This is a genomic window from Vibrio sp. Vb1026, assembly GCF_033338745.1.
Lineage (GTDB): Bacteria > Pseudomonadota > Gammaproteobacteria > Enterobacterales > Vibrionaceae > Vibrio > Vibrio alginolyticus.
This window is the reverse complement of the sequence record NZ_JAWOTH010000010.1, coordinates 1-166,504: the sequence shown is the minus strand read 5'-3', so window position 1 is coordinate 166,504 and position 166,504 is coordinate 1. Positions and strand designations below refer to the sequence as shown.

140 protein-coding genes, 2 tRNA genes, 1 other RNA gene and 1 riboswitch are annotated in these 166,504 nt (G+C 43.8%); of the genes, 85 read left to right on the top strand and 58 right to left on the bottom strand.

The window, feature by feature from the left end:
- A tRNA-Tyr gene (locus R7E47_RS15950) sits at window positions 1-67 on the bottom strand.
- Between the two features lie 292 nt (window positions 68-359).
- Between R7E47_RS15950 and R7E47_RS15945 the strand changes: the two genes are divergently transcribed.
- Both R7E47_RS15945 and vmeF read left to right on the top strand, forming a co-directional pair.
- Window positions 360-1,454, top strand: coding sequence for an efflux RND transporter periplasmic adaptor subunit (locus R7E47_RS15945; protein WP_258473557.1), 1,095 nt, complete (start codon window positions 360-362; stop codon window positions 1,452-1,454).
- Complete coding sequence (gene vmeF / locus R7E47_RS15940; RefSeq protein ID WP_065274283.1) at window positions 1,454-4,567, top strand: multidrug efflux RND transporter permease subunit VmeF; 3,114 nt, start codon at window positions 1,454-1,456, stop codon at window positions 4,565-4,567. Before R7E47_RS15945 ends, vmeF begins: the two co-directional genes overlap by 1 nt.
- A gap of 80 nt (window positions 4,568-4,647) precedes the next feature.
- On the opposite strand, the gene R7E47_RS15935 is transcribed toward vmeF, so the two are convergent.
- On the bottom strand, window positions 4,648-5,223 hold the full coding sequence (locus tag R7E47_RS15935; protein ID WP_053307492.1) for a porin family protein: 576 nt from the start codon (window positions 5,221-5,223) through the stop codon (window positions 4,648-4,650).
- A gap of 214 nt (window positions 5,224-5,437) precedes the next feature.
- Here R7E47_RS15935 and R7E47_RS15930 point away from each other — a divergent pair, with 214 nt between their 5' ends.
- Window positions 5,438-5,755, top strand: a complete 318-nt coding sequence (locus R7E47_RS15930; protein WP_005378586.1) for a DUF1244 domain-containing protein — start codon at window positions 5,438-5,440, stop codon at window positions 5,753-5,755.
- A 64-nt stretch (window positions 5,756-5,819) separates the two neighbouring features.
- Here the strand turns inward: R7E47_RS15930 and R7E47_RS15925 are convergent, their stop codons facing one another.
- Window positions 5,820-6,914 (bottom strand): PLP-dependent cysteine synthase family protein, encoded by a 1,095-nt coding sequence (locus tag R7E47_RS15925; RefSeq protein WP_005389952.1) that lies wholly within the window; start codon window positions 6,912-6,914, stop codon window positions 5,820-5,822.
- 138 nt (window positions 6,915-7,052) lie between these two features.
- On the opposite strand from R7E47_RS15925, the gene R7E47_RS15920 reads away from it, so the two are divergent.
- Together R7E47_RS15920 and R7E47_RS15915 are read left to right on the top strand one after the other, a co-directional pair.
- Complete coding sequence (locus tag R7E47_RS15920; protein WP_017820003.1) at window positions 7,053-7,517, top strand: Lrp/AsnC family transcriptional regulator; 465 nt, start codon at window positions 7,053-7,055, stop codon at window positions 7,515-7,517.
- Window positions 7,518-7,973: 456 nt separating this feature from the next.
- Window positions 7,974-11,015 carry a D-Tyr-tRNAtyr deacylase gene (locus R7E47_RS15915; RefSeq protein ID WP_065274285.1) on the top strand — a complete coding sequence of 1,014 codons (3,042 nt, stop codon included), beginning with the start codon at window positions 7,974-7,976 and terminating at the stop codon, window positions 11,013-11,015.
- Window positions 11,016-11,083: 68 nt separating this feature from the next.
- On the opposite strand, the gene tesB is transcribed toward R7E47_RS15915, so the two are convergent.
- The gene (gene tesB / locus R7E47_RS15910) at window positions 11,084-11,944 is read right to left on the bottom strand and encodes an acyl-CoA thioesterase II (RefSeq protein WP_005378575.1); all 861 of its coding nucleotides are present in this window, start codon (window positions 11,942-11,944) and stop codon (window positions 11,084-11,086) included.
- 240 nt (window positions 11,945-12,184) lie between these two features.
- Here tesB and R7E47_RS15905 point away from each other — a divergent pair, with 240 nt between their 5' ends.
- Entirely contained in the window at window positions 12,185-12,619 is a 435-nt protein-coding gene (locus R7E47_RS15905; RefSeq protein ID WP_005378572.1) for a YbaY family lipoprotein, read from the top strand.
- Window positions 12,620-12,649: 30 nt separating this feature from the next.
- Here the strand turns inward: R7E47_RS15905 and R7E47_RS15900 are convergent, their stop codons facing one another.
- Window positions 12,650-12,952 (bottom strand): DNA base-flipping protein, encoded by a 303-nt coding sequence (locus R7E47_RS15900; RefSeq protein ID WP_033905036.1) that lies wholly within the window; start codon window positions 12,950-12,952, stop codon window positions 12,650-12,652.
- A gap of 257 nt (window positions 12,953-13,209) precedes the next feature.
- Between R7E47_RS15900 and R7E47_RS15895 the strand changes: the two genes are divergently transcribed.
- The 7 genes from R7E47_RS15895 to udp all read left to right on the top strand — a co-directional run bounded on the left by R7E47_RS15895 (window position 13,210) and on the right by udp (window position 21,509).
- Entirely contained in the window at window positions 13,210-13,953 is a 744-nt protein-coding gene (locus R7E47_RS15895; protein ID WP_005389942.1) for a hypothetical protein, read from the top strand.
- A 152-nt stretch (window positions 13,954-14,105) separates the two neighbouring features.
- Window positions 14,106-16,109 carry a GGDEF domain-containing protein gene (locus tag R7E47_RS15890; protein WP_053349422.1) on the top strand — a complete coding sequence of 668 codons (2,004 nt, stop codon included), beginning with the start codon at window positions 14,106-14,108 and terminating at the stop codon, window positions 16,107-16,109.
- A gap of 137 nt (window positions 16,110-16,246) precedes the next feature.
- An RNA gene (gene ffs / locus R7E47_RS15885) (signal recognition particle sRNA small type) lies at window positions 16,247-16,343 on the top strand.
- A gap of 212 nt (window positions 16,344-16,555) precedes the next feature.
- A complete protein-coding gene (locus R7E47_RS15880) occupies window positions 16,556-17,290 on the top strand; it encodes an RNA methyltransferase (RefSeq protein WP_005378485.1) in 735 nt (244 codons plus the stop codon).
- Window positions 17,291-17,537: 247 nt separating this feature from the next.
- Window positions 17,538-17,957, top strand: a complete 420-nt coding sequence (locus R7E47_RS15875; protein ID WP_005378483.1) for a CBS domain-containing protein — start codon at window positions 17,538-17,540, stop codon at window positions 17,955-17,957.
- 172 nt (window positions 17,958-18,129) lie between these two features.
- Window positions 18,130-20,436 carry a zinc/cadmium/mercury/lead-transporting ATPase gene (locus tag R7E47_RS15870; protein ID WP_054575452.1) on the top strand — a complete coding sequence of 769 codons (2,307 nt, stop codon included), beginning with the start codon at window positions 18,130-18,132 and terminating at the stop codon, window positions 20,434-20,436.
- Between the two features lie 314 nt (window positions 20,437-20,750).
- Window positions 20,751-21,509, top strand: a complete 759-nt coding sequence (udp, locus tag R7E47_RS15865) for a uridine phosphorylase (RefSeq protein ID WP_005378479.1) — start codon at window positions 20,751-20,753, stop codon at window positions 21,507-21,509.
- 157 nt (window positions 21,510-21,666) lie between these two features.
- On the opposite strand, the gene R7E47_RS15860 is transcribed toward udp, so the two are convergent.
- A complete protein-coding gene (locus tag R7E47_RS15860) occupies window positions 21,667-22,827 on the bottom strand; it encodes a DUF1887 family protein (protein WP_064353735.1) in 1,161 nt (386 codons plus the stop codon).
- A gap of 163 nt (window positions 22,828-22,990) precedes the next feature.
- Entirely contained in the window at window positions 22,991-24,982 is a 1,992-nt protein-coding gene (locus R7E47_RS15855; protein WP_206949128.1) for a methyl-accepting chemotaxis protein, read from the bottom strand.
- 269 nt (window positions 24,983-25,251) lie between these two features.
- Between R7E47_RS15855 and hinT the strand changes: the two genes are divergently transcribed.
- From hinT to R7E47_RS15820, 7 genes are all read left to right on the top strand, one after another.
- Complete coding sequence (hinT, locus tag R7E47_RS15850; protein WP_005378473.1) at window positions 25,252-25,602, top strand: purine nucleoside phosphoramidase; 351 nt, start codon at window positions 25,252-25,254, stop codon at window positions 25,600-25,602.
- A 69-nt stretch (window positions 25,603-25,671) separates the two neighbouring features.
- Window positions 25,672-27,069, top strand: coding sequence for a COG3014 family protein (locus R7E47_RS15845; protein ID WP_085569623.1), 1,398 nt, complete (start codon window positions 25,672-25,674; stop codon window positions 27,067-27,069).
- Window positions 27,069-27,461 carry a YcfL family protein gene (locus R7E47_RS15840; protein ID WP_005378469.1) on the top strand — a complete coding sequence of 131 codons (393 nt, stop codon included), beginning with the start codon at window positions 27,069-27,071 and terminating at the stop codon, window positions 27,459-27,461. Before R7E47_RS15845 ends, R7E47_RS15840 begins: the two co-directional genes overlap by 1 nt.
- Window positions 27,462-27,527: 66 nt before the next feature.
- Window positions 27,528-28,118 carry a penicillin-binding protein activator LpoB gene (lpoB, locus tag R7E47_RS15835; protein WP_005378467.1) on the top strand — a complete coding sequence of 197 codons (591 nt, stop codon included), beginning with the start codon at window positions 27,528-27,530 and terminating at the stop codon, window positions 28,116-28,118.
- 24 nt (window positions 28,119-28,142) lie between these two features.
- On the top strand, window positions 28,143-29,024 hold the full coding sequence (gene thiK, locus R7E47_RS15830) for a thiamine kinase (protein ID WP_017820011.1): 882 nt from the start codon (window positions 28,143-28,145) through the stop codon (window positions 29,022-29,024).
- A 75-nt stretch (window positions 29,025-29,099) separates the two neighbouring features.
- Window positions 29,100-29,642, top strand: coding sequence for an alpha/beta hydrolase YcfP (gene ycfP / locus R7E47_RS15825; RefSeq protein ID WP_005378464.1), 543 nt, complete (start codon window positions 29,100-29,102; stop codon window positions 29,640-29,642).
- A gap of 533 nt (window positions 29,643-30,175) precedes the next feature.
- Window positions 30,176-31,465, top strand: a complete 1,290-nt coding sequence (locus R7E47_RS15820; protein WP_005378463.1) for an NAD(P)/FAD-dependent oxidoreductase — start codon at window positions 30,176-30,178, stop codon at window positions 31,463-31,465.
- Window positions 31,466-31,541: 76 nt separating this feature from the next.
- Here the strand turns inward: R7E47_RS15820 and R7E47_RS15815 are convergent, their stop codons facing one another.
- The 4 genes from R7E47_RS15815 to R7E47_RS15800 form a co-directional block, all read right to left on the bottom strand.
- Entirely contained in the window at window positions 31,542-32,090 is a 549-nt protein-coding gene (locus R7E47_RS15815; protein WP_005387823.1) for a GNAT family N-acetyltransferase, read from the bottom strand.
- A gap of 160 nt (window positions 32,091-32,250) precedes the next feature.
- Window positions 32,251-33,024: a peptidoglycan binding protein CsiV gene (locus R7E47_RS15810; RefSeq protein WP_005387825.1), complete on the bottom strand. Its 774-nt coding sequence runs from the start codon at window positions 33,022-33,024 to the stop codon at window positions 32,251-32,253.
- 7 nt (window positions 33,025-33,031) lie between these two features.
- Window positions 33,032-36,493 carry a transcription-repair coupling factor gene (gene mfd, locus R7E47_RS15805; protein WP_213889539.1) on the bottom strand — a complete coding sequence of 1,154 codons (3,462 nt, stop codon included), beginning with the start codon at window positions 36,491-36,493 and terminating at the stop codon, window positions 33,032-33,034.
- A 5-nt stretch (window positions 36,494-36,498) separates the two neighbouring features.
- Complete coding sequence (locus R7E47_RS15800) at window positions 36,499-37,068, bottom strand: hypothetical protein (protein ID WP_054576371.1); 570 nt, start codon at window positions 37,066-37,068, stop codon at window positions 36,499-36,501.
- A gap of 249 nt (window positions 37,069-37,317) precedes the next feature.
- Between R7E47_RS15800 and lolC the strand changes: the two genes are divergently transcribed.
- From lolC to lolE, 3 genes are read left to right on the top strand one after another with little or no spacing between them, the layout of a single operon-like run.
- A complete protein-coding gene (gene lolC, locus R7E47_RS15795) occupies window positions 37,318-38,526 on the top strand; it encodes a lipoprotein-releasing ABC transporter permease subunit LolC (RefSeq protein WP_258483685.1) in 1,209 nt (402 codons plus the stop codon).
- On the top strand, window positions 38,519-39,226 hold the full coding sequence (lolD, locus tag R7E47_RS15790; protein WP_054700735.1) for a lipoprotein-releasing ABC transporter ATP-binding protein LolD: 708 nt from the start codon (window positions 38,519-38,521) through the stop codon (window positions 39,224-39,226). The genes lolC and lolD overlap by 8 nt, the downstream gene beginning before the upstream one ends.
- 2 nt (window positions 39,227-39,228) lie before the next feature.
- On the top strand, window positions 39,229-40,473 hold the full coding sequence (gene lolE / locus R7E47_RS15785; RefSeq protein WP_318084615.1) for a lipoprotein-releasing ABC transporter permease subunit LolE: 1,245 nt from the start codon (window positions 39,229-39,231) through the stop codon (window positions 40,471-40,473).
- 148 nt (window positions 40,474-40,621) lie between these two features.
- On the opposite strand, the gene R7E47_RS15780 is transcribed toward lolE, so the two are convergent.
- Entirely contained in the window at window positions 40,622-41,131 is a 510-nt protein-coding gene (locus R7E47_RS15780) for a DUF2062 domain-containing protein (protein WP_005387834.1), read from the bottom strand.
- An 8-nt stretch (window positions 41,132-41,139) separates the two neighbouring features.
- On the opposite strand from R7E47_RS15780, the gene R7E47_RS15775 reads away from it, so the two are divergent.
- Entirely contained in the window at window positions 41,140-43,425 is a 2,286-nt protein-coding gene (locus R7E47_RS15775) for a DNA internalization-related competence protein ComEC/Rec2 (RefSeq protein WP_258483683.1), read from the top strand.
- Between the two features lie 3 nt (window positions 43,426-43,428).
- On the opposite strand, the gene R7E47_RS15770 is transcribed toward R7E47_RS15775, so the two are convergent.
- Complete coding sequence (locus R7E47_RS15770) at window positions 43,429-44,418, bottom strand: glycosyltransferase family 8 protein (RefSeq protein ID WP_104978932.1); 990 nt, start codon at window positions 44,416-44,418, stop codon at window positions 43,429-43,431.
- A 345-nt stretch (window positions 44,419-44,763) separates the two neighbouring features.
- On the opposite strand from R7E47_RS15770, the gene msbA reads away from it, so the two are divergent.
- Genes msbA through kdsB form a run of 4 tightly spaced genes read left to right on the top strand, consistent with a single transcriptional unit; the run spans window position 44,764 to window position 48,440 of the window.
- A complete protein-coding gene (msbA, locus tag R7E47_RS15765; RefSeq protein WP_104978934.1) occupies window positions 44,764-46,512 on the top strand; it encodes a lipid A ABC transporter ATP-binding protein/permease MsbA in 1,749 nt (582 codons plus the stop codon).
- A 5-nt stretch (window positions 46,513-46,517) separates the two neighbouring features.
- Window positions 46,518-47,525 carry a tetraacyldisaccharide 4'-kinase gene (gene lpxK / locus R7E47_RS15760; RefSeq protein WP_054729263.1) on the top strand — a complete coding sequence of 336 codons (1,008 nt, stop codon included), beginning with the start codon at window positions 46,518-46,520 and terminating at the stop codon, window positions 47,523-47,525.
- Entirely contained in the window at window positions 47,506-47,685 is a 180-nt protein-coding gene (locus R7E47_RS15755) for a Trm112 family protein (RefSeq protein ID WP_005378451.1), read from the top strand. Before lpxK ends, R7E47_RS15755 begins: the two co-directional genes overlap by 20 nt.
- Window positions 47,685-48,440, top strand: coding sequence for a 3-deoxy-manno-octulosonate cytidylyltransferase (gene kdsB / locus R7E47_RS15750; protein WP_258483682.1), 756 nt, complete (start codon window positions 47,685-47,687; stop codon window positions 48,438-48,440). The genes R7E47_RS15755 and kdsB overlap by 1 nt, the downstream gene beginning before the upstream one ends.
- Before the next feature lie 79 nt (window positions 48,441-48,519).
- Here kdsB and R7E47_RS15745 read toward each other — a convergent pair whose 3' ends face one another.
- The 9 genes from R7E47_RS15745 to R7E47_RS15705 form a co-directional block, all read right to left on the bottom strand.
- Window positions 48,520-50,079: a SpoVR family protein gene (locus tag R7E47_RS15745; RefSeq protein ID WP_005378449.1), complete on the bottom strand. Its 1,560-nt coding sequence runs from the start codon at window positions 50,077-50,079 to the stop codon at window positions 48,520-48,522.
- 11 nt (window positions 50,080-50,090) lie between these two features.
- Window positions 50,091-51,362: a YeaH/YhbH family protein gene (locus R7E47_RS15740; RefSeq protein WP_005378448.1), complete on the bottom strand. Its 1,272-nt coding sequence runs from the start codon at window positions 51,360-51,362 to the stop codon at window positions 50,091-50,093.
- Window positions 51,363-51,409: 47 nt separating this feature from the next.
- Window positions 51,410-53,344: a PrkA family serine protein kinase gene (locus tag R7E47_RS15735; RefSeq protein WP_005378447.1), complete on the bottom strand. Its 1,935-nt coding sequence runs from the start codon at window positions 53,342-53,344 to the stop codon at window positions 51,410-51,412.
- A gap of 493 nt (window positions 53,345-53,837) precedes the next feature.
- The gene (locus tag R7E47_RS15730; RefSeq protein ID WP_017820021.1) at window positions 53,838-54,338 is read right to left on the bottom strand and encodes a YfbU family protein; all 501 of its coding nucleotides are present in this window, start codon (window positions 54,336-54,338) and stop codon (window positions 53,838-53,840) included.
- A 136-nt stretch (window positions 54,339-54,474) separates the two neighbouring features.
- Window positions 54,475-55,140, bottom strand: coding sequence for an energy-coupling factor ABC transporter permease (locus R7E47_RS15725; RefSeq protein ID WP_053303246.1), 666 nt, complete (start codon window positions 55,138-55,140; stop codon window positions 54,475-54,477).
- Window positions 55,141-55,294: 154 nt separating this feature from the next.
- Window positions 55,295-56,035 (bottom strand): pyruvate formate lyase 1-activating protein, encoded by a 741-nt coding sequence (pflA, locus tag R7E47_RS15720; protein WP_005387854.1) that lies wholly within the window; start codon window positions 56,033-56,035, stop codon window positions 55,295-55,297.
- A gap of 211 nt (window positions 56,036-56,246) precedes the next feature.
- Entirely contained in the window at window positions 56,247-57,224 is a 978-nt protein-coding gene (locus tag R7E47_RS15715; protein ID WP_318084611.1) for a lipid A deacylase LpxR family protein, read from the bottom strand.
- Window positions 57,225-57,377: 153 nt separating this feature from the next.
- Complete coding sequence (gene pflB / locus R7E47_RS15710; protein WP_017820022.1) at window positions 57,378-59,654, bottom strand: formate C-acetyltransferase; 2,277 nt, start codon at window positions 59,652-59,654, stop codon at window positions 57,378-57,380.
- A 303-nt stretch (window positions 59,655-59,957) separates the two neighbouring features.
- Entirely contained in the window at window positions 59,958-61,505 is a 1,548-nt protein-coding gene (locus R7E47_RS15705) for a DUF3360 family protein (protein ID WP_005378441.1), read from the bottom strand.
- A 453-nt stretch (window positions 61,506-61,958) separates the two neighbouring features.
- Here R7E47_RS15705 and R7E47_RS15700 point away from each other — a divergent pair, with 453 nt between their 5' ends.
- The 6 genes from R7E47_RS15700 to R7E47_RS15675 all read left to right on the top strand — a co-directional run bounded on the left by R7E47_RS15700 (window position 61,959) and on the right by R7E47_RS15675 (window position 69,704).
- On the top strand, window positions 61,959-63,434 hold the full coding sequence (locus tag R7E47_RS15700) for a 54K polar flagellar sheath protein A (RefSeq protein ID WP_318084608.1): 1,476 nt from the start codon (window positions 61,959-61,961) through the stop codon (window positions 63,432-63,434).
- A gap of 264 nt (window positions 63,435-63,698) precedes the next feature.
- Window positions 63,699-64,469: an ABC transporter ATP-binding protein gene (locus R7E47_RS15695; protein WP_213871535.1), complete on the top strand. Its 771-nt coding sequence runs from the start codon at window positions 63,699-63,701 to the stop codon at window positions 64,467-64,469.
- An 83-nt stretch (window positions 64,470-64,552) separates the two neighbouring features.
- Window positions 64,553-65,323, top strand: coding sequence for an ABC transporter substrate-binding protein (locus tag R7E47_RS15690; RefSeq protein ID WP_005378437.1), 771 nt, complete (start codon window positions 64,553-64,555; stop codon window positions 65,321-65,323).
- Window positions 65,324-65,404: 81 nt separating this feature from the next.
- On the top strand, window positions 65,405-66,145 hold the full coding sequence (locus R7E47_RS15685; RefSeq protein ID WP_005378436.1) for an ABC transporter permease: 741 nt from the start codon (window positions 65,405-65,407) through the stop codon (window positions 66,143-66,145).
- Window positions 66,146-66,148: 3 nt separating this feature from the next.
- On the top strand, window positions 66,149-66,826 hold the full coding sequence (locus tag R7E47_RS15680) for an ABC transporter permease (RefSeq protein WP_017820024.1): 678 nt from the start codon (window positions 66,149-66,151) through the stop codon (window positions 66,824-66,826).
- Between the two features lie 154 nt (window positions 66,827-66,980).
- Window positions 66,981-69,704 (top strand): ImpA family metalloprotease, encoded by a 2,724-nt coding sequence (locus R7E47_RS15675; protein WP_318084605.1) that lies wholly within the window; start codon window positions 66,981-66,983, stop codon window positions 69,702-69,704.
- 93 nt (window positions 69,705-69,797) lie between these two features.
- On the opposite strand, the gene xthA is transcribed toward R7E47_RS15675, so the two are convergent.
- The 5 genes from xthA to dinG all read right to left on the bottom strand — a co-directional run bounded on the left by xthA (window position 69,798) and on the right by dinG (window position 74,281).
- On the bottom strand, window positions 69,798-70,604 hold the full coding sequence (gene xthA / locus R7E47_RS15670) for an exodeoxyribonuclease III (RefSeq protein WP_005378433.1): 807 nt from the start codon (window positions 70,602-70,604) through the stop codon (window positions 69,798-69,800).
- 95 nt (window positions 70,605-70,699) lie between these two features.
- Entirely contained in the window at window positions 70,700-70,864 is a 165-nt protein-coding gene (gene rsmS, locus R7E47_RS15665; RefSeq protein WP_017634734.1) for a pleiotropic regulatory protein RsmS, read from the bottom strand.
- Window positions 70,864-71,409 carry a primosomal replication protein gene (locus R7E47_RS15660; protein ID WP_213917126.1) on the bottom strand — a complete coding sequence of 182 codons (546 nt, stop codon included), beginning with the start codon at window positions 71,407-71,409 and terminating at the stop codon, window positions 70,864-70,866. Before R7E47_RS15660 ends, rsmS begins: the two co-directional genes overlap by 1 nt.
- Window positions 71,406-72,191 carry a sulfite exporter TauE/SafE family protein gene (locus R7E47_RS15655; RefSeq protein WP_138940022.1) on the bottom strand — a complete coding sequence of 262 codons (786 nt, stop codon included), beginning with the start codon at window positions 72,189-72,191 and terminating at the stop codon, window positions 71,406-71,408. Before R7E47_RS15655 ends, R7E47_RS15660 begins: the two co-directional genes overlap by 4 nt.
- A gap of 14 nt (window positions 72,192-72,205) precedes the next feature.
- On the bottom strand, window positions 72,206-74,281 hold the full coding sequence (gene dinG, locus R7E47_RS15650; protein ID WP_258669607.1) for an ATP-dependent DNA helicase DinG: 2,076 nt from the start codon (window positions 74,279-74,281) through the stop codon (window positions 72,206-72,208).
- A gap of 515 nt (window positions 74,282-74,796) precedes the next feature.
- Here dinG and R7E47_RS15645 point away from each other — a divergent pair.
- Window positions 74,797-75,876 carry a porin gene (locus R7E47_RS15645; RefSeq protein ID WP_005378424.1) on the top strand — a complete coding sequence of 360 codons (1,080 nt, stop codon included), beginning with the start codon at window positions 74,797-74,799 and terminating at the stop codon, window positions 75,874-75,876.
- A 76-nt stretch (window positions 75,877-75,952) separates the two neighbouring features.
- Window positions 75,953-76,630, top strand: coding sequence for a DUF2057 family protein (locus R7E47_RS15640; RefSeq protein ID WP_318084602.1), 678 nt, complete (start codon window positions 75,953-75,955; stop codon window positions 76,628-76,630).
- Window positions 76,631-76,715: 85 nt separating this feature from the next.
- Here R7E47_RS15640 and R7E47_RS15635 read toward each other — a convergent pair whose 3' ends face one another.
- Window positions 76,716-77,417 carry a pseudouridine synthase gene (locus tag R7E47_RS15635; RefSeq protein ID WP_258669604.1) on the bottom strand — a complete coding sequence of 234 codons (702 nt, stop codon included), beginning with the start codon at window positions 77,415-77,417 and terminating at the stop codon, window positions 76,716-76,718.
- 311 nt (window positions 77,418-77,728) lie between these two features.
- On the opposite strand from R7E47_RS15635, the gene R7E47_RS15630 reads away from it, so the two are divergent.
- Window positions 77,729-79,954: an NADP-dependent isocitrate dehydrogenase gene (locus R7E47_RS15630; protein ID WP_213915682.1), complete on the top strand. Its 2,226-nt coding sequence runs from the start codon at window positions 77,729-77,731 to the stop codon at window positions 79,952-79,954.
- A gap of 183 nt (window positions 79,955-80,137) precedes the next feature.
- Here the strand turns inward: R7E47_RS15630 and cspD are convergent, their stop codons facing one another.
- A complete protein-coding gene (cspD, locus tag R7E47_RS15625; RefSeq protein WP_213910983.1) occupies window positions 80,138-80,356 on the bottom strand; it encodes a cold shock domain-containing protein CspD in 219 nt (72 codons plus the stop codon).
- Window positions 80,357-81,060: 704 nt separating this feature from the next.
- Between cspD and clpS the strand changes: the two genes are divergently transcribed.
- Window positions 81,061-81,381 (top strand): ATP-dependent Clp protease adapter ClpS, encoded by a 321-nt coding sequence (clpS, locus tag R7E47_RS15620; protein WP_005378419.1) that lies wholly within the window; start codon window positions 81,061-81,063, stop codon window positions 81,379-81,381.
- A 50-nt stretch (window positions 81,382-81,431) separates the two neighbouring features.
- Window positions 81,432-83,699: an ATP-dependent Clp protease ATP-binding subunit ClpA gene (gene clpA / locus R7E47_RS15615; RefSeq protein ID WP_005387879.1), complete on the top strand. Its 2,268-nt coding sequence runs from the start codon at window positions 81,432-81,434 to the stop codon at window positions 83,697-83,699.
- Window positions 83,700-83,832: 133 nt separating this feature from the next.
- Here the strand turns inward: clpA and infA are convergent, their stop codons facing one another.
- The 3 genes from infA to aat all read right to left on the bottom strand — a co-directional run bounded on the left by infA (window position 83,833) and on the right by aat (window position 85,538).
- Window positions 83,833-84,051, bottom strand: a complete 219-nt coding sequence (gene infA / locus R7E47_RS15610) for a translation initiation factor IF-1 (protein WP_001040192.1) — start codon at window positions 84,049-84,051, stop codon at window positions 83,833-83,835.
- Window positions 84,052-84,132: 81 nt separating this feature from the next.
- On the bottom strand, window positions 84,133-84,834 hold the full coding sequence (locus R7E47_RS15605; RefSeq protein ID WP_005378346.1) for an arginyltransferase: 702 nt from the start codon (window positions 84,832-84,834) through the stop codon (window positions 84,133-84,135).
- Window positions 84,831-85,538, bottom strand: coding sequence for a leucyl/phenylalanyl-tRNA--protein transferase (gene aat, locus R7E47_RS15600; RefSeq protein ID WP_005378347.1), 708 nt, complete (start codon window positions 85,536-85,538; stop codon window positions 84,831-84,833). The genes R7E47_RS15605 and aat overlap by 4 nt, the downstream gene beginning before the upstream one ends.
- Before the next feature lie 39 nt (window positions 85,539-85,577).
- On the opposite strand from aat, the gene R7E47_RS15595 reads away from it, so the two are divergent.
- A complete protein-coding gene (locus R7E47_RS15595) occupies window positions 85,578-86,054 on the top strand; it encodes a glycine zipper 2TM domain-containing protein (protein WP_005378348.1) in 477 nt (158 codons plus the stop codon).
- 290 nt (window positions 86,055-86,344) lie between these two features.
- Window positions 86,345-87,625: a 3-phosphoshikimate 1-carboxyvinyltransferase gene (gene aroA, locus R7E47_RS15590; protein ID WP_017634728.1), complete on the top strand. Its 1,281-nt coding sequence runs from the start codon at window positions 86,345-86,347 to the stop codon at window positions 87,623-87,625.
- A gap of 63 nt (window positions 87,626-87,688) precedes the next feature.
- On the opposite strand, the gene R7E47_RS15585 is transcribed toward aroA, so the two are convergent.
- Entirely contained in the window at window positions 87,689-87,937 is a 249-nt protein-coding gene (locus R7E47_RS15585) for a YciN family protein (protein ID WP_042522113.1), read from the bottom strand.
- A gap of 434 nt (window positions 87,938-88,371) precedes the next feature.
- Here R7E47_RS15585 and topA point away from each other — a divergent pair, with 434 nt between their 5' ends.
- The 4 genes from topA (at window position 88,372) to R7E47_RS15565 (ending at window position 95,188) form a co-directional block, all read left to right on the top strand.
- Window positions 88,372-91,002 carry a type I DNA topoisomerase gene (gene topA, locus R7E47_RS15580; RefSeq protein ID WP_005378351.1) on the top strand — a complete coding sequence of 877 codons (2,631 nt, stop codon included), beginning with the start codon at window positions 88,372-88,374 and terminating at the stop codon, window positions 91,000-91,002.
- A gap of 608 nt (window positions 91,003-91,610) precedes the next feature.
- The gene (glgC, locus tag R7E47_RS15575) at window positions 91,611-92,828 is read left to right on the top strand and encodes a glucose-1-phosphate adenylyltransferase (RefSeq protein WP_017634726.1); all 1,218 of its coding nucleotides are present in this window, start codon (window positions 91,611-91,613) and stop codon (window positions 92,826-92,828) included.
- A complete protein-coding gene (glgA, locus tag R7E47_RS15570; protein ID WP_042522112.1) occupies window positions 92,818-94,275 on the top strand; it encodes a glycogen synthase GlgA in 1,458 nt (485 codons plus the stop codon). The genes glgC and glgA overlap by 11 nt, the downstream gene beginning before the upstream one ends.
- Before the next feature lie 109 nt (window positions 94,276-94,384).
- Window positions 94,385-95,188, top strand: coding sequence for an alpha/beta fold hydrolase (locus tag R7E47_RS15565; RefSeq protein ID WP_017820032.1), 804 nt, complete (start codon window positions 94,385-94,387; stop codon window positions 95,186-95,188).
- A gap of 31 nt (window positions 95,189-95,219) precedes the next feature.
- On the opposite strand, the gene R7E47_RS15560 is transcribed toward R7E47_RS15565, so the two are convergent.
- From R7E47_RS15560 to torD, 5 genes are all read right to left on the bottom strand, one after another.
- A complete protein-coding gene (locus tag R7E47_RS15560) occupies window positions 95,220-95,540 on the bottom strand; it encodes a DUF2007 domain-containing protein (RefSeq protein ID WP_017820033.1) in 321 nt (106 codons plus the stop codon).
- 20 nt (window positions 95,541-95,560) lie between these two features.
- Window positions 95,561-96,247, bottom strand: a complete 687-nt coding sequence (locus tag R7E47_RS15555; protein ID WP_005378366.1) for a TVP38/TMEM64 family protein — start codon at window positions 96,245-96,247, stop codon at window positions 95,561-95,563.
- A 114-nt stretch (window positions 96,248-96,361) separates the two neighbouring features.
- Complete coding sequence (locus R7E47_RS15550) at window positions 96,362-96,952, bottom strand: TfoX/Sxy family DNA transformation protein (protein WP_005378367.1); 591 nt, start codon at window positions 96,950-96,952, stop codon at window positions 96,362-96,364.
- 116 nt (window positions 96,953-97,068) lie between these two features.
- A riboswitch (cyclic di-GMP riboswitch) is annotated at window positions 97,069-97,158 on the bottom strand.
- A 287-nt stretch (window positions 97,159-97,445) separates the two neighbouring features.
- Window positions 97,446-98,450, bottom strand: a complete 1,005-nt coding sequence (gene purR, locus R7E47_RS15545) for an HTH-type transcriptional repressor PurR (protein WP_005378368.1) — start codon at window positions 98,448-98,450, stop codon at window positions 97,446-97,448.
- A 468-nt stretch (window positions 98,451-98,918) separates the two neighbouring features.
- Window positions 98,919-99,566 carry a molecular chaperone TorD gene (gene torD / locus R7E47_RS15540; protein WP_017820035.1) on the bottom strand — a complete coding sequence of 216 codons (648 nt, stop codon included), beginning with the start codon at window positions 99,564-99,566 and terminating at the stop codon, window positions 98,919-98,921.
- 266 nt (window positions 99,567-99,832) lie between these two features.
- Between torD and torR the strand changes: the two genes are divergently transcribed.
- Window positions 99,833-100,543, top strand: a complete 711-nt coding sequence (gene torR, locus R7E47_RS15535) for a two-component system response regulator TorR (RefSeq protein WP_005378370.1) — start codon at window positions 99,833-99,835, stop codon at window positions 100,541-100,543.
- A 71-nt stretch (window positions 100,544-100,614) separates the two neighbouring features.
- On the opposite strand, the gene elyC is transcribed toward torR, so the two are convergent.
- Window positions 100,615-101,400: an envelope biogenesis factor ElyC gene (gene elyC, locus R7E47_RS15530; RefSeq protein WP_005387893.1), complete on the bottom strand. Its 786-nt coding sequence runs from the start codon at window positions 101,398-101,400 to the stop codon at window positions 100,615-100,617.
- A 114-nt stretch (window positions 101,401-101,514) separates the two neighbouring features.
- On the opposite strand from elyC, the gene cmoM reads away from it, so the two are divergent.
- Genes cmoM through mukB form a run of 4 tightly spaced genes read left to right on the top strand, consistent with a single transcriptional unit; the run spans window position 101,515 to window position 108,818 of the window.
- Window positions 101,515-102,306: a tRNA uridine 5-oxyacetic acid(34) methyltransferase CmoM gene (cmoM, locus tag R7E47_RS15525; protein ID WP_025766915.1), complete on the top strand. Its 792-nt coding sequence runs from the start codon at window positions 101,515-101,517 to the stop codon at window positions 102,304-102,306.
- A 2-nt stretch (window positions 102,307-102,308) separates the two neighbouring features.
- Window positions 102,309-103,646 (top strand): chromosome partition protein MukF, encoded by a 1,338-nt coding sequence (mukF, locus tag R7E47_RS15520; RefSeq protein ID WP_017634722.1) that lies wholly within the window; start codon window positions 102,309-102,311, stop codon window positions 103,644-103,646.
- The gene (gene mukE / locus R7E47_RS15515) at window positions 103,627-104,352 is read left to right on the top strand and encodes a chromosome partition protein MukE (RefSeq protein WP_005378379.1); all 726 of its coding nucleotides are present in this window, start codon (window positions 103,627-103,629) and stop codon (window positions 104,350-104,352) included. Before mukF ends, mukE begins: the two co-directional genes overlap by 20 nt.
- A gap of 2 nt (window positions 104,353-104,354) precedes the next feature.
- Window positions 104,355-108,818, top strand: a complete 4,464-nt coding sequence (gene mukB / locus R7E47_RS15510) for a chromosome partition protein MukB (RefSeq protein WP_033905342.1) — start codon at window positions 104,355-104,357, stop codon at window positions 108,816-108,818.
- Between the two features lie 143 nt (window positions 108,819-108,961).
- Here mukB and R7E47_RS15505 read toward each other — a convergent pair whose 3' ends face one another.
- The 7 genes from R7E47_RS15505 to R7E47_RS15475 all read right to left on the bottom strand — a co-directional run bounded on the left by R7E47_RS15505 (window position 108,962) and on the right by R7E47_RS15475 (window position 115,604).
- Window positions 108,962-109,114 (bottom strand): hypothetical protein, encoded by a 153-nt coding sequence (locus tag R7E47_RS15505; protein ID WP_005378381.1) that lies wholly within the window; start codon window positions 109,112-109,114, stop codon window positions 108,962-108,964.
- A gap of 227 nt (window positions 109,115-109,341) precedes the next feature.
- Window positions 109,342-110,310, bottom strand: a complete 969-nt coding sequence (locus R7E47_RS15500) for an alpha-L-glutamate ligase-like protein (RefSeq protein ID WP_005378387.1) — start codon at window positions 110,308-110,310, stop codon at window positions 109,342-109,344.
- A 3-nt stretch (window positions 110,311-110,313) separates the two neighbouring features.
- Window positions 110,314-111,819, bottom strand: a complete 1,506-nt coding sequence (locus tag R7E47_RS15495) for an inactive transglutaminase family protein (RefSeq protein WP_005378389.1) — start codon at window positions 111,817-111,819, stop codon at window positions 110,314-110,316.
- A gap of 11 nt (window positions 111,820-111,830) precedes the next feature.
- On the bottom strand, window positions 111,831-112,577 hold the full coding sequence (locus R7E47_RS15490; RefSeq protein ID WP_005378391.1) for an ATP-dependent zinc protease: 747 nt from the start codon (window positions 112,575-112,577) through the stop codon (window positions 111,831-111,833).
- A 276-nt stretch (window positions 112,578-112,853) separates the two neighbouring features.
- On the bottom strand, window positions 112,854-113,825 hold the full coding sequence (cmoB, locus tag R7E47_RS15485) for a tRNA 5-methoxyuridine(34)/uridine 5-oxyacetic acid(34) synthase CmoB (RefSeq protein WP_005387902.1): 972 nt from the start codon (window positions 113,823-113,825) through the stop codon (window positions 112,854-112,856).
- 81 nt (window positions 113,826-113,906) lie between these two features.
- Window positions 113,907-114,644: a carboxy-S-adenosyl-L-methionine synthase CmoA gene (gene cmoA / locus R7E47_RS15480; RefSeq protein WP_017635063.1), complete on the bottom strand. Its 738-nt coding sequence runs from the start codon at window positions 114,642-114,644 to the stop codon at window positions 113,907-113,909.
- Between the two features lie 93 nt (window positions 114,645-114,737).
- Window positions 114,738-115,604 carry a DUF72 domain-containing protein gene (locus tag R7E47_RS15475; protein WP_033905053.1) on the bottom strand — a complete coding sequence of 289 codons (867 nt, stop codon included), beginning with the start codon at window positions 115,602-115,604 and terminating at the stop codon, window positions 114,738-114,740.
- Window positions 115,605-115,877: 273 nt separating this feature from the next.
- Between R7E47_RS15475 and aspS the strand changes: the two genes are divergently transcribed.
- From aspS to R7E47_RS15370, 21 genes are all read left to right on the top strand, one after another.
- Window positions 115,878-117,656, top strand: a complete 1,779-nt coding sequence (gene aspS / locus R7E47_RS15470; protein ID WP_258483675.1) for an aspartate--tRNA ligase — start codon at window positions 115,878-115,880, stop codon at window positions 117,654-117,656.
- A gap of 142 nt (window positions 117,657-117,798) precedes the next feature.
- A complete protein-coding gene (locus R7E47_RS15465) occupies window positions 117,799-118,545 on the top strand; it encodes a YebC/PmpR family DNA-binding transcriptional regulator (protein WP_005378402.1) in 747 nt (248 codons plus the stop codon).
- 92 nt (window positions 118,546-118,637) lie between these two features.
- Window positions 118,638-119,159 carry a crossover junction endodeoxyribonuclease RuvC gene (gene ruvC, locus R7E47_RS15460; protein WP_005387909.1) on the top strand — a complete coding sequence of 174 codons (522 nt, stop codon included), beginning with the start codon at window positions 118,638-118,640 and terminating at the stop codon, window positions 119,157-119,159.
- A 67-nt stretch (window positions 119,160-119,226) separates the two neighbouring features.
- Window positions 119,227-119,838, top strand: coding sequence for a Holliday junction branch migration protein RuvA (gene ruvA / locus R7E47_RS15455; protein WP_017820041.1), 612 nt, complete (start codon window positions 119,227-119,229; stop codon window positions 119,836-119,838).
- A 287-nt stretch (window positions 119,839-120,125) separates the two neighbouring features.
- Complete coding sequence (gene ruvB / locus R7E47_RS15450) at window positions 120,126-121,130, top strand: Holliday junction branch migration DNA helicase RuvB (RefSeq protein WP_005378312.1); 1,005 nt, start codon at window positions 120,126-120,128, stop codon at window positions 121,128-121,130.
- Between the two features lie 461 nt (window positions 121,131-121,591).
- Window positions 121,592-123,178: a cytochrome ubiquinol oxidase subunit I gene (gene cydA / locus R7E47_RS15445; RefSeq protein ID WP_005378311.1), complete on the top strand. Its 1,587-nt coding sequence runs from the start codon at window positions 121,592-121,594 to the stop codon at window positions 123,176-123,178.
- Between the two features lie 17 nt (window positions 123,179-123,195).
- Complete coding sequence (gene cydB, locus R7E47_RS15440; protein ID WP_006742909.1) at window positions 123,196-124,332, top strand: cytochrome d ubiquinol oxidase subunit II; 1,137 nt, start codon at window positions 123,196-123,198, stop codon at window positions 124,330-124,332.
- Between the two features lie 12 nt (window positions 124,333-124,344).
- Entirely contained in the window at window positions 124,345-124,452 is a 108-nt protein-coding gene (cydX, locus tag R7E47_RS15435; protein WP_000270284.1) for a cytochrome bd-I oxidase subunit CydX, read from the top strand.
- Complete coding sequence (gene ybgE, locus R7E47_RS15430) at window positions 124,445-124,747, top strand: cyd operon protein YbgE (protein ID WP_213871542.1); 303 nt, start codon at window positions 124,445-124,447, stop codon at window positions 124,745-124,747. The genes cydX and ybgE overlap by 8 nt, the downstream gene beginning before the upstream one ends.
- A 172-nt stretch (window positions 124,748-124,919) precedes the next feature.
- Window positions 124,920-125,339: a tol-pal system-associated acyl-CoA thioesterase gene (gene ybgC / locus R7E47_RS15425; protein ID WP_258497233.1), complete on the top strand. Its 420-nt coding sequence runs from the start codon at window positions 124,920-124,922 to the stop codon at window positions 125,337-125,339.
- Complete coding sequence (gene tolQ, locus R7E47_RS15420) at window positions 125,329-126,027, top strand: protein TolQ (RefSeq protein WP_005378301.1); 699 nt, start codon at window positions 125,329-125,331, stop codon at window positions 126,025-126,027. Before ybgC ends, tolQ begins: the two co-directional genes overlap by 11 nt.
- A gap of 3 nt (window positions 126,028-126,030) precedes the next feature.
- The gene (locus tag R7E47_RS15415; RefSeq protein ID WP_005378298.1) at window positions 126,031-126,474 is read left to right on the top strand and encodes an ExbD/TolR family protein; all 444 of its coding nucleotides are present in this window, start codon (window positions 126,031-126,033) and stop codon (window positions 126,472-126,474) included.
- Window positions 126,475-126,487: 13 nt separating this feature from the next.
- On the top strand, window positions 126,488-127,555 hold the full coding sequence (gene tolA / locus R7E47_RS15410) for a cell envelope integrity protein TolA (RefSeq protein WP_213872593.1): 1,068 nt from the start codon (window positions 126,488-126,490) through the stop codon (window positions 127,553-127,555).
- A gap of 12 nt (window positions 127,556-127,567) precedes the next feature.
- Window positions 127,568-128,920 (top strand): Tol-Pal system beta propeller repeat protein TolB, encoded by a 1,353-nt coding sequence (gene tolB, locus R7E47_RS15405; protein ID WP_005387925.1) that lies wholly within the window; start codon window positions 127,568-127,570, stop codon window positions 128,918-128,920.
- A gap of 30 nt (window positions 128,921-128,950) precedes the next feature.
- Window positions 128,951-129,475 (top strand): peptidoglycan-associated lipoprotein Pal, encoded by a 525-nt coding sequence (gene pal / locus R7E47_RS15400; protein ID WP_005378293.1) that lies wholly within the window; start codon window positions 128,951-128,953, stop codon window positions 129,473-129,475.
- 15 nt (window positions 129,476-129,490) lie between these two features.
- Window positions 129,491-130,243, top strand: coding sequence for a tol-pal system protein YbgF (gene ybgF, locus R7E47_RS15395; RefSeq protein WP_205460886.1), 753 nt, complete (start codon window positions 129,491-129,493; stop codon window positions 130,241-130,243).
- A gap of 251 nt (window positions 130,244-130,494) precedes the next feature.
- On the top strand, window positions 130,495-131,556 hold the full coding sequence (gene nadA, locus R7E47_RS15390; protein WP_017820046.1) for a quinolinate synthase NadA: 1,062 nt from the start codon (window positions 130,495-130,497) through the stop codon (window positions 131,554-131,556).
- Window positions 131,557-131,674: 118 nt separating this feature from the next.
- Window positions 131,675-132,718 (top strand): potassium channel protein, encoded by a 1,044-nt coding sequence (locus R7E47_RS15385; protein ID WP_017820047.1) that lies wholly within the window; start codon window positions 131,675-131,677, stop codon window positions 132,716-132,718.
- The gene (locus tag R7E47_RS15380; RefSeq protein WP_005378281.1) at window positions 132,718-133,134 is read left to right on the top strand and encodes a DUF350 domain-containing protein; all 417 of its coding nucleotides are present in this window, start codon (window positions 132,718-132,720) and stop codon (window positions 133,132-133,134) included. The genes R7E47_RS15385 and R7E47_RS15380 overlap by 1 nt, the downstream gene beginning before the upstream one ends.
- An 8-nt stretch (window positions 133,135-133,142) precedes the next feature.
- Window positions 133,143-133,712, top strand: coding sequence for a DUF1190 domain-containing protein (locus tag R7E47_RS15375; RefSeq protein ID WP_025766906.1), 570 nt, complete (start codon window positions 133,143-133,145; stop codon window positions 133,710-133,712).
- An 8-nt stretch (window positions 133,713-133,720) separates the two neighbouring features.
- Complete coding sequence (locus R7E47_RS15370; protein ID WP_054866291.1) at window positions 133,721-134,887, top strand: glutathionylspermidine synthase family protein; 1,167 nt, start codon at window positions 133,721-133,723, stop codon at window positions 134,885-134,887.
- A 73-nt stretch (window positions 134,888-134,960) separates the two neighbouring features.
- Here the strand turns inward: R7E47_RS15370 and R7E47_RS15365 are convergent, their stop codons facing one another.
- Complete coding sequence (locus R7E47_RS15365; RefSeq protein ID WP_005378278.1) at window positions 134,961-135,572, bottom strand: YecA family protein; 612 nt, start codon at window positions 135,570-135,572, stop codon at window positions 134,961-134,963.
- A gap of 51 nt (window positions 135,573-135,623) precedes the next feature.
- Between R7E47_RS15365 and R7E47_RS15360 the strand changes: the two genes are divergently transcribed.
- The 4 genes from R7E47_RS15360 (at window position 135,624) to R7E47_RS15345 (ending at window position 141,019) form a co-directional block, all read left to right on the top strand.
- Window positions 135,624-138,044 carry a hybrid sensor histidine kinase/response regulator gene (locus R7E47_RS15360; protein ID WP_258483717.1) on the top strand — a complete coding sequence of 807 codons (2,421 nt, stop codon included), beginning with the start codon at window positions 135,624-135,626 and terminating at the stop codon, window positions 138,042-138,044.
- 502 nt (window positions 138,045-138,546) lie between these two features.
- A complete protein-coding gene (locus R7E47_RS15355) occupies window positions 138,547-138,996 on the top strand; it encodes an L-alanine exporter AlaE (protein ID WP_318084593.1) in 450 nt (149 codons plus the stop codon).
- A 144-nt stretch (window positions 138,997-139,140) separates the two neighbouring features.
- Window positions 139,141-139,228: transfer RNA gene (locus R7E47_RS15350), tRNA-Ser, on the top strand.
- A 93-nt stretch (window positions 139,229-139,321) separates the two neighbouring features.
- Complete coding sequence (locus R7E47_RS15345; protein WP_318084591.1) at window positions 139,322-141,019, top strand: site-specific integrase; 1,698 nt, start codon at window positions 139,322-139,324, stop codon at window positions 141,017-141,019.
- 235 nt (window positions 141,020-141,254) lie between these two features.
- Here the strand turns inward: R7E47_RS15345 and R7E47_RS15340 are convergent, their stop codons facing one another.
- The 4 genes from R7E47_RS15340 to R7E47_RS15325 form a co-directional block, all read right to left on the bottom strand.
- On the bottom strand, window positions 141,255-142,193 hold the full coding sequence (locus tag R7E47_RS15340) for a hypothetical protein (RefSeq protein ID WP_005459809.1): 939 nt from the start codon (window positions 142,191-142,193) through the stop codon (window positions 141,255-141,257).
- A gap of 174 nt (window positions 142,194-142,367) precedes the next feature.
- On the bottom strand, window positions 142,368-142,559 hold the full coding sequence (locus R7E47_RS15335) for a hypothetical protein (RefSeq protein WP_005459836.1): 192 nt from the start codon (window positions 142,557-142,559) through the stop codon (window positions 142,368-142,370).
- Window positions 142,560-142,579: 20 nt separating this feature from the next.
- Complete coding sequence (gene rnhA, locus R7E47_RS15330) at window positions 142,580-143,047, bottom strand: ribonuclease HI (protein WP_025592914.1); 468 nt, start codon at window positions 143,045-143,047, stop codon at window positions 142,580-142,582.
- Window positions 143,028-143,636 (bottom strand): recombinase family protein, encoded by a 609-nt coding sequence (locus R7E47_RS15325; protein ID WP_005459841.1) that lies wholly within the window; start codon window positions 143,634-143,636, stop codon window positions 143,028-143,030. Before R7E47_RS15325 ends, rnhA begins: the two co-directional genes overlap by 20 nt.
- Before the next feature lie 826 nt (window positions 143,637-144,462).
- Here R7E47_RS15325 and R7E47_RS15320 point away from each other — a divergent pair.
- Both R7E47_RS15320 and R7E47_RS15315 read left to right on the top strand, forming a co-directional pair.
- Window positions 144,463-145,650, top strand: coding sequence for a reverse transcriptase family protein (locus R7E47_RS15320; RefSeq protein ID WP_140199728.1), 1,188 nt, complete (start codon window positions 144,463-144,465; stop codon window positions 145,648-145,650).
- Window positions 145,650-145,868 (top strand): cold shock domain-containing protein, encoded by a 219-nt coding sequence (locus R7E47_RS15315; protein ID WP_180700554.1) that lies wholly within the window; start codon window positions 145,650-145,652, stop codon window positions 145,866-145,868. Before R7E47_RS15320 ends, R7E47_RS15315 begins: the two co-directional genes overlap by 1 nt.
- A 461-nt stretch (window positions 145,869-146,329) precedes the next feature.
- On the opposite strand, the gene R7E47_RS15310 is transcribed toward R7E47_RS15315, so the two are convergent.
- The 3 genes from R7E47_RS15310 to R7E47_RS15300 form a co-directional block, all read right to left on the bottom strand.
- Complete coding sequence (locus tag R7E47_RS15310; protein WP_257721534.1) at window positions 146,330-146,458, bottom strand: hypothetical protein; 129 nt, start codon at window positions 146,456-146,458, stop codon at window positions 146,330-146,332.
- Window positions 146,459-146,808: 350 nt separating this feature from the next.
- Window positions 146,809-147,801: a cytochrome d ubiquinol oxidase subunit II gene (locus R7E47_RS15305; protein WP_033905058.1), complete on the bottom strand. Its 993-nt coding sequence runs from the start codon at window positions 147,799-147,801 to the stop codon at window positions 146,809-146,811.
- A 2-nt stretch (window positions 147,802-147,803) separates the two neighbouring features.
- Window positions 147,804-149,135 carry a cytochrome ubiquinol oxidase subunit I gene (locus R7E47_RS15300; RefSeq protein ID WP_064368008.1) on the bottom strand — a complete coding sequence of 444 codons (1,332 nt, stop codon included), beginning with the start codon at window positions 149,133-149,135 and terminating at the stop codon, window positions 147,804-147,806.
- Window positions 149,136-149,953: 818 nt separating this feature from the next.
- On the opposite strand from R7E47_RS15300, the gene R7E47_RS15295 reads away from it, so the two are divergent.
- Window positions 149,954-150,202, top strand: coding sequence for a hypothetical protein (locus R7E47_RS15295; protein WP_064368010.1), 249 nt, complete (start codon window positions 149,954-149,956; stop codon window positions 150,200-150,202).
- 5 nt (window positions 150,203-150,207) lie between these two features.
- On the opposite strand, the gene R7E47_RS15290 is transcribed toward R7E47_RS15295, so the two are convergent.
- Entirely contained in the window at window positions 150,208-151,197 is a 990-nt protein-coding gene (locus R7E47_RS15290; protein ID WP_318084585.1) for a Solitary outer membrane autotransporter beta-barrel domain, read from the bottom strand.
- Window positions 151,198-151,971: 774 nt separating this feature from the next.
- Here R7E47_RS15290 and R7E47_RS15285 point away from each other — a divergent pair.
- The 4 genes from R7E47_RS15285 to R7E47_RS15270 all read left to right on the top strand — a co-directional run bounded on the left by R7E47_RS15285 (window position 151,972) and on the right by R7E47_RS15270 (window position 159,021).
- A complete protein-coding gene (locus R7E47_RS15285) occupies window positions 151,972-153,609 on the top strand; it encodes a methyl-accepting chemotaxis protein (RefSeq protein WP_053307463.1) in 1,638 nt (545 codons plus the stop codon).
- 465 nt (window positions 153,610-154,074) lie between these two features.
- Entirely contained in the window at window positions 154,075-155,214 is a 1,140-nt protein-coding gene (locus R7E47_RS15280) for an efflux RND transporter periplasmic adaptor subunit (RefSeq protein WP_017635040.1), read from the top strand.
- Window positions 155,215-155,216: 2 nt separating this feature from the next.
- A complete protein-coding gene (locus R7E47_RS15275) occupies window positions 155,217-158,378 on the top strand; it encodes an efflux RND transporter permease subunit (RefSeq protein ID WP_005378264.1) in 3,162 nt (1,053 codons plus the stop codon).
- Window positions 158,379-158,565: 187 nt separating this feature from the next.
- Window positions 158,566-159,021, top strand: a complete 456-nt coding sequence (locus R7E47_RS15270) for a MarR family winged helix-turn-helix transcriptional regulator (protein WP_017635039.1) — start codon at window positions 158,566-158,568, stop codon at window positions 159,019-159,021.
- A gap of 44 nt (window positions 159,022-159,065) precedes the next feature.
- On the opposite strand, the gene R7E47_RS15265 is transcribed toward R7E47_RS15270, so the two are convergent.
- The gene (locus R7E47_RS15265) at window positions 159,066-160,022 is read right to left on the bottom strand and encodes an AEC family transporter (RefSeq protein ID WP_025766898.1); all 957 of its coding nucleotides are present in this window, start codon (window positions 160,020-160,022) and stop codon (window positions 159,066-159,068) included.
- A 601-nt stretch (window positions 160,023-160,623) separates the two neighbouring features.
- Between R7E47_RS15265 and trpS the strand changes: the two genes are divergently transcribed.
- Window positions 160,624-161,646: a tryptophan--tRNA ligase gene (gene trpS / locus R7E47_RS15260; RefSeq protein ID WP_318084583.1), complete on the top strand. Its 1,023-nt coding sequence runs from the start codon at window positions 160,624-160,626 to the stop codon at window positions 161,644-161,646.
- Between the two features lie 84 nt (window positions 161,647-161,730).
- Here the strand turns inward: trpS and R7E47_RS15255 are convergent, their stop codons facing one another.
- Both R7E47_RS15255 and R7E47_RS15250 read right to left on the bottom strand, forming a co-directional pair.
- A complete protein-coding gene (locus R7E47_RS15255; protein WP_047100813.1) occupies window positions 161,731-162,687 on the bottom strand; it encodes a hypothetical protein in 957 nt (318 codons plus the stop codon).
- Window positions 162,684-164,012, bottom strand: coding sequence for a sphingomyelin phosphodiesterase (locus R7E47_RS15250; RefSeq protein ID WP_318084581.1), 1,329 nt, complete (start codon window positions 164,010-164,012; stop codon window positions 162,684-162,686). The genes R7E47_RS15255 and R7E47_RS15250 overlap by 4 nt, the downstream gene beginning before the upstream one ends.
- 291 nt (window positions 164,013-164,303) lie before the next feature.
- Here R7E47_RS15250 and R7E47_RS15245 point away from each other — a divergent pair, with 291 nt between their 5' ends.
- Together R7E47_RS15245 and R7E47_RS15240 are read left to right on the top strand one after the other, a co-directional pair.
- Complete coding sequence (locus R7E47_RS15245; protein ID WP_017634954.1) at window positions 164,304-164,570, top strand: hypothetical protein; 267 nt, start codon at window positions 164,304-164,306, stop codon at window positions 164,568-164,570.
- A gap of 155 nt (window positions 164,571-164,725) precedes the next feature.
- A complete protein-coding gene (locus R7E47_RS15240) occupies window positions 164,726-166,354 on the top strand; it encodes a methyl-accepting chemotaxis protein (RefSeq protein ID WP_318084579.1) in 1,629 nt (542 codons plus the stop codon).
- Window positions 166,355-166,504 lie beyond the last annotated feature (150 nt).

Below are 166,504 nucleotides of genomic sequence, written 5' to 3'. Positions count from 1 at the left end.
GGACGGATTCGAACCATCGAAGGCAGTGCCGGCAGATTTACAGTCTGCTCCCTTTGGCCACTCGGGAACCCCTCCAGAGGATTTTTATACTTAGTAAGATGTTTTCCCAACTCATCTCCCAAGTGCGGAGCGAATCATAGCAAACTCGCTCAGGCTGTAAAGCGTTTTTCTTACGTTTTTACGTTGAATGCTGTCTTTTTGGGCAAAGATGGTAGAAAGTCAGCGTTTTGTTTGTCCTTTGAACAGAAGAGAGGCGCGCTTTTTACTTGAATTTACACTACTTGACGTTAAACACCGTATCTACTGATAAACTGTAAGCAGTTTAATGACATAAGTTTATTCGTTTAGAAGTCAATATCATGAGCATGAAAGCCACGTTATCGTTATCTGTTTTAACGCTTTCTATATTACTGAGTTCTCCATCGGTTTCCGCTGCGATGCGAGGAGGCTCAGCGGTTACCGTTGTGACTGAACAAGTAGAAACGCACGAGATCAATCAATCCTTAACTCTTATCGGCAAATTAAAGGCAGCGGAGTCTGTGGTTGTCGCATCGGAAGTCGCCGGCAAAGTGAATCAAATCGCTGTTAAAGCGAATCAAAATGTCCAGCAAGACCAGCTATTAATTAAGTTAGATGACGATAAGGCTCAAGCCGCTTTGATTGAGGCAAAGGCGTACCTTAAAGATGAACAGCGTAAGTTAAAAGAGTTCCAACGTTTGGTTAAGCGGAATGCGATTACTCAAACTGAAATCGATGCACAAAAAGCCAGTGTTGAAATAGCACAAGCGAGGCTTGATGCTGCTCAAGCCAATTTAGCTGATCTCCATATTACTGCCCCATTTTCTGGCACTGTTGGTTTTATCGATTTTAGCCGCGGCAAAATGGTCAGTGCGGGTACTGAACTTTTGACGTTGGATGATCTTTCCGTCATGGAACTGGATTTACAAGTACCGGAGCGCTATTTATCGATGCTTTCTATTGGTATGGAAGTCATCGCTAAAACCAGTGCATGGGGTAGCCAGACCTTTACTGGTAAAGTCACAGGTATTGATACGCGGATCAGCGCCGAAACACTGAATCTTCGCGTGCGTATTGAGTTTGATAACCCAGAAAATCAATTGAAGCCGGGCATGTTGATGAACGCTTCACTAGCATTTCCTGCTATTAAGGCGCCAATCATTCCTGTTCAAGCACTTGAATACTCCGGAACTAAACGTTTTGTATATGTAATTGATGAAAATAACAAAGCTACTCGTCAAGAAGTGTCGCTAGGTGCTCGTGTTGGCAACGAGGTGGTGATCGAATCTGGTGTTGAGATTGGTGACAAGATTGTGGTTCAAGGCATTGTTAACATGCGTGATGGTGTCGAAGTGAAAGAAATTGTCGCGCCACTAAAAGCGAACACCACGGATGTGACACGCAATGACAGTGAATCGGATGAGGAAGAAAACTAATGTTACTGTCCGACGTTTCAGTTAAACGCCCTGTCGCGGCGTTGGTTCTGAGCATGCTGTTGTGTGTGTTTGGCTTTGTGTCGTTCACCAAATTAGCCGTTCGTGAAATGCCTGATATAGAAAGCCCAGTCGTTTCTATCAGTACGCGTTATGAGGGTGCATCTGCGACTATTATTGAAAGCCAAATTACCTCCGTTTTGGAAGACCAGCTTTCTGGGATCAGTGGAGTTGATGAAATTAGCTCCACTACTCGTAACAGCATGTCGCGTATCACGATCACGTTTGAGCTAGGTTACGATCTCAACACAGGTGTGAGCGACGTGCGTGATGCCGTAGCTCGTGCTCAGCGCTCGCTACCTGATGAAGCGGATGACCCTATTGTTTATAAGAACAATGGCTCGGGAGAGGCGTCGCTCTACATCAATCTCAGTTCTGCAGAGATGGACCGTACTCAATTAACCGATTATGCCGAACGTGTATTGATGGACCGCTTTAGCCTGATCTCTGGGGTTAGCTCCATTGATCTCTCCGGTGGTTTGTACAAGGTCATGTACGTGAAGCTTAAGCCAGAACTAATGGCTGGACGTTCAGTTACAGCTTCGGACATTACATCAGCTTTACGAAGTGAGAACCTAGAAAGCCCAGGTGGTGAAGTTCGAAACGACTCAACAGTAATGTCCGTGCGTACGGCTCGTACTTATAACACGCCTGAAGATTTTCAATATCTTGTCATAAAACGCGCAAGCGACAATACACCTATCTATTTAAAAGATGTAGCAGATGTCTTCATTGGTGCAGAAAACGAAAATTCAACCTTCAAAAGTGATGGTGTAGTAAACATCAGTCTTGGTGTGGTACCGCAGTCAGACGCAAACCCGTTAGAGGTTGCGAAGCTGGTTAGGTCTGAAGTCGATAACATCCAGAAGTTCTTACCAGAAGGTACACGTCTTGCGATAGATTACGACGCGACAGTATTTATCGAGCGTTCAATCGAAGAGGTGTACAGCACGCTATTTATCACGGGCGGCTTGGTGATTTTGGTATTGTACATTTTCATCGGCCAAGCTCGTGCAACCTTAATTCCTGCGGTTACGGTACCTGTTTCTCTGATTTCTTCGTTCATTGCCGCGTACTACTTTGGGTTTTCTATCAACTTGATCACCTTGATGGCGTTGATATTATCGATTGGTTTGGTGGTGGATGACGCAATTGTGGTTGTAGAGAATATCTTCCACCATATTGAACGCGGTGAATCGCCATTACTCGCCGCATATAAAGGCACAAGAGAGGTTGGTTTTGCTGTTATAGCAACAACATTAGTGCTGGTGATGGTGTTCTTACCGATCTCCTTTATGGATGGCATGGTAGGTCTACTATTTACAGAGTTTTCTGTATTGCTGGCTATGTCGGTCATATTCTCCTCTTTGATTGCCCTGACGCTGACTCCTGTATTAGGTAGTCAGATTTTGAAAGCGAATGTAAAACCAAATCGATTCAATGAAGCGGTTGATCGCTTGTTTAGCAAGCTTGAGAGTGGTTATCGCGCATTATTGAAAGGCGCATTGAAAGTACGTTGGGCTGCTCCGCTGGTGATTCTAGCTTGTTTGGGCGGTAGCTATTTCTTGATGAATCAGGTACCGGCCCAGCTGACCCCACAAGAAGATCGCGGTGTGATATTCGCGTTTGTGCGCGGTGCAGATGCTACGTCATACAATCGTATGTCAGCCAATATGGATATTGTCGAAGACCGATTGATGCCATTACTAGGGCAAGGTTATCTGAAGTCATTCAGTATCCAAACGCCAGCGTTTGGTGGCCAGGCAGGAGACCAGACAGGCTTTGTGATCATGATTCTAGAAGATTGGAACGAACGTGATATCACGGCTCAGCAAGCCCTTAACAAAGTACGGAAAGAATTGGCAGGTATCCCAGATGTTCGAGTGTTCCCATTTATGCCAGGTTTCCAAGGTGGTTCGAGTGAGCCAGTTCAGTTCGTATTAGGCGGCTCTGATTACGATGAGCTCGTTGTTTGGGCTGAAATGCTAAAGAACAAAGCAGAAGAATCACCAATGATGGAAGGAGCAGAGATAGATTACTCGGAAAAAACGCCTGAGTTATTGGTTACAGTTGACCGACAGCGTGCCGCAGAGCTAGGAGTCAGTGTTCAAGACATTTCTGACACCCTAGAAATCATGCTCGGTGGTAAAAGCGAAACGACTTATGTTGAGCGTGGCGAAGAGTACGATGTGTATCTTCGCGGTGATGAAAATAGCTTTAATAATGCTGCAGATTTAAGTCAGATTTATCTGCGCACGAATAGCGGTCAGCTAGTGACGTTAGATGCGGTCACAAAAATTGAAGAAGTGGCGGCCTCTATTCGTCTTTCTCACTACAACAAACAGAAGTCCATCACTATTACTGCCAACCTGTCGGAAGGTTATACATTAGGAGATGCGCTGGATTACCTAGACCAGGAAGCCATCGACAACTTACCGGGTGACATTTCGGTGAGTTATTCGGGGGAGTCGAAAGACTTTAAAGAGAACCAAGCGAGTGTTGCTGTTGTGTTTGCATTGGCACTGCTAGTGGCGTATCTCGTGTTGGCGGCTCAGTTTGAAAGCTTCGTAAACCCGTTAGTGGTCATGTTTACGGTGCCGATGGGTGTATTTGGTGGCTTCCTTGGTTTAGTTATTATGGGCCAAGGTATGAACATTTATAGCCAGATCGGCATGATCATGTTGATTGGTATGGTGACGAAAAACGGTATTTTGATCGTAGAATTTGCCAATCAGCTACGTGATCGTGGCGTTGGGTTTGAAAAAGCGATCATTGATGCAGCTGCGCGACGTCTACGTCCAATCTTGATGACTGCGTTTACCACACTTGCTGGCGCAATTCCGTTGATCGTATCGACAGGGGCGGGTTATGAGAGCCGTATTGCCGTGGGTACGGTAATCTTTTTCGGGATGGGGTTTGCGACATTGGTGACCTTGTTTGTTATCCCGGCAATGTACCGATTGATTTCGGCGAAAACACAAGCACCAGGTCATGTAGAAGCAGAGTTAAACAAAGCAATTAGCCATGATACGAAGGGCCGTATAGCGCACCCTTAAATCAAACGTTAAAACATAAAAGCCGAGGTAATAACCTCGGCTTCTCTTTATCGGTTTAAAGTTAGCTCGGAAGCGTTCGATTAGAAGCGTTTCCCTAGGCTGATTTGTACACCTTCGTAGCTGTCGTAAAAATCTTCAAAACCCATATCCGCGACATTATAAATGTACTCTGCGCGTAACCAGATATCTTTGCTCATATCCCAATGGACACCAGCACCGATGTTGAATAGCGCGCCTGAATCATCTGTGACTTTTTGTTCGTTTGGAACATACATTTCAGCTTGAGTGCCAAGCGCAGTTACGCGACCAAACAGTGACAGCGGCGTATCGCCTAAGTTATCACTTGTTACAACAGCAGACATACCTGCTTGGTAATAGTGAAGATCTAAGTCAGTTTTTAGAGCATCGTTCTTAAGTTCATTTTGTGAATAGCGCAGAACCCCTTCAAACGCGAGGTATTGGTTTATATGGTAACCCCAGCCAACTGTGATATGTGGTGTTGACCACTCATTGTCTCTATCCGAGCCGAAATACGGTGTATCAAAACCAACGTTACCAGTACCCAGATAAAAATAAGATTGATGAGCTTGTTCTTGAGCAGCTAAAGTTGGCACGCTAATGGTCAAGGCAGACAATAATAGAATGGCGTTTTTCATAACTAGACGATAACCTTGGTAAAAGACCGTTGTAATGATTTGTTTAAATGTTAATTTAATCAATAGGATGGATGGTAATTATCATATCAGCTTTTATCAAAGGTAGTGATTTTAGAATGGGAATTGTTGCGCTAAAGCATACTTCTTACTCATGACTACCGACTAACTAGATATGGTGACGAAAGCTAGCTAAATAAGAGAGAAGGAAAGGAAAGTGGCTGAATTCAAATACAAAAACTTGACTCAAGAAGAACAAGATAAGTTAGACGCGGCGACATTTCGCCGTTTATTGGCGCATTTAGATGCTAACAAAGACGTACAAAACATCGACCTGATGATCCTTGCGGGCTTCTGTCGCAACTGCTTTAGCAAATGGTATAAATCTGAGGCTGAAAATCTCGGTTTGGATTTAGATATTGATGACGCTCGCGAACGTGTTTACGGCATGACTTACGATGAATGGAAACAAAATCATCAACCAGCGGCAACGCCAGAACAATTGGCTGCGTTTGAAGCGCGCCAGAAAAAGTAAAACCCAGCGATAAAAACAGCCCACATGAAGTTGGGCTGTTTTTTTTTAAAGTCCAGTTTGCACGTTAAGCGTTAGTTGAGCCGCAACAAGCTGGCTCAACGCAACCTTTTGCTTGAATGACTTCGAGTTGAGCTAAGTAAGGTTGAATATCGCCGATGTTCTCTTTTACCCATGTTAAGTCATAATACGTATCTAGGTAACGCTCTCCAGAATCACATAGAAGCGTCACGATAGAACCCTTCTCACCGCGTTGTTTCATCTCACAAGCCAATTGCAGCACACCGTAAAGATTGGTGCCTGTTGATGCGCCGACTTTACGCCCAATCAGCTGAGATACCCAATGGGCGGTTGCCACACTGGCTGCGTCTGGAATTTTGCGCATTTCATCAATGACACCAGCAATAAAACTTGGTTCGACACGTGGTCGCCCGATACCTTCAATTTTGCTGCCAGTATCGCCTTTCAATGAGTGATTTCCTGACTGGAAAGCATCGTAAAACACTGAGTTTTCAGGGTCTACCACGCAAAGCTTAGTGTCGTATTTTTGGTAACGAATAAAACGGCCAATGGTTGCTGATGTGCCGCCTGTTCCAGGACTCATCACTACCCAGCTAGGAATCGGGTGATCTTCTAACTCCATTTGGCTAAAGATAGAGTTCGCGATGTTGTTGTTACCGCGCCAGTCAGTAGCGCGTTCAGCATAAGTAAACTGGTCCATGTAGTGACCATTTAGTTCTTGAGCCAAGCGTCGAGACTCGTCATAAATCTGATCTGATCGTTCAACAAGGTGCGCTTTACCACCGTAAAATTCAATTTGTTCGATCTTTTTACGTGCAGTGGTTTTCGGCATGACGGCAATGAACGGTAAGCCAAGTAAACGCGCAAAATACGCTTCCGAAACGGCAGTGCTGCCTGAGGACGCCTCGATTACAGTGGTTTCAGGACCAATCCATCCATTACAAATAGCATAAAGAAACAATGAGCGCGCCAATCGATGCTTAAGAGAGCCTGTTGGATGCGTGCTCTCATCTTTTAGGTAGATATCGATACCATCAAGAGAAGGCAGTTCAAGTTTAAATAAATGAGTATCAGCAGAACGTTGAAAGTCTGCTTCAATTTTACGCACTGCATTGTTGATCCAGTTGTGGTCAGTACACATGGCGTCTCTCCTTGGAAATCGATAGATAAGCATTAGATGGGAATAATTTACCTATAATACGAGAGAAAAACTTTGCTATAGTTGCCGGTAATGACTATTTTGATAGAAAAGTTTTCTACACTTCGTGGGTTTTATAGGATGAGTTTGGATCGGGTCGATAAACAGCTGCTTGCGTTGTTACAAACCGACAGCACCTTGTCATTAAATGAGTTAGCAGAGCAGGTAAATCTGACAACGACGCCATGTTGGAAGCGTTTGAAAAGGTTGGAAGAAGAGGGCTACATCGAAAAACGCGTGGCGTTGTTAAGTACAGAAAAGCTCGAGCTATCTTTCATTGCATTTGTTCAGTTAAAAACGATTGATCATTCCGAAGGTTGGTATCACCATTTTGTTACAACTGTGAGTGACTTTCCTGAGGTAATGGAGTTTTATCGTATGGCTGGCGAGTATGACTACATGATGAAAGTACTAGTCAAAGATATGAAGTGTTTTGACGAATTCTATAAGCGGTTAGTTAATAGCGTAAAAGGGCTATCTAATGTGACTTCAACATTTGCTATGGAGTCCATTAAATACACAACAGAGTTACCAATCCTAAAATAACTCGCCCTATAAGAATTCTATCTAATGTTAATTCTACCTTTTAGTATTTTAAATGTTAAAAGGTAGTTTGATTATGCTTTTAAAACTATTTCCTACCAGATTTTTATAAATATAAACGATATTTATTCTCTCTTCTATTTTTCATTAACCATTTGTTTTTGCAGTCCATTAATCCTATACATCATAACGAAAGAAAAAATAACGCAATTTTTTCTCTTTCTTTTTCATGTTTTATTTTATTGAATATTAATTTTTACTAAATTAATGGAAGAGTTTGATTTAAACGTTTGCTTTTTGTGTTTTCATGTAATTTGGTCGCTATTTTTGATTATTTGTTTTTAGGATTAATACAGTAGCAATTACTTAAGTAATAAAGTACTCAAAAATGGGGATAGTGATTAATAAAACATCGTATTATTATCGCCCCATCTTGTATGTAACAAAGTATTACTAAAAATGAACAGAAATTACTATTTGCTTTTTCTCGCAGCTTTACTCGCTGGCTGTGGCGGTGGGGGAGACTCTAAGCCGAACAATACGAAGACACCAACTACGATAACAAAGCAGAACCGTCCGCAATTAAAAGTGGAAGACACGGTGTTGAAGTTTGAAGGAGTGGGAACGGTTACTGAAGCAAAACTGAGCAATGTACATGGGTCGGTATCTTACCAAGTCATTGATTCTAATCCGCCAAATGTCGTGAAAATTAATGACTCAGGAATACTACAAATTCTGCGCCCAGGAACGGCGACTATTCTTGCTACAGATAGTAGCTCTGCTTATGAATCTTCTGAAGCAAGATTTTCTGTCACTGTAGAGCGAGGCATCAATACTGAACTTTCAGTGAGTGATCTGAATTTCAATGCGATTGAGTCAGAAGGAAAAGCGTTGATCGTCCGTGGCCAAAAAGGCGAACTGAGTTATGAGGTAGAAAGTGGTCATAACTTGATTCGTGTTGATGAGAACGGTTCGGTATATTCATTAGGTTCAGTTGGTCAGGCATCGGTGCTGATTACTGATTCAGGTAACGACTTTTACTTGCCGAAACAAGTTCGCGCTACGGTTAAACTGCATGCAGTAGCTCCGGGGCAATTACAGTTCGCTTTGCTTGAAGACGAGTATCGAGAAGGGTTGACGTTAGAACCAGTGCGTCTAGATAAAGCTCAAACGCAACGTATTTCTTACAAAATTATAAATAGCGTACCAGACAGCAAGGTGGCCGAGTTGCTAGATCCTGAAACGGGCTTGCTTCTTGTTCATAATGTTGGTCGATTAACGGTTGAAGCGACTGCAACTTACAGCGACGCGTTTCTGGATAAACAGCAAACAGCGCAATTTTTTGTGGATATAAAACAAGGCAAGCGTCAAGAAATCAGCGCAGCGGATATCGTCACAACTTATGAGGAAGGTGGACGAATTTTCCCTAAGGTGACGAACGCCTACGGTGACTATGAGCTGAGAATCATTCGTGGTGAAGACGTTGTCGCTAAAACTGAAAATGGTGAAGCATTACTGATCAAAGGTGTTGGTGCTGCTGAAGTGGAAATTTACGAGCATGACATGCGTAATTATCCTGCAAGCAAAACTCGTTTTGATCTTGAAGTTAATCGCGCGCCTCATCCCGTTATAAAAGACATTGAAATGCCGCTTACCTATCAACCAAATCTTTCAATCCCTCTGACGTTTAAAGGGCAAAAAGGTAACGTAAATCTAGTTAGCAGCTTACCTAATGGCTTACGAATGACTGACGGCAAGTTGGAGGTAGTGACTGCGGGTGAGTACGACCTTAAGTTTGAAGACGATGGTGGGGAGTTCTACCAACCTATTCAATTTAATGTCGTCATCAAAGTTGCAAAGGCTGAAGGCCAACCGATGGCAACGCACGATTATGACGTTGTATACAGCAACAAATACAGTTTTGATCTTCACCGTGATTTTGGTTTGAGTGCTGACGAGCAAATTGAGATTGTAGATAACACCGCACCAGATGTTGTCGGTGGTTTTAGTGAAGGACGTCTCCATGTGTATAAAGCGGGTAAAGCGACGCTAACTGTGCGCAGAAAAGAGAGCGCGAATTATACCGTTGGTCCTGATCAAAAAGTCTACGTGACAATTTTGAGCGCGCCGAGCCGAATTGAAGTTCAATCCGATGTGGAAGAGATTTGGAAGGTTGGCCAAACATTTGTTGCGCCGAAAATCTCTGGTACGGTTGGGGAAGTTACGTACCGATTTGCAGACAACGCAGCAATAGATGTGGTTTCCTTAAACAGCCAAACGGGTGCCATGCAAATTCTTAACGCGGGTAGCACAAAAATTATTGTTTCGGATGCGGGGGACGACAAAGTGGATCCGGGTGAAAGTAGTTTCTCGGTCACGATTAAACAAGGCACAAACCCGGTATCGGTTACTTACCCAACGGTAGAATTCTCCGCTGGTAGTGTTATCTCACCAGTGATGAGTGGTGGGATTGCGAAGGCAAGTTACCGTCTTATTAACCAAAAAGACCCTGTGGTCGAGCTAGTTTCTCCTGATACAGGGCGTTTGAAAATCCTGCATGCAGGCACGTACCAATTAGAGGTTACCCTTACTGGGCGCAACTACAAAGCTAAAACAATCGTCGTAAATGGCACTATTAACAAAGCGAATCACCCTGGTTTAAGTGCTTCTACAATGAAGGTGGAATTTGAACCATTTAAAAAGGTTAAGCTAGACTTTGGTACACCAATAGGAAACCGCAGCTATCAAATATCCAGCTCAACAATTAAAGGAGTCGCTTCATTAGATGTTGATAAGGAAGAGCTGACGTTACTTGATCTCCCGCCAGTAAAAAGACGTTGGATTTCTCTCGACATTTCGGAAGGAGAATCTCGAGATTACAAAGCGTTGGAAAGTAAGAAAGTCCAGCTGTATCTAAGCTTTGCAGATGAAGGTGTTGCGGATCAATATACATTGCTTGAAACTGAACAAACAGTATTGTTTAGCACGCTAAATGCACGTGAGTTTTCTAACTTAGAAGAAAGTGAGTTTGGTTTGATGAACGTTCGTTCAGTGCGTGAGCCAACGGACGAAGAATTGAAATTATACGGCAAAGGTAAGATTGCACTACTTGCATTCAAGCCGGTGGGTAACGATGACCCAACTCTAATAAAAGGAGCGTGGGTACACTTAGCTCGATTTGATGGATGTACATCAGAGCTGTTCGAAGATGATCTCAAGCCTTTTGAAGCAATTGACTATGATGACCCAGGGTACTGCACCAGCGGCAGCACGATTCGTATGACTCGGTTCTTAATAATTGATGACTCGAAGATGGAAAAGGTAGAGTATGAGTTAGTAGCACCTGTGATTACTTACCGTCGTGGGGTTCGTGAATTTTTAGCAACGAATAAAGGTGGATTCTATGCCGACCCAAATGTCATTTACGGGAAAGGCGAATATGGTTACCCGAAATCACTTTACGAATGGTCGGTTGTTAACATGAAGTATCAACCAAATTAATCATCGTTTGATACCCATTAAAAAAGGAGTGCGGAACAGCACTCCTTTTTTCGTCTAGCGAACACGAGCTATTTCGTGTAGCGCATCACCCCTTCTTGCACGGCGGTCGCCACTAAGTGACCTTGCTGGTTGTATATTTCGCCACGGACCAACCCACGAGTATTGCTCGCCGTTGGGCTCTCTATCGCATATAGAAGCCATTCATCCATCTTAAACGGGCGATGGAACCAGATAGAGTGGTCAATGGTGGCCACTTGAAAGTTAGGCGTCATTAATGAGACTTCATGTGGATGCATTGCTGTTACAAGGAATCCCCAATCGGATGCGTAGGCCAGAAGGTACTGGTGAATTAGCTGATTCTCTGGCATTTCACCATTAGCACGAATCCAAAGGTACTGTTTGGGTTCTGCTTTTTTGGGCTTCAAAGGGTTGATAACCGTAACGGGGCGAGTTTCGATTGGCTTTTCCCCGCAAAATGTTTTGCGTAAGCGTTTGGGTAGAAATTCTGCAATATGGCTTGCGAGCTCACTCTCTGAGGCAAAGTTTTCTGGACCAGGGATATCTGGCATTTCTTTTTGATGATCAAACCCAGGTTGATCGCCATGGTAGGATGCGGTTAGGTAAAAAATAGGGCGTCCATTTTGAATTGCCTTTACGCGTCTAGTGCTAAAGCTACGGCCATCTCTCAGATTTTCTACATCATAAATAATAGGTTTTTCTGGATCGCCAGGGTACAAAAAATAGCTATGGAAGGAGTGTACCGTGCGTGTTTCTTCAACGGTGTAGCGCGCAGCAGAAAGCGCTTGCCCAATTACTTGACCGCCATAAACTTGAGGCAAACCTAGGTTTTCACTTTGGCCACGAAACAAGCCTTCTTCTAATTTTTCGAGTTGTAGTAGGCTGAGCAATTCTCGTAGTGGTTTACTCATTGTGTCTCCTCACCGTTGTCTTTCATTCCAAGTTACCTCAACAGCCTCACTCTTGTGAAGTGGCATAGTTAAGAACTATTGAGTAACTTAGAAATAGTATTGTTCCAATTATGAAACAAAATCAATTGTTTGATAAATTCTAACTCAGTCAAACTATTGTCAAATAAAGTGACAGGAAGCAGACAGTTTTATATTCCACACCTATAATTGCTTCGGTTTAATGCTCTTTTCGAGGAATATATGAAAAAAACACTACTACTTGTTACTTCTCTACTCTTTGGGGCTGCGTTAGTGGGTTGCCAAACTTCTCAAAATACAGAAATGGAATCTACAGAAGCGTCAATGAAGACGATTACAGGTACAGTGGCTTATCGCGAGCGGATTGCCTTGCCACCAAACGCAGTGGTTACTATTGCGTTAGAAGATGTGTCCTTGGCGGATGCGCCAGCAAAAGTGTTGGCGAAACAGACATTCGAAACGGAAGGTAAGCAAGTTCCTCTTTCTTTTGAGTTGAGTTACGACAGCAATGAAATCAAACCAAACCATCGTTACAGCGTTCGTGCTCGCATTGAGGTAGATGGAAAGCTGCGTTTTATCAGCGACACACATAACGGTGTTATTACAGATGAAGCACAAACTCACCAATTAGATATTCGTCTAGTTGGAACACGTTAATACGACGTACTGAGAACAAAAAATGGCAGCTTAAGGCTGCCATTTGTATTTTTTAAGTGAAGTTTTGCCAACTTCCGAGACTTCAATCCCTTCTGCTTCTAATTTCTTTTTTTGTCGCTCTAAGTCTCTGCCTTTTAAAGATATTTTTCCTTGGCTATTTACCACTCTAAACCAGGGGAGTTTGCTGTCTTCTGGTAGGTTACCCAGTGCTTTACCAACATGTCTCGCATAGCCCGGATAACCGGCCATTTTTGCAATTTCCCCATAGGTGGAGACTTTTCCTTTTGGAATTTGGTGAATTACAGCAAAGATTTGCGCTAAAAATTGGTCCATACTCAAAAGTGTCTATTTTGGATTACTAAGGAATGGTAAACCATTGGACTTGTATATTGCTAACGGTTCTTAACCCTTGTGTTGTCAGCGACTCACTTTGAAGAATTACATTTTCTGTTCTTTAGTGTCGTTGGTTGATGAGCCTTAAACAGCATGAAGCAAACGCAAGCTAAGCTTGAATCTAGACCCTCTCAACGACTTTCAATCCCAGTTTTTGCCGTTGAGTTACCAAGTAGGTGGGGAAGCCAGGAGGCGCTATGATTTTATCGACACTTCAATTTTTCGTTACGACCTTACTCGCTGTTGTCTGCGTTCGGGCGATGAGTTTGAGCGAGGGTGACATTCCCGTTCTTGCACTTATGATCCCCGCGCTGTGGGTTCTGCCACAAGGTGGGTTCGCTGGCTTAGTATTGCTGGGCGCGATGATGGCTTTTGGTGCGACACTCTCAATGCAGCCAATTGCTTTGTCGGTTGGTGTTTTGATCCTTTTCCCACTTTTAATGGTGGTGTTTTCTCGTAGAAGCTCTTTAGGCGTGTTGCTCACCGCTGGTCTTATTGTACTTACACTGCAAGTTGGTCTTATGGTCACACAGCAAGGCGGTAAGCTGGATGGGTCTGCTTGGGTTACAGTGGTTCAAACCATTGCGGTTATGGCGATGTGGTGGTCGGCTGCGCATTGGACGCCATCCAATAAACACAGCTGGTGGCCGTTGTTTTTGTTGCTCCCATTGTGGATTGCAGGCCTACCGTACGCCGTTCTTATGGCGTTAAGTTTGACGGGAATGTTAGCGTCAATGGAAGCACTTGCGAAGCTTCAACATACCATTCGTTGGAGCAAATTATTATGTTGGACATTGCCGACTGTGGGTTTTGCCGCTTTAGTCGTCAGCCCGACCACGGATGTGCCAAACCCTGTTTTCGTGGTTTGGATCTGTTTGTTAGGGACGGCTTGGATGACTGACTATATTTTACGTAGTAGCGATGAACAGGCTGAATTATGAATTTTTAGTCAGGTAAAAAGTGACATGTGCGGCAGAGTATCGAATTGGTTGTGGAACAAAATGGAGATTAGTATATGTTCTTCATTTCATATTTACTACACTTCCAATAATAATAACCACAATATAAGTGGTTGATTTAAGATAAGTTTGTCATGACAACTTTTGCTCGAACACTGTTGCTTTTTGCATGTTGCCTCTTGAGTTTGAATGTAAAAGCCGAAGCCCCTTTAATTGCTCATTATAAAGTCGCGACTGAAGCGGATGATGTCGTCACTCGTGTTCTTTTCAATGCTGCTTCAAAGGAGTTTGGCTTTACCGTTCAATACGTAAACTACTCCAGCTTTGATGCCATTCTAAATTCAGTAGCGAATGGGGAAGCGGACTTTGCTGCGAATATCACTTACACACAAGAACGTGCTCAACGTTTTAGTTATTCCCGCCCAACAAATATCGAATATACCTACCTCTTTGGCTTAAAAGATTCGACGTTGAGTGATATTTCGCGTGTTGGCGTCCCCAAAGATACAGTTTATGCCCAATTACTTAAACAACACTACCCTGGTCTAGAACAGATCTCTTATCAAGGTCACGAACAAGCAGTAACACTGCTACGTTCAGGTGCTGTGGACGGCGTTGTCGATGCCATTAACCAGCTCAAGCCGATGCTGATGGAGGGGTTTGACGCCAAGATGCTCAATGATCAGATTTCGATAAAGCCCGTATCCATCATCAGTAAAAAAGATCATCATCTTGAGGAGTTGGACACGTTCGCTACGTTTATTCACGGGGAAGCGGTGCAAAAGCAGCTTCGCGAAGAAATTTCCCAGTATCAATTTGAATTAAGGCGAGCAGCGTTGCGTGATTCTATTCGTTTATTACCCCTTGATTTTAATGAACCAATACGGATTAAGCTCGAATCTATCTTTCCATATGTTGTATACAACGCAGATGGTAGTGTCGAAGGGATGACGGCTGATGTAGTCCTGAGAAGTTGTGAGATCTTGGCTTTAAACTGCTTGATCATTAGTGAGCCTGGTGAAAGCTGGGGTTCTATGTACCATGAGTTTATCCAAGGTAATTTCGAAATTTTGGCGCCGTTAACGGTCAGCCGTGAGCGGCGCGCATTTAGCTACTTTCCAAAGTCCCATTACGCGCCAGCATCGGTGATGGTCAAGCGTTTAGGTTACAAACCGAGCACATACTCTCATGTTTCACAGTTGATATCTGAGCAGATTGGCGTAGTTAAGGATGACTTTTTCGATCAAATGATGACGCAACTGTTACCGCTAAAAGAACTCAAACGTTATCGTACTCAACAAGAGCTCATTCAGGGGCTATTAAATGAAGAAGTCGATTACATTCCGATGGATACGGCGATGCTCAATCATTTTTTACGTCTCAGTGAATTGGTTCCGATAGAGCAGGATACCGCTATTGGTGAGTTTTATGAGTCACAACTCTCTGTTGGATTGGTCGCGAATGAAAAAGGAGCCATGCTTGCGCCTTTCTTCAGTCGAGCGATAGCGATGTTAGAAGTTGATAAGATCATTGCTCAGTACGATGTACGCCCAGATTGGCGTACCGCACTTGAATATGAGATTCGATTAGCGACGCAAACACAAGCTGTGTTTATCTTTGTGTTATTGTTTGCTATTTGTGTTTCGCTTTATCTTTACCGTCAATCTAACACTGACAACTTAACAGGGTTAAGGAATCGTCGTGCGTTGCAAGTAAAGTATCGAAAAGGAGTAAACAAAGATCTATCCATACTTTACTTAGACATTAATCATTTCAAACGAATCAATGACACTTATGGGCATCGCGCTGGGGACGAAGTTTTACAACTACTGGCACTAAAAATTCATTATGTCTGGTCGGGAAGATGTTATCGAATTGGAGGGGATGAGTTCATATTACTGGGTTATCCTACGCAAGCTGAGTTAACTAGAGCAATGAGAGAGCTCAGTAGAATCGATGTGAAAGGCAAATTATGTAGTGATTTGGAGTCTATAAGTATCTCTATTGGTTTCTCTGCAAAAAGGGAACGGCACATGAGCTTAGAGCAAGCGATGCATTTGGCTGATGAAGACATGTACATGAGTAAGCAGTCCTCACGGCACGACTCCTCTTATCGTGACTGTACGGTTTCATCATAAAGGAATGAATTGATCGAGTTTTGTCCAAACGGTAATGAAATGATGAAATTCAAGGTTTTTGCTCTTGCATTATGAGAGCTGATACTGAATAATCGCCCCATCGATTGAGGCAAGACCTCTCGAAAAGAATTATGGGGCTCTGGTCCTCTCGCAACAATAGCTCGTGAACTCGGTCAGGTCCGGAAGGAAGCAGCCGCAGCGTGTGACTTGTGTGCCGGGATGTGGCTGGGGTCCCACCCTTTGAAAGCCCTGCGTTATCGCAGGGCTTTTTTCGTTTTTGAGCCTTCTTTTATTTTGGCTACGCTTGGTGTTCAACGTCTTCTGATGATCAAGCTTCTTGAGGTTATTTAGGTATAATTTATAATCTCATCCGCTTGATACCGAACTGTCGTGAAGATTGTTTAGGGTACGCTCGCCGAATAACCATTTTCACCTGGGATACTTTAATGATTTCAAAAAACCAATTAAAACTGCTTCGTGCTTTAGGTCAAAAGAAACAGCGTAAAGCGCATGGCTTATTCCTAGTTCAGGGTGAAAAGAACGTACTAGAGCTAGCAAGTAGTTCATTGAAGGTGAAGCAGGTTTTTGCAACAGCGGCATTTCTCGAACAAAATGCTGGTACGCTAAATCGTTTTGATTGTGTTGAAGCATCGCTTGATGAATTGACCAAAGCGAGCACGCTTGTGAGCAATAATGCGGCCATTGCTGTGGTTGAAATTCCGAGTGTAAAAGAGCCTCAAGCGAAAGGCTTGATGATTGCGCTAGATGGTGTATCCGACCCTGGTAATCTAGGTACGATTATTCGTGTTGCAGACTGGTATGGCATCAAGCACATTATTGCGAGTACAGATTGTGCTGATCCTTATAATCCTAAAACGATCAGTGCGACCATGGGCAGCTTTGGCCGCGTACAAGTGAGTTTGGTGGATTTGCCAAGTTACTTGGAACACGCCAAATTGCCAGTATATGGCGCGTTTTTGGAAGGAGAGAGCGTTCATAAAACGGATTTCGCTGCTGAAGGTATTTTGTTGATGGGCAGCGAATCTCATGGTGTGCGCGAAGCCGCAGCAAAATTCGTGACAGATAAAATCACGATTCCGGCGTTTGGCGGTGCCGAATCACTGAATGTCGCGATGGCGACTGGCATTATTTTAGACAACATGCGCCGCCAACATAGCTAACGCAACCATTACTTAATAACAAAGCCAGTCAATTTGACTGGCTTTGTTGTATTTATTGCCTAGAAAAATCAGCCTGGCTGAATCTTGCGTTTAACGAAATACAGTGAATGTTGTTCGGTGAGTTAATTTTGTTTTAGTTCAATAGGCTGTGCCTATAAATAAAATTACTCCTTTCCATTTAGTAAAATCAGGAAATTAGGCGACACTTATCTAAAGGCCGCAATAAAATGCCCTTAAGGAGATAAGAATGCATTCATTAAAAGTAAAAGATTACATGACGTTGCAAGCGGTGACTTTCACGAAAGATATGTCACTTTCGGCAGCTTTAAACAAAGTAATGCAAAGTGTCACACTAGGTGGCCCTGTCATTGATGAAAATGAAAAAGTGGTTGGGTTTTTATCGGAGCAAGACTTATTAGATAAGTTGGTGAAAGCAAGTTATCACTGCCAAGATACACATACGGTACAAGAGTGTATGCATGATGATGTCTTATCTGTTTCTCCAGAAATGTCAGTAATTGAACTGGCTGACATGATGAAAGTTGGAAAGCCGAAAATGTATCCAGTGGTGGATGGCAAAGGTAAGTTGGTTGGTGTTATCACAAGAAGAGACGTGCTGCGTGCCATAGGAATGACATTAAATGAGTGTTTTAAGCATCCCGTTTAACCTCTCTGTTTAAACTTTACGGAATATTGCTTTTAAACTGGTTTGGAAAGACGCTTCGGCGTCTTTTTTATTTTCTATCGCCGAACTGTACAAATTTATCTTGACCTTGGAGCTTACTCTAAGGTTTATCCTTAGCAATAGGTAAATCACCGATACCAATAAGGAAAAAATTATGTGTACAAAACATCAAGGTTGCCAATCTAGCAAAATCAAAACTGCGGTGCCGCTTGGTGCAAGCGAGTCATGCTGTGCGCCAGTAAAATCTTCGCTCAATATCTCTCAGGCCAGTGTTGATGTTTCTGAAAGCTCTTGCTGTAGTGGAGGAGGCTGCAGCGTTGACACAGGCGAGGAAGACGATCCCACAAGGGAGAGTAATTCCTCCGTTCGGAACGCTTGGCTTGTGTCAGGTATGGATTGCCCATCTTGTGCGCAAAAGCTTGAGAAAGCCATTACGTCTTTACAAGGCGTCAGCCAAGCCAAGGTTTTGTTTGCAACAGAAAAACTGGTCGTCGATTTTGATGGTCTAGAGCTGATAGCTACGATAGAGCAGACAGCCCAAAAAACGGGTTTCCCGCTCTCTTCACTTGATGCTCCAAAACCAAGCACTACAAAGAAAGGCTGGCTTGGCGTCATAAGAGACAACATCCAAATTCTCTCGATTGCTGGTGCAATGGCTACTGCGGCAGTAATTTCTAAGATCGACCCTCAAATAAGCGCTTGGTTATTCACTTTGACGTGTTTACTTGGTTTATACCCAATCGCGCTCAAAGCATTTAAGTTGGCGCGTAGCGGTACGCCTTTTGCGATTGAAACGTTAATGAGTGTAGCGGCGCTCGGCGCTTTATATTTAGGTGAAACCGCCGAAGCCGCAATGGTGTTATTGCTTTTCCTTATTGGTGAAAAGTTAGAAGCATATGCATCATCTCGCGCGCGAAGCGGTGTCCAGGCGTTAATGGACTTAGTCCCAGAAAATTCAATTTTAATTATTGATGGTGAACGCAAAGAAGTACCAGCTGCGCAGCTTAAACCAGGGGATATCATAGAAGTCGCACCCGGAGGTCGTTTGCCTGCCGACGGTGTTTTGCAAGATGCGCTTGCGAGTTTTGACGAAAGTGCGTTAACGGGAGAATCTGTTCCCGTTGAACATCAAACCGGTGGCAAAGTGATGGCCGGGGCTGTGGTTGTCGATAAAGTGGTTCGTTTACAGGTGACTTCCCGTCAGGGCGAGAATGCGATAGATCGAATTCTTCATTTGATTGAAGAAGCACAATCCCGTAAGGCACCATTAGAACGCTTTCTTGATAAATTTAGCCGTTGGTATACGCCACTAATGATGTTGGTGTCTCTGATGGTTATCGTTACGCCGCCATTACTATTTGCCCAACCGTGGGAAACGTGGATCTATCGAGGACTCGCCCTGCTGTTGATTGCTTGTCCATGTGCATTAGTCATTTCAACGCCTGCGGCGATCACTTCTGGCTTGGCGGCAGCGGCTAAGCGGGGCGCATTGATCAAAGGTGGAGCGGCGCTTGAGTTGCTTGGCAAGGTTGAGTCTGTCGCATTTGATAAAACTGGGACACTGACGCAAGGTAAACCAGAAGTGACCGACGTCTTTGCTTTTGATATGGATGAAGACAAGTTACTTAGCCTAACTGCGTCAATCGAGGTTGGTTCAAGTCATCCTCTAGCGGTTTCTTTAGTTACCAAAGTGCAAGAGAAGGGGCTTACTATTCCTGAAGCGTTGGATAAAACCGCGCAAGTAGGCTCTGGTGTCACTGGTTACGTCGATGGAAAAATGGTCCAAGTGGTCACGCCTTCAAAGGCAGACTTTCCACTTTCTCAAGAAGCCAAAGAGCAAGTGGTTACGTTGGAACAACAAGGTAAAACGGTTGTCATTGTTCGTTACGATGACGAGGTCATTGGCGTGATCGCATGGCAAGATACATTGCGCTCAGATGCCCAGCAAGCCATCGCAATGTTGAAGGAACTTGGGGTCACGTCGGTGATGCTAACGGGTGACAACCCGAGAAGTGCAGAAGCAATGGCAAATAGAATAGGCTTGGATTATAAAGCGAGTTTGTTACCTGCAGACAAGGTGCATTACGTCGAGAAACTATCACAACAACATACCGTTGCGATGGTGGGAGACGGTATCAATGATGCTCCAGCCATGAAAGCTTCGAGCATTGGTATTGCGATGGGAGGCGGTACGGATGTTGCGCTCGAGACTGCTGATGCGGCGTTAACACACAACCGGTTGATTGAGCTACCTGCCATGATAGAACTGTCGCGTGCGACGCTAAGTAACATTCGTCAGAATGTCGCGTTAGCGCTAGGTTTGAAAGGTGTATTCTTAGTGACAAGTTTACTTGGGGTTACTGGGTTGTGGGTTGCAGTATTAGCTGACAGTGGTGCAACAGCACTGGTGACATTGAATGCGTTGAGATTACTTCGTTTTGAGTCCAAACAGATCAAATAACTGACCTAACCAATGATCCCACTCATTAATAGCCCGAGGCATTCGTGTATCGGGCTTTTTTTAACCGTATTCACCTGATGCGATCAGACGTTTTTCTCGTCCTTGAAATCACGCATTGCTATGCAACAAAATGATTTAACGCCCCTTAAAGTGTGATCAATACCAGTTTTGTTTGAAATTTCACTTTCATTACATTTTGTCATTGTGATTGTGATCACTCTATGTTGGTGAAAGGTTCGCTACAGTGCATCTGTACCCAATAACTGATTAATGAGCTTATTGTTCATAAAATAAGCCACAATAAGGAGCGACTTATGTCTCAAGCTGTATTCCATTTAGGTGTTACTGAAGCTGATCTTAATGGTGCGACTCTAGCGATCATTCCTGGTGACCCAGCGCGTGTTCAAAAAATCGCAGAACAAATGGAAAATCCAGTATTTCTAGCAAGCCATCGTGAATACACGCTATACCGTGCAGAGCTAGACGGTAAACCTGTTGTGGTTTGTTCTACAGGTATTGGTGGTCCTTCTACCTCTATCGCAGTTGAGGAATTGGCACAGCTTGGTGTTCGTACTTTCCTACGTGTTGGTACAACGGGTGCAATTCAACCGCATGTAAACGTGGGTGACATGATCGTAACGACGGGGTCAGTTCGTCTTGACGGTGCGAGCCTACACTTTGCTCCTATGGAATTCCCAGCAGTTGCTGACTTTGAAGTAGCAACCGCAATGAAAGCAGCGGTAGAAGAGTCTGGCGCTACAGTTCACATGGGTGTGACTGCATCAAGCGACACGTTCTACCCTGGTCAAGAACGTTACGATACGTTCTCTGGTCGTGTTGTTAAGCGTTTCCAAGGCTCTATGCAAGAATGGCAAGACATGGGCGTACTTAACTTCGAGATGGAGTCTGCAACACTGCTAACAATGTGTGCGAGCTCTGGTTTAAAAGCGGGTTGTGTGGCAGGTGTTATCATCAACCGTACACAAAAAGAGATTCCAGATCATTCAACTCTGAAAGAAACGGAAGCGCGTTCAATTAAAGTGGTTGTAGAAGCAGCGCGTAAAATGCTTTAAGCCCCTATAGTTGGCATTTAAACAAACAGAAAAAACCAGAGGCTAACCTCTGGTTTTTTTCTAGTTATAGAAATGCGTACAGCTAAAATTTAGGTATAAAAAAAGCAGCATTAATGCTGCTTTTTATCGTTGTGAATTTTAGCTTTTCTTAATGGCACTATATCTCGTCTGAACCGCCCGCGTCTTTAAACCAAGCAGTTAAGTGCGTTCTTAAATCTTTAAGCTCATCAGGGCCAATCAGGGCTAGCCCTAAGTCTTCAGCACGAGTAATGTCATTGTGACGAAGAGGACGGAAGCTCACCAACATTGCGCGCGCTTGTAAGCCACCTAATAGATCGCGAAGCGATTCTAACTTATATAAAGTATCGTCGCCGTCATCTCTCATGCCTTTGGTTTTGCACTCGATGATGTGCAGCTTGTTGTTTACAACTGTTGCGACATCTAACTCATTGCGTACTTCACTTTCACCAAGTTTACGATAAACCTGAACATTTAACGATCGATCTTGGATCGTCGGCATGGTGTCTTGGATTTGCTTCACGGTGCTGTGAACCAAAGTTTCTAACCACTCACCGTTTGAAAAGCGTCGAGCATCTTCATCTGCAAACGTTAAAACGCCATTCTCATAGGTGGCGATTTCTGCTTCTACTAAATCTGAAAGCAACATGTTGAGCTCACGGTAGCCCTGCTGTTTTTCGGAGAGCTCGACATCAAGCTTTTGTTCTTTGCGGCATGTGGTTGCAAGGTAGTTAAGTGTTGCTAGACCTGGCCCAAGCTCAAGCGCATTTGAGGCCCATCGTTCACCAAGTTCATACAATTTTTTATCAAGAAGAGGTGGTAAATCAACGTGGTGAAACTCGCCGCGTGCACCAAAGATAGTGAGGTAATCTGCAATCGTAATGTGATCTTCGACTTGGGTATCTTCTTTGCCATCAGGGTATAACCAACAAAGCTTATCGCTACTAGGCTCAACCACAAAAATTGGCCAGCGATAGGTACGGAAAACTTCGTACACCGACAACAAGCGATGACGAAGACCACAGCTCGCGTTCAATTTTACATCTTCGCCGCGTTCATGAAGGTCTTTTGCCAGTTTTTGAATTGCTTGTTTGATCAGAGATGTATTAACAGCGGATGGAATTTCAAAAAATTCAGAAGTAATTTCTCGTTGAGCTAAAACGGCACTCAGTCGGTCAAATATATCTAACTGGCTCTTGTCTCCGATGAAGACGATATGTGTGCTTAGCGTACGATTATCTAATAGAGGAGTGACCAATCTCACTGGGTCTTGGTCGATAATACCAACATGAACAGCCATAGATTTTCCTTTTTATGAGGCCGCTCGAAAAGAGTTGTGCAAGGGGATGAGCTGGCCTTATTAATCATATGTAGACATGGCCGACAAAAAACAAGGGCGACTTAACAAAAAGTCGCCCTTATACAGTTGATTGCACTAATTAATGCTCTTAATTATAAAGTATTTATAACTTAAAGCGGTGGACCAATTCATTTTGCTGATGAGCCAAGTGGGTCAGTGATTCACTGGTTTGTGCGATACTCGACATGGCTTGGAAACTTTCATCGGCGATGCTGTTGATATCTTCGATGCTGCGAGCAATGTCTGTTGATGTTTCACTTTGCTCTGCTGCTGCTTGTGAAATGTGCGTACTCATTTGGCTGATCTCAATGATTAGCGCCTGGATCTCTTCCATTGAGCTGTTCGCTTTTGACGCTTGCTCAACCGACATCTCCATATCGCTCATACAGCTTTGTATGACTTGGTTTGCCGATTGTGAGCTAGATTGCAGATTACTGATCATGGATTCAATTTCAGTGGTTGATTGAGTCGTTCTTGATGCGAGTACTCGTACTTCATCTGCCACTACCGCGAAGCCGCGACCTTGTTCACCAGCGCGAGCCGCTTCAATTGCCGCGTTCAATGCCAGTAGGTTGGTTTGCTCCGCAATGTTGCGGATCACATCAAGGATAGACCCAATTTGACCACTCATCTTTTGTAGCTCAGAAACTGCGGAGACCGATTCGTTCAAACGTGTTTCTAGTTGATTAATGGTTGAGATGTTACTGCTCATAACATTTCTGCCTTCTTCAGAGGCAGATTCGACGCGTTGCACCATTTCTAGCGAGCCTTGCGCACTTTGCGCGACTTCCTGCACTGAATGAGACATTTCTGTCATCGCGGTAGCGACGTTTGCTGTTTGTTCGCGTTGAGAGCTCAATTTAATTTGTGCTTGCGAAGAGGTGCGTTCGTTGGTTGTCGCGGTTGACGATAGGTTTTCTGACGCTTCGTTGAGTTTCACCAAGATCTCGTGAAGGTTGTCGGCGAGTGAGTTAATGTGTCCACTCACACGGCTGAATTCGTTGTTATAGCGAATGTCGATACGCTGTGTCATATCACCTTCAGTCAGGCTTTCTAACACTTTTAGAATACGAGTCAACGGCTCGCGAACGCTTTGTGCGATGTGGTAGCCAATCGCTGTCGCGAGTAAAACGACAATAACGCCAATGATGATGGCTTTCGTTACACCCGCCGAATATATGTCACCTGCGTCTGCCAATGATTCATTGAGCTTATCTGTTGCGGTTGTCGTGAATTGCTCAAGAATCGCCATGGTTGAATCCACTTTATTTGCTAGGTTGGCGATATTGTTATACAAAGCGGCGCGAGCATTGAGGTAATTATTATGTTGGTCTAACACACCGCCACGCATACCAACGTCGCGAGTAAATTGCTCTACAGATTCGCCAAATGCTTTTTCTAGCTCAGGAAGTTGAGTCACCAACCCGCGGAATGCGTAATTCAAGTGCGTTACTGCTTTGCGGTTTTTAGCTACGGCTTGCGTAACAAACTCAGGGTTGGAACTGGCGAGGGCATCAGAGGTAATTACTTCGGCATCTTTTAACTTGATAAAGTAGCTCTTTGCCATGACTTTGACAGAAATGCTGGTTTGATCTGCCACATATTCTTTAAGACCAACCGACAGTTCGGTATTCAGTTTTTGGAAGCGGCGTGAGGATTTTTGCACTTCTTCTTGAGCCGCGAACATTGCTTCGTAGTTGTCCATGGCCTCTAGAGCTTCTGTAAAATAGCTTTGCTCTAACGTTTTTAACTCTGAAAACGGTTCGGCAAGAGTAGGGTAGGTTTGGCTTGCGGTTTTCAGTTGAGCCAATGTGGATTCGAAGCGCTGTTGAGATCTAGCAAATTCCTGACGCATTTCATCCATACGTTGTTTATTCTCTGTCGTCAGGAAGTCTTTAAATGATTTGTCGGCAGAAAGCAGCTCAACACTGGTTTGATTAGATAACGATACCAACGGTAGGGATGATTTAGAAACCGTGCCAAATTTTCCGTGAATATCACTCATTCCTCCCATCATAATGGCAATTGTGACGGCAAATAGGATGATGATCAGTGCAAAGCCGGCATACATCCTTTTAATAACTGAACCTCGCATAAGTGAGCTTCCTCTCCCAAAAATAGACAAGCTACCCAAGCATTTTTGAGTTTACTTGGGTATAAAAATAATAATTGTCTTAAAAAAGTAACAAAATTCATTGGATTGTATTCAGTTTGTGACGCGCATTTTATGACGCACACGACAAAAAAAGCTTCGTTAATTAGCATTTGATTAATAATGTTAAGTGAACACTGTTTTTATTGAGCTCCGCTTTTGGTTGGCGCATACTAATTGGGGTCTAATTACGTTTATAAAATGGAGTCCTCATGGCGGAAGAAACGATCTTTAGTAAAATTATTCGCAAGGAAATCCCTGCCGATATCCTTTATCAAGATGATTTGGTGACTGCGTTTCGCGACATTAACCCTCGCACACCAAGCCATATTCTCATTATTCCGAATAAACTGATCCCAACAACGAATGATGTAGAAGCTGAAGATGAAGCAATGATGGGGCGTTTGTTCACGGTTGCTAGAAAGTTAGCGAAAGAAGAAGGTATTGCTGAAGACGGCTATCGCCTGATCGTTAATTGTAATCCACATGGTGGCCAAGAGGTTTACCATATTCACATGCACCTACTAGGCGGCCGCCCTCTAGGTCCAATGGTATTGAGCTAAGCTTTTAAAAGTGGGTGGTGATTCACCCACTTCTTTTTCCTGTCGAATGACACATTTGTGGAGATAAATGTGAAACTAGGTGTAAAGCTGTTAGGGCTGATGAGCTGGGCTTTAATGGCCTCTGGCTGCGCGAATTTATCTGCGGGCAATCTGTTTAGTCATTACAGCAACCAGAATCAAGAAGTTTATCAAGCCGTTGTTGCAGGGGAATATGCCAAAGCAAAACAACTTCAATCAAGTGAAGTGGGTGGCGAGATACTTGGCAATTTTGAAAAAGGTCGCATCTCTTTTCTTGCTGAAGATTACCCGACAAGTTTGAATGCGCTAGAAAGCAGCGATCGTGCCGTACGTGTTCAACAAGATCGTGCGACGATATCTGTGTCAGACACGGCAACGAGCGTCGGCTCTCTCGCAGTGAACGACAATCTCCAAGACTATCATCCCGCCGATTACGAACTTGGCTTTTTGCACCTGTATCTAGGACTAAATTACTTACAGAAAAACGATTTAGAAGGGGCACTAGTTGAAGTGCGTCGAGCTAATCAAGTTCAGGAAGCAGCAAGAAAGGCGCGTGAAAAAGAGCTAAAAGCAGTAGAGAAAGACCTTAACAAGCAAGGCATGTCTGCCAATTTAGGCAGTGTGTTAGCGAACTACCCTGATGCTGGTAAAAAACTAAGCGCGGTACAAAATGGTTATCTGTTCTATCTTTCTGGCTTGTTATATGAAGCGTCGCGAGACTTAAACAGTGCTTATGTTGATTACCGACGAGCACTCGCTGTAATGCCAGACAACAAGCAAGTTGTGGAAAGCACCTTATACGCTGCTAAGAAGCTGGGCATGCGTGAAGACTTGCGCATGCTAGAGAAGCGGTATGGCAAAGCACCTTCTGGATTAACTCAGTCACAAGGGCGAGTCATCGTTATTGATGAGCAGGGTGTTGTTGAGGCGATGAAAGGGTGGCGTATTGATTTACCGATTTACGACAGTCGCGATAATGGCGCGATTTATTCGTTGGCGCTTCCTTATTATCAGAACCGAGGTGCTCAACGTTTTAGCGATGTTGTTTTAAATGGTCAGGTATTGCCTTCCAGTACGCTGACTGATGTTAATGCGATGGCGCAAAACGATCTTAATGAACGTCTTACTACAATAGTGATCCGTCAAGCTCTTCGTGTTTGGGCAAAAGATCGAATCCGAAAAGAGGCGGCGAAAAAAGGCGATGATGTGGGCAACATACTTTTCAATGTATGGAACACATTGACCGAACAGCCAGATACAAGAAGTTGGCAAACATTGCCAGCGCAAGTGAAAACGGCTTCAAAAATCGTGAAACCGGGAACACAAAGTTTAAACTTGGGTGATCAAACCTATCAGTTTGAAGTGCCTGCACAGCAGACTACATTGGTATGGGTATCTCGTCAGGGAGCACACTCAACCGTGTGGCATAAACAGCTAGGGAGACTGTAATGAAAGCATGGCTTGTTTGTTTAGCAATGGCTATTGGTTTAGTTGGATGCGCCGAAAACACGGCTGGTATTCGAATTGATGGCCAAACGCAAAAAGTATTTTTTAATGATAACGTTTTAGGTAGTCGCTTATTAGTTGACAACATCACCACCACTTACGTTGATGATCGCCCACGAGGAGTCGTGCAGCTGAGTAGCAATTACAAAGGTGATCAGCACATTCTTTACCGATTTTATTGGTATGACAACAATGGTTTAGAAGTGAATACCAAACCTGGTCCGTGGCGAAAAATGATTGTGCGAGGATTTGAGCAAGTCACGTTATCTGAAGTTACTGTGAATCCAAATGGCACAAAATTCCGTGTGCAAATTAGAGAAGCACAAGACGATTAATCTTAACGGCTCTGCCGAAGCTGCCGCGCTAACGATGCGCTGGTATTGAAAAACTAAGGAACTCTCATGAAAAAAAGTATTATTGCTCTTTTAGGTCTTGCCGTCATTTTAGGTGGCTGTTCTAACAAAGTCTCTTACGGCGATGCGCAAGCAACAGAAACCACGACTATCGATTTTGGCTCAACAGATTTACAAAAAATCGCGGCTGAAATGGTGGATAGCATGATGATGTCGGGCTCTGTAGCAGCAATTACTCGTGACCAACGTCCTATCGTTTTTGTTGAGCGAATTAAGAACAAAACCAGTGAACATATTGACACTGAATCCATTACTGACACGATCTCTACTAAGATGTTGAACTCAGGTAAGTTCCGCTTTGTTGATATGGATCGTGTTGAGTCTGTGCGTGAACAACTTAACTTCCAAAACACGGATGAGCTTGTTAACCAAAGCACAGCGATCCAATTTGGTAAAATGGTTGGTGCTCAATACATGCTTTACGGCAACCTATCTAGCATTGTGAAAAATGCAGGTAGCGATAAAGATGTATACTACAAGATGACCATGCGCTTAATGGACCTAGAAACAGGTTTGATTGAGTGGGCGGATGAAACTGAAATTCGTAAAGCGCAATCTAAGAGCCTATTCGGTCTTTAATCGAACAGGGTGGAGAAGTCATCAATGGCATGGTTTTCTTGGCAACAAGCAAAACAGTTAGATCCGAGTCTTAACGCTCTCGATGGCTTCTTTACGGAGCCTCCGGTAAAAGTACAAACTGTTACCGGGGGGCTAACCAACCGCTGTTGGCGGTTGGAATCTTCTCAAGGCCTTGCATACATCTGGCGACCGACCAGTCATGTCTGCAAGGCTTTTTCAATTTCTCGTCACAGTGAATATCAAGTGCTGAATGCAGTCTCTTCATTGGAAATTGGCCCCAAGCCAGTTTTTATTCATGAGCAAGGGTTGCTGGTGGAATGGATAGAAGGAGAGGCTCTGACGGAGTCAGGCTTAGCACTAAGCGATTTATTATCCATTGCGGCGAAGATTCATCAATATCCGATAAGCGCAATTCCTTTGGTTCCATTTTCATATATTTCTCGCATCGATCATTATTGGCTTGAGCTTGATGGTCAGTATGTGGGTACGGAGTTTGATGCTTTGTACATGAAGTGGCGCACGGAACCGAACGTTGAACCTGTTCCACTTGCCCTATGTCACTTCGATCTGGGGTGTTATAACCTAGTGCGAGGAGAGAATGGGGTGAAAGTCATTGATTGGGAGTATGCCGGGATTGCTGACCCTAGGCTTGATTTGACCTTAACTATTCAGGTCGCGAATTCGCCTGTGGAAGAAGCGGTAAAGCAGTATTGCCAAATTCGAGGTATCGAAGATGTGTCTCTTTGGCTGAGAGGTGTACATGCTTGGCAACCAAGAACCTTGGTGATGGCGATGCTCTGGTATCTACTTGCCTATAAATTGTGGGGAAATGAACAATACTTAAACAGTGCGTATGAGTTGAAAGGCTCATTGTGTATGGAAGATCACTGTTTTGAGAACTCGTGATATTTTCCCCTTTAACAGTAAGGAAATAGTGGTAGTTTTAATAAAAGTACCAGATACACACAGGGAGAGGTACAGATGATTATTTACTTACACGGCTTTGACAGCACAAGCCCGGGTAACCACGAAAAAGTTCTTCAACTGCAATTTATCGACGACGACGTTCGTTTTATCAATTACAGCACCCTTCACCCAAAGCACGACATGCAACACTTGTTAAAAGAAGTGTCTAAAGTTATCGATCAATCTGATGACCCAAACCCGTTAATCTGTGGGGTAGGTTTAGGTGGTTACTGGTCTGAGCGAATTGGTTTTCTATGCGGTATCAAGCAAGTGATGTTCAACCCGAACTTGCACCCAGAAAAAACGATGGCTGGTCGAATCGATCGCCCAGAAGAGTATGAAGATATCGCAACAAAATGTGTTGATCAGTTCCGAGCGAAAAATCAAGCGCACTGCTTAGTGATTCTCTCTAAAGATGATGAAGTGCATGACAATTCGAAAACGGCAGCTGAGTTAGAAAAACACTATCAAATCATTTGGGATGAAACTCAGTCTCATAAGTTCAAAAAAATCTCTCATCATTTACAAGCGATAAAGGCATTTAAAAATACTTACTAATGTTGAGTGTAGACAGTAAAGCGGCGTTTTTATCGGCTGCTTTGCTGCGATTCCTTCTCTTGAGTATGCCGAGCCACTGTCTCTTTGAAAGGCACATTTTCTTGGTTTAACGCTTTGAATATTGTGTTCTCCTTACCGTTTTCTTACTTCGCTCCTATGTAGCACGAACACCTTGTTGTAGAGTAGTCGAAAAGTAGTCAATCCGTACTCGTTACACGGATTTTGGTTGCCTTCAAAGTTGGTCTCTATATAATGAACCGGACTAAAATAATTTGATAAATATCAAAAAAAATTGAGAGCGAGTAATAAACTTGCCCAAAAAATTCTGGCGTCGTATGCGTACCAGATAAACATGCCAAACCCTGACAAGTCATTGATAGATAAAGAATCAAGGTGAGTGGCAGTTTTTTAATCCAAGTAATTGAGACACCTCTAAGAACCAAGAATTCATCGGTTGGATGGATGCCACAAATGTTTGTGAGTCATGCATCGAGCTGAACCCCATATATTCATTTTTGTAGAGGAAAATCATTGTGACACGCATTATCGTTGTAGGCGGCGGTGCAGGTGGTCTTGAGTTGGCAACTAAGCTTGGTCGAACTCTAGGTCGCAAAAACCGTGCGCAAATTACGCTAGTCGATCGAAAAGCGAGCCACTTGTGGAAGCCATTATTGCATGAGGTTGCTACAGGTTCTTTGGACGAAGGAGTAGATGCACTGAGCTATCGAGCTCATGCAAAAAACCACAGCTTCGACTTCCAAATGGGGAGTCTTCAAGACATCGACCGTGAACGTAAAGTGATCATCTTAAGTGAGCTTAAAGACGAACACGGTGAACTTCTTATGCCAAGCCGTGAGCTAGAATACGACATTCTAGTGATGGCAATTGGCTCGACATCAAACGACTTCAACACGCCTGGCGTTCGTGAAAACTGTATTTTCCTAGACAGCCCTGAGCAAGCACACCGTTTCCGTACAGAAATGAACAACGAGTTCCTAAAGCTGCACGCGAAAAACGGTAACGGTACGGTCGATATTGCGATTGTTGGTGCTGGTGCAACTGGCGTTGAACTATCAGCTGAGTTACATAATGCTGTTAAAGAGCTGCGCACTTATGGCTTCGGTGATCTTGATTCTAGCAAGTTGAACGTCAATCTGATTGAAGCAGGTGAGCGTATTTTACCAGCGTTACCTCCACGTATTTCTTCTGCTGCTCATCAAGAGTTGGTGAAGTTGGGCGTAAACGTGCGCACCGCCACTATGGTGACTAAAGCTGAAAAAGATGGCCTTACTACAAAAGATGGTGAGAAGATCCCAGCTCAAATCATGGTTTGGGCTGCGGGTATCAAAGCTCCAGACTTTATTAAAGATATCGCTGGCTTAGAAACGAACCGTATCAATCAGCTTGTAGTGAAAAACACACTACAGACAACACGAGATGATGACATCTTTGTTATTGGTGACTTAGCACAATGCACCCAGTCTGACGGTTCGTTCGTGCCGCCACGCGCTCAAGCTGCACACCAAATGGCAAGCCAGGCATTTAGTAACATCGTCGCGAAGATCAACGGGCGCGAGTTGAAAGACTATGTATATAAAGATCACGGTTCATTAGTGTCTCTAAGTCGCTTCTCAACCGTTGGTAGTCTGATGGGGAACCTAACTAAAGGGTCGATGATGGTAGAAGGCCGTATTGCTCGTGTCGTTTACATCTCATTGTATCGCATGCACCTAATGGCGTTGCACGGTGTATTCAAAACCGGTCTGATGATGCTCGTCGGCCGCATTAATCGCGTGCTGCGTCCAAACCTTAAGCTGCACTAAGGTTTTAAATCCACTCTGTGTGGATGTGTTGTATCTTAAAAAATGCAGAAGCCACCGCAAGTCGGTGGCTTTTTGTTTATGTTAGATCTGTCGGTAAAAGTGAGAACACAACGCCATCTTTAGGCTTACCCTGAAAAATAAACCGGTTTCTGGCGATGGCTTCTTTTTGTGCACCGACGGACTCAATTAAGGCTTGGCTAGCTTCGTTGTCGGGGTCACAAACAATCTCTAGTCGAGTTAAACTTAGCTTTGCGAAGCAGAATTCTGCTAAGGCTTTAACGGCTTCTTGGGCATAACCTTGCCGTTGATAGCGGTCGGCAACCCAGTAACCAATACTCGCCATATTAAACGTATGATATAACTCATTAACCGCTGCCATTCCAACCAAAGTGTTACTTTGCCGCTCATAGATACCGAAACCAAAAGCCTCAGTTTTGACCCAGTTAAGACGGGTTGCCAACAGAAAGTCCTGCGCGGTTTTCAATGTGACGTTTTTATCACACCAGTCAAGCCATTGGTGCAGCGAAGGGGATTCTGCAAGTAGTCGTTGTAGTGAATGTGCTTCTTCAGCAGGGATGAGCTTGAGCGCTAAGCGGGGCGCAATGATTTCAAAGTCTGGACTCATGAACTAATACGACTTCCATGTTGAGTGTAAGTAAATTGAAAGCTGTCTATTTATACTTGAACGCAGCTATTTTCCTTGCTCTGCGTTGGTTAGGAATAACTGAGGTATAGCAGATAAAAACAAAGCGCAGCTTTGCTGCGCTTTGTCGAACCGCTCGTGCTTATCGAACCCGACGAACTTGAATGATCATACCCATCAACGGGTTATCTAGGTAATGAGTCTCGCTGCTACGCATACGACGTTTTTGATCCATTCGATAACTCTTCAGGAATTTCTCTTCGGTTACTGTCGGCGATATTTCTGCCAAGTTACCAACTTGGACGTTACCATCTACTTCACCTAAGTCATCCGCCAATTGCTCAGTTGAGGTTGGTTCAAAACGCACCTCTCTAACACTTGGTTCGCGCAGATCTAGTGTTGTTTCAGCGAAGAGGTAATGCTGTACGTATATTTGGAATCGACCATCTAGTTCATATAAAGGACCATTGACCGTCTCTTCACTGTAACCGTCGCTGGAAAATGTTTGATTACTATTGCCATTGATTGGGCGGCCATCTGCTTGATAAGAATCAGAGAAATCTCGCCCGCCAACGATGCGGAAAATTGGGGCGCTAGATTTACCTCGGTCACCTTGACGCCAGGCTACGTGTTTAAGCACTTTAAAGCCGGCATGATTATTTAGTGCCGCTTCTTGCGCGTTGAGACGGAAAGAAGAACTTGGCAAAAGCGTCACGCCTTTAGAGCGGCGGTAGGATTCACTCTCTAGGCTACCGACATTTTCCATATCGATTTTTGGCAGTTGATTCGGCCAAGATTCTGTTGTGCTTTCAGCGTCGACTGCTCGCTTGAAAATGATCACTTCAATATCAAATTGGCGCTGTGCCCAAGAGGGCATTGAGACACATAGAAGCAATAACGGGATCAGTATTCTCATTCGACTATTAGCTCGTTGGTAATAAATTCTGTTTAAAATCATTCAGTAAGTCTTGAACAAACTGAATGCGTTTACGTCGGTCCACCAATGGTACGCTAAACTTGAACTTAGTTGGACCTTCCATTGCAAATTTTTGCGGCTGTGATTGCAGCAGTTTAACTAAATACGCTGGATTTATGTCAGCATCAGGGTAAAACTCGATAAATCCACCTTTATCATGGGCTTCTATCTTTTTCGCTTTTAAACTACCAGCCGAAATTTTCAATTCTGAGACGGCAAGTAAGTTCTTTGTTGCGTCTGGAAGCAGACCAAAGCGATCAATCAGTTCCACTTTTAGCTCTGATAGTTCATCACTGCTTGTGACACTCGCAATGCGTTTGTACATCGACAGTCGTGTGTTTACATCCGGAATGTAATCATCTGGTAAGAGCGCTGGGATTCGCATTTCCACTTCAGTTTGCTCACGAAGCAGCTCATCCAAAGATGGCTCCTTGCCTTCTTTTAATGCTTGCACTGCTTGTTCCAGCATTTCCATATAAAGTGTAAAACCAACGGATTGAATTTGCCCACTTTGCTCATCACCAAGCAGCTCACCAGCACCACGGATTTCTAAATCGTGGGTTGCTAACGTAAAGCCAGCACCTAAGTCTTCCAGTGAAGCAATCGCATCAAGACGCTTGATGGCATCTTTGGTCATGGCTTTTGGATGTGGCGTTAATAAGTAAGCATAGGCTTGATGGTGCGAACGTCCAACACGGCCACGTAATTGATGCAACTGCGCCAAGCCAAGATTGTCCGCACGATCCATGATTATGGTATTCGCCGTTGGTACGTCGATACCGGTTTCGATGATGGTTGTACACACCAACACATTAAAGCGCTGATGGTAGAAGTCATTCATGATTCGCTCAAGTTCGCGCTCGCGCATTTGACCATGAGCCACGGTAATGCGTGCCTCTGGGATGAGTTTCTGTAAGTCTTCTGCCGTTTTTTCAATGGTTTCAACCTGATTGTGCAGGAAGTAAACCTGACCACCACGCATAATTTCACGCAGTACCGCTTCACGGACCACTGGCTCTTCTTTTTGTCGAACAAAGGTTTTAATGGCTAAACGGCGTGCAGGAGGTGTCGCGATGATCGACAGGTCTCGCATGCCACTCATTGCCATATTCAGTGTGCGTGGAATTGGTGTTGCGGTGAGGGTAAGAATGTCCACATCCGCACGCATTGCTTTGACTTTTTCTTTTTGACGAACCCCGAAGCGGTGTTCCTCATCAACGATCAACAAACCTAAATCTTTGAATTTAATGTCGCTCGAAAGCAGCTTATGCGTACCAACGACAATGTCTACTTTACCATCGGCAACGTCTTGCAGAATGACTTTTTGTTCTTTGGCAGATTTAAAACGAGACAGTACTTCAACTCGGATTGGTAAGTTGGCAAAACGGTCACGGAAGTTTTCGAAATGCTGCTGAGCAAGCAAGGTTGTTGGTACGAGTACAGCGACCTGTTTACTGTTATCCGTTGCGACAAATGCTGCGCGCATAGCGACTTCCGTTTTACCAAAGCCCACGTCACCACATACTAAGCGATCCATTGCTTTTGCCTGGCACATGTCTGACAAGACGGCATTGATGGCCATCGCTTGGTCATCTGTTTCTTCAAACGGGAATGTTGCTTTAAATGTTGCGTATTGCCCACGATCTAGCTCAAATTTGAAGCCAGGTTTTAATTCTCGTTTTGCATACACATCCAGCAATTCTGCCGCGACATCACGCACTTTTTCTGCCGCTTTACGACGTGCTTTTGCCCACGCTTCACCACCTAATTTATGCAGTGGCGCACTCTCTTCAGCGCCGCCAGAATAACGGCTGATAAGATTCAGTGATGAAACTGGCACGTAGAGCTTGGCATCGTTTTGATACTCAAGGGTGACGTATTCCGTTTTCATACCACCGGCTTCAAGTGTTTGTAAACCGATGTAGCGGCCAATACCGTGATCAATATGAACCACAGGTTGGCCGGGTTTTAGTTCGGCAAGGTGGCGAATAACGGTGTCACTGTTGACGGCTTTTTTATCTTTGCGGCGTCGCTGGATAACACGGTCACCGAGTAGATCACTTTCACAGATCAGAGCGAAGTTCAGCTCTTCGTGAATGAAACCATGCTCTGCTGCGCCTAAGATCAAGCTGAATCGATCACCCGAGTCTAGAGCTTGGTAAAGTGAGCCATGTACGACTGGCCGAACTTTGATGCCTTGCAACAGCTCCGTTAGTGCTTCACGACGACCTTCTGACTCTACCGAGAAAACGATTTTGCCGCTGAATTGCTCACTGAACTGACGAAGGCGCGAGAGCGGCTCTTTATTATGTTGCTGAACGCCAAGCTCGGCTAACGATTGTACTGGTAGGTTTTGACGACCGGCACGCTTAACCACTTTATCTAGGCTCAATTGAGCGATAGGGAGCTGTTTTAGTTGACTGAAAAGTTCGTCTTTTTTCAACCAAAGCTGTTCAGGAGTCAAAAGAGGACGCAACGGATCAACTTTTTTCTGGTCGTATCGATATTCGACATCGGTTAAGAAAGTATCGACCGCAGATTCGATATCACCATATGTGATGACTTGAGAGTCTTCTGGCAAATATTCAAATAAAGTCTCGGTATGGTCAAAAAACAGCGGCTGCCAATACTCAATACCAGCGGGCCACGTGCCTTTGGTCACTTGCATGTAGATTGATTCAGGCTCGCGGCGTGCGTCGAACTGGGTGCGCCAACGTGTACGGAAATCTTCAATCGCTTCTTTAGTGGTTGGGAACTCATGTGCAGGCAGCAATTGGATTTGCTGAATATCGTCGATAGAGCGTTGGTTCTCTGGATCAAACGTGCGAATGGTATCTATTTCATCATCAAAGAAGTCGATGCGGTACGGGTCATTGCTGCCCATAGGAAAGAGATCCAGAATAGACCCACGACTTGCATATTCACCTGGTCCAAATACTTGATCTACATGGCGGTAGCCTGAATTTTCAAGTTGTACACGTAACTTCTCTAGCGAGATTCGATCACCAGTTTTCACCATTAAAGTGTGTTGCAACAGAAAATCACGTGGCGATTGGCGTTGCAATACTGTACTGACCGGGACGATGGTTATGCCATCACGTTGACTTGGCAGTTGGTATAGGCGTGCGATACGTTCAGAGATGATTTCTTGATGCGGAGAAAAGTTATCGTAAGGCAGCGTTTCCCAGTCGGGGAACAGGCTTACCGTTTGGTCGGTGAATTGCTCAATCTCTGCCTGAAGCTTTAAAGCAATTTGCGGGTCAGGCACAACGAGTAGCGAGTGACTCGAATGCTGTTTGGCTAGCTCTGCAATGGCTAGAGGTAGAGCTGCGCCCGGCAAATTACCTAGCTGTTTTTTGTCGCCACGCTCTGAAGGGTTGGTGACGGAAAGAATCGTTGCTTTTGTCATAGGAATTATTTTTTATCTCGCTCCATCGAGCGCTGACGTAAAAGTTTTTGTTGTTGATACAGTGCCGCCTTTATCAGTAAATCTTGATCAGATTCTCGGAGCATCTTGTATCTAAGCGTGATAATGAAATCTTGCTCTGAAGCATCACATTCTTCTACTTGAGCGTAACAGTAAATCGCCGCAGCAGGGTGATCGAGGAACAGTTTAACACGAACGAGTTGTTGAGTAGTTAACGCTGTATCTGAGCGGAAACTGAGTTGACTAGCACCAAACTGCGTCGTTTGATATCGAATGGAGGCGTCATCTTGTTGTGAAAGCATAAAGCTCAACAAGAGGTTAAGTTTCGCGTTTTGCGTATCAAGCAAGTTGATCACATGCTTTAACTCTTTGTTTTTCAGCTCTAGACGCGCGTTGTCTGCCAACATATCTAAGTGACTAAATTCACTGGCGACAATAAATGGTGCTGGAATTTCGGAGACAAATGTTTCTTCATCTGGCAAAGCAAAGTCCGCACTCAACGTTTCGACGTTGATGGTGAGGTTATGATGGACGGTAAAGTATTCTTGCTCTGTCATATAGTCGATCCTTTTGCCAGTGAGCGCTCCCTGTTCACTCAACAAACAAAGAGAAATAGGGCACTGATTATCGCTAACTGAATGAAGTTATCAAGTTTAGCCGATTTGTCCTTGAACTTTTTGCCTTAAATACAGACTTATTGCATGTCGTTGACAAATTTAGCGATTCTCTTGTCTTCTTAATGAGAAGAGTAAGGTAAGATAATCCGCTAAAGCTTTATATCAAAACAACCAGTTGGTTTGTCTTATATGTATCATCCTATCTCATTGTTTATTGGCTTAAGGTATCTTCGGGGACGCTCTGGAGATAGGTTTAGCCGATTTGTTTCTTATATGTCGACGGCGGGTATTACGATCGGTGTAATGGCGTTGGTGACGGTTCTTTCTGTGATGAACGGGTTTGAATCGCAGTTAAAAGAACGCATTTTAGGTGTGCTACCTCATGCCGTTGTTTCGCAACACGATGGAAAAACGCCTATGACCGAGTCTGCTCCTCCATTTGTTCAAGCGATGTCGAGTGAATCCGAGCCGGAGCCTATCGTTAGAGGAGAGGCTGTTATTCAGAGTTCTGCACAGCTGACGGCTGGTTACCTCATCGGTATTGAACCTAAGAAAGGCGATCCGATTAGCAACCATTTGATTACCGGACGATTATCGTCACTTCAAGCAGGTGACTACAATGTATTTTTGGGTCACAGTTTGGCACGTTCACTAAAGGTCTCAATCGGGGATAAAGTACGCTTGATGGTGACCAACGCGACGCAGTTTACCCCACTTGGTCGTATTCCTAGCCAGCGAAACTTCACTGTCTCAGGCATTTTCAATACGGGATCGGACGTTGATGGTCAATTAATGATTGTGAACATGACGGATGCATCTAAGCTGATGCGTTTCCCTAAAGACACGGTTTCTGGTTGGCGTGTCTTTTTCTCTGACCCATTTATGGTGACGGATTTTGCTGAACAACCCATGCCTGATGGATGGGAATGGAGTGATTGGCGCGAACAGCGTGGTGAGCTTTTCCAAGCGGTGAAAATGGAAAAGAACATGATGGGACTTATGCTAGGTCTAATTGTGGGTGTCGCTGCATTCAATATTATCTCCGCTTTAATCATGGTGGTAATGGAGAAGCAATCAGAAGTCGCAATATTGAAAACTCAAGGCATGACTCAATCTCAAGTGATGACCATTTTCATGGTGCAAGGTGCAAGCAGTGGTGTAATTGGCGCGATTGTTGGTGGCGCTGCGGGCGTGATCTTGTCACTTAATCTAAATGCGATTCTTGAATCTGCTGGTGTGGCGCTATTCAGCTTTGGTGGTCATCTACCCATCTTGATTGATTCAATGCAAATTCTTTTAGTGGTGGTGTTGGCGATTGCTCTTAGCCTTGCTGCTACGCTTTATCCTTCTTATCGAGCATCTTCTGTTAAACCTGCTGAGGCACTTCGCTATGAATAAGCTATTAGAATGTCGTGATATTCGTAAAGTCTACCGAGAGGGTTCGTTAGATACGGAAGTGTTGAAAGGCGTAAGTTTCGATATCGACAAAGGGGAGTTGGTTTCTATTGTTGGCTCTTCTGGTTCGGGAAAAAGTACCTTATTGCATATTTTAGGTGCGTTAGATGACGCAACTCATGGTGAAGTTGATTTTCTAGGGCAAAACTTATCAGCTTTGAGCTCGAACAAACAGGCGGCATTACGCAACAAGCACCTTGGTTTTGTATACCAGTTTCATCACTTATTGGCTGACTTTACTGCGCTTGAAAATGTGGCGATGCCACTGATGATTGGCGGTGCTAAAGTAGCGGATGCAAAACAGGCGGCTAAAGCGCTGTTAGATAAAGTTGGTTTGAATCATCGGATGCAACATAGACCCTCCGAGTTATCGGGCGGTGAGCGTCAGCGTGTTGCGATTGCGCGTGCATTGGTGAATAAACCTGATCTGGTCTTGGCTGATGAACCTACGGGGAACTTAGATCACAATACGGCACTGTCTATCTATGATTTGATGCGCGAGCTCAATAAAGAGTCAAACATTGCATTTTTGGTTGTCACGCATGACAAAGAGCTGGCAGCAAAAATGGATCGTCAAATGCACATGCAAGATGGTTTGCTCGTAGATCGTTTTGTGACTGATACAGCATCTGCGGAGGGCTAGTTTTGTTTACCTCTTTAGCTTTGATGATTGGTGGTCGCTTCAGTCGAGCGAAAAAGCGCAACAAGATGGTGTCTTTCATATCGCTTTCTTCGACCATTGGTATTGCGGTTGGCGTTGCTGTGATCATTATCGGTTTGTCTGCAATGAATGGCTTTGAGCGCGAGCTGCAATCGCGTGTGTTGTCTGTGATTCCACACGGCGAGTTAGAAGGTGTTAATGGACCACTTCAGGACTACACCAAAACGATGAATCAAGCTCTAAAACATGAACATGTTGTTGCGGCAGCACCGTACGTTCGTTTTACGGGCTTGGCAGAAAAAGGCAGTAAGCTAAAAGCGATAGAAGTTCGTGGTGTAGAGCCTACTTTCGAGCAAGCGGTGTCGAGCTTATCGAATTTTATTGACCAAGCAGCTTGGCAAAACTTTTATGCCGGTCAGCAGCAAGTGATCTTAGGCCGAGGTGTAGCAAACGAGCTAAATGTCGCCGTGGGGGATTACATTACGTTGATGATTCCGCAAACAGGCGGCGCAAATAAAGTGCAGGCTCCTAAGCGTGTGCGCGTGAAGGTGTCAGGGTTCTTAACGCTTAATGGCCAAATCGACCACTCTCTAGCGTTAGTACCATTAGCGGATGCTCAGCAATACGCGAGGTTAGGGGAAGGGGTCACTGGCATTTCACTAAAAATGGACGATGTTCTCAATGCGCCTTCTATTGTTCGCGAGGTTGGTAGCATGGTTGATGTTTACGTGTATTTGAAAAGCTGGCAGCAAAAGTTTGGTTTTTTGTATCGCGATATTCAGCTCGTGCGCACCATTATGTACTTGGTGATGGTACTGGTGATTGGCGTGGCATGTTTTAATATTGTGTCTACGTTGATGATGGCAGTGAAAGACCGAGCGGCGGAAATTGCAATTTTGCGAACAATGGGAGCAAAAGATAGCCTAATCAAACGGATCTTTGTTTGGCAAGGTGTATTCTCTGGTGTATTTGGTAGTCTCGTCGGCAGTGTTATCGGTGTCTTAGTAGCGTTAAATCTGACTCCGTTAATTAAAGGGTTAGAGAGCTTAATTGGTCATCAGTTTTTATCGGGTGATATTTACTTCGTCGACTTCTTACCATCACAACTACACTGGCCAGATGTGGCATTGGTGTCAGTGACGGCGATAGTGCTTAGTTTACTTGCGACGTGGTATCCTGCTTCTCGTGCCGCAAGGTTGAATCCGGCGGCTGTACTGAGTTCTAAATAGCGGATTGTTTTACAATATGCGAAAAACAAAAAGGACCGAATTCGGTCCTTTTTTGTATTTATCCGACTTGAGTAACATCGCGTTTCATTCTAACTGTTAGATGCCCCTCAACTGATAGCTCAAATGCTGATTTTTACGCAGTAAGGTCTTATCTTATTTTGCGTTTTTGCCAGCTCCGTACCACGGAGTAGCGCCAAAGCCCTCGAATTCCGAAGTAGCCAATAATCGCGGATACAACCCCACAAATTGCGCAGCCCAATAGAAATGGAGGTCCAATGGTGCTCATTTGCTGCATGATGAATTCCCACGATAGTTCAAAGTGAAAAGGTTGCGGGGGAAGACGCATCACTAGAGCACCTAGCTTGTACGCAAAGTAAAATAGCACAGGCATAGTGATAGGGTTGCTGATCCATACCAAAGCGACGGAGAGGGGCAGATTGACACCCAACATAATGGCCAAGCCAGCGGCCATGATCATTTGGCTCGGCAGTGGAACAAAAGCCATAAATAACCCGACAGCAAAAGCCCCTGATGCCGAGCGGCGGTTTAAGCACCACAAGTTCGGGTTGTACAACACATTGCCGAAGACCTTCAATGCTTTTTGGCGTTTGATCAATTCATGATCTGGCATGAAGCGTTTTATCAGCTTTCTAGGCATAGGACAGCATGACTCTCTCAGAAAAAAGTTGGACCTTGGCGTTATTTGTAGCGAGCGTAATCTCGTCGGCTTGGTGGCCGACAATACCAGATTGGCGTTGGTTGCTGCTGGGAATAATAACCACTGGCTCAATAATCAAATTACGTCGTGGCTTAATTAGCATAGGCGCAATTGCGGGCTTTATGGTTGTCATCGTCCACGGCAATGTATTGGAGTCTCAGAGACAAGCCCTTTTTCAAGCAGGGGAGAATATTACCATAATTGGTAAAGTTGACAGCCCTTTTACGCAAATAAGTCACGGTTATGAAGGTATTGTCGCGATAGAAGCGGTAAATTCTCAAACTCTGTTACCTTTTCTTAAACCTAAAATCCGTCTTATTACGCCTTTTCCACTCGATGTTAACAGTGAGTTTACGACATCCATCTCGTTAAAGCCGATTACAGGTCTACGCAACGAAGCTGGCTTTGATGCTGAAAAGCACGCGATGGGTAAAAATACTATCGCCCGAGCGGTTGTTAACAAAGACGCTAAGTGGATTGTTCGTTCTAATGTATCTCTGCGTCAATCCATTATTGCCGATGTCGCTGATGATGTGTCTTCCCTTCATCATTTCTCGTTAATAAGTGCGTTAGTTTTTGCTGACCGTTCTTGGTTGTCTAAGGAAGATTGGCAAGCGCTCAGGGACAGTGGTTTACTGCATTTGGTCTCCATTTCTGGTTTACATATTGGTATGGCGTTTACTTTTGGGCTAGTCGTGGGCGGTACCGTTCGTTATCTATTACCCCAATACCAGTTGTTACCTAGCTTATATGGGCTAATCTTCGCTGTTGCCTACGCTTGGTTAGCGGATTTCTCTCTGCCTACTACGCGAGCAGTGTCGGTATGCGTTGTTTACGTTCTCCTGAAGTATACTCTAGTGCACTGGACTTCTTGGCGAGTTCTTTTGCTTGCAGTATCTCTACAACTGCTTGTCCAACCTTTTGCATCCTACAGTATGAGCTTTTGGTTATCGTACCTCTCCGTTTGTGCGGTATTGTTCGCAATTAATTTGATTCGACATCAAAGGGGAGGTTGGAAAGCGCGATTAAAAGCGTTATTGCTTACTCAATTGATGTTGAGCGCTTTAATCGTACCTGTTAGTGGCCATTTCTTCTCCGGTTTTAGTTTGTCCTCAATAGCCTACAACTTGGTATTTATTCCTTGGTTCGGATTTATCGTTGTACCTTTGATGTTTCTAGCCCTGTTCTCATCTTTGTTTCTTGAAATGATAGCGAAGCCTCTGTGGCATTTGGTGGACTGGTCATTACAGCCATTGAGCACGTCAATACAGTACGCAGTAGGTTCTTGGCAACCCATTAGCATGGAAATGACAATGCTGGTTATGGTGATAGTGGCTTGCTTAATATTTCAACGGTTCATGTCTCATTACGCGTGGTATTTGTTACTCGGCATCGTTATTAGTATCAAGTTTGCAGCGGAGTATGAACCGCATTGGCGTATCGATGTATTAGATGTAGGTCATGGCCTTGCAGTGGTTGTAGAAAAAGACGACAAGGTGTTGCTGTATGACACTGGTAAAGCATGGCAAAGCGGCAGTATCGCAGAGCAGGTCGTCACTCCGGTTTTGCATCAACGAGGTTATGAAAGCATAGATACACTGATTCTAAGCCATTCCGATAATGATCACGCAGGCGGCCGCTTTTTCATTGAAGATGCCTTTTCTCCACAGCGTAAACTTAGTAGTCAATTCTTTATCGGATATGAGCCTTGCACTAGAGGCGACCAATGGAAATGGCAAGGATTAAAGATGGAAGTGCTCTGGCCTCCTGCACTTGTTCAACGTGCGTATAATCCGCACTCCTGTGTATTACGACTTACTGACCCTATTTCTAACTTTAGTATGCTTTTTACTGGTGATATTGAGGCCATTAGCGAGTGGATTTTGCTTAGAGAACCCGGAAAGTTACAAAGCGATGTGATGCTAGTCCCTCACCACGGGAGTAAAAGTTCATCGAATCCTCGATTTATTGAGGCGGTGAGCCCGAGTGTGGCGGTTGCTTCTTTAGCAAAAAACAATCGATGGGGAATGCCAGCGGAAAGTGTCGTTGCTTCATACCGAAAACTTGGCGTCACTTGGCTTGATACTGGTGAGGGTGGTCAGGTAAGCTTCTTTATTCACCGTGATAATTGGCGCTCAGAAACCAAACGTAGCGATACATTTGAGCCTTGGTATAGGCAGATGCTGCGTAGCGGAACTAATATAAAAAGACCTAATGTCGAATTAGGTCTGTAAGTTTTAGCTTTTTATTTTTAATATATCCAACCTGAATTTTTTATTCTTTTTTAATGGTAGTGTAAAACTAAATAGTTTCTTTTCACCATTTGGTCTGGCTAGTTGCTCTAAGCTAGAAAAGTAGTCTTCGAAAAACTCGGTCTTAAGTATACATTCTAACCACAAGTTAGCTTTTATAGAATCTAATTTGTTCCATGGTTTTACTCTTGATGCGTAATGGAGTTGAATCGGATTATCATATGCATCCAATAATTCTTCTTTAGTATAGTTAACCTCATCCACAAACTCTTTTCTGTCATACATACTATACACATAGTTACAAACCATGTTTCTTAAGGGTAATTTTCCAACTCTAGGGTGACAACAGAAGTTTAGAACGTCTTGTTCTGGCTGTATTAATCTGTGAGAGTTTTTTTCGAGGTAGTCTTTAAACCTTTTCTCTAAATTATCTTTTCTAATGAGATCGGCATTCATAAAAAAGTATCCAGCACCTATTTTCAGTTGGCTAATCTCTTCATTAGAAAAACTCTTTTTATAAACATCATTATAGCTTAGGATCTTATCTACAGAGAATACCCCTGATATATAATTATTATCATCGTTGTTATTATATTCTATAAAATCTTTTGAAATGTCATTTAAGTAAATAACATCGACATCAGATACGATCATTTTTTTATGTTCTTTAATTAAACTTGAAATACTAAGTTTGTAAAACATAGCTTTAGAGTAATGACCTTTTGTCTTTATGTTTTTCCAATCATTTTCAAAGTCGACATTTTCATCGAAATTAATGAAAATAAGCTCTGAGTTTTTGAATTTTTGTATGGTTTTTTTTAATTTTTCTTGATTTAGCAGCGTAATATCTTCATGTAAGACATATATCTGGTATTTGTAGTTTTTATCTGATTTCTCAAGCAAAGAATAGAATGCTACTGCAGCTGGAATAACATAGTTGTTATCAAAGCAATGAACAATGGGAATGACTTGCATATTTTTTATTGTAAATAAGAATGAACATATCAAGAGTATAGAGCGAAATATAAAAGACTAAAAGACTTTCTCTAAGTGGACATAACACATTTATTAATGTTTATCAGTAGATGAACAGGTACGATGGTCAAGTTTGCTTCACGATGAGGCTTGATCCCCCAATTTTCATATTTAAGATTGAATATCAGTTGAGTCAGAGTAGGTTAGCCAATGACACATTGGAGATCTACTGGGTAAAAGTGGCAGTCTTATACGTTAGCAAACTTAGTGTACGTTCTAGGGATAGGCATATGAGCGCTAACAGAGTAGAATGAATGCCTTAATGTAAGAAAACAAAGCACTTCTATGTCAACAAATACTGATGAAACGACTTGGCAGACGTTTAAGCGTCTCTGGCAATTTATACGCCTTTATAAATCTGGCCTAATCGTTGCTGTTTTAGCATTAGTTATTAATGCAATATCAGATACTTATATGATTTCCTTGCTAAAACCGCTACTCGATGAAGGTTTTGGGAACGCTGAGTCTGATTTTTTACGCACGCTTCCATTGATTATTTTTGCTATGATGTTCATTCGTGGCATAAGTGGATTTGTCTCCACCTACTGTTTGAGTTGGGTATCTGGCAACGTAGTTATGCAAGTCCGTCGCATGGTGTTCAATCACTTTATGCATATGCCGGTGTCTTACTTTGATAAGGAAAAGACGGGCAATTTATTGTCGCGTATAACCTACGACTCAGAGCAAGTGTCAGCGGCAACTAGCCAAGCGTTGGTGAGCATTGTCCGTGAAGGCGCAAGTATCATTGGTCTGTTAGTCTTGATGTTTTACAACAGCTGGCAATTGTCGCTAGTGCTGTTTGCTGTTGCTCCCGTTGTAGCATGGGGTATTGGTGTTGTTTCTAAACGTTTTAGAAAAATATCCAAAAATATGCAGACCATGATGGGTAACGTAACTGCATCAGCAGAGCAGATGCTGAAAGGCCATAAAGTTGTGCTGAGCTATGGCGGCCAAGACATCGAACGTAAACGATTTGAAAAAGTCAGCAACCAAATGCGTCAACAAAGCATGAAGTTGGTGACGGCTCAAGCGGCGGCTAACCCTATCATCCAAATGATTGCATCACTTGCAATTGTTGCCGTTCTTTATTTAGCAAGTATTGATTCGATTAAAGAGCAGTTGACTCCAGGGACATTTACTGTTGTCTTCTCTGCAATGTTTGGTCTGATGCGCCCACTTAAAGCGCTGACTAACGTTACTTCTCAGTTCCAACGTGGTATGGCCGCGAGCCAAACGCTCTTCGCGTTAATTGACCTCGAGCCTGAGAAAAACGAAGGTAAGTTGACAGTTGAACGCGCAAATGGCGATGTTTCGGTTAAAAACGTAAGCTTTACTTACACTGGCGCAGAAAAACCAGCATTGGAAAATGTCAGCTTCGATATTCCAAGAGGAAAAACGGTGGCGCTAGTTGGCCGTTCTGGCTCAGGTAAAAGTACCATCGCGAACTTGTTCAACCGCTTCTATGATGTTGGCAGTGGATCTATCACATTAGATGGGCATGATATTCGTGATTACGAGCTAAAGAATTTACGTCAGCAATTTGCACTAGTATCGCAAAATGTTCATTTGTTTAATGACACGATAGCAAACAATATTGCGTACGCAACGGATGGCCAATACGAGCGCAGTGATATCGAGAAAGCGGCAACACTCGCGCATGCGATGGAGTTCATCAGTAAGATGGATGGCGGACTAGATGCGATGATTGGTGAAAATGGTGCTAGCTTGTCTGGTGGTCAACGCCAACGTGTTGCGATTGCGCGAGCTCTATTGCGTGATGCTCCAGTGCTAATTCTTGATGAGGCAACTTCGGCTTTGGATACCGAATCCGAGCGAGCTATTCAAGCTGCACTTGATGAGCTGCAAAAAGACAAAACGGTACTTGTAATAGCGCACCGCTTATCCACAATCGAGAAAGCCGATGAAATTCTTGTGGTTGATGATGGTGCCATCATTGAACGTGGCAACCACGCTGAGCTTATTGAGAAAAATGGTGCGTATGCACAATTGCACCGTATTCAGTTTGGTGAATAAGCGCGGTGATTGAAAAAATCTGGTTTGAAAGCCATCCAATAAAATATCTCTTGTGGCCGCTTTTGTGGCCACTGAGTTTATTATTTGGAGCGATAAGCAAGTCAAAGCGAAAGCAATACCAAACTGGCCGCAAGCAAGCTTATAATGCGCCTATACCTGTTGTTGTGGTTGGCAATATCACTGCTGGTGGCAATGGTAAAACACCAGTTGTTGTGTGGCTTGTTGAGCAACTACAGCAAATGGGCTTTAAGCCGGGGGTTGTTTCTCGTGGTTATGGGGCAAAGGCTCCTGCCTATCCGTTAGTGCTAAAAGAAGATACGCCAGCGAAGCATTGTGGCGATGAACCTAAGTTGATTCATCGCCGTACAGGAGCACCTGTTGCGGTAGATCCTGTGCGTTCAAATGCAGTGAAAGCACTGCTAGATTTGGATGTGGATATCATAATTACGGATGATGGATTACAACATTATGCGTTAGGCCGTGATATTGAGTTAGTGATTGTGGATGGGAATCGCCGGTTTGGGAATGAAAGCCTGATTCCATTAGGTCCTTTACGTGAAGGTATTGAGCGACTTAAAGAAGTCGACTTTATCATCACCAATGGCGGTCAAGCGCATACGGGCGAAATCGCAATGGCTTTAGCACCCTCTAAAGCTATTAATCTTAAGACTAAGCAACATGTGGATGTTTCGGAGTTGAAAGATCTCGTCGCATTTGCGGGCATTGGGCATCCTCCGCGTTTTTTTCATACACTAAACTCGATGAACGCAGATGTTAAAGTCACAAAAGGTTTTGCTGACCATCAAGACTTTGATCAACAAGAATTAGAAGCATTGGCTCAACAAGGGACCAATGTGATTATGACCGAGAAAGATGCCGTCAAGTGCAGCCATTATGCGCAAGATAATTGGTGGTATCTGCCTGTATCTGCCCAGTTTGAATCAAACGATGCAGAGCAAATTTTAAATAGAATAAAAGAGGTTAAAGCGGCTTATGGATCACCGTCTACTTGAGATTGTAGCTTGCCCTGTTTGCAAAGGTAAGCTGACGTACGATAAAGATAATCAAGAGTTGATCTGCAAATTGGATCGCCTTGCTTACCCGATCAAAGAGGGTATTCCAGTTCTGCTAGAGCCTGAAGCTCGCACTATGAGCATGGATGAGGGACGCTAATGTCTTTTACGGTTGTCATCCCTTCGCGCTACGCATCGAGCCGTTTGCCTGGTAAACCGCTAGCGGATATTGGTGGTAAGCCTATGGTTCAGTGGGTTTATGAACAAGCGCTACAAGCGGGTGCGGAAGATGTCATCGTTGCAACTGATGACGAGCGTGTTGCGAAAGCGGTTTCGTCATTTGGTGGTAAAGTTTGTATGACCTCTCCCCAGCACGAATCAGGTACGGAGCGTCTTGCAGAAGTTGTTGAAAAGATGGCTATTCCGTCAGACCACATTATTGTTAATGTGCAAGGGGATGAGCCTTTGATTCCGCCGTCCATCATTCGTCAGGTTGCTGATAACTTATCAGGGTGTGAAGCCCCGATGGCGACGTTAGCTGTAGAAATAGACTCGGAAGAGGAAGTGTTCAACCCGAACGCTGTTAAAGTTGTCGCAGATGAGCAAGGCTATGCGTTGTACTTTAGTCGAGCAAGCATCCCTTGGGATCGCGATAACTTTGCTAAACAAGACAAAACCATTGCCAACCCATTAATGCGTCATATTGGTATTTATGCTTATCGAGCTGGTTTCATTAATACGTATGTCAACTGGGCACCAAGTGCATTAGAGCAGATTGAGTGTCTTGAGCAACTGCGAGTGCTTTGGTACGGTGAAAAAATTCATGTGGCGGTAGCGAAAGAAGCACCAGCGGCAGGGGTTGATACGCCCGAAGACCTAGAAGCCGTGCGCGCGATTGTTGAGAAGCAAGCGTAACAAATGCTCATATAGATTTAAGAATAAACAAGGCTCCTGAATTAGGAGCCTTTTTGTTTTACTTGTATCGCGGTATTAGTTAAATGTTAGTGTCGTATTGGTTCCGTTTAGGGCAGGTCGCTAACACCTCTCGGTGACCGGTGTCTTTCACTTCTTGGAGAATGACATCAAAGCCCCATAATCGATACACGTGCTTTAGAACTTCTTCGTAACTATCATCAAGTGGGATGCGGTTGTGAGGAACGTACTGCAACGTAAGCGAGCGATCACCACGGACATCGACATTAAACACCTGAATGTTTGGCTCAAGATTAGATAAGTTATACTGAGCGGCTAGGGTTTCTCTAATGCGTTTATAACCCATCTCATCGTGTATCGCAGCGACTTCAATAAAGTTCTTATGATCATCATCGTTGATCGCAAACAACTTGAAATCACGCATTAATTTCGGAGAAAGGTATTGGCTAATAAAGCTTTCATCTTTGAAATTATGCATCGCGAAATGCACTGCATCTAACCAGTCGGTTCCTGCCAAGTCTGGAAACCACTCCTTGTCCTCATCAGTTGGTTCTTCACAGATACGCTTAATATCTCGGAACATGGCAAAGCCTAACGCGTAGGGGTTAATGCCATTAAAGTAAGGACTGTTATAAGGCGGCTGAGCCACGACACTGGTGTGGCTATGTAAGAACTCTAGAATGAACTTTTCAGACACCAAGCCCTCATCATAAAGATGGTTGAGTATGGTGTAGTGCCAGAACGTTGCCCAGCCCTCATTCATGACTTGCGTTTGTTTTTGCGGATAAAAATACTGACTGATCTTACGGACGATCCGAACAACTTCACGTTGCCATGGCTCTAACAACGGAGCATGTTTTTCGAAGAAGTAGAGCAAATTTTCCTGAGGCTCGCTTGGGAATCGCTCTTTAATGTCTTCCTCTTTCGTCTTGGCTGTTGGTACCGTGCGCCAAAGCTCATTAACTTGAGATTGTAGGTATGCTTCGCGTTCTTCTTGTCTTGCTTTTTCCTCTGTAATTGAGATTTTCTCTGGACGCTTGTAGCGGTCTACACCAAAGTTCATTAACGCGTGACAAGAGTCGAGCAGCTTTTCCACTTCTTTTACGCCATATCGTTCTTCACATTCGGCTAAGTACTTTTTGGCGAACAGCAGATAGTCGATAATAGAACTGGCGTCAGTCCACGTTTGGAATAGGTAATTACCTTTGAAAAAAGAGTTATGGCCGTAACACGCGTGCGCTATAACGAGTGCTTGCATTGTTACCGTATTTTCTTCCATCAAATAAGCAATACAAGGGTCGGAGTTAATCACAATCTCGTAGGCTAGCCCCATTTGACCATGTTTATAGTTCTGCTCTGTTTGGATGAATTTTTTACCAAATGACCAGTGATTGTAATTGATTGGCATGCCGATACTTGAGTAGGCATCCATCATCTGTTCTGAAGTAATCACTTCTATTTGGTTAGGGTAAGTGTCTAGGCGATAATGCTCCGCGACACGCTTAATTTCTTTGTGGTATCGCTCTAACAGCTCAAATGTCCAATCTGGTCCATCTGGCAACACTTTACTGTTACGCTTCTTAGGCGCCTCTCCTGAGAGGTTTCTCGTTGCGGTATTCATCGCTAGCCTCCTTACGCCGTTTCTTTTTGGAATAGTTCACGAAAGACTGGGAAAATATCCTCCACAGAGCGAATGTTTTTCATTGCGAAATTAGGAAACTCTTCAGTGAGTTTTTCGTACTCATGCCATAGAGTTTGGTGCGAGCGCCGTGTGATCTCTATGTAAGAGTAGTACTGACAGTTTGGAAGTAATTTGTTCACTAATAGATCCCGGCACCTTGGCGAATCATCTGCCCAGTTGTCACCGTCGGATGCTTGAGCTGCATATATGTTCCACTGACCAATCGGGTATCGCTCTTTTACTATTTCATCCATTAACTTGAGTGCGCTAGATACAATGGTGCCCCCGGTTTCTTGTGAGTAGAAAAATTCGTGCTCGTCCACTTCCTTCGCTTGGGTATGGTGGCGGATAAAGACGACTTCGACATTCTCGTAGGTACGAGTTAAGAACAAGTACAAAAGAACATAGAAGCGTTTTGCGATGTCTTTCGTTGCCTGATCCATCGAACCGGATACGTCCATTAGACAGAACATGACCGCTTGGCTCGATGGTACCGGGCGTTTCTCATAGTTCTTGAAGCGTAAGTCGAAGGTATCGATGAACGGCACGCTTTCGATTTTCTTGCGCAGTTCTTCAATTTCAGCCTTCAAGCGGTTCTCTTCAAACTGCTGAGCAGGTTCAATATTTTTGATGCGAGCAAGTTCGTCTTCTAACTCTTTAAGAAGTCGTTTCTTACCAGCAGTCATTGCAGTACGGCGCGCAAGAGATTGTTGCAGAGAACGTACTACGGCGATATTGGAAGGGATACCGGCAGTTTGAAAGCCTGCACGGTGTGTTTTCCATTCAGTGATTTTGGCAATTTGGTTTTTTTCTAGATTAGGCAGCTCGAGATCTTCGAACAAAATATCGAGGTACTCATCTTTTGATATTTGGAATACAAATTCGTCTTGGCCTTCTCCATCTGGACTGGCGTTCCCTTCTCCTGAGCCGCTACCCTGACCGCCACCTTTGGGACGCTCAATTTTATCACCAGTAATAAATTGATCGTTACCGGGATGAACTCGTTCGCGAACACCACCTTTGCCTTGATGAAATATAGGCTCATTGATGTCTTTGTGAGGGATAGAGACGTCTTCGCCCGTTTCCGTATTCGTAATCGAGCGTCGATTCACTGCGTCTGCTACCGACTCTTTTATTTGCTCTTTGTGGCGCTTCAAGAAGCGCTGTCGATTAACAGCGCTCTTGTTCTTGCCATTGAGCCTTCGGTCTATAAATTGCGCCATGAAATAGCCCTCTTCATGTTTCACAAGCGACCTAACTCAATACTGGGTTAGGATGACTTACGTACTCGTAGGTACCACTCAGAAAGTAGGCGAACCTGTTTCTCGGTATAGCCTTTTTCCATCATGCGAGCGACAAAGTCGTCATGCTTCTTCTGATCTTCAGAAGAGGTTTTCGCATTAAATGAGATAACCGGAAGTAGCTCTTCGGTATTGGAGAACATTTTCTTCTCGATTACTGTGCGCAGTTTTTCGTAGCTGGTCCAAACCGGGTTTTGACCATTATTATTCGCTTTCGCACGAAGCACAAAGTTAACGATTTCGTTTCGGAAATCTTTCGGGTTAGAAATACCAGCTGTTTTTTCGATCTTCTCTAGCTCAGCATTCAGTGAAGAGCGATCAAATAGCTGACCAGTTTCTGGATCTCGGTACTCTTGGTCTTGAATCCAGAAGTCTGCATAGGTGACATATCGGTCGAAGATGTTTTGGCCGTATTCAGAGTAAGACTCAAGATAAGCGGTCTGAATCTCTTTACCGATAAATTCAACGTATCGAGGTACTAGGTAGCCTTTCAAGAACTCGAGATATTTCTCTGCTGTTTCAGCAGGGAACTGTTCGCGCTCAACCTGTTGTTCAATCACATAGAATAGATGTACAGGGTTGGCTGCCACTTCGGTTTGGTCGAAGTTAAATACGCGTGACAAAATCTTAAAGGCAAAACGTGTTGAGAGACCGTTCATGCCTTCATCGACACCAGCATAATCACGATACTCTTGATAGCTTTTTGCCTTTGGATCCGTATCTTTCAGCGTTTCACCGTCGTATACGCGCATCTTAGAGAAGATGGACGAGTTCTCAGGCTCTTTAAGTCGAGAAAGAATACTGAATTGTGCCAGAGTCTCGAGTGTGCTTGGTGAACAAGGGGCTTGAGATAACTCACTGTTTTCGAGAAGTTTTTGGTAGATTTTGACTTCTTCTGAAACACGTAGACAGTAAGGTACTTTCACAATATAAACACGGTCCAAGAACGCTTCATTGTTCTTGTTGTTACGGAAGGTCTGCCACTCAGATTCGTTTGAGTGAGCCAGAATCATACCGTCGAATGGAATCGCAGAAAGGCCTTCTGTACCGTTGAAGTTGCCTTCTTGCGTTGCTGTTAGCAGCGGGTGAAGCACTTTGATTGGTGCTTTGAACATCTCAACGAATTCCATTAAACCTTGGTTTGCTTTACACAGCGCACCGGAGTAGCTGTAAGCGTCTGGATCGTCTTGCGAATAGTGTTCAAGCTTACGAATATCGACTTTACCAACCAATGATGAGATATCTTGGTTGTTTTCATCGCCTGGTTCAGTTTTGGCAATACCGATTTGGTCAAGGATAGAAGGGCGTACTTTCACTACTTTAAATTTGGTGATATCACCACCAAACTCGTGAAGACGTTTAGCGGCCCAAGGAGACATGATCGAGCGAAGATAACGGTGCTCGATGCCATACTCTTTTTTCAAAATATCGCCATCTTCTGTGGCTTTGAATAGGCAGAATGGATGGTCATTCACTGGGCTGCGTTCGCCGTTAGCAGTAAGAACATAAATAGGCATCTGTTCCATCAGAGCCTTAAGCTTTTCTGCAAGCGAAGACTTACCACCGCCGACAGGGCCGAGTAGGTAAAGAATCTGCTTACGCTCTTCTAGGCCTTGCGCCGCATGTTTTAGGTAAGACACAATTTGTTCTATGGCATCTTCCATGCCATAAAAGTCTTTAAAGGTTTCATAACGAGAGATAACACGATTCGAGAAGATTCGGCTTAGTCTCGGATCTTTTGCCGTATCGATTATCTCTGGTTCACCAATCGCCATCAGTAGGCGTTCTGCTGCATTAGCATAAGCGCTTTTGTCATCTTTACACAGGGCTAAAAACTCCTGTAACGACATCTCTTCATCTTTTGCAGCTTCATATCTTGATTGATAGTGGTCGAAAATACTCATGTCGCTTTCCCCTTTAATAGTCAGTCTACCGACGAACGTTGATTCAGGCTTTCCACCAACAGTTATGCTCGTTGTTGTTTGAATATACGTCCTGTTATCACATTTGGTTCGTACAGAATGTAAGATTGGCGACACCAAAGACTTTGCTTTATGGACGGTTTTTTCGTTACAACGGTGAGCGGTGGATATGAATTTTTCAATCACAGCCTTTCTCTACTTAAGCCTAGTCGGGGATTTGCAATTTTGCTTAACAATTATGAATTTATTGTAAAAGTGACATTTGAATCACTCTTTTATTTAGGACGAATTTATGTCGTGAATAGGTGCAATAGAAATCAAATATTTGGCAAAGACGGAAGAGTCTCAGTGATTCGTTGTTCTACATTGAGCAAGGCAAGTGAAAGAGGTAGGAAGAGAGCAAAGTCTTAGATAAGTTTGTGACAGGGTAAATAACAAGGAGAGCGGGCGCTCTCCTCATTCTTAGATGACCATTTTATGCGCTGAAGATTTGCGCTAGTTCGTTTTCACATAAATGATACTGACGAGGGCAGTTACGCCAAGTTTGCAGCATACGGCGGTATTTATCTAGCATCGGCATTTGGCTGTTAAAGTGATGATCTGCCTTGTCAAACTGAGGGTACAAACCTTCAGAATCGATGAGAAAACGTACGTAATGTACTTGTTGCGCTTCTGAAGCGATATCAAATCCCAAGAACTTCAAGCGACGTTGATCCACGTTGCTGCGATCTTCATCTTCTAGCATGTTGTAAGATTCTTGCATCGCATGATACATCTCCATAACGTCGATGATCTCACGACACTCTGCTTCTGAGAGGCAGCCGAAATCTTTGTTCAACTCTCGCATTTGTAGTTCATAACCACGTTCAACGATCGTTTGTAAGCGTTTGTATTTGGCCGCATTACTTGGATCAAGTTGAGACATAAGGTTGTATTGGTTTGATAGAATCAAACGTTGAGCGTTTGACATTTCCATGGTGACCTCACTAGATATCTAATACATTTTTAATGTGCTTAGGTTAACGCTTAAGACATGAGTGAAACATGATCTCAACACATATTTAATACTAAAAAATGGCAAGAACTGTCACTTTTGACCAGTTTGAAAACACTTATTTATGGTAATGATTGTATATGTAGTCTCGGTCTGAAAATACTCTCAGCCACTCTGGCTTGAATACGGTTAAAACCGCCAGTGCCATACCATTTAATAGACCTTCTGGAAAGGCGAGCAACGGCACAAAAACAAAGTAGTTATGTTGAATGGTTTCCCAATCGTAGTGACCAACTGATAGGTGATAAAAAGAGTTAATGATGAGGTGCAGACTTCCTGTTATCGCGCCATTGAAAAATCCAGCAACGAAGATGAAAACAAAAATGTTTCGTGGCAAGTAGTGGTAACTCAGAAGAAACACTAAGTAACTAATGAAAATCGGAATTAGGGCAGATAGAACTAACGACGTGGGTAAGAGTAGCAAGGACACATCATGTAGTAGGTGGTTGACCAACATAGCGGGAATGCTGAGTAGAAATGCCATGCGCCAACCATACATCATCGTCAGCGTTGTTAGTGCAAGAAAATGAATCTGTAATCCTTCTTTTACACCTGCTTGAGCGGCCCATAAAATACTGAAAAAGAAGAGCGTTGCAAAAACGAGGTGCTGAAATCCTTTCTCTTTTTCCAGTTTTGGCCAAACGACTTTTTTCCAATCTGGTAGGCAGTAGACTACTACTATCCAAATTGAGACAACAAGAGAGCCTAAGTTAAACAAATCCATGTTACTTCCTTCCTATGCGAACATGACGCAATCATTTCTATCGTTCTTTTTATACCTAAATGACCGCAGAGAAACTCACTGATAAGGCTTAGATATAATCAAAAAAATACCAGCAATAAGCTGGTATTTTAAAGAGGTTAGTCTTGCGGTTCACTTAGTATTTTACGTTATCGTTGTATTGAGCAAGAATGGATTGAATTTCATCCATGGTTTCTTTCGGTGGCGGGTTTACGCCTTCGAGTGGGTATTCTAAGCCTAACGCTTCCCACTTATGAGCCCCTAATTTGTGGTAAGGAAGTAACTCGACCTTTTCGATGTTATCCATGTCTTTAATAAATTCACCAAGCATGTGTGCTGCTTCTGGGTCATCTGTGTAACCAGGCACGACGACATAGCGAATCCATGTTTTCTTTCCGATTTTTTGCAAGTAACGAGCAAAGTCCAATGTGCGTCGGTTGGATACACCGATGAGATCTTGGTGCACTTCGTCTTTCATGTGTTTGATGTCAAGCATGACTAAGTCTGTTGCATCCAGTACTTCATCGATAACATCAGTGTGTTTACGAACATAACCGTTAGTATCTAGACATGTATGAATGCCTTCGGTTTTAGCTGCGCGGAAAAAATCACGTACGAATTCCGGTTGAAGCATCGCTTCGCCGCCAGAACAAGTAACGCCACCACCTGATGCATTCATGAAGTGGCGGTAACTTTTCGCTTCGGAAATGATTTCTTCAACCGTGACTTCTTTGCCATCATGCGTGTCCCAAGTATCGCGGTTATGGCAATACTTACAGCGCATTAAACAACCTTGCAAGAAGACGATAAATCGAATACCAGGTCCGTCTACGGTACCACATGACTCAAATGAGTGAATACGACCAGCTGTTGACATCTTTTGCTCTCATTACTAGTAAATTCTAGCTGTTATTTTATTACAAAAAGCAGGGTTAAAACAGCTTTGTCGGTACTAAAGGCAAGGTTATTTGAAGAAAGAAAATAGATGGAGCCAATCTACATAAACGCTTGAACACGAGGTGGTTAATACCTACCCCGAGAACTTGCCGTGTATCTAGATTGACTTCGATGCTGGGATAATCCAGTTTTTAGAAAAAGGCGAACACGGAGAACGAGCCTGTCCCATAAACATCGGTTTGGGCTTCTTCATAATCCGGTGTTTTAATTGTAAAGGTGATGCTTGCACCGTAATTTTGGTTGTACCAAGATACCCCCGCGACGGCACTTGCTTGCCAATTTTGCAGTGTGACGTCGTATGGCGCTGACGGTTCAGGAATGCGAGGACGATCTCCTTCGATAGTCATGTCATTAAAGCGGTAACGACCTTCAAACCCGGTGAACAAGAACCAACTCGACGTGTTCTGAGCGATCATACTTGCTGAGAAAGGGCTTTCGACACTGATATTGGCGGCTCCGATGCTATTCGCTAGGTTTGTACCCCAACGAAACATGACGCCTTGAGAGACATCACTACGGAAGTTACCCGCATTGATGTCGTTAATGTTGGTGATCTCCCATTGTGTTTTTTGTTCTTCGCTGCGCATCAATTTGTTAAATACGCGGTAACCAAGGCTGAACGCCACTTTATCTTCAATCTGGTAATCCCAACCTTGAGGGTCCGTCGATCCTGTTATGCCGTGAACGATTTCTTGCGCCTTTTCTGATAGCGAACTTTCACCCGTAGTTCCTATGGTGAAATTGTACCGTACAGCTTTGTCACTCGTTAGGGAAAGGTAGTTGATTTCGGTGTGTAGGTAACCGGCATATGGGCGATCATTGATTAGTGGATAATCGGCTTCAATGTCGCTTGGAGTCCACATCTTGTGGCCAAGAACCAACTCTATTTTATCGATATTGGCGTGCTCTGAGTTAGCTAGACTCAGCCATTTCCATTGGCTTTCTTGTGTCAGTTGGTCTGTCGCGTAAGAAAGGAAAACACCATTCGTATAGTCTTGATCGACGCCAAAAATACCATCGTTGTCGATGGTAAAAGAAACCGTAGACTTAGTGGATGCTATTGCAACTGGAGAAAGAAGGGTAAGAATAATTAATTTACTAAATCTCATAGACTTTATTTGCTAACTTTTTTCGCATCATACGTAAGAATGCGGGCAAAAGTCTTTCGCGATATCACAACTTTCATTCAAGAAATAAAAAAAGGCTGATGCTACTTAGCATCAGCCTTTGTTGTATTACTAGAACGTTATTTCGCTATAGTCTTATAGAGACTCAGTGAATGTACGCGCGATTACGTCAGCTTGTTGCTCTGCAGTTAGAGAGTTGAAGCGAACAGCGTAACCAGATACACGGATTGTTAGCTGAGGGTATTTCTCTGGGTGCTTAACTGCGTCTTCTAGAGTTTCACGGTTAAGAACGTTCACGTTTAGGTGTTGACCACCTTCGATACCCGCTTCGTGGTGGAAGTAACCATCCATAAGACCAGCAAGGTTAGCGCGTTGTGAACCCTCATCTTTACCTAGTGCGTTAGGTACGATAGAGAATGTGTAAGAGATACCATCTTGTGCGTCAGCAAACGGCAGTTTAGCAACTGAAGTTAGTGATGCTACAGCACCTTTCTCGTCACGACCGTGCATTGGGTTTGCACCTGGAGCAAATGGAGCACCAGCACGACGACCGTCAGGCGTGTTACCAGTTTTCTTACCGTAAACCACGTTTGAAGTGATAGTAAGAATTGACTGAGTAGGGATTGCATCACGGTAAGTCTTAAGCTTACGGATTTTGCCCATAAATACAGAAACAAGTTCACATGCAATGTCATCAACGCGTGGGTCGTTGTTACCGAATTTAGGGTAATCGCCTTCGATTTCGAAGTCGATTGCTAGACCGTCTTCGTCACGAATTGGCTTAACTTTTGCATATTTAATTGCAGATAGTGAGTCAGCTGCAACAGATAGACCAGCAATACCACAAGCCATAGTACGCTTAACGTCACGGTCGTGTAGAGCCATTAGCGCCGCTTCGTAGCTGTACTTATCGTGCATGAAGTGGATAGCGTTTAGTGCAGTCACATATTGTTTCGCTAGCCAATCCATGAAGTGGTCCATTTTCTCCCACAGTTCATCGTAGTTAAGAACATCGCCTTCGATCTTAGGCATTTGCGGGCCAACTTGGATTTTTAGCTTCTCATCCACACCACCGTTGATGGTGTAAAGCATTGTTTTCGCAAGGTTCGCACGAGCACCGAAGAACTGCATTTGCTTACCAACAACCATTGGAGATACACAACATGCGATCGCGTAGTCGTCGGAGTTCATGTCTGGACGCATTAAGTCGTCATTTTCGTACTGAATAGAAGAAGTATCGATAGATACTTTCGCACAGAACTTCTTGAAGCCTTCAGGTAGTTGCTCAGACCAAAGAACAGTGATGTTTGGCTCTGGAGAAGGACCCATAGTGTATAGTGAGTTTAGGAAACGGAAGTTTGTACGAGTAACTAGCGTACGACCGTCAAGACCCATACCACCCATAGACTCAGTTGCCCAGATAGGGTCGCCAGAGAATAGATCATCGTACTCAGGAGTACGTAGGAAACGAACCATACGTAGTTTCATTACGAAGTGGTCGATCATTTCCTGAGCTTGTTCTTCAGTTAGCTTACCAGCCGCGATATCACGTTCGATGAAGATGTCTAGGAATGTAGAAGTACGACCTAGAGACATAGCCGCACCGTTTTGAGATTTAACAGCAGCTAGGTAACCGAAGTAAGTCCACTGAATAGCTTCTTGCGCAGTTTCAGCAGGACGAGAAATATCACAACCGTATTTTGCAGCCATTTCTTTGATTTGACCTAGAGCACGGTGTTGCTCTGCGATCTCTTCACGAAGCTGCATTGTCATTTGTAGGTCTTCGCCGTTCTCAAAACGCTCTTGTAGAGAAGAGAACTGCGCGAATTTATCCTTCATTAGGAAGTCAATACCGTATAGAGCAACACGACGGTAGTCACCGATGATACGACCACGACCGTATGCATCTGGAAGACCAGTCAGTACGCCAGATTTACGACACGCCATGATTTGAGGAGTGTAGATATCGAAAACGCCTTGGTTGTGAGTTTTACGGTATTCTGTATAGATTTTTTTAACTTGTGGGTCTAGCTCGCGGTCGTAGGCTTTGCATGAACCTTCAACCATGCGGATACCACCGTTAGGGATGATCGCACGTTTTAGAGGAGCGTCAGTTTGAAGACCTACGATAGTTTCTAGGTCTTTTTCGATGTAGCCTGCATCGTGAGCAGTGATGGTAGAGATAACTGAAGTATCAAAATCAACAGGAGCGTGAGTCGAGTTCTCTTGTTTGATGCCTTCCATTACCTTAGCCCAAAGCTTGTTAGTCGCTTCAGTACCTTCAGAAACTAGGAAAGATTCGTCGCCTTCGTACGGAGTGTAGTTCTTCTGAATGAAATCACGAACGTTTACTTCGTTTTGCCAGTCGCCTGCAGCAAAACCTTCCCAAGCTTTAGCAAATTGCTCTGCCATGACATACCTACCTTTTTAGTAGAAAAAAATACGTACTGCTTCGCCGTTGAGCCAGCTATCCCCAGATAAAAGAGGGGAACAGTACACTCTTATGAATAACAATATTTATAGTCTTAAATTTACGTATTCGATTTACAAAACTATAAATATTGTCACTAGTTTTAACGTTTCTCTTTTTAAGCAACAGTTAGAGGTTAAACTAAAATTTTTTTGCAAACCTTAAACTAAATCAATAAATCCTCAAAAATCTCGATAAAAATGGGGTAGCGACGAGCGCTACCCACAAATTTCTGGACTGCTAGCTTATAGCCAAGCTTGGATGCCATACTGGCCTTCAAGCATACCAACTGCAAGCATAGCAACTAAACAGATAACGAGTACGCTTACTGGGATCACAATCTTGTCTACAAATGATAGGCGAGACGCGCGCTCTTTATCTCCAATTAAACCGTTGTTATCTAAAAGCATAGTTAGTGCCCAAGCTAGAACTGGGTTAACAACGGCAGAACCAAAGATACAGATACCTGCTGCTTGTGAGTCTTTTGAGTCCTTCACCATCTGCATGCCAGCTTCAAGCAGTGGTAGAGATACACCAACGAGAAGAGCAACGCGCATAACTGGAGGCCATACTGCAACGTCCATAGGAAAACCAAGGATTGCAACAATAATACATAGAGAGCCTAGTAAGATGGCACCAGCAGGAATAGGGCGTTTCGCGATTGCAGCAGGGATCATGTAAGTCCCCCAAGATGATGTGATGTTACCACCACCCACTGCAGTACCGACCATTTGGCGAACGGAACACATTGTCATTGTGTCATCAACGTCCATCAGCACTTTCTCACTCTTACGTGGGTAGTTCATCTCTTGGAAGATACGGTGACCCAAGAAGTCAGGTGACCACATTGCTACCGCAAGAATGGCGAATGGTAGTGAAGCGATGAAGTGTTCCATATTAGGAAGACCAAGCATCCAACCTTCTTCTGTTGAACCCCACCAGTAGATTGGATTTAGGTTTGGAAGGCCTGTCTCGGTTACGAATTTAATATCGAAGCCTGCGCCAAGAGCAAGTGCGATTGCAAGCCCAGTGAAGGCACAAACAGGGATCGCTAGCCAGCGTTTGTTCACTTTAGCAAGGAACGCGTATAAGCCAATGGTAACCGCAAGAACAATTAGACCGATGTAACCCATGCTACCAGCGGCAACCGTATCGGATTGCAAACCAACAGCCCAAGCTTGAATAGAGTTAATTTGGCTCATGGTTCCGGTTAAACCTAAGAAAATAAGAAGGCCACCAGCCGTACCTTCAGAGGTGAGGTTAACCAGTTTTGACCCACCTTTTAAGAGGCTCAAAATCAAACCAAACACACCAATGAGAATTGCTAATGCAAGAGGGTGAGCACCAGCAAGAGCGATGGTACCAATAAGAGGGATCATTGGGCCGTGGTTGCCTGCTAGGTTGGCTTTAGGGTTAATAAAACCAGAGGCAAGCACACAGAAAAGAAGTGCAGGGATGAGCATTTCTACACGCGCAACTTCGATAGCAAAGTCCTTGCCTAAGTTTACGTGGTCCCATGCTGCAGTAAGACCTTCAGCCCAAGACATCATTACCGCAGAGTACATTGCGATAATACCGATAGTACCAGCAAGCGCTGGAACAAGGTCTTCAAGCTCAAAGCGGAAGTCACGACCTGGCAAGTTCAAGCCAAAACGACGTGGCTTCATGATTTGTAGTTCGTGGTCTAGGTAGTCTGAACGGCTTGCGAACTCAGATGCTGGACGATGAAGCTCACGGTAGCTCTTGGTCTCGATATCTGAATCAGAGTGCGTTTTGTTAACTGCGTCTGACATAGATTCCTCATATATTTAAAAGTTATGAATTCTTCATTCAATTGTGTTGGTCCGCATCCTGCGGCACGCTTATGCTAGCTATTGTTAGATTTGTTACACGTCGACACTGTGCCTAAGCATAGCTAATAACTTATTGTGTTGAGGCACAAAAAAAGCCTCATCTTTTGGCAGGAGTCTAGCAAGATAGCCATTTAGGGTGATTGATTTAGATCACTTTAAGAATGGTTGTGAAATAAAACTACAGAAAGTTTCTGGCATGCGAATGAGATGCGGAGATCTTGTGTAATTTCATTACACAAGTTGCATAAAATTAGAACTTTTTGTCCTTTTGCACGAGATGCAGATTAAATGTCAATATTCACGATGATTATATAAAGCTGGCTTTATTCTTGCTTTGGACAGAGCAAAGACAATTTTTTGGCTAATCATTGCCGCTCAGTTTAGGAAAAAGACATGAAACAGCTTAAAGTACTGCCACTAGTGGCAATCATCTCAGGGTTAATGGTCGGTTGCGGCGGCGGTGGCGGCGGTGGCGGTGGTGCAGCGCCGAAAACTGCGTTTACTTTTGATTTTGCTATACCAGCAACAATGACTGAAAGTGAAGCAACTACGAAAGGTTGTACTGTATATGACCACAAAACTGAGCTGAACGGCGATAAAACGGTTTTAACCTATAGTGCAGCGTCAAAAGAGCAAGTGACCAACTATGTTATCGGTTACTACTCTGATGCCGATGGCAAAAGATCCGGAGACATTATCAAACCTACCACTGATAACTTTAAGTTTTATCTTGAAGATATCCCTGACGACGGCTTTGTAACGTTTCAAGCAATAGAATTTAACGGCAAAGAAGCTCGCGTAAACACGTTTTCAAAAGAGTTCTTGCAAGATAAGAAACTACGTAATGCTACTTTTGCACTAAACCGAGACTCTTTGAACAAATGCTTTACTGGCGGTAACTTAGCAAGCAATAAGTTTACTAACTTAGATTACCGAAACGCTGAATCAGGTGGCGGAGATTACAACTTTGTCTCGCAAACCGATATTTTCACGTCTCCGAACCCTGATATGTTGCCTACTGATGAACTGATGGGGCTTAAAGGTGAACCAACGGCATTGTTTCAGTATGAATCAGGTTCAAGCGACAAAGCGCTTTACCAGTATGGTATTGGTTCGTGGGGAACTGGTGAGATAGCCTTAGTTAGAGCGGATAATACGTCAAACATTTATTCGTCTTCTGACTATACTTACGACTCGCTCAACATTGGCTTTGTTACTAACGGCTTTGCATATGACGCGTTGAAGCTGGATAAAACGGCCGTTGAATATAATCGCCCTAGTGCAACGAATAAAGAAACTTGGGTATACATGGCGTTCTCAGAGAATCAAGTTAATGGTTGGGAGTCTCTACTTAACGAAACGATCTCTGACGGATGGGATATTGACGTTGATCCGAGTGCTTACTTAAATATTGATAACCTGCCGAACACAAAACCAAGTGTATCAGCGCAAGGAAGTGCAGAGTCCGTGATTGATCTGGACATGGGCTTAACATCGTCTACTGAAGGCTTTACTCGTGTCGCTTACTTTGCAACTTCAGGCGACTACAGAGTCACACATCGCATTTTCACAACAAGTAATAGTGATTCTGTTGTTGTTCCAGAATTGCATTACTACAACTTCCCAACATCGGCCGTTAACGGTTTGAAAGTTTCAGCTTCGGACGATTTTAATCGCACTGCTTTGGTAGTGAATGAAGATAGTAATATTGATTCTAAAGTTTTCATGAGCTTCTTCTCCAATGGTGAAGCGTCAGAGCCTGAACTAGATGAAGACCTAGATGGCATCATTACTTCTGAAAAAGAAGGCTTAGAAAATGAAGTGACATTACGTACTTCAAACTCGTTGGTAGTCAGTCGTTTTAATTAATTCATTGCGACCTCGAATAGGTTTCAATTAACACTTTTGTAAATTTATTAAGCCCCTTTGAAAGGGGCTTTTTTATATTTAATATTCAACTTTTGAAGAATATGTTGCTATATATTGCATATTAATTTGTCTATCGTATCTTTCTATTCGAATTATTTAGGTTAATAATTTGTTGCAAGTTTCAAAGGGCGGTGCTAATTTGTTCCGAATTAGAGAGGGCGGAGTCCCTTAATTGCAGTGACAAAAACACAGGGAGTAGGGCGCATGAATGATGTACCAGCGCTAGATATAAAAGACCTGCACAAAACATTTGGACAAAATGAAGTTTTAAAAGGCATTTCACTTGCCGCGCACAAAGGAGATGTTATCTCCATTATTGGCTCTTCCGGCTCAGGTAAGAGTACCTTTCTCAGATGTATCAACTTGCTAGAAACGCCTACCGCGGGCGAAATTTGGGTAAATGGTGAATTAATCCAAATGAAGAACAGCAGAGCAGGTGAATCTGTTCCTGCTAATGAAAAGCAAGTCCAACGTATTCGCTCACGCCTGGCAATGGTTTTCCAAGGTTTCAACCTCTGGTCTCACCTAACCGTACTAGAAAACGTGATTGAGGCGCCTGTTCATGTCTTAGGCGTTCCAAAATCTCAAGCGATTGAAAACGCAGAAGTCTTGCTTAAGAAGGTAGGCTTGTATGAGCGTAAGGATTATTACCCTGGGCACTTATCTGGCGGCCAGCAGCAACGTGCAGCTATTGCCCGTGCGCTAGCAGTTGACCCAGAGGTGATGTTGTTTGACGAGCCAACTTCTGCGCTTGACCCAGAACTTGTAGGAGAAGTTCTGGGAGTAATGAGAGATTTGGCAGATGAAGGGCGAACTATGCTGGTGGTCACGCACGAAATGGCGTTTGCGCGTGACGTATCAAACCATGTGATGTTTTTACATCAAGGCTTAGTGGAAGAACAGGGAAATCCAGCTAAGCTATTTACAAACCCGGATTCAGAACGATTACAGCAGTTTATCTCATCCATTTACTAATATTTGTTAGGCGGCAGACTATTGCCTCCTAAGCCAACACAACAAACAAAACGAAATAAAATAGCAATCACAGGAGTATGGAAATGAAAAAGTGGTTATTAGCAGCAACGATTGCTGCAACGGCAGTATCAGGTGTTGCCCAAGCGAAAGAATGGAAAACAGTTCGCTTTGGTATCGAAGGCGCTTACCCTCCGTTTAGCTGGACAGAAACTGATGGCTCAATAAAAGGCTTTGACGTAGACATGGCAAATGCACTCTGTGAAGAGATGCAAGTGAAGTGCAAAATCGTCGCTCAAGATTGGGATGGTATTATTCCTTCTCTGCTTGCACGTAAGTACGATGCCATCATCGCAGCAATGTCTATCACTGAAGAGCGCAAGAAAAAAGTCGATTTCACTGGCAAGTACGCACAAATTCCAAATAAATTTATCGCTAAGAAAGGTGCTGGTCTAGATTTTGATAATCTTAAAGATGTCAAAATTGGCGTGCAACGTGCGACGACACATGACAAGTACTTAACTGACAACTACGGCGATGATGTTGAAATTGTGCGTTATGGCTCTTTTGATGAAGCGTATCTTGATCTAGAAAATGGTCGAATTGCTGCCGTTTTAGGTGATGCGTCGGCTCTAGAAGAGGGTGTGATCAACAAAGCAGGTGGAGAAGCTTATGAGTTTGTTGGACCGTCGTTAACCGATCCAAAATGGTTTGGTGAAGGTATGGGGATCGCTGTTCGTAAACAAGACAAAGATCTGACGAAGAAACTCGACGCAGCAATTATTTCACTACGTGAGAAAGGTGTTTACCAAGAAATTGCTGGTAAATACTTTAACTACGATGTGTACGGTGAATAAACCGTAATTAAGCGACCGTTGGCTTGTTCCTAGAAGTAGTCAACGGTCGATTTTTTGAGTTTAGGGATTAGGAACTCACCTATGCTAGATTTACAAGGATACGAAGCTTCGATTTTGAAAGGAGCTTTAGTAACAATAGAAGTTGCAGTGCTTTCACTCATTCTCGCCATGGTCTTAGGCATGCTTGGCGCATTAGCTAAGTTAGCGCCTTACAAATGGGCAAGGGCGATTGCCACTCTTTACACCACCGTCATTCGCGGCATTCCAGATTTGGTTCTGATGATGCTAATTTTCTTTGGTGGACAAATACTTTTAAATAACAGCCTTTACTCCATCAACGAAACGCTCAACGAGTGGTTTGCCTCGAGTGATCCAAACCATGAATGGACGTCTTACTTACCTGATTATATTGATGTCAGCCCATTTATTGCTGGTGTACTCACGATTGGTTTTATCTTTGGCGCCTACATGGCGGAGACTTTTCGTGGAGCGATCATGGCGGTGGACAAAGGTGAGCTAGAAGCGGCGAAAGCTTATGGGATGAGTTCTGCTTTATCGTTTAGAAGAATCTTACTGCCTCAGATGATTCGTCATGCATTACCTGGATTTGGTAATAACTGGTTAGTGTTACTTAAGACCACTGCGTTAGTTTCCATTATTGGTCTGGATGACATGGTGAGAATGAGCTCATTGGCAGCAGGTACAACGAAAATGCCGTTCACCTTTTACATGGCTGTCGCGCTCATCTTTCTATTTTTTACCAGCGTTTCGACCGGGCTACTCAAGCTTGTTGAGCGTAAGTTCAGTATTCACGCGAGGTAAGTTATGGACTTTTCTTTGATTATTGAAAGCTTTCCAACTTATCTTCAGGGGCTTTGGACAACAGTTTGGTTAGTGGGATTAGCGTTGGTTATTGGCTTGTGTGTCTCTATCCCATTAGCCGTGGCACGCAATAGTACCAATTACGCTCTAAGCTTACCTTCTTGGGGATTCATTTACTTTTTCCGTGGAACGCCGCTATTGGTTCAGCTGTATTTGATTTACTACGGCATGGATCAGTTTTTCCCTGTGAAAGATACCTTATGGGAGAACGCTTGGTTCTGTGCTTTGGTCGCTTTTATTCTGAATACATCGGCTTACACCGCAGAAATTATTCGTGGTGCGATTAATGGTTTGCCGAAAGGTGAGGTGGAAGCTGCGAAAGCGTATGGCATGAGTAAGTTTATGACATACAGACGTATTATCTTGCCGAGTGCATTGCGTCGAGCATTACCAGCTTATTCCAACGAGGTCATATTTATGCTGCACGGAAGTGCAGTCGCGGGCATCGTTACCATCATGGATTTAACTGGTGCTGCGCGTCTAGTAAACTCGCGCTACTATGCACCATTTGAGTCTTTCCTGACGGCGGGGCTGTTCTACATGGCACTGACGTTTTTGATCTTGTGGTGTTTCAAAGTGGCAGAGAAGCGTTTCTTAGCTTATTTGCGTCCTTTAAGCTAATTATCAATAGAGGCAATAGCACCGGAGTGGGTGCTATTGCTTTTGATAATTTTGTTATCTTCATTCCTATTTTTCCAGTCGATGTAAAAGACTCTTTCTTATTATTCATTAACTTACATTAACATTCGATAAACTCATTGTTTAGTAAGTAAAAATGAAAAAAACAATTCTATCGTTGGGCATTGCCGCCTTAGCCACAGGATGTGGTGGGGGAGAGGGAGAATCACAACCTAATGCTCAAGTAAAACCAACGCCAGCTCCAGTTCAACAAGCTCTTGAAACTGGTAATGCACTGCTCGTTTCTGACCCGAGCGAATTCATTCGTAAAAGTCGTCAGGTTGTAGAAGCTCACAAGATGCAGTCGAATACGATCAAATCTGCAATTGCGAAAAACCTTTCAGGTCTTTATTGGGATCCAACCCATGATGCCGCGATCTTGGCACCTCAGTATGGCTTCAACGACACCATCTTGATGACCAATAAGGCCATGGCAAGCGGTTACAAAGATCAAGCTCTGTCAATTGGCGTTGCCGGGGAAAAGTCTAATGGTCAACGTTACGCACTATTAGGTAGTAACCCATTTAGAACGGCACAACGTTTTCCCGACTCTTCCAACGCAGCGATGACGAAATGGTTAAGTAACCTGGTCACTTGGTTGTCGGGCGGAGTTACTTCAAACGTCGTCATCGCGCAAATGGATCAGTCTTATTACTTTCCGGATGAGCAAGCGACTCGGAATTGGCTGAAAGACAATGTTTCACAAGAGTTGGCGTTTAACGAGGCCAACCTATGCGATGGTTCGAAGCTACTTAGCTGCTTGCAAACCAATACTCCAAACTTATTGATCTTGTCACAGCATCTGCAATCTGGAGATACCAACAAACCAGTACTCGAAGCTTTGGAATACGCTGAGCAAGCCCAAATTCCTGTTCTATACCTGCATTGGGATGGAGGACTAACTGATCTTGGCCAAGACATTTTGGAAAAATTCCATGTTGATTATGTGGGAGATAACTATTGGCGTAAGTTAGGCTTGGTCGACTGGGAACCTTCATCGTTGATGAACGTTGTGCCGGACTCTGTCATCACACAACAAGCGCTGTTGTCTCGTTTTGAATCTCAAAATTTCAACGTTGACTTGTCACAGTGTGATGACAAAACCTGCCCTGACACTGCGAATATGGACAGTCAATTTTATGCAGGGGCAAACAGCATTCGCCATTGGTTGCAAAAGCTTGATGAACAAAAAGTAGATTTGTTTAATCAAAACGGCTACCAATACGAAAAACTCATGGTATTGCTGGCTGATCATTATCGTCAAACGGTTGTCTTCCCGATGGACAAACAGTCAACCCAAACGACCGAATTCCTAAAGTCGTACTTTGCCGATTACGTGCAATACAACAGCCGAAGCGTGAACCCAAAACAACCAAATATGGGGAACTTCAGCCGTAGTGAGTTTAGCCCTGAAATAAAGAGAATCAGTGCAACGATTAATATGGAATCAAAGCGTAACTTCCGTTCGGCTGGTGTGTATGCGCTTCCTGGGGAAACATTTACGGTTAAACGTAATGACAGCAATGATGTGGCGACTAAGATTGTCATCAACACTTTAAGAAGTGGTGCAACTCATGAGTTCAGCAAAGATGGATACACGCGACCAAAACTGCTGACTTCATTCGGCTATGAAGTGAAGCCGGGTGAAACCATCACGCTGACTTCTCCTTATGGTGGTCCAGTACAGGTTCACTTTGACAAAAATGATGTTCCGGTTGAACTGAAATTTAATCATGTGGCACAGCATCCAGTTTGGAGAAGTGAGAAGGACAACGACGCTTTTATTCAACAGTTAGAAGCCAATTTATTCGATTGGGCTGAGCTGATCACTCCTGGGTTTGAAGTACACTCAAAGCGCGACAAAATGTTGGAGTCGGTCAACGATGAAATGTGGTCTACCCCTTCGGAAATGGCGCTTGCAACAGAAGAATATGTTCACAACTACCCGCATGTGCTGGCAGGTTTCCAAGGGCCGGGCATAGATGAAGTGCCTGAAATTATTCAATACGCCCAAAACCAAGGTTGGGAAATCGCCAATATTGATATAGTGAAGCACATGAACGCTGACCAAGCGACGTGTGGTTATGGTTGTTCGGGTAACCCTTACGATGCTTACTGGTCATTCAGCCCACTCGGTCACGGTGATTTACATGAGCTTGGTCATGGTTTAGAAAAAGGTCGATTCCGATTTTCAGGCTGGGAAGGGCATTCAACGACCAATTACTACTCGTATTACAGTAAGTCTCGTTTCTTCCAGAATACGGGAAAAGTTTCAACTTGCCAAAGCTTGGATTTCAAAGGCCAGTTTGAATTATTGCAAGCTAGCCGAACTCAAGCGGATCCAAACGCATACATGGCTGCGCAAAATCAAACCAGTTGGAGTTGGGGCGCTCGTGTTTACATTCAAATGATGATGGCGGCGCAGCATGAAGGTGTGCTTAAAAATGGTTGGCATTTATTGGCGCGCTTGCACCTGATTGAACGTGAGTTTAACCGCTTAAAATCGGACGACGCGCTTTGGGATGAGAGACGATTGAGCATTGGTTTTGCCAACTACTCTCGGGAAGAAGCAAATAGCATCTCGAACAACGACTGGTTGCTTATTGCTCTGAGCTACATCTCTCAGCGAGATATGACTAGCTATCTCGATATGTGGGGGTTCTCGTTCACAGAAAAAGCGAAACAGCAGGTTGTGGCGCTGAATCTACCGCCGATGCCGCTCACTTACTTTGCAAGTAGTAATACAGGCTACTGTCTGAACGAATTTGCACAAACACCGATAACTGTTGATGGTCAAACGGTTTGGCCGCTGAATCAGTGATTAAATGGTAATTTGTATGAAAAAGGGAGACTGAGTCTCCCTTTTTATTGGATTAAGCTTAGCGTTGAGTCTCGCTTATAGCTTTGCAATATATTACTTAAATGTTGACCAGATTGGTGCGTGATCTGAAGGCTTCTCGATACCACGAAGCTCATAGTCGATACCAGATTCAATACACTTTTCCGCTAGAGAAGGGGTTGCCAAAATGACATCAATTCGTAGGCCACGGTTATCATCAAAACCGCGAGAACGGTAGTCAAACCACGAAAATTGATCGTTCACCTCTGGGTATAGCTTACGGAAGGTGTCCACAAAGCCCCAGTCTAGTAAGGTTTTCAACCATTCGCGCTCTTCAGGTTGGAATGAACATTTACCTGTTTTTAGCCAACGTTTACGGTTTGGCTCGCCGATACCGATATCTGCATCAATAGGGCTGATGTTGATGTCACCCATAACAATCAATTGCTCGTCGTTATTGTGATGATCGTTTAGGTAGGTCATCAGATCTTTATAGAATTGGCGCTTGTATGGGAATTTGGTTTCGTGGCTGATGTTATCCCCTTGAGGGAAATAGCCGTTTAGCACAGTGACCTTTTCGCCGTTTTCATTTAAAAACGTTGCCATGATCATGCGCTTTTGATGTTCCTCGTTATCCGTCGGGAACCCTTTTTGTACGTGTAGAGGCTCTTGCTTACAAAGCATTGCTACGCCGTAATGTGCTTTTTGACCATGGAAATACACTTTGTAGCCCATGGCTTCGACAGCTTCAATCGGGAATGCTTCATCGTGAACTTTAATTTCCTGAAGACCAATCACATCAGGTTGGTGTTTGTCGATTAGCGCTTGGAGTTGGTGCAGTCGGGCACGTAGTCCATTGATGTTAAAGCTGATTACTTTCATTATTTATCCTTTTTGGGGCGTACTTTTGTATGAATAGTATCATTGTGTAAGAGCACTGAAAACGAGTCTCGGTGAAAGGAGTGAAACGCTCTGAGCTACTTTGCTTTTAATTTGTTTTCTAAGTCGTTTTGCACGATCTTTAAAGCGTTAAGCGCAACTTCTGGATGTATCTCATTGCTCTCAAGCAAATAGATTAAATCGACAGCCAGTTTGATCTCTTCAGGTGCGTCATCTAAAGGCGAGGTTGGTTGATCAGCCATTATTGATGTTTTTCCCTATGTGTAATTTGGTTCTCTAGCTTAAGAAGTGCTGCTTCACAACGCGCTAAACGTTGCTCGGTTGCTAGTAATACTTTTTGAGCGTCGGCACGCATAAAACTAGGAGCGCTTTCGACAGCACGTTCTTTTTCTAACAACATCTCGCGCAAGCGTCTTGCCCACTCTTGATGTTGAGCGAGCTCCTGATAAAGCACGTTGATAGGCTTACGGAAATGGCTGCTATGTTTGATTTCATTCTTACGAATTTTAGTGGTAGAAATCTCGCGTTGAATCGCACCGATTTGCGCCACTAACCGTTCAGTGAGGTACTCAGCACGCAAAGCGGTGAGCTTACCTTCATTTTGCTCACGCACAATCGCATCCAGCGTGGCTTTTGCTTCTTTTACGCAAGGAGTAAGTAAGCGAGAGCGGCAACCAAATAAACGCTCATCAAAAAGCGGAACATGATGTTCGCCTCTTTGACGGTCAAGAACAGCGGCTTGCTTCGCCATTTGTTCTAGATTTTCCTGGAGTTGAGAAATGTTCATGACAAACCTACAAACCATGCGTCATAAGCCAATTTAATGGCTAGTATGCTGACGACAGTAACAAATACAGGACGAATGAATTTAGAACCAAATCTAATAGCGGAGTGCGCGCCAACAAAAGCACCAGCCATTAAACATACTCCCATTGTTAAGCCTAGCACCCAGTTGATATGTCCGAGGAATGCAAAAGTGATCAAAGAGGTAAAGTTACTGGTAAAGTTCATTGCTTTTGCTAAGCCAGAGGCGAGCAAGATATTCAGCCGGTACAGCGCCATTGAACTTACTGTCCAAAAAGCCCCAGTTCCAGGCCCTGCTAGTCCGTCGTAGAATCCGATTGATAAGCCTTGTATGTACTGTTTTTTATGAAGTTTTGGGCAAGGCTCGGGTATTGGACTTTGATGAGCAGAGTGGGGCGTTTTATGAAAAACGGTATACAACGCTGCCGCCAAAATAACAAGCGGCAATCCTTTTTCCAGCCAATCCGTACTAATCGCATCTACAAATAGCGTACCTAATGTCGCTCCGACGAGTGTCGCCACGAATGCTCGCCTCCAGCATTGCGGCTTGAATAGACGTTTTTTGTAGTACGTAAATGCCGCAGTAGAAGAAGCAAAGGTAGCGGCAAGTTTATTGGTGCCTAGTGCAATATGAGGCGGCAAGCCTAGCGACAGTAGAGCAGGTACGGTAAGCATGCCACCACCACCGGCAACTGCATCAATAAATCCTGCGACAAAAGCGACAAGCGCCAACACCAACAGCATGGTTGGCTCAATCATTTCCATAAATGGTGATTCTTCTAATATTCTATTTTACGTTTAAATGGAGGTAGTGAGTCGATTAAGGCTTGTCCGTATCGCTTAGTGACTAGGCGTCGATCAAGAATCGTTACTCTACCAGAATCTCTCTCTTTACGCAGTAAGCGACCTACGCTCTGGATCAGCTTTTTGCTTGCGTCAGGTACAGTTATTTGCATAAACGGGTTTCCTCCTTTTTTCTCAATGTATTCGGAATGAGCCTGCTCAACAGGGGAGGTTGGAACGCCAAATGGAATTTTTGTAATCACCAAGTTTTCAAGTAATTCGCCAGGTAAGTCTAGCCCCTCAGAGAAACTGCCAGTACCAAATAAGATGCTGGTTTTATTTGATTCTATTAACTTTTTATGTTTTTTTAGAATTTCTTGACGTGAGCTTTCACCTTGAACTTGCAACGCCCAGCCTTTTTTTATGAACTCCGAAGAGAGTGCCTTCGCGACTTGGTTCATCTGCCAATAGGATGAGAATAATACTAAGTTGGCTTTCTTGTCTTCCAAGTACTTAGGCAATATCTCGATAAGATATTCAGTAAATTGAGGCGCTGGTGGTTCATATTTCATCGCAGGGATGAGCAATTCTGCCTGGTTTTGGTAATCGAATGGTGACGCAAGCGCTAAAAACTGAGTGCCTGATTCTGGTTTTCCATCGATACCAACCTGATGGCAAAAGTAATGGAAAGAGTTTAATGCACGCATCGTTGCGGAAACCAAAATGGCGCCAATACATCTGCTCCAAATCTGTTGGTCGAGTTGCCATCCAATTTCAAGTGGCGAAACACTCACAATGAAATCACCCTCGCGATCGGGTTGGGTTTCTAACCAGCGAGCTAAAGGCGCACCTTTTTCACGAGCTGGTTCAGCCATTAAATGCCATACTTGCGCTAGGTTTTCTAACCTTTGAATGTAGAAACCGAGCTCTGCAAGCGCTGGTTCAGCCAACCTTGTCGCAAGCTCCCCGTCTTTTACTCTTTCCGCAATAAGATCGGCAATTTTTGCCACACTCTGATTTGCTTTTTTACTGAACTGTTTTAGTTCTTTGGATTGGTTCTCTAGCCACTCCGGTAGTTCACCGTGTTCGAAGCGGTAGATACCCTCTTCAAATTGAGCTGGGTCGAACTGTTTGGGCAATTGAGTCAGTGCCGGTATCAAGTTCTGAACCGCGTCTTGAAGGTCATTGCGAAATCGAGCTACGCGTTTCTCGTCTGCGAGTGATGAAAACTTACTAATCGACTGATTTAACTTCTCAAGCCATGCTGCCGCACCTTTTAAACTCGCAGATGCTGAAGCATGGTCACGAGCGACGTGAGGTAAGTGATGTGCCTCGTCGAAGACGTATATCGTGTTTTCTGGCTCAGGTAAAATCACGCCGCCACCTAAATCTGCGTCTGCCATGACGAGAGAGTGGTTAGCAATGATGACATCGTTTTTATCCAACTCTGAGCGCGCTTTTTGGAATGGGCAGCCGCGGTGGCCTGGTAAACTGTTATTGCAACTGTGTTTATCACTGACAATCAGTTGCCAAAGCTTATCATCGATGGTTTTAGGCCAAGAATCACGGTCACCGTCCCATTTCCCTTGCGCAAGAGAGCGATGCATTGTTTCCAACAGCTCTATATCTTTTTGCTTAGGTTTGGTTTCAAACATGGCTAACTGGCCACCATCAGCACCGCTAGCAGTGGCGAGCTTTTCAGCGCAACAATAGCGTTGACGGCCTTTTGCCAAAATAAAAGAAAACTCTCGGTCGGTAATCCGACGAAAAAGAGGGAGGTCTTTATTTATGAGCTGCTCTTGCAGAGCGACGGTCGCCGTTGAGATAACCACTTTTCTATTGTTATGTACAGCCACGGGAATGGTCGCCATTAGATAGGAGAGCGATTTACCAATTCCAGTCCCTGCTTCTGCAACGAGTATTCGGTTAGATTTGTGATACTGACCGCACAGCGTTTTTGCAATCTCTGCAACAAGGTAGTTTTGTGCTCTTCTAGGCACAAAGTTATCAAGTTGATCTTGAAGGTTTTGATAGCTATTACGAATCGATTTTTGAATGTTACTGGTCAGCATACGGGCCTCAAATGCGTTGGAGGCGAATAGTAGCACACATCACTAGTTGTACAGTAGTTCACAAAACGGAATGCTTTTATAAGGAATGTAGATCTCCTTCACAAAAAAATATTGAACCTTATCTTAATGAAATTAATTTCATTATATGAAAAACATAAAACTCCAAATTGGTCTGATTTGTGGGTTTTTATTCTTTTTTTTGTTTTTTTAAATTTACTTATTGGATTAAAAAACCATTTGTTAATAATTTTGTAAATTACAAATAATAATGGAGATTGGTTAGATGTTCGTCGAATAAATAAAGGTAAACTTATCAAGTTATTGTTTTATAATGGTATTTTGTTTTTTTTACATTGGTATTTAGAAAATTTGACAGCCAGAATAATCTTTTGCACTCTTAGCTCCAGATTTTGAGGAGGTGCTGTATAACGTTTTGTTAACGCTCTACCTCAAACATATAAAAAAAGGGAACCGGACAAGGATATCCCGAACTAAGAAAAGGCAGTGGATTAATTATGAAAAAAACTCTATTAGCACTAGCTGTAGTTGCGTCTGCAACTTCAGTGAACGCAGCTGAAGTATTCAAATCTGAAGAAGGTTCTGTAGATTTCTACGGTCAGCTACGTCCAACTCTTCTATTCACAGAAAAAACTGATCACACAGCAGAGCTAAACACTAGCTCTTCTCGTACTGGTGTGAACGCGGTTTACGTTGTTGACGAAAGCCTAAAAGTTCTGGGTGAAGTTGAAATCGGTGTTGCTCTAGGTGACAACTACGACGCAGGTGCTGATTCAAGCGAGCGTACAGATGACTCTGTATACGTACGTCGCCACATCATCGGTTTTGATATGGGTGATATGGGTACTCTTCGCTTCGGTAAAGAAGGTACTTGGGCTGATGACGTATACTTCGCAGATTACTCTTACTTCTTCGGTGGTAACGCAGCGGAAACTGCATACGGTCACGCTTGGAACAACGATTCTCAAATCAAATACGCTTACGAAAATGACGCATTCTGGCTAAAAGCTGGTTACGCGCTAGGCGAAAAAGATTCTAACGAAGAAGTACTAGAAGTATTCGTTGGTAAATCTTTCAACGACCTATCTCTACACGCTGGTGTACTTACTGCGAACAACGACATCAACGTAACTAAAGAGAAAAAACTAGTTCTTAATGGTGTAGAGCAAACAGTTTCTCACACAGAGCGTACTGATAACGAAAACCTATCTTTTGAAGTAACTGCTGAGTACGCACTAAACGAGCACACTCTAGGTGCTACGTACTACTACAACGAAAACGAAGATAAGCTAGGTAAATCAACAGTTGATTCACACTACATCGTTGTAGCTGGTATGTTCGCTGTTGCTCCTAAAACAACTCTATACTCTGGTTACGAGTACCTAGCTCAGTCTACTGACGAAGCAGGTAAAGTAGACGCAGACTCTTCTTGGTTCTACGCTGGTGTTGAATACAAGTTCTCTAAATGGGCACGTGTATTCGCAGAAGCGGGTTACACTTTCGAAGGTACTGACTTCGACAACAAAGACACAGACGACGCAACTAACTTCGGTGTTGGTGCTCGTTTCTACTGGTAATCAATACCCAGTTTGATATTGTAAGACCCAGCTATATGCTGGGTCTTTTACTATGAAGATAAGGATGAAAAATTCTATGCAGTTATCATTAAAAGTGGCAATGGCACTGTCTATTTTTGCCAGTACAAACCTCTACGCTGCAACGACTTTAGTGGTTCCAGAAGACGTGAAGTTATTGGCCGTCAACATGGAGAAGCCAGATCTAGAAGGTGGTCTTTTTTCTAGTGAGAAGACAATCGAACTACCTGACGGAACGAATCAAATTGTCTTCAAATATCAACCTACATTCGAAATTAACGAAAACCTTAAGACGGTTTACAGTGATGTAATCGTTGCTAAATTTGATGCTGAAAACGAAAAGCTAACGTTTGAACTGCCAGAGTTTAAAACTCTTCGCCAAGCGCAAAACAACATCTCGCCTCTAGATTGGCAATTACTGGATACCAAAGGCCAACCTATTGCTTTGGTCGAAGATGTATTAGAGTCAGATGGTGTTCAAATTGGTCGTAATTACCCTCAAGAATCTCGCAACTACAATATTGCTGGCGGTATCGCGAATGTTGCCGTTAGTTATGTAACTGTGAATCAGCATCAACAATCAGTAAGTGATATCGAGCCTCGAGTTGAGACTAGTGATACCCGTTCAACAGCCGCATCGAACGACAGCCCAATGGTTGATGTATTAAAGACGATGTACCAGAAAGCGTCTCCGGCGGAAAAAGAGGCCTTTAAAAACTGGCTTGCTGAGCAGTAATCCCTTAGTTCATTAGATAGGGCTTAACTGAAAAAGTACGAATCTAAAAAGCAGGCTTTAAGCCTGCTTTTATCTTTTCTGCTTATTAGAGAGAGATTTCTCTCCATTCACCAGGCATTAGGTCGTTAAGGACGATATCACCCATCGAATGACGAATGAGGCGCAAAGTAGGGAAGCCAATGTGCGCAGTCATGCGACGCACCTGACGATTTCTTCCTTCGATAATGGTAATGGCTAACCAAGTGGTAGGGATATTTGCGCGAAAACGAACCGGAGGCGTTCTGTCCCAGACTTGTGGTTCTGGAATAACTTCAACTTCGGCCGGTAGAGTCATACCATCTTTTAGCTCTACTCCCTTTCTCAATTTTTCAAGATCTTGCTCCTGAGGAGCGCCATCGACTTGAACCCAATAAGTCTTCGGCGATTTTGACTTTGGCTGCGTTAACTTCGCCTGCAAGATGCCATCGTTAGTGAGTACCATCAAACCTTCGCTGTCTCGGTCCAATCGGCCAGCCGCATAGACATTTTTGATTGGGATATAGTCCGCTAACGTTTTGCGACCATCGCCATCGGTAAATTGACTGAGCGTATCGTAAGGCTTATTGAAAATAATGACTTTACGATCTTTAAGGGCCACTTTTGGCTTTTGGCTTTTTGTTGGGCGATTAGGGCGGCGGTCTTGCTGAGTACGAGTCTTCGAGCCATTGCGAGCTCCTGAGTGTTTAAAATGGCCCGTTTTAGACTGGTTACGACTGCGACCTTTTTCCTGACCTGTACGAGATGACATGTTAACTACCCTGCAAAAATGTAAATGAACTGTGTTTGAAAGTTTTAAGTTTTCTCATGATCGGATATGATTTGCGCGCCTAAAACTAACAAACGCGCACAGAATGATAGACTAATTCGTGTTATTTGTTTAATTATATCAGTGCACTCATGGATTCAGAGCTTAGAGCTTCAAACTACAACAAAGAGTGCGAACCGCATGTGGCGTTAGTGAGGAGACATGTACTGCTAACGCGCAGCAATGCGTCAATTAAACCAACTCAGACGCTGAGTTGATCAGCCAACAAGTTGATTAAAAAATAGGGAAATTTCATGCCTACAGAAAAACCTACAATTATCTACACCATCACTGATGAAGCGCCGGCGCTAGCAACTTATTCATTACTACCAATCATTCAATCATTCACAGCATCGTCTGGCATCAATGTAGATACTCGTGATATTTCACTAGCAGGTCGAATTATCGCTAACTTCCCAGAGCATCTAAAAGAAGAACAGCGCATTGGCGATGCGTTGACTGAGCTTGGTGAACTAGCTCAAACTCCAGAAGCAAATATCATCAAGCTACCTAACATTTCAGCTTCAGTTCCTCAGCTTAAAGCGGCGATTAAAGAGCTTCAGGCGAAAGGTTACGATTTACCAAACTACCCAGAAGAGCCGAGCACGTATGAAGAGAAAGCGATTAAAGCGGCTTACGACAAAATCAAAGGTAGTGCGGTTAACCCAGTACTTCGTGAAGGTAACTCAGACCGTCGTGCTCCGACTTCGGTTAAGAACTACGCGAAGAAAAACCCACACTCAATGGGTGCATGGTCAGCAGAATCTAAGTCCCATGTTGCGAGCATGTCAGACAATGACTTCTTTGGTAGCGAAAAGTCTACAACTATCTCTGGTGCAACAGAGGTCAAAATCGAGTTTGTCGGTAATGATGGTACAGTTAAAGAGCTTAAGTCTGCGTTCCCATTACTAGATAAAGAAGTCATTGATACTTCAGTAATGAAGAAGAAGGCGTTGGTTGAATTTTTCGAGAAAGAGATTGCTGAAGCGAAAGCACAAGACGTGCTGCTGTCTCTTCATATGAAAGCGACGATGATGAAAGTTTCTGACCCTGTCATTTTCGGCCATGCCGTAAAAGTTTACTACAAAGACGTTTTCGATAAGTACGGTAAGCTGTTTGAAGAGCTAGGTGTTGATGTAAACAATGGCATCGGTGATGTTTACTCAAAAATTGAGTCTCTACCTGAAGCGCAAAAAGCAGAAATTGAAGCGGCCATTCAAGCGGTTTACCAAACTCAACCAGAACTTGCGATGGTTGATTCTGATCGTGGTATCACAAACTTACATGTACCAAGTGACATTATTGTAGATGCTTCTATGCCAGCAATGCTTCGCTCTTCGGGTCAAATGTGGGGACCAGATGGTAAACAAAAAGACACCAAAGCGATGATTCCAGATCGTAGCTACGCAGGTATTTACCAAGCGGTTATTGATTTCTGTAAAGAGCACGGCGCATTTGATCCAACCACTATGGGTAGCGTACCTAACGTTGGTCTAATGGCTCAGAAAGCTGAAGAGTATGGTTCTCACGACAAGACATTCATTCTAGACGCTGCGGGTACTGTTCGCGTTGTTGATGCTTCAGGTAACGTACTGTTAGAGCAAGCGGTTGAAGAAGGTGATATCTTCCGTATGTGTCAGGTTAAAGACGCACCAATCCAAGATTGGGTTAAACTAGCAGTGACTCGCGCACGTGCAACAGGTGTTCCAGCTGTATTCTGGCTAGATGAAAACCGCGCGCACGATGCTGAGCTCATCAAGAAAGTAAACGCCTACCTACCAGAACACGATACTGACGGTCTAGAGATTAAGATCCTATCTCCTGTTGAAGCTTGTAAGTACTCACTAGAGCGTATGAAAGCGGGCCTAGATACTATCTCTGTTACAGGTAATGTTCTTCGTGACTACCTAACAGACTTGTTCCCAATTCTAGAGTTAGGTACGTCTGCTAAGATGCTATCTATTGTTCCATTGATGAATGGTGGTGGTCTATTTGAAACAGGCGCTGGTGGTTCTGCTCCTAAGCACGTTCAACAAGTAGAAAAAGAGAATCACCTTCGTTGGGATTCTTTGGGCGAGTTCCTAGCGCTTGCAGCTTCGTTAGAGCATTTAAGTGTAGCGACAAACAATCCTAAGGCTCAGGTTCTCGCAGATACACTAGATAAAGCGACCGGTGAGTTTTTAGACACCAACAAATCTCCGTCACGCAAAGTGGGTGAGCTAGATAACCGTGGAAGCCACTTCTATCTTGCACTTTACTGGGCGAAAGCGCTTTCAGAGCAAACGGATGATGCGGATCTTGCTGCTGAATTTGCACCAATTGCAAAAGCGCTGTCAGAGCAGGAAGAAACGATCGTTGCTGAGCTAAATAATGCGCAAGGCGTGAAAGGTGAGCTAGGAGGTTACTACTTACTAGACGATGCATTGGTTTCTAAATTGATGCGTCCAAGCGAAACCTTTAACGCAATCATTAACAAGTAAGTTAGTGTAAAAACACGTCGTTTTCGGCGCGTTTCCTATCCTGTAAGTGCGTTGTAAGTGTTCCTTTTGTAACACGTGCTCTAAATAGTAAGAAACCCGCTATCTTGGCGGGTTTATTTTTCTCTTCAAAACATCAACGTGGCGTTTCGAGAGCAATATTTTTATATTTCGACAGCGCTCTAATTATTTGGTTTGGCCTTCAAGAGGCACGACGCTACTCGCGTGACAGCCTTTGGGACCTTTTTCAATCTCGTAAGAGACTTGTTGGCCTGCTTTCAGTGTACGATAACCGTCCATCTGGATAGTTGAGTAGTGGGCAAAGATATCTCCCTCTTCTTCATCTGAACAAATAAACCCAAATCCTTTGGCATTGTTAAACCACTTTACTGTACCTGTAGCCATGCTTTACATCCCTCATGCATTTTTTACTGATGTTGTTACTGCAACCAAGTTATACCTTTAACTTGGTACTACCATTGTCAGCGAATGCCAACAAACGTCAAATCAATGATAAGTCACATTCATCAAACCACTTAAAGAAGGGAGGTTTCAAAATGATGATTTATGCATCGACACTTTCCACTGTAGTCAATGAATTTCGACAGTCAATAGCAGTGAGCAACAAACAGAAACATAATTGAAAACAAATCACTTTTGAGATTAACAAATTTGCAAACAGTTTTTCGTATATACGCAGAAGTTTAGTCAATTTGCCTATGAAGTGGCTCATACTGAAAAAGCCATACTGTCCGTGTTGCTTATGGGAGAAGAATCCTCTGACTGAATAAAAAATGAAGTTTTCGTGATAATTACCGTATTCTCAATGAGGAAGTGTGATCCAGATAGAAGATGATGGGGTGGTTTGCAATAGTCCGAAAGCAATAAATAGAAAGTTCTTTTATAAGAAAAAATGTGTAACTTATCGACAAGCATCTTTTATTTGCGCCGTATCAAGACGTGCATTAGTCTCTATATTAGGTAGCAACTTTTATCGATCAAAGATCGAATTCGGTGCCATAACTCACTACACCGCGCTGCACGCTTGTGGTAGATTGTTTTTATAGGTCGAAAACATCAACCCTTTGATACGATATCTTTAGATTGCCATGAGTAAAAATTTTGAATGGGTCACTCCGGACTCTGATCTTCTGGAGCGAGAAAGTACGAAAGTCCAGCCACCTAAGCTGTACAATGTCGTACTCAATAATGATGACTATACACCTATGGATTTCGTCATAGAGGTGCTTGAGCGATTTTTCTCACATGATATTGATAAAGCAACTCAAATCATGCTTCAGGTCCACTATGAAGGAAAGGCAATCTGCGGCACATACAGCGCAGAAATTGCCGAAACAAAAGTAGCGCAAGTTACGATGTACGCAAGGGAAAATGAACATCCGCTACTTTGCACTATGGAGCAAGCGTAAACAAAGAAGACTTGCTCGAACAACCCCAGTTGTTTTTTCGGGAGGTACTTATGCTAAATAAAGAACTAGAGTCAAGCCTTAACGGTGCATTTGCTCGGGCGCGAGATAAACGCCACGAGTTTATGACTGTCGAACACCTCCTACTTGCATTGTTGGAAAATGATGCAGCTAAGGAAGCCCTTCTAGCTTGTAAGGCGGATCTTGACGCTTTACGCAACGAACTCGATATTTTCATCGATCAAACTACGCCTCTTATCCCAGATAGTGATGAGACGCGTGAAACGCAGCCGACTTTGAGTTTTCAACGTGTACTACAACGCGCCGTCTTTCATGTACAGTCGTCTGGTCGTAATGAAGTAACAGGCGCCAACGTGCTTGTTGCTATCTTCAGTGAACAAGAGTCGCATGCCGCTTACTTACTGAAGAAAAATGACATCTCCCGATTAGATATTGTTAACTTCATCTCCCACGGTATTACTAAAGCATCAGGTGCAGGTGAGGATTCATCATCAGACTCGTTTAGCTCAGAAAGTGTTGAAGAGCCTAATTCTGAAGAACGCCTAGAAAGCTTTGCGACGAATCTTAATCAAGTCGCTAAAGATGGAAACATCGACCCACTCATTGGACGTGATAAAGAGTTAGAGCGCACTATTCAGGTACTTTGTCGACGCCGCAAGAATAATCCACTACTAGTGGGTGAGGCAGGGGTTGGTAAAACAGCCATTGCGGAAGGTCTTGCATGGCGAATTGTCGAAGGGCAGGTCCCTGAGGTTATTCAAAACAGCGTGATTTATTCACTAGATATTGGTTCTTTGCTCGCTGGTACCAAATATCGCGGTGATTTTGAAAAGCGCTTCAAGGCGATTTTGAAACAACTTGAAAAAGAAGAAGATGCCATTTTGTTCATCGATGAAATACATACCATCATCGGTGCAGGCGCGGCATCTGGTGGTCAAGTCGATGCAGCAAATCTTATTAAGCCTCTTTTAAGTAGCGGTAAGTTGCGTTGTATTGGTTCGACGACATACCAAGAATACAGCAACATTTTCGAGAAAGAGCGTGCGTTGTCTCGCCGCTTCCAAAAGATAGACGTTGTAGAGCCCTCATTGGATGATACAACTAAAATCTTGATGGGCTTGAAGCCGAAGTACGAAGCTCACCATGAAGTACGTTATACCAATAAAGCACTGCGTGCCGCGGTAGAACTGTCGGCTAAATACATTAATGAACGCCATCTACCAGATAAGGCCATTGATGTCATTGATGAAGCTGGTGCTCGTAGTCGTCTTGCTCCTGCAAGCCGTCGTAAAAAAACGGTCGGAGTGGCTGATATCGAATCAATGGTTGCCAAAATGGCGCGAATTCCAGAGAAGTCGGTTTCTTCTTCAGATAAAGACATTTTGAAAAACTTAGATAGCAAAATGAAGATGTTGGTATTCGGTCAAGATAATGCGATTGATGCATTATCCGAGGCGATCAAGCTGACACGTGCAGGTTTAGGTGTAGACAACAAACCTGTTGGTTCATTCTTGTTTGCAGGCCCAACAGGGGTTGGTAAAACAGAGGTGACGGTGCAGTTATCTAAGCTTCTAGGTATCGAACTACTTCGTTTTGATATGTCTGAGTATGGTGAGCGTCACTCCGTAAGTCGCTTAATTGGTGCGCCTCCTGGTTATGTCGGTTATGACCAAGGTGGTTTGCTAACCGATGCTGTTATTAAGCACCCACATTCAGTCGTATTACTTGATGAGATTGAAAAAGCGCACCCTGATATCTTTAACCTGTTGTTGCAAGTCATGGATAACGGTACGCTAACGGACAACAATGGTCGCAAAGCAGACTTCCGTAATGTCATTCTTGTTATGACAACTAACGCAGGTGTGGCGGAAACCGAGAAGAAATCAATTGGTTTGATTCAACAAGACAACAGTCACGATGCAATGGCGGAAATTAAGAAGGTGTTTACTCCTGAGTTCCGTAACCGTCTTGATAACATCATCTGGTTTAACAGCCTTGATGAAAGCGTTATCCATCAAGTGGTTGATAAGTTCATTGTTGAACTGCAAGTGCAACTTGATGCGAGAGGCGTTTCAATGGAAGTATCTCAAGACGCTCGCCATTGGTTAGCACATAAAGGTTATGACAAAGCTATGGGGGCTCGCCCAATGGGGCGTGTTATCCAAGAACAGCTTAAGAAGCCTTTGGCTAACGAACTGTTGTTTGGATCTTTAGTTGACGGCGGTACAGTGAAAGTAACGCTGGTCAACGATACGCTTGAGTTTGAATACTTAAGTGAGAAAGAGACAGCGATGCATTAATCGTTAGTCGGTAACAAACGCAAAAGCGCACGAGAAGATCGTGCGCTTTGTTATCTGAACTAAATCGGAAAAAATTGTGCAATAAAAAACGGAGCAGCTTGCTCCGTTTTTTATTGCATCCGAAAATCAGAGATTAACGAGCGCGGAAGACGATGCGGCCTTTTGACAGGTCGTATGGAGTCATCTCTACAGTTACTTTGTCACCCGTTAGGATACGGATGTAGTTCTTACGCATCTTGCCAGAGATGTGAGCAGTCACAACGTGACCGTTTTCAAGTTCAACACGGAACATAGTGTTTGGTAGAGTGTCAAGGACTGTGCCTTGCATCTCGATTACGTCTTCTTTAGCCATTTAATCCTCTTTAGAAATTAGGCAATATTAGCGGGCTATATTCTGCCGCTAAATAGTAATTATGTAAAGTTGAGGCGTATTCTACCCTCGCCAACGCTGATTTACTAGCCTTTGGTGGCGTTGAAAGCGTGTTTTGTAGCTCATTGCTGGGCACTCATCAATCTGATATCCCAAATATAGCCACTGTTGTTTGTTTTCTTGGCAGTATTTAATTTGATAAAGCACCGCTAATGTCCCAAGAGATAACTCGTAGTCAGGGTCAAAGAAAGTATAAAAAGCACTCGAGCATTGTGGCATCAAATCTGTCACTGCAATGGCGAGCAATTGATCTGATTCATCGTAAATGTGTAAAAACGACGTTGTCAGCCAGCTGGTTTGAGCAAATCGAGCAAACTCATCACGCTTTGGTGGGTACATAGTGCCGTTTTTATGCCGTTTGCAGATGTACCGACTGTAAAGCTCAAACCATTCCTCATCCATTTCAGGTTTCATTTCCCAGCGTAAAGACTGTGCTTTATTAAGCAGCCTCTTCTGACTTTTTGATAGTCTAACGTCTGGAATCGAGACTCGAATTGGCTGGCAAGCGGTGCAATGCTCGCAATGCGGTTTATATATGGTATCTCCGCTACGACGAAAACCGTTAGCCATGAGCAACTGGTAATTTTCTTCAGTATGCAGCCTTTCATCAAGCGCCACCGCAACCCGCTCTTGCCGTTCAGGCAAATAACTACAAGGGTGATTATTCGTCAACCCTATTCGAATATGTTGTATATCCGTACTCATACTGAATCCTGCAAAACTTGGGGCTGATAGGCATCAAATAGTGTTTGCTTTTCTCTTAAAGATAGTAGTTTTTGCATAAATTCGTCACGCTCAAGTTCAAATGCGCCAAGTGATGCCAAGTGAGAATTCATAACTTGGCAATCGATTAATTGACCTTGCTTTGACGCCAAATGGTTGCATAAGTACCACAATGCAATTTTGGATGCGTTATCTTTTAGGCTAAACATCGACTCCCCGCAAAAAAGTTGGCCCACGCAGATGCCATATAGTCCGCCAATCAGGTTGTTGTCATGCCATACTTCTACAGAGTGACAGTGACCAAGTTTGGCTAACTCAATGTAGGAAGTTTGCATTTCCTCGTTGAGCCATGTTTCCTCTGCAGGGCGTGTTGAAGAACATAGTCTAATCACTTCTTCTGTCGCGAAATTGAGTGTTACTTTATAGTTATGTTTACGCTGAAATTTTTTGAGACTTTTAGATGGCTTAAACTGCAATGGGTCAAACACAGCGCGCGGAGAAGGGCTCCACCATAAAATAGGTTCACCAGGACCATACCAAGGGAAAATGCCTTGATAGTAACCATTGAGGATTCTCATGGGGTTTAAGTCACCACCAAAAGCCAGCAAACCATTGGGGTCGCTGAGTGCTTTATAGGGTGAGGGAAAGTTGAACGTTTCATCGAGTTCAGTTAAATAAATAGCCATAAGAAGTCGTTACCAACATTGGAGTCAGAGGAGTTTATGATGACCTGGTTAAGAAATATCGTAAAAGTATGGCTTGGGATCATACTGTTTTTACCACTTGTCGCCAACGCAGCCTATGAAAGAAATGTTGCCAAGCCAGTTAATGAAGTAGTTTACGGGAAGATTGACTCTGTCCGTTATATTACTCAACAAGAGGTTGTTCAATCGAAAAGTAACGGTTGGAAGACACTACTTGGTGCCACTATCGGTGGTTTAGTCGGTAATCAATTTGGTGGCGGTACGGGAAGAGAAGTCGCGACGGCAGTGGGTGCGCTTGCAGGTGCCGCAGTTGCTCAAAACCAAAGTAATTACCAATACACGGTTGAATATAAGTTAGTTGAGCTACTCATCAAAGTGAAGGGTGATAAGCTAATTAATGTCATCCAAGATGTTGATAAAAATATGTTATTTAGTCGAGGGGATGAAGTTCGTATTTTATATTTTGATGATGGAGTCAGGGTTGATATCACTTATTAACCCTAGGTTGTTTTAGTCTAACGAAGCCTAATCAGGCATGTACAGTCGGGCTGGCTTATCGTCAAATAAAGTCGAAATAGTTTGCTGTTTCGCCGTGCTTCTTTCGCTCTGATTTACATCGCTGGCAATGCCTTTAATTCTGTATCTTTAGGCTGCTTGAGGATATTCATAAATTAGCGCCGATTTACTCTGGTTTTGTCGTGTTTTTTTGGGTAGTCTGAATTCACGAAGAATTGTTTAGCCCTCATAAAAAATCGTATGTTGAGGGCACAAAGGATTATCAACTTTTAATGGAAAGCCTAACGTTACAACCTATCAATAAAATTCAAGGGGAAGTGAACCTTCCTGGCTCTAAAAGTGTTTCTAATCGAGCTCTTTTACTTGCTGCTCTTGCTAAAGGCAGAACTCGCCTTACTAATCTCCTCGACAGTGATGATATTCGTCATATGCTGAATGCGCTGACTAAACTAGGCGTTCAATACCAACTTTCCGAAGATAAAACAGAATGTCTCGTTGACGGCCTTGGGCGTCCGTTTTCTGTCTCAGAGCCGGTAGAGTTATTTCTCGGCAATGCTGGCACTGCGATGCGACCATTAGCTGCGGCTCTTTGTCTTGGAGAAGGGGAGTATGTACTGACGGGCGAACCTCGTATGAAAGAGCGTCCAATTGGTCACCTTGTCACGGCACTGAAAGATGCTGGTGCGAACGTTGAGTACATGGAAAACGAGAACTTTCCGCCTCTCAAAATAATTGGTACTGGCCTAAAAGCAGGTACAGTTTCTATCGATGGGTCCATTTCAAGTCAGTTCTTGACCGCTTTCTTAATGTCTGCGCCATTGGCTGAAGGTGAAATTCGCATCAACATCGAAGGCGATTTGGTTTCTAAGCCTTATATCGATATCACCCTGCATATCATGAAGCAGTTTGGAGTCGATGTGATCAACAATGACTATCAAGAGTTTGTGATCCCAGCCGGTCAGCAATACATCGCTCCAGGTGATTTCTTGGTTGAAGGTGACGCGTCTTCTGCTTCTTACTTCTTGGCGGCGGCAGCCATCAAAGGTGGAGAAGTTAAAGTCACGGGTATCGGTAAAAACAGCATTCAAGGTGATATTCAATTTGCTGATGCGCTTGAAAAAATGGGTGCAGAAATTGAATGGGGTGATGACTACGTAATTTCTCGTGTTGGTCAATTAAAAGGCATTGATATGGATTACAACCATATCCCTGATGCAGCAATGACCATCGCGACAACAGCGCTATTTGCCGAAGGCACTACCGCTATTCGTAACGTTTATAACTGGCGTGTAAAAGAAACAGACCGTTTGTCAGCTATGGCGACTGAGTTACGTAAAGTTGGTGCGGAAGTGGAAGAAGGGGAAGACTACATCATCGTCAAACCTGTCTCTCAGTTAAAGCATGCTGCGATTGATACTTACGATGATCATCGTATGGCGATGTGTTTTTCGCTGGTGGCACTTAGTGATACACCTGTGACGATTAATGATCCAAAGTGTACGTCGAAAACGTTCCCTGACTACTTCGACAAACTTAAGGCTTTAAGCTGCTAAATATTCTGACCTAAAATAGGAAAGCCAGAGTGAATAACACTCTGGCTTTTTTGTTTCCCAATACTATTTAACCAGCGTAAATTCCTTAGAAAGGTGATGCGCTAAGTATTTGAACATATTGAATACTGCAGTCGTATTTGAAGTTGGTAAACCTTTGTCATCAAGGAAGTATTCACCTTTAAAAACTAAAACACCTTCTTTTTCTTCTACACTTGTTGCTCGCATTCCCTCGATGTAATCATCGTGCTCTTGGATGATTTGGTTAGCGATCAAAAGAAGGTCGAACTCTTCGATAAGCGTTCTATCAGACATATTCTTTCTACCATTCTATTCAGTTAAGAACGCTGAGTATACCTACAACTAAAATGGGTTTGCATGATTAATTCAGTCAATCGTTCAGTAAGACTAAACAGATCAATTTTTAGAGTGTAAATATGATGCGGAGGAAGATGGCAGAGTATTGAACGAAACTATTTTGTGATGGGTAACAAAATTTATTGCATTGGATTAGCGGATGCTAAGTTTGCCTGTTTAGATATGCCGCTCAATACCTTTCAGAACCCTGTCTCTTTGAAGTATAAAGACGATGAATTGTCAACCAATCGGATCTGAATTTCAAAAAAGCAGTTGATCTTCTTTTCATCTCGCACAATAGTAAAAAAAGAAGCAATGAAATAGAACATTATGCGGGTGGCCTTTAAACAAGGTTTCTACCCGCATTATTATGAAGGACGTTAGAGTCAGTTATGGGTAAATCACTCGTTATAGTGGAGTCACCAGCCAAGGCAAAGACGATAAATAAGTACCTTGGTAAAGACTTTATTGTTAAGTCTAGTGTTGGTCATGTGCGTGATCTGCCTACGGCCGGTCAAAGCACTGGTGAGAAAAAAGCCGCAGCCATCTCAACTAAAGGGATGAGTCCGGAAGAGAAAGCGCGCGTTAAAAAAGAGAAAGACCGCAAAGCGTTGATCAAAAAGATGGGGATTAACCCATATCATGACTGGGAAGCGAATTACCAAATCCTTCCAGGCAAAGAAAAAGTTGTCAACGAACTACAAAAACTCGCCAAAGACGCAGATTGCGTTTATCTCGCAACCGATTTGGACCGCGAAGGGGAAGCAATCGCATGGCACCTTCGTGAGATCATCGGTGGCGATGAAGAGCGATACAAACGTGTAGTTTTTAATGAAATTACGAAAAACGCGATCCAACAAGCTTTCCAGACACCTGGTGAGCTGAACATGGATGGTGTAAATGCCCAACAAGCACGTCGCTTCATGGACCGTGTCGTTGGTTTTATGGTTTCACCTTTACTTTGGAAAAAAGTGGCTCGTGGCTTATCTGCTGGTCGAGTGCAGTCTGTTGCGGTGAAATTGTTAGTTGAGCGTGAGCGTGAGATTAACGCGTTTGTACCAGAAGAATTCTGGGACATTCATGCGAATACGAAAACGAAAGACAAAGCGGACTTTAAACTGCTTGTTGCGCAGAAAGACGGTTCTGCGTTTAAGCCAGTTAATGAGGCAGAAACCAAAGCAGCGATGTCTGTACTTGAGAATGCAAGTTACGAAGTATGTAAGCGTGAAGACCGTCCTACAAAGAGCAAGCCTTCAGCACCTTACATCACCTCTACGCTTCAACAGGCAGCAAGTACACGTCTGGGCTACGGCGTGAAAAAGACCATGATGCTAGCTCAGCGCCTCTATGAGGCCGGTTACATCACTTACATGCGTACTGACTCGACTAACCTAAGTGCCGAGGCTGTGGACGCTGTACGTGACTTTATTGGTTCTGAGTTTGGTGATAAGTACCTGCCAGCGAAACCATTGACGTACGGTAGCAAAGAAGGGGCACAGGAAGCGCACGAAGCGATCCGTCCTTCAAATGTGGGTGTTAAGGCGGAAGACCTGCAAGGTGTCGATGCTGATGCGCACAAACTTTACGCTTTGATTTGGAATCAGTTTGTAGCGTGTCAAATGACGCCAGCAGAATACGATTCAACAACCATCAGCGTAAAAGCGGCAGAATACACGCTTAAAGCGAAAGGCCGTATCCTTAAATTTGACGGCTGGACTCGTGTACAGCGTCCAATGGGCAAAAACGAGGATACAATCCTTCCAGCGGTACAACTTGGCGATAAGCTAAGCTTAGAGTCACTTGACCCTAAACAGCACTTTACAAAGCCACCTGCGCGCTACACTGAAGCAGCACTGGTTAAAGAGCTGGAGAAACGAGGCATTGGTCGTCCGTCGACTTACGCATCGATCATTTCTACGATTCAAGATCGTGGCTACGTGAAAGTTGATCAGCGCCGTTTCTACGCTGAAAAAATGGGTGAAATTGTTACTGACCGCCTTGATGACAGCTTTAACGATTTGATGAACTACGACTTTACTGCGCGTATGGAACAGAAATTGGACCAAATCGCTGAAGGTGAAGTGAACTGGAAAGCTGTGTTAGACAACTTCTTTGCTGATTTTACTGGCGATCTTGAAAAAGCGGAGCTGGATGAGTCAGAAGGCGGTATGAAGTTAAACCACATCGTCATGACGGATATCGAGTGTCCGACGTGTAGCCGTCCAATGGGCATCCGTACTGCTTCAACAGGTGTGTTCTTAGGCTGTTCAGGTTACGCGTTACCACCAAAAGAGCGTTGTAAGACAACCATCAACTTGGGTGACGAAGAAGGTATTATTAACGTTCTAGAAGAAGACGTTGAAACCGCAGCTCTTCGTGCTAAAAAGCGTTGTCCGATCTGTGAAACAGCGATGGACGCATACCTGATTGATGACAAGCGTAAGATGCATGTTTGTGGTAATAACCCGAACTGTGAAGGCTACCTTGTTGAATACGGCGAGTTCAAAGTAAAAGGCTACGATGGTCCAGTTGTTGAATGTGACAAATGTGGCTCTGATATGGTGCTTAAGAACGGTCGCTTTGGTAAATACATGGATTGTACGAGCGAAACGTGTAAGAACACTCGTAAGATCTTGAAGAATGGCGAAGTCGCGCCCCCGAAAGAAGATCCTGTTCATTTCCCCGAGTTGCCATGTGAAAACTCAGATGCGTATTTCGTACTTCGTGATGGTGCTTCGGGTCTATTTATGGCGGCAAGCAATTTCCCGAAATCGCGCGAGACACGTGCTCCTTTGGTTGCTGAACTGGCACGTTTTGAAGAGCGTTTACCTGAGAAGTTCAAATACCTAGCAACTGCGCCGCAAGAAGATCCTGATGGTCGTCCTGCTGTTGTACGCTTTAGCCGTAAAACAAAAGAGAACTACGTTCGTTCGGAAGAGAACGGTAAGCCAAGTGGTTGGACAGCGCTCTTTGTTGACGGTAAGTGGGAAGTCACTGATAAGCGTAAAAAAGCGAAAGCATAAAAACGTACGATCTAAGTAATGTAAAAAGGCAGCGATATCGCTGCCTTTTTTGCGTTTTGTTTTTGCGTAAAGGCCACTGTATTGTTCGTATAGATCTTTGCTGCTTTGACTGAGTTTTGCTGACGCGAGAAGATCCCAGTATCAATATTTCGTAGTCGCTGATGTATTTTTTATGTAAAAAATATTCGTTGTAACTTTCATTTTGCATTCACATATTTGTTATACATTGGGCTAAAAAATCGGCGGTGTAGTGAATCCGTTCGTAAATTGTTTTCACAATGTAATCGTTTGCTTTTCCATGTGTGATCTAGATATCGTCTTGAGTACGCAAGAGCTGTATGGTACACAGAATGGCGTATTAAAAATTGTAATTTAGAACCCGCTTAGATAATTTATTACAAAAATTAGTGCAACTGTGTGCACTGTTTGCGTCAAAAAATAAGGAAAGAGTGGACGTTGCATACTGGAAGTGCCGTAGCTTTTTTATCCGTGTTGTAAGAGTTCACAGAAACTCAGAGACGGTTGCTAAATGTATTCGCTTGACTCCCCGAGTATGACTCATTCAAGCGAGTACCAAATCCAAGCTATAACGATATGGAGAACAACAAATGGCTGGTGTTTTGGGAATGATTCTTGCTGGCGGTGAAGGCTCTCGTTTGAGACCTTTAACGGAATCTCGCAGTAAACCTTCGGTACCGTTTGGTGGTAGTTATCGATTGATCGATTTTGCTCTAAACAATTTTGTTAATGCGGACCTGATGCGCATTTACGTCCTAACCCAATTTAAATCTCAATCTTTATTCCATCACTTAAAAAAGGGGTGGAACATCAACGGCATTACAGACCGCTTTATCGATCCTATTCCCGCTCAAATGCGTACTGGTAAACGTTGGTACGAAGGGACGGCGGACGCGATCTATCAAAACCTGCGTTTTATGGAGTTAGAGGAACCAGAGCAAGTTTGTATTTTTGGCTCTGACCATATCTATAAGATGGATATCAAACAAATGCTGAACTTCCACTCAGAAAAGCAGGCTTCTCTGACGGTATCTGCATTGCGCATGCCACTAAAAGAGGCGTCGCAATTTGGGGTTATCGAAGTGGATAGTGAAGGCCGTATGATTGGCTTTGAAGAAAAACCAGCAAATCCGAAGTCGATTCCTGGTGACCCTGATTACGCTTTAGTTTCAATGGGTAACTATGTTTTTGAAGCTCAGGTACTGTTCTCAGAGTTGGTCGAAGATGCGGATAATGAAGCTTCATCACATGATTTTGGAAAGGACATCATTCCAAAGATGTTCCCTAGAGGTGATGTGTTCGTGTATGACTTCAGTACAAACAAAATCAGTGGCGAAAAAGAAGAGGTGTACTGGCGTGATGTCGGAACTATTGATGCGTACTGGCAAGCGCATATGGATCTGCTAGAAAAAGATGCACCATTTTCGCTGTACAACCGTAAATGGCCATTGCATACCTACTACCCACCATTGCCACCTGCGACATTTACCGACTCTGATAATGGTCGTGTGCAGATAATCGATAGTTTAGTGTGTAATGGCAGCTATGTTAGAGGCTCAAGAATCGAAAAGTCGGTGCTTGGTTTTCGCAGTAATATTGCTTCTGCTTGCGATATCAGCGAATGTATACTTCTTGGTGACGTAAAAATTGGCGAAGGATGTGTTTTACGTCGTGTGATTGTCGACAAGGATGCCGATATTGCTCCTGGTACTCAGATTGGTGTGAATCTTCAAGAAGATAAAAAACACTTCCACGTGTCTGAGGAGGGCATTGTTGTTATTCCGAAAGGAGCTCGAGTTGGCTACTAACAACTTATCTATTCTGTTTGTAGCTTCTGAGGTTGAAGGCCTCATTAAAAGTGGTGGCTTGGCAGATGTTGCCAAGGCACTACCGGAAGCCCTTCAAAACCTACAGCAAGACGTAAGAATTACCATCCCTGCGTACAGCAGTATTGATAAACTCGCAGACGCAGAAGTTGTATTAGAAACAGAATTAACATCATGGCCGCATACGGAGTATCGAGTTTTGCGGCTCATGTTAGGTCAAAATCCTGTTTACCTGATTGATTGTCCGCCGTATTTCAATCGACCATCAATGTATGCGGAGAACAACCAAGCGTATACTGATAACGGCGAGCGCTTTGCGTTTTTTAGTGCAGCATGTCTCGATATGTTACCCAAGCTCGCCTTTCAACCTAATATCATACACGCGAACGATTGGCACACAGGTCTTGTTCCATTTTTGCTCAAGCACAGGTATGGCAATGATCCGTTTTTTGCTCATACTAAAAGCGTCATTTCAATTCACAATGCGGTCTTTAAAGGCGTATTTAGTTATGAAGACGTGCAGTGTTTGCCAGAGTTTCATTATAGAAACGTTCCCGATGCTGCGGTGAGTGCAACGCATATTACGATGCTTAAAGCTGGTGTAATGAATGCAGATAAGATAAACGCGGTTAGCCCTACGTACGCAGAGGAACTAAAAACAGAGCTTGGCAGTCATGGAATGGCTTGGGAGTTTCAGCAACGCGCGCAGGACTTAGTTGGTATTTTGAACGGTTGTGATTACAGCGCTTGGAATCCGGAAACTGATACCTACTTGCCGGTTAATTACTGCGCCGACCAGCAAAGTATGTCGCAAGGGAAGAAAGCTTGTAAAAAAGCATTACAACAACGACTAAATTTGCCCGAAAAAAATGTAGCTATGTTCGGTATGGTTTGTCGGTTGACCCAGCAGAAAGGCGTTCATTACTTGTTGCCTGCTTTGGCCGATTTTTTGAAGCACGATGTTCAGCTAGTTGTCGTTGGGACCGGAGACCCTGTTCTTGCCGCTCAGTTACGAGAGGTTGCCGCGCGGTTTTCTAGCAAATTTGCCTTTGTAGAAGCGTATGACAATGAACTTGCGCATATCGTTGAAGCTGGTTCTGATTTCTTCTTGATGCCTTCTGAGTTTGAACCATGTGGCTTAAACCAAATCTATAGTATGGCTTATGGGACATTACCGATAGTACGCGGTGTTGGTGGCTTAAAGGACAGCGTTAGCGATTATGATGTAAACCCATCTGAAGCAACGGGGTTTGTTTTTTTCGAACCGACACCGCAGGCATTGTTGTTAACGATGCTAAGGGCACTGTTGCTCTACGCTCAAAACGAGCCTGAAGTGAATAAAGTACAGTTGCACGCGATGCAACAAGACTTTTGTTGGCAAAAGGCCGCAGAATCTTATTTGCAGCTTTACCACTCAGCGTTAGTTTGACTTAAAATTGTAACGAAAGGCACCGAATGAGGTGCCTTTATTATCTTGAGTAAGGGGAGTGTGGTAGGATGGCTTTTTACTCAATAGCACGATCTTTTTGATACTCAATATGACCCAGCCGCTACTTTTTCATAAAACCTATTTGCACCCTACTAGTAATGAGTGGGTTGTATTTGTGCACGGTGCTGGTGGTAGCTCTTCTATCTGGTTCAAGCAAATTAAAGCTTACAAGCAACACTTTAACTTATTGCTGATCGATTTAAGAGGTCATGGAAAGTCAAATCAGTTACTTAAAGAGCTCATTGCTAGCCGTTATACCTTTACGGAAGTTACCCAAGATATTTTGAAAGTATTGGACCATTTAAAGATCCAATCCGCTCATTTTGTCGGTATGTCGCTTGGTACTATTATTGTTCGAAACCTTGCTGAATTGTCATCAGAGCGCGTACGTTCGATGGTGCTCGGTGGTGCTGTCACAAGGCTTAACACTCGTTCTCAGATATTGGTGAAATTAGGTAATTTTTGTAAGCATATCCTACCGTACATGTGGCTCTACAAACTGTTCGCTTATATTGTTATGCCTCAAAGAAGCCAACGAGAATCTCGCCACCTTTTTATTCGCGAAGCCAAGAAGCTTTGCCAAAAAGAATTTAAACGTTGGTTTATTCTTGCCGCTGATGTAAATCCGTTAATGAAATATTTTAAAGATCGAGAGTTACCCATTCCGACTCTTTACTTAATGGGCGACAGGGATTACATGTTTATTAAACCTGTCAAAGAAATGGTTGCAGCACATAAGCTCAGCATTCTACGAGAAATCCCGAATTGTGGTCATGTATGCAATGTAGAGCGTCCAGAAGACTTCAATCAACACTCCATCGAGTTTATTAAACAGCAAGCTGTATGTGCTTAAAACTGAGTGCATCCACTGAATAGGAGAGCCGCTATAGCTCTCCTAGTTGATATCCACATTGCCAACATGCACCAAATTGCCCTTCGTTTATTTCATGACATTTTGGGCATTGCCAATCTTGATACTCATGCCTATCGGATTGTTTTCGATATGCTTTTACTATTTCTTCAGCTTTCATCTTTTGTGCCGTGTCAAAAAGCCACACATAAGGATCGGTATCATCACCAAACGGCAGTTCTCCTTTTAAGCCGAAAATACCTTCTCCGCGAACTTCACAGTAAATTTGTTCCACTTTAAGCAGCTCACATACAATGTGTGCTTCTGCTGGGTTTTTAGCGATAAATATTTTCATCAAAATACCCACTTCACCAATTACGAGTTTTGCTGACTTGGTGTCGGCCTTACTTTATTCATAACCCATTTAGTGATGATTGGAAATAGTCCCAATAGCGCAAAAGACGCTAATACTGCGGGTGAAACAATGCCCGATAGGCTTTCAATTGTTGCTAATTGAGTACCTGCATTCAGATATACGGCTGTGCCTGGCAGCATACCTATTTGGCTAGTGAGATAAAATCGACCTACAGACATCGGTGTTAAGCCCATCAGTAAGTTGATTAGAAAGAAAGGGAATACAGGGATTAGACGCAAGGAAAATAGATAAAAAGCTCCGTCTTTTTCGACACCTTGATTAATTGCGTTGAGTTTATTTCCGAATTTGTTTTGTACCCAGTCACGCAATAAGTATCGGCTGCTCAAGAAGGCCAGTGTTGCCCCCATAGTGCTAGCGAAAGAAACCAGTAGCAAGCTTGTCCAAAAACCAAATAAGGCTGCACCAAGTAAGGTGACTACTGCCGCTCCTGGGATAGAAAAAGCGGTAATTGCAATGTAGGTAAAAAAGTAAATCGCAGCCGAGAATACAAAATTCTGATCGATGTATGTAGTTAGTGCTTCTTGTTGGGCTTTTGCATTCTCTAAGGTTAAATACTGGCCAAAGTTAATACCTAAAAAGACGATAGCCGCTAGTAGGATGAGACCTAATATCAGTTTCTTATTCATAATTTTGATTCCAATTTGGGATATATGTAATAAGACAGTAGGAAAACCGAAAAAATTTCACAAAAAAACCGCAGATTAGACTGCGGTTTTACAAGATAGTTTTTAGGCCGACTTTTATTGGAGGCCGTTCATCAACTCATCTCGGCGAGCTTGAGGTACCACACTCCAATGAGTGCCGTTGATAGCACCTTCTAGTGCCCATAGCAACTCAATGTTGACGGTTGCAGAGTGCGTATCTCTTATCGCTTTATAGGCGTTAAGCGCACCTTCCTCTTCAAGCTTCTCTACGGATTCGATGCCGGCTTTTTTTAGCATGCGCTCGGTAGCCAGTCGTAAGTTAGGCAAATCTTTCAAACGGTTAGGCTTTGTACTTGCTTGCTGTTCTTTCTCAAGCTTTGCCTTTTTCAATGATTGATTCGCTACTTCGATTAAGCGTTCGCTTGATTCCCATAAATCGCTGGAAATAGCGTAGTACTTAGTAACGACTGGAAAGCCACGTTTTTTATAAACGTAAGGCTTTAGCCCTTGTTTCTCGAAGTCAGATGAAGTTTTTTGGTCTGCTCTGATATGAAGCTGATTGTTTACCACTAGTGCAAACATTGTTTCATCAGCGAATAGTCCGAAGCCACCAAACATTGAGCGCGACTTGATATTACCAAGTGCCTCAAATAGCTTCATAGAGTCTTTGAGTATCGGTTTATCCATGTTTTGTTATCTCGGTGTAATTAATATTACGCCACCAAAAGTCAGGTCCGAGAGAGTAGCAAACATGCGTAAAAACAATGTCATTACAGAGTAAAGTCATTGCTTACACACTTGCCATCGGTAACCCCGCTACCTTCCATATCGTAATATGGTTCAGGCCGGAGGCTTTGCGTCCCACTCTTTCGAATGGTTTGCCCTGTGCGTGACACAATGAGCATACTTCTTATATTGAATTAACATCACGGTTTAGCGTTAAAAGTGTGATTTCGGTTCAATAAAAATGATAGATTGAATGCTCTATTTTGCATATGGAAAGGTGCAAATTGGCCTTTGAAAAGGAGTTCTTAATATATATTACATTTATATAAAACAGGGAGTTAACGTTAGTCAATTGTTATTAGAGTGGTGTGAAGTATTAGAGAATGCTTAATTTTTCCAAAAAAATAAGCGCCCCTGTAGAGCGCTTATTTAACACGGTTAAATACAGTGAAATTTAGTTCATTTTTTTCACAGTATTTCGAATTACAAGCTCAGGTTGCATTTCGAAAATTCGTTTTTCGTGTTCTTTATCTTTGATACGCTCAAGTAGAATTTCGAATGCATTTTTACCAACACGACGTTTAGGTTGGTGGATAGTCGTTAGCGGTGGAGAGAAGTATTCCGCAAGCTCGATGTTGTCGTAGCCGATCACTGAAATATCTTCAGGAATTTTGATCCCGTTTTGTTGCAAGCGGCTCATTAGGCCTAGAGCCATTGTGTCGTTAAAACAGAATACCGCCGTCGGGCGCTTGTCCATTGCGGTAATTTTATCTGCAACTAATACGGCCGTATCACATTCAAAGTTACCTTCAAGGATCCAGTCTTCATTTACAGCTAGGTTCGCTTCGCTCATTGCGCGACGGAAACCTGCAATGCGCTCTTGGCAAGCAAGCTTTTCAAAATGACCGCTTAGACAAGCGATATCCGTATGACCATTGTCAATCAGATGTTTGGTTGCAATGTAGCCACCTTCTTCTGAGTTATCCATGATCTTGTCTGCTTGTGAGCTCTCTGGGCCCCAATCCATGACCACTTTAGGAATGTCCGCATGACGGTCAAGCATCTCTTTTAGTTCTTCGGTTAAGTCAGAACACATCACTAGGATGCCATCAACGCGCTTTTCAGCCAGCATACGAATGTAATCGCGTTGTTTTTCGTAAATCCCGCCTGTGTTACATAAAATCAGAGTATAGCCTTGGCGGTAACAGTAGCTCTCAACGCCATCAATCACTTCTGAGAAAAATAGGTTAGTTGATTGAGTTACTAACATGCCAATCGTACGAGTTGAGTTGCATTTTAGGCTGCGTGCAACGGCACTTGGCGCGTAATTCAGCTCGTCAACGGCTTTCATTACTTTTTCTTGCGTTGCTTCTGCAACGAAACGCGTTTTATTGATAACGTGCGAAACTGTCGTAGTGGAAACGCCGGCTAAGCGAGCAACGTCTTTTATCGTGGCCATAAATGGTGTCCTGTATCGAGCTACTGAAATATGTCGTATTGGATGTACCTGATGCTCTAATGGTTTCACACCTAGCAATATAAAATTGGCGCTAAGTGTCTCGGCAGCGGTTGATCCAAGTGCGACAAAAGGGTACGTAGCAGCATCGGTCGATGAATTTTATCTTTTTTCTATCTGATGAGAAATTGCCATCAACCTGTTAAGAAAACACAAAAACCGCTATATTTCAGCGGTTTACATATAAATCATATTTAATCGTTTGCGCTCACATTTTAGCCCTATGTGGACTGACTAGCAATGTTTTCAGCAAGAGATTTGTGTATTTGAAGTCACATTTTGACTGCTAAATAACCAAGCGTCTTTGCGCTAAGTTAAGGCAAACGAATATTATACCCAAGTTACTTACAATTGGTCACTTTCAGGCATACAGGAAGCCCGATAGGCAGGCTCCCTAAAAATAGGCGGCAATTATTCACCAAGAAGGTAGGCGCTGTCTAGTTTACAAAATGCAACTAATAGTTTCGCGACACTCGAGTAAAATCCAAATTCGTCGAATTGTTTACATTTGTCTGAAAACTGAGGTAACCAAGACATCAATTGTTGCTGGATAAAGTCGTTTTGTTTAACGAAGGCTTCTTCCATGTGTTTTTCTTGTTCAAGCTCGTTTGAGCGGATAATCATGTTCCCGAGAAAGTCGAGCTCAACGGCTAAGTGATCCGCAGGTTCCTTTAGGTTTTCGTCTACTTGAACGCCAAATTCAGCCATCAACTTTTCCATTTCCTCAGCTGGCTTGTCATTCAGTAAACCTGATTCACCAATGTACATGGATGCGTAAGGAAGAGCGCCGTATTTTTCTGTCTTCAAAAACAGTTCACAAAAGTCAGCTGCAAGCTCTAGTTGTGCATCTTCACGATCTTGTAACCGATTCAATGCATCAACTAGGCTATCAACGGCTGGTTTTAGCGACTCATTTTCACCTAAACCTGCGAGAAAACTGCGAATTTCAACACTGTGATAGGCTTCCAATTCTTTCTCTGTTAGTTCTTTTGCGAACAAGCTCGAAAACCACCAGTAAATTTCAGCGCGTTTCTCATTAAAAGCTTTCACTTCTTGCATTTTGGGCTCCTGAATGATGCTTCAAGTCATGCATCACAAAGTCAATTAGGGATATCCCCTAAGTGTAATCAATTAAAATGAATAGCAGTAACTATAATTGTTATGTTTTATGGTCAAAAATGACCGTTTATTAATAGCAATGGGCAAGCTTGTTTTGAATCAATAAAAACGCTAAATCTTGCGTTTTAATGTATCTATGACTAGAAATGTTACTAGTTATGAATAGAATACGTCTTGGATAATAAGAAGACAGAAAAGTGGTGTAAATGAGCTATCACGTATTAGTCGTAGAAGATGATGTTGTAACTCGTAGTAAGCTTGCGGGATATTTCCAAAATGAGGGCTACCAAGTCAGCGAAGCAGAGAGTGGCGCAGAAATGCGTGAAGTTTTGCAAGCGGGCGATGTAGACCTGATCATGCTGGATATTAACCTGCCTGGTGAAGACGGCCTGATGCTTACTCGTGAGTTACGTAGCCAATCGGATATTGGTATCATATTAGTAACAGGACGCACGGATAGCATTGATAAAATCGTAGGCCTAGAAATGGGTGCTGACGATTATGTGACAAAACCTTTTGAACTGAGAGAGCTGTTAGTTCGCGTGAAAAACTTGCTGTGGCGTATTTCAGCAGCGCGCAGTGGCAGCTCGAAAGCGAATGAAACCAGTGAAGAGCACATTGTGCGCTTTGGGGAGTGGACATTCGACATTCAACGTCGCGCACTTAGCCGCAACGGTGAGCCAGTAAAACTAACTAAAGCAGAGTATGAACTTTTGGTGGCATTATCGTCTTACCCTAACCAGGTGTTAAGTCGTGAGCGTATTTTGAACATGATCAGCCATCGAGTGGATGCGCCGAATGACCGCACCATTGATGTTCTTATTCGACGTATGCGCGCAAAAATGGAGTTCGATCCTAAGAACCCACAGATTTTTGTAACGGTGCACGGCGAAGGCTATATGTTTGCTGGTGACTAGTTGGAACATAACTCAATCGTAAAAAGAAAAGGAGAGCTTCGGCTCTCCTTTTTTGTGGCTTCAAGATAATACTAGTTTGCTTCAACCATTGGTGTTTGGCCGACAGTATCACGCAACCTTTGCCAAATACTGCCCAAGTACTCATGCCAATAAAGCTCTGTTTGTTCTAAGTAACGCGCTTTAGGTGAGTATTTATCCCAAGGTTGACTTATCTCGCTAATAGCTAAGAAGTTGGTCGGGGCTGGGATTGGTTTAATGCCTGCTGCGTTGAACTCATACAATGCACGGCTCATGTGACTCGCAGAAGTGACTAACACAATCTCCTTTTGTTGAACGAATGCAGCCGCTTGACGCGCCTCTTCCCACGTATCTTTCGCATCTTCTAATAAAATGATATCGGATTTCGCGACTCCCAACGCAAGGGCAACGTTCGCCATCATTCGCGCGTGGCTAATTTCAGATCCGCCAGCATAGCCGGATAAGATTAATTTCGCGCCTGGATACATTCTTAAAATACGAATGCCCTCAGTTAAGCGCATTAATGCTGCACGGCTTAACTGCGAGGTGGGTGGAATTTCGTCATCGATAACATGACCATTCCCTAAAACCATCACGTAGTCGATGGTGCCAGAAACTGGCAAAAAGGCTTTATGCTCTCGCTCTAACGGCATAAGAAGCTTGGTTGAAACAGGTTGGAAGGCAACAAGAAAAATGCCAACAAAAGAGAATAGAACAACGAAGCAGCCAGTTTTACGTTTTGTAGTAAAACTAATGAGAGCAAGACCCAACAAGCCTATCAGCAGCAATGCCGGAAGGGGCATAAGCATGGCTGACACTACTTTTTTCAGCTCAAACATACATAAATAGTCCGAAAAAACATCAATTGATAATAAAAATGAGGGTATCCCTCTTTATTCCTGCTTTCCTTGTGCCAGAATAGCGGCACAATCCGTTATGATAACTCAGCAGAAGTGACAGAAGACCGCAATTTCGACGATATCGCCCACAAATTTGCAAAAAATATTTACGGCTCCGATAAAGGGGAGATCCGCCAAATCATTGTGTGGGAAGATTTTCTACAGATTCTAAGTGAATTAGATGCTGACCAGCAACCCCTAGAAGTGTTGGACGCTGGTGGTGGTTTGGCACAAATGTCGCAAAAGCTTGCTAAGCTCGGACATCGAATCGCTTTATGTGATCTATCTTCGGAAATGCTGCAGTTGGCTAAGCAGGATATTGAAAAAAACGGTTTGCTTGAGCAGTATCGCCTGATTCATTCGCCTGTCCAATCCATCGGTGAACATATGGATGGACAGGTCGATCTGGTTATGTTCCACGCTGTGATGGAGTGGCTGGTTGATCCTAAGGCCGCACTTGAAACAGTTCTTGAACAAGTAAAACCGGGAGGTATCGCATCAGTCATGTTCTACAACCACCACGGTTTAGTCTATAAAAACGTGGTTTGTGGCAACATTCCTCATATATTAGACGGCATGCCTCACCGAAAAAGATTTAAACTACAGCCGCAAAAAGGCTTAAAACCTGAAGAAGTCTACCAGTGGATAGAAAATTCAGGTTTTAATATTTGTGGCAAATCTGGTATTCGCTCATTTAGTGATTACATAGGCAATATGGAATACATGGGTGATTACGAGTTTGAAGATGTGTTGGCGCTAGAAAAACAACTTTGTCGACAAGAGCCATACCTCTCATTAGGCCGCTACATTCATGTGTGGGCTAAAAAGAACGATAAACAGGAATAACAATGAGTGAGATGACTCTCAATGCTGCAGAGCAACCAATCGATGAGCTGGTTGGCTGGGTTAAGCAGCACGATTTCTCGTTGAACCTGACCACAGAGCGATTGGCATTTTTGATAGCCATTGCCGTACTGAGTAATGAAAGGTTCGATGAAGAACTGGGTGAAGGTGAACTGCATGATGCATTTGCCATCGTCACTCGACTATTTGATGAGACCGGCGAAGCCTCCGCTTTTCGTGCGAACAATGCGATCAACGAGATGGTTAAGCAGCGTCTTATGAGCCGTTTTGTCAGTGAGATTACTGACGGAGCGAGCATTTACCGCTTGTCGCCATTAGCGATAGGAATAACCGACTACTACGTGCGTCATCGTGAGTTCTCAAAACTGCGTCTATCTATCCAGCTATCCATGGTAGCGGATGAAATGGCGAAAGCGATTGAGGCAGCACAAAAAGGTGGCACACCGGGTCACTGGAAGAAAAACGTATACGGTGTTTTAAAATATTCTGTAGGCGAAATCTTCGATCAAATTGACCTCAACCAACGTGTTATGGATGAGCAGCAACAGTCAGTGAAACAACAGATTGCTGACCTGCTTAACAAAGACTGGCGCGAAGCGATCAACAACTGTGAAGCACTTCTGTCAGAAACATCAAGCACGTTGCGTGAACTTCAAGATACGCTGCAAGCCGCCAGTGATGAACTGCAAACTCAGATCCTCGATATTCAAGAAATTGTTTACGGTGACCCTGAGCTGGAGTTTATCGAAGAAGCCTTGTTTGGTCTGCAAATGAAGCTGGACCGAATCACAAGCTGGGGCCAGCAAGCGATCGACCTTTGGATTGGTTATGACCGACACGTGCACAAGTTTATTCGTACTGCAATCGATATGGATAAGAACCGTGCGTTTAGCTCGCGTCTGCGTCAATCCGTCAAAGATTACTTCGATGCGCCTTGGTATCTGACTTATGCAGATGCGGAGAGGCTTTCTGACCTTCGTGATGAGGCCTTAGTACTGCGTGATGACGAGGTCACGGGTCAAGTTCCGATGGAAGTAGAATACGAAGAGTTTCAACAAGTCAATGATGAGCTGTCTGAACGAATTGGTGACATGCTAAAAGCGCATAAAGATCAAGGCACACCAATCGATTTGAGTGTGGTACTGCGAGATTACCTTGCACAGCACCCTTACACTCATCATTTTGATTTAGCTCGCATTATCGTCGATCAAGCTGTACGTCTAGGGTATTCAGAATCGGATTACCAAGCGATTCAACCAGACTGGAAAGCAATCAACGAATTTGGGGCAAAGGTACAAGCGAATGTCATCGACCGATACTAATGAATACATGTCAGAAAATCTGGCAAAAGCAATTTCTAACCCTCTGTTCCCAGCGCTAGACAGCATGCTTCGAGCAGGGCGTCATATCTCAAGTGAAGATCTAGACAACCACGCGTTGTTGTCGGATTTCGAACTTGAGCTTTCTTCTTTCTACCAACGCTACAACACCGAATTGGTGAAAGCGCCAGAAGGTTTCTTCTACCTTCGTCCACGTTCAACATCTCTGATTGGCCGTAGTGTTCTTTCTGAACTGGATATGCTGGTGGGTAAGGTACTGTGTTTCCTTTACCTAAGCCCAGAGCGTCTTGCGCACGAAGGCATCTTCACTAACCAAGAGCTGTACGACGAACTGCTTGCTCTAGCAGATGAAAATAAGCTGATGAAGCTAGTGACGAACCGTGCTACCGGTTCTGACCTTGATAAAGAAAAGCTGTTTGAAAAAGTACGTACGTCACTTCGTCGTCTGCGTCGCCTAGGCATGATCATCAACATCGGTGAAACCGGTAAATTCAGCATCAGTGAAGCGGTATTCCGCTTTGGGGCCGATGTACGTATTGGCGATGACATGCGTGAAGCGCAGCTGCGTCTGATCCGTGATGGTGAAGCAGTAGTGCACACCAAAGAGCCAAGCCAAGGCAGCTTATTGTCTGAAGAAGATCAAGACGACCAAGCCCAAGAAGAAACAACAGAAGAGGGTGAAGCATGAGCATGATTGAACGCGGTAAATACCAATCGCTGACCATGGTCAACTGGAACGGCTTCTTTGCCCGTACGTTTGACATCGATGGTCTGGTCACCACGCTATCAGGTGGTAACGGTGCAGGTAAATCAACCACAATGGCGGCGTTCATCACCGCATTGATTCCTGACCAAACGCTACTACACTTCCGTAACACGACAGAAGCAGGCAGCAGCCAATCGTCTCGCGACAAAGGTTTGTACGGTAAGCTACAGCCGGGCGCATGTTATGCGGCGCTAGACGTGGTGAACTCACGTAACCAACGCCTATTGTTCGCAGTAAAACTGCAGCAAGTTGCGGGTCGTGATAAGAAAGTAGACATCAAACCGTTTGTTATTCAAGGTCTTCCAAGCCATGTCAAACCAACGGATATCTTGGTTGAAAGCGTATCAGCGACTCAAGCTCGTGTACGTCAAATCAACGAAGTAAAAGAATCGATCGCAGAATTTGAAGGTGTTCAATTCAAAGCCTTCTCTTCTATCGTGGATTACCACGCGCAAATGTTTGAATTCGGTGTGATTCCGAAGAAACTGCGTAACTCTGGTGACCGTTCTAAATTCTACCGCCTGATCGAAGCATCGCTTTACGGTGGTATCTCAAGTGCGATTACCCGTTCGCTACGTGACTACCTTCTGCCACAAAACGGCGGCGTGAAGAAAGCGTTCCAAGATATGGAATCGGCGCTGCGTGAAAACCGCATGACGCTAGAAGCGATCAAAACTACGCAAGCAGACCGTGACTTGTTCAAACACTTGATCACAGAGTCGACTAACTACGTGGCAGCGGACTATATGCGCCATGCTAACGAGCGTCGTAAAAAACTAGAACAGACATTGTCTTTGCGTTCAGAGTTATTTGGTTCTCGCGAGACCTTGATTGAGCAAAACAATCTGCTTAATCGCGTTCAAGAAGAGCTGGAACTGCTGATCGAATCAGAATCTTCTTTAGAGCAAGACTACCAAGCGGCTTCTGATCACTTGCAACTGGTGCAAAACGCGCTGCGTCAGCAAGAGAAGATCGAACGCTACCAAGAAGATCTTGAAGAGCTGAGCGAGCGTCTTGAAGAACAAATGATGGTAGTGGAAGAAGCGCAAGAACGCGTGATGATGGCTGAAGAGCAAGCTACCGTTGCAGAAGAAGAGGTGGATAGCCTTAAGACGCAACTTGCTGATTACCAGCAAGCTCTTGACGTTCAGCAAACTCGCGCCCTTCAATATCAACAAGCAGTTCAAGCGCTGGAGAAAGCGAAGAAGCTACTTGGCGATGACAGCCTAACGGCGGAATCGGCTCAAGCGCTTGTCTCTGAGCTTAAGAGCAAAGAATCAGAAAACACCAATGCGTTGCTATCGGTTAAGCACAAGCTGGACATGTCTTCTGCAGCGGCAGAGCAGTTTGAAACCGCGCTTAAACTAGTACAAAGCATCGTTGGTCAAGTTGAGCGCAAAGACGCGTCTGAACATGCGAAAACCGCAATTGCGAAAGCGCGTGAGTCACAACAAATTGCACAAAACGAACAACAATGGCGAGCACAACACCGTGATCTCGAACGCAGCCTTAACCAGCAGCGTCAAGCACGTGAACTGGTTGCTGAATACAAAAAGCAATATCACGTTGAACTAACCGATGAGGTTACGTTTGAACAAGAACGTGAACGTCATGCGACGCAAATCGAATCACTAGAGATAGCTCAAGAAGAAGTTCGTGATCAGCGTGGTGAACAGCGCCGTCTAGAGCAAAACGCGGTGGCAGAAATCAGTAAGCTTGAAGCAATAGCACCAGCTTGGATTGCGGCGAACGATGCGCTAGAGAAACTGAGAGAGCAGAGCGGTGAAGAGCTTGAGGATCGCCATGCGGTAATGAACCACATGCAAGTTGTCCTTGAACAAGAAAGGGAGTTGTCTTTAGCTAAAGATAAGCTTGCTGAGCGCCGTAGCCAGCTAGACTCTGAGATTGAGCGTCTTGCTTCTCCTGGTGGTTCAAATGACCCTCGCCTGAAAGGTTTGGCAGATACGCTGGGCGGTGTATTGCTGTCTGAGATCTACGATGACATCACGATTGATGACGCGCCTTACTTCAGTGCGATGTACGGTCCGGCTCGTCACGCTATCGTTGTTTCTGACTTGTCAGGCATCGAAGAGAAACTGGTAGAGCTAGACGACTGTCCAGAAGACTTGTACATCATTGAAGGTGACATCGATGCCTTTGATGACAGCTCGTTCGATGCAGAAGAGTTAGAGGGCGCGGTTTGCGTTCGTATGAACGATCGCCAAATGCGTTACTCTCGCTTGCCTGAGATCCCATTGTTTGGCCGTGCGGCACGTGAGCAGCGTCTAGAGTTGCTGCGTAACGAACGAGAAGAAGTGGTAGAGAAACACGCAAAAGCGGCGTTTGATTCTCAGAAAATGCAGCGCTTGTACCAAGCGTTTAACCTATTTGTGTCTAACCACATTCAGGTTGCTTTTGACGCCGATCCAGAACAAGCACTGGCAACTATTCGTGATAAGCGTAACCAAATTGCTCGCGTGCTGGCGGATCTGGATGCGAAAGAGCAACAACAACGTTCTCAGCTTCAAACCAGCAAGCAAGCGTTGTCTTCTCTGGACAAGCTAGCGTCACACATGGTGCTTGTTGAAGATGAGTCATTGCAAGCGCGTTTTGATGAGCTAGAAGAGAAAATCGCTCAGCTTGCAGAGGCGAAGAACTTCTTAAGCAACCATGCAAAAGCCGTCGCGCAATTAGAGAATATTGCGTCTGCGCTTGATGCTGACCCAGAGCAATTCGATGCACTAGAAGCAGAATACAAAGCGGCAGACGAGCGGCTACAAGATCTTAAGAAGCAAATCTTTGCACTCTCGGATCTCGTTGAACGTCGTCACTACTTCGCTTACTCTGATTCAGTAGACCTACTGAACAAGAGTAGCGAACTGAGTGAGCAGCTAAAAGCTAAACTGGTTCAAGCTGAACAAATGCGTACTCGCTCTCGTGAAGAGTTGAAGCAATCGCAAGGTCAAATGAACCAATACAACCAAGTATTAGCTTCATTGAAGAGTTCACACCAAGCGAAACTGGAAACGGTTCAAGAGTTCAAACAAGAGCTTCAAGAGTTTGGCGTGAACGCTGACGAAGGTGCAGAAGAGCGCGCAATGCGTCGTCGTGACGAATTGCACGAGCGTCTACACACGTCTCGCAGCCGTAAGAGCGAATACGAGCGCACGATCACCTCTACTGAACTAGAGATGAAAGGCTTGGCAAAACGTCTGAAGAAAGTTCAGAAAGAATACGTTGAGCTGCGTACGTTCGTGGTTGCTGCGAAAGCTGGCTGGTGTTCAGTACTTCGTCTGGCGCGTGAGAATGATGTTGAGCGTCGTCTACACAAGCGTGAACTGGCTTACATGTCAGCGGATGAACTGCGTTCGATGTCGGATAAATCACTGGGTGCGCTGCGTCTAGCGGTTGCGAACAATGACGACCTGCGTGATGCGCTGCGTCTATCAGAAGATAACGCACGTCCAGAGCGTAAAGTTCTGTTCTATATTGCTGTATACCAACACCTTCGTGAGCGTATTCGTCAGGATATCATCCGTACTGATGACCCAGTTGAAGCAATCGAAGAGATGGAAGTCGAGCTGGCGCGTCTAACGGAAGAGCTAACCCAACGTGAAAACCGTCTAGCGATCAGCTCTGAGTCGGTAGCGAGCATTATCAAGAAGACGATTCAACGTGAGCAAAACCGTATTCGTATGCTGAACCAAGGCCTGTCGAACATCTCGTTTGGTCAGGTGAAGGGCGTACGTCTAAACGTGAAGATCCGCGAAAGTCACGAAGTGCTACTGAACGGCCTAGCGACACAACAAGAGCAGCATAAAGACCTGTTTGAATCGACTCGCTTTACCTTCTCTGAAGCAATGGCGAAACTGTTCCAACGCGTGAACCCACACATCGATATGGGTCAACGTTCACCTCAAGTTCTGGGTGAAGAGCTACTGGATTACCGTAACTACCTAGAGCTAAGTGTAGAAGTGAACCGTGGTACAGATGGTTGGCTACAGGCTGAGTCTGGCGCGCTATCAACAGGTGAAGCGATCGGTACCGGTCAGTCAATCCTTCTTATGGTTGTTCAAAGCTGGGAAGAAGAGTCTCGTCGTCTACGCAGCAAAGACATTGTGCCTTGTCGTCTGCTGTTCTTGGATGAAGCCGCGCGTCTGGATGCGAAATCGATCGCGACATTGTTCGAATTGTGTGACCGTCTGGATATGCAGCTTCTTATCGCGGCGCCTGAAAACATCAGCCCAGAGAAAGGTACGACCTACAAACTGGTGCGTAAGGTGTTTAAAGATCACGAACACGTACACGTGGTTGGCTTGCGTGGTTTTGGTCAAACGGATAAGCCTAAGACTGAAGCACAAGAGATGATTGAAGAGTTTGAATCGTAAACTGCGAATCTAACAAAACGCCCGCAATGAACGCGGGCGTTTTTGTATCTGTTTACGAGGCAGGCTTCGAAATACATAAGATAAGCCGAGACTGTAGGACGGCAGTCTCGGCTTATTAACGGAACTTAATGAGGAAGCGACGTTTATTCCTCTGGAATATCGTCCCTGACTTCGATCATTTCAGCAAGCTCTTCAAGTGCTTGGACAGAAAGCTCAGACAAGCGTTGTAGGTGTTGGTCTAAGCTCTCTTGTTCTTCAAGCTCTGGTTCATCATTATTTGTTTCTTTTATTAGCATTTCCCAACCTCTCAAGTTGAGTAAGGGGAGCTCTCATCATACTCAAAAGGCAAAGTAGAAAAGAAACGATCTATGTTGATTTTGTTAGCTCGATCATTGATTCAACTTATATATGAGAAGGATGTGTTTAATAAGGAGAGCAAGTGCAAGGTTTTTGGATGCGGGAACAAAAACGCCAGTAATCATGACAATTACTGGCGAGTAATAACGAACGTTAGGTCGGAGGGTTAGAACAACGGCTTCACACCGAACTGCTCTGCTGCGTAAGCGACGCGTTCAATCGGTTTTGGATACTCAGCAGGTGTGCCAAGGCTCTCTATGTGTTTCAAACGAGGAAGCAAGCCTGCACCATTAGCGATTTGGATTGCCAGACCAGGGCGAGCGTTAAGCTCTAAAACCATAGGTCCTTCATCTTTATCCAGCACCATATCCGTACCCATGTATCCCAAACCTGTCATTTCCCAGGCACTTGACGCAAGCTCCAGCAAGCGCTCCCAATGCGGTACTTGAAGGGTCGAAAGGTCTTTACCTGTATCAGGGTGATGAGTCACTGGATGATCGAACTGCACCGCTCTGACGGCTTTACCTGTCGCGATGTCAATGCCTACTCCTACGGCACCTTGGTGAAGGTTTGCTTTACCGTCGGAAGCCGCTGTAGAACAGCGCATCATCGCCATAACTGGATAACCTTTAAATACGATGATCCGAACATCTGGTACGCCTTCATAACTGAAGCCATCAAAACAGTCATCAAACTTGATTAAGTTTTCAACCACAGCAACGTCATTTTTACCACCAAGAGAGAAAAGGCCAGCAAGCGCATTACTAATGTGACGCTCGACCTCATCCCTACCAATTGTAGAGCCGGAGGGTTTGGTATATACCCCGTTTTTGTGAGACGTAACAACCAGAATGCCTTTACCGCCACTACCTTGTGCAGGTTTGATTACAAAACCAGGCCAGTTCTCAACCATTTTGTGGATAGTCTTAACTTCAGCTTGGTTATGAATGACACCGATCAGGGCAGGAACTGTTGCTCCTGCTGCCTGTGCAATAATTTTGGTCTTTAGCTTGTCATCGACAAGTGGGTATTTAGAACGATCATTGTAACGGCCAATATAGCTGTGGTTACGCTTGTTCATCCCCATAATGCCTTTATGGCGAAGCTTAGACGGCGAAGTAAAACTTTCGAACATCGTTTAGTCCTCCGCTAGTGGTTTGAAGCGTCGTAGCTCAGTGAGGCGGTAACCTGTGTAAGTACCTAGTAATAGAATACCGGCCAGAACAATCAACTGTAGACCAATGAAGTTAAAGGTTAAGTGTTGAATGTATGAGTTCGTCATTGCAAGGTAAACTAATACTGCTGTCAGCAATGAACCACCACCTTGCAGAGCAACTTCCTTCGCACCTTCTTCTTCCCATAGGATTGACATACGTTCAATCGTCCAAGACAAGATGATCATAGGGAAGAAGGTAATTGTTAGGCCTTCTGTTAAGCCCATTTTAAACGCAACAACGGTGAACACCGAGATGATCATAATAACGGTAATAATGACCGCAGATATCCTTGCTACCAGCAATAAGTTCAACCTAGACAAATAGCTTCGAATAATCAGGCCTGTACCTACAATTAGCAAGAAACCGACAATACCCGTTAATAGTTGAGTTTGAACAAAAGCAACGGCAATCAACACAGGCATGAAGGTACCGGATGTTTTCAGGCCGATAATCACACGCAAGAACACAACGATCAGAGCACCAATAGGGATGAGCATGATGGTTTTGAACATCGCTTGCTCTTCCAAAGGTAGGCTATGAATTGAAATATTCAGTAATCCATCTGCTTCTATTTTGTTGTTTGTAGCTTGTTGTGGTGTCATTTCTTGCTTAATCATCGAGAAATGCACTTGGCTATTTTTACCACCAACAAGGTCAAGTAAGGATACGTTTGATTCATCCCACACTAACAAGTTGGGTTTCACTGCTTTTTGTTCGGATTTTGGCGAAAACAGTACCCAATCTTTACCTGACCAAACCTGAACCATTGGTTGAATTGTTTGGCGTCGACGACCATCTTCTAGTTCGATAACACCGACGGTTTTGCTCTGTATACCTGCGGTAAGCAAAATATTATGCAGTGCATCAGTACGGCTGAAATCGTTCAGTAGTAGCGACGAGTTTTGGCTATCTGGGTCATTAAGCGCTTTGATAAGCTCACGAGTAAACGTCACATTATCGGCTGAGCGACTCATCGCACGTTCGATAAGGGCATTTGCCGCTGCTGCTTGTGGTGCTGATAGCGTTGGTGGCGTAATGTCTTCCGTTGGCGGTAAAGGAGTGACTTTAGCCTGAGGGTCTACTAAGAACTGGGCTTTGTAGTATATGGTTTGTGGCCCTTGAGCTTGGCGAATTGACCATTCTGCACGACGGCCTGAATCGTCATTGATGTAGGAAACGCCATAACCTGATGAGGAAGCAGATTCACCGATAAGTGTGTAACCACTTTGTGTATGAGGTGCTGCAAGTGACGCTTTTACTTCGTTGCCGTTAGCATTGAACTCAATACGAGCTTCTACATCCCATACCTGGCGAGTTTCGCCTGGCGTCCAAGGCACGCCGTAGTTTTCATGTCTGAAAACACTCAGAGCAATGCCCGCAATCACCAATAAGATGATAGAAAGGTAAAACGGTATTTTTGACGTCATAATCTACCTTATTATTTTTTATCTTCGTCCGTTTGGATATAGGTACGACTTACATCGACAAGTGCTATGTCGCGCATAAATTCTCTACCCAGTAAAATAGGATGGTTCATATGTGAGCGATCTGCCAACGTAAATTGCGCTTTTTCATGAATTTTTCCAACGCGCACCCAAAGTTCTACCACAGCGCGGCGTTCTAACTCTTCACTGGTAACCTGGCGGATTTTGACGTAGCGAATGACAGGAGCTTCGATCCAAGTACTTTTCTCTTCTTCGGATTTACTGGTGTCTGCTAAGTGGAATCGGACCCATTTTTTGCCATTTCTTTCGAACTCTTCAATATCAACGGCATTTAAAGACGACGTCGCGGCACCAGTGTCGATACGTGCATCAAAAGTTTGCTTAATCGACTCTACAGTGACCTTTTCGATAGAGCCAAGGACAATATCGTGAGTTGGGGTTGGTTCCACAGGAGCGGGAGATTGGACAATAATCGGCTCTTTCGGTTTTTTTACTTCTGCCATTGCTTCATCGCGAAATGTAAGAAGTTCAACCTGTAGTTTATCGACTTGTTCTTCAAGGCTGTCGATATAGTCCGATTGGTTGCTGAGCTGTAGCTCTAGGTTGGTAATGCGATTATTGACATTCGCTTCTGAATTTTGAATCGCCGCTAACGTTTCTTGGTGGTACTGTTCGCCTTTGGTTAGTGAGCATCCAGATAGTAAGGCGATGGCAACAATCGGGGTCAATCGTAATAACATTGAAAACCTTGGGATTGGATTAAGTTGTTTATTTTTTAGGAGTTTAGCTTATATCGATAAAGCCTCACAAGTAAGAATGTTTCTCTATTACTTATTGTTTGAGGAATAGTGATGAAAAGCCAAAAATCAAGGACATAAAAGCGCATCCTTATTTAGAGCGTGCTTATATTTTGACGTGAAAAATGGATTCAAAAAACAAACTCGCTCATTACGAGGAAAGAGGGTAATGTCTTAACTCGTAAAATGAGTTAAGACAATGTCAGGAATCTCAGCGAATTATGATTTGCGAGCGACAAGAACCGCGCGGCGAGGGGCAGGATAGCCTTCTACAGTTTTGCTTGGGTCGTTCGGATCTAAGTAGTCAGGTAGAGAGTTATGCGTCATCCAATCTGTGGTACGTTGTTCATCTACGGATGTGATGTTTTCATCAACGATACGAACATCTTCAAAACCGACCAATTCTAGCCACACTTTTAGGGCTTTTGCTGAAGGGAAGAAATAGACATTACGCATTTGCGCGTAACGAGAAGTCGGGACCAGTACTGCATTCTCATCACCTTCAATCACGAGTGTTTCCAATACGAGTTCACCTCCAGATACCAATTGATCTTTTAGTTGCACTAAATGATCGAGAGGCGAGCGGCGATGGTAAAGCACGCCCATGCTGAATACCGTATCGAACGCTTCTAACTTAGGTAGTTGTTCAATGCCCAATGGCAGTAGGTGTGCACGTTGGTCATCGCCCATTAGTTTACGAATTGCTTCGAACTGAATCAGGAACAGGTGAGATGGATCGATACCGACAGTTAAGCGTGCACCTTCGCCTAGCATGCGCCACATGTGGTAGCCGTTACCACAACCTACATCGAGTACGCTGCGATTCTTTAATGGTGAAATATGCGGAAGCACGCGGTCCCATTTCCAATCACTGCGCCACTCAGTATCAATATGGATGCCGTGTACGTGGTATGGGCCTTTGCGCCAAGGATGGAATGTACGAAGTAAGCTTTCTAGCTTTTTAAGTTCCCCTTGAGGCATCGGCTCATTGTTTGAAATCGTGACAGAATCAACAATGTCGATGTTGTCCGGTCTACCCGCTGGGATTTTGTTCAGGGCTTTCAACCAGCGACCAAAGTCACCGTGCTCTGCATTTTGCCAATCCGTTAGCTGTTGCGGAAGCACATTAAGCCAAGGTTGAAGACGAGTGTCTTGGGCAATCAATTGGTAGAAATTTGCAAAGTTAAACATAGTTAGTCAATCGCTGAGTTGATGGGTATAAATTATTAACAAAAGCCGAAATCGGTATGGTTCAGGCTTGGTATGCATGGTCTATTTAATCGCGAACATGGAGCCGAAGTTAAAGCATTGGAACCAAACGTCGTAGCTAGAAAAGCCAATTTTAGCGAAACGCTCTTTATGTTCTTTCTTTGAATCTGGGCGCATTACGTTTTCTATCGCGCTACGCTTTTGGCTGATTTCTAGTTCGCTATAACCATTCGCACGTTTAAAGTCGTGGTGAAGGTCAATTAACAGTTCGTTCGACACTTCATCTTCGAAGACGAACTTCTCCGATAGAATCAAAATGCCGCCTGGACGCAGGCCTGCGTAAATTTTCTCGAGCAAGGAGTAACGATCTTCTGGAGAGAGGAATTGCAAAGTGAAGTTCAACACCACCACTGACGCGTTTTCAATTTCGATATTGCGAATGTCTGCTTCTACTACATCCACAGGAGTGTCACTGCGGTAAGCGTTGACGTGAAGTTTACAACGCTCAACCATCGCTGGAGAGTTGTCCACTGCGATGATTTGGCAACCTTCTTGTTTGATATGGCGACGCATAGACAATGTTGCAGCACCCAAAGAACAGCCAAGGTCATAGATGTTTGAGTGAGGTTTTACAAAACGCTCTGCCAGCATACCGATTGCAGAAATGATATTGCTGTAACCCGGTACCGATCGTTGAATCATGTCAGGAAATACTTCCGCTACGCGTTCATCGAACGTGAAATCCCCAATTTTATCGATTGGAGCCGAAAAAATAGTATCTGGATTGCTCTTAGGGTTCATAACTAAGTCTCTGCATACAAGCCGCCTGAAAATGTCAGGCACCAAAAAAGGCGCGTATTTTATGGGAATTTCGCGCCTCTGTCATGTGTTGCGTTAGAACATCTGTAACTGCGAGTTGCCATCGTCAGCAGGGAAAGGCGCTAACTCAGGGAGCGTGATACGCTTTTGTATGTCTTTATATAGGTTTGCGGCCAACTCTGGCGCAATTATATTGTCTGCGGTATGGATCATGACATATGGCTGTTTACCTTCGGCAATCCATTGTGGCAACTTGTTGAGCCATGGTTTAAAAAACTCGTAATTTTGCTGTTCTTCTGGATGACCAATAAAGCGAATCAAAGGGTGTGAAGCGGTAGCAATGGCGTGAACAGGGACTCGTGGTTTTTTCATTTGTGCATCAATAATCGCCTCATTGTCGGGCTTAGCGGCAAAGACTGGGCGGCTATCCATAATAATGCGGTCAATATTATTCTCTACTAACCATTGGTTAAGTGCTCGCTCTTCTTCGCCTTTGGAGAAAAATGCCATATGGCGAACCTCAACACCGAGAGGGAAGTTAGGTGGAAAGCTCGCACAGAACTTTTTCAGTCGATCAAGGTGCTCAGGACCAAATGCGGCTGGTAATTGAATTGTCCATTGGCCCACACGGTCATGCAAAGGCTCCATGACCTTCATGAAGTCTCTCAGTTGTTCGCTGCAACCTCTTAGCATTTGCTCATGAGTGATGGCTTTAGGAAGTTTGAAAGTAAAGCGAAAATCATCGTGGGTTGCGGCTCTCCAGTTTTGCACTGTATTGAGCGTCGGTGTGGCATAAAATGTCGTGTTGCCTTCCACGGTATGAAACACTTGCGCATACCTTTCTAAACGTTCAGCGGGCTTTGTCCCGCTGCCGTAAAAACTTTGTTGCCATTGATTGTGCGACCACATCGTCAATCCAAGTCGAAGAGGTAAGTTATCCATTATTCTTTACTGCTTGCTACTCGTGTGAATACTTTACGAGAGTTTTGCTGAAATAGGTAATTTCACGCTATAATCCTCCCCAATTTTTTCGCTTTGGTGCGCTTTTGAACATTTGTTGTACTAAAAAGCACCAGTGAATGATAAAACACACGTAATTGTATGTTGAGTAGTCGATTTTCGTGGACATTCAGCGTATAACTGAATCTTTACTCTGCTTAGCAATGAGGCTGACAGAGCGTAGTTAACAACATTTGAGAGATTGGGAATTTCATTATGCGTACCCATTACTGTGGTCACCTGAACAAGTCCCTTGCAGGACAAACTGTAGAACTTTGCGGCTGGGTTAACCGTCGTCGTGATTTAGGCGGTCTTATTTTTATTGATATGCGAGATCGCGAAGGTATCGTTCAGGTAGTTGTTGATCCAGATATGGCGGATGCGTATGAAGTGGCGAACACACTTCGTAATGAATTCTGTATCAAACTAACGGGTGAAGTGCGCGTTCGCCCAGAGAGCCAAGCAAACAAAGACATGGCAACAGGTGAAGTCGAGATCCTTGCGAAAGGTCTTGAAATCATCAACCGTTCTGATGTTCTGCCTCTAGACTTCAACCAAAAGAACTCTGAAGAGCAGCGCCTGAAGTATCGTTACCTAGATCTACGTCGTCCAGAAATGAGCGACCGCATCAAGCTACGTGCTAAAGCGTCTAGCTTTGTTCGTCGTTTCCTAGATGACAACGGCTTCCTAGACATCGAAACACCAGTACTAACAAAAGCGACACCAGAAGGCGCTCGTGACTACCTAGTACCTAGCCGTGTTCACAAAGGCAGCTTCTACGCGCTTCCTCAGTCTCCACAGCTATTCAAACAGCTTCTAATGATGTCTGGTTTTGACCGTTACTACCAAATCGTTAAGTGTTTCCGTGATGAAGACTTGCGTGCTGACCGTCAACCAGAATTCACTCAGATCGATATCGAAACGTCATTCATGACGGCTGACCAAGTTCGTGCAACGACTGAGAAAATGGTTCGTGAAATGTGGCAAGAGCTACTAAACGTTGACCTAGGTGAATTCCCAGTAATGCCGTTCAGCGAAGCGATTCGTCGTTTCGGTTCTGACAAGCCAGACCTACGTAACCCACTGGAACTAGTAGACGTTGCTGACCTAGTGAAAGACGTTGAGTTCAAAGTATTCTCAGGTCCAGCAAACGACGAAAAAGGCCGAGTTGCCGTTATTCGCGTTCCAGGTGGTGCATCTTTGACTCGTAAGCAAATTGATGGCTACGGTGAATTCGTTGGTATCTACGGTGCGAAAGGTCTAGCTTGGATGAAGGTTAACGACCGTGCAGCGGGCATCGAAGGTATCCAATCTCCAGTCGCTAAGTTCCTAAATGAAGACGTGATCAACGGCATTCTAGATCGTACTCAAGCGGAATCTGGTGACATTATCCTATTTGGCGCTGATAAAGCGGGCATCGTTGCAGAAGCAATGGGTGCGCTACGTTTGAAACTAGGTAAAGACCTAGAGCTAACGGATGAGTCTGCATGGGCTCCACTATGGGTTGTTGACTTCCCAATGTTCGAAGAAGATGACGAAGGCAACCTACACGCGATGCACCACCCATTCACATCGCCTCTAGGTGTGACTGCAGAAGAGCTAAAAGCAAACCCTGCTGCGGCAAATTCTAACGCTTACGATATGGTTCTAAATGGCTACGAAGTGGGCGGCGGCTCTGTTCGTATCCACAACGCAGATATGCAAGAAGCCGTATTTGATATTCTAGGTATCACACCTGAAGAGCAACAGCTTAAGTTCGGTTTCCTGCTTGATGCGCTGAAATTCGGTACGCCTCCACATGCTGGTCTTGCATTTGGTCTAGACCGTCTAGTAATGCTGCTATGTGGCACAGAGAACATCCGTGATGTTATCGCGTTCCCTAAAACAACAGCAGCGGCGTGTCTACTAACAGACGCACCAAGTATTGCGAACCCAGCAGCGCTAGAAGAGCTAGCAATCGCAGTAACTGCAGCGAAAGAAAAAGACGCAGAATAAGCGCACAACATTTGAAGAAAACTCCCGCAACTGCGGGAGTTTTTGTTTAAATAAACCCAAGAAACTTCCAAAGCAATTTCCCAAGCAACGCTTTTAGAACATGTTTTGTTATTAAGCGTCAAAATACATTAAAAGGTGAATTATGGCTGGTCATAGTAAATGGGCGAATATTCGTCACCGTAAAGCAGCGCAAGATGCGAAGCGCGGCAAAATCTTTACTAAATTAATACGTGAAATCGTTGTTGCGGCAAAAGAGGGGGGCGGTGAGCCAGAAAATAACCCACGTTTGCGAGCAGCAATTGATAAAGCACTGTCTAACAACATGACACGTGACACTGTCAACCGCGCTGTCAGCCGAGGTGCTGGTGGTGAAGGCGACGACAACATGGAAACCGTGATCTATGAAGGTTATGGTCCAGGTGGTACGGCGGTCATGGTCGAATGTATGACGGATAACCGAAATCGTACGGTATCTGGCGTACGCCATGCATTCTCAAAGTCAGGCGGTAATCTGGGGACGGATGGTAGCGTCAACTATCTTTTCGACAAGAAAGGCGTGATTTCATATGGCCCAGGTTTAGATGAGGATGCGGTAATGGAAGTAGCATTAGAAAGTGGTGCTGATGACATTGAAACGGCAGAAGATGGCTCGATTGATGTCTACACGGCCCCAGGCGATTTTGGACTCGTAAAAGATGCCCTTGATGCCGCAGGGTTTGAGGCAGAGAACGCTGAGGTGTCGCTGATCCCATCTACGAAAGCAGATTTGGATGCGGATACTGCGCCAAAACTACTTCGTTTGATTGACGCTTTGGAAGATCTGGACGACGTTCAAGAGGTTTATCACAATGGTGATATCTCTGACGACGTTGCGGCTACGCTAGATTAAACTCAAGGTGTCGGGAGCGGTATTTGCTCCGAAGTTAGCAAGTAATAATAAAAAGACTGAGGCCGAATTAGGCCTCATTTTTAGGAACATTCATGTCAATTATTTTGGGCATTGACCCAGGTTCGCGCATTACCGGCTATGGGGTCATTCGTCAAAATGGACGCCACTTGCAATACCTTGGTAGTGGCTGCATTCGTACTTCAGAAAAAGAACTTCCGGGTCGGCTTAAACAGATTTATGCAGGCGTCACGGAAATCATTACCCAGTTTCAACCGGACGTTTTCGCGATCGAGCAAGTGTTTATGGCCAAAAACGCGGATTCAGCGCTAAAACTTGGCCAAGCTCGTGGCAGTGCAATTGTTGCTGCGGTGAATGCGGAGTTGCCGGTATTTGAATACGCGGCTCGTCTTATTAAGCAAGCTGTCGTCGGCACTGGTGGCGCGGACAAAGCGCAAGTTCAGCATATGGTTCAGCAGATGCTTAAATTGCCCGCCAAGCCTCAAGCGGATGCGGCCGATGCTTTAGGTGTGGCGATTTGTCATGCCAATACTAACAAGACTCTCGTTGCCTTAGCGGGCAAAGCAACCAGTGCCAGAAAAGGGCGCTATCGATAAAATTAACTGGATGTCTATCCAGTTCTTTATTATCCTGTCGCAAATTCATTTCCAAAGAGTATTTATAGTGATTGGACGTCTTCGTGGCATACTGATTGAAAAACAACCACCTGAAGTATTAATTGAAGTTAATGGCATTGGCTATGAAGTCCAGATGCCAATGAGCTGTTTTTACGAACTGCCAAATGTTGGCGAAGAAGCCATTATTTATACTCACTTTGTTGTCCGTGAAGATGCGCAATTGCTATACGGTTTCAACACGGTAAAAGAACGAGCACTTTTCCGTGAAGTGATCAAAGCCAATGGCGTTGGTCCTAAACTCGGTCTTGGTATTCTCTCTGGTATGACGGCAACGCAATTTGTTACTTGTGTGGAACATGAAGACGTTTCTACGCTGGTTAAGCTTCCAGGCGTTGGCAAGAAAACCGCAGAGCGATTGGTTGTTGAAATGAAAGACCGCTTGAAAGGGTGGGGCGCTGGCGATCTATTTACACCATTTACGGATGCTGCTCCTGCGGATTCTAGTGCGACATCCAACAACGCGGAAGAAGAGGCAATCAGTGCGCTTCTAGCTCTAGGTTACAAGCCGACTCAAGCGTCGAAAGTGGTGTCTCAGATCGCTAAACCGGACATGAGCAGTGAGCAAATGATCCGTGAAGCTCTAAAATCAATGGTGTAACGCTGGTTGCACAGTGAACATTTATTCAAGATAACTCATTATCTAAGGTTAATGCCAATCGCTTAACGATGTTTTTTTGTGTCATTCCAGCGAGTCTGGCGAGACTAGAAATCTAATAGCAGCACGCTGAGCGGTTAGTGAAACAATTTGACCATAAATCGCTCGGATAGAAGATCCTGTATCACGCTCCTTCGTCGCTGTACAGGATAACGAGATATAGAAATATGCCACTTGCTGTTAAACGAGCGGCATTATTCTCTCAGGTAACCATTTTTCAAGGTAAAAAGATGATTGAAGCCGATCGTTTAATCGCGCCAGAAAACCCTGCCTTTCGTGATGAAGATGTCATTGATCGTGCTATTCGGCCAAAAAAATTAGCGGATTACCAAGGTCAGGACCATGTCCGTGACCAAATGGAAATCTTCATTAAAGCTGCTCAGTTACGTAGCGAAGCACTTGATCATCTTTTGATTTTTGGTCCCCCAGGTTTGGGTAAAACCACACTTGCGAACATCGTTGCCAATGAAATGGAAGTGAACATTCGCACTACTTCAGGCCCTGTACTTGAGAAAGCAGGCGATTTGGCCGCGCTGTTAACCAACCTCGAAGAAAACGATGTGTTGTTCATCGATGAGATTCACCGCTTGAGCCCGATGGTTGAAGAGGTGCTGTATCCGGCGATGGAAGATTATCAACTGGATATTATGATCGGTGAAGGTCCGGCCGCTCGTTCTATTAAGATCGATTTACCACCGTTTACGTTAATTGGTGCGACGACCCGAGCGGGCTCTTTGACGTCACCATTGCGCGACCGCTTTGGTATTACTCAGCGCCTTGAGTTTTATAAGATAAAAGACCTCCAAGATATCGTGCAGCGAAGCGCGGATTGTTTAGGTTTATCAATGGAACCTGAAGGTGCATTGGAAGTGGCAAGACGTGCGCGTGGCACACCACGTATTGCTAACCGTTTGCTACGCCGTGTTCGTGATTATGCGGAAGTAAAAGGCAATGGTCACATTTGTGCCGATGTTGCTGATAAGGCGTTGAATATGCTTGATGTGGACGCCGAAGGCTTCGATTACATGGACCGTAAGCTACTACTCGCGATTATGGAAAAATTTGGTGGTGGTCCGGTCGGGCTCGACAACATGGCAGCGGCGATAGGTGAAGAAAAGGACACTATTGAAGACGTTCTTGAGCCTTATCTTATTCAGCAAGGTTATTTACAACGCACTCCGCGTGGAAGAATCGCGACAGATCGTGCGTATTTGCATTTCGGAATTGAAAAATAAGATTCCCTCGCTGGGCCTTTGTTGCCCAGCGCTTCATTAAAGTTGACCAAACTCACATTTTTTGAATTTTTTCTCATACTGGTTTAGTAAGTAAAAAGCATTGATTGTTAACTCGATGTTTGCTTGCAACTGGTTAATTTCTCTCCTGATTACTCTCTCTTAACATCCGTATCCAATACTGGTTGATCTAGATCAATGTGATGGATTTTTGTGCAAATTCCGCGCATAAACATTGATGTATATCAAAGCGCGTTACGGCTATAAACCTTTTGAAACAATCTGTTTTTACAAGTAATATTAGCCCCAGCTATATTAGCTGATGCTTAACAATTAACTAACCAATGAAGCACATTTTTGCAACAATGAGTTGTGATAATTCAACATTTTTCAAGTGTAAATAACACCTGAATATGGATTGCAATATGTAGAGAGTGTCATTCAGCCGACACATAGGAGTTACCATGATTGACGTAGTTGATCTATCGCGGTTGCAGTTTGCACTGACAGCGATGTATCACTTCCTATTCGTACCATTGACCCTTGGTATGGCCTTCCTTCTGGCCATTATGGAATCGATGTACGTAATGACGAACAAGCAAATCTATAAGGACATGACCAAGTTCTGGGGTAAGCTATTCGGTATTAACTTTGCACTTGGTGTGGCGACAGGCCTTACCATGGAGTTCCAGTTTGGTACGAACTGGTCTTACTACTCCCACTATGTAGGTGATATCTTCGGTGCACCGCTAGCGATCGAAGCACTTGTCGCATTCTTCCTGGAGTCAACTTTTGTTGGTCTATTCTTCTTCGGGTGGGATCGTCTATCTAAACGCCAACACTTAGCGGTTACCTGGCTTGTTGCACTAGGCTCTAACTTCTCTGCTCTTTGGATTCTTATCGCAAACGGCTGGATGCAAAACCCAGTAGGCGCAGATTTCAACTTCGAAACCATGCGAATGGAAATGGTGAGCTTCTCTGAGGTTGTACTAAACCCAGTTGCTCAGGTTAAGTTCGTGCATACGGTTGCTTCTGGTTACACTTGTGGCGCAATGTTTATTCTAGGCATCAGTTCATACTACCTATTAAAAGGTCGTGACATTGCGTTTGCTCGTCGTTCGTTTGCTATTGCTGCTTCTTTCGGTATTGCAGCTATCTTATCTACCATCGTTCTTGGTGACGAATCTGGCTACGAGCTTGGTGAAGTTCAAAAAGTGAAACTCGCTGCAATTGAAGCAGAGTGGCACACTGAACCTGCACCTGCCGCATTTACGTTATTTGGTGTTCCTAACCAGGAAACGATGCATACCGATTACGCAATTAAGATCCCTTACGTAATGGGTATTATCGCGACACGCTCTTTTGATGAGCAAGTAACAGGTCTTCGTGATTTACGTGATGAACACGTCGATCGTATTCGTGACGGCATGTACGCTTATGAACTTCTAGAGAAGCTTCGTGCGGGCGACAAGTCAGAAGAAAACATGACTGCGTTTGATGAAGTGAAAGGTGACCTAGGTTACGGTCTACTTCTAAAACGCTACACAGACAATGTTGTTGATGCAACAGAAGAGCAAATCCAAGCTGCTGCGGACGACTCAATCCCAACAGTATGGCCGCTATTCTGGTCATTCCGTATCATGGTTGCTTGTGGCTTCATCATGTTGTTTGTCTTTGGTGCGGCGTTTATCCAAACGTGTCGTCAGAAGATTGAACAGAAACAATGGATTCTAAAAGCTGCACTATTTAGCATTCCACTACCTTGGATTGCAATTGAAGCGGGTTGGTTCGTCGCTGAGTACGGCCGTCAACCTTGGGCTGTAGGTGAAATTTTACCAGTGCATGTTGCAGCTTCTGCACTAACTGCAGGTGAAATCTGGACTTCACTCTTCGCAATTCTGGCGCTATACACGGTATTCCTGATTGCAGAAGTTTACCTAATGTTGAAATTCGCTCGTAAAGGCCCAAGTAGCCTGAAAACGGGTCGCTACCACTTCGAGCAAAATGCTGACTCTGTTGAAGACAAAGTTAGTCGCCAAGTAGAAGCGTAAGGTAAGGAGATAACAAGATGTTTGATTACGAAATCTTGCGACTCATCTGGTGGGTACTAATCGGTGTTCTACTAGTTGGTTTTGCAGTAACAGACGGCTTCGATATGGGTGTAGGCGCGCTTGTACCTATCATCGGTAAAAACGACACGCAACGCCGTGTCATGATTAACTCAATTGCTCCTCACTGGGATGGTAACCAAGTTTGGCTTATCACTGCTGGTGGTGCACTGTTCGCTGCTTGGCCTTTGGTTTACGCAACGTCATTTTCAGGCTTCTACTTAGCGATGATTTTGACACTAGCAGCGCTATGGCTTCGTCCTCTGGGCCTAGACTACCGTTCTAAAATCGAAGATCCAAAATGGCGCAATACCTGGGATATCTGTATCTCAATCAGTGGTTTTGTTCCGCCAATCATCTTTGGTGTAGCGTTTGGTAACCTTCTACAAGGTGTACCATTCCAATTGAGTGAGTTCTTGATGCCAACATACCATGGCTCATTCTTTGGTCTACTAAACCCATTTGCACTGTTGTGTGGTCTAGTAAGCTTGTTCATGATTTTGATGCAAGGTTCTACTTGGCTACAAATGAAAACAACAGGCGAAGTGCATGTGCGTGCGCGCAACGTTGCTCAGTTGGCTGGTTTACTGACGGTTGCTGCGTTTGTAGCGGCTGGTTTCTGGATCCAAAATATCGATGGCTACGTCATTGTTGGCGGTATCGACACTAACGCTGCTTCTAACCCTCTAAACAAAGAGGTTATCCGTGAAGCTGGTGCGTGGATGAAGAACTTTGAAAACTACCCACTACTATGGGCTGCTCCTGTATTAGGTGTTGCAATGCCGCTTCTCGCTGTATTGGCATCTCGTCTTGAAAAATGTGCGATTTCGTTCATTACTTCAAGCTTGGGTGTTGCTGGTGTTATCTTTACTGCAGGTTTTGCGATGTTCCCATTCATCATGCCTTCAGACTTAATGCCAAGCCACAGCTTAACAATGTGGGATGCAACGTCATCTGAGCTGACTCTGAACCTAATGACAGGCGTTGCGTTTGTTATGGTGCCAATCATCCTTGGTTACACATCTTGGACTTACTACAAGATGTTTGGTCGCCTTGATGACCAGTACATTGAAGACAACAAAAACTCACTTTACTAAGGAGCATTTACTATGTGGTATTTCGCATGGATTCTAGGTGTACTACTTGCTTGTGCATTCGGTATCATCAACGCTCTTTGGCTAGAGCACTCAGAAATGATGGATAAAGACAGTGAGTAACTTCGCTGATAAGGTAGCGAAACTTCACGCACCAATGGATAAGACTCTGCTACGAGTCTTATCTCTCATCCTTGGCTTTATGCACGTAGGATTGGTGATGTGGGACCCTGAAGCTTACCATCAAGCAATTGGTGGTTTTAACTCAATCATCGCACCAGCACTGATTTGGTCTGTATGTTCAAGCATGGTGTATGGGGTGGGCTTCAAGCCAAGAAACTGGTACTGGCAAGTTTTGTTTAGTCCTTATTTCTCGTTAGCTATCTTGATTTATCTAACGGCACTTTATTTCATTTAGGCTGAAATATGCTGTAATAAAGTCGGTTACTAAATCATCGAATAAAAGCTAGGTATCTCGCCTAGCTTTTATTTTTTCTACAAATTTCAAAAATATTTCCTTAGCTCGGTACCAATTGCTGTCGCTTCAGTTATAGTAATTACTTTAAAGAATTGAATATATTGGTACTCCCTTGCAAGGCACATCAAATCTCTTTCACTGGCCGATCACCGTGTACTATGAAGACACTGATGCGGGCGGTGTTGTATATCATTCTAATTATCTAAAATTCTTTGAGCGCGCACGGACAGAGATGTTACGTGCTAAAGGCATTTCTCAACATGTGTTACTGGAACAAAATATCGGCTTTGTTGTCCGACACATGGATATCGATTTCAACCAAGGGGCTAGGCTGGAAGAGCATCTGACAGTCGTAACCCGAGTGTCAGAAATAAAACGTGCTTCTCTGCAATTCTGTCAAGAGTTGGTCAATGATCAAGGCAAGATATTGTGCAAGGCCTCGGTTAAGGTAGCATGTATCGATAATAAGAAAATGAAACCAATAGCTATTCCAACCTTTATAAATTCGGAGCTAACAAATAGTGACTGCTGATATTTCCATTTTAGATCTCTTTCTTCAGGCCAGTCTGTTGGTAAAGCTTGTGATGCTGACGTTGCTTGGCATGTCAATTGTGTCATGGGCAATGATCATCAAGCGCAGCAAAGTGCTTTCTCAAGCATCAAAAAATGCAGAGCAGTTTGAAGACAAATTTTGGTCGGGTACTGATCTTTCTCAGCTTTACCAAAAAGTAAAAGCGCGTAAAGACGAAATTGAAGGCACAGAAGAAATCTTCTACGCAGGTTTTACAGAGTTTGCTCGCCTACGTAAGAGCAACGCAAATTCACCAGCTTACATCATGGAAGGCACTGGCCGCGCAATGCGCGTTGCTGTTTCTCGTGAAGTTGATGAGCTAGAAACAAGCTTACCGTTTTTGGCAACAGTCGGTTCTATAAGCCCTTATATCGGCCTATTTGGTACCGTTTGGGGCATCATGCACGCCTTTATTGCGCTGGGTGAAGTAAAGCAAGCTACGTTGTCTATGGTTGCACCGGGTATCGCCGAGGCACTTATCGCGACAGCGATGGGTCTATTTGCGGCTATTCCGGCAGTAATGGCGTACAACCGCCTAAGCAATAAAGTGAGTAAACTAGAGCACACTTACGCAACATTTTCTGAAGAATTCCACAGCATCCTTCATCGTCAAGCGATGGCTGGCCGAGACAGTGCGGATAAGGAATAAAGCATGGCGGGTTATCAACCTAAAAAGCGAAAAATGACAGCGGAGATCAACGTTGTTCCGTATATCGACGTAATGCTCGTACTGTTGATCATTTTTATGGCGACCGCTCCATTTGTGACTCAAGGCGTCGACGTTGATCTTCCGAAAACATCGACTGCAGAATCTATGCAAGACCTTGCTGGCGAGACTGACAGTAGCTTTATTATCATCGAAATTGATAGCGAGGGTAATTTAGGCCTAAGCGTCAATGATGAAGAAGTTCAGCGAGGTTTGTCGTTGCAAGATGTTATTGTGCGAGTGAAAGCGGAGCGAGAGGTTAAGCCGGATTCACCAGTTGCGGTAGGTGGCGACGCGGCAACACCATATGCCGATGTTGTTCTATTGCTGGATGAACTAAGTCGAGCTGGTATCCCTAAGGTAGGTCTAATGACCGATATCAGGGAATAGACATCAATTATCTATGAAAGATCACAAGAAGAAACCCAACCAATACACCAAACCGATAGCAATATCGGTTGGTTTGCATGCAATTCTAGTTGCAGCCCTGCTTTGGGGGACGGACTTCAATATGTCTAAACCAGAGCCTACAGGGCAAATGGTTCAAGCTGTTGTCATCGATCCAAAACTTGTGCAGCAACAAGCGAAAGAAATTCGCCAGCAACGCGAAAAGGCAGCGAAAAAAGAACAAGAGCGTCTTGATAAACTGAGACGCGAAGCAGAGCAGCTAGAAAAAAACCGCAAAGCTGAAGAAGAGCAAATTCGCAAGTTGAAAGAGCAGCAAGCGAAAGATGCTCAAGCGGCGCGAGAAGCAGAAGCTGCACGTAAGAAAAAAGAGCAAGAGCGCAAGCAGGAAGAAGAACGTGTTCGCAAAGAAAAAGAGCGAGCTGCTAAGCTAGAAAAAGAGCGCAAGGAAAAAGAAGAAGCCGTGCGTAAAGCTGAGCAGGAGCGTTTAGCAAAAGAAGCGGCTATAGCAAAAGCTGAGCAAGAACGTTTGGCTCGTGAAAAAGCAGCAAAAGAAGCGGAAGAAAAAGCACGTCGTGAGCGTGAAGCTGCTGAAAAAGCTGAACAAGAGCGCATTGCAAAAGAGAAAGCGGCAAAAGAGGCAGCGGAGCGAGAGCGTAAAGCGAGAGAAGCAGCTGAGCGTGCCGAGCGTGAGCGTAAAGCTCAAGAAGCCGCGTTAGATGATATTTTTGCGGGTCTCGAGGATGAGGTCAGTAAAAACAGTGCTGCGCGCAATCAATTTATTGACGACGAACTTTCTCGTATGTCATCCATCTATACTCAAAATATTCAGCAAAAGCTGATTAAGGATGACTACTTGCTGGGAAAGGAGTGTAGGGTAAACATCAAATTGATTCCGACAGGAACTGATATGATGGTCTCTGGTGTTACCGTTTTGAGTGGCGATACTCGAGTATGTGCTGCGGCGAAGCGAGCAATAGCTCAGGTAGGGACGTTCCCTAAATCTTCAGAATCAGCGGTCAATGAAAGACTAAAAGACATCAACATAACTGTTGCTTTGGACTAAAAGGAATAAGACGTGATTAGACGCCTTTTACTAGGAATGTTTGTACTGTTTAGCAGTATGACAAATGTGGCGAATGCCGCATTAGAGTTGGTCATTACCGATGGTATTGATTCAGCACGACCAATTGCTGTTGTTCCGTTTAAGTGGGAGGGCACACAAGCGCTTCCAACGGATGTTTCTGCTGTTATCGCCTCGGATTTACAACGTAGTGGTAAATTCAGCCCAGTTCCAACGAGCAAAATGCCACAAACACCGTTCAGTGAATCAGAAGTTAATTTTGATGCTTGGACCAATTTAGGTGTGGATGCGCTATTGACTGGTTCAATCAAGCAAAACGACCAAGGTGACTACGTTATCAACTATCAACTTGTTGATATTGTGCGTGGTCAGTTAACAGGTGGGAAGAGTAAGGCGCTTGGTAGTGACGGTGAATTGGTTCTGTCAAAAGATCATGTGCTGTTCAATAAAGTAGCCACTGTTCAAGGGCCTCGTATGCGTGAGTACGCTCACCGTATCTCTGATTTGGTGTATGAACAGTTAACTGGCGACCGTGGCGCTTTCATGACTCGTATCGCATATGTGGTAGTGAACGATAAAGACCGTTTCCCTTACCAACTTCGAGTCGCTGATTACGATGGCTACAATGAGCGTCTGGTTTTACGCTCTAAGCAACCATTAATGTCACCAGCGTGGTCACCCGATGGTAAAAAGCTTGCATATGTTAGCTTCCAAAATGGCCAAGCAGAAATCTTCATCATGAACATCTACACCGGTGAACGTGAGAAAATTACTTCATACCCACGTCACAATGGTGCGCCAAGATTTTCGCCAGATGGCAATAAGTTAGCGATTGTTCTTTCTAAAACAGGCTCGCTTCATGTTTATACGTTTGACCTTAACACTCGTAAGCTGACGCAAATTACGCGTGGCAGATCAAATAATACGGAACCGTTCTGGCATCCGGATGGAAAATCGTTGATTTTCACATCGGATAGGGGTGGTAAACCACAGATTTATCAAGTAAATTTGGGCAGCGGTTCTATTGACCGTTTGACTTGGCAAGGCAGCCAAAATTTGGGTGGTCAGATTACTCCTGATGGGCGATTCCTAGTTATGGTGAACCGCAGCAACGCAGGATTTAATTTGGCGAAACAAGATTTGGAAACTGGTGCTCTTCAAGTCTTAACTAAGACCTTGCTTGATGAGTCTCCTAGTATTGCCCCAAACGGTGGCATGGTTGTGTATAGCTCGATTTACAACAAGAAAAACGTACTATCGATGGTGTCAATTGATGGTCGATTCAAAGCTAGATTACCGGCAACAAATGGGCGTGTTCGAGCGCCTGCATGGTCACCGTTTTTGTAGTAATAAGTTTGATTAATAAAGGAAAATAAGATGCAACTGAACAAGGTTCTAAAAGGGCTACTAATCGCGCTTCCTGTAATGGCTGTTACAGCGTGTAGTTCAAGCGACGACGCTGCTTCTAACACTGGTGCAGCAACAAACAACAATGGCGCAGTGGAAACAACAGTAGCTACGCCAATTGATCAAAGCGGTCAGTTGACAGAGCAAGAGCTAAAAGAGCAAGCGCTACGTGAAACTCAAACAATCTACTTTGCTTTTGACAACTCAACAATTGCAGCAGATTACGAAGAGATGCTAGCGGCTCACGCTTCTTACCTAAGCAAGAACCCAGCACTTAACGTAACTATCGAAGGTCACGCTGATGAGCGCGGTACGCCTGAGTACAACATTGCTCTAGGTGAGCGTCGTGCGCAAGCAGTAGCGAACTACCTACAAGCACTAGGTGTTCAAGCTGACCAAATCTCAATCGTTAGCTACGGTGAAGAGAAGCCACTTCTTCTAGGTCAATCAGATGAAGTTTACGCTAAGAACCGTCGCGCGGTTCTAGTATACTAATTCGAGGTAATCCTCATGTTCAGTAACACTAAGCGCGCTGTTGCGCTTACGTTACTGGCAAGTGCAGCGAACTTTGCGTTCGCTGCACCAGCTCCAGTATCCGATCTCAACAGCACATCATCCGTCTCTAAGAGCCGTTCATCTGAAACGGAAGTAGAGCGTCTAGAACGTTTGCTACAAAATCGCAATCGCGTTCAGCTCCAAATGCAACAGCAAATTGACCAAATGTCACAAGAGATCAGTGAATTGCGTGGTCAATTAGAGCGAAATAGCTACGAAATGAAACAAATGTTGCAACGTCAACGTGAGTTGTTTGTCGAGCTAGATCGTGTTCGTGGAGAGATAAAATCCACACCTGCACAAGAAGCACAACCTGTGAAAACAGGTGGCCAGTACACTCCAAATGTTGATGAGCAAACGGCATATCAGAATGCAGTTGACCTCATTCTCAAAAAGCGTGATTACACTGGCGCAATTGCAGCGTTCCAGCAGTTCCAGAAAGATTATCCTGATTCTACATATTCAGCGAATTCTCACTACTGGTTAGGTCAGTTGTACTTCGCTAAAAAGCAGGATGAGGATGCAGTGAAAAGTTTTGCCGCTGTGGTGTCTTATAAAGACTCCAATAAGCGAGCTGATGCGTTGCTTAAGTTAGGCGAAATCGCTGAGCGTAATAGCAATGCAGCTCAAGCGAAAAAGTACTACCAACAAGTGGTTGATGAATACCCAGGTAGTGCATCTGCAAAACTTGCCAGCTCTAAGCTGTAAGACGTTATGTTTTGAAAAGGAAGCCTCGGCTTCCTTTTTCTTTTCCATTTTCTGTTGGTGCAGAACGGCTAAGTCGATAGCAATGATGCAGAGCCTCTGACCTTGTGTTGCACCGAATTTCGCTACTCGGAAATGCTACCTGTAACAAAGATATACGGCTAGACCGCTAGAAATCCCCGCGACAAGTTGGTTTTTGAAAATTAACGAGGTTACAATACTCGGATTAAAGGAAGTTGCGTAGAGCATGAGCAATGAGCCATATATTAGATAAAATCGACACTGTTTACCCATTCCCACCGAAACCAGTTCCATTAAGCGAAGAAGAAAAAGCATCTTACATTGAGCGTATTAAAAAGTTACTCAAAGAAAAAGATGCGGTACTTATCGCGCACTATTATACCGACCCTGAGATTCAAGCCCTAGCTGAAGACACTGGCGGGTTTGTTGGTGACTCGTTGGAAATGGCGAAGTTTGGTAATCGTCACCCTGCAAGTACATTGATTATTGGTGGTGTTCGCTTTATGGGCGAGTCGGCCAAAATTCTGACACCAGAAAAGCGCATTCTAATGCCAACGTTGGAAGCGGAATGTTCGCTTGACCTTGGCTGTCCTGCGGATAAGTTCAGCGAGTTTTGTGATGCTCACCCTGATCATACGGTTGTAGTTTACGCAAATACTTCAGCAGCGGTTAAAGCCCGTGCCGACTGGGTCGTTACATCGAGCATTGCGCTTGAAATCGTGGAACACTTAGACGCTGAAGATAAGCCAATTATTTGGGGACCAGACCGTCACCTAGGATCGTACATCGCTAACAAAACTGGCGCAGATATGCTGCTTTGGCAGGGTGAGTGTGTGGTCCATGATGAGTTCTCTGCTGATGCGCTACGAAAAATGAAGAGCGTGTATCCAGATGCGGCTATTTTGGTTCACCCTGAGTCACCAGCAAGCGTCGTAGAACTTGCCGATGCCGTTGGATCAACGAGTCAGCTGATCAAAGCAGCGAAAGAGCTTCCTCACAAACAAATGATCGTTGCGACAGACAAAGGCATTTTCTTTAAAATGCAGCAACTTGTGCCAGAGAAAGAACTTATCGAAGCGCCAACCGCAGGTGCAGGCGCAACATGTCGCAGCTGTGCACACTGTCCTTGGATGGCAATGAACGGTTTGAAAGCAATTGAGAAAGCGCTTAGTGAAGGTGGTGAAGAGCACGAAATTTTTGTTGATGAAGCGCTACGTGTGAAATCACTTATCCCACTGAACCGCATGCTAGATTTTGCTGAGCAGCTAAATATGCAAGTGAAAGGTAATGCTTAAAAAGTAGGCGTAACTGAAAGTAAATCTCAAAAACCAGCCGAATATGGCTGGTTTTTTTGTGTCTTACTATCAATGAGTTACTATTGATGCAATCAATGAATATCGAGGTCATAAATTTATGGCGGTGTGGTTAGTAGTTAAAAAGTGGCTTAGTTCCCACCTTTTTAAATTGAGCAACCGAAGCCTTCTCATCTTTAGTGGCTTATATGTGAGCCTTTCATGGTGGCTGCTGGTTCTCGCTGGTGAAACAGCATTAACAGACAGTTTCGCTAACTTTATCTATTACCTCATGGTTACGGCGAGTACGGTGGGTTATGGCGACCATTCTCCAGTAACAGATATGGGTAAATGGGTTGTCGTACTATTTGTAATCCCCGGCGGTTTGAGCTTATTCGCCGCATTATTGGGGCGTGTCGCTGGAGCAGCGATGGACTATTGGCGAGCGGGTATTTTAGGAAAACGGAGAGTAAGAGTGGAAAACCATATTGTATTGTTGGGCTGGAATGGATCGAGAACGATGCACCTTATTCGCATGTTACAACATGAAGAAGAGGGAAAGCGCCCGATTGTTTTATGCAGCCGTTCAGAAATAGAGAACCCGTTACCTGGCGAAATCAGTTTTATCAAAGTGACCAGTTATACCGATTCGCAAGAGATGAAAAACGCCAATATTGCCGAAGCCGCTTGCATTATTGTGGATAATCTCTCGGACGACATTACCTTGTCAGCCGCTCTATACTGCGCATCTGTAAACCCTTCCGCTCATTTGGTCGCTTACTTTAAAGATGAAGCGCTAGGCCGACTTCTAAGTCAGCATTGCCCGAAAGCGGAATGCATACCTGCTGTTGGCGCAGAAATGTTGGCAAAAGCGGCGGTTGACCCGGGCTCAAGTGCGCTTCATCAGGAGCTTTTGGCTTCAACACGAGGTATGACGCAATACTCAGTTATTTATCCTGAGGGGCAGTCTGCCACCACTATTGAGAATCTCTTCGTTTTTCTCAAAAGACGCCATCATGCCACGCTGATTGCTTTTGATATTGGCGATGGTATTCAACTCAACCCAGATTTAGATGCTGAAGTACCCGCGAGTACCAAGCTGTTTTACATTGCAGATGAACGTATTGAAGATTTTGCCTGGAAAGAAATGAACAAGGAACAATAATGCACATGATTGCCGGCCTGTTAGCAGGCTTCCCAAACTTTTTACTCTATTTCTCTGTTTCTATTATTTTTGTATTGGCGTTTAAGTTCATCTACGTCAAGTTGACGCCATACGATGAGTGGCATCTGATTAAAGAAAAACAAAATACAGCAGCAGCGATTGCGCTAAGTGGGGCTTTCCTTGGTTACTGTCTCGCGATTTCGGGGGCGGCAAAAAACTCGGTCAATATCGTCGATTTTATGGTGTGGGGCGTTGTTGCAATGCTTGCTCAAATTATCGCATTTGCAATTGTACGCTTTATTTTACTTCCGAAAGTGGCAGAGCGTATCGAAAAAGATGAACTGCCAGCCGGTATCGTATTAGCAGCAGTTTCTGTTTCGGTTGGCGTATTGAATGCCGCGTGCATGACCTACTAGGAGGAACGATGAAGCGGAGTTCTAACGTTAAACGTTCTTCCATGGACAAAAGCTTAAAGCTTGGGAAAATTCTTCCCTTTGCTGCCTTTGGTGGTATTTTCTTCTTTGCTACGTACGAGTCAAAAACAGAAGGGTACATTTTTTCTGATGCCGATGAGTGTAAATCTAACTCGCCTGAGTTTAGTGAACAGTGTGACATTGCATACCAAGAAGCTTTAGCTCGTGCCGAACAAAATGCCCCTCGCTACCGCAGCGAGTTCGAATGCGAGAATGATTTCTACGAGGATGATTGTTACTACAGTTCCAGTTCCCGAGCTTATGTACCTAACTTTGGCGGTTTTTTTTACAGTCGCTCATTAAGCGGGTTGAAAGGTTATAACAAGAGCTATTACTCAGAGCCGATGTACCGTTATAAATCCAAATTCTATAATGGAGCAGGACAATTCTTTGGCTCCTACCGAAATCAGCCGACCAAAGTTGCGACGAATAGCCTTAATAAACGTGGTGGCGGCACCATTGGCAGGGCGATGTCTCGAGGCGGGTTTGGTAAAGCGGTGTCGGTCAGTCGAGGCGGTTAAAAAGAACTATGTTTCGACGAGAAATACAAGAGCGCGAAAACTGGCGTGAATTAGCACGCCAGTTTGGTTTTGGTTTCCATACCATGTATGACCAACCGTATTGGGATGAGAGTGCTTACTATCAATTCACGCTGGAGCAAATTGAGCGCGATATAGAAGCGCCCACTGAAGAGCTGCATCAGATGTGCCTGGCTATTGTGGATGAAGTCGTTCGGAGTGAGCGGTTGCTGACGCAATGTGCGATCCCTGAATCTATGTGGGAGCAGGTCGCTTCTTCATGGAGACGAAGCGAACCTTCGCTTTATTCGCGGCTGGATTTCGCGTACAACGGGACCTCGCCTGCAAAATTACTGGAAAACAATGCGGATACGCCAACCAGCTTGTTTGAAACTGGCTTTTGGCAGTGGGTGTGGCTAGAAGATGTTGTAAATAAAGGTCGAGTTCACCAGAGCGCGGATCAATTCAATATTCTTCAAGACTTTTTGATCGAGCGCTTTGCCGAAATAGCAAAATACCAACCAGGACAAACACTTCACTTTAGCTGCTGCAAGTACACTGAAGAAGATAAAGGGACTGTCCAGTATTTAGAGGATTGCGCGCGAGAGGCAGGGTTAGCAACGGCATTCGTGCATGTCGAAGATATTGGAGTGACGGAAGATGGTCTGTTTGTGGATGCTGACGACAGAGCGATTCGTTGGATGTTTAAGCTTTACCCTTGGGAGTTTATGTTTGAAGAGGAATATGCGAAGTACTTAGCGACTGCGAACGTAAACTGGTTAGAACCGATGTGGAAGTCGATTCTATCCAATAAAGCACTTTTACCGTTATTGTGGGAGCGCTTTCCTAATCACCCGAACCTTTTGCCCGCTTATTTTGCTAACGATTCAAAAGCGAACACTATGAGAGATTGTGTCATCAAGCCACTATTTTCTCGAGAGGGCGCGAACATCGAGATCGTCATCGATGGAAAACGTTTTGTTAAAACGTCAGGGCCTTATGAATCTAAATTCAATATCGTCCAGCAATACCATCCACTACCTAAGTTTGGGCAAAACCATACGTTAATTGGAAGTTGGTTGGTCAATGATAGAGCTGCCGGTATTTCGATTAGGGAAGACAGTAGCTTAGTGACTCAAGATATGGCGCGGTATATTCCACATGTAATTTTAACATGATCAAAAAAGCTCTCCATTTGGAGAGCTTTTTGTCTATTCAGCCGTTCAATCTTGATGGTCGACAGCGTTGCGTCTATTGTTCTTCAGCTAATGCAACACCGCGCTGGGTAAGACCACATAACATCACTGGCATTGCATTGAAGATTTCCTCAAACTGCTCTAAGCCTTCCATACCTTGTTCGGCCAATGTTTCAATGGTCGTTTCTGGGTCGTAAAGCATAGTAAGAGAAAGTAAAACACCACCGAGTAGGGCATTATCTTCGCTATCCTCAGGCATCAACGTTTCCCAGTCATCACGCGCAAGTTGCCAGCCTTGTAATACACCTTCACAGAAATCGCGAGCCTGACTTGTTACAATGTCTTGCTCATCTAGCGCGCACCCTGCAGGCCACTGCCAAGTGCCTTCTAGGAGAGCGGGACGAGTTTGGTTCCACATTTGTACAATCTCGTCAATGTATTGCTCTAGTTGCTCACCGTCAGTAAATGGCGCTGTTTCTTCTCCACCCCATAAGAATGGCAACCACTCTTGAGGCATTAATACGTTTGGCGCTGCAGCCATCGCTGTTACAAAGCCTTGAGTTTTTGCTAGGTTTAGTAGTTTACCGTCAAGTTCTGGGAGAGAAAGGATGTCTTGTAGTTTCAAAATAGAATACCATTTGTTAATGGGCTGGTTGATTGCGCTCATCTTACCAATCAATTAGTGATAAATCGATATTAGGGAATGATTCACACATCTATGGAAATTCGCTCATCACTTAGAAAAAAAAGCATTCTCGCCCTAACACTTTACCTGTGCTTCTTTATCGCCACTATCGGTTCTGTCGCCTATTTGGTTGTTGAGCCACCGGTTAGACAAAAGCTAGAGCAAAACCTAGAGTTACGTACCCAACTCCTGGCTCTTGAGATCAAAGAGCCCCTCCTCAGTTCTACAGGTGTATTGAGCGGCTTAGTAGGGCTAGCCCAAGGGACTGAAAATATTCAATCTCTCAACACAATAATTCCACATATTCTTCAATTGAGTGACAAGATGCTTGTTAGTGGTGGCGTATGGCCTAAACCCGAACTCAAAGCAGAACAATGGAGATATAAAAGTCTATTCTTCAATAAAAACAGTGATAGTGGTATTGACCAAATTCACTCCTACAATAACCCCGAATCTGGCGGTTATGATAATGAACCCTGGTATGTCGCTGCCGCCGATGCTCCGGTAGGTTCTGTTAGTTGGTCTACGGTTTACATCGATACTTTTACTCAGGTCCAGATGATTACCGCGTCTTCTCCGTACTACCAAAACGGTCGATTCGCTGGAGTTGTAACGGTAGACCTATCACTTGATGCACTTTTTCAGTTTATTCGAGAGCACACGAACCAGCATTCTTTAGGGGTAGTGGTTCGCGATGCTGACTCAAACGTGATTATTGAGCACAACTTTCAACTGACGGACGAAATTTATGTCAGCGAGCTTGATTTCGGAGAGTTCGATTGGCGCATGGAAGTTGTCAACGCAAAAGCTAAAGTCGCTGATCAAGTGTTTGAACAAGTGATGAGCGTTGAGGGGAGGATCATTCCATTTTTGCTCTTGTGTGTCTTGGTCGGTTACTACTTACTGAATCGCTATATTGTTGAACCAATTGTTCGCATTGCCGCTAAGATTGATGACTCGAAAACTGGTGGGATCATAGATATTGACTACGATAGCGATGACGAAATCGGACAGCTTATCGAGAAGTTCAATGAAAAGACGATCTATTTAGAGCAGGAGAGAATAAAAGCTCAGGCTTCGACAAACGCTAAAACGGCATTCTTAGCCACATTGTCCCACGAGATTCGCACACCAATGAACGGTGTACTAGGAACTGCCCAGATACTGTTAAAAACACCACTTACCGATGAGCAGCGTAAGCACCTGAGAACACTTTATGATTCAGGTGATCACATGATGACATTACTCAATGAGATTTTAGATTACTCAAAAATTGAACAAGGGCATGTTGAGTTTGAAAATAAGCCTTTCCCAATTGAGTCGATTATCGGCAGTATCAAGAGTGTTTATCAAACTCTATGTGCAGAAAAAGGTCTTCGCTTTAGAGTCGTCTCGCATTTACCAACGGGTCGTTGGTACAACAATGACAAAGCCCGTTTGCGTCAAGTACTGTTCAATCTACTCAATAACGCTGTTAAGTTCACCGATCGTGGCATCGTAGAGGTAGAGCTAGCCGAGAAATCGAGTAAGGCAGGCACCAAGCTGATACTAAAGGTAAAAGATACAGGAATTGGTATTTCAAAAGAGGCACAAAAACGCATTTTTCGTCCTTTTGAGCAAGCGGAGTCATCAACGACTAGACGGTTTGGTGGTACAGGGCTTGGTTTAGCAATAGTCAAAGAAATCGCGGAACATATGGGTGGGCAAGTGGTTGTAGAGAGTCAGGAGGACGCTGGAACGACTTTTACTGTCGAAATTGCCCTTACACCTTGCAAGCCAGGTAAAGTAGAGTCAATCAATACACATAAATTGAACTGTAAAGGGTTGAAAGCACTCATTGTTGAAGACAACCGAACAAATGCGATCATTATGGAAACTTTCCTCCGAGCCAAGGGCTTTGAGTGCACAAGTGTCGAAAATGGTCAGCTTGCAGTCGATGAGGTTGCGATCAAACCATTTGATTTGATACTGATGGATAATCATATGCCTGTTCTAGATGGCGTTGGGGCCATATCAGCCATTCGAGCAATGAGTTCACCTGCTAAGTCGGTACTGATTTTTGGCTGTACAGCGGATGTGTTCAAAGAAACACAAGAGCGTATGATTAATGTAGGAGCAGATCACATAATAGCGAAACCAATAGTGGAGTCTGAATTAAATGATGCACTGTATCTTCATGCGACACAGTTATATCAGTACCAATCGGACTTTGATGGAAATGCAGCAGATAGCTTTAATGCTGAAAAGTGGTTACTCAACTTCTATGTCGCTCTAGATAATGGACATCTTAATGAAGCACTTGAGGCTATTTCAGCGATCATTGCGGAGGCTCCCCTTGAACTCAGTGGCGACGTTTCTTCAGTCGCCGAACGGATAAGAAGTAACTTAAAGCGTCAGCAATCCCCAGACCAAGATGATATCGATACATTAACGATTTTGCTGGCCTCACCATAATTTAATCAATATGGCGCAACTGTGAATTGTTCTTACTATTCATACGTCATCCAGCTTCGTGACAAACTCTTCTAACCCGCAATGAACAGGCTTGCAGTTTTACTTTTACGAGTAAAACAGCAAGACCTTCTACTGTGATTATATCGGTAATACTCTGAATTTTCGCAGCTTGGTAGCATAAGCTATAGGAGTGACTGTTTTCGGTCCGAGTTTTGTTCTAACTTTACGTCAAAATAATTATCGTAACCCCTTTTTATGTAAGTGAAATCCGTGTTTTTGTACCATTTTTACGTGATTTTAGGCGTTTTTACTCGCCATTGGTGAAAAAAACTACTTTTACTTTAAAAGTTGGTTATAAATTTACAACTTAATTTTAAATACAGAACCATAAGCTAGTTTTTGTGTGCTCTAATTGCATCATTAACTGGCTTGATGTCTTTTTAGTGGTTAATAGTTTTATTATTCTTATTAATTGCAGTGTTTGATTTTAAGGGTTTTGTAAATGAAGTCTCGTGGACCATTTTGTATTCGTCACGCCGCAGCGGATACCTTTGCTATGGTTGTTTTTTGCTTTATCACAGGGATGATTGTCGAGATTTTGATTTCAGGGATGACATTTGAGCAATCTCTAGCATCGCGTACGCTATCGATTCCAGTGAATATCGCTATTGCTTGGCCGTATGGGGCTTTTCGTGATTGGGTGCTGCATCAAGGTAGTAAGGTGTCACCGTCTTCCTTTATGAAAAACATCTCTGATCTGGTCGCTTATGTACTATTTCAATCTCCAGTTTATGCGGGTATCTTATTCGCGGTTGGCGCGTCTACAGATCAAATTGTGACCGCAGTGGCAAGTAACGCTGTTATTTCTTGTGGCATGGGTGTGTTGTATGGGTACTTCTTGGATATGTGCCGCCGTTGGTTCCGTGTTCCCGGTTATTCTCAAAGCATGTAAATGCCCCAGTTTTGCTCAATTTAGTTACTTAGTGAGCAATCGATTCGAAAAGGGTGCTTTTTTTTATGTTTAGCCTTGACCATCAGGCACATAATCATTAAATTAGCGCCTCGTTAGCCAATAATGCTAACCAAAATTTGATGCGGTGAGTTGTCCGAGTGGCTGAAGGAGCACGCCTGGAAAGTGTGTATACGGCAACGTATCGAGAGTTCGAATCTCTCACTCACCGCCACATTCTATAAGCCCTTGTAGTGTAAGAACTTCTTATAATACAGGGGTTTGGTGTTTTAATGTAAGCTGCCTACTGGTACAAAGAGTAGGTACAATGTCGAACATCATGGCAAGTCCTTATAAGCATCCTAAAACTGGTGTTTACTACCTTAGAATGGCTGTCCCCAAAAAGCTGGTTCCTATAATCGGTAAGACAGTCTTCAAGAAATCTCTTCAAACGAAAAACCTTTCTGAAGCTAAACCACGATTTACTGAGTGTCTATTCGATGCGCAGAAGCAGATCGCCGTTGCTCAGTTAAAACTATCTAATTCATCCAATGTCGAACTCAATGTTAGAGACTGTGCAATCATCGCAGAGCGTTGGTATGAACACGTAAAGAATGAAGTTGATACCTCTGGTAACTACGATCTTTTCCTAAAAAGGGATGTAGATGCGGAAGGCACAGTCCGTGAATTTGGCTTGTCTGATACTTTGTCCATATGTGGCAACGAGGTTGATACTGCTACTCCTGACCAGCTTCAAGAGCTAGCAGATGAACTAAAAGAGTTTATTGTTGCTCAACTAGATAGAGAGGGTTTAGTTGTCTCTTCTCACAGTGAGTCTTTCCGTCAATTAGCAGTAGCTTTCTATCACTACATTCATCGCATCGAAGCGCTATGTAGAGCACGTTACAACCGTGACTATGGCTACGAAGCAGTATCTAATCCTATTGCAGACAAACCTCTGTCAGTTAACGCTTTAGCTAACAAACACCAGCCTAAACGCAAAAAGGCATCTCAATACTCTATATCTAATGTGTTTAAGAGGTATCACCAGTCTGAAACTCTTAAGGACAAAGACGCTAAAGCATTGTATGAGGCAGGCCTTCAGATTGAGCGTCTAATCGAAGTTATCGGAGATCTGGATGTTACTGAAGTAACTCGTGCGCATATCGTTGAGTTTCGAGATACATTGCTTCAGTTACCTAAGTCTAAAATTGCAAGTATCAGGAATAGACCTCTTCTAGAGCAAATTGAACTTGTAAAGATACAAGGTCTAGAGACTTTAAGTGCTACTACGGTGAAGAACTGTCTACGCAAGACCTCTGTTGTGTTTAGCTATGCCGTTGAACTAGGCATCATCGACTCTAATCCACACGTAGGTGTGCGTGTTGCCACAGCGGAGAAGAAAACTGAAGCTAATGAGGGAAAAGGCTACACTGACTCAGAAATGCGTCGACTGTTCCAAGCTGACGTATTTAATGATGTTAATGCTCGTAAACCTTATGGTATGGCTTGTTATTGGGTTCCTTTGTTGTGCAGATATACAGGTGCACGCCTAGAGGAGATGTCTCAACTACATAAGTCAGATGTATCCCAATCAGACTCAGGCATACATTACCTCAATATCCGTCGAGGTGAGGGGCAAAGCGTTAAGAATAACTCTTCACTGAGACACGTACCTATCCCTGCTCATCTGATAGAACTAGGTTTCTTAGATTATGTTGCGGAGTCAGGCGGCTTCTTGTTCCCAGAGCTTAAAGAGAACAAATACGGCAAGAAATCAGCGGCACTCAGTAAGTGGTGGGGTCAAACAGTCAGGTCTCTAGGTATACACACAACCCAACCGGCTCATGCGTTTAGGCATACTTTCAAGACGGCTCTGCGCAGACTGGGTATTGCTGACACTGTTAGTGACGCTATTACTGGTCATACTCCAGCGGGTGTAGGCGGTTCATATGGTACGGTTGAGTTGGAGACGAAAAAAGAAGCTATCGACCGTCTCCCTCGTTTAGCTTTAAGCAGGCTATAAGAACATTACTTAGTTAGAGTTTACATGTGCTATTGTTTAAACATCTTTTCTGAAAGGTTTTTGTTTAAGTTGTTGTTTTTAAAATATTAAATTTATATCTTTAAGTTTAAATACTCCTATAGTGACCACCTAGAGGTCTCAGCGGTCACGAGTGACCACCCTAGCGTTTTCTCAAAGATAGCCACCAGCTTGGGGATACCGCTAAGATCTCTCTGTGGGTTTTCTGATGTAAGTGCTAGGTTTTCACCGTGGCTTTTTCTTCGAATTTCTCGTATTCATTAACGTCACCATCACCGTACTTTAGAATGACTTCGTTTTCATCCCAACTACGCTTTACGACAATTCCTAAAGCTCTTTTATCTAAAGTATTTAATGCCTTTCTAAAGGCCATAGGGTTTCTTTGGATTAAATCCTTGAGGGACTCTTTCTGATAACTTATTTCATTGAGTTCTAGTTCTTCTTCAGATAAAGCAGCCTCAAACCTATTACCTTTATAAGCTTTTGATAATCTGCTGATAATTGGAAATCCATCCTTATCGAAATCGTCAGGCATTACCTCAAATCTCTTTAATAGCTTTTTTCTAAGCTTTTCTGCCGCCTTTTGATAATCACTCGACCACTCTTTCACATTAGGTAAACCAACCTCGATACAGGCTTTCTGAGCGTTCAAAATATGTAATCCTTGGGTTTCACTGCAATCAAATAACTTAGCGGTTTCGCGCTTTGAAAGTAGTTCTAGGTTTTCCCCCTGCATCAAAGACTGCTTAAACTTGTTTTGCCATATCTCAGACTGATCTAAGGCTGTACCGTGTTCCACGTTCTTAGTAAGAGAATCTAAATAAGCCTCTGCTTCTGTATAGCCTCGATAAATTTTTACGGGGACTAAAAGGTTTTGGCTTGGGTTGTCTTTAAGGAACTTGTGGCATGCCTCTGTGCGGTGGAAACCGCTCACTACATACAACTCACCGTAAATATCATAGGCTTCTATTGGTTCCCTAATGCCATTACCGTTCTCTAAACTGGTAAGAATGTTTCTGAGTTGCCTTTGTCTACTGTTTTCTGAAGCTGCTCTGTCTGCTCTTTTAGCTATTAACTGTGTTTGTCTGCTTTGAAATCTTTCATCGAGAACAAGCTGTCTAGGGTCAATTTGCTCTAAAGTGCACTGTTTCATCATCGTTTACTGCTGGTATAACTCTATCTTGTGGTTGGTTAGTATGATTGAACCTCACAAACACTCTACCTCTTGATAATTGTGGGTAGGGGGGCGTTAGCTTCCGAGTTTGTTCCTACTTCGATTGCATCGCCCCCTGACGTTTACACAAAATGTGATTTACAAAAGTTCATTTTTTTAAGAGAGACGACCATACCAGTTGCCTACATGTGTTCGGATTACGGGTAGACCATCTTTTGCCGCTTTCTTTGCGTTTTTCACTGAACAGACAAACCATGCTTTGACTTCAGGTATGCGGTGGTAGTTGTCTATCTCGTTAAGTTCAACTTCTGGTAGGATAAAATCTTCAACTAATGTAGTTTGTTCCATGTTGTTATACCTTTGTAATTTTACTTTTGTGGAATAGCAGAGTAAGCAAGCATGTGAACTCTCTCGTTTAGAGGATGACCATTGTGTGCTTTTACCCACTCCCAAGAAACATTCATTGATTCGTTCAGTTCGTCCAATTTTTGCCATAAGTCTGCGTTAAGGACGGGTTTTCTGTCACTCCTACGCCAACCATTACGCTTCCAGCTACGTATCCATGTAGTAATGCCATTTTTTACATACTGGCTGTCTGTGTGGACTGTTATAGGGTTGTTCGGATATTTCTTATATATAACCTCTAACGCTTTAATTGCTGCCGTTAGTTCCATTCTGTTGCTGGTGGTCTTTCTTTCATGTCCAGAGCGTTCTAGTTTTTTGTCTGCTCTGGTTAGTATGAATGCCCAGCCGCCTATGCATTTCTGCGTAATACATGAACCGTCTGTGTAGGCGTTAATTACTTCTTTAGCGTTGCTAGTTACTGTTGTTTCCATTTTTCTCCTTACTCTTCTTTGATTCTGCGTAGAGGCGCTTAACCGTTGATTGAGAGATGTTAAGCTTCTCTGCGGTTTTGGATATGGACAATCCTTCATTCCTTAGCTTTGCCACTTTATCTGCACTTGCTTTGGCAGGACGACCAATAGTTTTGCCTTCAGCCCTTGCTCTTGCTTGACCCTCAATTGTTCGTTCTCTAATACGATCTTTTTCAAACTCAGCAAAAGCTAAAAACATTTTCAACATTAACTGACCTTCAGGGCTGTTTAGGTCGTTATGTGGTAAATCTAAACAGTGGATATTGATACCTTTGTCCATCAAAAGCTTGATCGTTTGTTGTACATCTATGTTGTCACGTCCCAAGCGGTCTAGCTTTAAGACCACCAGCGTGTCACCTGCAACAAGCTTGTGCTCAATAAGAATCCTGAAGCCTTTACGTTCCAAAGCACAAACACCACCTGATACAACATCTTCAACTACAAAAGCTTCGTTGACTTCATATCCTCTGTCTTTGAAGGCTTGTATTTGGTTCGCTGTTGTCTGCTCTGTTGTAGAGACTCGACAATAGAAATAAGTCCTCGTACTCATTAGCCCTCGCATACCACTCTGAAAAAGTAGTATGGATTTTATGAGCCTAGGTCAAAATGTCAAGGGGGTACTTATGAGACGTTTTTGTCTCATACTATGCGGGTAGGTTCGAAAACGAATGGTTTTGAGCTGATTAGGGAAGTTCTTAGTTCTACTAGCCTACTTGAACGAAAAGGTATAACTAATCGTTTTGATTGAACGATAATTAACTGATAAGAACACATTATATGCAAAGTGCGTTTGCATTTTGTTATGTTTGTGTGTATCGTATTCATGTGGGTGCACTACGCCCATTTGCAGTTTTCGTTTTAAGTGTGCGTAACGTTGATGTAGAAAATCGATGCTCTATTTTAGAGCGAACTTACATATTAGTAAGTTCATGACCGGACTGCTGGGACTTTAAATGCCTTCATCCCGTGAGCTCGCGTAGCTCCCAAAATGTTTGCTTTTAAAGAGACGGTTGTCTGGCGTTGAAAAGAGAAGTCGGCTCACTGGCTATTTATACGTATTTCTACAAGATTCCTTCTATTGGTCTGGCGAATGGTTTTCATTAGCAAACAATAAGGAGGTCTAAATGAAATCTTACTTCAAACTACGTTACAGCAAATCACCAGAAAACACAGAGCTCTCTGTTGAGTTAAATAGAGATGATACTGATAAGCAAGATAGCCCGAGCCCAAGCTTGTATGTAAGAATCGTTAGATATTGCTCTGGTTTGGTTATTAGTCTGGTAGTTTTTGTTTTCAAGTTTTTCTTGTGGAACAACAATTTGCCGTTTAATTGATAACTGACTTCTCTTTTTTCACCTTTTTGATTGAATTGTTTTATGGATAAACCCTTATATACATGTAAGCCAATTGCTTCAATCGGGTTGTTAGCTAAAACACTTGGTGTTCATCCCAACCATTTAGTCGATGTAGCAAATAAAGTTGATACTTCATATACATCATTTGAGTTAGCTCCACACCCTAAAACAGGTAAAGTGCGTACTGTCTTAGAGGCCAAAAAAAACCTTAAGCGAATTCAAAAGCGAATCAACTCTCGTATCTTCTCTAATGTTAAGTTTCCTGCATATTTACAAGGTGGGTTAAAGTCTGATGAATCAACTCAAAGGGATTATATCGAAAATGCGCGGTTGCATAGTCACTGTCGTACACTAATTCAGTTAGATGTTAGAAATTTCTATCCGAACATTAAACCAATTTATGTTGAACCAGTATTCAAACAGTTATTTAGGTTTAATGATGAAGTAAGTCAAATTCTAACTCAGTTGACAACGTATAAAAACTCTGTTCCTCAAGGCGGTTGTACTTCCAGCTATATCGCAAATCTTTTATTTTTCAATAGCGAGTATCATTTAGTTTCGAAATTGCGTGGACAAGGGCTACAATACTCCAGGTTATTAGATGATATTACTATTTCATCTCAAGAAGAACTCTCAAAACAAAAATGTGAAGAAGTAATTAAACTAGTAGCAGGGATGTTGACTAAGTATGGTCTCAAACTTAAAGGCTCTAAAACTCAAAAAGAGTATAGGTCTAACAGAAATGCAAACCTTGAAGTAACAGGAGTCTGGGTTAAACATAGAGCCCCTAAAGTTCGTAAAGAGGAAAGACGTTATGTTAGACAGTTAGTTTATGTTTGCGAGCAAAAAGCAAAAGTCTCCAAGACTACCCAAGAATATCATGAACACTGGAATCGTACCTCCGGATTGGTTGCTAAATTAGAAAGGTTAGAGCACGGACAAGCAAAAAAATATCGTGAGAGATTAAGAGCTATTTTACCGATATATTCTGAATCCACTGCAAATCAAGTATTAAAATCAGTTAATGCTGCTTTGAAAGTCCCTAAAACCTCTCATAAAGATCTAGGTCGTGTTAATCGATTGAATAAAATTTATTACCAGCTAAGTATATTGTCTAGGACTAAAAGGTATGAAGCTAAGAAAGCAAGAAGACAGTTAAAAAAGTACTACTCATCTTCTCCAACTAAACAAGAAATATGGGAAATATAATGCCAATAGATAAAGGATATATAAATGCCTATATTGAGCATAAAGGGTTCGGTTTTATACGGCGTGAAAAAGGGAGAGATGTACTTTTTACGATAGATGTTTTAGAAGATAAATATGATACAAATAATTTACAACTAAAACCAGAAGTCGAATTTGACTATGAAGCCACTGACAAAGGGCCAAGAGCTACTGCTGTTAGGTTTGTATATGAATCATAGAGATTAGCCAGTCGTTAAAGCATTCGTGGTCGTAGCAGCGCTGGCTTACGAATTTCTTTTTAGTCATGAAATGATAGTACAAAAAACTGGTACAAACTCTCAAAGTTCGGTATAGTTAACTTATTGATTTTAATTGCTTTAATCTTGGCAGCTTGCAATCGAGAGTTCGAATCTCTCACTCACCGCCACATTCTAAAAGGTCTGATTTATCAGGCCTTTTTTTGTATCTACACTAAACTAATGCGTCATTGAAAGTACACAAGAGTGCTCAAGGTGCAAACGCCATTCTATCTACAAGCCAACTGTTCATATCTCACCTCGATACAACGCCAAAATTGAAGAAGCTATACAGAGGCAGCCATAATCTGATTGGTGCGGGTTAGCCCATCCGCTTTAATCTAGAATTTAGCACCCATATCACATGAGGTATGAATACGGCCACAAGAATGAACGTATTGCTACTAGATGCTAAGTAAAACAGTCATGAACACGAATACAACAGCAATCATACCAAAGAGATCTGTGTTTGGATTGAGGTCATCAGGGTTAAATTTTTCAATGCTTTGCGTCGTTTTGCATCTTATCTTCATGTTCTTGTCCTTATTTCATGTACGATTTCAACAGCAACATAACATGCAATTGAGTGTTCACAAGTCATAAAAAGGATAAGTATACTTGCACCTCATTGAGCGCAAAAAATACTCAAAACGTTTTAAAGTGGCGGTCTACCTTTTGTAACATCAAGTGTTCTTTCTGTTTTTGTGCCTGTATCGCTATAGTTGAGAAACGGTTATCTCGTTCTAGTTAGGAACAAACTACTGGCTGCCGCTACATTCTCTCAGCGTTCCCACTCAGTCGCCTTGGGTAGATACTTTAGTCGTTGAGTACTGCAAAAAAAACGCCGCATGAGCAGCGGCGCTTTGTTGAGGAATTCCCTTTCCTACTTGTAGCTAAGTTCTGTCGCTTTGCCTTTGAAGATCCGGTATACCACAAAGGTGTAAAGCAATATCACCGGCATAACAATCATCACACCGTAGCCCACGATTATTAATGTCGCAGGTGAGGAGGCCGCTTGTTGTGCGGTCATCAACCCCGGCACAACTTCTGGGAAGAAGCTATACGCAAGACCGAGAAAGCTCAACGCGAAAATGACGGTGACACCAAAGAAAGGCCAACGCACACCCAGATCATTCACCATTGGAACCTGACGCAAATAGCGATCAACTAGGAAGATGGTTGCCAATACAATTAACGGAACTGGGGCAAGCAACAAGATTTCTGGGAAGCTGAACCAACGCAAGGCAACTTGTTGATTTACAATTGGGTTTACAACGCTAACCACCAAGATTCCTAAGGCCGCTAACCAACCAGCACGGCGAGACCAACGGGCCGAGCGTATTTGCAAATCACCTTCCGTTTTTAGTACTAACCATGCGCCACCGATGTAAACGTACGCCGCTGCTACACAAAGTGCGCTTAACCAAGCAAAGCCAAATGCTTCGGTTGATTGTTCAAATCCCATGATGTAACGACCCACCATGTAACCCTGAGTTAGTGCGGTGATTAGCGAGCCAATTCTGAAGCACCAATCCCAATGAGGTTTATGATCCGAGTTGGCTTTGGCTCGGAAATCGAACGCCACGCCACGCATTATCAGTGCGATAAGCATGATGGCGGTCGGCATGTAAAGTTCCGTCAAAATCAAGCTATGAGCGGTAGGAAAGGCAATCAGCAGAATACCGACGGCTAACACCAACCACGTTTCATTCGCGTCCCAGAAAGGGCCGATAGAGGCTATCATTCGGTCACGTTGCGCTTCATTATCACTTGGTAAAAGGATACCGACGCCAAGGTCGTAGCCGTCGAGCACGGCATACATAAAGACCGAGAAGCCAAGCAGCAGAAGATAAATTTCTGGTAGATAGTTGAGCATGATTAGGCCTCTTGTTGTGTCGGTGGGACTTCATGGGCTGCAACGTCTTTGCGCGCCAAATAGAATAGGGTATGGATGTACGCAACCAGCAATGCAGCATAAATGGCTAAGTACATAATGAGCGAAGTCATCACGCTACTGCTCGCAACCGTGGTGACGGCTTCGGATGTTCGCAATACACCGCTGACCAACCAAGGTTGTCGACCAATCTCAGTAACATACCAACCCGCCAGTGTGGCTATCCAACCAGAGAACGTCATGGCTAATACTGTGTATAGGTAAGGTTTAGGTAGCGATTTTTTGCGTGTTAGCTTCACCGCGCCATACCAGCTAACTAGCAGCATAAGGACACCTACACCAACCATCACGCGGAAACCAAAGAACAAGGGTTTCACTGGCGGGTGGTCAGGCGCAAACTCGTTAAGTCCTTGGATTTCCCCGTCTAAGTCATGAGTAAGAATCAAACTCGCCAGCTTTGGGATGCCCACTTCAAAATCATTGCTGCGAGTTTCTTCATTTGGCATCGCAAATAGTAGAAGAGGTGCGCCTTGCTCGGTCTCCCACACACCTTCCATCGCTGCAATTTTTGCAGGTTGATGTTCAAGCGTGTTTAACCCGTGAAGGTCACCGACAAAGATTTGTACCGGGATGAATCCAGCTGCCGCGAACAGCGCGACTTTTAGGCCAAGTTTGGCTGAGCGATGATCTGGCTTTTTCATTATTTGATAAGCCGAGATACCCGCAATCAAGAAGCTGGCAGTCAGCGCCGATGCTAATAGCGTGTGTAGAAGACGGTACGGTAAAGAAGGATTGAAAATGACGTCTTTCCAACTGGTCACATGAACAATGCCGTCAATCACTTCATAGCCACTTGGTGTGTGCATCCAGCTGTTAAGCACCAGAATCCAAAATGCGGACATACTTGTCCCAACAGCAACCAGAACGGTGGCGAGAGTATGAACCCATTCCGGTACTCGTCCTCGTCCAAAAAGCATTACACCCAGGAAGGTGGCTTCCATAAAGAAGGCGGTCATCACTTCGTATCCGAGCAATGGTCCTGCGACGTTTCCGACTCGTTCCATAAAGCCTGGCCAGTTGGTACCAAACTGGAAACTCATCGTAATGCCGGATACCACACCTAAGGCGAAAGTAAGAGCGAATATCTTGACCCAGAAGTAATAAACATCGAGCCATACGGGGGCTTGTGTGCGGTTATATCGCCACTTGAAAAACACCAACATCCATGCCAACGCGATGGTGATGGTCGGGAAGAGAATGTGAAAGCTGATATTGGCCGCGAACTGGATCCGCGACAGCATGAGGGTATCTAACATCTTGGTTCCTCAAAAACGTGCCATACTAAAAATCGTGTCTATCTGTAATTTAGTTACGAAAAGTCGGGCAGTTTGGATTCATGTATCGAGAAATACAGGTGATTCTGTTTTCTTCTAACCATGATTTATATCAACTAAGACAAAGAAAGGAGTGTAGGAAATTGTCTCAAAATGCCACTAATAGTCGCGAGAAGTGAGTAAAAGAAAGCAAATGTAACTGAAGGAGCATGGATTAAGATTAGTTCGAATTATCCTTATGATGGTTTCGATAATCCTGAAATAAAATTACAGAAACAATGTTTTTAGTAAGGAAATTTGCCTTGCCTTCACTTTGAACCTCCATACTATTTAAACACTAGTCATGTCGAGATCATCTCAAACACAGCAAACTTACTGGCAGTTAAGGTGGGAAGCTTTAGCTAATTGATAAACTTAAAATTGCACCGCTAATGACATATGCATCATAAGTTCGTTAGCACTCGACCAGAAGTGCGATAGGCTACATTTTTATACTAGCGAACGATTTAGCGCTAGGTAATTTGGCTTTCACTAGATCAACAAGTCGACTGCGGACCATTTTCGATTCCTGATGAGTTTCAATCCAAACTGACACTTACTTTTCAGCAAGTGTGCTAGTGTCTTTCTTGTTATTTATTAAATAATTGATAAATGCCGATCTGGTAAAGAGAGTTGTGGACAGCTATCTCGAGCAGTAGACTGGCGCTAGCCAGAGAGTCTGACTTTGAGGGGAGGGCATTCTACATGAATCTTGGATTCTGCCACCGCAAAGCTGATATTGAATTTGATGGAGATGGATAATGAACGACAGTTGGGCTAATTTCTTTCCTTACTTTGCTGGAGCTTTTAAGCTTATTGTATTAGGGATAGGAGCCTACTTAGCCATTAAATGGCATTTTGACGAAGAGCGAAGGGTAAGAGAAGCGGAAGGTGTGGTGTTTGATAACCCAAGTCTCATGAAAAAGTTTGCGAAGACGCTAACTCTGCCATTCCTTTTGTGTCTTCTAGTTCTTCTTGTTATATATGCTACCAACTGGTTCATGTACTGACGGCTTTATTGTTTGTTGTAGTAAAGTTGAATGCTGCCACCTCTGAGAGTCGAGCCGTAGTTGAAGTTAACGCCTATGCCGAAATTGTCCAACCAATCAAAGGGCTTTGGTGCATAAAATAGCCATCCTATAGAAGCTTCGTAGTAATGCGGACTTCCAAGTTCGTCGCTTAAATCATGCGAAAGGTCGACTCTTTTAATCCCAGTAAATAAAGCTTGCTCACCGTGATAAACATTGTAGTAACCGGTGATTTCATTAGATAGGTACCAACCTTTAGGGTTGCCTATATTGCCGTTATTTGCGCTTCCCCAGCTGTGCCCAATGAATGAATTCAATGTCGAACTGGCATGCCATTTCCCCCAACTTGTGGGAGACGTGTATTTGGCTTTAATGGATGGTTGAACTATTGCCGCCCATGCTGAAACGTTAACGGCACGGCCGTCTAGGATTCTTCCAATGATGGATGAAAGTTTATTATCGGTAGAGAATGAGTTTTTATAACGCATAAGGTGAGTCGTCGTTCTGGTGCTAAGGGTGACGTTTTCACTTGCTTTGTATAGATACCCATAACCAATCGATGCACCGTATGTCCTTTCCTTGAGAAGATCCTTACTTGTGCCGAATAGTTTGAGATCATTCTCTGTTTGTATCGTAAATGCCTTAAACGACAGCTCATGTAAGTCCTCGCTGCCCTCTATGTCAAAGTTAGTCGTGTAAGGGAGAACATATACGGATTTGCTTCGACGTTCATTGATTGACTCGTCAGTCCCGAACTCTGGGTTGGCGGTATCAAATAATGCATTCGGATCAAAGTCGCCAATACCAAACGCAATTGCGTCAGTGTCGGACAGCAACACCGCGATAGAAAAACGTTGTTGGAGAAGGTTGCTAATTTCCTTATCTAGTGGATCCGCTTGAGCAGTGTGAGGAAGAGAGAGTAGGAGAGCGAGCGAAACGACTCGCCACTCCACTGAGGCGAAGTTGGGTTGGAACATTTTTGCTCTTTCAAATGGTTCATGCATGGAGTTTTCGGACGTACCGGTACGCTAACATTAGTTTAATCGTTGAATGGTCGGTGTAACTTTGAGAAATCTATGTTTTCTCATATTGATATGAAAAAGTTCCTTAAACGAGTTTAGCTTCAATGTGTATGCTGCACCAGATTTGTTTAGCAACATCATTCTTTTCTGAAGATGTAGCAAGACTTTGTGACTAGGTTGCATTATTTTCTTTAATGTGTCTCTTGAGAGGAAAATAGCAAACTTTTTTATTGCCTTGGCGCTCAAGAAAATCTGAATCGTTCACTGTGCTACTGGTTAACTTCGAAAACTTGTAAGCATCCTGTCTGCCAACATCACGACTAACATCATCAAGGAGTACCCTTAAATACGTCAGATAAACAATGGTTTTTTTGAGCTTTAGAAGAAATGTTCGGACCTTTGCATATTCCGCGGTGGTGCTCAATCCAAGAACTGTGTTTTGTATGTGTCCTCAGTAAATCATTGAGTCGATCTATTCTTCAAAATGTGGTCCCTTTAAATTCACTTTCTGTTACATATTTTTCGTTTTGAAAGAGCATTTTAATTTGCATCTTTTGAAAAGATCTATTTGTTAAATTTTGTATAAAATCAACTAATTGTTGAAATTAGAACCCTTGTCAAAAAGTCATTAGATTTCATGTTGAATAGCCTCTTTTACCTAATGGTATACTCTATTTGTTTGATATAATTTCCGGCAGTTTGTATACCATAAATAAAGAGAGTCTATTCATGTTCCAGAACTTAACGATCAAGCAGAAGATAGTGATTCCGCTGTCATTGATTATTGGATTGTTTATTGTGAGCTCTGTATTAAACGTTATGACAAGTTGGAAGCAATCTGAATTGAGTGAGACACTCAACGAACAGATCGTGCCGAACTTATTAACGATTGAGGATGCTTATCGCGATCTTTACCAAGCAACATCTGCAATCCAAGGTGTTGCACTTTCTGATACTCAAAACGATATTGATCATCACATCGGTGAATACAAAGACAACGCCTACAAAGCACTGCCACGTATGGAACAAATGATTGAGCTATCACAAGCCGGTGTGATGCCTTCTACACATGGTAATGAAGTTCGAACGCTTGTCTCTTTGGGTGAAAAGTGGTTAGCAAGTTATGAGGCGATGCTACGTTTACCTCAATCTCAATGGCGTGGTTACTACAATGAGCACAAACATACCTTTGAAGACCAATTTATCGAGGTTAGAGCGCAGCTTAACGTTGTAAAAGATGCAATAGAAGAAAAGCAAAGCCAATTGAAGGACGAAATATCAGCGGCTGCAACAAGAGCAGAACTCATTCTTGAGGCTGGCATTGTGATTGTTATTTTTGCCGCTATCGCGATGGCTTTTTTGTTGTTGCAAACGGTTGTGAAGCCTATCAATGATATTAAAAATGCGATGACAGAAATTGCGTCCGGTGAAGGTGATCTAAGTCAGCGAATCGATGTAAAAACACAAGACGAAATTGGCAATTTAGCAGACGCATTTAACCAGTTTGTGTCCAAAATTCAAATGACAGTCGCTCAGGTAATTGAAAGCTCAAATACCTTACGTAACGAAATGGCAAATCTTAGCTCGTTGACCACGACCATCGCGAACTCGACCGTTTCTCAGCAAAAAGATAGCGAGGCGGTAGCGGCGGCAGTGCATGAAATGCAAGTCACCAGCAGAAATGTAAGCGATAGCGCTAACGAAGCTGCGGTTGCGAGCCAAACAGCGAATGATGAACTTACCAATACCAATGTTATTTTGGATCAAACGGTTAGCTCAATTCGCAGCCTCGCAAGTGAAATCGAAAGCGCAAGCCACGTCATTAACACATTGGATCATGATGTGAGTAACATTGCGTCCGTACTGGATGTAATTCGTGGTATTGCCGAGCAAACAAACTTATTAGCGCTTAACGCAGCCATTGAAGCGGCTCGCGCTGGAGAGCAAGGGCGAGGCTTTGCTGTGGTAGCGGACGAGGTTCGTTCTTTAGCCAGTCGTACGCAACAGAGTACGGGAGAAATCCAAACCATGATTGAAAAGCTACAATCTGGTGCAGGACAAGCTGTAGAAGTGATGCGCGGTAGCCAAAATAGCAGTGATGAAACGATCAAGTCCGCTGGCCGAGCGAGTGAATCCCTTTCTGAAATCTTGAACGCGATTTCACGTATGAACGAGATGAATACACACATTGCAACGGCTGCGAGCCAGCAAAGTACAGTAAGTGACGAAGTAAATAGCAACGTACAAGGCATTGCAGACAGTAGCACTTCAATTGTGGAAATCGTAAACCAAGCGCAAGCTTCTTTAGCCATGTTGTCAGAGCAAACTCAACGTTTAGATCATCAGGTCAGTCAGTTCAAAGTATAAGCTGAGAACAGCAATCTCACTGACGAAATAACCCGCTTCTTAGCGGGTTATTTTTTAGATAAGTGGCGAACCTGACTTGTGAAATTTCGACTATATTTACATTCCTTTCTCACTTTAGTTCGTATACCAGAGTGGGCAAATAACCCTAGACAGCGGTAACAAACTCTGTACAGCGTAATGATGCTTTTATCATCACTTTTGCTGCTTTTTAACCATTGCAATTGCACACAGGAAAATGTGATTTCCAACCCAAAATCTTCAAATTTGAGAACTTCATAACACCTTTACCATAAACGTTTTTCGTAAGCGTATAGAACTGTAAATTTTGTTGTATGTACAACACTGGGTATTTATCATCCTAATTAATTTGTTCTGGATATACATCCATTAGTCATTATTAAGTCATTCTAGAAGCTTTTAATAAGGAATCTTGAAGGCTTGTCGGTAGATAAGAGAGAAAAATTCATGAGACGTAAAACCACGCTATCTCTGCTGATTGCGTCGAGCCTTTTTGTGGTTGGATGTCAACCTAGCGAAGAAGGATCGAGCCAAGGTGGGGGGCCTGCGCCCGTAACCGAAGTAGAAGTGTTAACAGTGCAGCCAACGCGCCAAGCATTGACAGTAGAGTTGCCGGGTCGTAGCAGAGCATTCAAAGAAGCAGAAGTTCGTCCGCAAGTCACTGGCATTATTTCGGAGCGAAATTTTGTTGAAGGTGGCCTTGTTGAACAAGGACAGTCGCTATATCAAATTGATGATTCATCATTTCAGGCGGATTTGCTGAGCGCTGAAGCGGAATTAATCCGTGCGCAAGCTGCGGCAGAGTCGACCTATGCCACGGTGAAGCGTTACAGAACCTTGATCACCAAAAAATCCATCAGCCAACAAGACTTGGATGAAGCAGAAGCGGCATACAAAGAAGCGAAAGCGCAGGTCCTAGTCGCAAAAGCCAAGATCAACACAGCAAAAATCAACTTAGATTATACGCAAGTCAAAGCTCCGATTAGCGGGGTGATCGGTAAATCGAGTGTGACAGCGGGTGCGTTGGTTACGGCTAACCAAGCTGCCAAATTAGCGACCATTCAGCAGCTTGACCCTATCAATGTTGATATTGTGCAATCATCCGCGCAACTGCTGCGTTTGAAAGCATCACTCTCCCAAGGCCATATGCAAGAAGATGACTCTGCGCAAGTTACATTGATGCTTGAAGATGGCAGCACTTACGAACACAAAGGCACAATGAAATTTACTGAGGTCAATGTGAACGAAAGTACGGGCAGCGTGACGCTTCGTGCCGAATTCCCAAACCCTGACGGTTTGTTGCTACCTGGAATGTTTGTTCGTGCGACGGTCATTACTGGTGTCGACCCTGATGCGATTCTAATACCACAAAATACGGTATCTCGTGATGCGACAGGTAAAGCGACAGTGATGACGGTTAATGGCGAGAACAAAGTGGAAGCGAAACCAGTGAAGACTGCCGAAGCGATCAATAGCCAATGGCGCATTATTGATGGTTTGAACGCGGGTGATAAAGTCATTACCGCCGGTTTACAAAAGGTAGGGCCAGGCAGTTCGGTAACTATCCAAAACGGTGAACAGGAGTAATCATGGCACGATTTTTTATCGATCGTCCGGTATTTGCTTGGGTTCTCGCGATTCTAACGATGTTGGCGGGGGTAATGTCATTATTCAATTTACCCGTCTCGCAATACCCAACGATTTCACCGACGACGATCACCATCAGTGCTCGCTATCCAGGTGCATCAGCAAAAACCGTTGAAGACTCGGTAACGCAGGTTATCGAGCAAAACATGACAGGATTAGATTACCTTCGCTACCTATCATCGAGCAGTGATGCATTTGGTAATGCGACAATTACCCTGACGTTTGATAGCGAAGCTGATCCTGATATCGCGCAAGTACAGGTGCAGAACAAACTGCAATTGGCATTGACTTCATTGCCGATGGAGGTACAAAACCAAGGTATTGTCGTCAATAAATCCAATACGGCATTTCTCATGGTTGTCGCAGTTTATTCTGAAGATCCTGACTTTACAGAAAACGATATCGGCGACTTTGTTGTAACGAATATTCAAGACCCGATAAGTCGTGTAACTGGCGTAGGACAAGTGCAGGCGTTTGGTGCGCAGTATGCGATGCGAGTTTGGCTGGATCCATTTAAGCTTACGCAATTCAACTTGACCGCGATCGACGTAGCAAATGCAATCAGTGAACAGAACGCGCAAGTTTCTTCAGGTCAACTTGGTGCGGCACCTGCGCAGGAGGGTCAGTTGTTGAATGCTACGATTTCTTCTGCAAGTCGTTTGAGCAGTGTAGAAGAGTTCCAAGACATCATTCTTAAGTCCGACGCCAGTGGTTCGAATGTTTATTTGAAAGATGTAGCTCGCGTTGAGCGTGGTGCAGAAAGTTATGATATTCGAGGCCAATATAATGGCTTCCCAGCATCGGGGTTAGGTATTTCATTAGGTACTGGCGCAAACGCGCTTGAGACAGCCAATGCGGTAAAAGAGCGCTTAGAACAACTGAGTGCAACGTTCCCAGAAGGGTTGCAGATTGCTTACCCATTTGAAACAACACCATTCGTCAAAGCCTCGATTCAAGAAGTAGTTAAAACGCTATTAGAAGCTATTCTTCTTGTGTTCTTAATCATGTACCTGTTCTTGCAGAACTTCCGTGCGACGATCATTCCAACGATCGCAGTGCCTGTCGTATTGCTCGGAACCTTCGCTATTTTGTACGCGACTGGATTTAGCGTAAACACGTTAACCATGTTCGCGATGGTTCTGGCTATCGGTTTGCTGGTGGATGATGCCATCGTTGTGGTGGAAAACGTCGAGCGTGTGATGCATGAAGATGGTTTAGAGCCCAAAGAAGCGACCAAAAAATCGATGGGGCAGATCACTGGTGCCCTGATTGGTGTGGGGTTGACGCTTTCAGCGGTATTCGTCCCTATGGCGTTTATGTCTGGTTCTACCGGGGTTATTTACCGTCAGTTCTCGATAACTATTGTGGCGGCTATGACGCTTTCCGTTTTGGTTGCGATAATTCTGACTCCGGCATTGTGCGCTACGTTGCTGAAAAAAGGCGATGCTGAGCTTCTAGAGAAGAAAGGCTTCTTTGGCTGGTTTAACCGCAAGTTTGATGCGATGACAGCAGGCTATGAAACCGGCGTTGCCAAACTTCTAAAACGCACAGGTCGCATGTTGGTTGTATTTTTGGCAATGAGTGCAGGTGCTGGCTGGTTATTTATGAACCTTCCAACGTCATTTTTGCCAGATGAAGACCAAGGCACAGTATTCTCAATGGCTATTTTGCCGCCTAACTCAACACAAGAACAGACGGAAAAAACACTTGAGAAAATGCGTGACTTTTACCTAGTAGACGAAAAAGACAATGTAAAATCCGTCTTCTCTGTTGCGGGCTTTAGTTTCGCAGGTCAAGGCCAAAACATGGGGATGGCATTTATCGGCCTGAAAGATTGGTCTGAGCGTGAAGCGCCTGGCGCTGATGCGGCTTCCATTACGGGCCGAGCGATGGGGTACTTCTCTACCATTAAAGAAGCTTTGGTGTTTGCGTTCGCCCCTCCAGCGATTCAAGAGCTAGGTAACTCGACAGGTTTCGATTTCTATCTCCAAGACTCGTTGAATAAAGGGCACGATGCATTAGTTGCGGCTCAAGGGCAACTTCTGGGCATGGCAGCACAAAACCCGAAACTTGTCGGTGTTCGTCCAAACGGTCAGGCAGATGCGCCAATGTACAAAGTGAACATTGACCACGTCAAACTTCGTGCTTTGGATGTCAGTATCAATGACGTAAACCAAATCCTGTCAGCTGCATGGGGCGGGGCTTACATTAACGATTATATTGACCGCGGTCGTGTGAAGAAAGTGATGGTGCAAAGTGATGCGGAATACCGCATGCAGCCAAAAGACTTCGATTCATGGTACGTACGCAACGCTAAGGGAGAGATGGTGCCTTTCTCTGCTTTTGCGAGTGGCGAGTGGACATATGGTTCTCCTCTTTTGCAGCGCTTTGATGGTTTGCCAGCAATGAATATTCAAGGCGGTGCAGCTCCTGGTGTAAGTACTGGTGAAGCCATGGAAGAAATTGAAGCAATGGTAGAAAAGCTACCAGAAGGTTTCACGGTGAACTGGAATGGTATTTCGTATGAAGAGCGCCTTTCCGGAAACCAAGCGCCGATGCTATATGCGCTATCTATCCTCGTCGTATTCTTAGTTCTTGCCGCTTTGTATGAAAGTTGGTCAGTACCTTTCGCCGTGGTGTTAGTTGTTCCTCTTGGTGTGCTTGGTGCTGTGCTTGCGGTAATGACGCGCAGTATGGATAACGATGTGTTCTTCCAGGTGAGCTTATTAACTACGGTCGGCTTGGCAACCAAAAACGCCATTCTGATTGTTGAGTTTGCAAAGGACTACTATGAGAAAGGCGCTGGGCTTATCGAAGCAACCTTACATGCTGTTCGCGTTCGTCTGCGCCCAATTATCATGACATCGCTTGCTTTTGGTTTGGGTGTGGTACCACTTGCTATCAGTTCAGGTGTGGGATCGGCAGGTCAAAACGCAGTAGGTACCGGCGTACTTGGTGGCATGATCAGTGCCACGATATTGGGTATATTCTTCGTCCCAATCTTCTTTGTAGTGGTTGAGCGATTGTTTGATCGACGTGCGAGAAAAGAGTCGGAGGCAGAGTTGTCTGAGACCAGCACTAAACCCACTCAGCAAAGCGAGTAGGACTTGGTTGTTTTAACTGAGTTATACTAGTGATAATAAACACGATTAAAGGGCGCTTCGGCGCTCTTTATTTTATGTTTTCACTTGGTGGTTACCGTCTATGACGCGAGCCTGAAAGACGGCGTGTTGTGTGCAGTATCAGCACAGCCTTTTCGGCCGAATGAAAGCCTAAAGAAGAAAAACGACGATGAAAGATCAGAAAATTTCCCCAATTTCCGTTTTGGATCAAAGCCCTATGTTTGTCTGCGGTGTGATGCAGCGTATGTACCGCAATCGTGCCCAAGCCGAGCTGTCTCGGCAAAATTTGATGACACTAGAAATGGCAAGTGCACTGGCCGCTTTAGAAGAATTTCAACCTATGAGCCAGCAAGCGTTGGCTGATGCGGTTCGAACTGAGCGAAGTGTAGCAAAGCGGATGGTGGACAATCTGGAAAAGAGAGGGTTTGTTCAAGTTTCTAAAAGTAAATCGAATCAGCGCCTTAAAATGCTAAGCATGACAAAAGAGGGAGCAAATGCTTTAAAGCAAGTTCATCAAATCATGACGAATTTACAGAAAGAGTTTTTTTCTTGTTTGTCGGAATCTGAAGCGAGTGAATTTTTTCGTCTGGTAAGAAAGCTCACTTTTGCGAATCACGACCAGTAACTGACATCAATGCCGTTTAGCGTTTTTATTTTATCGCGGACCAATTATATTAAGCTGTAGAACTTAAGAAATAGGATGCCCAACGTACAGGTCACGGTAGAAAGCACCGTAGTGAGTGCGATGATATTTGCAGCTAACGTGGCATTGCCTCCCATGGAACGCGCCATGACATAGCTGGCAGCAGCGACTGGAGAGGCGTTCATAAAGAAAAGAATACCTAGCTCAATTCCTCGAAACCCTACTAAGTAAGCTCCCATGGTGATGATGACTGGCGCTACGATGAGCTTGTAACTGCTCGCAAACCAAGATGGACCTTTCTCTTTTCTCATCAAGCTAAAGTCAAGTGAGCCACCCGTACACAACAGCGCTAAAGGCAATGTCATTTTGGACAAGTAGTCTCCTGCGTCAATAACCACATTCGGTACTGGAATAGCGAGTAAATAAAAAGCCATTCCTAGAACAATGGAGATTATGAGCGGATTCCTAGTCAGTGTTCGGCCCATCATCTTTGCTGCTTGCGAGGCAGACGTTGCCCCCTTGGGCGATAAGCAAATTACCGCTTGGACGTTATAAATAAATGTGGTGACCGCGACATAGAGCGCTGCTAGCGCCACACCTTGAGAACCATACGCATTGGCAACGTAAGCGATACCAATAATACCTGTATTTGCTCGGAACCCACCTTGGATGAGAACGCCTTGGTCAGGCGATGCTTTGAACAGAAGTTTGACGGAAAGGTAGGTGAAAATGAAAAACGAAATACTAGCGATGACGCCGAAATTGACGAATCCACTTGCCGCGGAAAAGTCGTGTTCTGAAGCCACAATGCTGACAAATAACATCGCAGGCAAGGTAACTTGAAACACCAGCTTAGAGCCTACTTCGATAAAATTATCGTTGATTAGACCAAAGCGCTTAAAAAGAACGCCAAGTACCAACATCAAACAGATAGGTCCGGTTATCGACAAAGAGAATTGCAACTGATGTAAAACAGCTTCCATGTAAGTATCCGCAGCAAAAGAAAAAAGTGTTCCTGCTGCCTATTAAGCCACAAACCCGGAGGGTAGGACAGTAACGTAATGAAATTTTCTTCTGTTGTAGGTTCCGGAGTCATTTACACTCCAAGTTATGGACGAGGTCCCAATTTAACAAAGCGGTACTGGTCCTACGTGCGATATGTTGGTTAACTCGTTGTCGTGATGCATCCACATGCGTATTAGATGTGAGGGCTGGTCATCGTAGTTATGGATAGGAGTTCATCAATGAAAAGGAAACACAACAAAACTGTACTGTGTGCGTTTGTCTCTGGTTCGGTATTTGGTGCGGTTTTGGTCATTGCGATGTCTTTACCAATGTAATCCTCTTAATTCGCTGTTGGAACACTCACACTAATTCAGTACAAAACAGATTGAGTTCTGCGGTGTGTGCTGTTAGTTTAAAAAACATGAAAATACACGTTCGCCCTTCATTAACAACCTTCTCTTGGTGGCGCTCTAAATAGAGCGGCGCGGAATACTTACATTCTTAAGCTGCTGGATGGTAGCTAAGAGTGTTTGATCTTTTTATCTCCAGTAGCGATCTATTAAATACTTGGAGACAAATATGAATAGCCATAAAAATACATCTCAGCGTGAAATTATACTTACCGGAGATCGAGCAACAGGTCCATTACACCTCGGGCACTATATTGGTTCATTGCAACAACGAGTCAAATTGCAAACGGAGCACGAGCAAACGATCTTGGTCGCGGACATGCAAGGGTTGACGGATAACGCGCATAATCCATCAAAGGTATCCTCTAATATTCTCAATGTCGTTGCAGATTATTTGGCTGTTGGTATCAACCCCGCTCAAACTACGATCACGTTGCAATCTCAAATTCCAGCGTTAGCCGAGTTGACAATGTATTACAGTAATCTTGTTTCTATCGCACGATTAGAGCGAAACCCCACGGTTAAAAATGAGATTCAAAGTAAAGGCTTTGAACGCTCTATTCCCGCAGGCTTTTTAACGTATCCAATTTCTCAAGCTGCTGATATTACGGGGTTTCATGCGACGCTAGTACCAGTGGGTGATGACCAGCTGCCGATGTTAGAGCAAACTAATGAAATCGTGAGAAAAATAAACCATCTGGGTGGAAAAGAAGTTCTTAGAGAATGCCGTCCATTACTTAGCGATGCACCTCGTTTGCCGAGTACTGACGGTAAAAATAAGATGTCTAAAAGCATGGGGAACGCAATCAACTTAGGGGCCTCCGAAAAGGAGATTTCCGCGGCAGTGAAATCTATGTATACCGATCCCAATCATCTGAAAATTGAGGACCCAGGCCAAGTCGAAGGGAATATTGTATTCATCTACCTCGATGCTTTTCATCCTGATAAAAATTATGTCGAAAAGCTAAAAGACCATTATCGACGAGGTGGGTTAGGTGATGGTTTGACCAAGAAAGTGTTAGAAGAATGCTTACAAGAGATGCTTCGCCCTATTCGAGAAAAGCGCGCTATGTATTTGAATGATAAAGCGCAGCTGATTGATATTTTAAAACAAGGTAGTGAGCGTTCTCGCGAGAAAACCGAAAAAGTGCTATTTGATGTGAAAGATGTATTTGGTTTAAATTTGTTCTGAATTAAAAGTAGAGAGTTGAACATAAGGCACGACGGCTGGTTAGCAACGTGCCTTTTTAAGTTCCCAGTCAGTCAAAGCGCATTGTTAAGAAGAAAAAAATTCACGACGAAAATCCGCGACTTCTTGTTGGTAATAGCTTTGCCATTCCGGTTCTGACAAATTTGAATGGCTAGAAGCTCTTTGCGTTCTTAGCTTGGACTCAAGTTGTTGTAATGCTTGTTGGTAATCTTTGACTTGTTTTTTTTGCTCTGTAATTTGCTGCTGACGAGCATGAATGTTTTTACTTTCTTCTTTCGTTAAGTAAGTTCGTTCTAGCTCTGCGATGAGCGCCAAGCGATCTGGTAGGCTCATACTATTAGGAATCAGGGTGACCGCACGCTCATATTTTTCCTGGTCGCTTGTTAGCCCGATAGCACCTGCATGTTCTTGCCAGTCAATGGTGAGTTGCTCGAAAGCTCGCAAAAAGTTATCTGGGCTTTGAGTGTCCAGCTTTTGGGCTTCTAAGTTGAAATCGTACAGCGCGAACTCATCCGCGAAAACAACATCAGCCAATTCTCCCCAGATGCTTCTTGCTTCGTTCTTCAGCTGTGCAATACGCGACGCCAGTGATTGTTGCTTATCAAATAACAAATTTCCTACACTCTCTTGCCATTGGCTGCTGAGCTGAGGGTAGTTCGCCAAAAGCTGGAATCGAGCTGAAGATAAATGCGCCTCAAACAAGGCGATCTGCTCTTCACAACTACGGTTCAACATACACTCATGCCAAAACGTCTCAAGTTCAGCGACAAGTTTCCTGCCTTTGAGTTGAGTTAATCGCTCAGTCGTTATTTGAACTGTGGAAGGGAGGTTAGCTGTTTGTGGTGAAGTATCCGTATCGGGCACGATGCTGCTTGTTTGTGGTGATGTACTGGAGACACTCTGATTTTTTGTCTTAGGGGAAGGAGAGGAAGCGAGCTCTTTTTTTTGAACATCGTGATTGAAAGTTAAAAATATCATGCCCGCCATAATGGCGGACATGATTATCAAAGCGATTTTCTTCATGGCTTGATTGTTGCGCTTACTGGGAAATGGTCAGAAAGGTTATAGTGTTTCCATAAACTCTCTGCGGTTGTGCGCGGCACGTCTACACGGTTGTCATTGAATGATTTCACCCCGTATTCACTACTCACCATAACATAGTCAAGGTATTCCACGTTTTCGCCACCTGATAACGCTTCACCTGCGAAGTTATTGATACGGGGATCAAAGGTTGACTCCGTGTAACCAGAGTAGTGAGGCTCTATGGCACTTAAGTTAGCGATCATTTGTTGGTAGTCACCAGGGAACTTTCTTTTGTTTACGTTAAAGTCGCCGCTGTAAACCACAGTTTCGCTTGAAGGAATGTTAAGAGATTGGGCGAGTGCGCGGATTTGTTTGAACTGGCGCTGACGATACTCACGGGCGGTGTCTGTATCGAAAGATGCGGTATGGGTAGCAAACACGTGGTAAGCCTGACCACCTTTAATTATTTCCGCATAATTTACGCCTTTATCGGCAAAGCAGTCTGTACCAGAGCAATCGGGAAAGACATATTGCGCTTCATTCACGATAGGGTAGCGACTAACTATGATTACGCCACCATCATGAATATTAACGCCTTCTTTATCTAACATCTTTGTTTGGTAAGGATATTCCTTGGCTAACTCACGTAAGAATGCTTCACGGCCGCTGGCAAACACCTCTTGCAGCGCCAAAACATCGTAACCTTTTACATGTTGAGGAATCAGTTCGTAACGATCTCCAATGTGCGATGCAATAGCCGTCAACGCCCAGATGTTATAAGTCATCAACTTAAGGTTTTGTTCTTCGTTGTCGACAGACTCCGCTACCTTGCTTGGCGTGATGGTGTAGTAAAGATCATCATATCGAGCGGTACTGTCTGACTTAAATGCCAGTTCGGTTTCTCTCGTACCAAAAGCGTTAGTGTTGGCACGATGAATGTTACGATCATCTTTGAGAGATAACTCGACATCGGCTGCGGATAAGCCGTATTCAATGGTCGAATTGTACCAATGGCCTTCCATTATTTGATTGAGTGTTATGCTTTCACCTTCGGGGCTAGAAACCACAGTTTCAAAACGGTAAGTTTGATTTGATTTCACGCCCTCCCAGCGGTTGAAGCTTAATACAGATTTAGTTTCCCACGGACCAAGTACCTGCACATGTTGTTGCCACTCTTCTCCGTATTGAAGCAAATCACTGCCTTCATGTTTTACTTGAATAGTTAACGGTTGATCAGAGTTATTCGTTAGGTAAACGTCGGTATCTGCAATGCTGGGTAACGCTATCAAGCTACTTAATAAAAGGCTCCACTGCGAAAATTTCATCTTATTTTTCCATCATTTGAACTAGAGCAATCATTCTTGTTTATAAATGTTACTTGCACGTTAAATATGGATGACATCTAAGCCAGCGCTGAAAATTGTTATCAGAATGTGATCTTTATTCAATGGTTAGGATGGGGGTATTGAGTGTGTGGCCGTTAAAGCGGTGGAAAATAGTACCAACAGTCAACGAATTGCATTCACCGCAATCAAGCTGTCATCTTTGCTCTATAAGTTGTGCGGCGTCATTCATCTAGCTATATGGCTAGAACTCAAATTGATAGATGGAGCACCATGGCTAGAGCAGTAAATCCAACCGATGAAACCATCATTAAATTGTTACAAGAGCAAGGTTTGATTAGAAGTGAAGCAGAAGCGCGTTTAAAGAAAGAGGTGTACCGCTTGCAACCTAATGAGATAGCAAAAGTAAAAAATTATGCCCAGCATTTTGGGATAAATGCGAAAGAAAAGCTCATCGATGAGATCTTGGATCTGCGCCGAGAAGCGCTCATGAAAAGATGTAGACACAATACGGAGCATGCGAGCCTATCTCTAAAATAGCATGTGATAAAACTATCAATTACTGGTCAAGATTTGATCTCTCAAGCCGATGTATATAAGAGCGTTCAATGATATCGAGCGCAAAAAACAGTGCGTTTTAGAGGTTAAGCTTTCACTTAAGTGAGAGGTTTGGAAAGGCTGCGGGGAGAAAGTGCATGCGTATTAAAGACTTAAGTGTCGTAAAGAAAATATCGGTTAGTTATTTAACCGTTTTTGCCGTGTTTGGTTTAATGTCAGTAATGTTGGTGCAAGGTTTGTTAACACTGAATAAAGACATCTCAGTGCTAACAGATAAAAGTTTACCTTCTGTTGCGATTTTGAAAGGTATCCAAGTTGATATTACTAAAGTGCGTAAAGATGAGTTCTCTTTATTGCCAAACGCAAATCACCCCAAAATTGGTGAGTGGTTAAAAGGCCTCGACCAATGGCGTTCTGATGTGCAGGCTGGTATTGCAGAATACGAAAAGCTCGACCTTAATAAGCGTGAAACGCAGTCCTTTAGCGTTTTTAAAGAAACTTGGAATCAATACATCAAAGAAACGAAGACTTACAACGTATTGCTAAGCCAAGGCGATGCTGAAAGTGCAAATGATGTAATTTTATCAAGTTTCGATACCTACTCAAAAGCGTTGAGCAGCTTGGATGATACCCTCGCGTTGAACGATGAGTTGGTGAATTTGATTGGTGAAGAAGTACAAAGTGAAGCGGCATTTACACAATACAGCGCTGCTGTTGGTGCGCTTGTCGTCGCATTGGTCATGGTAATGTCTGCCATGTTGCTTTCTCGAGTCATCTGCGGGCCTGTTGATCGAGCACTGGAATTCGCTTCCAAAATCGCCAAGGGTCAATTGAATAATCAAATCGACGAAAGCGAATTGAGCAAAGACGAGTTAGGAACGCTGCTCAAAGAGCTTGTCGGTATGCAAACAAACTTACATTCGTTGGTTTCTGAGATTAATGACTCAACGATTCAGCTAACGGCAGCAGTAGAGGAAGTGAGTGCTATTTCTTCTCAGACCGCTTCTGGTATGCAAAATCAACAAATTGAACTTAGCTCGGTGGCTTCTGCGATGACAGAAATGCAAGCTGCTGTAAGTGAAGTGGCACAAAATACCGAAGTTGGCGCAACCTCTGCTTATTCGGCTGCGGAAGTGGCAAAGCAAGGAACGGTGACGTTACAACAAACTATCGCAGTAATTGAGCGTGTATCACATACGATCCAAGAATCAGATGAACTGGCACGTGAGCTTGAATCGAGCTCAAACAATATCAATGTGGTCGTAGATGTGATCCGCGGGATTGCCGAGCAAACAAACTTGTTAGCACTGAACGCCGCAATTGAAGCCGCTCGGGCTGGTGAACAAGGACGTGGGTTTGCTGTTGTGGCAGATGAGGTTCGTTCTCTGGCGCAACGCACTCAAGACTCCACTTCACAAATTGTGGAAATTGTTAATCAACTACAAGAGAGCAGCAGTAAAATAGGGCATTCAAGCCGTGATTGTCAGGAGGGTATTTCTCAGTGTGTTGAGCAAGTTAATGACGCTGATAGCCAGATAAAAGAAATTGAACATTCTGTCGATAACATAGCGCAAATGAGCACACAAATCGCAACGGCGTGCAGTGAGCAGAATTCTGTATCCGAAGAGCTGAATCGCAGTGTGGAGCATATTAATAGTGCTTCAACAGAGATGGCTGAGGGAGCTTCACAAACGGCTGTGGCTTGTCAGCAGATTAGTAGCCTAGCGCACAACTTGAAAACTCGAATGGGTTCATTCCAGCTCTAGTTGTTGTGTTTCAGCTTTATTCCTAACCTCATTGCTACAATAAATAAGCCGGACGAAATGTCCGGCTTATTTATTTTCAGCCCTAAACCACCTACTTCAGTAGGTGGTTATCATCCGTTTCGGCTTTGCCTGTAAAACTACTCATGCTAA

What these genes read in the sequence shown, in the direction of transcription:
- R7E47_RS15945 (WP_258473557.1), top strand. Translation starts at nt 360, where the DNA reads ATGAGCATGAAAGCCACGTTATCGTTATCTGTTTTAACGCTTTCTATA.
- vmeF (WP_065274283.1), top strand. Translation starts at nt 1,454, where the DNA reads ATGTTACTGTCCGACGTTTCAGTTAAACGCCCTGTCGCGGCGTTGGTT.
- R7E47_RS15935 (WP_053307492.1), bottom strand. Translation starts at nt 5,223, where the DNA reads ATGAAAAACGCCATTCTATTATTGTCTGCCTTGACCATTAGCGTGCCA.
- R7E47_RS15925 (WP_005389952.1), bottom strand. Translation starts at nt 6,914, where the DNA reads ATGTGTACTGACCACAACTGGATCAACAATGCAGTGCGTAAAATTGAA.
- R7E47_RS15920 (WP_017820003.1), top strand. Translation starts at nt 7,053, where the DNA reads ATGAGTTTGGATCGGGTCGATAAACAGCTGCTTGCGTTGTTACAAACC.
- R7E47_RS15915 (WP_065274285.1), top strand. Translation starts at nt 7,974, where the DNA reads ATGAACAGAAATTACTATTTGCTTTTTCTCGCAGCTTTACTCGCTGGC.
- tesB (WP_005378575.1), bottom strand. Translation starts at nt 11,944, where the DNA reads ATGAGTAAACCACTACGAGAATTGCTCAGCCTACTACAACTCGAAAAA.
- R7E47_RS15905 (WP_005378572.1), top strand. Translation starts at nt 12,185, where the DNA reads ATGAAAAAAACACTACTACTTGTTACTTCTCTACTCTTTGGGGCTGCG.
- R7E47_RS15900 (WP_033905036.1), bottom strand. Translation starts at nt 12,952, where the DNA reads ATGGACCAATTTTTAGCGCAAATCTTTGCTGTAATTCACCAAATTCCA.
- R7E47_RS15895 (WP_005389942.1), top strand. Translation starts at nt 13,210, where the DNA reads ATGATTTTATCGACACTTCAATTTTTCGTTACGACCTTACTCGCTGTT.
- R7E47_RS15890 (WP_053349422.1), top strand. Translation starts at nt 14,106, where the DNA reads ATGACAACTTTTGCTCGAACACTGTTGCTTTTTGCATGTTGCCTCTTG.
- R7E47_RS15880 (WP_005378485.1), top strand. Translation starts at nt 16,556, where the DNA reads ATGATTTCAAAAAACCAATTAAAACTGCTTCGTGCTTTAGGTCAAAAG.
- R7E47_RS15875 (WP_005378483.1), top strand. Translation starts at nt 17,538, where the DNA reads ATGCATTCATTAAAAGTAAAAGATTACATGACGTTGCAAGCGGTGACT.
- R7E47_RS15870 (WP_054575452.1), top strand. Translation starts at nt 18,130, where the DNA reads ATGTGTACAAAACATCAAGGTTGCCAATCTAGCAAAATCAAAACTGCG.
- udp (WP_005378479.1), top strand. Translation starts at nt 20,751, where the DNA reads ATGTCTCAAGCTGTATTCCATTTAGGTGTTACTGAAGCTGATCTTAAT.
- R7E47_RS15860 (WP_064353735.1), bottom strand. Translation starts at nt 22,827, where the DNA reads ATGGCTGTTCATGTTGGTATTATCGACCAAGACCCAGTGAGATTGGTC.
- R7E47_RS15855 (WP_206949128.1), bottom strand. Translation starts at nt 24,982, where the DNA reads ATGCGAGGTTCAGTTATTAAAAGGATGTATGCCGGCTTTGCACTGATC.
- hinT (WP_005378473.1), top strand. Translation starts at nt 25,252, where the DNA reads ATGGCGGAAGAAACGATCTTTAGTAAAATTATTCGCAAGGAAATCCCT.
- R7E47_RS15840 (WP_005378469.1), top strand. Translation starts at nt 27,069, where the DNA reads ATGAAAGCATGGCTTGTTTGTTTAGCAATGGCTATTGGTTTAGTTGGA.
- lpoB (WP_005378467.1), top strand. Translation starts at nt 27,528, where the DNA reads ATGAAAAAAAGTATTATTGCTCTTTTAGGTCTTGCCGTCATTTTAGGT.
- thiK (WP_017820011.1), top strand. Translation starts at nt 28,143, where the DNA reads ATGGCATGGTTTTCTTGGCAACAAGCAAAACAGTTAGATCCGAGTCTT.
- ycfP (WP_005378464.1), top strand. Translation starts at nt 29,100, where the DNA reads ATGATTATTTACTTACACGGCTTTGACAGCACAAGCCCGGGTAACCAC.
- R7E47_RS15815 (WP_005387823.1), bottom strand. Translation starts at nt 32,090, where the DNA reads ATGAGTCCAGACTTTGAAATCATTGCGCCCCGCTTAGCGCTCAAGCTC.
- R7E47_RS15810 (WP_005387825.1), bottom strand. Translation starts at nt 33,024, where the DNA reads ATGAGAATACTGATCCCGTTATTGCTTCTATGTGTCTCAATGCCCTCT.
- mfd (WP_213889539.1), bottom strand. Translation starts at nt 36,493, where the DNA reads ATGACAAAAGCAACGATTCTTTCCGTCACCAACCCTTCAGAGCGTGGC.
- R7E47_RS15800 (WP_054576371.1), bottom strand. Translation starts at nt 37,068, where the DNA reads ATGACAGAGCAAGAATACTTTACCGTCCATCATAACCTCACCATCAAC.
- lolC (WP_258483685.1), top strand. Translation starts at nt 37,318, where the DNA reads ATGTATCATCCTATCTCATTGTTTATTGGCTTAAGGTATCTTCGGGGA.
- lolD (WP_054700735.1), top strand. Translation starts at nt 38,519, where the DNA reads ATGAATAAGCTATTAGAATGTCGTGATATTCGTAAAGTCTACCGAGAG.
- R7E47_RS15780 (WP_005387834.1), bottom strand. Translation starts at nt 41,131, where the DNA reads ATGCCTAGAAAGCTGATAAAACGCTTCATGCCAGATCATGAATTGATC.
- R7E47_RS15775 (WP_258483683.1), top strand. Translation starts at nt 41,140, where the DNA reads ATGACTCTCTCAGAAAAAAGTTGGACCTTGGCGTTATTTGTAGCGAGC.
- R7E47_RS15770 (WP_104978932.1), bottom strand. Translation starts at nt 44,418, where the DNA reads ATGCAAGTCATTCCCATTGTTCATTGCTTTGATAACAACTATGTTATT.
- msbA (WP_104978934.1), top strand. Translation starts at nt 44,764, where the DNA reads ATGTCAACAAATACTGATGAAACGACTTGGCAGACGTTTAAGCGTCTC.
- R7E47_RS15755 (WP_005378451.1), top strand. Translation starts at nt 47,506, where the DNA reads ATGGATCACCGTCTACTTGAGATTGTAGCTTGCCCTGTTTGCAAAGGT.
- kdsB (WP_258483682.1), top strand. Translation starts at nt 47,685, where the DNA reads ATGTCTTTTACGGTTGTCATCCCTTCGCGCTACGCATCGAGCCGTTTG.
- R7E47_RS15745 (WP_005378449.1), bottom strand. Translation starts at nt 50,079, where the DNA reads ATGAATACCGCAACGAGAAACCTCTCAGGAGAGGCGCCTAAGAAGCGT.
- R7E47_RS15740 (WP_005378448.1), bottom strand. Translation starts at nt 51,362, where the DNA reads ATGGCGCAATTTATAGACCGAAGGCTCAATGGCAAGAACAAGAGCGCT.
- R7E47_RS15735 (WP_005378447.1), bottom strand. Translation starts at nt 53,344, where the DNA reads ATGAGTATTTTCGACCACTATCAATCAAGATATGAAGCTGCAAAAGAT.
- R7E47_RS15730 (WP_017820021.1), bottom strand. Translation starts at nt 54,338, where the DNA reads ATGGAAATGTCAAACGCTCAACGTTTGATTCTATCAAACCAATACAAC.
- R7E47_RS15725 (WP_053303246.1), bottom strand. Translation starts at nt 55,140, where the DNA reads ATGGATTTGTTTAACTTAGGCTCTCTTGTTGTCTCAATTTGGATAGTA.
- pflA (WP_005387854.1), bottom strand. Translation starts at nt 56,035, where the DNA reads ATGTCAACAGCTGGTCGTATTCACTCATTTGAGTCATGTGGTACCGTA.
- R7E47_RS15715 (WP_318084611.1), bottom strand. Translation starts at nt 57,224, where the DNA reads ATGAGATTTAGTAAATTAATTATTCTTACCCTTCTTTCTCCAGTTGCA.
- pflB (WP_017820022.1), bottom strand. Translation starts at nt 59,654, where the DNA reads ATGGCAGAGCAATTTGCTAAAGCTTGGGAAGGTTTTGCTGCAGGCGAC.
- R7E47_RS15705 (WP_005378441.1), bottom strand. Translation starts at nt 61,505, where the DNA reads ATGTCAGACGCAGTTAACAAAACGCACTCTGATTCAGATATCGAGACC.
- R7E47_RS15700 (WP_318084608.1), top strand. Translation starts at nt 61,959, where the DNA reads ATGAAACAGCTTAAAGTACTGCCACTAGTGGCAATCATCTCAGGGTTA.
- R7E47_RS15695 (WP_213871535.1), top strand. Translation starts at nt 63,699, where the DNA reads ATGAATGATGTACCAGCGCTAGATATAAAAGACCTGCACAAAACATTT.
- R7E47_RS15690 (WP_005378437.1), top strand. Translation starts at nt 64,553, where the DNA reads ATGAAAAAGTGGTTATTAGCAGCAACGATTGCTGCAACGGCAGTATCA.
- R7E47_RS15685 (WP_005378436.1), top strand. Translation starts at nt 65,405, where the DNA reads ATGCTAGATTTACAAGGATACGAAGCTTCGATTTTGAAAGGAGCTTTA.
- R7E47_RS15680 (WP_017820024.1), top strand. Translation starts at nt 66,149, where the DNA reads ATGGACTTTTCTTTGATTATTGAAAGCTTTCCAACTTATCTTCAGGGG.
- R7E47_RS15675 (WP_318084605.1), top strand. Translation starts at nt 66,981, where the DNA reads ATGAAAAAAACAATTCTATCGTTGGGCATTGCCGCCTTAGCCACAGGA.
- xthA (WP_005378433.1), bottom strand. Translation starts at nt 70,604, where the DNA reads ATGAAAGTAATCAGCTTTAACATCAATGGACTACGTGCCCGACTGCAC.
- rsmS (WP_017634734.1), bottom strand. Translation starts at nt 70,864, where the DNA reads ATGGCTGATCAACCAACCTCGCCTTTAGATGACGCACCTGAAGAGATC.
- R7E47_RS15660 (WP_213917126.1), bottom strand. Translation starts at nt 71,409, where the DNA reads ATGAACATTTCTCAACTCCAGGAAAATCTAGAACAAATGGCGAAGCAA.
- R7E47_RS15655 (WP_138940022.1), bottom strand. Translation starts at nt 72,191, where the DNA reads ATGGAAATGATTGAGCCAACCATGCTGTTGGTGTTGGCGCTTGTCGCT.
- dinG (WP_258669607.1), bottom strand. Translation starts at nt 74,281, where the DNA reads ATGCTGACCAGTAACATTCAAAAATCGATTCGTAATAGCTATCAAAAC.
- R7E47_RS15645 (WP_005378424.1), top strand. Translation starts at nt 74,797, where the DNA reads ATGAAAAAAACTCTATTAGCACTAGCTGTAGTTGCGTCTGCAACTTCA.
- R7E47_RS15640 (WP_318084602.1), top strand. Translation starts at nt 75,953, where the DNA reads ATGCAGTTATCATTAAAAGTGGCAATGGCACTGTCTATTTTTGCCAGT.
- R7E47_RS15635 (WP_258669604.1), bottom strand. Translation starts at nt 77,417, where the DNA reads ATGTCATCTCGTACAGGTCAGGAAAAAGGTCGCAGTCGTAACCAGTCT.
- R7E47_RS15630 (WP_213915682.1), top strand. Translation starts at nt 77,729, where the DNA reads ATGCCTACAGAAAAACCTACAATTATCTACACCATCACTGATGAAGCG.
- cspD (WP_213910983.1), bottom strand. Translation starts at nt 80,356, where the DNA reads ATGGCTACAGGTACAGTAAAGTGGTTTAACAATGCCAAAGGATTTGGG.
- clpS (WP_005378419.1), top strand. Translation starts at nt 81,061, where the DNA reads ATGAGTAAAAATTTTGAATGGGTCACTCCGGACTCTGATCTTCTGGAG.
- clpA (WP_005387879.1), top strand. Translation starts at nt 81,432, where the DNA reads ATGCTAAATAAAGAACTAGAGTCAAGCCTTAACGGTGCATTTGCTCGG.
- infA (WP_001040192.1), bottom strand. Translation starts at nt 84,051, where the DNA reads ATGGCTAAAGAAGACGTAATCGAGATGCAAGGCACAGTCCTTGACACT.
- R7E47_RS15605 (WP_005378346.1), bottom strand. Translation starts at nt 84,834, where the DNA reads ATGAGTACGGATATACAACATATTCGAATAGGGTTGACGAATAATCAC.
- aat (WP_005378347.1), bottom strand. Translation starts at nt 85,538, where the DNA reads ATGGCTATTTATTTAACTGAACTCGATGAAACGTTCAACTTTCCCTCA.
- R7E47_RS15595 (WP_005378348.1), top strand. Translation starts at nt 85,578, where the DNA reads ATGACCTGGTTAAGAAATATCGTAAAAGTATGGCTTGGGATCATACTG.
- aroA (WP_017634728.1), top strand. Translation starts at nt 86,345, where the DNA reads ATGGAAAGCCTAACGTTACAACCTATCAATAAAATTCAAGGGGAAGTG.
- R7E47_RS15585 (WP_042522113.1), bottom strand. Translation starts at nt 87,937, where the DNA reads ATGTCTGATAGAACGCTTATCGAAGAGTTCGACCTTCTTTTGATCGCT.
- topA (WP_005378351.1), top strand. Translation starts at nt 88,372, where the DNA reads ATGGGTAAATCACTCGTTATAGTGGAGTCACCAGCCAAGGCAAAGACG.
- glgC (WP_017634726.1), top strand. Translation starts at nt 91,611, where the DNA reads ATGGCTGGTGTTTTGGGAATGATTCTTGCTGGCGGTGAAGGCTCTCGT.
- R7E47_RS15565 (WP_017820032.1), top strand. Translation starts at nt 94,385, where the DNA reads ATGACCCAGCCGCTACTTTTTCATAAAACCTATTTGCACCCTACTAGT.
- R7E47_RS15560 (WP_017820033.1), bottom strand. Translation starts at nt 95,540, where the DNA reads ATGAAAATATTTATCGCTAAAAACCCAGCAGAAGCACACATTGTATGT.
- R7E47_RS15555 (WP_005378366.1), bottom strand. Translation starts at nt 96,247, where the DNA reads ATGAATAAGAAACTGATATTAGGTCTCATCCTACTAGCGGCTATCGTC.
- R7E47_RS15550 (WP_005378367.1), bottom strand. Translation starts at nt 96,952, where the DNA reads ATGGATAAACCGATACTCAAAGACTCTATGAAGCTATTTGAGGCACTT.
- purR (WP_005378368.1), bottom strand. Translation starts at nt 98,450, where the DNA reads ATGGCCACGATAAAAGACGTTGCTCGCTTAGCCGGCGTTTCCACTACG.
- torD (WP_017820035.1), bottom strand. Translation starts at nt 99,566, where the DNA reads ATGCAAGAAGTGAAAGCTTTTAATGAGAAACGCGCTGAAATTTACTGG.
- torR (WP_005378370.1), top strand. Translation starts at nt 99,833, where the DNA reads ATGAGCTATCACGTATTAGTCGTAGAAGATGATGTTGTAACTCGTAGT.
- elyC (WP_005387893.1), bottom strand. Translation starts at nt 101,400, where the DNA reads ATGTTTGAGCTGAAAAAAGTAGTGTCAGCCATGCTTATGCCCCTTCCG.
- mukF (WP_017634722.1), top strand. Translation starts at nt 102,309, where the DNA reads ATGAGTGAGATGACTCTCAATGCTGCAGAGCAACCAATCGATGAGCTG.
- mukE (WP_005378379.1), top strand. Translation starts at nt 103,627, where the DNA reads ATGTCATCGACCGATACTAATGAATACATGTCAGAAAATCTGGCAAAA.
- mukB (WP_033905342.1), top strand. Translation starts at nt 104,355, where the DNA reads ATGATTGAACGCGGTAAATACCAATCGCTGACCATGGTCAACTGGAAC.
- R7E47_RS15505 (WP_005378381.1), bottom strand. Translation starts at nt 109,114, where the DNA reads ATGCTAATAAAAGAAACAAATAATGATGAACCAGAGCTTGAAGAACAA.
- R7E47_RS15500 (WP_005378387.1), bottom strand. Translation starts at nt 110,310, where the DNA reads ATGTTCGAAAGTTTTACTTCGCCGTCTAAGCTTCGCCATAAAGGCATT.
- R7E47_RS15495 (WP_005378389.1), bottom strand. Translation starts at nt 111,819, where the DNA reads ATGACGTCAAAAATACCGTTTTACCTTTCTATCATCTTATTGGTGATT.
- R7E47_RS15490 (WP_005378391.1), bottom strand. Translation starts at nt 112,577, where the DNA reads ATGTTATTACGATTGACCCCGATTGTTGCCATCGCCTTACTATCTGGA.
- cmoB (WP_005387902.1), bottom strand. Translation starts at nt 113,825, where the DNA reads ATGTTTAACTTTGCAAATTTCTACCAATTGATTGCCCAAGACACTCGT.
- cmoA (WP_017635063.1), bottom strand. Translation starts at nt 114,644, where the DNA reads ATGAACCCTAAGAGCAATCCAGATACTATTTTTTCGGCTCCAATCGAT.
- R7E47_RS15475 (WP_033905053.1), bottom strand. Translation starts at nt 115,604, where the DNA reads ATGGATAACTTACCTCTTCGACTTGGATTGACGATGTGGTCGCACAAT.
- aspS (WP_258483675.1), top strand. Translation starts at nt 115,878, where the DNA reads ATGCGTACCCATTACTGTGGTCACCTGAACAAGTCCCTTGCAGGACAA.
- R7E47_RS15465 (WP_005378402.1), top strand. Translation starts at nt 117,799, where the DNA reads ATGGCTGGTCATAGTAAATGGGCGAATATTCGTCACCGTAAAGCAGCG.
- ruvC (WP_005387909.1), top strand. Translation starts at nt 118,638, where the DNA reads ATGTCAATTATTTTGGGCATTGACCCAGGTTCGCGCATTACCGGCTAT.
- ruvB (WP_005378312.1), top strand. Translation starts at nt 120,126, where the DNA reads ATGATTGAAGCCGATCGTTTAATCGCGCCAGAAAACCCTGCCTTTCGT.
- cydA (WP_005378311.1), top strand. Translation starts at nt 121,592, where the DNA reads ATGATTGACGTAGTTGATCTATCGCGGTTGCAGTTTGCACTGACAGCG.
- cydB (WP_006742909.1), top strand. Translation starts at nt 123,196, where the DNA reads ATGTTTGATTACGAAATCTTGCGACTCATCTGGTGGGTACTAATCGGT.
- cydX (WP_000270284.1), top strand. Translation starts at nt 124,345, where the DNA reads ATGTGGTATTTCGCATGGATTCTAGGTGTACTACTTGCTTGTGCATTC.
- R7E47_RS15415 (WP_005378298.1), top strand. Translation starts at nt 126,031, where the DNA reads ATGGCGGGTTATCAACCTAAAAAGCGAAAAATGACAGCGGAGATCAAC.
- tolA (WP_213872593.1), top strand. Translation starts at nt 126,488, where the DNA reads ATGAAAGATCACAAGAAGAAACCCAACCAATACACCAAACCGATAGCA.
- pal (WP_005378293.1), top strand. Translation starts at nt 128,951, where the DNA reads ATGCAACTGAACAAGGTTCTAAAAGGGCTACTAATCGCGCTTCCTGTA.
- ybgF (WP_205460886.1), top strand. Translation starts at nt 129,491, where the DNA reads ATGTTCAGTAACACTAAGCGCGCTGTTGCGCTTACGTTACTGGCAAGT.
- nadA (WP_017820046.1), top strand. Translation starts at nt 130,495, where the DNA reads ATGAGCCATATATTAGATAAAATCGACACTGTTTACCCATTCCCACCG.
- R7E47_RS15385 (WP_017820047.1), top strand. Translation starts at nt 131,675, where the DNA reads ATGGCGGTGTGGTTAGTAGTTAAAAAGTGGCTTAGTTCCCACCTTTTT.
- R7E47_RS15380 (WP_005378281.1), top strand. Translation starts at nt 132,718, where the DNA reads ATGCACATGATTGCCGGCCTGTTAGCAGGCTTCCCAAACTTTTTACTC.
- R7E47_RS15375 (WP_025766906.1), top strand. Translation starts at nt 133,143, where the DNA reads ATGAAGCGGAGTTCTAACGTTAAACGTTCTTCCATGGACAAAAGCTTA.
- R7E47_RS15370 (WP_054866291.1), top strand. Translation starts at nt 133,721, where the DNA reads ATGTTTCGACGAGAAATACAAGAGCGCGAAAACTGGCGTGAATTAGCA.
- R7E47_RS15365 (WP_005378278.1), bottom strand. Translation starts at nt 135,572, where the DNA reads ATGAGCGCAATCAACCAGCCCATTAACAAATGGTATTCTATTTTGAAA.
- R7E47_RS15360 (WP_258483717.1), top strand. Translation starts at nt 135,624, where the DNA reads ATGGAAATTCGCTCATCACTTAGAAAAAAAAGCATTCTCGCCCTAACA.
- R7E47_RS15355 (WP_318084593.1), top strand. Translation starts at nt 138,547, where the DNA reads ATGAAGTCTCGTGGACCATTTTGTATTCGTCACGCCGCAGCGGATACC.
- R7E47_RS15345 (WP_318084591.1), top strand. Translation starts at nt 139,322, where the DNA reads ATGTCGAACATCATGGCAAGTCCTTATAAGCATCCTAAAACTGGTGTT.
- R7E47_RS15340 (WP_005459809.1), bottom strand. Translation starts at nt 142,193, where the DNA reads ATGATGAAACAGTGCACTTTAGAGCAAATTGACCCTAGACAGCTTGTT.
- R7E47_RS15335 (WP_005459836.1), bottom strand. Translation starts at nt 142,559, where the DNA reads ATGGAACAAACTACATTAGTTGAAGATTTTATCCTACCAGAAGTTGAA.
- rnhA (WP_025592914.1), bottom strand. Translation starts at nt 143,047, where the DNA reads ATGGAAACAACAGTAACTAGCAACGCTAAAGAAGTAATTAACGCCTAC.
- R7E47_RS15325 (WP_005459841.1), bottom strand. Translation starts at nt 143,636, where the DNA reads ATGAGTACGAGGACTTATTTCTATTGTCGAGTCTCTACAACAGAGCAG.
- R7E47_RS15320 (WP_140199728.1), top strand. Translation starts at nt 144,463, where the DNA reads ATGGATAAACCCTTATATACATGTAAGCCAATTGCTTCAATCGGGTTG.
- R7E47_RS15315 (WP_180700554.1), top strand. Translation starts at nt 145,650, where the DNA reads ATGCCAATAGATAAAGGATATATAAATGCCTATATTGAGCATAAAGGG.
- R7E47_RS15310 (WP_257721534.1), bottom strand. Translation starts at nt 146,458, where the DNA reads ATGAAGATAAGATGCAAAACGACGCAAAGCATTGAAAAATTTAACCCT.
- R7E47_RS15305 (WP_033905058.1), bottom strand. Translation starts at nt 147,801, where the DNA reads ATGCTCAACTATCTACCAGAAATTTATCTTCTGCTGCTTGGCTTCTCG.
- R7E47_RS15300 (WP_064368008.1), bottom strand. Translation starts at nt 149,135, where the DNA reads ATGTTAGATACCCTCATGCTGTCGCGGATCCAGTTCGCGGCCAATATC.
- R7E47_RS15295 (WP_064368010.1), top strand. Translation starts at nt 149,954, where the DNA reads ATGAACGACAGTTGGGCTAATTTCTTTCCTTACTTTGCTGGAGCTTTT.
- R7E47_RS15290 (WP_318084585.1), bottom strand. Translation starts at nt 151,197, where the DNA reads ATGTTCCAACCCAACTTCGCCTCAGTGGAGTGGCGAGTCGTTTCGCTC.
- R7E47_RS15285 (WP_053307463.1), top strand. Translation starts at nt 151,972, where the DNA reads ATGTTCCAGAACTTAACGATCAAGCAGAAGATAGTGATTCCGCTGTCA.
- R7E47_RS15280 (WP_017635040.1), top strand. Translation starts at nt 154,075, where the DNA reads ATGAGACGTAAAACCACGCTATCTCTGCTGATTGCGTCGAGCCTTTTT.
- R7E47_RS15275 (WP_005378264.1), top strand. Translation starts at nt 155,217, where the DNA reads ATGGCACGATTTTTTATCGATCGTCCGGTATTTGCTTGGGTTCTCGCG.
- R7E47_RS15270 (WP_017635039.1), top strand. Translation starts at nt 158,566, where the DNA reads ATGAAAGATCAGAAAATTTCCCCAATTTCCGTTTTGGATCAAAGCCCT.
- R7E47_RS15265 (WP_025766898.1), bottom strand. Translation starts at nt 160,022, where the DNA reads ATGGAAGCTGTTTTACATCAGTTGCAATTCTCTTTGTCGATAACCGGA.
- trpS (WP_318084583.1), top strand. Translation starts at nt 160,624, where the DNA reads ATGAATAGCCATAAAAATACATCTCAGCGTGAAATTATACTTACCGGA.
- R7E47_RS15255 (WP_047100813.1), bottom strand. Translation starts at nt 162,687, where the DNA reads ATGAAGAAAATCGCTTTGATAATCATGTCCGCCATTATGGCGGGCATG.
- R7E47_RS15250 (WP_318084581.1), bottom strand. Translation starts at nt 164,012, where the DNA reads ATGAAATTTTCGCAGTGGAGCCTTTTATTAAGTAGCTTGATAGCGTTA.
- R7E47_RS15245 (WP_017634954.1), top strand. Translation starts at nt 164,304, where the DNA reads ATGGCTAGAGCAGTAAATCCAACCGATGAAACCATCATTAAATTGTTA.
- R7E47_RS15240 (WP_318084579.1), top strand. Translation starts at nt 164,726, where the DNA reads ATGCGTATTAAAGACTTAAGTGTCGTAAAGAAAATATCGGTTAGTTAT.